The organism is Opitutaceae bacterium TAV5 (genome assembly GCA_000242935.3).
Lineage (GTDB): Bacteria > Verrucomicrobiota > Verrucomicrobiia > Opitutales > Opitutaceae > Geminisphaera.
Genome location: CP007053.1, coordinates 6188323 through 6419008, shown reverse-complemented (window position 1 = coordinate 6419008; position 230686 = coordinate 6188323). Strand labels below are relative to the sequence as shown.

179 protein-coding genes and 1 tRNA gene (1 of these 180 cut by a window edge) are annotated in these 230686 nt (G+C 62.4%); 65 read left to right on the top strand and 115 right to left on the bottom strand.

Going from position 1 to position 230686, the window contains the following annotated elements; all coding sequences use genetic code 11:
* The first annotated feature begins 60 nt into the window (after positions 1-60).
* Genes OPIT5_27100 through OPIT5_27080 form a run of 5 tightly spaced genes read left to right on the top strand, consistent with a single transcriptional unit; the run spans position 61 to position 4661 of the window.
* Positions 61-1197 carry an ethanolamine utilization protein EutJ gene (locus OPIT5_27100; GenBank protein AHF93339.1) on the top strand — a complete coding sequence of 379 codons (1137 nt, stop codon included), beginning with the start codon at positions 61-63 and terminating at the stop codon, positions 1195-1197.
* A 22-nt stretch (positions 1198-1219) separates the two neighbouring features.
* Positions 1220-2095 carry a branched-chain amino acid ABC transporter permease gene (locus OPIT5_27095; GenBank protein AHF93338.1) on the top strand — a complete coding sequence of 292 codons (876 nt, stop codon included), beginning with the start codon at positions 1220-1222 and terminating at the stop codon, positions 2093-2095.
* Positions 2096-2098: 3 nt separating this feature from the next.
* On the top strand, positions 2099-3175 hold the full coding sequence (locus OPIT5_27090) for a branched-chain amino acid ABC transporter permease (protein ID AHF93337.1): 1077 nt from the start codon (positions 2099-2101) through the stop codon (positions 3173-3175).
* A complete protein-coding gene (locus OPIT5_27085) occupies positions 3172-3945 on the top strand; it encodes an ABC transporter (protein AHF93336.1) in 774 nt (257 codons plus the stop codon). Before OPIT5_27090 ends, OPIT5_27085 begins: the two co-directional genes overlap by 4 nt.
* A complete protein-coding gene (locus OPIT5_27080; GenBank protein ID AHF93335.1) occupies positions 3942-4661 on the top strand; it encodes an amino acid ABC transporter ATPase in 720 nt (239 codons plus the stop codon). The genes OPIT5_27085 and OPIT5_27080 overlap by 4 nt, the downstream gene beginning before the upstream one ends.
* Positions 4662-5544: 883 nt before the next feature.
* On the opposite strand, the gene OPIT5_27075 is transcribed toward OPIT5_27080, so the two are convergent.
* The 13 genes from OPIT5_27075 to OPIT5_27015 form a co-directional block, all read right to left on the bottom strand.
* The gene (locus OPIT5_27075; GenBank protein ID AHF93334.1) at positions 5545-6357 is read right to left on the bottom strand and encodes an integrase; all 813 of its coding nucleotides are present in this window, start codon (positions 6355-6357) and stop codon (positions 5545-5547) included.
* A 23-nt stretch (positions 6358-6380) separates the two neighbouring features.
* Positions 6381-6734, bottom strand: coding sequence for a transposase IS3 (locus tag OPIT5_27070; GenBank protein AHF93333.1), 354 nt, complete (start codon positions 6732-6734; stop codon positions 6381-6383).
* A gap of 5595 nt (positions 6735-12329) precedes the next feature.
* Positions 12330-18569 (bottom strand): type IV secretion protein Rhs, encoded by a 6240-nt coding sequence (locus OPIT5_27065; protein ID AHF93332.1) that lies wholly within the window; start codon positions 18567-18569, stop codon positions 12330-12332.
* Positions 18566-19255 (bottom strand): hypothetical protein, encoded by a 690-nt coding sequence (locus OPIT5_27060; GenBank protein AHF93331.1) that lies wholly within the window; start codon positions 19253-19255, stop codon positions 18566-18568. Before OPIT5_27060 ends, OPIT5_27065 begins: the two co-directional genes overlap by 4 nt.
* Positions 19256-19664: 409 nt before the next feature.
* A complete protein-coding gene (locus tag OPIT5_27055) occupies positions 19665-20744 on the bottom strand; it encodes an aminoglycoside phosphotransferase (protein AHF93330.1) in 1080 nt (359 codons plus the stop codon).
* 266 nt (positions 20745-21010) lie between these two features.
* Positions 21011-22300, bottom strand: a complete 1290-nt coding sequence (locus OPIT5_27050) for an ornithine-oxoacid aminotransferase (GenBank protein AHF93329.1) — start codon at positions 22298-22300, stop codon at positions 21011-21013.
* An 81-nt stretch (positions 22301-22381) separates the two neighbouring features.
* On the bottom strand, positions 22382-23107 hold the full coding sequence (locus OPIT5_27045) for an amidase (GenBank protein AHF93328.1): 726 nt from the start codon (positions 23105-23107) through the stop codon (positions 22382-22384).
* A 97-nt stretch (positions 23108-23204) separates the two neighbouring features.
* Positions 23205-23996, bottom strand: a complete 792-nt coding sequence (locus OPIT5_27040) for a 3-ketoacyl-ACP reductase (protein AHF93327.1) — start codon at positions 23994-23996, stop codon at positions 23205-23207.
* 77 nt (positions 23997-24073) lie between these two features.
* Positions 24074-24892, bottom strand: coding sequence for a spermidine/putrescine ABC transporter permease (locus tag OPIT5_27035; protein AHF93326.1), 819 nt, complete (start codon positions 24890-24892; stop codon positions 24074-24076).
* Between the two features lie 63 nt (positions 24893-24955).
* Positions 24956-26110, bottom strand: a complete 1155-nt coding sequence (locus OPIT5_27030; GenBank protein AHF93325.1) for a spermidine/putrescine ABC transporter permease — start codon at positions 26108-26110, stop codon at positions 24956-24958.
* Positions 26107-27255, bottom strand: coding sequence for a spermidine/putrescine ABC transporter ATPase (locus OPIT5_27025; protein AHF93324.1), 1149 nt, complete (start codon positions 27253-27255; stop codon positions 26107-26109). Before OPIT5_27025 ends, OPIT5_27030 begins: the two co-directional genes overlap by 4 nt.
* On the bottom strand, positions 27249-27395 hold the full coding sequence (locus OPIT5_27020; protein ID AHF94792.1) for a hypothetical protein: 147 nt from the start codon (positions 27393-27395) through the stop codon (positions 27249-27251). Before OPIT5_27020 ends, OPIT5_27025 begins: the two co-directional genes overlap by 7 nt.
* Positions 27396-27420: 25 nt before the next feature.
* Positions 27421-28611, bottom strand: coding sequence for a spermidine/putrescine ABC transporter substrate-binding protein (locus OPIT5_27015; GenBank protein ID AHF93323.1), 1191 nt, complete (start codon positions 28609-28611; stop codon positions 27421-27423).
* 84 nt (positions 28612-28695) lie between these two features.
* On the opposite strand from OPIT5_27015, the gene OPIT5_27010 reads away from it, so the two are divergent.
* Entirely contained in the window at positions 28696-29646 is a 951-nt protein-coding gene (locus OPIT5_27010; protein AHF93322.1) for a transcriptional regulator, read from the top strand.
* A 284-nt stretch (positions 29647-29930) separates the two neighbouring features.
* Here the strand turns inward: OPIT5_27010 and OPIT5_27005 are convergent, their stop codons facing one another.
* The 10 genes from OPIT5_27005 to OPIT5_26960 form a co-directional block, all read right to left on the bottom strand.
* The gene (locus OPIT5_27005; protein ID AHF93321.1) at positions 29931-30665 is read right to left on the bottom strand and encodes a hydrolase GDSL; all 735 of its coding nucleotides are present in this window, start codon (positions 30663-30665) and stop codon (positions 29931-29933) included.
* 128 nt (positions 30666-30793) lie between these two features.
* Positions 30794-31828, bottom strand: a complete 1035-nt coding sequence (locus tag OPIT5_27000; GenBank protein ID AHF93320.1) for a LacI family transcriptional regulator — start codon at positions 31826-31828, stop codon at positions 30794-30796.
* A 28-nt stretch (positions 31829-31856) separates the two neighbouring features.
* On the bottom strand, positions 31857-32372 hold the full coding sequence (locus tag OPIT5_26995) for a DNA-binding protein (GenBank protein AHF93319.1): 516 nt from the start codon (positions 32370-32372) through the stop codon (positions 31857-31859).
* Positions 32373-32587: 215 nt separating this feature from the next.
* Positions 32588-32824, bottom strand: a complete 237-nt coding sequence (locus OPIT5_26990; protein ID AHF93318.1) for a hypothetical protein — start codon at positions 32822-32824, stop codon at positions 32588-32590.
* Positions 32825-33028: 204 nt separating this feature from the next.
* Positions 33029-33142 (bottom strand): hypothetical protein, encoded by a 114-nt coding sequence (locus OPIT5_26985; GenBank protein ID AHF94791.1) that lies wholly within the window; start codon positions 33140-33142, stop codon positions 33029-33031.
* A 41-nt stretch (positions 33143-33183) separates the two neighbouring features.
* Positions 33184-34089, bottom strand: coding sequence for a hypothetical protein (locus tag OPIT5_26980; protein AHF94790.1), 906 nt, complete (start codon positions 34087-34089; stop codon positions 33184-33186).
* A gap of 435 nt (positions 34090-34524) precedes the next feature.
* Positions 34525-35967, bottom strand: a complete 1443-nt coding sequence (locus OPIT5_26975; protein AHF93317.1) for a tat (twin-arginine translocation) pathway signal sequence — start codon at positions 35965-35967, stop codon at positions 34525-34527.
* Positions 35968-36015: 48 nt separating this feature from the next.
* Positions 36016-36762, bottom strand: a complete 747-nt coding sequence (locus OPIT5_26970) for an N-terminal cleavage protein (protein ID AHF93316.1) — start codon at positions 36760-36762, stop codon at positions 36016-36018.
* A 19-nt stretch (positions 36763-36781) separates the two neighbouring features.
* A complete protein-coding gene (locus OPIT5_26965) occupies positions 36782-40117 on the bottom strand; it encodes a hypothetical protein (protein AHF93315.1) in 3336 nt (1111 codons plus the stop codon).
* Positions 40118-40250: 133 nt separating this feature from the next.
* Positions 40251-41072 carry a glycosyltransferase family 1 gene (locus tag OPIT5_26960; protein ID AHF93314.1) on the bottom strand — a complete coding sequence of 274 codons (822 nt, stop codon included), beginning with the start codon at positions 41070-41072 and terminating at the stop codon, positions 40251-40253.
* Positions 41073-41270: 198 nt separating this feature from the next.
* On the opposite strand from OPIT5_26960, the gene OPIT5_26955 reads away from it, so the two are divergent.
* From OPIT5_26955 to OPIT5_26945, 3 genes are read left to right on the top strand one after another with little or no spacing between them, the layout of a single operon-like run.
* Complete coding sequence (locus tag OPIT5_26955; GenBank protein ID AHF93313.1) at positions 41271-43634, top strand: beta-galactosidase; 2364 nt, start codon at positions 41271-41273, stop codon at positions 43632-43634.
* A 59-nt stretch (positions 43635-43693) separates the two neighbouring features.
* Positions 43694-43942, top strand: a complete 249-nt coding sequence (locus OPIT5_26950; GenBank protein ID AHF93312.1) for a prevent-host-death protein — start codon at positions 43694-43696, stop codon at positions 43940-43942.
* On the top strand, positions 43939-44250 hold the full coding sequence (locus tag OPIT5_26945) for a cytotoxic translational repressor of toxin-antitoxin stability system (protein ID AHF93311.1): 312 nt from the start codon (positions 43939-43941) through the stop codon (positions 44248-44250). Before OPIT5_26950 ends, OPIT5_26945 begins: the two co-directional genes overlap by 4 nt.
* A 94-nt stretch (positions 44251-44344) precedes the next feature.
* On the opposite strand, the gene OPIT5_26940 is transcribed toward OPIT5_26945, so the two are convergent.
* The 7 genes from OPIT5_26940 to OPIT5_26910 form a co-directional block, all read right to left on the bottom strand.
* Complete coding sequence (locus OPIT5_26940; protein ID AHF93310.1) at positions 44345-45442, bottom strand: sugar kinase; 1098 nt, start codon at positions 45440-45442, stop codon at positions 44345-44347.
* Between the two features lie 251 nt (positions 45443-45693).
* Positions 45694-47703, bottom strand: a complete 2010-nt coding sequence (locus OPIT5_26935) for a sodium:proline symporter (GenBank protein AHF93309.1) — start codon at positions 47701-47703, stop codon at positions 45694-45696.
* A gap of 80 nt (positions 47704-47783) precedes the next feature.
* Positions 47784-50210: a beta-galactosidase gene (locus OPIT5_26930; GenBank protein AHF93308.1), complete on the bottom strand. Its 2427-nt coding sequence runs from the start codon at positions 50208-50210 to the stop codon at positions 47784-47786.
* Positions 50207-50902 carry a hypothetical protein gene (locus tag OPIT5_26925; protein AHF94789.1) on the bottom strand — a complete coding sequence of 232 codons (696 nt, stop codon included), beginning with the start codon at positions 50900-50902 and terminating at the stop codon, positions 50207-50209. The genes OPIT5_26930 and OPIT5_26925 overlap by 4 nt, the downstream gene beginning before the upstream one ends.
* Positions 50903-51113: 211 nt before the next feature.
* Positions 51114-55397 carry a hypothetical protein gene (locus OPIT5_26920; protein AHF94788.1) on the bottom strand — a complete coding sequence of 1428 codons (4284 nt, stop codon included), beginning with the start codon at positions 55395-55397 and terminating at the stop codon, positions 51114-51116.
* Positions 55394-56128 carry a hypothetical protein gene (locus tag OPIT5_26915; protein AHF93307.1) on the bottom strand — a complete coding sequence of 245 codons (735 nt, stop codon included), beginning with the start codon at positions 56126-56128 and terminating at the stop codon, positions 55394-55396. Before OPIT5_26915 ends, OPIT5_26920 begins: the two co-directional genes overlap by 4 nt.
* 68 nt (positions 56129-56196) lie before the next feature.
* Positions 56197-57153: an anchor protein gene (locus tag OPIT5_26910; protein ID AHF93306.1), complete on the bottom strand. Its 957-nt coding sequence runs from the start codon at positions 57151-57153 to the stop codon at positions 56197-56199.
* Positions 57154-57271: 118 nt separating this feature from the next.
* On the opposite strand from OPIT5_26910, the gene OPIT5_26905 reads away from it, so the two are divergent.
* A complete protein-coding gene (locus OPIT5_26905) occupies positions 57272-58408 on the top strand; it encodes a ribose operon repressor RbsR (GenBank protein AHF93305.1) in 1137 nt (378 codons plus the stop codon).
* Positions 58409-58538: 130 nt separating this feature from the next.
* Here OPIT5_26905 and OPIT5_26900 read toward each other — a convergent pair whose 3' ends face one another.
* From OPIT5_26900 to OPIT5_26880, 5 genes are all read right to left on the bottom strand, one after another.
* Positions 58539-59555 (bottom strand): hypothetical protein, encoded by a 1017-nt coding sequence (locus OPIT5_26900; GenBank protein AHF93304.1) that lies wholly within the window; start codon positions 59553-59555, stop codon positions 58539-58541.
* A gap of 78 nt (positions 59556-59633) precedes the next feature.
* Positions 59634-62615: a hypothetical protein gene (locus OPIT5_26895; protein AHF93303.1), complete on the bottom strand. Its 2982-nt coding sequence runs from the start codon at positions 62613-62615 to the stop codon at positions 59634-59636.
* Between the two features lie 46 nt (positions 62616-62661).
* Complete coding sequence (locus tag OPIT5_26890; protein AHF93302.1) at positions 62662-63285, bottom strand: sugar-binding protein; 624 nt, start codon at positions 63283-63285, stop codon at positions 62662-62664.
* A gap of 17 nt (positions 63286-63302) precedes the next feature.
* The gene (locus tag OPIT5_26885; protein ID AHF93301.1) at positions 63303-63950 is read right to left on the bottom strand and encodes an N-terminal cleavage protein; all 648 of its coding nucleotides are present in this window, start codon (positions 63948-63950) and stop codon (positions 63303-63305) included.
* Between the two features lie 101 nt (positions 63951-64051).
* Positions 64052-64966: a hypothetical protein gene (locus OPIT5_26880; protein ID AHF94787.1), complete on the bottom strand. Its 915-nt coding sequence runs from the start codon at positions 64964-64966 to the stop codon at positions 64052-64054.
* Positions 64967-65327: 361 nt separating this feature from the next.
* Here OPIT5_26880 and OPIT5_26875 point away from each other — a divergent pair, with 361 nt between their 5' ends.
* Positions 65328-66179, top strand: a complete 852-nt coding sequence (locus tag OPIT5_26875; GenBank protein AHF94786.1) for a hypothetical protein — start codon at positions 65328-65330, stop codon at positions 66177-66179.
* Between the two features lie 39 nt (positions 66180-66218).
* On the opposite strand, the gene OPIT5_26870 is transcribed toward OPIT5_26875, so the two are convergent.
* The 10 genes from OPIT5_26870 to OPIT5_26825 form a co-directional block, all read right to left on the bottom strand.
* Positions 66219-69185, bottom strand: coding sequence for a hypothetical protein (locus OPIT5_26870; protein ID AHF94785.1), 2967 nt, complete (start codon positions 69183-69185; stop codon positions 66219-66221).
* Positions 69186-69673: 488 nt separating this feature from the next.
* Positions 69674-70006 (bottom strand): hypothetical protein, encoded by a 333-nt coding sequence (locus OPIT5_26865; GenBank protein AHF93300.1) that lies wholly within the window; start codon positions 70004-70006, stop codon positions 69674-69676.
* Positions 70003-70170 (bottom strand): hypothetical protein, encoded by a 168-nt coding sequence (locus tag OPIT5_26860; GenBank protein AHF93299.1) that lies wholly within the window; start codon positions 70168-70170, stop codon positions 70003-70005. Before OPIT5_26860 ends, OPIT5_26865 begins: the two co-directional genes overlap by 4 nt.
* A 184-nt stretch (positions 70171-70354) precedes the next feature.
* The gene (locus OPIT5_26855) at positions 70355-71455 is read right to left on the bottom strand and encodes a malate/L-lactate dehydrogenase (protein AHF93298.1); all 1101 of its coding nucleotides are present in this window, start codon (positions 71453-71455) and stop codon (positions 70355-70357) included.
* Between the two features lie 79 nt (positions 71456-71534).
* Positions 71535-72494 carry a hydroxyacid dehydrogenase gene (locus OPIT5_26850; protein ID AHF93297.1) on the bottom strand — a complete coding sequence of 320 codons (960 nt, stop codon included), beginning with the start codon at positions 72492-72494 and terminating at the stop codon, positions 71535-71537.
* A 163-nt stretch (positions 72495-72657) separates the two neighbouring features.
* Positions 72658-73491, bottom strand: coding sequence for an MFS transporter (locus OPIT5_26845; protein ID AHF93296.1), 834 nt, complete (start codon positions 73489-73491; stop codon positions 72658-72660).
* Complete coding sequence (locus OPIT5_26840) at positions 73488-74825, bottom strand: xylose isomerase (protein AHF93295.1); 1338 nt, start codon at positions 74823-74825, stop codon at positions 73488-73490. The genes OPIT5_26845 and OPIT5_26840 overlap by 4 nt, the downstream gene beginning before the upstream one ends.
* A gap of 179 nt (positions 74826-75004) precedes the next feature.
* The gene (locus OPIT5_26835; protein ID AHF93294.1) at positions 75005-75925 is read right to left on the bottom strand and encodes a transcriptional regulator; all 921 of its coding nucleotides are present in this window, start codon (positions 75923-75925) and stop codon (positions 75005-75007) included.
* An 18-nt stretch (positions 75926-75943) separates the two neighbouring features.
* Complete coding sequence (locus OPIT5_26830) at positions 75944-77494, bottom strand: magnesium chelatase (protein AHF93293.1); 1551 nt, start codon at positions 77492-77494, stop codon at positions 75944-75946.
* 69 nt (positions 77495-77563) lie between these two features.
* Complete coding sequence (locus tag OPIT5_26825) at positions 77564-80083, bottom strand: alpha-L-fucosidase (GenBank protein ID AHF93292.1); 2520 nt, start codon at positions 80081-80083, stop codon at positions 77564-77566.
* A 287-nt stretch (positions 80084-80370) separates the two neighbouring features.
* On the opposite strand from OPIT5_26825, the gene OPIT5_26820 reads away from it, so the two are divergent.
* A complete protein-coding gene (locus OPIT5_26820; protein ID AHF93291.1) occupies positions 80371-80772 on the top strand; it encodes a hypothetical protein in 402 nt (133 codons plus the stop codon).
* 15 nt (positions 80773-80787) lie between these two features.
* Positions 80788-81078 (top strand): membrane protein, encoded by a 291-nt coding sequence (locus OPIT5_26815; protein AHF93290.1) that lies wholly within the window; start codon positions 80788-80790, stop codon positions 81076-81078.
* A 196-nt stretch (positions 81079-81274) separates the two neighbouring features.
* Here the strand turns inward: OPIT5_26815 and OPIT5_26810 are convergent, their stop codons facing one another.
* A complete protein-coding gene (locus tag OPIT5_26810) occupies positions 81275-82426 on the bottom strand; it encodes a GntR family transcriptional regulator (protein AHF93289.1) in 1152 nt (383 codons plus the stop codon).
* Positions 82427-82631: 205 nt separating this feature from the next.
* Between OPIT5_26810 and OPIT5_26805 the strand changes: the two genes are divergently transcribed.
* The 6 genes from OPIT5_26805 to OPIT5_26780 all read left to right on the top strand — a co-directional run bounded on the left by OPIT5_26805 (position 82632) and on the right by OPIT5_26780 (position 88394).
* On the top strand, positions 82632-83324 hold the full coding sequence (locus OPIT5_26805) for an antibiotic biosynthesis monooxygenase (protein ID AHF93288.1): 693 nt from the start codon (positions 82632-82634) through the stop codon (positions 83322-83324).
* Between the two features lie 71 nt (positions 83325-83395).
* Complete coding sequence (locus OPIT5_26800; protein ID AHF93287.1) at positions 83396-84481, top strand: gluconolactonase; 1086 nt, start codon at positions 83396-83398, stop codon at positions 84479-84481.
* A 107-nt stretch (positions 84482-84588) separates the two neighbouring features.
* Positions 84589-85728 carry an L-fucose dehydrogenase gene (locus OPIT5_26795; protein ID AHF93286.1) on the top strand — a complete coding sequence of 380 codons (1140 nt, stop codon included), beginning with the start codon at positions 84589-84591 and terminating at the stop codon, positions 85726-85728.
* Between the two features lie 13 nt (positions 85729-85741).
* Positions 85742-86170 (top strand): DoxX family protein, encoded by a 429-nt coding sequence (locus tag OPIT5_26790; GenBank protein ID AHF93285.1) that lies wholly within the window; start codon positions 85742-85744, stop codon positions 86168-86170.
* A 97-nt stretch (positions 86171-86267) separates the two neighbouring features.
* Positions 86268-87212, top strand: a complete 945-nt coding sequence (locus tag OPIT5_26785) for a transporter (protein ID AHF93284.1) — start codon at positions 86268-86270, stop codon at positions 87210-87212.
* A 6-nt stretch (positions 87213-87218) separates the two neighbouring features.
* Positions 87219-88394, top strand: coding sequence for an NAD dependent epimerase/dehydratase (locus OPIT5_26780; protein AHF93283.1), 1176 nt, complete (start codon positions 87219-87221; stop codon positions 88392-88394).
* Positions 88395-88478: 84 nt separating this feature from the next.
* Here the strand turns inward: OPIT5_26780 and OPIT5_26775 are convergent.
* Positions 88479-88555 (bottom strand) — tRNA-Pro (locus OPIT5_26775).
* Between the two features lie 154 nt (positions 88556-88709).
* Between OPIT5_26775 and OPIT5_26770 the strand changes: the two genes are divergently transcribed.
* Positions 88710-90158: an acetoacetate metabolism regulatory protein AtoC gene (locus OPIT5_26770; protein AHF93282.1), complete on the top strand. Its 1449-nt coding sequence runs from the start codon at positions 88710-88712 to the stop codon at positions 90156-90158.
* 62 nt (positions 90159-90220) lie between these two features.
* On the opposite strand, the gene OPIT5_26765 is transcribed toward OPIT5_26770, so the two are convergent.
* Together OPIT5_26765 and OPIT5_26760 are read right to left on the bottom strand one after the other, a co-directional pair.
* The gene (locus OPIT5_26765; protein ID AHF93281.1) at positions 90221-90421 is read right to left on the bottom strand and encodes a SlyX protein; all 201 of its coding nucleotides are present in this window, start codon (positions 90419-90421) and stop codon (positions 90221-90223) included.
* 55 nt (positions 90422-90476) lie between these two features.
* Positions 90477-92681: a hypothetical protein gene (locus OPIT5_26760; GenBank protein AHF93280.1), complete on the bottom strand. Its 2205-nt coding sequence runs from the start codon at positions 92679-92681 to the stop codon at positions 90477-90479.
* Positions 92682-93204: 523 nt separating this feature from the next.
* Here OPIT5_26760 and OPIT5_26755 point away from each other — a divergent pair.
* Positions 93205-95787 carry an ATP-dependent Clp protease ATP-binding protein gene (locus tag OPIT5_26755; protein AHF93279.1) on the top strand — a complete coding sequence of 861 codons (2583 nt, stop codon included), beginning with the start codon at positions 93205-93207 and terminating at the stop codon, positions 95785-95787.
* Between the two features lie 117 nt (positions 95788-95904).
* On the opposite strand, the gene OPIT5_26750 is transcribed toward OPIT5_26755, so the two are convergent.
* A complete protein-coding gene (locus OPIT5_26750) occupies positions 95905-97302 on the bottom strand; it encodes a proton glutamate symport protein (protein ID AHF93278.1) in 1398 nt (465 codons plus the stop codon).
* Positions 97303-97603: 301 nt separating this feature from the next.
* Here OPIT5_26750 and OPIT5_26745 point away from each other — a divergent pair, with 301 nt between their 5' ends.
* The 8 genes from OPIT5_26745 to OPIT5_26710 all read left to right on the top strand — a co-directional run bounded on the left by OPIT5_26745 (position 97604) and on the right by OPIT5_26710 (position 105095).
* Complete coding sequence (locus tag OPIT5_26745; GenBank protein AHF93277.1) at positions 97604-98332, top strand: LPS:glycosyltransferase; 729 nt, start codon at positions 97604-97606, stop codon at positions 98330-98332.
* Positions 98329-99651 (top strand): hypothetical protein, encoded by a 1323-nt coding sequence (locus OPIT5_26740; GenBank protein ID AHF94784.1) that lies wholly within the window; start codon positions 98329-98331, stop codon positions 99649-99651. The genes OPIT5_26745 and OPIT5_26740 overlap by 4 nt, the downstream gene beginning before the upstream one ends.
* A 717-nt stretch (positions 99652-100368) precedes the next feature.
* Entirely contained in the window at positions 100369-100569 is a 201-nt protein-coding gene (locus OPIT5_26735) for a hypothetical protein (GenBank protein AHF94783.1), read from the top strand.
* A 138-nt stretch (positions 100570-100707) separates the two neighbouring features.
* Complete coding sequence (locus tag OPIT5_26730; GenBank protein AHF94782.1) at positions 100708-100908, top strand: hypothetical protein; 201 nt, start codon at positions 100708-100710, stop codon at positions 100906-100908.
* A gap of 1779 nt (positions 100909-102687) precedes the next feature.
* Entirely contained in the window at positions 102688-103125 is a 438-nt protein-coding gene (locus tag OPIT5_26725) for a hypothetical protein (GenBank protein AHF94781.1), read from the top strand.
* 1005 nt (positions 103126-104130) lie between these two features.
* The gene (locus OPIT5_26720) at positions 104131-104514 is read left to right on the top strand and encodes a hypothetical protein (protein AHF94780.1); all 384 of its coding nucleotides are present in this window, start codon (positions 104131-104133) and stop codon (positions 104512-104514) included.
* Positions 104515-104657: 143 nt separating this feature from the next.
* Positions 104658-104768, top strand: a complete 111-nt coding sequence (locus tag OPIT5_26715; GenBank protein AHF94779.1) for a hypothetical protein — start codon at positions 104658-104660, stop codon at positions 104766-104768.
* 201 nt (positions 104769-104969) lie between these two features.
* Positions 104970-105095 carry a hypothetical protein gene (locus OPIT5_26710; GenBank protein AHF94778.1) on the top strand — a complete coding sequence of 42 codons (126 nt, stop codon included), beginning with the start codon at positions 104970-104972 and terminating at the stop codon, positions 105093-105095.
* A 648-nt stretch (positions 105096-105743) separates the two neighbouring features.
* Here the strand turns inward: OPIT5_26710 and OPIT5_26705 are convergent.
* Genes OPIT5_26705 through OPIT5_26690 form a run of 4 tightly spaced genes read right to left on the bottom strand, consistent with a single transcriptional unit; the run spans position 105744 to position 108862 of the window.
* Positions 105744-106466 (bottom strand): ABC transporter, encoded by a 723-nt coding sequence (locus tag OPIT5_26705; protein ID AHF93276.1) that lies wholly within the window; start codon positions 106464-106466, stop codon positions 105744-105746.
* 42 nt (positions 106467-106508) lie between these two features.
* Positions 106509-107306 (bottom strand): ABC transporter, encoded by a 798-nt coding sequence (locus tag OPIT5_26700; protein ID AHF93275.1) that lies wholly within the window; start codon positions 107304-107306, stop codon positions 106509-106511.
* Between the two features lie 18 nt (positions 107307-107324).
* Positions 107325-108347 (bottom strand): dTDP-glucose 4,6-dehydratase, encoded by a 1023-nt coding sequence (locus OPIT5_26695; protein AHF93274.1) that lies wholly within the window; start codon positions 108345-108347, stop codon positions 107325-107327.
* Positions 108344-108862 (bottom strand): transcriptional regulator, encoded by a 519-nt coding sequence (locus OPIT5_26690; GenBank protein ID AHF93273.1) that lies wholly within the window; start codon positions 108860-108862, stop codon positions 108344-108346. The genes OPIT5_26695 and OPIT5_26690 overlap by 4 nt, the downstream gene beginning before the upstream one ends.
* 468 nt (positions 108863-109330) lie before the next feature.
* Between OPIT5_26690 and OPIT5_26685 the strand changes: the two genes are divergently transcribed.
* From OPIT5_26685 to OPIT5_26655, 6 genes are all read left to right on the top strand, one after another.
* The gene (locus OPIT5_26685; GenBank protein ID AHF93272.1) at positions 109331-109987 is read left to right on the top strand and encodes a histidine kinase; all 657 of its coding nucleotides are present in this window, start codon (positions 109331-109333) and stop codon (positions 109985-109987) included.
* A 148-nt stretch (positions 109988-110135) separates the two neighbouring features.
* Positions 110136-111635, top strand: a complete 1500-nt coding sequence (locus OPIT5_26680) for a histidine kinase (protein AHF93271.1) — start codon at positions 110136-110138, stop codon at positions 111633-111635.
* A gap of 825 nt (positions 111636-112460) precedes the next feature.
* On the top strand, positions 112461-113498 hold the full coding sequence (locus OPIT5_26670) for a transposase ISSod13 (GenBank protein ID AHF93270.1): 1038 nt from the start codon (positions 112461-112463) through the stop codon (positions 113496-113498).
* Between the two features lie 86 nt (positions 113499-113584).
* Positions 113585-114349, top strand: a complete 765-nt coding sequence (locus tag OPIT5_26665; protein AHF93269.1) for a TetR family transcriptional regulator — start codon at positions 113585-113587, stop codon at positions 114347-114349.
* A 32-nt stretch (positions 114350-114381) separates the two neighbouring features.
* Positions 114382-115974: a histidine kinase gene (locus OPIT5_26660; protein AHF93268.1), complete on the top strand. Its 1593-nt coding sequence runs from the start codon at positions 114382-114384 to the stop codon at positions 115972-115974.
* A 113-nt stretch (positions 115975-116087) separates the two neighbouring features.
* Positions 116088-116585, top strand: a complete 498-nt coding sequence (locus tag OPIT5_26655; protein ID AHF93267.1) for a heat-shock protein — start codon at positions 116088-116090, stop codon at positions 116583-116585.
* A 90-nt stretch (positions 116586-116675) separates the two neighbouring features.
* Here OPIT5_26655 and OPIT5_26650 read toward each other — a convergent pair whose 3' ends face one another.
* From OPIT5_26650 to OPIT5_26570, 17 genes are all read right to left on the bottom strand, one after another.
* Positions 116676-118760, bottom strand: a complete 2085-nt coding sequence (locus OPIT5_26650) for a ligand-gated channel (protein AHF93266.1) — start codon at positions 118758-118760, stop codon at positions 116676-116678.
* Between the two features lie 27 nt (positions 118761-118787).
* Positions 118788-119576 (bottom strand): hypothetical protein, encoded by a 789-nt coding sequence (locus tag OPIT5_26645; GenBank protein AHF93265.1) that lies wholly within the window; start codon positions 119574-119576, stop codon positions 118788-118790.
* Positions 119577-119885: 309 nt separating this feature from the next.
* The gene (locus tag OPIT5_26640) at positions 119886-120356 is read right to left on the bottom strand and encodes a hypothetical protein (protein AHF93264.1); all 471 of its coding nucleotides are present in this window, start codon (positions 120354-120356) and stop codon (positions 119886-119888) included.
* A 131-nt stretch (positions 120357-120487) separates the two neighbouring features.
* Positions 120488-120679, bottom strand: coding sequence for a hypothetical protein (locus tag OPIT5_26635; GenBank protein ID AHF94777.1), 192 nt, complete (start codon positions 120677-120679; stop codon positions 120488-120490).
* 11 nt (positions 120680-120690) lie between these two features.
* Entirely contained in the window at positions 120691-121512 is an 822-nt protein-coding gene (locus tag OPIT5_26630) for a nitroreductase (protein AHF93263.1), read from the bottom strand.
* Positions 121513-121524: 12 nt separating this feature from the next.
* Positions 121525-122595 carry an electron transporter SenC gene (locus OPIT5_26625; GenBank protein AHF93262.1) on the bottom strand — a complete coding sequence of 357 codons (1071 nt, stop codon included), beginning with the start codon at positions 122593-122595 and terminating at the stop codon, positions 121525-121527.
* A gap of 41 nt (positions 122596-122636) precedes the next feature.
* Positions 122637-123518: a sulfonate ABC transporter ATP-binding protein gene (locus OPIT5_26620; protein ID AHF93261.1), complete on the bottom strand. Its 882-nt coding sequence runs from the start codon at positions 123516-123518 to the stop codon at positions 122637-122639.
* 11 nt (positions 123519-123529) lie between these two features.
* Positions 123530-124618, bottom strand: a complete 1089-nt coding sequence (locus OPIT5_26615; GenBank protein ID AHF93260.1) for a nitrate ABC transporter substrate-binding protein — start codon at positions 124616-124618, stop codon at positions 123530-123532.
* A 180-nt stretch (positions 124619-124798) separates the two neighbouring features.
* A complete protein-coding gene (locus tag OPIT5_26610; protein ID AHF93259.1) occupies positions 124799-125881 on the bottom strand; it encodes a nitrate ABC transporter substrate-binding protein in 1083 nt (360 codons plus the stop codon).
* A gap of 39 nt (positions 125882-125920) precedes the next feature.
* Positions 125921-127018 (bottom strand): nitrate ABC transporter substrate-binding protein, encoded by a 1098-nt coding sequence (locus OPIT5_26605; GenBank protein ID AHF93258.1) that lies wholly within the window; start codon positions 127016-127018, stop codon positions 125921-125923.
* 34 nt (positions 127019-127052) lie between these two features.
* Positions 127053-128186, bottom strand: a complete 1134-nt coding sequence (locus tag OPIT5_26600) for a nitrate ABC transporter substrate-binding protein (GenBank protein ID AHF93257.1) — start codon at positions 128184-128186, stop codon at positions 127053-127055.
* Between the two features lie 38 nt (positions 128187-128224).
* Positions 128225-129313, bottom strand: a complete 1089-nt coding sequence (locus OPIT5_26595) for a nitrate ABC transporter substrate-binding protein (GenBank protein ID AHF93256.1) — start codon at positions 129311-129313, stop codon at positions 128225-128227.
* A 52-nt stretch (positions 129314-129365) separates the two neighbouring features.
* Positions 129366-130436 (bottom strand): nitrate ABC transporter substrate-binding protein, encoded by a 1071-nt coding sequence (locus OPIT5_26590; GenBank protein AHF93255.1) that lies wholly within the window; start codon positions 130434-130436, stop codon positions 129366-129368.
* Positions 130437-130483: 47 nt separating this feature from the next.
* Positions 130484-131578 carry a nitrate ABC transporter substrate-binding protein gene (locus OPIT5_26585; protein ID AHF93254.1) on the bottom strand — a complete coding sequence of 365 codons (1095 nt, stop codon included), beginning with the start codon at positions 131576-131578 and terminating at the stop codon, positions 130484-130486.
* Between the two features lie 67 nt (positions 131579-131645).
* Positions 131646-132551: an ABC transporter permease gene (locus tag OPIT5_26580; GenBank protein ID AHF93253.1), complete on the bottom strand. Its 906-nt coding sequence runs from the start codon at positions 132549-132551 to the stop codon at positions 131646-131648.
* 151 nt (positions 132552-132702) lie between these two features.
* Positions 132703-133782 (bottom strand): nitrate ABC transporter substrate-binding protein, encoded by a 1080-nt coding sequence (locus OPIT5_26575; GenBank protein ID AHF93252.1) that lies wholly within the window; start codon positions 133780-133782, stop codon positions 132703-132705.
* A 51-nt stretch (positions 133783-133833) separates the two neighbouring features.
* Positions 133834-135291, bottom strand: a complete 1458-nt coding sequence (locus OPIT5_26570; GenBank protein ID AHF93251.1) for a porin — start codon at positions 135289-135291, stop codon at positions 133834-133836.
* A 692-nt stretch (positions 135292-135983) separates the two neighbouring features.
* On the opposite strand from OPIT5_26570, the gene OPIT5_26565 reads away from it, so the two are divergent.
* The 12 genes from OPIT5_26565 (at position 135984) to OPIT5_26510 (ending at position 148933) form a co-directional block, all read left to right on the top strand.
* Complete coding sequence (locus tag OPIT5_26565) at positions 135984-136571, top strand: hypothetical protein (protein ID AHF93250.1); 588 nt, start codon at positions 135984-135986, stop codon at positions 136569-136571.
* 46 nt (positions 136572-136617) lie between these two features.
* Positions 136618-137205 (top strand): hypothetical protein, encoded by a 588-nt coding sequence (locus OPIT5_26560; GenBank protein ID AHF93249.1) that lies wholly within the window; start codon positions 136618-136620, stop codon positions 137203-137205.
* Positions 137206-137856 (top strand): hypothetical protein, encoded by a 651-nt coding sequence (locus OPIT5_26555; GenBank protein ID AHF93248.1) that lies wholly within the window; start codon positions 137206-137208, stop codon positions 137854-137856.
* Between the two features lie 300 nt (positions 137857-138156).
* Positions 138157-139506, top strand: coding sequence for a monooxygenase (locus tag OPIT5_26550; GenBank protein ID AHF93247.1), 1350 nt, complete (start codon positions 138157-138159; stop codon positions 139504-139506).
* A gap of 62 nt (positions 139507-139568) precedes the next feature.
* Complete coding sequence (locus tag OPIT5_26545) at positions 139569-140954, top strand: monooxygenase (protein ID AHF93246.1); 1386 nt, start codon at positions 139569-139571, stop codon at positions 140952-140954.
* Positions 140947-141999 (top strand): hypothetical protein, encoded by a 1053-nt coding sequence (locus OPIT5_26540; GenBank protein ID AHF94776.1) that lies wholly within the window; start codon positions 140947-140949, stop codon positions 141997-141999. The genes OPIT5_26545 and OPIT5_26540 overlap by 8 nt, the downstream gene beginning before the upstream one ends.
* The gene (locus OPIT5_26535) at positions 141996-142865 is read left to right on the top strand and encodes a nitroreductase (GenBank protein AHF93245.1); all 870 of its coding nucleotides are present in this window, start codon (positions 141996-141998) and stop codon (positions 142863-142865) included. The genes OPIT5_26540 and OPIT5_26535 overlap by 4 nt, the downstream gene beginning before the upstream one ends.
* A gap of 87 nt (positions 142866-142952) precedes the next feature.
* Positions 142953-143555 (top strand): dimethyladenosine transferase, encoded by a 603-nt coding sequence (locus OPIT5_26530; protein AHF93244.1) that lies wholly within the window; start codon positions 142953-142955, stop codon positions 143553-143555.
* 43 nt (positions 143556-143598) lie between these two features.
* The gene (locus tag OPIT5_26525; GenBank protein AHF93243.1) at positions 143599-145221 is read left to right on the top strand and encodes a sulfurtransferase; all 1623 of its coding nucleotides are present in this window, start codon (positions 143599-143601) and stop codon (positions 145219-145221) included.
* Complete coding sequence (locus OPIT5_26520) at positions 145218-146507, top strand: acyl-CoA dehydrogenase (protein AHF93242.1); 1290 nt, start codon at positions 145218-145220, stop codon at positions 146505-146507. The genes OPIT5_26525 and OPIT5_26520 overlap by 4 nt, the downstream gene beginning before the upstream one ends.
* A gap of 166 nt (positions 146508-146673) precedes the next feature.
* Positions 146674-148278 carry a gamma-glutamyltransferase gene (locus tag OPIT5_26515; GenBank protein ID AHF93241.1) on the top strand — a complete coding sequence of 535 codons (1605 nt, stop codon included), beginning with the start codon at positions 146674-146676 and terminating at the stop codon, positions 148276-148278.
* A 40-nt stretch (positions 148279-148318) separates the two neighbouring features.
* Positions 148319-148933 carry a hypothetical protein gene (locus tag OPIT5_26510; GenBank protein ID AHF94775.1) on the top strand — a complete coding sequence of 205 codons (615 nt, stop codon included), beginning with the start codon at positions 148319-148321 and terminating at the stop codon, positions 148931-148933.
* 72 nt (positions 148934-149005) lie between these two features.
* On the opposite strand, the gene OPIT5_26505 is transcribed toward OPIT5_26510, so the two are convergent.
* From OPIT5_26505 to OPIT5_26475, 7 genes are all read right to left on the bottom strand, one after another.
* Positions 149006-151300 carry a sodium/hydrogen exchanger gene (locus OPIT5_26505; GenBank protein ID AHF93240.1) on the bottom strand — a complete coding sequence of 765 codons (2295 nt, stop codon included), beginning with the start codon at positions 151298-151300 and terminating at the stop codon, positions 149006-149008.
* 302 nt (positions 151301-151602) lie between these two features.
* Complete coding sequence (locus tag OPIT5_26500; GenBank protein AHF93239.1) at positions 151603-152985, bottom strand: succinate-semialdehyde dehdyrogenase; 1383 nt, start codon at positions 152983-152985, stop codon at positions 151603-151605.
* Positions 152986-153119: 134 nt separating this feature from the next.
* Positions 153120-153848 (bottom strand): phosphoglycerate mutase, encoded by a 729-nt coding sequence (locus tag OPIT5_26495; protein ID AHF93238.1) that lies wholly within the window; start codon positions 153846-153848, stop codon positions 153120-153122.
* 23 nt (positions 153849-153871) lie between these two features.
* Positions 153872-154126, bottom strand: a complete 255-nt coding sequence (locus OPIT5_26490; GenBank protein ID AHF93237.1) for a MerR family transcriptional regulator — start codon at positions 154124-154126, stop codon at positions 153872-153874.
* Between the two features lie 78 nt (positions 154127-154204).
* Entirely contained in the window at positions 154205-155209 is a 1005-nt protein-coding gene (locus OPIT5_26485) for a molecular chaperone DnaJ (protein AHF93236.1), read from the bottom strand.
* Positions 155210-155242: 33 nt separating this feature from the next.
* Positions 155243-155779: a DNA-binding protein gene (locus OPIT5_26480; protein AHF93235.1), complete on the bottom strand. Its 537-nt coding sequence runs from the start codon at positions 155777-155779 to the stop codon at positions 155243-155245.
* A gap of 306 nt (positions 155780-156085) precedes the next feature.
* Positions 156086-156388 (bottom strand): hypothetical protein, encoded by a 303-nt coding sequence (locus OPIT5_26475; GenBank protein AHF94774.1) that lies wholly within the window; start codon positions 156386-156388, stop codon positions 156086-156088.
* 658 nt (positions 156389-157046) lie between these two features.
* On the opposite strand from OPIT5_26475, the gene OPIT5_26470 reads away from it, so the two are divergent.
* The 4 genes from OPIT5_26470 to OPIT5_26455 all read left to right on the top strand — a co-directional run bounded on the left by OPIT5_26470 (position 157047) and on the right by OPIT5_26455 (position 162772).
* Entirely contained in the window at positions 157047-157976 is a 930-nt protein-coding gene (locus tag OPIT5_26470; GenBank protein AHF93234.1) for a sulfurtransferase, read from the top strand.
* 101 nt (positions 157977-158077) lie between these two features.
* Complete coding sequence (locus OPIT5_26465; GenBank protein AHF93233.1) at positions 158078-159283, top strand: membrane protein; 1206 nt, start codon at positions 158078-158080, stop codon at positions 159281-159283.
* Positions 159280-161637: a hypothetical protein gene (locus tag OPIT5_26460; GenBank protein ID AHF93232.1), complete on the top strand. Its 2358-nt coding sequence runs from the start codon at positions 159280-159282 to the stop codon at positions 161635-161637. Before OPIT5_26465 ends, OPIT5_26460 begins: the two co-directional genes overlap by 4 nt.
* A 106-nt stretch (positions 161638-161743) precedes the next feature.
* Positions 161744-162772: a cysteine synthase gene (locus OPIT5_26455; GenBank protein ID AHF93231.1), complete on the top strand. Its 1029-nt coding sequence runs from the start codon at positions 161744-161746 to the stop codon at positions 162770-162772.
* Between the two features lie 13 nt (positions 162773-162785).
* Here OPIT5_26455 and OPIT5_26450 read toward each other — a convergent pair whose 3' ends face one another.
* The 5 genes from OPIT5_26450 to OPIT5_26430 form a co-directional block, all read right to left on the bottom strand.
* Positions 162786-163946, bottom strand: coding sequence for an aminotransferase (locus OPIT5_26450; GenBank protein ID AHF93230.1), 1161 nt, complete (start codon positions 163944-163946; stop codon positions 162786-162788).
* 76 nt (positions 163947-164022) lie between these two features.
* Positions 164023-164346: a thioredoxin gene (locus OPIT5_26445; GenBank protein ID AHF93229.1), complete on the bottom strand. Its 324-nt coding sequence runs from the start codon at positions 164344-164346 to the stop codon at positions 164023-164025.
* A 250-nt stretch (positions 164347-164596) separates the two neighbouring features.
* The gene (locus OPIT5_26440) at positions 164597-165073 is read right to left on the bottom strand and encodes a flavodoxin (GenBank protein AHF93228.1); all 477 of its coding nucleotides are present in this window, start codon (positions 165071-165073) and stop codon (positions 164597-164599) included.
* Between the two features lie 167 nt (positions 165074-165240).
* A complete protein-coding gene (locus tag OPIT5_26435; protein AHF93227.1) occupies positions 165241-166293 on the bottom strand; it encodes a ribonucleotide-diphosphate reductase subunit beta in 1053 nt (350 codons plus the stop codon).
* Between the two features lie 72 nt (positions 166294-166365).
* Positions 166366-168675, bottom strand: a complete 2310-nt coding sequence (locus OPIT5_26430) for a ribonucleotide-diphosphate reductase subunit alpha (GenBank protein AHF93226.1) — start codon at positions 168673-168675, stop codon at positions 166366-166368.
* A 306-nt stretch (positions 168676-168981) separates the two neighbouring features.
* Between OPIT5_26430 and OPIT5_26425 the strand changes: the two genes are divergently transcribed.
* Positions 168982-170535, top strand: a complete 1554-nt coding sequence (locus OPIT5_26425) for a pyridoxal-5'-phosphate-dependent protein (GenBank protein AHF93225.1) — start codon at positions 168982-168984, stop codon at positions 170533-170535.
* Positions 170536-170538: 3 nt separating this feature from the next.
* Here the strand turns inward: OPIT5_26425 and OPIT5_26420 are convergent, their stop codons facing one another.
* From OPIT5_26420 to OPIT5_26370, 11 genes are all read right to left on the bottom strand, one after another.
* Positions 170539-171519, bottom strand: coding sequence for an acetyl-CoA carboxylase subunit alpha (locus tag OPIT5_26420; GenBank protein ID AHF93224.1), 981 nt, complete (start codon positions 171517-171519; stop codon positions 170539-170541).
* Between the two features lie 71 nt (positions 171520-171590).
* Positions 171591-172382: a transporter gene (locus OPIT5_26415; GenBank protein ID AHF93223.1), complete on the bottom strand. Its 792-nt coding sequence runs from the start codon at positions 172380-172382 to the stop codon at positions 171591-171593.
* Positions 172379-173527, bottom strand: a complete 1149-nt coding sequence (locus OPIT5_26410; GenBank protein ID AHF93222.1) for a hypothetical protein — start codon at positions 173525-173527, stop codon at positions 172379-172381. The genes OPIT5_26415 and OPIT5_26410 overlap by 4 nt, the downstream gene beginning before the upstream one ends.
* Complete coding sequence (locus OPIT5_26405) at positions 173524-174981, bottom strand: hypothetical protein (GenBank protein ID AHF93221.1); 1458 nt, start codon at positions 174979-174981, stop codon at positions 173524-173526. Before OPIT5_26405 ends, OPIT5_26410 begins: the two co-directional genes overlap by 4 nt.
* A 35-nt stretch (positions 174982-175016) precedes the next feature.
* Positions 175017-175982: a magnesium chelatase gene (locus tag OPIT5_26400; GenBank protein AHF93220.1), complete on the bottom strand. Its 966-nt coding sequence runs from the start codon at positions 175980-175982 to the stop codon at positions 175017-175019.
* Positions 175983-176015: 33 nt separating this feature from the next.
* Complete coding sequence (locus OPIT5_26395; GenBank protein ID AHF93219.1) at positions 176016-177230, bottom strand: hypothetical protein; 1215 nt, start codon at positions 177228-177230, stop codon at positions 176016-176018.
* On the bottom strand, positions 177227-179128 hold the full coding sequence (locus OPIT5_26390; protein AHF93218.1) for a hypothetical protein: 1902 nt from the start codon (positions 179126-179128) through the stop codon (positions 177227-177229). Before OPIT5_26390 ends, OPIT5_26395 begins: the two co-directional genes overlap by 4 nt.
* Positions 179125-179274: a hypothetical protein gene (locus OPIT5_26385; GenBank protein ID AHF93217.1), complete on the bottom strand. Its 150-nt coding sequence runs from the start codon at positions 179272-179274 to the stop codon at positions 179125-179127. The genes OPIT5_26390 and OPIT5_26385 overlap by 4 nt, the downstream gene beginning before the upstream one ends.
* 301 nt (positions 179275-179575) lie before the next feature.
* Positions 179576-180166 (bottom strand): hypothetical protein, encoded by a 591-nt coding sequence (locus tag OPIT5_26380; protein ID AHF93216.1) that lies wholly within the window; start codon positions 180164-180166, stop codon positions 179576-179578.
* 66 nt (positions 180167-180232) lie between these two features.
* Entirely contained in the window at positions 180233-180811 is a 579-nt protein-coding gene (locus tag OPIT5_26375; GenBank protein AHF93215.1) for a B-box zinc finger, read from the bottom strand.
* 105 nt (positions 180812-180916) lie between these two features.
* On the bottom strand, positions 180917-181723 hold the full coding sequence (locus OPIT5_26370; GenBank protein AHF93214.1) for a hypothetical protein: 807 nt from the start codon (positions 181721-181723) through the stop codon (positions 180917-180919).
* 177 nt (positions 181724-181900) lie between these two features.
* Between OPIT5_26370 and OPIT5_26365 the strand changes: the two genes are divergently transcribed.
* The 3 genes from OPIT5_26365 to OPIT5_26355 all read left to right on the top strand — a co-directional run bounded on the left by OPIT5_26365 (position 181901) and on the right by OPIT5_26355 (position 184477).
* Positions 181901-182209, top strand: a complete 309-nt coding sequence (locus tag OPIT5_26365; protein AHF93213.1) for a hypothetical protein — start codon at positions 181901-181903, stop codon at positions 182207-182209.
* A gap of 40 nt (positions 182210-182249) precedes the next feature.
* A complete protein-coding gene (locus tag OPIT5_26360) occupies positions 182250-182849 on the top strand; it encodes a recombinase RecR (protein ID AHF93212.1) in 600 nt (199 codons plus the stop codon).
* A gap of 407 nt (positions 182850-183256) precedes the next feature.
* Positions 183257-184477, top strand: coding sequence for an adenylate kinase (locus OPIT5_26355; protein ID AHF93211.1), 1221 nt, complete (start codon positions 183257-183259; stop codon positions 184475-184477).
* Between the two features lie 83 nt (positions 184478-184560).
* Here OPIT5_26355 and OPIT5_26350 read toward each other — a convergent pair whose 3' ends face one another.
* The 8 genes from OPIT5_26350 to OPIT5_26315 all read right to left on the bottom strand — a co-directional run bounded on the left by OPIT5_26350 (position 184561) and on the right by OPIT5_26315 (position 196222).
* Positions 184561-185265, bottom strand: coding sequence for a hypothetical protein (locus tag OPIT5_26350; GenBank protein AHF94773.1), 705 nt, complete (start codon positions 185263-185265; stop codon positions 184561-184563).
* A gap of 233 nt (positions 185266-185498) precedes the next feature.
* The gene (locus tag OPIT5_26345; GenBank protein ID AHF94772.1) at positions 185499-185642 is read right to left on the bottom strand and encodes a hypothetical protein; all 144 of its coding nucleotides are present in this window, start codon (positions 185640-185642) and stop codon (positions 185499-185501) included.
* An 836-nt stretch (positions 185643-186478) separates the two neighbouring features.
* Positions 186479-189199: a hypothetical protein gene (locus OPIT5_26340; protein AHF94771.1), complete on the bottom strand. Its 2721-nt coding sequence runs from the start codon at positions 189197-189199 to the stop codon at positions 186479-186481.
* A gap of 136 nt (positions 189200-189335) precedes the next feature.
* Positions 189336-190346, bottom strand: a complete 1011-nt coding sequence (locus OPIT5_26335; GenBank protein ID AHF94770.1) for a hypothetical protein — start codon at positions 190344-190346, stop codon at positions 189336-189338.
* Between the two features lie 61 nt (positions 190347-190407).
* Complete coding sequence (locus OPIT5_26330) at positions 190408-191283, bottom strand: type II secretory pathway, pseudopilin PulG (protein AHF93210.1); 876 nt, start codon at positions 191281-191283, stop codon at positions 190408-190410.
* Between the two features lie 9 nt (positions 191284-191292).
* Positions 191293-191958 (bottom strand): hypothetical protein, encoded by a 666-nt coding sequence (locus OPIT5_26325; GenBank protein ID AHF94769.1) that lies wholly within the window; start codon positions 191956-191958, stop codon positions 191293-191295.
* Positions 191955-195026 carry a secretion protein gene (locus tag OPIT5_26320; GenBank protein AHF93209.1) on the bottom strand — a complete coding sequence of 1024 codons (3072 nt, stop codon included), beginning with the start codon at positions 195024-195026 and terminating at the stop codon, positions 191955-191957. The genes OPIT5_26325 and OPIT5_26320 overlap by 4 nt, the downstream gene beginning before the upstream one ends.
* A gap of 236 nt (positions 195027-195262) precedes the next feature.
* Positions 195263-196222, bottom strand: a complete 960-nt coding sequence (locus OPIT5_26315) for a coproporphyrinogen III oxidase (protein AHF93208.1) — start codon at positions 196220-196222, stop codon at positions 195263-195265.
* A gap of 439 nt (positions 196223-196661) precedes the next feature.
* Here OPIT5_26315 and OPIT5_26310 point away from each other — a divergent pair, with 439 nt between their 5' ends.
* Both OPIT5_26310 and OPIT5_26305 read left to right on the top strand, forming a co-directional pair.
* Positions 196662-197690, top strand: coding sequence for a LacI family transcription regulator (locus tag OPIT5_26310; GenBank protein AHF93207.1), 1029 nt, complete (start codon positions 196662-196664; stop codon positions 197688-197690).
* A gap of 391 nt (positions 197691-198081) precedes the next feature.
* Positions 198082-198294, top strand: coding sequence for an addiction module antitoxin (locus OPIT5_26305; GenBank protein ID AHF93206.1), 213 nt, complete (start codon positions 198082-198084; stop codon positions 198292-198294).
* Positions 198295-198609: 315 nt separating this feature from the next.
* On the opposite strand, the gene OPIT5_26300 is transcribed toward OPIT5_26305, so the two are convergent.
* The 7 genes from OPIT5_26300 to OPIT5_26270 form a co-directional block, all read right to left on the bottom strand.
* A complete protein-coding gene (locus tag OPIT5_26300) occupies positions 198610-198924 on the bottom strand; it encodes a plasmid stabilization protein (protein ID AHF93205.1) in 315 nt (104 codons plus the stop codon).
* On the bottom strand, positions 198914-199192 hold the full coding sequence (locus OPIT5_26295) for an addiction module antitoxin (protein AHF93204.1): 279 nt from the start codon (positions 199190-199192) through the stop codon (positions 198914-198916). Before OPIT5_26295 ends, OPIT5_26300 begins: the two co-directional genes overlap by 11 nt.
* A gap of 232 nt (positions 199193-199424) precedes the next feature.
* On the bottom strand, positions 199425-201965 hold the full coding sequence (locus OPIT5_26290) for a glycoside hydrolase family 42 (GenBank protein ID AHF93203.1): 2541 nt from the start codon (positions 201963-201965) through the stop codon (positions 199425-199427).
* Between the two features lie 122 nt (positions 201966-202087).
* Complete coding sequence (locus OPIT5_26285) at positions 202088-202888, bottom strand: hypothetical protein (GenBank protein ID AHF94768.1); 801 nt, start codon at positions 202886-202888, stop codon at positions 202088-202090.
* 131 nt (positions 202889-203019) lie between these two features.
* Positions 203020-203715, bottom strand: coding sequence for an N-terminal cleavage protein (locus tag OPIT5_26280; GenBank protein ID AHF93202.1), 696 nt, complete (start codon positions 203713-203715; stop codon positions 203020-203022).
* A gap of 50 nt (positions 203716-203765) precedes the next feature.
* A complete protein-coding gene (locus OPIT5_26275) occupies positions 203766-203936 on the bottom strand; it encodes a hypothetical protein (GenBank protein AHF94767.1) in 171 nt (56 codons plus the stop codon).
* Positions 203933-206701: an alpha-L-rhamnosidase gene (locus tag OPIT5_26270; GenBank protein ID AHF93201.1), complete on the bottom strand. Its 2769-nt coding sequence runs from the start codon at positions 206699-206701 to the stop codon at positions 203933-203935. Before OPIT5_26270 ends, OPIT5_26275 begins: the two co-directional genes overlap by 4 nt.
* Positions 206702-206945: 244 nt before the next feature.
* On the opposite strand from OPIT5_26270, the gene OPIT5_26265 reads away from it, so the two are divergent.
* From OPIT5_26265 to OPIT5_26255, 3 genes are all read left to right on the top strand, one after another.
* Positions 206946-207803 carry an AraC family transcriptional regulator gene (locus OPIT5_26265; protein ID AHF93200.1) on the top strand — a complete coding sequence of 286 codons (858 nt, stop codon included), beginning with the start codon at positions 206946-206948 and terminating at the stop codon, positions 207801-207803.
* A gap of 95 nt (positions 207804-207898) precedes the next feature.
* Complete coding sequence (locus tag OPIT5_26260; protein ID AHF93199.1) at positions 207899-209452, top strand: alpha-N-arabinofuranosidase; 1554 nt, start codon at positions 207899-207901, stop codon at positions 209450-209452.
* A gap of 107 nt (positions 209453-209559) precedes the next feature.
* Positions 209560-211047: a glucose-inhibited division protein A gene (locus OPIT5_26255; protein ID AHF93198.1), complete on the top strand. Its 1488-nt coding sequence runs from the start codon at positions 209560-209562 to the stop codon at positions 211045-211047.
* A 135-nt stretch (positions 211048-211182) separates the two neighbouring features.
* Here the strand turns inward: OPIT5_26255 and OPIT5_26250 are convergent, their stop codons facing one another.
* Entirely contained in the window at positions 211183-212976 is a 1794-nt protein-coding gene (locus tag OPIT5_26250; protein AHF93197.1) for a hydrolase GDSL, read from the bottom strand.
* Between the two features lie 465 nt (positions 212977-213441).
* Between OPIT5_26250 and OPIT5_26245 the strand changes: the two genes are divergently transcribed.
* The 5 genes from OPIT5_26245 (at position 213442) to OPIT5_26225 (ending at position 220960) form a co-directional block, all read left to right on the top strand.
* Positions 213442-215661, top strand: coding sequence for a type II secretory pathway protein (locus OPIT5_26245; protein ID AHF93196.1), 2220 nt, complete (start codon positions 213442-213444; stop codon positions 215659-215661).
* A gap of 5 nt (positions 215662-215666) precedes the next feature.
* Positions 215667-217469: a hypothetical protein gene (locus tag OPIT5_26240; GenBank protein AHF93195.1), complete on the top strand. Its 1803-nt coding sequence runs from the start codon at positions 215667-215669 to the stop codon at positions 217467-217469.
* A complete protein-coding gene (locus OPIT5_26235) occupies positions 217466-218344 on the top strand; it encodes a hypothetical protein (GenBank protein ID AHF93194.1) in 879 nt (292 codons plus the stop codon). Before OPIT5_26240 ends, OPIT5_26235 begins: the two co-directional genes overlap by 4 nt.
* A gap of 77 nt (positions 218345-218421) precedes the next feature.
* Complete coding sequence (locus OPIT5_26230) at positions 218422-218961, top strand: hypothetical protein (protein ID AHF93193.1); 540 nt, start codon at positions 218422-218424, stop codon at positions 218959-218961.
* Positions 218962-219229: 268 nt separating this feature from the next.
* Entirely contained in the window at positions 219230-220960 is a 1731-nt protein-coding gene (locus tag OPIT5_26225) for a general secretion pathway protein E (protein ID AHF93192.1), read from the top strand.
* A 478-nt stretch (positions 220961-221438) separates the two neighbouring features.
* Here the strand turns inward: OPIT5_26225 and OPIT5_26215 are convergent, their stop codons facing one another.
* The 5 genes from OPIT5_26215 to OPIT5_26195 all read right to left on the bottom strand — a co-directional run.
* Positions 221439-222386 (bottom strand): thioredoxin reductase, encoded by a 948-nt coding sequence (locus OPIT5_26215; GenBank protein AHF93191.1) that lies wholly within the window; start codon positions 222384-222386, stop codon positions 221439-221441.
* Positions 222387-222818: 432 nt separating this feature from the next.
* Entirely contained in the window at positions 222819-223472 is a 654-nt protein-coding gene (locus OPIT5_26210; GenBank protein ID AHF93190.1) for a hypothetical protein, read from the bottom strand.
* 217 nt (positions 223473-223689) lie between these two features.
* Positions 223690-223833 carry a hypothetical protein gene (locus OPIT5_26205; protein ID AHF94766.1) on the bottom strand — a complete coding sequence of 48 codons (144 nt, stop codon included), beginning with the start codon at positions 223831-223833 and terminating at the stop codon, positions 223690-223692.
* Positions 223834-224390: 557 nt separating this feature from the next.
* A complete protein-coding gene (locus OPIT5_26200) occupies positions 224391-230531 on the bottom strand; it encodes a type IV secretion protein Rhs (GenBank protein ID AHF93189.1) in 6141 nt (2046 codons plus the stop codon).
* Positions 230528-230686, bottom strand: partial view of a sugar-binding protein gene (locus OPIT5_26195; GenBank protein AHF93188.1) — the end only. The gene runs 558 nt beyond the window's last position; only the last 159 of its 717 coding nucleotides appear in the window; its start codon lies off the right edge, out of view; the stop codon is at positions 230528-230530. The genes OPIT5_26200 and OPIT5_26195 overlap by 4 nt, the downstream gene beginning before the upstream one ends.

The following is a 230686-nucleotide window of genomic DNA, read 5'->3' as shown; positions in this document are numbered from 1 at the left end:
TCCCGCAGCCTCCGTGTTTCCCGACACCAATCCATGAGACTATTTTTCCTGCTCGCTTCCATGCTGGCCGCGCTGTCCGTCATCGGCTGCAGCAAGCGCCCGGATGATTCGGCCGTTTCCATCGGCCTCAATGTCGAGCTTACCGGCGAGATTCCGTCTGTCGGCGCTTCCTCCCGCAATGCCGTCGAGCTGTATGTCGGGCAGATCAACGCCGCCGGAGGCATCACGCTTGCCGGCAAAAAAGTCCTGGTCCGGCTCGTGACCGGCGACAACGGCGGCAAACCCGATCTGGCGGCGGCCACCGCGCAACGGCTCATCTCCCGGGAAAACGTCCTCGTCATGATCGGGCCCAACGCCAGCTCATGCGCGATCCCCGCCTCCGGGATCGCCGAATCACTCAGGACTCCGATGATTTCGCCCTGGTCCACGAACCCGAAAACCACGATCGACCCCGCCACCGGCACACCCAGGAGCTACGTCCTGCGCGCCTGCTTCACGGATACTTTCCAGGCCGGCGTGCTGGCGAAATTCACGCTCGGCGAACTCAAGGCCACCCGCGCCGCCGTGCTTTTCGACATCGCTTCCGAGGCGCCCAACGGCCAAGCAAATCTCTACCGGGAGACGTTCGAAAAGAACGGCGGTACGATCACCGCTTTCGAAACCTACACGACCGGCGACCGCGATTTCTCCGCGCAACTCACCAAAATCCGCGCGTCCGGGCCCGAGGTGATCTACCTGCCCGCCTACTACACCGACGTGCCGCTCATCGCCCGGCAGGCGCGCCAGCTCGGCATCACCGCGCGCCTCGTCGGCAGCGACGCCTGGAGCTCGCCCGGGATCATCAAGCTCGGCGGCGACGCGCTCGAAGGCGCGTATTTTTGCAACCACTACTCGACGCAGATCGCCACGCCCGCCGCGCAGAAGTTCATGGCGGACTACGAAGCCCGATACGGTCAGGCGCCCGACGATGTCGCCGCGCTTTCGTACGATGCGGCGGGGTTTGTCCTGAAGGCGATCGAGAGCGCCGGCGTCGCCGACCGGGAGGCGGTGCGCAAGGCGATGGCCTCGATCCCCCGCTACGAGGGTGTGACCGGAGTCATGCAATTTGCCGAAGGCAGCGGCGATCCGGTGAAAAGTGCGGTCATCCTGCAAATCAGGGATGGCCGTTTTGCCTGGGTGGCCAACGCCACGCCCTGACGGAGCCGCGGGTTTCCGGCCAATGGATTATTTCGCACAGCAGGCGATCAACGCGGTCCAGCTTGGTTCGATCTATGCGTTGATCGCGCTCGGCTACAGCCTGGTTTACGGCGTGCTGTCCATGATCAACTTCGCGCACGGCGGAGTGTTCATGGCCGGTGCGTTTGCCTGCCTGCTGCTGGTGTCGTTCGTGGCGCTCCCGTTCGTCGCCGTGCTGCTGGCGGTCATGGGAATCACCGCGTTGCTGGGAGCGTTGATCGAGCGCGTGGCTTACCGTCCCCTTCGTCAGGCGCCGCGGGTGTCCGCGGTCATCACCGCGCTCGGCTGCGGGCTGGTCATCGAAAACACCACGCTGAGCCTCAGCCCCTATTCGCGGCCGATGCCGCCGCTGTTCTCTTCGACAACCTTCGTCTTTGGCGGCGTCGCCATCACGACACTCCAGCTTCTCGTCATCGGCGTGTCCGTCGCGCTGATGGTTGCGCTCGATTTCTGTATCCGCAAGACGTCCTGGGGCATCGCGGTGCGGGCGATTTCGTGTGACCGCGCCACCGTCCCGCTCATGGGGGTGGCGGTCGACCGCGTGATCACGCTCGTTTTCGCCACAGGCGCGGCGCTCGGAGGAGCGGCGGGTGTGCTTTACAGCCAGGCGTATCCGGTCGTCGGTGCGGCGATGGGGACGCTCATCGGCTGGAAGGCCTTTGTCGCCGCCGTGATCGGGGGCATCGGCAACGTGCGCGGCGCCATGCTGGGCGGCTACCTCCTCGGCGCGGTGGAAGTGCTGACCGTGACGGTGCTGCCGTCCACATGGCGCGATCTCGTCGCCTGGTCGCTGCTGCTGGTGATCCTGATTTTCAAGCCTCAAGGCCTGCTCGGGTGCGCCGTGCAACAAAAAGTCTGAGCCATGCCCTCGCTTCGCCACCTTGCCACCTCGATCGCCGGCAGCCGCCGGGCTCTGCCGACCTTGGCCGCGGCGGCGTTCGCGGTGGCGCTGCTGCACGAGCGGATCGGGCTGTTCAACGGTTACGCGGAGTTCGTGCTGATTACGGCCGGGATCAACATCATCCTCTGCGCGAGCCTGAATCTGGTGAACGGATACATGGGGGAGTTCTCCGTGGGGCACGCCGGTTTCATGGCCGCGGGCGCTTACGTGGCCGGCCTGCTCACCGTGAAGGTGTTGCCGGGCTCCACGCCGGCCTGGGCGTTTCCGCTGGTGGTGACCTTCGGCGGCGCGGTCGCGGCCGCGATCGGATTCCTGCTCGCGCTGCTCTCCTTCAAGACGCGCGGCGATTACCTCGCGATCATCACGCTCGCCTTTCTCATGATCATGAAATCGGCGCTGGAAAACATGCCCTTCGCCGGCGGCCCGCACGGCCTGTCCGGCATGGGCCGGCTGACCACCCTTCCGCAGACCGCAGGCTGGACGATCCTTGCGCTGTGGGTGATCCGGAATCTGGTGTATTCAAAATTCGGACGCGCCATCGTCGCCATTCGCGAGGACGAGCTGGCGGCCGGGGCGATGGGGGTGCGCACCCGCGAGGCCAAGATCCTGGCCTTCGTGGTGTCGTCGTTTTTCGGCGGAGTGGGCGGGGCGCTTTTTGCCCATCAGCTCCAGTTCATCAATCCGGCGACTTTCGACATCATGCGGTCCACCGGCATCCTCGTGATGGTCTACATCGGCGGGGTGGGCTCGCTCACCGGCTCGGTGCTCGGAGCCGTGCTGGTGACGGTGCTGACGCAACTGCTCCAGCCGCTCGGCACATGGCATGCGGTGGTCATGCCGCTCACGCTGGTCTTTCTCATGCTCTTTCGTCCACGCGGACTTATGGGCCTGCGTGAATGTGCCTGGTTCCTGCCCGCCCGGGAGGCGCTGCGCCGCGAACGCGAACCGCACCGGGAGGCTCCTCCGGGCTGCGCCCGGCTTCAGGACATCCGGCCCGACGTGACCGCATCCGCCGGCTCTCCGCCCCGCCAGCCATGACGCCGCTGCTCGAGATCGAGGATGTGACCAAACGCTTCGGCGGCCTTCGCGCGCTGTCGGCCGCGAGGCTGACCGTGAGTGCGGGGCATGCGCACGGCGTCATCGGCCCCAATGGCGCGGGCAAAACCACCCTTTTCAACCTGGTCAGCGGCCTGTACCGGCCCGACGCCGGCGCCATCCGTTTCGAGGGGATCGACATCGCCGGGCTGCGACCCGGCCGGATCGCCGCGCTCGGTATCGGCCGGACGTTCCAGAACATCCGCCTTTGCCGCGATCTGACCGTGCTGGACAACGTGCGCATGGCCTACGACGCGCGCCTCCGTTCGACGATCTGGTCGGCATTGCTCGACCTGCCGTCGCACCGGCGCGAGGAACGGCGTTCGATCGAGGGGAGCCTGGAGCTCCTGCGGGCATTCGGGCTCGAGGCCCTGGCCGGCCAGCGGGCCGGCGGGCTGCCTTACGGTGTGCAGCGTCGCCTGGAAATTGCCCGGGCGCTCGCGCTCAAGCCGCGCCTGCTGCTGCTGGACGAACCGGCGGCGGGGATGAATCCGGTGGAAACCCTGCGCCTGGCAGAATTTCTCCGTTGGGTGCGCCATCATTTCCAGGTCACCCTGGTGCTGATCGAGCATCACATGAAACTCGTGATGGAGTTGTGTGATCGTATCACGGTGCTCGATTTCGGCGTGACGATTGCCGACGACACGCCGGCCGGGATCAAATGCAACCGGCGGGTCATCGACGCTTACCTCGGGGAGGAGGGCGACACATGAGCAGCGGCATCGCTCTGGCCGTGGAAAACCTCACCGTCGCCTATGGCGATATTCAGGCGGTGAAGGGTATTTTGTTCGAGGTCAGGGAAGGCGAGATTTTCACGCTTGTCGGGGCCAACGGAGCGGGGAAGACGTCCACCTTGCGAGCCTTGTCCGGCATGCTGCGCCGGGGAGGCGAGGTGCGGCTTTTCGGGCGCGATCTCCGCGGGCTGCCGGCCGAAGCGATCGTTTCCGCCGGCCTCGCCCACGTGCCGGAGGGGCGGAGAATTTTCGGTCCGCTCACGGTATCGGAGAACCTCCGGCTGGGCGCCTGGATCCGGCGCGGACAACGCGCCGCGGTTGCTGCGGATATCGAGCGCATGTTCGCGCTTTTTCCCCGTCTGCGCGAACGGCGGGAGCAGCTTGCCGGCACGCTTTCCGGAGGCGAGCAACAGATGCTCGCCGTGGCGCGGGCGCTGATGAGCGATGCGCGGATGCTGGTGCTCGACGAGCCCTCCATGGGCCTCGCCCCCAGGCTCGTAAAGGAACTTTACGCCGTGCTCCGGGAGATCAACCGGGCAGGCGTCACGCTTCTTCTGGTCGAGCAAAACGCCCACCTCGCGCTGCGCTTGGCCGACCGCGCCGCCGTGCTGGAAACCGGAAGGATTACGGCGACCGGGACCGGCGCCAGCTTGTTGCAGGACCCTCGCGTGCGCGAGGCCTATCTGGGGACGTAGCCGGCAATCCGGCACGTTGTGCTATCTCATTTCGGGGAGCGAGCTTCGCCCCGTCACGTCCCCGTTTGACAACATAACCTGCAATCTGGCTACCTGATTTCTATTCATTCTTTCCGGTTGTTTTCCCAACTATCGGGCTGTCAAAAATGTCAAAAGTTAAGGTTTGGCCCGAATGGCGCTAAGTTAGGGCGTTTTTCCGTCTACCTGATGGAGAATTTCCAATACATGAATTGACTCGATTATGGCTTGGGTTCCAGAGGAGTTCCTCCTCCCAAAAGGTCGGATAATCCCCACGTTTCTCATGCGACTGGAAGTCACTGGGTTTCAACGGAGAGATGCCCTAACTTAGCGCCATTCAGGTTTGGCCCCTTCAGGTCTCCTAAACACAACAGGGGGTATTTTCAAAAAGGAAGTTCTGTAGGACAGAACTTTTAGATCACGTCGTACGATAGGATAGTATTCTTCATCTGAAAGATTGACGGGAACCATTAGTGCCTCTATGGCCCCCGGATCTCCTGGGTCAGTTATAACTGGTCGGTCAGATGGAATAATAAGTATGTAACGAGTTTTTATGTTGTTATATTTGCTCTCCAATAAAACCTCCCCTCGAAAGAAACCCTCCAGTCGTTTGATTCCGACAGATGGGTCTTCTCCTATAACGAAAATTGAGTCAATAAATTCCTTTATTGCCACTTCTTGATTTGTCGGGTTGCTCTCTTTTGGAGAGCAACCCGACAAGAAAAAAGCGGCACATCCGATAATGCTGATCAACGTCCTACGTGTCGCACAGGCCATCTGTTTATTTCTCCATATTCTCTGAGGTAAATCCGTAGGGGTCAAACTGGGCTTGCCTCGATTCTTCGGACAGTCGGTTAAGGGATAATTAGTTTGTATGTTTCAATGCGGATTCAAACGCAACAGGGCTTTGGTATCCAAGGCTGGAGTGGAGCCGGGTGCGGTTATAAAACGTCTCAATATAATCGAAGATCGCGGAGCGAGCCTCGGCTTTGGTGGCGAAGCGGCGGTGGTAAACCACCTCGTATTTCAGGCTGCTCCAAAACGATTCGATGAAGGCGTTGTCGTAACAGTTTCCCTTCCGGCTCATGGAGGCCACGCAGCGACGCGCGGCCAAGGCGGAGCGGTAATCACCGCTGGCAAACTGGCTGCCCCGGTCCGAGTGCACGATCAACCCGGGCGCGGGTTTGCGCTGGGCAAAGGCCATTTGCAGGGCCGCCACGGCCAGCCTGGCGTCCAGGATGTCGTGCATCGCCCAGCCAACGATCCGACGCGTATAGACGTCGAGCAACGCGACCACATACAGCCAGCCTTGGCCGGTCAGCACGCAGGTCGCATCGGTGGCCCAGGCTTGGTCGGGACGGTCGGCCACAAAGCCACGCAACCGGTTCGCGGCGATGGGGTCGCCATGACGGCTGTCCGTGGTGGCAACTCGGTATTTGGAGCGCTGCCGTGCGTGCAAACACTCCTGCCGCATCAGCCGGGCCACGCGCTTGCGACTGATCCGACCACCCAGCGCCCGTGTCATGCGCGGACTGCCGTAAGTCTTTCGACTGCGCGTAAATTCCTCACGGATTTGCTGCCGCAACGCCCGGTTTTGCCGCTCGCGCGGTCCGGGCGCATGACGCCGATCCAACCAGTCGTAATACCCGCTGCGCGAGACCATCAGAGCTTCGCACAGCCAGCTCACTTTGTATTCGCCGCTCATGCGTTCGATCCGGGCATACCTCTCGGCGGCTGTTCGCAGAGGATGCCCAGCGATTTTTTTAAGACTTCACGCTGCTCCAACAGCTTCGCGTTTTCCTCGCTCAATCGCCGGATCTGCGCCTGCAGCTCCGCCACCTGCGGCACGGGCTTTTCCGTCGGAACGGTGCCGTGCTCGGCACCGTTCCGACGGACCTTGGCCCACCGGTATAACAACGGCGCCCTGATCCCCAGTTCCGCGGCGACCTTCGCTGCGCTCCGGCCGCTCTGCCGCCACAACGCCAATGCCTCCTCTTGATATTCCTTGCTGTAAGTCGCACGGCTCCTCGCCGGCTTTTCCAATTGGGTCTTCATCTGTGTTTCCTTTCGCTTTTGACCCTCAACCCCTGTCCGTCAATTCGGGGCAACCTCAAACCTTAATCATTGATATTTGGGGATCGAAAAATGGACGAAAAATGAGTGAAAACGTAAAGAGGCCGAGCTTCGCCCCGTCACGTCCCCGCTTGGCAATGTGACCTGAAATTTTTCTGGCTCGAATCTTGTTCATCTCAGTGACCTTGCCTTTTCTGGCAAAGGTCGTTAAAAATGTCAAAAATTAAGGTTTTATCCCTTCGGTTTGACCACGGACACCGTTCGCTTTGTGGCCTGGGGCTTGGAACTTGGTTTTGGTTTCAGGCAGGCGTATATAAAAAATATTATACCCAGTGCTCCTGCTATCCTGATCCCTACTGCCGTCGATGATAGCGATCTGCCTGTCGGTGCAATACTAAGCAGGAAGTAGTCACTATATACTGATAGGATGAAGGCAAAAGTGCCTCCATAGAACAATAATATGCAAGTGTTCAGAAAAATAAAATGAAGTTTGAAATCCGCGTCCATCATTTTCCGACTTCTGATACCATATGCAGCAAGAAATAAAAGTGGAAGATAGAAGAGTTGATCGAATCCAGCGCCGGCGTTTGACTCAAATTCTCGTGTGATGATTATTGCATCGGTTGTGATTGTCTGCTTAAATGGTTGCGGACGATGTATTGCAGTGGCATTTGGTCCAGTATCTGTGATTATGGATGTAAGAAAGGAGCCAAGCCAAGTAGCGAGCAGAATAGATGTGAAAAAAGCGCATATATAGACTTCATGTTTAGCGTCCTGTGCAGGTGATTGTTTCGCTTTTCTCTGCTCCCAACAAGCTCATGCTTCCTAAGAGCTTGGCAAGGGTCCCGCTTCGATCCGATGGTTTCATGTCCATCGTATAAGAAGATGATATTATTGATATCGTGATTTCCTTGCAACAAGTCAGTTGTTTGCATCCATTGTTTTTGCTGCTTCAAAAGCCTTTAGCGCATCGCTATATGCAGCGGGGAATTTAGTTATCGAAGGCGAGGGTGGTGGTGCATCTGTTATAAGAGAAGAATTTGTTTCAAATGCAGGGTCCGCTGATGATTGAGATACGCACCAAGCGGACGGGGTCGGGCCGAACGTTGTGACATCCTGAAATTGGACGAGAAGCATAATTTGTTTGAAAATCAGGATGGTAGATTGATTTCATTTCAATGTTTTGTCACATCGTTCGGCCTGACCCGAATGGCGCTAAGTTAGGCCACCTCTCCGTTGAAAATCAGTGACTTCCAGTCGCATGAGAAACGTGGGGATTATCCGGCCTTTTGGGAGGAGGAACTCCTCTGGAACCCAAGCCATAATCGAGTCAATTCATGTATTGAAAATTCCCCATCAGGTAGACGGAAAAACGCCTTAACTTAGCGCCATTCCGGCCTGACCCCGTCCGCTTGCCCCCCTTTCCTTTACCATTGCTCGTCAGACATGAGTAGAGGAGAAGGTGGGGCAGTCATTCCTGCTAATCTTTGGCAACTCAATGTCGCCAGTGCGAGAATTGTGATATAGAAGATATCTACTTTTGAGTGGAATTGCATGGGGTCTTTTTTATTTTGGATGAATTTATGTGCTTGTCTGTCTCTTTATTATGATTAATATGACTCGGAATTATATGGGAAATAAGGTCTTGAGCAATTCGTAAGGGGTTAAACTTTAGTAATTTATTTTTTTCATAATCGAGAAATAGGTAAAAACGTAAAGAGACCAAGCTTCGCCCCGTCACGTCCCCGCTTGGCAACGTAACCTGCAATCTGGTCATCTGATTTCTATTCATTCTTGCCGGTTGTTTTCCCAACCGTCGGGCTGTCAAAAATGTCAAAAGTAAAGGTGTGACTCCCTATGGATTGTTCTCCGATCTGTCCTTCGGCTTGGCTTAGTATTTATTCAGATTGCCCCACTTTTTTCAGATACGCCGATTTTACCCGGATTGGGCGTTGATCGTCGTCAAACTCGATCAGGTCATTGGCAATGATTCCGGATGTGCCGTCTATTGTGCATTCTACATAATTGAAGGATGTAAAGCCATACCAATAAGAAAAACCTACGTCTTTGCGTACAGATTTCAGGATAAGGGTAGTACCGATTGGAATCGGTTTTATGACATGGGGGTATGCATCGGGAGAGCTTTCCCATGCAGAAATTGAAGGTGCGCCGCCGTAGAGTTGGCTTCCAAAAAAATACTTATCCTGGCTCGGCAGTGCCAGCGCATAAGTGTCCCCTGATTCACCAAATGCATATACAAGAAATAACTCGATTCTGGAATGGTATTGGCCAGCAATCGGCTCATCCAGAGGAACTCTTCGGTTAGTAGTGCAAGCAGTCAATAGTGCTGCATAAGTGACCACTGCCAGAATTGTATTTTTCATTAGGAGGTCCTGGAGGAGTCAAAACTGGTCCCTTTAGCTTGGTCTAGTATCATTGAGGTTTAGCCTTCTGAATCAGCCTTGATGTACATTTTGTATGGCTTCCCTTCGTCAAGATATCCATATCAAGCTATTTATGTCTTGCCAGTTGAGTGAAAACATAAATTGCGCACGATATGCTAAAGGATGCTCCAACGATGGGACGCAGATCATAGTTGACCGTATCACTCTTGACTATCAGGAAAACACCAAATCCGTTGATCGCTATTAAAAGCCAGATAGATGCGGTAGTTAATCGGCTCAGGAATGTCATAGATCTACTAATATCCAATTTCCTCTTGGCAGCAATCCTCGCAACTATCCGCCGGATTGGCTCCCCTTTAGTTATCTGTTCCCATTTGGGACTCCATTTGAATACGAAACCAATCGTGCATGGCTTGGCCATTTAGCTCTTTTGTAATTTGATTTTGATTATCATATAGTAGGACCGATAATGGGTTTCCGGCTTTCCATTTTATTTCTATGCTAACCATCCCATTTGAAAAATAGCGCTCCACTCCATTTTTTTTACCATCGGAGTCATACTGAGCTATTGAAATAACTTGGCCCTGTGGATTCCACTCAATACGCTCTCCCGTAATTACTCCATTAATGTATCTAGCTAATGACAGTAGTTTTTTTTCGCGGCCAAGGAATTTTAAGTCACCATGAATGCGACCATTACTCATTTTCCCTTCAACAACAGGAGTGTTGTCCGGTTTCTTTATTAAAAAGGGACCTGTTAACGTGAGTGTTCCGTTATGGTTTAATATAGTGGCTTGGATGCTGCATCCCTTGTCAATGTAGGTGCTTAATATGGCGTCAATAGTAACGGTTCTCTCCAAGGGGATGCCGGTCGATTGGTCAGCCTGCGCCTCTCTTGATAAAATATAGAAGAAGCAAGTGATTAGTATCCTGATTTTCATGGTTTCTGAGGCGGGCAATCCGTAGGGGATCAAACCTTGATAATTGATATTTGGGATCGAAAAATGAACGAAAAACGAGTGAAAACGTAAAGAGGAGCGAGCTTCGCCCCGTCACGTCCCCGCTTGGCAACGTAACCTGCAATCTGGTCATCTGATTTCTATTCATTCTTGCCGGTTGTTTCCCCAACTATCGGGTTGTCAAAATCAAGGTTTGCCCCCTTCGGATTGCCCCTTAAGGGTCAAGTGCCATGCGTCGTTGACTATTTTCATTCGATCTCTTTGGTTACGCTTTGTTGGTTGATCGGACTTTCTGTCCGATTGATGATTTTATCTGCTTGATGGGCTAACTTCAGGTGGATGGCTTCTTTCTCCTCATCAGTAGTTCTTAATAAATTCATTAAATTATAGTAGATATTTCTTATCCCTTCTGGATTATCATCTCTTGAGAAAGAGTATCCAGCGATTACCTCTCCTTTAACAGAAACCCAATACTCAATCACACCAACATCCACGTCCTTGATAGATGAAGGAGTGTTTTTAGCCACAAATATTTCTTTACAAAATCCTTGGTAGATTTTTTTTGCAATGATTGAATCAATATCGGTTGTAAGGCGGATAATTTTTCCGTCCCGATCTCCAAAAATTGCGCCACAACCAATAAAACTGATTTCGACGCTTACCTTATCACTCGGTGCTACATAAAGTGCGCCCCATTCATTACTATGTTGGGTTACGATTATGCCAAAAGAGCCATCGGGAGGGATGATGAATCCAAATTCGTGGCTTACTTTATGTCTGATGCTTTCTGAAGGATTTTCGGTGATCGAGAATGGTGCTCTTGGCGCGAAAAGATTACCCGACCAGACCGTCGTAGTATATATAGAGAGATATAGAATAAGTGTTAATGTTTTCATTCTTTCTTGTCGCAATCGCAAACGTTGCCGATTTTCGATGTGTTGCTAGGTGTCAGGCCATGTGGCGGCGTATATTTCAATGTGTTCCCTGCGTCATCTACGAGAATAATTGCCATACCAGTTCTGATAGCCCATCCTTTATCTGGACCAGAGAAAATATTTCCAGGGCTGTTATTCGGAGCTTCTTTTGTATTGTGTGAATGAACACCAGTTTGCCATCTAATTGTTTTACGATAGCGTGAATGATTCGGGTGTGGGTTCATTGCATTCTCTAAATTAACAGATCCGCCTGTTCCCCGCACGATATCCTCGTTTGTGGTGACATTTTCTTTTGCCAAATTTCCATATGAAAATTTTGTCTTTCCTTCTTTTTGGAAGCAGTAGACTACTGCTCCATATTCAACGCCATAAATCCAGCGATAATCTCTAGATCCATAACCAAAATATACTGTATAATGCTTCCCGGAATACGGAGAGGCAATCCATAGGGGGTCAAACCTGAATGGCGCTTAGTTAAGGCGGTTTTCCGTCGTTTTGAGAGGTAATTACCAATGTATGAATCGATCTCAATGTTGGCCCGGATTCCAGAGGGGGTTTCCCTCTCAAAAGGTTGGACGGGTTTCACGTTTTTTCATGGCTTTGGGAAGTCACTGGTTTTCAACGGAGAGACGGCTTAACTAAGCGCCATTCGGGTCAAACCTTAATAATTGATATTTGGGATCGAAAAATGAACGAAAAACGAGTGAAAACGTAAAGAGGAGCGAGCTTCGCCCCGTCACGTCCCCGCTTGGCAACGTAACCTGCAATCTGGTTATCTGATTTCTATTCATTCTTGCCGGTTGTCTCCCCAACCGTCGGACTGTCAAAAATGTCAAAAGTTAAGGTTTGCCCCTTCGGATTGCCTCCGGATACCGTTCGGTGTGTGCTATATTTATTGAAATATTTACTGAATTGGTGTTAGTGTTGGCAATGAAAGTGAATACCAGAGGTGTAGGGATAGTCCGGCAAGTAAGATGTTGATCAATATACAAATTGCCACTTGGTATAGTATCAAGGTGTTGCGGGCGTCTTTTTTTGCTAGGAATACTATATATGAAATCATTTCCCATAGGAGAATGAAAGATAGGCCAGCTGGGCCTGGATTTATTTTGCTGATAATCCATTTTGTCTCTGGCAGAAAAATGGCTCCGGTTGGTCGGTCGTATTGATAGTATATGTTTATGGTATTGGCGGCAAACCAAAGGTATAGTGCGACTGAAAGTCCAGCCGAGATCGCAATAATAAGGGATATAAAGTGAAATGCAAGTTTCATTTGTTTTATATGCTTTGCAGGTATTTGATAGAGGATCTGTTTTTTGGGGCAGAAGCCTTTTCCCATCGTTCAACGGCTGATCTCCATAGCTTGCCTGGGGATGATGCGGGTGTTGTGCCTGTTGGACGGGGGATGCGCTCATTATTGTGAAAATTAAAACTGAAACATCCCAAAATAGTACCATCAGGACATAGCGCGCAAACTTCGAATTGATACATTTTCCCCTGCTTGTTCCCCCAGAAATTGCTCCATGCATTATATGGAGCATCAAAGTAAGATGTGGAACCGTGTGCCCCTTGCCGTCCGCCATCCTGCGTATAGCCCGGCAAGGGCGCGCTGCCATTTGCGTTTGCGTTGTTTATATTGGTGTAGTCTGATGCATCGATTCGTGAGTCGCCACTCCCGATTTTTATGGCTTGGACTAATCGTATGGTTTCTCGAATACACGGGCAGGTATCTGCAGGCTGGTATTCAACTTCAAACCCGTCTCCATAGTACCCACCTTGACTGGAGTCATACGGTACCAGCGCACGCTTTGCTTGATCATCATTGAATTTTATATTTTTTGCAATCCGCAAAACAAATTTTCCTTCAGGCGGCACCTCTGTTAATGGCTCTAGGCCTAAATAATCCCATTGGTTTACCAAATCATTTCCAACCATCGCATACAGATTTATCCCCCCGCGCTCTTCAAGCGGGTCATTGCCGAGCCAGCGGGCCAAGATTGTCGAATAATATCTGTAGCCGTAATAGTGAAGTCCGGTTAGCCGGTCTTGGTATTTTGTGGAGAATCCGAACGGCAGTTCCTCACTAATGCCGGTGCTCATGACGGATTCGCCAAAAGCACCATATTCGCGCAGGCCGGCGAGGGAGCCGTCGGTCGTGTTAATCCATGCGATGATGTTGCCATTGGCATCGTAGCCGGGAACGTATGCCGCCGTGCTCGTGTTGCTCCACAGCAGGCCGCCGACGCCGCCGGCCCCTTGCGAGCTGCCGCTCAGATCCAGACCCCAGACATGGCTGCGCAGAAGTTGGCCCGCATTCAACTGGTCGTACTCGGCCAGCAGGTTCCAGCCATCGTAAAGGAGTTGCTTGCTGTCGACCACCATCCAGCCAGCAGATGGTGACAGAATCTTCATTATAGCGGTAAGCCTGCGGCTCTGTGAATCATAGGCAAATTCCAGTCGAGTCTGGACGAGATGGAGTCCGATTGAAGATTCATATCGCATTTCCATGCTAATGAGCCGGTTTTCTGCATCCCAAGTGTAGTTCCAGCGACCGTCTTGCGTCAGGTTGCCGTCGGCGTCATGGGTAAAGGCTTCCGGATCGCTCGGCACAATGTAGGGATCGGTGCGGCCGGTGGTGGCAAATGAGCGTGTTTCGGTAGCGACCTGTTCCGGCGGGCCGGGATCGACCGCCTGAATCTTTATTTCCGCGTTGACCGGATCGGGATCGTTGTCGAAGGGAGCAGCCCGGAAAAAGTCCTCGCCGGTACGGGTGGTCAGGCCGTCGTTGACGAGCACGGTGACGGCGGTGGAGGCGGAGCCGCGCACGTCGATGGCACCGGGGTAGTCGCGCTGCGTGTAGCGGTTGAGCGCGTCGGAAAGGTAGGCGGCGGTGCGGCCGTTGGTGGTCGTGCTCATGCGGTTGCCGATGTCGTCAAAACTGTACCCGAAATCGTACCCCGGCAAGGCCGTGTTGTCGGACAGGCGCTTTTGCGCCGAGGTCACCTGCCCGAGGGTGTCGTACCCGTAGGTCCAGTGGCGGGAGTCTTCATGAGTTACCTGCGTGCGCTGGTTAGCGGCGTTGTACGTGTAGTCGCGACGGGCGTGCAGGATGGAACCGTTGCCCAGCGTGTCTACACGGGTGATGCGACCGAGCACGTCGAAGGTGCGTTCCTGCCGTGCACGTTCGGTGGAACTGTTGCTGACGGTGACGCCGGTTACCGTGCCGAGGTTCGGATGATAGCTGTAGCTGGCCGATAGGTCGCCCTGCGTCACGGTGGCCAGACGCGAGGCGGCGTCGTAAGTGTAGCTCACGGGTTGGATCGAAGTTGCCGAAAGGGAGTCCTGCCGTTGCAGGCTGTCGAAGGTGTGGGTGACCGACTTGCCGGCAAGCAGACCGGTGCCGGAATAGACTTCGCCGGTCAGCTGTCCGTTGGCATAGGAGCGGGTGAGCAGGCCGGCGGCGTCGGTGGTGGTGTGCAGGCGCCCGGCGCGGTCATACGTGTGGGCAACCGCCGGCGTGCTGTCGCTGTAGGTGACGGAGGCCAAGTCGCCGGCATCGGTGTAACCGTATGTGGTAACGACGCCGCGCGCCCAGGTGCGCGTGGCCAAGCGCCCGGCGGGGGTGTAGGTGTAGGCCGGTCCCTGATTGTCCGCGTAGAGTTTCTGGGTGAGCCAGCCGCGTTGCGGGTCGTAGTTCCACGTGGTGACGGCCTCGCCGGTGGTGCCGGAAAAATCTTTCCAGGTGGTCAGCGTTTTCAGCCGGCCCTGCGCGTCGTACGTGTATTCTTGCGGATACGTGCGTGCGCCCCACGTGCGCTTTATCTGGCCGGTCGGGTAGTACGTGGTTTCGGTCTCGGCGGCGTCGGGATGGGTGACCTTCGACGGCCAACCGCGGTTGTTGTACGTGTAGCTGGTGGTCTGTGTGCCGTCGCCGGGATCGGGCGTGGTCACAGTAGCAACTTGGTCGTCGTCAAAATATGAATACGTAGTCGTGCCGATGCCGGTCGCCGTTTGCGTGACGAGCCGGCCGTGCGGATCGTACGCGTAAGCGACTTGGGAAAGGGTGTTGTTATTGGCATCCTTGCGGGTTTCTCCGGTCAGGCGGCCGTGGGCATACGTGAGGATGCTGGTGGAGCCGTCGGGAGCCGTCGTCGTTTCGGTGCGGTTGCCCGCGCCGTCCTGCGTGACGCTCGTGTGCGTGGTCAGGCCGCGGGTGGTGGTCCATGATTGCAGGCTGTCCACCGCCGTCTCGGTGACCGAGACGGTCACCGGATTGTCTCCGGCGTCTTCCCAGACTTCGGTGGTCGTGCGTCGGACGGTGACGCTGTCGCGGGTCGCGTACGTGGTGACCGTGCGAGTGATGCGGTCGTCGCCAGCGTAGTCGATGGTGCCGTTGCGGTCCAAGTCGAGGGCGGTCACCGTCTGCTCGCCGCGGTCGTTGTACGCAAACAGGGTTTGTACACCGTCGGCATCGGTCTGCCGGACAAGCTGGCCCTTGGCGTTGTAGCCGGAGGTTTCCTCGGCGTTGTCGGGATAGCGGACCAGATGGTTGCGACCGGCGTGGTCGCGGTAGCGTTTGACCCACTGCGCGGCGGGTGTGCCGGTCGGTTCGTCACCGGTGGGAAAATACTCCTGTTCGTATTCGCCGTCGGTATCCACGCCGTAAGCGTAATTGTGCCACTGCGCGGCGTCGCCGCGGACCGAGGCGGGCGAGCCGTCCGGATAGAAGGTGGAAATCTCCTCGCTGGTGTCGGCGTGGACGGTTTTGCGTTCGGTCAGGCTGCCGGAAAGCAGCGTTTCGGTGTACGTGGTGGTGCGGTTGAGCGCATCGGTGGAGGTCAGCAACCGGCCGGCGGTGTCGTATGTCTGGGTCGAGACGGGAATCTGCGAATCGTCACTGCCGACGCGGGTGGTCGAGATGACCCGGCCGGCCGCGTCGTATTCATAAACGGTGGAGACGCCGCCGACGGTCTCGCGGGTGACGCGGCCGAGGTCGTCATGCTCGTACGTGGTCAGGATGCCGTCGCGGCTGCGGAAGGAGGCCAGCCCGCAGCACGACGAATACTCCCGGCGTTCCTCGGTGCCGTCGAGGAAAGCAGTCAGCGTGGGTCGGCCGAGTTCGTCGCGGTTCATGACCACCGCCGCCGCCACGAGCAGGCCGTTTTCATAGACGTTGCGCTCCCGTTCGCGGCCCAGTTCGTCCTCGATGACTTCGGTGCGGCGGCCGGTGATCGAGCCGTCAAGCTGGAGTGCTCCCTCCAAGGTGGTCCAGATGCGCCCGCCGGTTTCCTGCGGATCGAGCAGCAGGCTGGTGGCCGTGCCGTCGGGTCGTTGCGTCCAGACAGTCTTGTACTGGAGCAGGCCATTGACGCCGGTGCGGGTGATCGTGACGAGGTTGGTGGAGGCATCCCAGGCCGCGCCGGGCACGGTGCAGACGATCTCGCGTTCCTCGGTCCAGGCCTCGGCGGTTTCCCCGTTCGGGCCGAGGCCGCCGGTGGCCGTCAGTACGAGTCGGTGGCGGCGGCCGGTTTCCTGCCCGAGCAGGGTGTCGGTTTGCGTTTCCAGCGCCTCATCCTTGCCGTCGCCGTCCAGGTCGGTGACGGTGGCGTAGGTCCAGGTCGTCACGCGGTTGAGGTTGTCGGCCGACTCGAAGGTGCTGTCGAGGAACTGACTGACGCGCTTGGCCTTCCGGCCCTCGGTGTCGTATGTCCAGCTTTCCCAGTTGCCGGCGGAGGTCTGCCGGGTCTTCATCTCGCCCAGCGCCAGCCCGTCGGTCGTGGCATTGTCGTAATACCTGTAGGTCGTGGTGACCGCGGCGGCGCCCGAGCCGGTGATTTCCTCGATGGTCTTTTCGCCGAAGGAGTACGTGCGGGTCTTTTTTACGGTGACCTGCGCCACGCTGTTGTCGAGGTTGACCAGTTCGCGCGTCTCCACCTTGAGGTCTCCCTCGGTGGTATAAGTGAGCCGTTCGGTCTTCAGGCCGTTGCCATACGTTGCCTCCCAGTTATCGCCGTTCTGGCTGAAGACTGTTTCGATGGCCTTGCTGCCGCGCGTTTCGGTCAGGCTCAGCTTCGGATTCAACGCCGTGGAGCCGGAGGCTTCCGCAATCGTATAGGTGACCAAAGGCGTGCCGCTGACCGCATAGAAGCCGGTTCCGGTATCCAGACTTCCGACTTGGGAGGCCAAGTACACGCGGATTTCATAAGAAGTTGTCGAAAGCGTGACAATGTCCGCCAGTCCTTCGGGGACAAGGATCTGGCGCAGATTCTCCAAAGTATCACGGACGACCTCCACATCATCATCGGAAAAGGAGAGCAGGTTCAGTGCTGCTGGAGTGAATGATGCCGGCGTCAGATCATCTTCCTTGATACGCAGCAGGCCGGCAGAAAGCCCTCCGGTGACAGATCCCAGATGCATGCCGAAATCGACGCTGTTGACGCGACATCCGTCTGGAGTTCCGATTGTTTTGCCGTTTACAGCCGGGTAGAGTACGATGGTATTTTCAAGAACCTCTGTGACTTCTTCGATTTTGCCAGTCGGCGTTTCAAAGGTGCCTTCGCCATTATCCTTGATCTCTACTGTGGCGACCGTCTGCCTTTTGTCATAAGGCGCTGGGGTGCTCTTGTATTTCGCTTCCCCGCCAGCTTCAAAGCCGTCCCATTGTCCGGTTCGCAAGACAGCTTCAACTCGATACTTTCCGGGACAGATCCCATTCAATGTAATTGTCACTCCACGACCGCTGATTGCTATCGGCTCTGTCACTTCTGGCGTTGTCGTATCAACAGCTGAGATGTAGGTTCGATGAAACTTACCCTCAACTTTGGGCTGAGTGGACCTCTTCAGCGCCGCGGCGATGGTGTCCGGGTGGGAAAGAGTCTGATACAGGCCACCAAGTTCAGACCGGTAGGTCCAGCCATCTGCGCAACTGGTATCATCAAGAACAAGAGACCGGGTTATCAGTGTTTCGGTCAGGGTGCATTTTGAGTGGTTCGCATGGTTTGTGAAAATCTCATGTGTAGTATCAACCCAAGGGGTGTCGCAAGGAACCTCGTATAAAGGTGCAAATTGCTTAGCATAAGATATAAATCCATCTGGTCCGATCTCTGCCGTGCCCGTAAACCTTCCGAAGTCTCCGCCTGGCAACTGCGCATAAGCACAAGCCTCGTTGCAGTCGCCAAACTGGTGCCTGTCCGTCCAGAGGGCTCCGCTAAAATTACGTTGCTTCCATTTCCAGATTGGGCCTGCGTTCCAAGGGGCGGTCGGGTCGGAGTTATCTTGGGTATTGCCAGTCTGGCGATAGCCGGAAAAACCGACCAGATTACCGATTCCCGTGATGCTTTTATAGGAAACACTGGTATCTTTTATTTCGATGTTGCCACATTGTCCCCATCCATTGGAGACAAACAGAACTGAGGCGAAGAATAGTAAGCAGGCGGTACCGGTCATCTCTCGGCCAATTTTTTCGTTGGAACGCATTGCCGATTTTCGAACTTTCTGCGCAATTTCGGGACAGTTCATGGGCTGAAAGTAATCAGGCTGAGGGTGGCAGGGGAAATCGAAGTCGCAGCGACGTTCGGATCAGTGTCGGCGAGGAATTCGGCGAGGTTGCTCAGGCCGTCATTGTCGGGGTCGGAGGTAGGGTCGATGCCGGTGTGGCCGAAATGGGCCAGTTCCCAGGCGTCGTCGATACCGTTGCCGTCGGCATCGGTCAGCAGCGGACTGACGGTTGTCTCGAGGGAAGACTGGAGGAGGGTGAAACTGTCGACGGGGAGGTCTTCGGGAGGTTGCCAGAGGATGGCGAGGTCTTCGGGCGGAGCGGGCAGGGCGGAGATGTCCCAGGTATAGGTCAGGGCGTCGTCGCTGGCGGTGAGCGCGGGGGCGAGGGGAGTGGTACGGTTGATGAGGAGGGCGGCTTCGGGCGGGAAGAGCGGTGGGAGGGCATCGGTGAAGGCGACGCGGAGGGAAAGGGTGTCGAGGTCGGGGAGAACGGTGGCGGGGAAAAGGGTAATGTCCTCGCCACTACGCAGGAGGAGGCCGCCGGTGTCGTGGTCGGCGGGGAGGAGGACGGTATCCGGATCGGGGGCGGTGAGGTCTGCGGACCAGCCGGACCAGGTTTCCCGGGAGTCGGCGGCAGGGAGGAGAGCGGCGAGGCCGAGCACGAAAACGGGCACGGCAAACCGGTTGAGGTGGAAACAGGTGTGCATGGCCGGGGGAGAGGGTTGAACAGTTGAAAAGACGGCGTGGAAACGTGGCAGCCAAGAGAGGATTTCCGCAGGCTGGGTGGCAGAGAGATGCACTCATGATGCCGGTTAATACTCACCGGGCAAGCCCATTGTCGGGGAGGTTGGCCATTTTTTCGGCAGATACTGACCGACCAGCAGTAACGAGTTTCGGGGATATGCGGAACGAATGTCAGGGTCGGCAACCACGTGGCACGGCCGTCCTGGCCGTGGACGGTGCGCAGCACCGCACTGACCCGAGGGGAAGACACGGGCTGGAAGCCCGTGTCACGTCGATCGGACGGCTTCGCCGTCGGCGGGCGGGACGCCCGCGCCACGCGGAGGGGCAACGTTCATGGGCAGGATGCCCATGCCACTTGATGAGTCGCTTCGCTCAGGCGAAGCGGGAGAGGTAGCGGTCGGCGAGGGCGGCCGTGCCTTCGGCAAAACCGGGGGCGACGGATTGCGCCTGGGCCGTGTCCGCATGGGAACCGATCCACGCCAGAAGCAGGAGGCGGCGCATCATGACGAAGGTGTCGATTTCGGCGATCTCCGCTTTCGAAAGCGTCCGGACTTTGGCGTAGCCGCGCAGCCAGGCGTCGATGTACGCGGGAAGGTCGGGATGCGTCTCGATGAAGCTGAGCGCGGCGGCGAGATCGTAGATGAACCACGAATACCCGCAGTCGTCAAAATCGATGGCGGCGACCGTATCGTTTTTCACCAGCAGGTTGGCGGCGCGCAGGTCCGCGTGGATGAGACCGAAGCGGTTTTTGGCAAAACCGACGGCATCGGAGCGGCGGCGGAGCACGGGCAGGACGCGATTCAGGTGACGCTGGATGGTTGGAGTGACGCCGGTGCCGTTCTGCCATTGGCCCCAGTGTCCGTCGGGGCCGAGCATGGTATCAAAATCCCAGCGGAACCGGCGCATGGGACGCGAAGGTTTCCAGGCAACCACGTGGCGGTGGAGTCGGGCGGTGACTTCGCCGAGCAGTTCGAACGAGGCGAGGCGGTTGGAATCGTCCGGCTCGGTGCCTTCGACGAAGGTGAAGAGCACGCAGTTGCGCGGCTCCGGCACGCCAGGGTGCCAGACATGCTGGATGTATTCGCCGTCGAGCGCGGCGACGGGCTCGGCAGTGACCAGCGGGGTGTCGCGCCGGATGGCGAGAACCCATTCGAGTTCGGAGGCGATGTTGGCGCGCGGGTGGTAACCGGGACGGTTGATGCGAAGCACGCGCGCGGGGCCGCCAGGCGGACGGATCAGCCAGGTGGCGTTTTCCGAATAGTTGAGCAGGCTGATTGCCGAGGTGGGCGGCAGGCCGTAGAGCGGCAGCGCCTGGCGGGCGAGTTGTTCGACGCGGGCAAGCTGGTCGGCGACCGGCAGGGCGGTAAAGGCTTGCGCGGGCGTGAGGACCGCGGCGGGGGGCGGCACGGGGCGGCGTCGGGTGGTGGCGGGACGGCGGGCGATCGTGAGCATATGGCAGACGGATGGATGATCGGGTTGAGTCGGTGCGCGGCGGGCGCGTGGTGAAAAAGGTGAGCAGGTGGCGTGCCTTGGCGGCGGAGGGAGGAGCGGTGACAGGTGTGTTGCTTGCAGAGAGGGCGGCGCCTGTGGCGGCGCTCCATGTAGGGGCTTCGCTTGCGAAGCCCGCCGCCCGCCGTTTGATGCCCCGTCTTGCATTCGCGGGCGTCGCAAGCGACACCCCTGCGGTCGCAGATGCGGGCGGGACGCCCGCGCCACGTTCAGGCGGTGGCGGCGGCGACGGGAAGTGTTTTGATTGCTTCGGCGAGACCGGCTTCGAGGCGGGCAAGGATGTCGTCGCAGAGTTCCTTCGTGCAGAGGAGGCCGGGCTTGAACTGGAGGACGCGCGGGTCGAGTTGCGAGTAGATGGCCCAGAGGCCGTGTTTGTAGAGGTGCGGCATGACGAGTTTCGCGCCGTCGGGGTGGTCGAACTCGAGTCCGAAAATCACGCCGCGCTGGCGGATGCCGCTGAAGAACGGGGCGAATTTTTCGCGGATACGGTCGAGCCCGGCGCGGAGGTGGTCGGCCACGAAATGGACGTTGGCGACGGTCTCGGGACGGAGGGTGATTTCCAGTGTCTTGAGCGCGACAATACAGCCGAGCTCGGCGCCGCCGAAGGTGGAGATGTGGCCCCAGCCGTCCTCGGTGAGCCAGTGGCCGGCGCGTTCGCTGACGATGACGGCTCCGATCGGGTAAATGCCGCCGCCGAGGCCCTTGCTGGTGACGATGATGTCGGGCGTGACACCGTACGTGCTGATGCCCCAGAGCTGGCCGCAGCGCATGAGGCCGGTCTGCACCTCGTCGGCGACGTAGAGGGAGCCGTATTTCTGGCAGAGTTTTTTGACGCCGGGCAGGTAACCGTCGTCGGGGAGCGGGAAACCGTAGGTGGCGGGAATGGTTTCCATGATGACGCAGGCGGCATCGCCGGCACGCAGGGCGGCTTCCATGGCGTCGAGGTCGTTGAAGGGCACCTTGACGAATTCGCGCGGGTCGCCCTCGCTGAGAAACTGTTTGGCGTAGCGTTCGTTGGCGGTGCCGAGCGCGAGGCCGGTGTGGCCGTGATAGGCCCGGATGACGGAGACGATTTTTTTGCGCCGGGTGGCGTAGCGGGCACACTTGAGGCCGATGTCGATGGCCTCGCCGCCACCGCTGGAAAGGATGGCGTAGTGCATGCCGGCGGGCGCGGTCTCGACGAGTTTCCTGGCGAGCGCGGCCCGGGTAATCGCGGGGAAATGATGGTTGCCGATGTCGAAATGGTCGAGCGCCTCCTTGAGCGTGGCGACGATCTCGGGGTTGCGATGGCCGAGGTTGAAGGTGCCGCCGTTGAGGTGCAGATCGATGAGCCGGTGGCCGGTCATGTCGTATATATGGTAGCCTTCGCGGCGTCCCATGATGAAATCGACGCCATCGCGCTGCCAGGCCTGGACCTTGTGCGGATTCCAGTAACGGACGGAGTCGCGCTGGACGGCTGTTTTGTCGGCGTGGACAAGTGATTCGATGAGTGGAGACATAGGATTTGTGGTTGGTGGTTTGGAGTTGGAAGTTGGTAGTTTGTAGTCGGTATTCGGTTACTCAGGAGGGATGCTGGTTTTTCAGGTGGTGAGGGCGGAGAGGGTTTCGGTGGTGGTGAGGACCTGGCAGTAGAGGTTGTTGATGATGGTGAGTTCCTGGCGGTGGAGCTCGTCGGTGGCGGCGGCGCAGGCGTCGTCGACGACCACGACATCGAAACTTTCGTCGGCGAGGCTGCGCACGGTGCAGGAGACGCACTGGTCGGTGAAAATACCGGCGACGACAACGTGGCGGATGCCGAGATTGGCGAGCAGGAGGCGGAGGCGGGTGCCGGTGAGCGCGCTGTCGGTGGTCTTGCCGAGAACGGGTTCGCCAGGCAGCGGTGCGACTTCCGGAAGGATTTCCGCGCCCGGGCTGCCGGGCGGAAAATGGAGATTGTTGAAACCGGGCCGGGCGTGGCTGAGCGAGCGGCCACGGCCGTCGGCGGTGAGACTGACGATGCGGACGTAAAGGATGTGGCGGGAGGCGACGGGATCGGCCCGGAAGCGGTCGAGCAAGCGGCGGGTATTGGGGAGAACGGTGCTGGCCATGCGCTCGCGGTAAGGCGTCCAGCGTTGATAGTCGGCGCGGAGGACGGCATCGGCGTCGGCGGGCGGCGGCGCGGGATCGTAGAAACCGCGTTGCAGGTCGATCAGCAGAAGGGCGGTGCAGGCGAAGGGCAGGCGGATTTCCGGCAGATCGTCGGCGGGGAGCGTGGCGTAATAGAACGAGCGATACGCGGTGCGCCAGGTGGAGGGAGGCGAGGACATGGATAATTACGAATTACAAATGACGAATGACGAATTGTCGGGTAGCGGTTGCATGGTGCGTTGCGGATTCGGAAAATTCGTCATTCGTCATTCAGAGTCACGCGGTGAGGGCGGCGGGGGATTCGGGGAGGATCTGGCCGCCGTCCACGACGAGGGCGTGGCCGGTGATGAAACCGGCTTCGGGTGAGGCGAGGAAGGCGGCGGCGTGGCCGATGTCGTCCACGGTGCCGAGTTTGCCGAGCGGGATGCAGGCGGCGGTGGCGTTGATGTAATCTTCGCCCAGGCCGGCGAGACCTTCGGTGAAGATGTTGCCGGGGAGGACGGCGTTGACAGTGATGCGGTCGCGCGCCAGTTCGATGGCGGCGGTGCGGAGAAAGCCGAGTTGCGCGGCCTTGGTGGCGCCGTAGTGCGACCAGCCCGGGAAGCCGGTGATCGGCCCGGTGATCGAGGAGGTGATGACAATGCGCGGCGCGGCGCTTTTTTTGAGGTGCGGGACGGCGAGTTGCACGCAGGTGAACAGGCTGCGGACGTTGGTGGCGAAGAGGTCGTCCCAGGCGGCGTCGGTGAGTTCGGAGAGCTTCGCGGCGGGGAAGGCGCCAGCGTTGGCGCAGAGGATGTCGAGCCCGCCGTGGAGGCGGACGGCCTCGGCGACGAGAGCCTCGATCTGGTCGCGGCGGGTGACGTCGGTGCGGAAGAAGGTGGCGCTGCCGCCGCTGCCGGGCGGGATGAGGGCGCGCAGCCCGGCGGCGGTCGCTTCGCCTTCGTCGGCGCTGCGGGCGGCGAGAAGAACGCGCGCGCCTTTTTGCACGAAGACGCGGGCGATGCCTTTGCCGATGCCCTTGCTGGCGCCGGTGACGATGACGGATTTGCCCTGGAGTGAGGATGGCATGGGACGTTACGATTTCGGACTGGTGATTTTCGAATGCGGACTGCTGCGATGCACGGGGAGGGAAGGGGCTCGGTGGATCAGTGGGCGGCGGCGGCCTGGCGGTTTTTGCGGGTGGTCCAGCGGATGAGCGCGAAGAGCAGGACGACGAGCGCGATGGCAACGGCGACGGAGATCGCGCCGACGGCCGGGACGATGGGCTGGTAGCCGCTGGTCATGCGGGCGTAGAGCCATTCGGGCAGGGCGCTGTCCGGGCCGGTCGTGTAGAGCGAGAGGGCGAAGTTGCCCCACGAAAGCAGGATCGCGAAGCAGGCGGCGGAGACCATGCCGGGCGCGAGGAGCGGCAGCGTGATCAGGCGCAGGATCTGGCCGCGGGTGGCGCCCATGTCGCGGGCGGCCTCCTCGAGCGAGTCGTCGAGCCCGTAGGCCTGGATCGACATGATGAGTGTGGTGATCGGCGCGATCCAGACGGTGTGCGAGATGACGGCGGTCCACCACGACGGGGTGATGTCGAGAAAGTTGAACCACATGAGAAGCGCGAGCCCGAGCACGGATTGCGGGAAGAACAGCGGCAGAAGGACGAGGCGCTGGAACGTCTTGCGTCCGCGCCAGACGTAACGGGCGTAGGCGAGGGCGGCGAAAAATCCGATGGCGAGCGAACAGACGGTGGTGAGACCGGCGATTTTCAGGCTGATGCCGACGAACTCCGCGACCTGCGGGGAATGGATGGCGGCATCATACCATTTGAGCGTGAGATCATCGACCGGATACGGGAAAGCGAAGTAACGCTTTTTCGAGAGCGAGGCGACGATGATGCAGAAGAGGGGAAAATAAAAGAGGAGCAGGATGAGGCCCGCGTAGAGGCTGAAGCCGGCTTTTTGTGTGCGGGAGACGATCATGGCGGGCTGGAAGTTTGAAGTTGGTAATTCGTAGTTGGTCTACGGATATGCGACGGGAGGGCCTCAGGAGTCGCGTTTCTTGCCGAGGAGTTTTTCGAGGTCGAAGCGGCCAAGGGCGAAAAAGACGAGGACGGTCGTGAGCGCGATGAGGAGCGTCGAGAGGGCGGAGCCGAGCGGCCAGTTCTGGCCGTAGGTGAATTCGGTCTCGATGTCGGCGGCGATCGTGACGACTTTCTGGCCGCCGAGGATTTTGGCTTCGGTGATCGCGCCGACGGAGAGGACGAACACGAGGAGCGAACCGATGAGAATGCCGGGCATGGAGAGCGGCAGATCGATCTTGCGAAACACCTGCCAACGGCTCGCGCCAAGATCGAATGCCGCCTCGCGCACCTGGTCGGGCACCATCTTCACGCCAAGGGCGAGCGGGAAGAGCATGAAGGGAAGATAAACGTACACCATGCCGAGCACGATCACGGGGACGTTGTAGAGCAGGGAATCCATCTGGATGCCGAAGCGGCCGAGTATGCCCCCGACGACGCCGTTTTTCATGAAGCCGATGACCCAGCCGAAGAGGCGCACGTTTTCCGAAACGAAAAGCGAGGAGGCGATGGCGTAGGTGATGAACGTGGCGCCGCCGCGGAAAATCTTGGCGAGCGCGAAGGCCAGCGGATAACAGATGACGAGAAGGATCGCGACGGTGAGCGTGGCGAGGCCGACCGACCAGAGGATGGATTTGTAGTAGGTCTGGCCGAAAATCGTCCGGTAGTTTTCCAGCGTGGGCCACTGGAGGAGACTGAACGTTCTGGACGGCATGAGGCCGAACCAGACGACGCAGAGGAGCGGCACGACGAAACCGAAGAGCATCAGCAGCACGAACGGCAGCGAGGAGAGCGCGCCGAAGGCGCCGGGTGTGGTGCGCAGGCGGGCAAGGAGGCGCGGGAGAAGCGGGTTGGCGTCGATGTAGCGGAGCGCGGGATCGTCGGGCGACCAGGGGAGGGCGGGGAAGGGGATGGAGAGGGCGCACGGGCTGGAAGCCCGTGTTACTTCATGGGCAGGATGCCCATGCCACGTTGCGGGCGGGACGCCGGCGGCACACGGAGAGGCAACGCCCACGGGCAAGGATGCCCGTGCCACGTCGGATGCGGGCGGGACGCCCGCGCCACTGCCGGCGGGGGCGGGGACGGAATCGGGCGTCGTGGCGGCGTTTTCGGAAATCATGATTCGAGGAGCTGGCTGTCCTGGAGTTCCCAGCCGAGCCGGTGGTCGGAGGCCGTCGGGTCGGGGCGGTCTTCGCGCAGGCGCTCGACGGTGAGCGTGCAGCCGGGCGCGGCTTCGACGTGGTACTGGATACGTGACCCGAGCGAAAACTCGTTGACGATGCGCACCGGGATGGCGTTGCCGGCCGTCTCGCCCGGTTTGAGAAAGCGGAGCGATTCGGGGCGGATGAGGAGCTTGCGCGGCTGCGCGGCGGCGAGCGGCGCGGGCAGCGTGAGCGGGAGAGCGCGGCGGCCGGTGTCCCATTCGCCGGCGGCGGTGCCGTCGCGACCGGTGACGGGGAGGAGGTTGACCTCGCCCATGAACTCGGCGACGAAGGCGTTGCGCGGGGCGGCGTAGATTTCGTCGGGCGTACCGATCTGTTCGATACGGCCGGCGCGGAGGATGGCCACGCGGTCGCTCATGACCATGGCTTCCTCGAGCGAGTGGGTGACATAGCAGAACGTCTTGCCGGTGCGGCGCTGGATGTCTTTCAGCTCCTTTTGCAGCATCTTGCGCAGGCGGGCGTCGATGGCGGAGAGCGGTTCGTCGAAGAAGAGGATTTCGGGATCGTACGCGAGGGCGCGGGCGAGGGCCACGCGCTGGCGTTCGCCGCCGGAGCACTGCATGACGTTCTTGTCGTAATAATGGTTGGGATCGAGGTGGAGCTGGGTGAGGAGTTCCCAGGCGCGGGTGCGGCGCTCGCCGGAGGCGACGCCGGCGATGGTGAGCGGGAACTCGACGTTGCGGCCCACGCTCATGTGCGGGAAGAGCGCGAGCGACTGGAACACCATGCAGGTGGGGCGGCGGTTGGGCGGCAGGTCGTTGATGACGCGTCCGCGCAGGAGGAGGTCGCCGGAGGTGGGTTTTTCCATGCCGACGAGCATGCGCAGGAGCGTGGTCTTGCCGCTGCCGCTCGGGCCGACGAGCGTGAAGAACTCGCCCTCGCGGATACGGAAGCTCACGTCGTTGACGGCAGTGAAGGCGCCGAAGCGTTTGGTGATGCCGGCGGCTTCGAGGATGGCATCGCGGACGCCGGGCGTGTCGGCGGCAGGAGCGGCAGGGCGGGAAGCGGGGGCAACGTCGGGTGCTGTGAGCGGTGCTACCATGTGGTGATTTTCGGTTTCCGGTTGATGACTTGCGATTGGCGGCCCCGGCGGCCGGGATGCCCGGGAGACGGCATGCAGGAGGCATGCCGCCACGGTTTTCGACCCGGCATGCACTTTTCCGTCAGGAAAAGCAGAGGCATGCCGCTACGTAATGGTTGTCCGGATTCAGCTGCGGGTGCGCTTGGCTTCGTTGTAGATCGAGGTGAGCAGGTCGTTGTCGGGCACGACCTGGTAATCGACGCTGCGGTTCATCTCCTCTTCGAGGCTGTCCCACTGGATGGCATCGAGTTCCTGTTTGCTGAACTTGGCAAAAACTTCGGGCTGCGCCATCTGCGAGACCGGATTGAAGGTGCCTTCGGCAAAGGCGACGGCTTTGCAAATATCGGGTTTTTGCACGAATTCGAGGAAGTCGGCGGCGCGCGGGCTGAGATCCGGATTGTTGACGAGCGAGGTGAGCTCGAACCACTGCATGGCGCCCTTGCCGTCGACCGGGCCGCGGAGCGGGGAGATGCCGCGCACTTCGGAAAATCCTTCGTGGCGGGCGGTGGACGCGGTGTAGGTGCCGCCGGAGAAGTAGCAATCGATGTCGCCGTTGACGAGGGCCTGGTTGAGTTGCACGAGGTCGCCGGAGATCATCTTCGCGTTGGTGAAGAGTTGTTGTGCGGTCTTGCGGTAGAGCTCGATTTCCTCGGGCGTGTGCACCTTGAACGGGCTGAAGCCGGCGGTGAAGCAGAGGTGCATCACGTTCCAGTTGTCGTAGGCGAGGATGCCGTAGCGGTTTTTCAGTTTCGGATCGAGGAACATCGGAAAACCTCCGTCCTCGGCGGCGGCGCGGGAGATTTTTTTGGTGTTCACGACAAAAGAGAACGGGCCGAAACGCTGGATCATGCCGAGCAGGTCCTTGCCGTCGGGCGAAAGGGCGAAGGGGTTGATGCCGGTCTTCTTGTCGTAGAACCAGGGGAGCATTTTTTCCAGGTGCGGTTCGAAGCGCGCCTGGTTGAGGGGAACGATGAGCTTTTCGGGCCACATTTGTTCGCGAGCCCAGCACTGGTTGAGATTGATGAGATCCCAGACCTTGAGTTCGCCGGCGCGGAGCTTGTTGATCATGCTCGGGTCGTCGGTGCCGGATTCGGCCTTGAGCTTGATGCCACGGAAGGCCTTGCGGAAGGGGCCGAGCACTTCCTCGGTGTTGTAGCCTTCCCAGCAGAGGATGTTGAGTTCGTCGGCGCGCTTGCCGCCGCTCTGGGCGAAGGCGCGGGAGGAAAAGGAAGGGGAGAGGGCGAGCCCGGCGGCGAGACCTCCTGCGAGTTTCATGAAATCACGACGGTTGAGATGGCGTGCGGTGGTGGTGCTCATAGGTGAATGACGTTTTTTTCGTGTCACCTTGAACCAGCAGGCATGATACCAGCTTCGGAAGGGTCACAGCTATCCTGTCCATAGATGCCATCTATTTTATACGATTCGGTCGAACTGCGTCATCTGCTCTACTTCCGGGCGGTGGCGGAAGCGGGGAGTTTCACGCGGGCGGCGGCGGTGATGGGGCTGCGCCAGCCGACGCTCTCGCAGCAGATCCAGCAACTCGAGGGGAAGCTGGGGGCGCCGCTCTTTCATCGGGCGCGGCGCATGTGCCGGCTGACGCCCGCCGGCGAGATGCTGCTGCCGTATGCGCGGCGGGTGCTGGGCGAGATGGAAAACCTGCGTCAGTCTCTCGACGACCTGAGCGGGTTGAAACGCGGCTCGCTGACGGTGGCGGCGCTGCCGGTGCTCTCGCACCGGGTGATGCCGGCGGCGGTGGCGCGGTTTCATACGGAGCACCCGGAGATCCGCGTGCGGTTGCTGGAGCTGTCGGTCGACGACATGGAAGCGGCGCTCGTGCAGGGCACGGTGGAGATGGGCATCGGCTACATGCCCACGGGGGAGCGCAGCTTGCGGGCGCAGTTGCTGTTTCAGGAAGAACTGGTGGCGGTGGTGCGTGCGGACGATCCGCTGGCGGGCCGCGAGACGGTGCCGCTGGAGGAAGTGTTGCGGCGTCCGTTGCTGGCGTTGCCGCCGGGACACGGCACGCGGACCCTGACGCTCAACGCATGCGCGGTGGCGCGGCGGGTGCCGCGGTTTGCGATGGAGATCGGTTCGGTGGAGGTGCTGCTGCGCACCGTGAGCGAATGCGGCGGGCCGGGTCTGGTGCCGTCATCGGCCTTGTGGGGGCGCGGCCGGGAACTGGCGGGTTGCGTGGTGGTGCGGATCGTGCGTCCGGTGCTGAAGCGGCAGGTGGGTTTCCTGAACCTGCACGGCGTGCACACGCGGCCGGCGGCGGAGGCGTTTGTGCCGATCGTGCGCGAGGTGGTGAAGGCGGCGGAGCGGGGCGCGCGGAAGAACGAGCGGAAGGAGTAACCCGCCTGCTTCATACGGAATCCGGACGGCGGCAGAACTGCCTGTAGCTGCGAACGTATACCTGTGTCCCGAAGGTTGTTGATTTTACACAAAGATCGCAAAGGTCGCGAAGGAGATAGCTGGGCTCTTTGCGGCCTTTGTGTAAAAATCCGGAAGCTTTGGGCCTTTGGTATTACGTTCGCAGCTACGATGCAGGCGCTTCCGCGTATGAACCAGGCAGGGTAGCGGAAGGCCGGAGAGGCGGGGAGGGCAGCCGCGATTTCAGATTTCAGGGGGCCGGAATTTCAGAGCGTCGGGCCCTGGTCGGGGAGGGAGCGGGACACGAGTGCGAGGGCGGCCGGGAGAAGTTTTTGCGCAATGGCGGCGTGGCCGGCGGCATCGGGGTGGACGCCATCGGCGGTAAGCGATTCGGGGGCGATGAGGTTGTTGAGCGAGGCGAAGGATGCGTCGAGTTTTCCGGCGAGTTTCCGGTACGCGGTTTCGAGAGCGTTGATGTTGGCTTCGCGTTCGTTGGCGATGGGTTTCGAGGGGCCGAGCGCGGACTTGTTGATATTGGTCGGGGCGACGATGAGCACGGGCAGCGCGTCGCCGTAAACGGCGCGGGCACGTTCGACCATCCGGGTGAGGTTGGCGACGGCATTGGGCACGCAGTTGCCGGACGTGTCGCGGGCATCGTTGGCGCCGAGGGCGATGACGAGCGCGTCGATGTGGCGATGGCGGGCGAGGACGGTGTCGAATTCGCCGAGGCTGTCGGTGGGACGGCCGCCCTTGCCTTCGTTGACGAGGCGGAGTTTGCCGGCGGCTGCGGGCGCGGCGTTGATGCGGTTGAGCCACATCGCGCCGGGATTGCTGGTGGCGAGCGACTGCCCTTGGGTGATCGAGTCGCCGAAGACAAGGACGACGGCAGGTTGCGATGATGTTGCGGGGCTGTCGGTGGCCGCGGCAGCGCCGGTGTGCGGAACGAAGGGAAGCATGGCGAGAAAGAGAGCCGGAAGGGAACGGCGGCGAAGGAGATGCATGGCGGGCAATGGGCGCAGAAGACGGGCAGGGAAGGCCAGAAAAAAGCGAGGAAAGCCCTGTCTGCTTCCGATCCGGATTGTGGCCATGGTGAGGTGGCAGAACGACGAAAACGATGATCGGATTCCGGTCAGAGGGCGCGTGTGCTTTCGCGTTCGACGAGACGGCCGTCAAGATCGATACGGGTGTCGAGAGGGAGGGGCTCGAGCCCGCGGATGAGACGGTAAACCTGGCGGGCGGCCTCGTAACCGAGAGTGCGGTTGGGGATGTCGATTACGGTGACGGGCGGCTGGAGGAAGGCGGTTTCCGGATAATCGTCGCACGAAATCACGGACAGGTCGCGCGGGACATGGATGCCGATCCGGGAAACACCGTGTAACAGTCCCACAACTACCGGGTGGTCCATGACGAAGACGGCGGTCATGCGCGGATTCTCCCGGACAAGATTTTGGATGGCATCGCTGCCGAATTGCAGGCCGGTCTTGTCGGTGCCTTCGCGGGCGACGCGTTTTTCATCGAAGGCGATGCCCGCCTCTTCCAGCGCGCGCCGGTAGCCCGCGAATCGCGCCTGGCCGGATACGCCGGCGGGCGGGCTGACGAGCACGCCGATCTCGCGGTGGCCCCTGTCGATCAGGTGGCGGGTGGCGCGGTAGCCGACTTCGTCGTTATTGACGGTGATGACGTTGTCGCGATGCGCGGGCGTGGTGCTGAGGAGGGCGCAGTGGGGAAAGCCTTCGGCCTCGAGCCGGGAGAAGTAGTGGCTCTCGTCGTTGGAGCGAAGGATGACGGCGCCGTCGATGGAGCGGCGGCGCAGCTCGCGGACGATGTCGCAGGCGTTGAGCCGGTCGATGGTGTCGGCGTAGATGCTCATTTCGAGGCCCTCCTCCTGCACGTATTGGGCGACGCCTTCCATGACGGTCGAGAGAAAGAGGCCGAAGTCGAGCGTATGGCCGGGGTATTGCTGGATGAGGACGCAGATGTTGGGCACCTTGCGGCTGACGACGCGGGGTTTGAAATTCCGCCTGGCGGCGAGGTCGCGGACTTTTTTGCGGAGTTCCGCGCTGATCTCCGCCGATCCGCGCAGCGCCTTGCTGATGGTGGCGACGGAGACGCCGAGTTCGTCGCCGAGACTGTAAACGGTGGTGCGCCTGGGTTTGCGTGGCATGGGAGGGAAGTCTGACGGGGAGGCGAGGTCAGCGGCGTCCGCCAAATTGCCGGACGATGTCCGCCGGAGTCCGCACAAGTATGGTGCTCACATCGCACTCCCGCAGCGCAAGGCTGAGCAGGGTTGGATCCGCCCCGCGAATGTGCTTGTCGGAGGTCAGCAACAACGCGCAGTTGGCGAGAGCTGCTTCCGCCAAAATGCAGGAATCGTTGATTTCGTGTTCGGGGATCAGTCCTTGGCCGCGGAGTTTGTCTGCGGTGTTTTTGATGATTCCGTGTCCCACCGGGATAAAATCGAGCGGACGGAATTTCCAGACCCGGACCAGGCTCTGCATGACGGTGTTTGCCAGTGTCCTGTCCTTTTCGGTGTCTCCGTGCAGAGAGATGAAATCGAGTTCGTCAACGACGGTCGGCACTACGACAAACTCAACTCCCGGAACCCTCTTGCGGAAAATGGCCACTGCATCGTGCGCCTTGTCCCTGGGCACGGCGAGGTCCATGAGAAGGTTGGTGTCAACGGCGACGAGCGTGGACCGTGCGGGCATCTGTGGAGGGAGGGAGGCTTCCGTAGATAATGCTCATGGCGCGCGCACGATGCGCCTGACGTTGTTCATCTGTCAGGAGGTTTGCGCGCGCCCGGTATTTTGCCGCGAGAAGCGCCCCTTGCGAGGGAACTTCTTTTTCGGACTGGGCAGGCTTGCGTGCGGACATGCGAGTAAAGTCTCCGCTCATAGGAGGGGCGTCAAGCGGTTTGCCGGAATCAACCACGATGTTTCTTGGCCAGGCGGCGGCGGATCTGCTCACGATGGGTTCCTTTTTTCTTCGTCAATTTTGCCGCGCCAAACACCCCCCGCATTCCTGTAAACGACTTTCGCTGTTCGCCGAGTGTTTCAACGTAGCGCTGGTTGTCGGCTTCAATGATGACACTTTCGCCTTTGTCCGCGGCTTTGCGTGCGCTTTTGAAGCTGCGCTGGAACTCTGTCAGGGGCGTGTTTATGCACAAATCTGATAATCTGATTCGAGAGGGTGTCAAGGGATGTGAATCCCGGTGGCAGTGTGATATCATTCAAGCAGGTTGATAAGGGCGTATTGGGATTTAATTCCGTGGAGTTCGACAGAGACGCTGGGTTCGTCGCCGAGACTGTAAACAGTAGTAATCCTGGATTTACGAGGCATGGGTGGAGAAGTGGTGTCGCGAGGCTCAGATCATCATCAGCGCCGTGGTAATTTTGTCGGGAAACAATTCGTGAAGGTCTTTATAGCGCACCCCCATAGTGTCGCGTCGGAGTGGATGGGCTTGTCCGGTGAGGTTCATCGATTGTTCAGTGGAACCAATTCCGTTCAGATTCTGGCCGCTCATGGGTCAACGCTATACCATCCCGGGGCATTGTTGGTCAAATGGGACGACCGAGTCTGTGTTTGATAAGTGGATGTGCCATTCGACAATGTAATAGTGTTCTCTGATATAACCCCCCCGTAGCCAGGCTCGATCTTGGCATATTCCCCGGGACTGCTCACCTGATCCTGTAAGTGCCTTATGAACTGTGCCCCGCCCGGCGTTCCACCACTGCCGCCTTTGATTCCATTACCATAAATCGTGTTATTTATAAAATACAAAGGCCTGTTTTCAAAACCCCATGTCGGGTTTCTATAGATCAGGATCGCGGCGCCGTCATTGGTATGGAGGGTGCAATTGCTAACGGTGATGTTTTTGTTTGCGCTTTCGAAATCGATGGCAACCCCGTCGGGGCTGAGTTTGGTGGGGTCGGATGGGTCGGCGGCCCGGAAAGTATAGGCTATGCCGCAGTTATCAATGATCAGATCACGGACATTGCCCAGGTAAATCGCGCAGGAACCCGCCGGCCTGTAGCCTTTGCAGGTTCTCCAAATGGAGCAATCGGCGATCAGGCCTCCGTTGGTGGTGTCCGTGATCCCGATGGCGCCTCCATTCATTTCGGACAGGTTCGAGTTTATTATCGTGCTATTGTAGCAGCGGGTCAGTTTTATGCCGGTTTGGGATTGGGAGAAATTGCAATGCGATATTTGAACATCATTGATCCTCCGTCCGGACATTGCCTGGAACTTAACGCCGGCATGGCTTAAATGTGAAAAATTGCATGCATGGATATAAAAAAAGTCTTGGACGGCTGTAATATTGGAAGGATGATAACAGTGAAGCCCGATCTCGGCATTTCTGAACGACAAATTATCGAATTTCCAATAATTGACGCTGGGGGCGATGTCTACAATACACGCAAGCATTTGGTCGCCTGCTGCGGAATATTCATTCTCAGGGATACCTGTGCCATCGAGGATCGGTTTGCTTCCAGTGTCGTATGATGTGACTGTAATTAATCCAGTGGTTGAGTTTGTGCCCGAGCTGGAAATTTTCCATGCGTGTCCAGCGAACGTTTCTCCTGCTTTGAACTTGATCGTGTCACCGGGACTGAACGTCATGGTCGACAATTTATACAACGTTCGGAAAGGCGTTAGCGTGCTTGTTCCTGAAAAGGAATCGTCTCCGCTCAGGCTACTTACGTAATATGTGGCGGCATCGGCGTGGCTTCGCGCAAAGACGTTCAATAAAGCCAATAATATGCATAAAAATAGTCTGTTCATAATTTTTTAATTTTTTATTCCTTCAAAGGAAAGGGAATACGCTCTACGATAAAGTTTCCGATCTCGGTGAAATGCGGCTTATCCTGAGCCGTGAACATGTAATCCGGGTGAATGAAAGGCAGGAGTCCCCTTTCCTGAAGGGTTATGCCCCGGGAGTTCGACCTTGTTCGTGGGAGATTCCTGGTCGGGCAGGTAAGCGCCTTCCGCTTTCAGGCGTTCACGAAGACGATTCGTGTCCACCGCATGTACGTCTGAATCGTGGTTATTCGCGGCCAAAGCGGCAGCGAGGCCCGCAGCCTCTCCCATCACCAGACACACGGGCATCACACGGATGCTGCCTTGCACGGGACGGTCCGCCGAAACGCAGCGGCCTGCCACGAGAACGTTGCGCAATCCTTTGGGCGTCAGGCAACGATAGGGGATACCGTGCGACTCGCCGGGACCGTAGTGGGGAAATCGTTGCTTGGTTTTCGCGTCCTTGGGCCGAGCTCGGATTTCGTCAAGCGAGGCGTGAATGTCGATGAAGTAGCAGTTGCGGGCAATTTCGTCGGGGAAGGTGCGGCGTTCCAGCCAGTCGTCCACAGTAAGCAGGTAGTCGCCTACAATACGACGGGTTTCACGAACGCCAACTTGTGTACCGGTGCTTACCAGAAAAGCATCACCATAGATTTCGGGCTGAAATTCGGCGAGGGCGCGGCGAAAGGCTTCGGCGATGCGACGCCCCTTGATGGCGGCGCGCGAGAGAGAAACGGGATCGGTGTTGTCCACACCAACGTGTCCCGCATTAAAGCCGAAGGTGCCGGGGCCGATTTTGATCTGGAGGCAGTGGGTATCCTCAATTTCTGGATACTTGCCGGAGGCGATGATCTCTTTGATGAGGAGAACAAGCGCGGGATCGCCACGTTCAGTGAGGAAACGTTTGTAGGCTGTTTCGTTAACGTTGCTGAGAATGAAGCAAAGGGAGCCTGGCTGAAGTTCTCCGCGGGCATCGCCCTTGAGGACGGGTGCCCCGGCCCAGGCGGCAAGATCGCCGTCGCCAGTGCAGTCGATATAGACACGGGCTTTCAGCCGGCGCAGACCGCTTTTGCCGGCCACCAGAATGCTGGTGACAGTGGTGTTGTCGGGGGTGTCAACCGCAGCGAGAAAGGTTTGGAAACGGATATCGGCACCATATCCGGAGACGAGATCATCGTAAACGCGCTTCACGTGCTCGAAATTGATGGGCGTCCAGCCGAAATACAGGGGTTGTACGTGATCCATTCCAATGCGGGAGCCGTTGATGATCTTTTCGGCAAGACCGCGGTAGATGATCTCTTTTTTGTCGGTCAGCGGAGCCCAGATGGGCACAAGTCCTGTGGTGCTACAACCGCCTAGCGCCTGAGTTTGTTCGACAAGGAGGGTGCGGGCTCCTTCGCGGGCGGCGGCAGCAGCGGCTGTGCAGCCGGCGGGGCCTCCGCCGACTACGATGACATCCCAGCCGTCTTCAGAGGGGAGCGTGGCAAGATCAGGTTTGTGAATCATAAGGTGTTGTTGATTTCTTTCTTTCGGGAACGCCGCTGTTCCGCGGCTTCATTTGTCGTATTGGGGGTCGCCACCAAGGACGTAAGTCGTTTCGTCGGCTGGCATATATTTGGGTGTGTCGCGCCGGATATCGGCGTAGAGGAGAGTGCTTACTTTTTCGCGGGTAACGTTGCCGGCCAAACGGACAACGCTGATTTTCCCGGAATGGGGTTTCGGGGTTTTTTTAAGGGAGTCTTTCGATCCGGAGATGGCATCACCGTCGAGCCATTGCGCTGTCGAGCAGGTCGCCAGAATCTGGCGGGAGGGTTGCGTGATGGAGGTGACGGGCTTTTGGGAAATGAATGCATTGAAACCGTATATCCAATGCGTCTCTTTCCCGTTTTTATCGAATGTTCCCGGACAATCGAGGAAATGGATTCTTTGCGCGCTGTCTTTGATGGAAACGTTGAAGTAGTTGATGAGATCGCTGTGGGCATAGGAACCGGCCGTGTTTGGGAATACGCCTTTGTGCTCCTCGGCATAGAGTTGGGTCGCGATGGCATATTGGCGAATCGTGGCGGAGCATTTGGTGTCGCGGGCCGATTGTCTGACTCGCGCAACCGTCGGTATCAGAATTGCAGCTAAAATTCCGATGATGACGATGACCGTGAGCAGTTCGATCAGGGTAAAGGCGGAAGCGATGCGGCGGGCTTCACGTGAAGCCCTTGCCGGAGACGTCGTTTCGCTCTGTCTCCGGCAAGTAAAAATCCATCGCGGCTCGGTCAGGGTAAACGTTTTGTTGCCGGGATGATTCATGGTTTGGGGAGGGGGGGAGTCAGGGTTTGGCGGATGGGAAATGTATCTCGATTTTGCCTCCATGGGGAAGTGGAATGCGGTGGCGGTTGCCGTTTGACTGGATACCGGCAAGGGGTTGCTCGCGGTTGTCGAGTCGAAGGGTTGAGGGGGGGGCCGGCGCGTGGATTTCCAACTCGAAGGGATTTGGGTTTTCCATGTCGAGGGACAACTGACGTGCGGCGTGATCGTAACGGGATTTGACGAAGCGGGCGGGTTCCCAGCCGACGAGGTAAACCCCGGTTTCGTGGGCGGTGTAGGTGCCGAACATGCCGGATGCGTAATAGGGCGTGTGTTTTTGTTTGAGGTGGGCGAGCCAGGTTTCGAGGTCGTTTTTCAGGGCGTCGGCAGGCCAGTCGGTGAGCCAGGCGCGGTTGGCGATGTGGGCGGCGCTCCGACTCTGGTTGTAAGCCATTTCCCGCCAGCCGCTGAATTGTTTGTCCATGAAGTCGCGTTGGAAGTGGGTGAAAAATTCGGGGCCGAGAATGTTCAGGTAAAAGTCGTACATCTCGGGCATTTCGCCAGTCCATGTCAGGCACATGGCGATGTGATCGAGGCCGCCGGTGTGTTTGGGCGAGGCGCGCTCAATGGCGGGTCCGTCCTCGGCGAAACCAACACCAAAGAGGCGCGGGTATTTGGTTTCCGGATCGAGATAACGGGGGAAATTGAAGCGGAGGGCGGTGGCGGCGGCAATCTTGGTCTGGAGGTAGGCGATGCGGGCGGCGTCGTCTGTCTGGCCGAGGACTTGCGCCATGCGGTGCATGGCGGCAACGCCGGCATAGGCGATGGTATCCATGTCAATGGAGCCGTATTTGACGGCTTCGCGGGAGGTGGTAGCGGGGATGGCCCAGTCGTTGAGGATTTCGAAGATGCGAAGTGTTTCCATCATTCGTGGCCAGAGGCGGCGGACGGTTGCCCAGTCGCCGGAATAGAGGGCGTAGAGATAAGTTGAATACGCCGCTTGGCCGACGTTGGAATTGGGGTCGCCAAACATGACGGGGAGGGTGGAACGGTCGAGCCAGCCCCGAAGTTGATAGGGTTCCTGGGTGAAGAGTTCGCGGCGGAGTATCCAGGAGGAGGGGGCATACATGCGCTCGACGTTGAGGTGCGCGAGATCGAGGAGGGACTGGAGGGCTTGGGGTTGGTGGAAGCTGCCGCCGATGATGCCCTGTGTCCATCTGTCCTGGTAGGCAAGGATCCAGGGGTGGTTGGTGGAGCGAGTGGCAAGCGGGGGGTGTATTTTGGCGGTGATGGCGTCATTCATGGACTGGTAGGTGTCCGAGAATTCCGCGCGTTGCGGCCAGGCGGCATGGCGGGCGGGGATGCGGGGGAGAGTGTAGTCGAGCGTGGCGCCATCGAGCCAGCGGAAGGGGCCGATGGGGGTTTTGAGGTTGGTCTCGGCGCTAGTGCCGGAGTCGGCGGGAATGCCCTGCCATTGGAGGGAATCGCGTGCCCAGCTGTAGATGGGGGGGAGGGGGGCATAGTCGGTGGTTTGCCAGGCGGGGTTGCCCCAGCGTTCGTAACGGAATTCGTTGCGGATGCGCACGGCGTCGTCCTCGACAAGATAGTATTCGCGGCAATCGACGGGGTAGGTGCGGAGCATCCGGGCAACTTGTCGTGCCCGGTTGGATACGGACTCGGGTTTCCAGCCTTCGTTGAGGAGTCCGTGGAAGGCGCTGGAAAAACCCCAGCGGGCCGGGGGGAGGCGCAGGGAGGAGGAGGTCCATTCAATGGGCGCGGAGGTGTCTGCGGTGAGCAGAAGCGCCACGGCCTTGTCTCCCCAGAAGGTGGGTTTGCCGTCGGCAATGCCCCAGATGGCGACGATCCAGGGTTCGCGCAGGTTCTGGATTGTTTGTGGTTTGGTGAAGAGACCGTGGCTGGTGAGGATGGCGGAGGGGCCGATCATGGGTTTCCCGGATTCGGTCGCATCGGGTTTCATGAAGCGGGCTTCATCTTCGTCGGGCGCGCCACTGCGAACAGGGAGTTTGCCGCCACCACGGGAACTGAGGGTGAGGGTCTTGGGAGTGTCGATGAGGAATCCGGGGGCGAGGAGGCCGGTGGTGACGCGGAGGACTGTGTTGTCGCGTCCGCGTCGTTCGTTAATCATGGTTGTCCAGTTGGCAGTGATTTTTTCCCGCTTGGGGTTGTAGGTGCCAAGTTTGACGCGCCAGAGTTCGCCTGTGCTGTCGGTGGTGTCGGCTTCCTGTCCTTTGACGTGGAAGTCGAAATCCTGTCGGCGATAGAGGCTGTCACCATTGGCGGTGTAAACGCGTATCCAGTTTCCACTGACTACTTCGTTGATGAGGCCGTTGTAGGTGGAGTTGCTGAAGCGTCCGGCGGTGCGGTAGCTGTGCCCTTCGGTCCAGGTTTTGCCGTCGATCTGGCGGGTGGGAAAGGTAATGGGCGGGAGCGCTTCCCAAGGGGTTTCGGCAACAGGCGCCGGAACCGCTTCGACGGCGATGAGGCGGATGGGCGTTTGCTCGTCAGGACCACTGAGCATGAGGGTTTCAAGATGACGGGGGCGAGGCTCATAGCCGTAATCCTCGGCTGGTTTGAGGCCGTCAAGTGAAAGGGTGTAGGTATGTTTTCCCGGCTGAAGCGCGATGGGCGGGTGGGCGAAGCGCAGTGCGCGGTGCTTGCTTGTGTTTCCGATTGCGAAGACGGCGTTGGCGGTGGTGGCAACGGGGGTTTCGATGGTGATGCGGAGGTTGCGTTGGTGGTCCTGGAGGGGGGGAGCGAGGAGGCTCCATTCCGTGGTGCCGTAAAGGGATTCGCCGATGCCGCCAAAGCCACCCCAGGGGTGGATGCGTTTGGCGTCGCTGTAGATGTCGAGGACTTGAACTTCGAGTTGGGTGAGCGTGCGGTTGAGTGAGACAGACTGGATCTTGCCCGGTGCGTTTTGGAGTGTGACTTCGAGGGTGTCTTTGTCGTCGAGGCGAAGTTTGAGTTTTTTCGGGAGCGCCCAGTTGTCCCAGCCGCCTTGCAGAAAAGCGAGTTGGCGGATGGTGCGTGGCGTTTTGAAGGTTAGTGTGGTTGTGCTGCCTTTGAGCTTGGGAAAGCGGGTGCTGGTGGAGGGTTTGCCATCCAGCAAGCCGGCGGTGGATTTTCCCTGGTCGGGGGCTGAGGTTGTGATTGAGGCGATCTCGGCATCAGTCCAGGCAACCCAACGGCGTGGGGGATCAAATTCGGCGTTCAAAACGAGCGGGCCAGCCTCGGCTCCACTGGATGTGGAGACAATGGCGAATGCCGCAGCAATGGCCGATGTTGTCGTGAGAAGGGCACGGCAAATGCGTTGTTGGATAAGCTTGAAGGAGATCATGAAAGTGAACGGAAGTGTCGGCTGAGAAGGCGGGGGGGGGACAGCAGGGGTGAAAAGAGGGAAGGGCAACAATATGGGTAATGAGGAGGGGAAACTGTGTGCCAGGAGCGGGCGTTGAGGACAACGCCCCGCATCAACGACGGCACCGGACAGCGAACGCGATGGCAACCCCGGCCAGTCCGATCAGCAAGGCGGCGGTGGCGGGTTCGGGAACGGGTGTGCCGGAGTAGATTTCGACGTACTGGAGATAACCGGTAAACGGGGATGCGCTGCTGTTCGCTGTGCCCATGTAAAAATTGGTGCTGCTGCAAAATACCCCGGCGACATCGCCCTGCCAGGTGCTCGCTGTCGTTGTTTGTTCGACACCATTGACGAGGAGGCGGACATGACCCGAGGACCCCACAATCGAGTTATCGATGGTCAATGTGTAGTTATTCCATGATGACAGGGACGTCAGTGTCCATTCTGTAGTGGACCAGTTGTTCCCTGTCAGTTTGTGCGAGACTTTGAGGGTTGCGGTGTCCTCCTGGGCGCTGGCCAGAAGTGCCACCCTGAAAAAACCTGTGGTGCCGGTGTTTGCATTCGATTGAAACAGCACGCTATCGGCAGTCGGCGTTGTTGCTTTCATATACCAATCGAAGGTGAGTGCCGTGTAGCTGGAAAAATCAATCGCCTTGTAGGCTGCGGTTTGAGTGCCACTGAAACTGGCACTGTATTCGGTAGGGGCCGCGCTGCTGTGGTCCGTTGACTGGCTCACGCCTGAGGCGGGTTTGGTCAGACTCAAATCCGTTCCACCGGAGGAGTCCTTGAACAGATTGGTGGCATCGCTGAAATCATACAGGGCGATGGTTTCGATTTTTTGAGCGAGCGCGTTGCCGGCACTGGCAACAAGGAGCGCGGCCAAGCCGCACCAAGCGGCAAATGTGGAGGCGGCGAAGCGGGGGTTGGTTTTCATGGGTGGGCAGGATGCGGATTCCGGGTTGGGTTTTACTTAACAGAATTTGTTTCGTTAAGTTTCGTTGACGAAGGCAAAAGTTCCAGGAAGGGTTGTCAACAGGTTTTTTAACAGCCCGATTATTCGCATTTACGAAAGTTTCAGCGAAACAAACAGAAACAACAGTCAATCAACTAAATTAAATTTTTTTCCATCATCATGAACCTCGGCGTCCAATATTACCGTCCTCCGTTTCCCGTCCAAAAATTCTGGGCCGATGACCTGAAGTGCATTCGCGACTCGGGGTTGGACACTCTCCAGCTTTGGGTTACGTGGGCATGGGTCGAAAGCAGGCCGGGGGTGTATCGATTCGAGGACTACGACCGGTTGATGGAACTGGCGGGGGAGGCGGGGCTGGAGGTGATCCTGAGCACGATCGCGGAACTCCAGCCCCACTGGATACACGACGTCGTTCCCGGCAGCGAGATGATCGACAACCACGGACACCGCGTGGTGTCGTCGCTGCGCGAGGAGTCCAACTTCGGCCTCACGCCGGGCGGGTGCACGGAGAATCCTGCCGTGTGGGAACGCATGGCGGGGTTTCTGCGCGAGGTGGTGCTGCGCTACCGGGGGGCGTCACACCTGGCGGGGTGGGATGCGTGGAACGAACTGCGCTGGCACGAACAGTCGGATGCGCTGGTGTGCTTTTGTCCGCATTGCCTGCGGGAGTTCCGCGCATGGCTGGATACGCGTTATGGCGGGCTCGACGGGTTGAACCGGGCGTGGCAGCGGCGTTACGGAAACTGGGGCGAGGTCATGCCGGGGAAACTGCCCTGGCGCCCATTTACCGAGATGATGGCGTGGCAGCGATTTGTAACCTGGAAAGCCAACCGGCACGGCAAGCGTCGCTACGATCTGATCAAGGGACTCGATCCGCAGCGCGCGGTGACGGTGCATGCGGGCGATCCGTCGCCGCTCACCTCGGGCAGCGCCACGGCTCCGTTTGCATATGCGCTGGATCGCGGCAACGACTGGTTTTTCGCGGACGAACTGGACGGGGTCGGATGTTCGAGTTTTCCGCGGCTGTTCGGGATGGATGACACGACGTTTTCCGTGCGGGTGGAGTTTGCGCGTTCGGCCGCGGCGGGTGCGGGACGGGGCGCGGGCGTCTCGCCCGCAGGTGAAGTGGCACGGGCTTCCAGCCCGTGGACGGCGCTCTGTGCCGCAAATGCCATCGGGAGCACAGGCATGGATGCCTTTGCCACTCCATGGGAGACATCACGGGCTGGAAGCCCGTGCCACGTTGCGGGCGGGACGCCCGCGCCACGCGCAAAAAAATTCTGGCTCAGCGAGGTGCAGGGGGGACGCGGGTCGCTCGGGTTTCAGCCGACGGCGGTGGTGGATGCGGCTTCGCAGCAGCGGTGGGTGTGGCGCGGGTTTGCGAGCGGAGCGGACAAGCTGCTGTTCTGGTGCTGGCGCGACGAGGTGTTCGGGCGCGAGTCGGCGGGGTTCGGGCTGATCGGGAATGACGGCCACGCGGAGGCACGCATCGCGGCGATGAAACACACGGCCGGTATCCTGGCGCGTCACCGGGAATTGCTCGCAGCCTGGGAGCCCGATACGCCGGAGGTCGGCGTGTTGTTCAGCCCGTCGAGCTATTATCTGCACTGGTCGCTGGAGGGAAGCGCGACCACGCCCCGCAAGGCGCTGGAGGGTTATTGCCGGGCGCTCGTGAATCGTTCGATTCCCTACACGGTCATCGAGGAGGAGCACCTCGATGCCCTGACGGAGCCGGATGCCGAGGGTGCGAACCGGCTGCGCGTACTGTTTCTGCCGCGAGTGATCGTGGCGAGTGAGAAGCTGGAAAACGCCCTCGCCGCGTTTGTCCGGCGCGGCGGTACGCTGGTGTGCGAATCGGAGTGCGGCGCATTCACGCCGGAGGGTATTTACCGGGAGCCGGGGGACCGGTTTTTCACGCGGCTGGGTTTGCTGCCGGGCGGCGAGGCGGGGCGTCGCGATTTGCCGGAGAACGGCGTGCTTTTGTGCAATTTGCCCGGGGTCAAAAAACGACTGACCCTGCCCGCGCGCCAATGGCTGACGCCCTGGCGTGATTTTCCCGATACCGGCGAGCGCTGGGCAACGCATCCCGACGGCGTTCTCGCCGGAGCAATGCCCGCGGGCGACAACGACGGATGTATCATCCATATCGGTACATTCCCGGGTGATGCCTGCTCAGACTCCGCAACCGCGGATTTCGAAGCGCTGGTCGCTCGGTGCATCGGTTCGATTCCCTCTCCGGTACGATCGCTGGATGCTACGCCCGAAAGCACCGCGGAGGTGGAGGGTCGCTGGTTTGTGAAAACGGGATACGCGGGATCGCGTCGCCTGGCATGCGTGTTCGCGCCTCCGGGCGTGGCCTCTGCACGACTGGCCGTGCAGAAGGGATTTTTCGCAAGCGGACGCGTCACCGAACTGATTTCCGGCGCCGACCTGACGCTTCAACCCGGCGAGGCGAACGATGAGGAGCAACAGCTTGAAGTTTCGTTGGGCGAATGGGGCATCGCCATTCTCTGCGACGCATGAGCGGGACGGCGTTGCTCCGTCACTTGACTTCGTTCCCGAAGAAACTACATATTTTCCACATGGCAAATACCTACGCAGTCAAAGAGGCTCAGACGCATTTACCGGGTCTCGTTCGTGAGGCGGAAGAGGGCGAGGTGGTTACGATCACGCGTCATGCCAAGCCCGTTGCTTTTGTTCTGGGCGCTCAGCGACTTGCCGCCATAGCCGAGACGATGGAACTGCTTTCCAATCCTGCGGCGCGGGCCGCCATCGAGGATGCGCGCGCCGGACGCGGGCGCACTTATAGCCTCGACCAGTTGCCGGGATGAGCGGAAAGCATCCGGCTTATACCGTAAGAGCTCGCGCACAAGTGTATGCCTTTATGCAGACACTTGGTCTGGAGGATGCTCGCAAACTGAAGCGGGCGATCAAGGGACTGGCTGACGGGCGAGGAAATATCCATGCCTTGAGTGAACCATTGGATGGCTTTTACCGTTTGCGTCAGGGTGGTTATCGAGTCGTGTTCTGGTATCGGTCCGGGAAGATCATCGAGTGCGTTTTTGCCGAGCGCCGCAGTGTGATCTATGAGCTGCTGCAAGGCGAGATTCTCGCCAGACTGCGCACAGGGGAAACGTAAGCGGATCGGCCGAGGTTTCGCGAACGAAGCCCCGGCGGTCACGGTCAGGGGGCGGGGCGGGACGCCCGCGCCACCTTGCTCTCCGTTGTATCCGTCAGCGCACGACGCGGGCGCCGCCGCCTTTCATGAGTTTTTCGACTTCCTTTTGCGTGGCCATCGAGGTGTCACCGGGCGTGGTGCTGGCGAAGGCCCCGTGGGCGGCTCCGTAATCGACGGCGAGTTGCGCGTCGTTTTTGCTCAGGAAACCGAACTGGAGGCCCGAGGCGAAGCTGTCGCCGCCGCCGACGCGGTCGAGGATTTCGAGCTCGGGATACTTGCGGCTTTCGTGGAATTTGCCGTCGTGCCAGCAGATCGCGCTCCAGTCGTTCTTCGTCGCGGTGATGACGCGGCGGAGCGTGGTGGCGGCAACCTTGAAGTTGGGGAATTCCTTCACGGCGGTCTCGATCATGGCCTTGAAGGCGTCGATCTCGATGGCGCTGATGTTGTGGTCAACCCCCTTGACCTCGAAGCCGAGCGAGGCGGTGAAGTCTTCCTCGTTGCCGATCATCACGTCCACGTACTTGGCGATCTCGCGGTTGACTTCCTGCGCCTTCTTGAGGCCGCCGATGGTTTTCCAGAGCGAGGGGCGGTAGTTGAGATCGTAGCTGACGATGGTGCCGTGTTTCTTGGCGGCCTTGACGGCCTCGATGGTGAGGGCGGCGGTGCTTTCGGAGAGAGCGGCGAAGATGCCGCCGGTGTGGAACCAGCGGGCGCCGCGCTTGCCGAAGATGTCCTCGAAGTCGAAGTCGCCGGGCTTGAGCTGGGAGGCGGCGGTGTTGCCGCGGTCGGGCACACCGACGGCGCCGCGGATGCCGAAGCCGCGTTCGGTGAAGTTGAGGCCGTTGCGGACGGTGCGGCCGATGCCGTCGTCCTCGCGCCACTTGATGAAGTCGGTGGCGACGCCGCCCTGCAGGATGAAGTCCTCGATGAGGTGGCCGACTTCGTTGTCCACGAAAGCGGTGAGGACGGCGGTTTTGTAGCCGAAACATTTGCGGAGGCCGCGCGAGGTGTTGTATTCGCCGCCGCCTTCCCAGGCGGTGAAGTGGCGGGCGGTGCGCACGCGGGTCTCGCCGGGGTCAAGACGGAGCATGACTTCGCCAAGCGAGATTTGGTCGAACTGGCATTCGGAGGCTGGTTTGATCGGGAGGCTCATGGTGAGGATCGGAAGTTTGTTATCGGGAACCGGAAGTTGGTAGCTGGCTGGATGCTGGCAGGGCGAGTCAGATGATGGACCGGACCAGCACAAGGACAGCTTTTTCTGGATGGAAACGACTTTGGCGAATGGAAGTGACTGTCCATCACTGAGCGCCGGCGGGGCGGGGTCAAAAGGCGGAGGGGTGCAAACAGTTTCAGCCGAAGTGGCGGAAAAATGAAAAAGTCCCCTCCGGGTTGCGAGAAGACGGCTTACCAGGGTTTATGCTGCTCCACGGTGCCGTTGTCGGTGTCGTCGATCTTGTAACCGGCAAGCGAACGGAAAAGGCGCCGGATGTCGCGGATGCCACCCCAGGTAAACCAGATGCCGGTCACCACCGTGATCAGGCAGGGCAGGCCGATCGCCGTCACATGCCAGAAACCCAGCCACGTGCCATGGCTCCACGGTTTGATCCATGAAAACCAGCCCCATTGTCCGACAAGGTTCCAGGCGGTGCCGACGAGCAACACCGCAAACCACAATGCCGCCCAGCCAAACAGGCTCCCCGTGATCCACTTGTCGCCGGTGCCGAACGAACTGTCGATGCCCAGGATTCGCCCGAGCGTCCACGGGCGCTTCGCGACGATCGGCCGGCCATCGGCATCGAGTGGCAGTTCCTCGCGATGCAGCATCCTGTTCAGCGGGTAAGGACGACGGCAGGTGCACAGCGAAACCACAACGTATAACGTGATCGCCACCAGCGTGGAGAAAAACGAAATCTGCATGCCGTTGACCGTAAAATCCGGGACGGGAACACCCAGCGCCTGCAAGGCCCGTGAAAGAAATGCGTCGCCGAACAATTTGTAAACGAGGATGCCCCCGCCCGAAAGAATCGCTCCCGTCACCATCGCCGACCATGCGCCGGCCGAGGTGCCACGCTTCCAGTAAAGTCCGCCGATAATCGCCGCGCCCGCTCCACCGACATAGACGGCGGTCGTTACCTGCCACCACATGATGATGTATTCCGTCTGCCGGAAAAATACACCGAACAAAAATGCGAATATCGCCACGCCGATGATGCACACCCGAAGCAGGCGGATGTGTCCCGTTGGCGAAGGCGGACGTTTGAGGCGGGGCAGGATCACATCCTGCGCGAGGATGCCGCCCCAGGAATGAAGATGCGTGGAGTCTCCGCCAAAAATGCCGAGCAACAGCACCGCGCAAAGCGCGCCCTTTACGCCAACCGGCAGCATGTGGGACAGCGCCACCGGGATCGTCATCTGCTTTTGGATCTGCGCCTGCCCGATGCCGGCAATCGACTCGCGCGCGTCTTCGGACGCGGAGGCGAAATCGGGGTGCCCCAGGTAGGTCAGCGCGGCCAGCGCCAGCAACACCACCACGGCACTCTTCCCCTGCTCGCGCCAGCGCCCGAGCAGGCCACCCATGCGCGCCTCGTGCGGCGTGGCTCCGGCCGCATTGTAGGCGCTGGAATTTTGCCAGGCCATGGTGCCGTAGGTGCCGACAAACACACCCATCAGGACAAACCACAGATTGAAATCCTGCACCGCCCACGCATCGAACGGATTGACCATCGAATGATTCGGCGGTCGCGTGCCGATGAAGGCCGACATCTCGCTCCAGTCCACCATGCAAAGCACGCCCACAATGATGACGATATACATCAACTGGGAGAAAATCCCCTCGATGCAGTCCGTCACCATCAGCGTGATCAATCCGCCGGAAATCGTAAGCGTGAGGGCGACGGCGAGGAACACTCCCATCAACGGAATGTAAGTAGGAATTGAATACGAAATGACCGTCAGTTCCGGCGGCAGTTGCAGAAAATACACCATGAACCGCGCGCCGATCGCGGGGATGATGCCGAAGTTGATCGCCCCGGCCACGAATCCCAACACCCCGGCGAACAGGCGGAAATTGCGACTGTAGCGCATCTCGAAAAACTGCGCCAGCGTCATGGCCCGCGTCTCTCGAAACCGGTAAATGACGAACCCGAAAATCGCCACGACGATGGCCACCGGACCCGTGATCCATCCCCACCACGTGGGAATGAACCCGGACTGCGCGAACACCTCCCACGACGCCACAAACACGACGGCGCCTGCCGACATCTCGCCCTTGGCTACGGCCAGCAAATAGCGCCCTCCGACGCGTCCTCCGGACACAAAATGGGCGACACTTTTCATGTAGCGATGCGTGACGACGCCGATGGTCAGGATGATGATCAACGGGATGAGGATGACGAGCCAGTCGAGGATGTGCATAAGACGGAAAAATGAAGGCGCAGGGCAGCACCGCCGGGGAGCTGCCTGCGGGAAAAAATCACCGGATGCGGAGGGATGGATTACCGGATCATCGCGAGTTCAGGCTCGGGCGCTGCCTCGGCCTCCGGACGTGCCCGCACGGGCGCGAAGCGCACCCGCCGCCGCCCCGTGACGCGCACGGAATGAATGCCCGCGCCACTTCCATCCGTGTTCAATACCTTGATACTTGCCATCTGGTCGGCGGTAAAACCGCTCCCGCCATCGCTCCGGGGCACGGCGACCAGCAGCACTTCGATATCGCGCCCGCCGTTTTCCCTGAAAAACCGGCGCAGCCCCAGTTCCCAGATCTGGCCGTTGCCGAAGTTGTCGTGCACCAGACGTCCGCCGATGAACGCGCTCCCCACATCGCCAGTGTAGCCGATCCGCAACAAGACTTCGTCGAAGCCGGCGAACTCTTCCGCCCGCACGCGCACGCTCACCCGCGACGCCGCGATTTGCTCCACCTCCACACGCGGCGATCGCGTTTCCACGTCCACGCTGTGCCGTTGGAAGACGCCCGACCTCGCGCCCCCCGATTCATCCAGCGGGGGGAATACATGCAATGTCACCGATTCCACATCGCGCCCTCCGGTTTCGGCCAAAATCTCCATGTGATCGTTCGCAAAAACCACATCGCAGGAACTCACGACCACACGTTCCTCTCCTTCGAAACGTCCGCGCCAGAATTGCAACGCCGCCTTGTCGTCCAGCACAACCATGACGGCTTCCCGGCCCGAAGAAGCGGTTACGCAAACCATCGACTCAATCCCCGGCTCCAGGTCGATGAGCAAATGACCGCCCTCCTCGCACACCCGGCTGCCATCGTTGCCGGAGTTCACCGACCGCACGCTCCGGCGGTCAAACGCCAGTCGCGCGGCCACCCCCTCCGGTGCGTGGAAGAAGAAATAGTCTTTTTCCTGCCAGGTCAGCTTCGTCAAGGGCTGGACCGTGGCGTAGTCCAGTCGCGCATCGCCCACCTGCATCCCGAAGGGAAGAATCATGCACACAGCGGGCTTCAGGCGGACGGAAAACATCCATGCAGCCGCGTCGGCACCGGCGAGGCAGATTTCCACCCGTTCACGATCCGGAAGCGGACAATGATCCTGGTAGTTGTTGATGAAGACAAACCCGCGGGCCTTCCCTTCGTTCCCGGGCGCACCCGCGTCCGCACGCACCGCGCAGCGGACCCTGCTCACATCCGACGGCGATACGACCGGACCTCCGTCGGGATGCACCACGCGCATCGGCGCCAGTTCCGCGCCCCACGCGTCGAGAAAGAGAAACAACCGCCGCAACCGGTGATACGATTCCCGCAACTGGCCGAACTCGCCGATTGGCGCCTGAAAATCATACGAAAAACGCGGACACCGGTGCTCGTTCAGGAAGCCACCCCGCCGACTCTCCGGATTGGTGCCGCCGTGGTAAACATAAAACCCCGGCAGATTGGCCCCCGATCCCAGCGCCACCACCAGCATGCTGTCCACGCTTTCCGGCGGCACCACGGGGCGGTTTTTGTAAAAAACCTGCACGCCGCTGCCCAGTTCGCAGCACGCATACGGCACGCGCGTGGCGTCAAATTTCACACCCCACCCCCGCGCCTTCTCGTCCGCCGCCAGCAGATCGCGGAACACATAATTGTCCGACGGCTCTTGCGGGATGCCGGCATCGATCCACGGATGAAACGCGTAGCCGCCGAACACCGGCAAAAACTCTTCCTCCGACACGGGCGACTCTCCCCAGCCTGTCGCCGTATAAACCGGAGCCACCAGACCTGCGTGTCGCGCCAGTTCCTTCAACATGCGCAGATGCCCGATGCCCCCGCTCCCGCGTGGAGTGAATTCCACACCCTCGACATGCGTGGTCTCCCACGGGGCGGCGCTGTCCATGAACTCGTTCTCCAGTTGAATTGCCACCACCGGCCCGCCTTCGCCGAACATGAACCCGGCAGCCTGCCGCCCGATCTCGCCAAACAACCGCCCGACCAGCGCCAGATAACGCGGATCGTCGCTCCGCGCCTCGAACGGCTGCGCATACAGCCAGTCGGGCAGCCCGCCGTTGCGAGCCTCGCCATGCGCGAACGGACCGATGCGCAACGCCACCTCCAGGTCGTGCTTCTTGCACAATCCGAGAAACGCGCGCAGGTCGCGGCGGCCGGACCAGTCGAACACGCCCTGCTCCTCCTCATGGTGATTCCAGAAAATGTAGGTCGCCAGAATCCGGATGCCACCGGCCCTGATTTTCAGAATCGCCGGTTCCCATTCCTCGCGCGGACACCGCGAGTAGTGAAATTCTCCCATCGCGGGGAGCCACGGAAGGCCGTCCCGGGTGATGTGCGAGGCGTTCACCTCCAGGCATTCGCCGGTCGCCGGATTTTTCCCGCGAAAGGCGGAAAGCGGCCGCGCATTGCCGGCGCGTGCCAAAAAATCGTTAGTAATAGTAAAACGGATACTTGAAGAATCGTATTTCATCGAGAATGGCCCGACAGGGCGCGCTGGCGCACGCGTTCGAGTTCGTCGCGGGAAAGCGCGCCCTCCTCGCCGGTTCGCGCGCCGAACAGGCGCAGGTCATCGAAGTAGACACCCATCGGAACCGGCGACCGGGAGTCCATCGCATTGGCAATCCGGATACCGCCGATGCGGCCAAGCGTGAAATCCCGGGTCCAGTGGCCCGGACGCTTGACCCGTCCGGCAGGGCGGACGGGATCGTTCTCCGATCCCACATAAAACTCCACCAGCCGGGTCTGGCTGGCGGCATCAAAAACCAGCGCGAAAAAAATCCACTCGTCCATGCGGCTGAACGCATCGTCCCAGGCCGAATAACTGACGCCCTCGCCCGTGTGCAGATTGTTACCCTCCGGCCCCACCACCGAGACCAGAGACATCGCCCACCGGTCGGGAGCGCCGCCCGCCTTGGAGCCGAAATGAAGCTGGAATCCGTTGCCTTCCAGCGGCACGAGCTGAAAGAGCGTGCCGCGAGTCCGACGGTTGAAATTGAGCCTGTACCAGCCGCACAGCGTGAATGACACGAGCCCGTCGAACCCCGCGACATGAGCGTCGGCGCGGGTGCTGGCGCTCGAGCTTGAGAGAAAAACATCCCGGTCGCCGGTTCGGCCGATTCCCGTGCCTCCGCCCGCTCCCGCACCGGGCAGGCTCCGGCTCATCGCGGAGCCGATGGAAAGATTCCGCCCCAGCGGCCCGTGATCACGGACCACCTCGTCTCCACCCTCCTCCTCAAAGGTGTAGTGGAGAAGGCAGTGCTGATCAGAATTGTCCCGCCCTCCGGATTTCCTGTCTGGTGATGCGGCTGTACTCCATGCAGCAGCCAGCAGGAACAGCACGACGGCGCAGCTTGTTTTCGTCATCTTCATGTCATTACCAGTAGTGGAACATATACGGGTCGAAGGACCTGAAGAGCGGACGGTAATAATTCGCCGTCGCCGGTGCGGCCGGGCTGCCGTCGGAGGCGGCGGCCGTGCGGTCGAGGTCCAGCATGTCGGCCCAGAAGCCGAATCCCTTGGTTCCCGCCACCACCTTGAGCGTCAGGATGTTTTCCCCGGCCTGGAGCGGAACATCGACCATGAACCCGGCCGGCTTCGGACTGGCGTGCAGTTTGTTGACTTCCAGATGCAGGCGTCCGTTGACCCAGAGTTTCAGCCAGTAATCGACGCCGAGGCGCAGCCGCACCATGCGGTCCTTGTCCGACCGGAGCTTGTGAATCGCATAGGCAGCCGAACCGTCGGCCGTCTGTAATTCGCCGCCCAGATCGACAAACCCGTTGTTGTCGGCGCGCACGGCCTTGCGCCAGTAAAGCGAGCCGGAGTTGTCGCCGGGACTATATCCGGTATTGGGGTTGTCGTTACCGGCAATCGCATCTTCCTCGCCGGGGAACACGGTGTCGAGCAGAGCAACGGCGGCGGTGTCGGCACCGCGACGCCACGGGCCGAGGACTTCCCAGTTGACGATGGCGCGATGCGTTTGCGGCTGCCCCATCCGGCATACGCGTCCGGCCAGATCGCCGGAAGGGGAGGCCCCGAGATTGGTGAGCACCTGGGCAAGCAGGCGCTGCAATCGCGACACGCTCAGTTGCACGGCCTCGCGCTTCAGGGGGTCGTCGGCGTACCGGTCGGCGAGATGACGCGGGTCCACCTGCAAAAATACTTCCCGCCCGGCGCCTGCGCTGCGTTCCAGCATCAGGCCGCCGGCGAGCAGACGGCTTTGGGAATCGGCCGCGCCGGTGATTATCTGGACGTCGAGCGCATCGCGCCAGCGCCACAAGTCCGCGCCGAGGCCGCGCATGACGGAGCCGGTTTCGATCTCCGGCGAGTTTTGCCGGGGCGCGGCCTGCGCCGGGGCACGCACGAGACTGCGCGACCCGGAGGCGTAGCCTGCGGCAGCGAGCGACGCCTGTGTTTGCGGGAGGTGCAAGACGTTGCCGCCCTGCCGGAGGAAGGCGGCGATGCGAGCCCGGGTATCCGGCGATTCGGCGGAGGCGTCGCGATCCAGCACCAGCAGCGCCTGCGTGGCATCGGCGGCATTTTCCGGCCACGATCCCTCGCGGAGCCCGGCATGCACCGCGCGCAGCAGTGCCGCGCCTTCGGGCGAGCCGTGGTAATAGACCTTGCGTGTCGGGGGCAGCGGCGCGGCCAGCGTTTGCAGCAGGTTGGAGGCAAGCCGGGTGGCGGCGGGGTCGCTTCCGATGCGTCCGGTGAAATCGATGGAGGAGTAATAGACGGCGCCCCGGCCATGCCGCCATTCGAGGAGCGGGGTGTAGGAGAGATCGAACTCGGTTTTCAGGATCGGCGTGAATCCGGCGACTTCGGGAATTTTGATGGCGACGGAGGCCACGGCGTGGCGGTTGGTCCAGCGCGGGGCGCGGGGCGTGTCGTAGGTGCGCACCTGGCGTCCTTCGGGCAGCAGGTCGGGGGAGCCGCGCCAGTTGACGAGATCGACGTCCCGCAGTCCGCGCAGCACGGGGCTGCCGCGATCGGGATCGGGATTGGGATTGGCGGCAAACGTGTAGCGGGGCAGTGTTTCGACGGTTTCGAAGCCGAGCATTTCCCAGACGGCGGGTTGTTGTTCCAGGATGAGGACCTTGAGGCCGCGTTCGATGTCGGCGGCGGTCCATGGCAGAGCGGCGCCCGGCTGCAGGGCCTCGCGCCCGACGATCAGTACATCGTGCCGGTCCGGCGAGGAGGGGGCCCACGGCTCCGGATTCAGCCCGAGCGACCGAAGCCAGGCGGCGCTGCGTCCGGCGGGATCGATGAGGGCAAAACGTGCGCTTCCCGTGTCCGGTTTTTCACTACGTTCGAATACCTGAATCGAAAACGAATCACGGGCGATTTCCTGTCCATTTTTGCGGACGCGCATCGTGAGCGCTGCGTCTCCGGCGGGGGAGGGGGGGGCGGTCAGGTCGAGCGGGATGAACGAAATGTCGCCGGGCGCGAGTGTGACCTCGCGCGTTCCGCTCGCCAGCGGTTCGTTGCCGCCGGAGCGGGTGAAAACCCAGTCGACGGTCACGGTTTCGGGGTCGGAGCCATCCCAGACGAGGGCGATCTGTTTGCCGAATTTTTCCCCGGTGTAAAAGGCGTGCGTCTTGTCGGTATGCACCCCGCCGCCGGCGATCCAGGCGAGGAAGGTTTTGTTGGATTTCGCGTGAATGTCGAAATTGGGATTGGCCCACTCCGGTTTCTTTTCCACGGGACCGGGCAGGTTCCGGTAACGGTAAGTGTATTGTCTGGCGCCGGGCTTGAGTCCCGGCGGATTGCCGTAGCCCACGCTGAGCAGCCAGTGTTTCCATCCGCCGTTCACTCCCCATGTCCGCCAGGAGCGGTTGGTCGCGTTGACGAACAGGTCCTGAAACTCCCAATACACGGGATAATTGGCATCATCGACCTGGCTCCACGCGGTCAGTTTTTTCCAGTCGATGGCGCTCGTCCGCACCAGATCCCGGAGTCCGGCCTCGGTTTCGATCTCATAGGCGCGCTCGCCGAGGTAGATCGAGGCGAACTCGGTGAGCAGAAACTGGCGGTTTTTCCAGAAATTGGCCTCGAACGGCTGGCCAAACTCGACGGCCGCGTAGGGCATGTCGCCGTCGCGTGCCCAGCCCATCGGCCATTCCTCGCGTTCCTGCAAAGGCACGAAATTGAGGTAGACGTTGGCGCTGGAGATGTCGGCGAGGCTGCCGTCGGCATGGGAAAAGGCGAGCCGGGTGGGATCGTTGCGTTTGGTGATTCCGGCGGCGATTTCGATCACGCGGGCGCGTCCGAAGGGATTGGGCGTCTCCCGGCGTCCGAGCGTGCCGGCATGGATGTTTTCGCGCGGGTTGTAGCTGTTCATGCCCACCGACCAGGCGAGGACGGAGGGGTGGTTGCGGTATTTGCGCAGATGACGTTTCATCTCCGCGGTGTAGGCTTCTTGCAGGGGGATGTTGTCGATGAAGGCGGTGCCGAGGTAGGAGATCGAGGGCACGGGGGCGGTGAGGGCGAAGCCGAGCCGGTCGGCCTCCGCGATCAGCGCCTCGTCGAGCAGCGGGATGTCGTTCCAGTCCCGCCACCAGAGTTTGGGGTGTGGTTGCAGCGCGCCGCTGTTGTAGCCGATCAACCGGTAAAACGAGAGGGCGTTGGCGTCCGCGCCGAAGAGGTCCGTCAGGCGCAGGCGGATGGGGTGGCCGTTGAGCATGAGCAGGCGGCCTTCCGTCCAGACTTCGCGGAAGCCGAAGGTCGTGCCTTCGTTCGTATCCAGAAGTCTGTCACCTTGGGAAAGCCGGGCTGTGATCGTGTAGAGATACGGTTTTTCGAGTTCCCAGGTCACGGGATCGGCCCACGGCGTTTTCAGGTGATGGACGCTGCGGCCGGCGGGGATTTTAGCGGGAGAGCTTTTCAAGGCCAGAACCTGGCGGCCATCCTTGTCGTGCACCGAAACGTCAATGATGGAGTTGTGGAGGTCGCTGGCGGCATCGACCTCGATTTCCAGGCCGAGGGTTTTTTGTCTCCACGAGGGAATCGCGAACACATCGACGATGGCACTGGGCGGGCGGGCGGTCAGGGTGACGGGACCGGTGATGCCCAACGGCCATTGTTGCAGGGGGAGTTTTTCACGTCCGGTGCGGGCGGTGTGGCGCAGGAGGTCTTGTTCAAAGGTGCGCGACATGCCGGTGTAGTCGCGGGTGTTGAAGACGGTCAGCGTGTTTTCGCGTCCGGGATTCAGGGCGGCGGTCAGTTCAAGTTCGCCGCCGGGGGCGGGCATTTCGGCGATGCGTTTTCCGTTGAGGAAGACGATGGCGTCGCCGTCCACGCGGCTGAAATCCACGAATACACGGGAGCGTTTTTCCCATGCGGCGGGCGGCGTGAAAGTCGTCTCGTGCCAGAGGGAGTTTACCTTGGCGCGGTCGATGTTTTTCCAGGGAGCGTTGCCGGGCTGCGCCACGGGTTGATTCGTGTTCCAGCCGGCGCTGAGTTCGATCATGCGCGAGCGTCCCCATGCAGCGGGGTCGGGCGGGGTGCCGGGGTGGGTCGCGGGCTGTATCCGCCAGCCGGTGTTGAGTTCCAGCGTCGGATGGTTCGCGGCGGCGACGGTCGCGATTGGCGCCAGGAGTGTGGCAAGAACGCAGAGGGTGACGCGAATGGGGCGATTTTGAAAAGGCCGGGGAAAAATCATTTTATGGGGTTGTAGTCGAGGTCGAGCTTGCCGGCGTGCCAGTCGAAGAAGATGGCGTTGCGCCAGTTGCCGTGCACGGGTTCGGGAGGGAGTTCGGCGACCCAACCGGGGTTGCCCCCGTTACGGGTGGATTTCTGGTCGGTCTCGGCGAATGCCCACGTTTTGCTGAGGGAAACGAGGGATGAGAGTTGGGCGTGGGTTACCGGCGCGACACCGGGGGTGCCACTTTTGCCAAAGGGGGCAAGGCTTTTGCCGTCGGCACTCTGGTTGACGATGAGGGATGTCTTGGAACTCGGGTCCACCCGCTTTTTCCAGGCAGGGCAGGTGAGCACATCAGCATATCGGGCGGTGCCGGTGGGGACGGGAAGGGACAGGTAAGTGTGGAGGAGGGATCCCAGGTCCTGCGGCCATGCGTCGTTTTTCCAGTTCCAGTCGCTGTATCTAGGACCGTAAGCGAGCATGGTTTGCGCGGGGAGCCGATCTTTGTTGTCGCTCACAAACATGGCGAGGGCTATGCCGGTTTGCCGGAGGTTGGAGAGACAGCGGGCGTTGTCGGCGGCGCCGCGGACTTTGCCGATCACGGGGATCGTTATCGCGGCGAGGATGCCGATGATGGCAATGACTGTCAGCAGCTCAACGAGTGTGAAGGCATGCGGAGTCCGGGCGGAACGGGAGGCATCCGCGAACGGGCGCGGCGGAAACGATGGGCGGAGGTGTGTCGGGGTGTGCATGGCGGGATGACTGGAGCAACAGGGGCGATTGTGAGGTGGAATTGCGGTGGAGCGATTTCGAAACCGCATCAGCCCGGGCAGCGACGGCGGCGGAAGCCAAGGGTCGCGCAGACCGTGCCCAGGGCGACGATCAGGACGGATGCCGATGCCTCGGGAATGGCCGCGCCCACCTGCAGGATTCCGTCTCCGGAAAACACCGCCAGCTTGTGCTGCGCATCCGAAGTCAGCGAACCGTAGGTGCCGCTGGTGATCCAGGAGGCGCCGCCATCCAGCGAGAGACGTCCGATGATGTCGGTTCCGACGAAGGACAGCTCGACGGCACCGGCAGCCAGGTCGGCATGGAGCTGGAGATCGGCGTTGTCATTGATGTAGTCGTGGGTGATGCCGCCGGAGAGTTTGAGCGACACGCCGGAATCCAGCAGGCGTACCTTGCCGGTTCCGAGAGCACCATCCGCCAGAGCCTCGAGGCGTCCGTTGCCGTTGCTGTTGAAAACAATGTCGGTACCTCCGGAGTAAGTGTTAGCGGAGGTCAGTTGCACGGTGCCATTGCGGATGTTGAGATAACCCGTTCCCTGAATCAGGGAGGAAATTTCAATAGTGCGATTGTTGGTGGGATTGATGATGCCGTAGCTGGTCACCGTGATTTTGCCGGCAAGCCGGGCGAGGTTGTTTGACCAGTTCTGTATCTGGCCTGACGTGCCACCAAAACGGAAATCCTCAATCGTAACGACTCCGGAGCCTCTGAAGGCCAGGACGCCGCTTCCGTTCAGGGTGAGACTCTTTCCCCCAAAGGTATAGTCAGTCGTGCCGGATGGCGTCTCGACGCGATAGCTCCCCGCGAAGTAGTCGTTGGCGGACGAGGGAGGATTCTCCTCTCCCCAGATGGTTCCGGTTGTGAAACCTTCGCCCGATGCAACGGCGTTGACGATGTCCGCGTGAAGGGGAGCTGTCAGACTGGCGACAAGAAAGCCGGCGAAACCGGCGAGAGGCAGGCAGGAGGTGTTTTTCAGACGGGTAGTGATCATTGGTTGGGCAGGGTTGATCTGGTTTTGAAAAATCGATCACGCAAAATAGTCAAGCAATGTTTTTTCTGTTCGGCAAAAACTCTTTCACGCGGGGAACTCTTCTGCCAAAAGGCTTCTCATGCAGAAAAAGTCCGTTGCCAAAAAGCGTTCGTCCGGGGAGTCGGTTGCGTCGGTCACACCGGTTTCCGTTGCGCCGGTCGTCGCGGGGCGTCTGACGATGAAGGATATAGCCAGAATCGCCGGGGTGACGCTTTCCACGGTGTCCTCGGCCTTGCACGGCACGGGGCGCGTCAGCGAGACGCAGCGCGAGCGTATCCGTCAGCTTGCCACGGAGTACGGCTACCGGCCGCGCGCGGCGGCGCAGTTGTTGCGGGGTAAATCGACCGGACAGATCGGGTTGCTGCTCCCGGGCGAGGAACCTTCAAAAGTGCTCCGCGGGGGCTACGCGAGCATCGCGCTGGGGCATCTGATCAAGCAGTGCGAGCAGAGGAAGCTGGGGTATCATATCGAGTTTTATGCGAATCCGGTGCCGGGGGCGGCCAATCCGCCGAGGCAACTGGCGGGCGGACTGGTGGACGGTGTTATCCTTTGTGGATACGTGGATGGCGGATTGCGCGAATGGCTGGAGGGCCAGGATCTGTATCCGTGGGTGAGCTTCGAGGAGCCGGCGGATTACTGCGTGCTGTCGGCCACGGACGACGGGGTTTTTAACGGGGTGCAACATCTCTCGGCGCTCGGGCACCGGAGGATTGCGCTGGTCGCCGGGCCGCAGGTTTACACACTGCACCGGCTTGGACACGAGGGGTTCATGCGGGCGGTGTCGGCATTTGGCATCAGGTGCCGCAAGGAGTGGGTGTGCGTTTTTTCGGAGGAGGATCGGGCGGGGAAACAGCGGGAGAGTTTGCCGTGGTTGCGCGGTTTGCTGGTGGCCAGGCCGGAAGAGAGGCCGACGGCAATCGTCACGCTCGACATCGATGTGGGATGCACCGTGGTGTATGAAGCCGCGCGAAGCGGACTGGATGTGCCGCGCGACCTGAGTGTGCTGGCGGTCGGGAGCGATCACGATGCGGAGTCGATGCTGCCGTGTCTGAGCACGGTGGAGATGGATGCGGAGGCGATGGCCGGGCAGGCGCTGGACCTGCTCGGGTGGCGTCTGCGTGACGCCCTGAGCGAGCCGCAAACGCGGCGGTTGCAGCCACGGCTGATCCTCCGCGACACCACCGCCGCGCCTGGCGTGGTGGGGGAAGGGAAGTGAGGCTGATGGAGGCTTTTGGTCCCTTCAGTCCTCACGAATGACAGCAATGCCATTGGGACCATGAACCATGGCGGTGTGCGTCATGCCACGTCGTGTCGAGGCGGAAAGGTGATGAAAACCGGTCGATTCTCTACACGTGACTGGTGATGGTTTCGATCTGGCGGAGAAAGGCGGAGGGGATGTCGCCATCGCGGGTGACGGGAATGTCCCAGGTGAGGGCGGCGCCGGCGTCGCCTACGTGGCGGGTGTAGGCGCGGACAAAATCGTCGGTGAAACGCGGCTGGCCTTCGCCCCACCAGTCGCCGAGATAACCGAGGAGATGGGTTTGCATGCCATCGGTGGTGGCGGTGAGAGGATGCCACTTGTTGGAGACGGGGAGGCGGTTGGAAAATTCGCCTGCGGTGTAATCCTGTCCGGCGATGACGCGTTCGAAAGCGCGGGCCGTGCCGGCGCAGAAGGCAAGGATGCGGTCGGGGTTTCCCGTGCGGAGAGCCGCAGCAAGGGTGGCTTCGCAGGGAGCTCCGCCGGCGATTTCTTCCGGAGTAGCGGATTTGTAGATACGGTCGGCAAAGTAGCAGCCGTCGATCCACCAGCCGGCGACAGCTTCTCCCCAGCGTTCGCCCCAATGGGCGATGACGGCTTCCCAGTTGCGCTGGAAGACGGTCAGGCGGTCGTCGGCATTGCTCGATTCGGGCCAAAAGCGGGTGAGGCTGCAGAGGCTGGCATCCCAGGGGGGGAGGTAGCGCAGGGCGTTGACCGCTTCGGGGTGGTTGGACGGAGCGTGGGAGGGGAGGTAGGCGATGAGCTTGACGTCGGGGGCGAGGGCATCGGCGATCTCCGCGACAAGGTCGCGATGGGAGAGGCGCGAGGGTTGCTGGCGGGTGAGCTCGTCGTAAACGGCATTGGGGGAGCAATAATGTCCGCTGTTCTGACCGAGCGTGAAGATGATGTAGCCGGCGCCGGTTTCACGGACGAGGCGGGCGAAGCGGGGCACGTTGAAGCTGTCCACCCGCTGGTTCCATTCGGCAGGCGTGGTGGCGGAGGCGACCGTACTGCTGGCGGGATTGTCTATGTAGTGAAACATGAGTCCGGGGCTGGCCTCGCGGAGCCAGGCGGCACGGTTGTCGGATGATGTTCGGGAATTCATGATCGGGTGTCCGGATTGATGGTGCGGAGGTGCAAGGGCGAGGACGGAGAGTGGTGTGCCGGAGAGGGGATGCGTGTTTCAGAGCGTTTCGCTGCGGAGACTGAAGGTGAGAGCAGAGCCGTCGGCAGGGAGGGGGATAACGAGGCGTTCGATGTCGTTGCGGGTCGATGGCAGGAGTTGACCGGCGGGCGGGGGGAGGGGACTGCCGGCCGCTTTTTGGGGCTGGAGGGTCCACGTGAGGAAGAGGCGGGCTTTCGCGTTTTCAATGACCAGTGTCGTGCCATTTTCGATACGCGTTTTGAAAAATTGCCGGTTCTGTATGAAGAGAGGAAGGCTCACAAAGGCTTCGCGAACGGGTTCGAGAGAATCGAGGCGGACGGCGATGGTTGTTTCGGGCGTGGCGGTGTCGTAGCTCCAGGTGAGCGTGGAAAAGGGGGTGGCGGGTTTGGAGGTGATGTCAAAACGGTCGGGAGAGGAGGAGGATTGTGCAATCGTGGCGCGTTCCTTGCCAGAGAAGAAAAAGCGGTTGTCGGCGGTTTGTCCGAAAATGCAGGCAAAGGTGAGTTCTTCGGGTTTTGAAAGTCTTGCGGATTCGTGGGGGTAGCCGGAATGCATGGAGGAGAGGAAGGTGCCGAATGCCGGACTCCAGAGGGCGGTCGGGGCGCCGCCGGTGATGCCGGTGAGGCGTTGCGAGGGGGCGGTGCCGGTGACGTCGGCGAAGACGAGGCCATAGACGCCGTGGCGGTTCCAGGCGAGGAGACCGGGAAGCTGCCAGGAGGCGTCAGCGCTGCGACAGGGAAGCGCGGCGGGCGAGGCTTTTTGGGGGAGCGACCAGGCCTTGACGAGGTAGGGGAGCCAGTTGCCGTTGGGACCGTCATAGGCGGAGGCGCCTTTGGCGAGGCCGACCTCGATGCATTCGCGCGCCCATTTTTCAGTATTGGCGTAGTAGGAAAACGTGCCGGCGTCGCCGATGCCGCGGGCAGGTTCGGGAGTGAGGGCAAAGCGGGCGGCGGCGAGCGGATACTCGGCCTTGGGGAGGAAACAGCCGGGATAACCTCCGCCACCGAGATAGGCGGTGGTGCGGCAATTGATCGCGGTGGGCCCGGCGATGGAGCCATCGGGCTGGGGAAGCCAGAAGAAGCTGTTGAAACGGAGATTTTTTTCGATGGCGTCGTGCAGTTTTTTTACAAGCACGGGATCCGCTCCGGGGATTTCCCGGTAGTCGAAGTAGAGGGTGTCGATGCAGAAGGAATTGAGTTTGTCGTAGTTTCCGTCGGGTCCGAATTCTTCGAGGTAGTAGCCCGCGGCGTGCTGGCCGAATTTGGAGCCGGGGCCGAAGGTGTTGTCGAGGTAGGCCCGCATCTGGCGTTCAAAGTAGCCGAGGAAGCGTTTTTCGCCGGTGGCAAGCCAGGTGTTGAGATGGCCGCGGAGGACGTGCGCCCACTGGTTGGATTGATAGGCCTGGTGGTCGGCGAGCTTGTCTCCGAGGGCCATGACGCCTTCGCGCCAGATGGCGCGGACTTCGGGGGGGAGCTTGTCTTTCAGCAGTTCGTAAGGGAGAGAGCCGGCGCCGTCGTAACTGAAGAAAGCATGCGTGAGAGGGTAGCGGGATTTGACCAGCGGGTTTTCACGGAGGAGGTCGTCCCCCTGCATGGCGGCGATGTTGGCGAAGGCGACGAGAGCAGCGCGGCGGACGAGTTCGGGATTATCCTGTGCGGGATTGAGAGGGGAGTGGAAGGCAACGGCGGCGGCGAGGCTGCCGGCCATGAAGAAGGAGGGGGGGACGGGGGGAGGATAAAGGCGGAGAGGCACGGCGGCGTCGCCGGTGAGGGGAGGACGCTCGCTGCAAAATTCGGCGCGGAGGGGATCGGCGTTTTCGTTCTGGCGGCGGACCATCCAGTCGAGGTTGTTGAGTGGAGAGTATTTTCCGAAGCCGAGGGCATGGACGAGGAGGTTGTCCAGCCCGTCGGGGATTTTTTGGGGGAAAACAAATGCAGGTTCGCGCTGGAGTGTGGGGAGGGTGGCGATCATCCATTCGCGGGCTCGGGCCTGGAGGGGGCCGGCGACCCAGAGACCGTGGCTTTCGACCATGCCGCCTTTGAGAAGAGCGGCGGCTTCGGGGGTGGGGCAGAGGAGGCCGGGGGCTCCGTCGACGACAAGGGTGCCAGCCCATCCGCGGGGCAGCGACAGGCGAACGGTCTGACCGGCGACAGAGAGCGGAAGCGGTTTCCCGGACCGGGCGGAGAGGAGCAGGCGGCCGGCGCGGCCGGCTGGATCGTTTTCGGGAGTGGCGAGCGAGGCAGAACCGGACGAATCCCGAAGCTCGATGCCGTCTGTACTGCCGGTTTCAATACCGATGAGGAGTTCGCTGGCCGGAGGAGGAGCCCAGAGCCAGGCGTGCATCATGCCGTCCGCGGCGACGGGAAAAGGGGGAGGGAGGGAGGTGCCGGCATCAGTCAGGCCAAGCGACATTTCTCCGCGCACACCCCATATGTCGGTGCGGGGAAGGCGGATTTCGACGATGTCATCGGAGCGCCCTCCGGAAAAGGAGACGCGCCAGATGCCGTTGGCGGAGAGTTTTTGGGCGCCGGCCGTGGTCGCGGCGCCGGAGGATGAGATTTTCAGCGTGCGGATTTCGAGCGGAGTGGCCTGGTCGGTGAATTCTTCGACCGCCACGAGGTTGCCGGCCGGATCGAAAACCCGGACGAGCGCCACGGGGGTGAAGGGTTCTTGCCCGCCGGGAGTGGTCTTTCGCGCAACGACGATTTCGGAGGGAGGCCGGTTTTCGGGGTAACGGGCGAGCATGCCGAAACCGCGGACAGCGCCGCCGAGAACGTGAATGCGGGCTTGTTGCGCGAGCGGGAAACGGGCGGCGATAGCGGGACTGACGAGGCTTCCGGCCGGACGGGGAGCAGAGGTGGCGGTGGCAGCATAAACGGCCGCACCGCCATCCTCCTTCGTGTTGAGCTGGGCATGTAATGCGGACGCCAGCACGACGGAGAGCAGGGAGGACAGGATGGTGATTGGCCGGGAAAACCGGAGGCGAGTCGGAGCGTGCATGGCAGAGGTGCGTGCGGAATGCGTGATGGCAGATGAGAGCGGAGGATTAGCGGCGGATGAGTTGCAAGTGGTCGAGCCAGAGGACGGTATCGGGCAGAGCTTGCACGCCGCCCCATCCTTTGGCGGCGATCTGGAAGCCGGTGATGGCGTTCCAGCCTTTGGGACTCCGGTTCCTGATAAAACGTTCAAGGGGGATGATGACCTGTTTCCAGCCGGTCCAGTCCACGGTGACCTGCGCAATGAAGTAGTCGCCTTCGCCGTTGGTGCCGGATGAACCGGCGGTGAAGTTGATGACTTGTCCGTTGGCTTTTTCGGCATTGATCCAGATGGAAATGGCTTCGTAAGCGGACCAGTCGGCGGGAGGGTTTCCGGGTTTGAGGTTGAGCCACGAATGCATCGGGAGGTTTTCCCAGCGCGCGGAGGTTTTGCCTTCCTTGATAAATTCGGGGCGGGTTTCGGGTGAGAGCGCGGGGGCCGCGGGATTGAGCGCCCAGTCATTTTCGAGAGGCGCTTCGAATCCACTGAGGAGAAGCGCGGCGGATCCCGCATCGGCCGATGGTGACAGTGTGTCGGCGTTGGTGACGGCAGTAATGGATACCGCCGCGACAAGGGCGGCAATAGCGAGGATGACTGTTCCGGTGCGGGTGTGAATGTGGCGTTTGGCGGGCATGACAGAGGAGGAAAAGGTCAGAGCGTGGCGTCCCAGACTTTCTGGAACGTGATCTCCTTGACGGTCTTCACATGGTAATCGAGGAAGAGGACATTGGTGCCGGAATTGTGGGCGCCGGAATAGGGAACAACCTGCGTGCTCCAGGAACCTTCGTTCCAGAACGTGTTACGGCCTTCGGTCAGACAAACGATTCTGGATAGCGGGGTGGACGCCGAATAAACGGGTTTGGGATTCCTGGGGATGCCGCCGGGGGCACTGGCGGCACAGGTATTTTGTGCGTAATCAACAGGAGTGGTGAAGCCGGCAAAAGGAGGGCCCGGCCAGAGGTCGGTAGAAATAGCGGGATCGTGTCGTTGAGCGGTGCATACCCAGATTTTGTTGCCGGGTATGCCTCCGACGTAGGGGGCGACGAGTTGCATCCATAACTTGCCTTCGGTTTCCCAGGAGACGATAGCCTGGTCCTTGTTTTCGGTGGACCAGGTGGCGAAGGCGACGCCGATCTGGCGGAGGTGGGAGAGGCAGCGTGCGTTGGCCGCAGCTTGTCGTGCGCTTCGGATACCGACAAAACTCAACGACGCCAGAATGCCGATGATGGCGATGACCGTGAGGAGTTCGATCAGGGTGAAGCCGGATGTGGTGGAGGCAGGCTTGGGGAAGGGTTTCATTTTGGAAGAGAAGCTGACAGGTGTTTCCGGCCAGCGGGCACCTGGCCCGCTGGCCGACAAGGCAACAACGCACACAGACCGCAGGGACAGGGCAACCGTGGTTATTGGCGAGGATCGTGTTTGCGGCGACGATTGCGCCCTGCGAACGCAGCGAGTACGGTAACGCCGCCGAGGAGCAGGGCGCAGGTGGCGGGTTCGGGGACCGGGGCGACGAGCCAGGCCGCCCGGAGGCTGTTGTAGTCCGCCAGCACCTGGTCGGTAGTCAGCGCGGTGTCGTAAACCTTGAGGGCAGCAATCTCGCCAAAAAATTTGGTGGAACCAAAACCGCCGCCGATCTGGGTGTTTGTCGGCGTTGCGAATGTCCGGTTACCTATGTTTGGCGTGCTGGTGCCAACAACCGTGCCATCCATATAAAACACACACGCGCCGCTGGTGCTGTCGAAGGTGACAGTGAACACACTCCATGTGCCCGGTGTATAGACGGAGGTGTTGCTGCTGGTACCGATATCCGCCGTGGAGGCGCGGGTCAGGGTTTGAGTGCCATCGACATTGATCCGATAGGTGAGACCGCCCTGAACATCAGTTGTGAAGAGCACGGCAGGGCCGCCGCTGAAGTCGGAAATGTTCGCAAGAAAAGTGAGTGTGAAGGTCGGGGCGGTGGTAAAGGCCGGGCCGGTCAGGGGAGTGGTGAGCTTGAGGGATTTCGGGAAGCCAAGGCTCTCGGCGTCCTGATAGGCATTGTAGTTGAAGTTGACGGCAGGCAGTCCCAGCGGAGTGGCATCGGATTTGAGGGCAGGGCTGATGCTACCGCTGGAGACAGGGGTGGCGTTGTTGTGGGAGGCACTCGAATCGATCCACAGGCCGTCAACGTTTTTGGCGGCGGTGTAGTTTGCAGCCGAAAAATCGAGCACCGGAGCAGGAAGATCGGCAGCGCTGCCAAGGGTCGGGAAGAAAGCGATCAGGCTCATCATCAGGGTGCCGATCGCGAGACGCGGGTTCATTTTTTGTGTCTTCATGGAGGTGCGAGGATGCATCTTTCAGGTGACGTATCTGGTGATACAGGGTTGTTGTGGCGGTTTCCGGGGAAGGAAGGGAGACGGACAGGGTTGAACGGGTGGGTTGGGTCTGACGTCACAAATAATCGCCGACCAAGGCTTGCGCACCACTCCTTTGTCGTTAAACGCGTTCACCATGCCCGATGTTACCCTTCGTCAAGTGGCCCGCGAGGCGGGTGTCTCGCTGGCAACCGCCAGTCTGTCTCTGCGTGGCAGCCCGAAAATCCCGACGGAGACAGCGAGGCACGTGCAGGCGGCAGCAAAAGCGCTTGGCTATCGGCCCGATCCGGTGGTCTCTGCCTTCATGGCGAGGCAGCGCGCGATGAAGACGCACACTCCGGATTCGACGGGGCTGGCGCTCGCCTTCATCACACCGCATCGCGTCAGCCATCTGCTGGCGCGGACCCCCTGGGATGCTCCGGCGGAGGTTTTTCATGGAGCATCCCAACGCGCGCGCCAGCTTGGCTATCGCCTTACGGAAATTGCCTGCCGGGAGGAAAAATTGTCGGGGACGCGAATCAACCAGATCCTCCGCGCCCGCGGCATCCTCGGCCTGATTTTCTCGGAAATGCTGGGGATGGAAAACATGCACGCGATCGAGTGGGAGCGCTTCGCCCTCGTGTCGGTGGGAACCCATACCGACAGCCCCGCGCTCACGCATGTGCAATCGGACCATTATGAAAATACGGCGCAGGCCATGCGCGAGGTTTTCAAGCTCGGATACCGTCGTCCGGGGCTGGCGTTGCGGCCCTACCTCGATATCGCCACGCGTCATCGTTACGTGGCGGCCTTCCTCCACGCACAGTCGCGCCTGCCCCCGACGGATCGCGTCCAGCCGCTGATTTGCGACGAAAAAAGCGAGGATGTGTTCAAGAAATGGATACGGATGGAAAAGCCGGATGTGGTCGTGACCGGAAACTATCGCGTGCGCGGCTGGATCGAGCGCGCAGGGTTTCGCGTGCCGGGAGAAGTGGGCATGGTGCATCTCGATGTGAGCCCCGACAAATCCGATTGCGCAGGCATTCACCAGCTACGCCCGCGGATCGGCGCAGAGGCGGTGGATACCGTTATCGGGCAGATTCATCGCAACGAGCGGGGTCTGCCTGCCTTTCCCAAGGGGATCTATATCGAGAGCGAATGGGTGGCGGGCAAGACGCTGCGCCGGATCCGGTAATGGCGTGCCACCGAGCGCATGCGCGGACGAGGGAGGGGGTTATTCCATCCGGACGATACCGAAATGAGCGGGATCCTTGTCGCGGAGAATCCCTCCGAAAAATTCCAGCCCGCGTCTGTCTTCGGGACGAGTGTCGGCGTCGCTGTCGTTGATCGCGGCGGCGATGCCCAGACGTTTGCCATCGCGGCGTGAGACGGGATCGAGCAGCGTCCAGGGAAGGGTGACGCGATACAGGGTGCGATTGCCCCGGCGTCCGCCTTCGAGCCGGGCGCCGGGCGCGGTAACGACGGTATTTTCGGGAACGGGCGAACCGCCGGGTGTGGTGCTGGCGAAGATTTCGGGACCGCGAGCTGTCCAGGCAAGCGTCCATTCGCTGCGAGTGCGTTCTCCGGTTTCGGCGAGGAGATTGCTGTTGCCGTTGCGTCCGGGAGCGACGTCGAAGGCAAGTTGCACGCTGTCCTGCGACCAGGTCGCGCCCGGAGCGGCCTCTTGCCGGTGAACATCGTCACGAACGTCGATTTCAATGTAAAGGCCGTTGTCGTCAAAGGCGTATCCGATTTCAGCCGACAGATCGGAGGCGCCGCGATAGGAGGCATCGGGGTGAGCCTTCCAGAGCGTTTCAGACGTAACGGGGAGGCGGGTCTTGTGCAGGCGTGACCAGACATCGCCCTCCGCCGGGTTGTACCGGGAGAGGGTGAAAAAGGTGAGCGAGCCTTGCTGCTCGAGGCCGGGGCCGAGGTCGGATACAAACCGGAGAGAGGCCGGGAGGATGCGCGCGGCATCGACGGTATCGACGGGAAAGCGCAGTGTCTGCATCGCGCCGGCGCCGAGTGCGAGGCGCCTGGTGGAAGGGGCCGCATTTTCATGGCGGAGGGTGACGATGCCGGACCACGGCCAGGGAGACGTATTGCGAACGGTTGCAGTGACATTCCATCCGTTGTCGGCACGGTCGGCGGAGAGCGGGGAGATATCGAGTTCGGGCAACACTTCGAGTCGTTGCGTGCCGCGATAGACGGAGCGGTCATTTTCGCGGATGCGCACGTAGCCGACGGCAGGACCGAGAGGAGCGGTGGCGGCGACGTCGAAGCTGATCGTGGCCCGGCTGTTTTTTTTCAGGGAGACGGGGGACTGGACGCGTCCGCGGTTGATATCGGCAGCGGTGTCGAAGGTGAGTCGGGCGACGGCGGTTTCCGGCTCAGCGCTGCCGGCATCGCGGGTAAGGGTGAAGGTCTCCGTTGCCGGTCGTCCGCGATAGAGTTTCCAGATTTTTGTAGTGTCGAGCAGGGGAGCGATGCGTCCTTCGCCGTAGAGTTGAGGGGAGATCCCGCGGACGTAGGTGGCGCTGCGGGCGAGCTGGAGTTCGAGGTGCCCGTCGGCAGTCGGGCGTGTGCTGCGGTTGCCGAAGGCATCGACGAGTTCCGCTTGCGGGACTCCGGCATCGAAATCCACGCGGCGATTGGCGCCGGAGGCATCCCAGAGCGCGGCAAGCAGGGTGCCGTCGGCGCGATCCCTGAAAACATAGCCGAGGATGTTGGCGCCGAAATAATCGAGTTTGCCGACGGAGTCTGCGTTGCCGACCTGGTCAATGGCGGCGCGGATCATGGGGACGCCGGGTTTGGGGGAAATCTTGCGGGGGCCGAAGGGGAGCCCGGAAACGAGATTGTAGCTCATGCCATAACCGGCTTCGAGGGCATAGTCGGCGAGATAAAAAAGGGTGTGTTTGGCGGCGTGTTCGCCCTTGAAGATGAGAACCGAGGCGGCGAGCGCGTAACCCTGGTCAAGCGCGGAGCCGGTTTTTTCCTGGGGATAACCGAATTCGGTGCCGATGACGGGAAGCTCGCGGCCGAGGCGGCTCGCCGTAACGGAGCGGATACGTTGCAACGCGTCAGGGATGGCGCTTTTTTCGGGAGGGTAGCCCCTGTAGGGATGGACGGAGACGATGTCGAGGTAACGGGAGAGCCCGGCCTCGAGCAGGGTTTCGTAATACCCGGTGTCTCCAAGGCTCGCGAGGGTGGGGCCGGCGACCTTGCCGAGAGGATCGAGGCGATGGATGACGTTGTGGGCGATCTCGAATGTTTTTACAATTTCTTCAGGCGTGCCGTACCAGCCCCAGGGGATAACGGGCTCCCACATGACTTCGTACACGCGCTCCGGGAGGTAATCGTAGTTCTTGACAAGATACGGAACGAGCTTTTCGAGCCAGGCCTGCCACTGGTTCCAGTCGCGAGGCGGTATACGCTGGGTGCTGGCGGACTTGCGTTCTTTTTCGGGAAGCCGGTCCGGATCGGCCGCCCACATGGGGATGCTGTTCAAGTGAAACCAGGGAACGAATTTCTGTTCGCGGACCCATCGGGGCTGTTTGTCGCGCGCGATGTTTTTTTCGAAGGTACCGGGACCATCCGCTTCCCATTGGCCCCATTGATAACCGAGGCCGACAGACTGGATACCGAGGTAGGGGTAAGCATCCCAGCCGTAGGCCTGACCATCGCGTTGCCGGATGAGAGTGGTACCCTGGATACCGAGGAAGGAGGCGGTGAAGGCGTGTGACGGGTCGGGATTGATTTTTTCGACGACGGCCAGCGTGAGGCGACCGGCGGGACGCGAACCGAGGGCAGGAATGATCGTGGCGGCGTCGGTGGAGAGCGGACGAATTTCGAAATAACCGAGCCGGTCTGTCGGTACGGGAAGCGTCCAGGTGTCGGTGGCAGTCTTTGACGGAAGGACAGGCAACGAGCGGATTTGCCGATCGAGGTGGTCGTAGAGCGCGAATGCGGGAGGCGCGGGCGCGCGGGACGGCGTCATGTTTTCTTCCGCGGTCCATTGTAATGTGGCGAATGCCGGATCGCCGCGTTCGTAGAGCGAGAGGGCGTCGTGATCGAGATCGATTGACCAGCGCGCATGAAGGGGAATGCCGGAGGCGATGACGACGATAGCGATCGTAATCGGGAAACAGATACGAAAGATGCCGGATAATCCGGAATGAAAGCGGGGTGACAGAATGGTCATGGGCGGGTTGTCCGGGATCGCTGGTTTCGATTTCATCGATCCGGATATACCTCCCGATGTTCCGGGGGAAGAACAGAACAGCGTATTCCGGAGGATATTGATTGTACCGGAAAAATCATGCAACGATCCGGTAATATATCACGATACATCGATCCGTTGACGACCGGAGGGTACTGAATATCCGTAATGGCCAATCAACGTACCAGCGCTGCAAAATGCGGTTTGACCCGGTTAACGGTGGCCCGAGCGCTCCAGAGGAGTCTGCTCGTCAAGGGTGAAATCTGGCGTCGGGTTGAGGGGGTGAGGAAAAACCTTTGCCGGGGCGAGGAACGGAAGCATGCAGGGACAGCCGACTCGTTGCGGCTTCCGTTTGTTGACTACTCAGATTTCGACTGTCTTGAAAGCGTCGGGCTTCCAGAGCGGCTGGCCGGATTCGGTGGCGAGTTCGTTGAAGGCTTCGACCTCGGTCTTGCTGAAATCAACAGATATCAGCGGACTTCGACCACCCGGCAGCCTTGGGCAAGCAAGGCGGCTATCTGCGGGATGCGGGGAAGCAGCCAGGCGCGCAAGGCGGCATTGGATGTGTTGCCGATGCGCAGCCATATGATTTGCGGACCGGGTGCACCGGTTTGTGCTCTCTGCGCAAAATCCTCGTCCTTGGTGATGACTGTCAGGCCGCGGGCGTGCGCTTCTTTCCAGATTTCACCGTCATCAGCATCACGCAGGCCAAGCTCCCGGACAGCGCAGGCCTCGTTGTAACCGGCTTCGCGCAGCCATTGCGCAAGGGCGGGCGGCAACTGCGCATCGACCAGATAGCTCATCGCGCGGCGGCAAGTGTCAGCACCGGGTGATCGACTTGTGCGGCGGCATATTCAAGACACGCCTGGATGTCACCGGGTTCGAGGTCGGGATAGTCGGCGAGAATTTCCGGGATTGCGACCCCGGCAGCCAGCAGGTCGAGCACGTCGCGCACACGGATGCGCATGCCCCGGATGCAAGGACGCCCTCCGCATTGGGCAGGATTAAAGGTGATTCGCTCCATCATCGTACTCATGCCTGTAACGTGTCCTGATCACTACGCAAAGCAAGTCCCGGTCATGTCTTGGCCCGGTCGCATCCGCGCCGCCCACTCACAGCCTGTTCGGTAAGCGGACGGCAGGCGATCGTGATCAAAGCTCGACGGTCTTGAACGCGTCGAGCTTCCAGAGCGGCTGGCCGGATTCGGTGGCGAGTTCGTTGAAGGCTTCGACTTCGGCCTTGCTGAAGAGGAGGCCGCCGGCGGCTGCCGTCTTTTTCGCAAACTCGGCCTCGATCTGGCCGGGGAGGATGCACTTTTCGTTTCCGTGTCCGAGGATGTCGGCGAGGACGGCCTTGACGTTCTCCGCTTGGCTGCGGCCTTTGGCGAAGGCGCCGCCGCTGATCGCTTCGGGATGGATGATCTGGAAATAGAAGGCGCAGGTGCCCTTGTCGCCGTCGGTCACTTTATCCCAGCGGTTGCGGATCGTGGGGAGCGAGCCGCCGATGAGGCCGCCGACGAGTTCGTTGATGAGCGAGAGGCCGTAGCCCTTGTGCGCGCCGAAGGGCATGAGCGAGACGGCGGCGTTGGGGTCGGTCGTCGGGTTGCCGTCCTTGTCCACGGCGGCGTTGGGCGGGAGGGGCTTGCCTTCGCGCTTGAGTTGCTGCACGCGGCCCATCGCGACGACGGAGGTGGCCCAGTCGATGACGATCGGGTAGCCGATGGCGTCGGTCGTCGGGAAACCCCACGAGTGCGGGTTGGTGCCGAGGGTCGGGAACTTGCCGCCGAAGGGAACGACTTCGGCGAGCGCTGCCGTGCAGTTGGTGTAGGCGATGTAACCGCGGCGGGCGGCTTCCATCACATAACCGCCACCCCAGAGGTAGTGGAAGGCGTTGTCGACGGAGACGGTGCCGGTGCCGTACTGGTCGGCGAGGCGGATGGCTTCGTCGATGGCGCGGTAGGCGGTGGACTGGCCGAGTTTTTTGTTGGCGTTCCAGATCCTGGCGGCGGCGAAGCGCGATTTTTTCTCCTCGATTTGCGCGCCGGGGACGCAGCCCTTGCTGCCGGAGCCGAAGAGATGGTCGAGGTGGAGGGCCTTGATGCCGTTGTGGGTGCGGATGCCGTGGCGGGTGGCCTCGGCGCAGAAGCGGGCGCCTTCGGCGGCTTCGTCGGCGTGGAAGCCGCGGTGCTGATAGGCGGCGGCAACGAGGTCGTTGTGCTGCTTCTCGGGGACGATGTAGTAGAGTTCGGGCATGGCAGTGCGAATGTGGCGATGGGAGCGATGAGAGACAGGGGACACATGGGACGTATGAACCCATGTGCAGGAGGTGTTTCTAGAATTTGTTCGCCTGGGCGATGGGGGGCTGGCCGTTGAGGAAGCGGACGAGGTTTTCCACCGAGCAGGTGGCCTGGCGTTGCACGCTTTCGGAGGTGCGCGAGCCGATGTGCGGCGTGACGATGCAGTTGGGCAGCTTGAGGAACGGGTGGTCGGCGGGGGGCGGTTCCTGGTCGAGGACGTCGGTGCCATAGCCGCCCACGGCGCCGCTCTTGAGGGCTTCGACCATGTCGGGGACGTTGACGATCTCGCCGCGGGCGCAGTTGAGGATGACCACGCCTTTTTTCATCCTGGCGATGCTCTTCGCGCTGACGAGGTCGCGGGTCTCGGGCGTGAGGTTGGTGTGGAGCGAGATGTAGTCGGCGGCGGCGTAAATGTCGTCGAGCGTGGCGGCACGCTTGACCTCGTGGGCCTTGGCGAAGGCTTCGTCCCAGTACACGTCGTAGGCGATGACGTTCATGCCGAAGGCGCGGGCGCGGACGGCGACTTCTTTTCCGATACGGCCGAGGCCGACGATACCGAGCGTCTTGCCCCAGATTTCGTTGCCGGTCTTGCGCTTCCAGCCGCCGGAGCGGGTGGAGTCGCAATGGAAAAGGAGGTGTTTCTGGAGGGCGAGGAGGAGCAGGAAGGTGTGCTCGGCCACGGTGGTGTGGTTGACGCCGGGGGTGAAGAGGACGGGGATCTTCTTTTCGGTGGCGTGCTTGACGTCGATCTTGTCGAGGCCGATGCCGTATTTGCTGATGACCTTGAGGCGGGGGAGGGACTTGTCGATGACGGCGGCGGTGATGGCGTCGTCGCCGCAGAGGAAGGCGTCGAACTGGCCGGCGAGTTCGAGCATGCGCGACTCGGGCAGGGGACCGCGCTCGCGGACGATTTCATAGCCGGCCTTGGCCAGCAGGTCGTGGTGCACGCCGGGCGTGTCCTGGAAGGAAGTGGTGGTGAGAAGAACGCGTGTCATGGATGGCAGGGCAGTGGAGGTCGATCACTGACGGGCGGCGGGTCGGGGTCAAAAGGGACGCGGCTGCAAACAGTTTCAGGTGAGGCGACGGACGGATGGGAGATATGGGAGAGAGGGGAGGAATGGGAGATAGGGGGGAAAATCAGGAGGCTCGGCGGGGTTTTTACTGTCGGGCCGGTTTTTCGGGCTGGGGATGGAAGATCTCTTCGAGTTCCATGCCGGTGAGGCGCTTGATGCCGGTGAGGAGGCGCCAGAGGGCGAACATGAGCATGGCCATGCTCGGGATCATGATGACGGGCCAGCTCATCCAGTTCATTTTGGCGAGCTGGGCGTTGAATTCGGGGGTGTCGGACGGACTGGTGATGATCCAGCGGGCGAGGACGTAGTTGAGCACGGCACTGACGAGGAAGGAGAAAAACACGAGGTAGCTGGAGTTGACGAGGAGGCGGTTGAAGGCGGGCAGGTTGTCGCGCGTTTCGAGTGCGGCCTCGACTTTGGGGATGTTGATGACTTGCGGGTTGTAGAGAAATTGCCGGATCAGCGGGCGGCGCGATTTCATGGAGGCGAGCACGGCCAGGCCCACGATGGCGGGGAGTGCGGCTTCCTTGACGGCAAACCAGATCGGATCGAGGCGCATGAGGGCGAAGCCGCCCGTCGCCAGGGTGCCGAAGAGGCCGATGATACTGACGAAATTGACCGTGCGGCGGCGGGTGAAATCCCAGAGACCGTAGCCGAGCGGGAAGGCGATGGCGACAAGGAGCGCGACGCGCGGGCCGAGCCGGTCGGGCGTGCTCAGTTTCGAGAGAATGAGCACGGGCAGGGCGATGTTACAGATGAGATTGGCGAGAATGTTCTCGCGTTTCTGTGCGGCCGGAGCGGCGGCGGGCGATGCGGAAGTGGCGGCGTCGGGAGTCACAGCGAAGAAGCAGGACAGGACAACGCACGCGGGTCCACGCACAAAAGTGACGGAAGTGACGAAAGCGTCGCTTTGTTTCATGTGTAGCGCAGCAGGATGCTTTCGCAGAGTTCCTGTTTGCCGCTGCGCGGTGTCACCTCGCCCTGTTCGTGGGCGATGCGGTGGAGATCGACAAGCGAGAGTTCGCCTTTTTCATAAGAAAGCCCGGCACCGCTGTCGAAGGTGGCGTACCGCTGCTTTTTCATGGCGGGGAGCGGCGACTCCCCGAGCAGCTTTTCGGCGGCGATGGCGGCGCGGGCGAAGGCATCCATGCCGGCGATATGGGCGATGAAGAGATCCTCGATATCGGTCGAGTTGCGGCGGATTTTGGCGTCGAAATTGATGCCGCCATGCGTGAAGCCGCCGGCCTGAAGGATGATCGCCATGGCCTCGGTCAGCTCGAGGGGGTCGACGGGAAACTGGTCGGTATCCCAGCCGTTCTGGGCGTCGCCGCGGTTGGCATCGATGCTGCCGAGGAGGCCGGCGTCGGCGGCGACCTGCAACTCGTGCGGAAAGGTGTGGCCGGCGAGCGTGGCGTGGTTGACCTCGATGTTGAGCCGGAAGTCGGCCAGCAGGTCGAACTCGCGTAGGAAGCCGATGACCGTGGCGGCGTCGTAATCGTACTGGTGCTTGGTCGGTTCGCAGGGTTTGGGCTCGATGAAGAACTTGCCCTTGAAGCCCTGGGCGCGGGCGTAGTCGCGGGCGATCGTGAGGAAGCGGGCGAAGTGGGCGCGCTCGCGCTTCATGTCGGTGTTGAGGAGCGACATGTAGCCTTCGCGTCCGCCCCAGAAAACATAGCTCTCGCCGCCGAGCGCGAGGGTGGCATCGATGGCGGACTTGAGCTGGCCGCCGGCGCGGGCGAGGACCGGAAACTCGGGGCTGGTGGCGGCGCCGTTCATGTAGCGCGGGTGGCTGAAGAGGTTGGCGGTGCCCCAGAGGAGTTTTACGCCGGAGGCGGCCTGCTTCTCTTTCGCGTAGTCGACGATGGCCTGGAGGCGTTTTTCGGATTCGGCGAGCGTCGGGGCTTCGTCCACGAGATCGATGTCATGGAAACAGTAATACGGCGCGCCGAGCTTGGTGATGAATTCGAAGGCGGCGTCCATCTTGTCGCGGGCGCGCCGGACGGGATCGGCGGCGGCGAGCCAGGGGAGAGGGCGCGTGGCCGCGCCGAAGGGATCGGTGCCATTGGCACAGAAACTGTGCCAGTACGCGACGGCGAAGCGCATCAGGTCCTGCAAGGGACGGCCGGCGACGAGGCGGTCGGCCTGATAATAACGGAAGGCGAGCGGGTTGGTGCTTTCGGGGCCTTCATACGCGATGCGGCCGATTTCGGGGAAAAAGGTTTTTGTGCCGAGGGTGAGTCTGGTGGTTTTCATGGCGGGTGCGGGAGGTCGGGAGGTTGGGAGGTTGGATAAAAAATGTCCGCGCGAGTATAACAGGAAGGGCGGCCCGGTTGCTTTCACAAAAAGACCATTCCGGCGGTCCGGTTAGCAGGATCGGACAGGGGCGCATCGGGCCGTGCGCAGGGAGGGGGGGGAGGGGGGGGAGGGGGGGACTACGCGGGTTTCCCGGGCGCGGCTCCTCGCGTCTGGCGGCGATAGGCGGTCGGAGTCAATCCGCAGACTTGCCGGAACTGGCGGGCGAAATAGTTGCTGTCGGAAAAGCCGCATTCGAGCGCGATGGCGGTGATGTCGAGATCGCTCTGGCGCAGCAGGCGCCGGGCTGCCTCGATGCGCAGGCCGATGAGAAAATCGATGGGGGACTGGCCGGTGGCCTTCCGGAAGATACGCAACAGATTCGTGCGCGAAAGATGCGCGCGGGACGCGAGTTGCTCCAGCGTCCACGGTTCACGGAACCGCTGTTCGAGCATGCTGACAAACTGCCCGATCCGGAGCAGGGCGCGGCTTTCGGTGGCGTCGCTTTCTCCGTAGCGTCGGGAGAGGAAAACCATGAGTTCGACGAGCAGGCCGAGGAGCACGGCTTCGTGGCCGTCCTGACCCTGCGAGGACTCCGTCTCGATCCGTTCCACGAGTGTCTCCGCGCTGCCGAGGTCGCGGCGCCCGAGATGGAGCCGGCTCGAGAAGCGGTGCGCGCTGCGAAAGGTCGGCTCCAGCATGAAAAGCGCGCTGTAGCCGGGCAGGCGCCGGAGCAGCCCGAAGGGGAGGGGGAGGCGGGCCGGATCGTACATCACGTTGATCAGCGCCAGCCCGTCGCGTTCACGGAAACAGTGAACCTGACGGCCCTGGACGACAAAAACGTCGCCGGTGGATACAAAAAACGATTCGCCTTCGAGGAGGTGCTGGCCGCGTCCGCCCGCCACGATGACGAGTTCGCAGAAGTCGTGCCAGTGTTCGGTTTCCGTGTAGTCGTGCGGGTGCGACGGTTTGCCGGGAGGCCGGGTGGCGGTGGCGCGCCGGACGGTGACGGGGAAGCCGTCCGGGCCGAAGTAGTCGATGCCTTGGGCGAGCAGGGCCATTTCAGCTTCCGTTCGGATTCAGTAAAACAGGTTGCGGTCGAGGCTGCGGTACTGGATGGCCTCGAGCAGGTGATTGCTTTCGACGCGGTCGCTGGCGGCGAGGTCGGCGATGGTGCGGGCGACCTTGAGGATGCGGTCCCAGGCGCGGGCGGACAACGAAAGCTGCTCCATGGCCTGTTGCAGGAGATCGCCGAGCGTGGTGTCGAGCGGGACGTGTTCGCGGATTTGCGCATGGGTCATGCGGGCATTGGCGAGCGTGCGGCTGCCGTGAAACCGCGCCAGTTGCCGGTCGCGCGCGGCCTGCACCCGGTCGCGGACGGCGGCGGAGGATTCGCCGGGAGCGGCGGAGCGGAGTTCGCCGATGGCGAGCGCGGGAGCTTCGATGTGAATGTCGATGCGGTCCAGCAACGGACCGCTGATCCGGGCGCGGTAACGCTGGATCTGGGCCGGACTGCAACGGCACTCGTGTTTCGGGTCGCCGAGATACCCGCAGGGGCACGGATTCATCGCCGCGACCAGCATGAAACCGCAGGGCAGCGTGACCTTGCCGGCGCTGCGCGAGATGGTGACCGCGCCGTCCTCGAGCGGCTGGCGCAGCACTTCCAGCGCGGAGCGTTTGAATTCGGGCAACTCGTCGAGGAACAGCACGCCGTGATGGGCGAGCGAGATTTCGCCGGGACCGGGGATGGCGCCGCCGCCGAGCAGGCCGACATCGGAAATCGTGTGGTGGGGCGAGCGCACCGGGCGCCGTCCGAATTCCGAGGCGTGCGAGATCGTCTGTCCCGCCGCCGAATGGATGGCGAGGATTTCGAGCGATTCGTCGAGCGTGGGAGCGGGCATGATCGAGGGGATGCGTTTCGCGATCATGGATTTTCCGGAACCGGGCGGGCCGACCATGATGAGGTTGTGCCCGCCGGCGACAGCCACCTCGACGGCGCGGCGCAGCGCCTGCTGTCCCTTCACCTCGACGAAATCGCCGGCATGCTCTCCGGAGGAACGGAGCAGCCGGAGCGCGTCGGCATGGCGGACGGGTTCGAGGGGTTTTGCTGACGATCCCGAACCCGAGAGAAACTGCGCGGCTTCGGCGAGGGATTTTACGGCAAATACATCGAGCCCTTCGACGAGGGCGGCTTCGGCGGCGGACTGGGCCGGGAGCACGAGCCCGCGGCAACCGAGCGAGCGGGCGAGCCGGGCGATGGCGAGCGCGCCGCGCACGGGGCGGGTCGCGCCGGAAAGGGCCAGTTCACCGGCGATCAGGTAGTCGCCGATGGCGGGCGCGGCCACCTGGCCGGTGGCGACGAGCATGCCGAGCGCGATGGGCAGATCGTAGAACGGCCCTTCCTTGCGCAGGTCGCCGGGAGCGAGGTTGATCGTGGTGCGCGTGCGGGGCGGGGAAAAACCGCTGTTGGCGAGAGCGGAGGAAACGCGGTCGCCGGATTCCTTGACGGCAGAATCCGGGAGCCCGACCAGGACAAGCTTCCATTCGCCCCGCTCGCCGGTATTGACCTCGATATGGACGGGCTGGGCTTCGATGCCATTGAGGGCGGCGGAAAGAAGAGTCGATAACATGAGGGGCCGCGATTAGGCAGAAATGGCCTGCGGGAATCAAGGTTTTGCACACCGCGCCCGCATCGCGTTTCAGCTTTCGGCCCGGAGTTCGAGGCCGGGGCCGGCGAGGACCGTTTCCGCGCCGGGTTGCAGGCGGAGTTTTTTCAGGACATCGCCGTGGCGGACGCAGACGCTGGTGGCGGTTGATGCGCGCAGCGCGACGTGCACGGGCGTGGCGGCTTCCCATTGCAGGTCCACCTCGCAGCCGCCGCGCGCACGGAAACCCCGGAAGGAACCGGCGGGCCAGGCGGAAGGCAACGCGGGGAGCAGATGGATCACCGGCAGGCCGAGGGGAGCGTCGGGCGCGTCCGCGTCGGGTTCCGTCTCGTGGCTTTGCAGCAGCATCTCGAGGATCGCGGCGGCGCCGCCGAAATTGCCGTCGATCTGGAACGGCGGGTGCGCGCAGAAAAGATTCGGGTAGGTGCCGCCGTCTTCGTAGGCCGTGTCGCGGTTGGCGAGGGAGACGGTTTCGACGGGCGCGAGGAGATTGCCGAGGAGGCGGTGGGCGCGTTCGCCGTCGCCGAGGCGGGCCCACATGCAGGCTTTCCAGGCCATGCACCAGCCGGTGCCGGCATCTCCGCGACGTTCGAGGGTCACGCGGATGGCGCGGGCAAGGTCGGGGGTGCGGCGAGGGGAAATGAGATCGCCCGGATGCAGCCCGAAGGCGTGCGAGACATGGCGATGCTGCGGATCGAGCTCCTCGTAGTCTTCAAGCCATTCGAGCAACTGACCATGGCGGCCCACGGCGGGTTGCGGGAGCCGGGCGGCGGCAGCGGCGACCCGCGCGAGAAAATCGTGATCCCCGGCGATGGCGGCGGCAGCGAGCGGACGCCGGCCGAGGAGCTGCGCGGCCTGGGCGGTGCGGCGGAAGAGGATGGAAAGAAGCTGGCTGTCCATCGTGCAGCCGGCGCAAAGAACGCCGGCTTCCCCGTTGGGAAGGCGGTAGGTGTTTTCCGGTGAGCAGGTGGGCGAGAGCACGAGGCGACCGCGGGCGTCCTCGATGAGGAAATCGAGAAAGAACAGGGAGGCTTCCCGGAGCAGGGCGTAAGCGGCGGCGAGCGAGCCGGGATCGCGGTCGTAGTCAAAACGGTCCCACGCATGCAGCACGAGCCAGGCGCCGCCAATCGTCCAGTAGGAGGCGCCGGCATTGCGATCGGTCGGGCAGGTGTCGGCCCAGAGATCGGTATTGTGGTGGGCGACAAAACCGCGGCAGCCGTACATGACTCGCGCGGTCTCGCGGCCGGATTCGACGACGCGCCCGAGATGATCGAAGAGCGGCTGGTGGCAGTCGGCGAGGTTGGCCGGCTCCGCGATCCAGTAGTTCATCTCGGTGTTGATGTTGATCGTGTATTTGGAGCCCCACGACGGCCAGAAGTCGGCGTTCCAGAGCCCCTGCAGGTTGGCCGGGAGGCTGCCGGGGCGGCTGGAGGAGATGAGCAGGTAGCGCGCGTAGTTGAAATAGAGTGACGCCAGCACCGGGTCGCCGCCGGACTCGCGGGCGCGCTTGAGCCGGAGATCGACGGGGATTGATCCCGCCCCGGCTTCGGCGGCGGCGGGCGCGCCGAGCGTGAGGGAGGCGCGGTCGAAGCGGGAGCGATATTCACGCTCGTGGTCGGCGCGGATTTTATCCCAGCCGCGGGCGAGCGCGGCGCCGGTGCGCCCGATGACAAACGCGGCGGGGTCGTCCTCGCGGAAAGTGGTGGCGGCGGCGAGCACGAGAGTGACGGAATCGGCGGCGTCGATGCAGAGCGTTTCCCCGATACGGCGGAGCGCGCCGCCCGCGATCCGGGCGCGCAGGCCGACGGCGAAACGCACGCCGTCCTCGCCGCCGGCGCGGCCGCGGAGCAGGAGCGCGGGGGACGTGCGGGCATCGGCGGGCTCCCGGGCGGCGTCGGCGACGAAGCCGACCGTGTCGGCATAACGGGTGGAGTAGCTTTCGCGCGGGCCGCGTTCGAGGCGGAGGCGAAGGGTGAGGCCGCCGGGGCGACCGGCGCGAAGGTGGAGGGCGATCACCTGGTCGACGGTGCTGGCGAGGTGGCGGCGGGCATACGACGTGTTGTTGAGAGTGTAGTCCACGGACATGACGGCCGTGCGCAGATCGAGGGCGCGACGGTAGTGTGACAGAAGCGCGGGATCGAAGCGCGGAGTGGCATAGCCGGAAGCGAGCGCCATTTCATCGGCGGAGACGGCGACCGGAGCCCCGGGGTGCTCGAAGTGGAGGAACAGGTCGGCGAGCGGTTCGTAGCAGCGCTGGCTGTCGGGGATGCCGGCCAGCGCATCATGCACGAGGTCGTGGGCGGCGGCGAGCCGCCCGTCGGCGAGGAGCTGGCGGAGGACCGGGAGGTGCTCGCGGGCGTCAGGGTTGCGACGGTCGCGCGGGCCGCCGTTCCAGAGCGAGTCTTCGTTGAGCTGGAGGCGTTCGGCGACGATGTTGCCGTAGATCATGGCGCCGAAACGGCCGTTGCCGATGGGCAGCGCGCGATTCCAGTCCTGTTGCGCAGGCTGGTCAAACCAGAGGGAAGTGAACGGGTCGGGGAGTGCGTCAGGCATCGAGTGAGTGGAAATATTCGCTTACTCCATGAAGGCGGGGCGGGGGAGCTTCAACCGGCTTTTCCGGGCCTGCCGCAAAATGTCTCCGCGTGACTCCGGCAGCGAAGCCGGAAACCACTCCCGGGAGATTCGTTCGGGCCGGTCAGGCGATATTTCCCGGCGCGCTTTCGGAGAATCCCCCATCGTCACGCCGGGAAGGCGTCCGCTTGGCGCTGCGGGCGGGAGCGTTTATCGTCCTCGTCCTGTCTCGTCCCTTGCCCCTGGCGGCGCCGTTTGCCGTTCCGGCCATGAAAAAAGAAACCACCAGTCCAACCGGCCGTATCCTCCGCCATGGCAAACGTGCCGACGAGGTGACCGCCGAAGCCATCGAGCTTCGCGCCCGTGAACTCGCCCTGATCGACGGCCGTTCCGCGGCGCAGGTGACCGACGGGGACAGGCGGCGCAGCCGGCTCGAATTGAGGGGCGACCATCTGCCGGAAGGCACCCTTGCGGACGCGGAAGGCACCGGGGGTATCAGCCGCGATCCGGCCGAACCCGCCGACAACCCGGGCCGGGAAGTCCCTTCGCAAGACGAACCGGACGAACAGGCGACCAGCGAGCGCCTCGCGATCGAAGGCGTCGAAGAGGCGCAACACGACCAGATGCTGGCCGCCCGCCGCCGCGACCGGCGGCGATCCGGTCCGGAGTGAACGAACCGCCCGACCATGCCGGTCACCTTTTCCTCTTCCGGTCCTGCGGATCCTGCCGCCGCCAGCGGCCGCTCCGGCTCCGGCAGCACCCGGCTGGAAAACAGGGAACGCGCATGGCAGGGCGAAGCGCCTGTCTCCGTTGCGGAGCATCTGGGCGGCGCGCAGTTCTGGTTCGAATCGTTCCAGAACTGGCAAAGCGAGTTTCTCGCCATCGGCTCGATGGTGGTCCTGAGCATTTTCCTGCGGGAGAAGGGTTCGCCCGAATCGAAGGCGCTGGAAGCGCCTCACGGCGCCACGGGCTCCTGAGCGGCGTCGGGCAGGTTGTCGCGAACAGCCCGGACCGGCGTCGCCGGATCGTTCGTGGAGCTCGCTGTATCGAACCGCCTTCCGCTGGTTGTGAACCTTCGGGAGGTTGCCCTCCTGGAGGGGGAAGCCGATGAAGAGCGGAGTGCGGGGCTTTATTCGCTTGGGTCCAATTCCCCGGAGCTTGCCCCGGGGATCTTTATTCACCGGCGGATGCTTTGTGGCGTATGGTCTCCTCGGATACATGGCCGGGCGCTTTTTTCGCTCCGCAGGAGTCGCGCACGATGAGCGGACATTCCAGCAGAATGTCGCGCGCCGGGATGTCGGGACGGACCAGACGCTCCAGCATCGCGGACATGGCGGCGATGCCGATCTCGCGGCAAGGCTGGCGAAGGGTGGTAAGCGGCACGGGAAGCAACGCGGCGTAACGCACATCGTCGATGCCCACGATGCGCACGTCCCTGGGCACCCGTTTGCCCAGCGCCCTCAAGCCGTGCATCGCCAGCCCGGCGGTAGGGTCGTTGGCGCACACCAGGCCCTCCACCTCCAGGTTCCGCAGGGCCTCCATGTTTCTTTGCGGGGTATCCTGATCGAGAGTCACCACGACGGGTGCGTTCATCGACGGCCCGGCGGCCTTCAAGGCGTCCGCATACCCCGCGATACGCATCCGGATCGATTCGGCCGGGGTCGTGTAGGCGGCGAAAGCGATCCGGCGGGCTCCCAGGTCGATCAGGTGTTTCGCGGCCCGGTGCGCCACGCGCCGGTGGTCGATGCCGACCAGATCGTGCCGGGTGCGGCGCGGGTAGGGGACGCAATCGCGGTCGAGCAGCACGACCGGAATCCGCGCCTTTTCCAGGGCGGCGAGCACCTGCTCGTTGACGCGGTCCTCCGGCGGCGGTGCATCCACCGGGCAAAAGAACACGCCCGACACCCGCCGGTTGATATATTGCGCGCACAGGTTGAGGGCCTGCTCGCTCCGGTCTTCCGCGGAGGCATCCGTGGCGCCATGTCCCCAGAGCAGGACATGGTTGGCGGCGCGGGGAGCCTCGGCCAGACCCCGGCAGATCGGCTCGAAAATCTCGCCCCGGAAGAGGTCCGGCACGATCAGCCCAAAAGTGAATCCCGAGGCCGCCCCGGCCCTTGCGTAGGTGCCGGAGCCCGCCCTCCGCTCCACGAGCCCCTGCAATTGCAGCTCCCGCAGCGCGCGTCCGACGGTCACACGCGAGACGCCGAAGCGTTTCACCAGGTCCGCCTCGCTGGGCATTTTTTGACCCGGCCGAAAGACGCCCGATCCCAGTTCGTTGAAGAGCGTCTCGAAGATCTGGCGATATCTGAATGACACGGATTTCATAGAAGTTGATATAACAGCTTTTGATTTTAATTCAAAAAGCAACCCGGAACGGTGACGAGGCGGTATGCTGGGAGGAAGAAGGGAACAAACTCCCCGCCCAATTTGACAATGATACAGCTTTGTTTGAAAACTAAGTCAGGTTGCCGATTTGACCGTCCAGCGCCGGTTCAGACCGCGTCCTTCACTTTTTTCACCTGATTCCATCATGATCAAAACCATCGTCACCCTGTTTGCCGCCTCGTCGTTTTGCGCGGCCGGCGGCCTCGCCGCCTCCGGGACGGTCGAGCTCTTCGTGCGTCTCCAGCTCAAGCCCGGACACAAGGAAACGTTCCTCTCCGTCATGGCGGAAAACGTGCGCCAGTCCCGCCTCGAGCCCGGCAACATCTCCTTCACCGCCTTCGAGGATCGCGCGCAGCCGGACACGCTCTACCTTTACGAACGCTGGAAAAGCCAGGCCGCCCTCGACGCGCACATGCAGACCCCGCACCTGAAAGCGGTGCAGGCTGCCGCCTCCACCAGCGTATCCGAGGCGGAAAACCTCCCGATCCGGGACCTGCATCCCGTTCCCCCCGCCGAAGTCCTGCCGGTCGCCGACCCCGGACCCACCTCCAACGTCGGGGTGATCTTCAAGCTCAAGCCCGGCGCGCGCGACGCCTTCCTGGCCACCTGGTCCAACATCCCCGAGATCAGACAGCGCCCCGGCTGCCTGCTCTTTTCCCTGCATGAAGTGCCCGGAGATCCCGACACCCTCGTGCTTTTCGAACGCTGGACGACCAAGGCCGCCCACGACGCCCACCTCGCCCAGCCCGACAGTCAGGCCCTCGGCGGCATCCTCGAACCGCTGCTCGCACGCCCGCTGATGGAAGGCCGCGTGCTGCTGCGCGACGTCGTTCCCTGACACCCGCAAGCGCGCCATGTCGTGCCGACCCACGCTTCCCGCATGAGCCCAGCCAAAACCTCATCCTCGCCATGAACCACCGAGTGTTTTCCCTCAGTCTCGCCCTTGCGATCGCCGCCGTCCCGGCCTTTTCCGCCTCCGCCGAACTCGTCGAAGTCGCCCGATCCCCCGAACACATGTGGAACGGTGTCACCGTCTCCAAAACCGGACGCCTCTTCGCCAGCTTCCCCGCCATGGCCGGTGCCCGGACCCTCTCCGTCGGCGAAATCCTGCCCGACGGCGCCATCCGCCCCTATCCCGGCGGCACCTGGAACACCTATGAAAAAGGCGACCCCACCCACGACCGCTTCGTCGGCGTCAACGCCGTGGTCTCCGACGACCGCGACCGCCTCTGGGTCGTCGATCCCGCCGGCGGCTTCGGCTCCGTGCCCCTCGCCGGCCAGGCCAAGCTCGTGCAAATCGACCTCGCCGCCGACACGGTCGCCCGCGTGTATCCATTTCCCACCGACGTCGTCCCCGAGCGCGGCTTCATCAACGACGTGCGCATCGCCGGCGGGCACGCCATACTCACCGATTCCGGCCTCGGCGCGCTCATCGTGCTCGACCTCGACACCGGCCGCTCCCGCCGCCTCCTCGCCGACGATCCCCGCCTGAAAGCCGACCCGAACCTCACCCTCACCATCGACGGACGACCCTATCTCAACGCCCAGGGCCGGACCCCGCAGATGCACGTCAACACCCTCGACCTCAGCCCCGACGGCCGCCACCTCTACTTCCAGCCCAACGGCGGCCCGCGCCTCCTCCGCCTGCCCCTCGCCCTCCTCATCGACCCCGCGCAGGACGACACGGCCCTCTCCGCCGCCATCGAGGACCTGGGCCCCACCCGCTTCAACGCCGGCATGACCTTCGGCCCGGACGGTTCCCTCTACTACAGCGACATCGAGATCGGCGGCATCACCCGCCGCAAACCCGACGGCACCTTCGAAACCCTGGTCGCCGACCCCGCGCGCATCGCCTGGCCCGACGCCTCGCGCATCGGCCCCGACGGATTCCTCTACTTCCCCGCCGCCCAGATCAACCGCCTGCCCGCCAACAACCCGGAAGGCCGCGACCTCATCGAGCGCCCTTTCCTCCTCTTCAAAGTCAGGCTCCCGTAGGCGACCGCATTCCCGCCCCCCCCGCGCCCGGATTTCACGACGACCAGCAGTCCCGACGAAGCCTCCCGCCCTCCCGCACGACTCCCATCAAAACAAACGCCGCCCACATGACGACAAGACGCCACTTCCTCTCCGCCCTGGCCGCCGGCACCGCCGCCCTGGCCTCGTCCGCCGCCCTCCCGTCCATCGCCCGCGGGGCCGGGCCCGCGCCCCGTTCTCCCGCCCTGGTCCAATCCCCGCAGACCCCCACCGGCCGCTATCGCCCGCCCTATCGCCTCGGCCTGGGCGGCTCGCCGCTGGGCAACGCCTCCTCCATCGCGATCGACGGGGCCGAGGCCCTCTCCGTCCTCGAAGCCGCCTGGGCAGGCGGTATCCGCTATTACGATACATCGCCGTTCTACGGCTTCGGCCTGAGCGAGCGCCGGTTCGGCCGGCTCCTCCACGAGAAAAAACGGGAGGACTACGTCCTCTCCACCAAAGTCGGCCGCCTCTTCCACGCCACCGCTGCGCCGCGCAAGTCCGCCTGGGCCAATCCCTCGCCCTTCGACTACGACTACGACTATTCGGCCTCCGGCACCCGCCGCTCGATTGAGGACAGCCTCCAGCGCCTCGGCATCTCGTCGATCGACATCGCGTTCATCCACGACCTCTCCCCCGACAACCCCGACCTCGGCGAACGCTGGACCGACTACCTCGACCAGGCCCTCAAAGGCGCCGTGCCCGAGCTCGAAAAGATGAAGGCCGAAGGCCTCATCAAAGCCTGGGGCCTCGGGGTGAACACCCTCCCGCCCCTCCTGCGCACGCTCGAACGCGCCGACCCGGACATCTTTCTCTCCGCCTGCAACTACACCCTGATCGATCACGCCGAGGCGCTCGACACGCTCTTCCCCCTCTGCGAGCCGCGCGGCGTCTCCATCGTCGTCGGCTCGCCGCTCAACAACGGCTTCCTCGCCGGCCGCGACCGCTTCAACTACGCCGGAGACCGCAAGCCCAACGCGCAACAACTCGAAAAACGACGCCGCCTCGAAACCGTCGCCACGGCGCACGGCGTCGATCTGCGGACCGCGGCGCTCCAGTTTTGCAGCGCGCCCGCCGTCGTCTCCGCCGTCATTCCCGGGGCCCGCCGGGCGCACCAACCCGGAGAAAACGTCGCCTCCCTGCAAGTCGCCATCCCCGCCGGATTCTGGGCCGAGTTGAAACACGAAAAACTCATCGCGGAAAACGCCCCCGTGCCGTCCCCTGTCTGAACTACCGCCTCCCATGAGCACCGATTCCCGTTCCGACTACCGCCTCGCCCACGCCCTCGCGCGCCTCGGGCTCGGCGTCAACATCGCCCTGCACGGCCTCGTGCGCCTGCCCAAGCTCGACGCCTTCGCGAGCGGCCTGCGCGAGCAGTTCGCGCAAAGCATCCTGCCCGGTCCGCTCGTTTATCTCAGCGGCTGCGGCATCGTCATCGGCGAGGCCGTGATCGGCGTGCTGCTCGTGCTCGGCCTGTTCCTGCGCCCCGCGCTCGTGGCCGGCACGCTGTTGATGATCCTGCTCATCACCGGCTCGTGCCTGATCGAGAACTGGGGCGCCGCCGGCATCCAGATGACCTACCTCGGCTTCTACGCCGTGCTCCTCGCGACCGTCCGCCACGACGCCTGGTCGCTCGACAGCCGCCGCCGCGGTTCCTCTCCGGCCGCCTGATTTTCCGATGCACCACCCAGTTTTTGCAGCAGGGGCGCGCCTCGTGCGCGCCCGCGGACATAAACAAGCCACGCCCGCAGGGAGGACGGCCTGATTCATGCAGACCACCGACACCGGCCGGATCACGAAAGGGGTCCTGCTCGGTTTTGCCTCCTTTGCCCTGTTCTCCTTCAGCGATGCCAGCGTCAAGCTGATCGAAGGCGAACTGCCGCCCTACGAATCGGCCTTTTTCGGCGCGCTGTTCGGCCTCGCCATCCTGCCTTTTCTGCTGCGCCGGGGAGACCGTTGGCGCGATGTCTTCGCCACCACGAACCGGCCCCTCTGGCTGGTTCGCTTCTTCGCCTATCCGGCAGGCGTGATCGGCAGCGTCACCGCCTTCACCCACCTCTCGATGGCCGAAGCCTTTGTGCTGATCTTTCTGCAGCCGGCCTTCGTCACCCTCACGTCGATGCTGTTTCTGAAGGAACGGGTGGGCATCCGGCGCTGGAGCGCGGTGGTGATCGGCTTCATCGGCGTTCTGATCGTGCTGCGACCCGGCTTCCGCGAACTCTCAATCGGCCATTTGGGAGCCGTGTTCGCCGGTCTTGGCGGCGCCGTGTCGATCGTGACCTTCCGCGCCGTCGGGGCGAAGGAAAAGGCCATCTCGCTGTTCGGCGCCGGCATCCTCGGCGCGGTCATCGTCTGCGGCCTGCTCACGATTCCGCGCTTCGTCGCGCCCAATGCCGAACAATGGGCGAAACTGGCCGGCTACGGCCTGCTCGCCGCCTTCGCCAACATCGTGACCATGCGTGCGGCCCGGCATGCCCCCGCCACGCATATCGGCCCGACGCAATACAGCCAGATGCTCTGGGCGATCCTGCTCGACTTCCTGCTGTTCGGGACGGGCGTCGATCTTCCCACGCTGGCGGGGATCGTTCTGATCGTCGGCTCGGGCCTCCTCACCCTGATGCGGGAAAAAGCGCGGGGAACGCCGCTGCCCCCGTCCGTCTCCGGCGAGCGGCATGTCCCGGCCGCCCTCTCTCCAGACAAACCTGCAACCTGAAAAATCATGAACAAAACCGAAACTTCATCATCGCCTGACCCGGCTCCGGAGGCGGACGACGCCTCCTCCCCGGCTTCGCGGACCAACACCGCCAACGCCCAAGGCGCGGGCACCCTGCCGACGGGCGGGCACGCCCTGATCGCCGGCGCCAGCGGCATCATCGGCGGCGCGACGGCGGAAGTCCTGGCCGGGGAAGGATGGCGGGTGTCCGGCCTGGCCCGCCGGCCCCTCGCGCAGCCCGGCGTTACCCCGATCGCCGCCGACCTCCTCGATCCGGCGTCCCTCGCCGCCGCGCTCTCCGGCCTGAAGCCCACCCATGTTTTCCTCACGACCTGGCTGCGGCAGGCGACCGAGGCGGAGAACATCCGGGTCAACGCCGCGATGGTGCGCAATCTGCTCGACGCGCTCCGGCCCGCCGGCTCCGTTCGCCACGTCGCCCTGGTCACGGGCCTCAAGCACTACCTCGGGCCGTTCGAGGCCTACGGGAAGGGGGCCCTGCCGCAGACGCCCTTCCGCGAAGATCAGGCGCGGCTCGACCTCGAGAACTTCTATTACGCCCAGGAAGACGAAGTCTTCGCGGCCGCCGCGCGCGACGGCTTCCACTGGAGTATCCACCGTCCGCATACGGTCATCGGCCGGGCGGTCGGCAACGCCATGAACATGGGCACGACCCTGGCCGCTTACGCGACGATCTGCCGCGAGACCGGCCGGCCGTTCCGGTTTCCGGGCGTGGGCGTGCAATGGGACAGCCTGACCGACATGACCGACGCGCGGCTGCTCGCCCGCCATCTGCTGTGGGCGGCGACCACGCCGGCCGCGGCCAACGAAGCCTTCAACGTCGTCAACGGCGACATCTTCCGCTGGAAGTGGATGTGGGGCCGCATCGCCGGCTGGTTCGGCATCGAGGCGGAGCCTTTCGACGGGGTCGTCCGGCCGCTCGAACAGCAGATGGCCGCCGATGCGCCCCTCTGGCGCGAGATCGCGGCGACCCACCGCCTCGCCGAGCCGGATCTCGCCCGTCTGGCCTCGCCCTGGCATACCGATGCCGACCTGGGCCGGCCGATCGAAGTGGTGACCGACATCTCCAAAAGCCGGCGGCTTGGTTTCAATCTCTACCAGCCGACGGACGACGCCTTCTTCCTCCTGTTCGAAAAATTGCGCCGCGAGCGGCTTATTCCGTAAGCCGCGCCGGCTCGCAGGTCCTCCTCAAGCCTGGCGGGTATCAAATCTCCGCCGGGCGGTTGAACATGCCAAAAGACCTGAAAATGGTCGGGGTGGTGAGATTCGAACTCACGGCCTCTACGTCCCGAACGTAGCGCTCTACCAGGCTAAGCTACACCCCGATCTCGATCGTCCTCGTTTGAGGAGTTGCGGAACATGAGGGGTCCCGCCCCCGTGCAGCAAGCAGAATCTTTTTTCTTGTTCAAATCGCCTCCTGCCGCTCCCTTGCGAGCACGAGCAGCCACACTCACCGCTCCGCCTTTTCCTTGGTTCACCATGATTGCCAGCGTCCTGATCATCGACGACGAAAAACACACCCGCGAAGGCCTCCGTCAGGCGCTCGAGGACGAGTACGATGTCTTCGCCGCCGCCAATGCCGACGAAGCCTTCAACCTCATGGAGTCGCAGGAGTTCGACGTCATCCTCACCGACCTGCGCATGCCGGGCAAAAGCGGCCTCAAGGTCATCGACAAGGCCCTGTCCCTGCCTCATCGCCCCGCGGTCATCATGATGACCGCCTACGGCAACATCGACACCGCGGTCGAGGCCATGAAGCGCGGCGCCGTCGATTTCCTCACCAAACCGGTCAACATCGAACGGCTCGAGGTTCTCATCCAGCGCGCCCTCAAGACACGCACGCTCGAGGTCGAGGTGAAACAGCTTCACGAGCGCCTCGACGACAAGTTCAGTTTCGAGGGCCTCGTCGGTCACTCGGATCGCCTCAAGGATGTGATCGACCGCGTGCGCCTGGTCGCGCCCTCCAGGGCCACCATCCTCATCGAAGGCGAGTCCGGCACGGGCAAGGAGCTCATCGCCCAGGCGATCCACCAGGCCAGTCCGCGCGCCCGCGCCCCGTTCGTGGCGGTGCATTGCGCGGCGCTTTCGGAAAACCTGCTCGAGAGCGAAATCTTCGGTCACGAACGCGGCGCTTTCACGGGAGCGACCGAACGTCGCGTGGGCCGGTTCGAATCGGCGGACAGCGGCACGCTGTTTCTCGACGAAATCGGCGAGATCTCCGCTTCCACCCAGGTGAAGCTGCTGCGTTTTCTGGAAACAAAATCCATCGAACGCGTGGGCGGTTCGCGTCCCATCACGCTGGATGTGCGCCTCGTGGCCGCGACCAACCGCAACCTCGAACAGATGGTGCGCGAGGGAAAATTTCGCGAAGACCTGTTTTTCCGCATCAACGTCGTGCGGATCACCTTGCCCCCGTTGCGCGAGCGTACCGACGACATCCCGATGCTGCTGGCCCATTACCTCCGGCTGTTTGCGAAGGAAAACAATCTGCCGCTCCTGACGGTGGAGCCCGGAGCGTTGCGCACGTTGCAGGCGTATCCGTGGCCGGGGAACATTCGCGAATTGCGCAATTTTTGTGAAAACGCCGTGGTGCTCCATCGCGGAGGCAAGCTCACCGAGTACGATCTCGACGCGCGTTTCCGGCAACCGTTCGCGGCGCCTCTCGCACTGCCGCCGGCCGGCGGCGCCCAGGCTTTATCGGCTGGCACGGGCGGACTGGCGCCTGCGCCGGGCACGATGCCGTTTCAGCCGGCAGGCGGCAGCGCGGGCGGGACGCTTTCGGTCGAGGAGAATGAAAAGCGGCTTCTGCGCGAGGCCCTGATCAAGGCGAGGGGCAACCGCACGAAGGCCGCGCAACTCATGGGCGTGAGCCGCCGCACGCTGCACCGCAAGATCGCCCAGTGGCCGGAGCTCGATGTGCTCGACTGAGCGCGGACAAGGGCATCTGCCGCAGCACCGGAACGGCGAGCGGGCGGGCGAGGGATTCTCTCCTAATAGTGCGGCGGCCGCTCCTGCTGCCCGGCGGGCGGCAGCCCGGAGTCGTCGGGGAGCCGTTCGATGACGCGAGTCAGTTCGGCGCGCAGGCGCTCGAGTTCGCGCGCCTGCCCCAGCATGACCTTGTCCTGCTCCACCACGTGGCGCTGGAGCCAGGCGATGCGTTCCTCGAGAATATCCAGTCTTTCGTTCGACATGTGCGGTTGGGCGTGAGTTGCGATGCAGCCGGGAAGGGTGTGGGAGCGCCCGGGATTACGCCAGCAATTGCCGCAATGCCTCCGGTGTCGTCACGGGCGACTGACAGGTGTAGTGCTGGCAGACATACGCGGCGGCCTGTCCGCCGTCCGCCGGGCGCATGCCATCGAGCCAGGGAGCGCGAGCGCGCAGCCAGAGGTCGGCATCGGCGTCGCTGCCGCCGGCCGGAACCAGGCCGATCAGCGCCGGCCGGCGGCGGGTCGCCTGCGCGCGGACAACGGCGACGAGCGCCCGGAAACCGGGTGCCGCCGGGTCGCCGGCGATCACGACCTGCACGGGCTCGGCGAGGATGCGTTCGAGCGCGCAGAGCATGGCGGGCAGGGCGTGCGGCGTCTGGCTCCATTGGCCGCGAAGCGCTTCGACGGTGTCGACCGCCCGGGCGTGCAAGGTCTCGTCATGGAGGAGCGAGGAGAGCCGCTGGAGGTTGGAGGCGGCAATGGAACTCGGGGCGGGCTCGGCGCCGTCGTAATCCTCTTTCAGGCGCAGCACGATGTGCGGGTCGCCGGCAGGGGAATTGAAATAACCGCCGGCGATCTCGTCACGGAAGCGCGCGTCCATGGTCTGTTGCAGCCGTTCGGCGAGGCGCAGCCAGTGTGCGTCGAACGTGGCGTCATGGAGGTCGAGCAGGCCGGCGATGAAACAGGCGTAGTCTTCGGCAAAACCCTCGCTCGCGCCGCGTTCGCCGCGCCAGGCGCGGTAGAGGACGCCGCGGCCGGCGTCGCAGAGTTCGCGTTCGACGAAGCGGGCGGCGCGCCGGGCGGCGTCGAGGTACCGGTCGCGCCGGTCGTCGAGGCAGGCGGCGGGCGAGGTGGCGGCGCGGGCGAAGGCGGAGAGCGCGAGGCCGTTCCACGCGGTGATGACCTTGTCGTCGAGATGCGGCCGCGGCCGCGCGGTGCGAATCGCCTGCAGGGTTTCGAGAGCGGCGGCCAGGCGTTCGGCCGCTGCGGCGGGTTCGAGGCCGAGAGCGGCGGCCGTTTCGGCCAGAGGGCGTACCTGGCGCAGAATGTTTTTTCCGCGCAACTCGCCGTGGGGATCGAGCGCCGGCGGCACGTTGCCTTCGGAACCTGGGTTGATTCCGAGATGGGATTCGACCAGCCGGGCTGCGTCGGGCGAGAGCGCGCGGCGCAATTCATCGGCCGTCCACACGTAAAACGCGCCTTCGACATGCTCCGTGGCGCCGTGCGCCGGCGCCGCGTCGGCGTCTTCGGCGGAGAAAAATCCGCCGTCCGGATGCGTGAGGTCGCGGAGCACGTAGTCGAGCGTCGCGCGCGCGGCCCAGGCGTACCGTTCGTCACCGGTGAAGAGCGCGGCATCGAGCAGGTTGACCGCAATCTGGGCCTGGTCGTAGAGCATTTTTTCGAAATGCGGCACAAACCACGCGTCATCGACGGAGTAGCGGTGGAAGCCGCCGCCGACGTGGTCGTGGATGCCTCCGGCGATCATGTGCCGGAGCGTGCTCGCGGCCATGGAAACGGCTTCGCGCCCGGTTTCGGTTTCCGGCCCCTGGATGGCGGCGACGCGAAAAAGAAAATCGAGGTTGGAGGCGCGAGGGAATTTGGGCGCGCCGCCGAAACCGCCATGTGTGGAGTCGAAACTTTCGCCCAGTTGCAGGTAACAGCGTTCGAAGGCGTCGCCGCCGGTTTCGTACAGCGGCGGCATCGGGGTGGCGGGATCGGGACGCACCTGCTTCCCGGCATAATAACCGGCGAGCACGTCGATCACGCGTGACGATTCCGCGACGAATTTCCGGCGTTCGCCGTCGTCGTTCCAGCCCTGGATGATCACGTCGAGCACGGAGAGAAGCCCGGATCGGCCGGAGCGGTCCTCGGGCGGGAAATACGTGCCGCCGTAAAACGGCTTCAGGTCCGGAGCGAGCCACACGCTGAGCGGCCAGCCGCCATGACCGGTCATCGCCTGCACGTAGGCCATGTAAACCTTGTCCACGTCGGGCCGCTCCTCGCGATCCACCTTGATGGAGACAAAATGCTCGTTGAGCACGGCGGCGACGGCTTCGTTTTCAAACGATTCCCGGGCCATCACGTGACACCAGTGGCAGGTCGAATACCCGATGCTGAGGAAGATCGGCTTCTGCTCCGCGCGCGCCCGGGCAAATGCCTCCTCGCCCCATTCCTGCCAGTGCACCGGATTGCGGGCGTGCTGGAGCAGGTAGGGAGACCGGGCGGCTGAAAGGCGGTTGGGCATGGGCATGCAAGGAGGCGAAATCCGGCGAAAAGAAAAGCTTTGGCACCGGAGAAAAGCGAATTATCAACCACTTAAACGCAAAAAGAAGGCAAAATGCGACTCGTGCTCGACAGGCGTACAGTTTTTTGCTCAGGATTTCACCCGTCAGGCAAATATGAGTTGCAACCGGGCAACGAGGCCCGTTTTGTAAAAAGGTTCTTTCAATTTAAAGCAGATAATTTGCCCGCGGTGGGCGCGAGCCTTGAAAGCGAATGCATAGGGGATGTTATTGGCTTTTCAGGCGTCTGCCGCGGGCTTTCTCGTGTCCGCACCGGAAGGCGCGGAGCGCCGGAGGCCGTGCCGGGGCGCGGTGAAACGTCCGGAGAAACGGGCTGATTTCCGCTCGGCAACAATGGCGGAAGCGGGCGTTTTGGCACATCTTTCGCGCAATGCTGACGCGTTGTCGTGCCGGGTTGTCCGGGTTCTCCCGGCGATCTCCCCTCAGGCTCCGCTGGCCCGCGGCGTGCAGAAGAAAGTGCAACCTATGGACCCGAACCAGTTCACACAAATGTCCCGTCAGGCGATCACCGACGCGCAGTCGGAAGCCCGTCGCCGCAACAACAATGAAGTCGACACGTGGCATCTGCTGCACGCGCTGCTTTCCCAGGAAAACGGCATCGTGCCCGCCATCGTCGAAAAGCTCGGCCTCACCACGTCCGCGCTCCAGCTTGCGTTGCAGCGCGAACTCGACCGGCTCCCGCGCGTCAGCGGCAGCGTGGATACGTCGAAAGTTTACGTCACCCAGGCCGTCAACGACGTCCTCACCCGGGCGGAGGAGGAAGCGAAGCAGCTCAAGGACGAGTTCGTTTCCGTCGAACACCTGTTCCTCGCGCTCATCGAGGTGGCGAAGCCGGAAGCCTTCGCCCGGTATCTGAAATCCTTCGGCATCGACCGCCGGACCGTTCTCAAGACCCTGAGTGAACTGCGCGGCGCGCAGCGCGTGACCACCGACAACCCCGAAGCCACCTACAACGCCCTGAAAAAATACGGCATCGACCTCGTCGAACTGGCGCGCAAGGGCAAGATGGATCCCGTCATCGGCCGCGACGACGAGATCCGCCGCACCATCCGTATCCTTTCCCGCAAGACAAAAAACAACCCCGTGCTCATCGGCGAGCCCGGCGTCGGCAAGACCGCCATCGTCGAAGGCCTCGCCCAGCGCATCGTGCGCGGTGACGTGCCCGAGGGGCTGAAGGACAAGACCATCTTCTCGCTCGACATGGGCGCGCTCGTCGCCGGCGCGAAATACCGCGGCGAATTCGAGGAACGGCTCAAGGCCGTGCTCAACGAAGTCAAGCAGAGCGACGGCCGCATCCTGCTCTTCATCGACGAGCTCCACACCATCGTCGGCGCCGGCAAGACCGAGGGTGCGATGGACGCCGGCAATCTCCTGAAGCCCATGCTCGCCCGCGGCGAGCTGCACTGTATCGGCGCGACCACGCTCGACGAATACCGCCAGCACATCGAGAAAGACGCCGCGCTCGAGCGCCGTTTCCAGCCCGTGCAGGTCGAGCCGCCCTCTGTCGAGGACGCCATCTCCATCCTGCGCGGCCTGCGCGAACGCTTCGAACTCCATCACGGCGTGCGCATCCAGGACAACGCCCTCGTCGCCGCCGTCACGCTTTCCAACCGCTACATTTCCGACCGCTTCCTGCCCGACAAGGCCATCGACCTCGTGGACGAAGCCTGCGCGATGATCCGCACCGAGATGGACTCGATGCCGCAGGAACTCGACGCCCTCACACGCCGCGCCCTTCAGCTCGAAATCGAGGAAACAGCCCTGAAACTGGAAAAGGACGATGCCTCCCGGCAGCGTCTCGAAACCCTCCGCAAGGAGCTCGCCAACACCCGCGAGCAGGCCGATGCGCTGAAGCGCCAGTGGGAGCGTGAAAAAGCCTCCATCGACCGCGTACGCAAGGTGCGCGAGGAACTCGACGCGGCCCGCCTCGCCATGGAAAAGGCCGAGCGCGCCTACGATCTCAACAAGCTCGCCGAACTCCGCCACGGCAAGATTCCGCAACTGGAAGCCGAACTGAAAAAACTCGAAACCACCGGTGCGCAGACGCAGCTCTTCAAGGAAGAGGTGTCCGCCGAGGAGGTCGCCGAGATCGTCGCCAAGTGGAGCGGCATCCCCGTGACGCGCCTCGTCGAGAGCGAACGCGAAAAACTCCTCCGCCTCGGCGAGGTGCTCCACGAGCGTGTCATCGGCCAGGACGAGGCCGTGCAACTGACCAGCGAGGCCATCCTCCGCGCCCGCGCCGGCATCAAGGATCCGCGCCGCCCCGTCGGCAGTTTCCTCTTCCTTGGCCCGACAGGCGTCGGCAAGACCGAACTGGCCAAGACGCTCGCCGAAACGCTCTTCGACAGCGAGGCCGCCATGATCCGCATCGACATGTCGGAGTACATGGAAAAGCACAGCGTCGCCCGCCTCATCGGCGCGCCTCCGGGCTACGTCGGTTACGATGAGGGTGGTCAGCTCACGGAGGCCGTCCGGCGCAAGCCGTACGCCGTCGTCCTCTTCGACGAGATCGAGAAAGCGCACCCGGATGTATTCAATGTCCTGTTACAGGTGCTCGACGACGGCCGCATCACCGATTCGCAAGGCCGCACCGTGGACTTCAAGAACACGATCATCATCATGACCTCCAACATCGGCAGCCGTTACCTGCTCGACGGCGTGACCGGTGACACGATCCCCGAGAGTGTGCGCGAGTCGGTCATGGCCGAGCTGCGCAAGGGCTTCCGTCCGGAATTTCTGAACCGCATCGACGAGACGATCCTCTTCAAGCCGCTGACGCTCGAGGAAATCACAAAAATCGTGGACCTGCTGCTGGCCGACCTCAACAAGCGCCTCGCCGACCGCCGCGTGACGGTGGAGCTGGACAAGAAGGCGAAAACCTGGGCGGGCGAGAAAGGCTACGATCCGGTGTTCGGCGCACGCCCGCTGAAGCGTTTTCTCCAGCGCCAGATCGAAACCCGGCTCGCCCGTGCCCTGATCACCGGGGAGGTGAAAGAAGGTTCGACGGTGACCTTCAAGGTCAAGAACGACGAACTCGTGATGTCCTGACGACCGGCGACGTCATCCTGTAGCCGCAAGTGGTGCCGGTGTTCATGAGGTTTGCCCGTAGCAACAAGGGGCGCACTTCACGTGCGCCCCTTGTGTGTGTGGGAGGAACATGCCTCCTTACCCCGTCGCAATTCCCGGCGGTGTCGTTGCGGAGACCGGAATCGGCGAACCGGTATTCGACGTGTCGTCGTCTTCGGGCAGATCGGCCTCGCCGCGCGAGACGAGCACGGCGCAGACGAGATCGCCGCTGACGTTGAGCGTGGTCCGGCACATGTCGAGCAGACGGTCGATGCCCAGGATGATGGCAATGGCCTCGCCCGGCACGCCGATCGTCACGAGCACGCCGACCACCAGGGGGAGCGAGCCGCCTGGCACGCCCGCCGTGCCGAAGCCGGCCATGATGCACATGAGCGCCACGACAATCTGTTGTCCGATGGTCAGGTCGATGCCGAACACCTGGGCGAGGAAGAGCACGGTGATGCCTTCATAAAGCGCGGTGCCGTTCTGGTTGGCGCTGGCGCCGACCGTGAGCACGAAGCGGCTGATCTGCCGGGGCAGGCCGAGATTCTCCTCGGCCACGCGGATCGAGACGGGGAGCGTGGCGTTGCTCGACGACGTGCTGAAGGCCGTGACCATGACCTCGCGGATGCGCCGGAAAAACAGGAGCGGCGACTGGCGTCCGATAAGTGCGAGCAGCAGCGAGTAGGTGCCAAACTGGTGCAGGGTCAGCCCGAGGATGACGACGCCGACATAGGCGCCGAGACTTTGCAGGATGCCGATGCCGAGCGTGGAAGTGAGGCTGAAGCCGAGACACGCCACGCCGATCGGCGCCAGTTTCATGGCGAATTCGATGATCAGCATGCAGACATCGAACATGCCCTGGAAGACCGCAGTGAGCGCCGCGCCCCTTTCGCGCGGCACCATGGCCAGCGCCACGCCGACAAAGACGCTGAATACCATGACGGCGATGAGGCCCCCGCCGGTGTAGTTGGGCGCGAAGGCGTTGACCGCTTCGGCGAGCGGGTTCTGGGGGACGAGTTCGAGGATCGATTCGGCAAGAGGCGGGCTTTCGCGGGTGCCCTGCTCGATTTTGACGGCGGCGTCGCCCCCATAGCGGGCGGTGAGCTCGAGACGCGTACTTTCGGGCATGTGCCGGCCGGGGGCGAGCGTGTCGACGAGCACCAGCCCGAGCACGACGCTGGTGCCGGCGAGGATGAACGTCCAGAGCACGCATTTGAGGCCGACGCGGCCGAGCTTGCGGATATCTCCCATTTCCACGATCCCGAGCACGATGGCGGAGAGGATCAGCGGGATCACGATCATGAAAATGATCCGAATGAACAGCTTGCCGAGCGGCTGGATCAGCTGGTCGAGCCACCAGTGGAGACGCTCCGTGGCTTCGGGAGTGGTGCAGAAATGCCGGGCGAGCAGACCGAACAACAATCCGACGACGAGGCCGGAGATGATGAGGTTGGCGGACTGCCATTTCCAGGGGGGACGGAGGCGGAGGGTCATCGTGAGTCGTGAATAATCTGTGGTTGGAGCCTCGTGGTAGCACATCTCCGGCCAACCGGTTTGCGGGGGAGGGCGTAGTTTTGCGTAAGAGGCGAGGCCGGATGGTGAACCGACGAGGCGTTGGCGGTGATGGTCTGGTGGTTACTTTTTAGCACGAAATCTCTGCAGGGACGAACGGGTAGGGGATTTTTCTGCGGGTGAAAATGGCAGAATCCGATGCGAGTATAGGCTCGCCGCAGCGATTCCGGCTGCTAACCAGTCCGGCTATGTCCGAAAGAGAAGTATATCCCGAAGAAAGAAAATGAGAGCGGCCTTGGTGACATTGGCGGTGGGAGAGGTGCCGGAAACGCGCTGGTCGCATCCGGTTTTCCGCGCCTATGCGCAGCGGCACGGCCTGGAGTTTGTCGTGATCGACGAGTGGCGGGTGCGGAAAGGCGGCTGGTTCACCCCGAAACGCAAGCGGGCCCAGTTCGAAAAACTGCAATTGCACCGGTTGCTCGGGGAGTATGACCGGGTGATCTTTTTCGATGCGGACATCCTGATTCATCCGGAATGTCCGAATTTGCTGGAACTGGTGCCGGATGATTGTCTGGGCGCGGTGAGCGACGAGCAGGCGGACGGGGGAGGGGAGACATGGAAGCGGCGCGACGATCTGGATCGGGCGCAGAAAGCACTGGGGACGTTGCCGCCGGAGCGGACAGCGGAGCCGTACTTCAATACAGGGGTGATGGTCCTATCCAAGGCATGCCGGGCGGTGTTCGATCCGGCACGATGCTGGCCGCCGGAAGGACGCTGGCGGGAGCAGACGGGAATCAACTACAACGCCCGGAATGATGGCGTGAGGACACGGTATCTGGAGAACAGATATAACTTCTCGCCGCTTGACGGGAGTCGCTGGACAAACCGGGAGGTGCGCTTGGGCGGAGGGCAAACGGGATCGCTGGTCGTCCATTATGCCGGTCTGGTTGATCGGCCCCGTATGGCAGAAGATGCCCCGGTGTTTTGGAAACAGTGGGGGATCGGAGAATGAATTTGACCGCGAAGGACGCAAAGGATGCGAAGGGAGGATACGAGTCCAGAGAGCGACTTTCCCGGGGGGCTGAATCACGGGCCCGGACGGAGAGTGATGGTCTAAAGGTACTGCATGTTTTCAAATATCCGCCTGGCCAGGGGGGGATGGATTACGTGCAGCGTCTGCACATGCGACGGGCAGCGGCAGGGGAGGGGGGGGACGTGTGCATGGCCCTGCTGAGGAGGAATGACCGGACCAAGCGAACAAGTGAGCCGGGATTGATCGAGTTAGGGGGGGGGGCATGGAGCCTGTGGTGGAGTCTGCGGAGAAAGGCGGCACGGGTATTCGCGAAGGAGCGGCCGGATGTGTCTCTCTATTATAATTGCTGGGGAGCCGACATGTTGGCGGACGTGGACACCGCACACCTGCGAATCGGCTACTTACACAGCAGTTTTCCGGGATTCGATAATTATATAAAATATTTTTCCCGGTGGCTGGACGGCTTTTTGTGTGTAAGTCCGGCGCTCGCCACACGGGTGCGAGGTTGTGCGGAGGGGCATGCACGGGAGTGCGTTGCGAGTGTTCCGTGCCCACTGAATCCGGCGATTCTGGCGATGGCGCAAGAGAGTGAAAGCGGGGAAGAGCAGAAACATCGGGATTCTGCGAGGGAATGTGTGATCGGTTATTCCGGACGACTGGTAAAAGAGCAAAAGCGGGTGGACCGGCTGCCGGAATTGGTGAGGTTGCTGGAAAGGGAATTGGCCGGGAGAGACTGGCATTTCGAGATCCTCGGAGATGGACCCGAACGAACGTGGCTGGAAAAAGAGCTTGCCGACGAGATAGCACGAGGCCGTGTGAGGTTTCTTGGCTGGAAGGATGCGGTTGGCGTCGGCCAGATACTGAAGACCTGGAAATATTATGTAAATGTGAGTGATTACGAAGGTCTGAGCCTCGCTATGCTGGAGGCGGTGGCGGCAGGGTGTTTGCCTGTTTATCCGAACTTTGTTAGTTCGGGTAAAAAAGAGGAAGATTTGCCGGGAACCGCCTCTTCTTGTTTATATCCAGCAGGCGACATGCCAAAAGCTTCCACCCTCATCTCGCTCATGGAAAAATCATGCACGGAAAATGGATCCAGAATTTCGATCCTCCGTAAGACATTGAAAAACTGCGCATTTGGTCGGACCAGTTCAAATTACCTGACCGCTTTGGGTGCGTGCTTGGACTCATATCAGAATGCCACGCCCTCGCGAACCACGCCTCTTTTCTCTGCTCGGAGGCCTTCTTTCATATTTGGTTACAACCGATTTTATAAAGAACTTATCCAAGGAAAATGTTGAAGAGTGGTTTTATATTCAAGCTATCCATTAGTATTTTCGCGATGACGGAACGAATGTCTTCAAAAGTAACCGCTGAATTAAATTCAGTCTTTGAATATAAGCTCTTCGCCAAAAGGAACCACGATATCCGGAGACAATCTTTTTGAAGCGGAAGGAATGTGTCGAATGTGCAACAATATTTCTTCCTTGGGAATTCCCGAATCCGCATGTGAATCGCACACGGGAAAGTTCTGCAACTGAAGCTTCCGAGGGATAAAGAAGTAATTCCGCCAGGCACGCATACAAATCGGTCAAGGCAGGGAATGAGTTGGCGCTGTGAAAGAAATCATTGATATATCGAAGGGCGCCTGTTTCCATAAGCAGCAGCAGCCTTCGGTCCAGATTGTTGTTATCAGGTAAAAAATGGAAATCGATCTGTTCATTCTTTGTGGATATATATTCCAAAGTTTGAGTGGTATTGGAAAAAAGGAGTTCCACAATTTCAATGCATTCCTTAATTAGTAAGAAATTCTCCACGGGAGCCTCCTCTTCAAAAAAAAAGCCATTGGTCTTACCATTGGTTTGGATTTTCGAGAGAGTTCCAAAATAATAACCGTTCCACTGACAGCGCTCGTGGGATGAGATCGAATCGGCCAGAAGTGCCTCAAATGAGCATTGAGAGGAGGCATGCCATCCAATATCCACTAACGCCACTCGCTTCCATGGATGCCCCATTGAATGCAGGTAATCAAGATATGCCTTCCGTTCTATTTCAGACTGATTGAGAATGGGAGTTTCCAGCAGATGGATAAGCTTCTTGAGCTGCGGTCTGTTGGCGGCGGTAATAATGTGGCTGCCCGAGGCCAAACCGGATTCCTTTATTTCCGACAGGTGGTTTTCCGCATGGATATTGATCCGTTTCAAAAAATCCCTAACTGACATTCCGGAGGCATCCGAGATTAAGAAATCAGTGGATTTCTGGCCCACACACGTAATTGCTGCAAAGTTGAGTGCCCTGCGAGATGTAAGTAAATATGAATACTGGTTTGTTGATTCCGGCGGAGATTCCAGCGTTGATTGAAGATCGGAGATATTTTTCAACAAGTCATCAAGATCACAGTGGAGCCAGTGATCATCATTGAGACCAAAGTTGTTCCCCTCGCTTTTACATGCCAGAAAAGCGCGAAAAATTTGCATGCCATCCCGTGCCAGAAAATGCCAACGATCCGCCTCCCCCCTTTTGAAGTGATTGTATATAAATTGACCAAATCCCAGTAACAAAGGCCCCGAAATAGCGTAGCCAAGAAAAAACCAGAATGACTCTGCTCGTGAAAACGAGGTATTCTGCAGCTTCCGGAGTGACTCTTGCAGTAATAATTTTCTTTCTCCTATGAATGGACTTTGCCTTCCTGGATTATCTTTGGTTGTATGTATCATATGTGATTCCTGTTGGCACTTAAGTCATCAGTGCGGTTTGTGCAATCAGGATTGGTGGGGAAGGAAGTCTGTCATCGGATGCCCGATCCTCTCTTTATATAGACTGTCGTTCGCCTGAAATGTTATCGGGTTTGATTTTCTTGTTCGTGGCAGGCTCTTATAATAATTGAGATGTGCCTCTGCAATTTCCGGCAAACCCGGATTCTTGTTAATCCGCCAATCATAATAGTTTCTATCGAAGAGCATTTCCCATGGAATAAGATAACCAAGGAAGAAATATATCCATGCATATGGTTTTTCCTCATCAGGAACATCGAATAAAAATGTTATGGGATTCTCTCCAAAAAACCTGACAGGCTTTCCCCAAAAAACGGCCTCAATTCCAACGCTGGAATTTATGGTTATGATTTTTTTGCACCGGGCGCAGAAATGGAGTGAAGTTTTGGATAAATCAATATTTCCACGATATAATGCCAGTCCGCCAGGATGCAGGCGCACACGCATACTGTCTCTTCTATCCTGAACACTCGCAAGCAAAGACAGCGATGTCCATTTATTCGAATACAATAAAGTGTTCGAATCATCTTCAACCTGTAGTGCGACACCTAACTCCGTGTCGATTTTAGTGGTAAAATCATTCGGATTTATCGTTGGTGCCAGTAAGGTCTGTATTTTCCTTTTGTTTATATTATTTTTATCGCACCATTGAATGAACCTTTTCCTTCCATCTTCTGTCCTGTCTTGACTCTCCCATTGTGCTCTAGCAGAGGTGTTCCCATTTACACCGGAAAAATCAAAAAATGCAGTTTGTCGATAAAATGGTTTCCTTAGGGGACCGATCTCGTTGAATATTATTGGCAGACCAAGTTCTTTCGCCGTTTGCTTAAGAGAAACTGAATTCAGCCAGGTGATTATCGTGAATTTACCAAAAGCATCTCTGAGTTCTGTCAAAATATTAGCGTAATTGAGTCCGGCAAAGTTTTCGCTAAGAACATAGTTGACGAAGCGAAGATGAGGGTTCTCCTCTATTTCTTTTTCCGCGGGTGAGGAGATTCTGTGGAAAATGATATGGACTCCATTGGCCAAGTCGTCTTCATTTATATTATATCCCATTCCCTCCTGTTCATTCTTGCTTAATCCCCATATCATTCCTCGAGCCTTTTTAATTGGGTTTTCAAAATATTTACGATAAGATTCTGGTGCAATAATGATAGAATCGCTCGCGGCATTGGTGTTGTGAACCCATTTGAAGATGGACCAACAATAGCCGGCAATATCGAAACTGCGAGGTGAGTAGGGAGGGACAAGATATAGATATTTCAGGGTTATGCTTTCCTTTATTTCCTCAATATTGTAGGCACTTGAATGCAGGTTTTTTTTCTTTTCTTTTTTATCCAACTCATTCTGAGAGATTAGTTGCCTGAAATAGGCCTTCCCGTTTCCCCCTAAATGTCCGCAAGAATTTGTGAGTTTTAACAAAGTCTCCTGGGGCAGGCATCTTTTACTACTCCAAGAGCATAAAAGTCCAGGTCTCCAATATCCGGTTTGACTTAGTAGAGAATTTGCACTGGCAAAATCCATCGGAATTTCACTGGGTATCAGAGGCGTCCCCTCCCCACTATGCTCAATGCCATCCCAGTGAAGGAAATTCCCAAGTGCTTTAGCTTCATTTGCGGCTGGATGTATGCTCAGATCAAGCCATGTTTCCAAATATGTCTGCGGGGTCAGCGCATCCCATGTGATTGTCTTATCGATCAGTCTTTCAACCAATGTTTTTATGGCGGCTTCATGCATTGGCTCTATAAAGTTTCTGTAGAGCATCATTTCGTTTTCGTTTTCTACATAAAGTCCGCTGAAATGTTCTTTGTCATTATCTCGATTGATCTTATAACCGGTCACGGATCCATGGGGGGCCATGTGAAGTATTTCCAGAAGTTGAACGGTCGTTTGCAACCTGCGTTGTTCTTCCAGTGCGGAAAATGGTGTGCAGATCATTCCCTGTGCATAGCCACCTCTGTAAATGTTTCGTTGCGCAGCCTGAAAGAGACCTGTATATAGTCCGATAATATTATGTTTGGGGTACTCGCATTCAAATTCAAGCAACTTAACCAACATTGCTTGCATACTCGCATGCCAGCCTAAATCCACAATCGCTTTTTTCCCCGAAGTATCGAAAAACCCAATCTGGTGCAAGTAGCCCAACGCGAGCTTACGTTCTTTTGCGGCAATATCCACAATTTCGGTTTCCAATGAATGAATCAAGGCGGATAATTTTTTACATTGCCATGCAACTGGAATTATTTCATCTGAAGAGGAGAAGAATTTACGGACTTTTAACTCGACAGATTCTGTTATTTGAATTCCTATTCTTTCCAAAAAAACACGCACAGGGCGATTTGGCTTCAGTCCACCTAAAAGGAAGCGATTAAGCACTTCTTCGTTTATTTGTTTTATAGTTGGCATCCAGAGTGCCCGTCGAGAAATCTCTGCATAAACTATTTGCAATCCATTCGTTACAACTCCCTGTTTTTCAAGAGATTCCCATGTGCGTTTCAATATCCAACCATCCCGTGATAAAAAATAGATGGTTTTTACTCCTTGCAAACGAACCTGTTCGTCAATCCATTTTATGTAACTCCCCAAGAGTAACGGAAGGTGAGTGCGTGCAATTTCACTGAGTGTATCCTTTTGTAAAACAGGCACATTGTATGAGGACACATCATTTCTAGTCTTGGCAATCAATCGTGATAACGGGATTATTGCATTGCTAAATCCCGCGTATTTTTTATGCCCTGTTGAATAGTTCGGGAAATGAAATGCCTGAATTCCATTTTCTTTTGCGCGCCTGACATCCGAGTTCCAATTGTCGCCTATGTGAAAAATTTGATGACCCTTCCCAACGCTTCTCAGTACCTCCTCCCATAAATCACCGTGACCCTTTGTCTTTTGAAATTCCGAGGACAGAAATATTTTTTGATATTCGGAGTATCCACATTTCTGCAATATTTGCTCAATCACATGTAGTGGCAGATACATGTCCGAGGTAAATATAATTTCGTTTCGGTGAGAGACAGCATCGTCATATATTTTTTTGATCTCAGGTATCGCTACTGCTTCTGCCAATTCCGTCTCAATTTCCAGTATCTTGATTTCATCGATAAAGGGAATGAAATTCTTGTCAAGTTCACCGAGTTTTTTATAGATACGATCAAGCGTGGTTTCTCCCAGTACGATACTGCCATTTGCGCGGGATTCTCGCTCCGCCCGAATTCGCATTTCGATAAAATTTCTCCAGAGAAATTTTTCACTCCGTTTTTTACATCTTGCCAACATGGCACCTTGAATAATCGCAAATATATGCGTTGGAATTGCCACTTTTCTTGTTACCGCCGTGTCAAAAATATCCAGAGAAAGTATTCCGTTTTGCGGGATACGGCCAACAAATGAAGATAAGTCACTCATTTTTTCAAAGCGTTTATTGTGTTGATAATATGTTTTGCAAAGACTTGATAGAAAAAAGATTTCAATCGTTTAAGGATATTTTTCCTTTTGTCTGGTGGCGGGGTTGGAATGTTGAATAATTTCAGAAGATGCTTGATGAAATTTTGATAAAAAAAGGAAGTTATTTTTTTAAAGACACTTTTCTTTATAATATTTTTTTGTTCGATTTCTTTTTCGAGTTTTGCAAGTTTTGTGGATAATTTATCCGTCTCCCATCTTATGCTTTTCTCCATTTGGGCGAGCGCGAACAGGATGCTGAATGTTCCATTTCCACCAGTTTCTTGTATCCCGCTCCTGAAAATAGCTGACTCAAAAAGTTTTCTTTGCGACTGATGGAGTGAATTTGAAGCAATTATAGAGTTACCATAAATACCGTCCGTGCCTCCCCTGTTACTTGTTCGATGATGATAGTAGGCGAGTTGTTTGTCAACAAATCCGACATCAGATTGAAAAAGGACACGAAGCATAAAGTCCCAATCGCCAAGGACAGGCAGGTGTTCATTAAACAGCCCGACCATATCAAATAAATCCACGCGAAACAAGAAAGCTATAGGCGGACTCTGATTTACTTTAAAACTTTCCCACAAGTTTATATCTCTGACAAAATCACGATAAGGGTACTCTCGAATACAGACGACGCTTTCGTCACGGATTTCCTCTTCAATCAGTATAACTCTTGTGCAAACTCCAGCATAACAAAGATTTTCTTTTTTTTCCAAAAAAGCAACTGTTTCCTGCAAGAAATCCGGATGCCATGAATCGTCGTCGTCGTGGACGACGCAGTAGGCGAAGCGCCGGGCAGGCGGAATACCTGTGACATTTTGTCTGGAATTGACCGCCATTATTGCCTTTACCGCGACATTGCTGGCCGCTTCCATCCCCAAAGAGGTTTCATTGTTGAAGAGAGTGAGTTTCCCTTGGAGTGTGGCCATATAGGGGCGCAAAGTTTCTTGTAAGATGACAGGGCAACCGCTGTCGTTGATCACGAATAGATGCCAGTCGGAAAAATTCTGATTTATAACACTACAAATTGCACGGGCAAGAAGGATGGGTCTGTCCTTTGTCCGCATGATAATTGCTACGGAAGATTCAGCAGCCTCTCGTGGCTGAAATATGTGATTTTTTGGGAACAATGATGTTGAAGTCATGTTATGAATGGAGTGTAAGGGCATGCGCTATTTTGTATATTGATGTATGTTGGCTTCGTAAAACTTGATAACTTCTGCGGGACTTCCCTCTGAAAGGATCATCCCTTTTTCAAGCCAGATGGCCCGTGTTGAAAGAGTTTTTATGTTAGCTGGCTGATGACTGATTAGGATTACCGTTCGGTTTCCGGTGAATTTCGTTTTTAAAGCCTTAGTCGATTTTTCCATGAACACCTGATCACCAACACCAAGAACCTCATCCACAAGCAGTATGTCTGGATCTATCTCCATTGCTGTTGAGAAGCCTAGGCGAACATTCATTCCTGTTGAGTAGGTGTAAACCGGATAATCAAAAAACTCACCAAGACCGGAAAAATCATGGATCGCATCTATGTGTTCCAGCATGTAAGAGCGCGTCTTGCCCATAAGCATTCCGTTCAAGATTGCATTCTCACGTCCGGTTAAAATGCCCTCAAAGCCAACGCCAAGCGAAAGCAATTCCACATGGGCGTTTGGCTTGTGAAAAATGATTTCACCCTCGTCCAGATTATAGATTTTGGTGAGGACGCGCATAAGGGTGCTTTTGCCGCTGCCATTGCGTCCGATGATGCCGAGCTTTTCGCCTTCATAGATGTCAAGGTTGAGGCTGCGTAATGCCCAGATTTCCTTTTTAGCTTTTGAAAAGATGGTTTTGGGCGGGCGATAACACACGCCGGCATTGCGTAATGATATGATGGGTTTGGCAGTTGTCATTTTAGGAGCATGTTGCAAAAAAGAGCAGGTTTTTAAGCCCCCTTAGTCATTGGTAAGCTTCAAGAGGCGCTTATCATAGCTGCGATGCAACCTCCAGGCAATCAATAACAAAATAAGGGTTGAGATGAGTGACATTGTCATGTGCTCGAAACGTGGAGGTTCATTTCGCAATATGACAGCACGGCCGGCTTCAATGAAGAAAGCTATGGGGTTAGTATAAAACCATTTCTGTAAATTGGCGGGAATTTTATTGGGATCGAAAAATATGCCGGAAATAAAAAATAACATGCGAAAAACAGAGCTTAATATGGTTTGAAAATCGTTCCAGAGTGTGACGGCTATAGAGATAGGCAAAGTGAGGGCGATGATGAAAGACAGTTGTATGAGGAAGAGAGGGGGGAGATATATCCAGTTAAGATTTGGTAGATATCCGAATGCCGCTGCCAACAGCCAGATGATCACTGAAACGCACAGGAATTTCCATGTGCTGATAAATATGGAGACGAGCGGGAAGAGATACTTGGGCAGGTTAAATTGGTTGAGGATATGAAATTTTGCCCTGATTGAACCGGAACCGGACATGACGGCGCTTTCAAACCATTGCCAGAGGATCATGCCGATAAGTATGCTGAGGATGGCATCGGGTCCCCTTTTTCCGGTAATTTGAGAATAGGCTATATAAAAAACGGCAGTACTTAGCAATGGCTCCAGAAGGAACCATAGATAGCTTAAATAACGCTGACGGGCCTCGGATTTTATGCCGGCTATGGTACGATACAGGACAATATCCCTGAATCGTTCCATAGTGTGCCAATAGTGATGATTATTCTGTTCTGACATATATATTCCCTCCACAAGTCATTTCCTGATATGTCTGCCAAGATACCAACTGACCGTCTGTTCAAGACCGGTAACAAAAATTTTCTCTGGTCCCCATTTTAATGAACGCCGGATTTTTTCGCAGTTGATGGCGTAGCGGCGGTCATGGCCGGGGCGGTCACCTACGTGTGTGATTTGCCGGGCATAAGACTGGCCATCAACGCGCGGGACTCTGGCATCGAGGAGTGCGCAAACGGTTTTTACGACATCGATATTGGTTTGTTCGTTCATGCCTCCGACATTATAGGTTTCGCCAAGACAGCTTCCTTGAAGGACAAGCCAAATGGCAGCGGTGTGGTCTTCGACATAGAGCCAATCGCGGACCTGCAAGCCATCCCCATAGAGAGGGATCGGTTTTCCCTGAAGGGCATTGAGAATTGTCAGAGGTATGAGTTTTTCCGGGTGTTGGTACGGACCATAGTTGTTGGAACAGTTAACGGTCAGGGTTGGGAGGCCATATGTCTGGTTCCAGGCGCGAACCAGATGATCACTGGCGGCCTTGCTGGCAGAGTAGGGGGAGTTGGGCGCAAAGGGTGTGTTTTCGGTAAAGGGAGGATCACCAGGCCCAAGGGTACCATAGACTTCGTCAGTGGAGATGTGCAGAAACCGGAAGGCAAAGCGACGGTTTGCGGGCAAGGCGGCATGGTGGCGACGGGCGGCCTCGAGGAGGCGCAGAGTTCCGACAACATTCGTCTGGATGAACGGCTCCGGTGAATTGATGGAGCGATCCACGTGGCTTTCGGCCGCGAAATTGATGATGGCGTCAATGTCGTAATCGGCAAGCAGTCGGGTAACGAGGGCTTCATCTCCGATGTTGCCATGTACGAAAACGTACCGCGGGTCGCCGGCAAGGTCCGCGAGATTGGCCGGATTTCCGGCGTAGGTGAGGGCGTCGAGGTTGACGAGCTTGCGCAGCGGCGAGCTTTTTTTATCCTCGATGAGGCGCTGCCGAATAAAATTGCTGCCGATAAAACCGCAGCCGCCGGTGACGAGCAGATTCATGAGTTGGTGCGGGTTTCTGCCAGCCCCTTGACCAGGGCGAGGATGGGTTCGGCTTTTTCGCGCCAGCGGTCGAGTTTTTCGAAGCGCCGGGCGAGGTGGTCGGGGCCGGATTCAGCCACGGTGGCGGCGAGGGCGGCGCGGCGGCGGCCGAGTTCCTCAAGTTGCGGCAGAACGCGGGCGTTGAGCAGGAGTTTGACCAGGATGCCCAGATCGGTCTGGAGCTGGTAATAGTCCTTCCGGCTGGCAAGCTGGTGCGCCGGCCGGATGGCACCGATGTCCAGCAACACCTTCAATCCCTGGCCGGCTCCGCTGCGGCTCAGGCCGAGTTTTTCCACAATGTCGTCGGCACTCAGCGGCTGCTCGGAAAGGAAAACAAGACCGTAGATTTCACCGACCGAGCGCGGAAAACCGAGCAGCGTCGCCACCTGCACCCAGAACGCAATCACCTCCAGGTCGAGCGGCGGGGCATCGGAAAGTGGAGGCGGTGTCGCAGCGGCCGGTGATGACGATGGCATGTTGCAGTTGTTACAGTTTTTTTTGCAAGGAATGCAAGCTGCTTTGTTCATGCCGATGACAGCGGGAAATTGGCGGCCATCATCTACCCCTTCTCTCCTCGTCGTGATCCTTCCGGACGGAGAGCGCCGTTGGCGAGCGGGAGACCAGACCGATGCTTCTGGTTGATCATCGGGCGGGTTGGTGCATCATTCCTGTCAACCGCTACCGCCTGTTCTGCCACACCGGGCGCGCATTCCGAAGTCGCTTCCGGCGCGGCAGGCTTGCTTATCCGACTCAACCGCAACCTGGACTTCTTTCTGTTCCTTCACGGATCCGACCACAACGGAACGGCTTCATTCCGGAGCCTTCCGACGCATGCCATGACGACTTCCCGCGCTTCTTCGCCACCCTCACCGTCAGATCGCGTCAGCCCGGCAACCGGCGACGCCGCATCCGCTACGGCGCCAGGGTATTCCCGACCCATCACCGTGGCGATTGCCGATGATCATCGCGTGGTGCGTCAGGGCATCGAGGCCCTGCTCCGGATGTGCCCGGATATGGAATACGTCGGCGGCGCCAGCGACGGCGCGGAGGCGAAGGAACTGGTCGCCCGCGTCCGGCCCGACGTGCTGGTCTCCGACCTGAGCATGCCCGGCAGCACGGGGGCAGGGTTTCTGCGAAGTCTGCGCAAGGAGTTTCCCGCTACACGTGTCGTTGTGCTGACGATGCACGCGACGCCCCTGGCGATGCAGGATGCGTTTGATGCCGGGGCCTGCGCCTTTGTCGCCAAGGACGACGCCTTCGATGCGCTCGCGTCCATCATCCGCCGCGTCTGTCAGGGCGAGGAATTTCTTTTCAGCCGGACGATGGAGACGGCGGCCGGAGCGTCTCCGAAAACACCGCGACTCGCTCCGCGCGAACGCGAGGTGTTGCAGGGCATCACACGCGGACTCTCGACCAAGGAAATCGGAGCGCAACTGTTTCTCAGCCCCAAGACGGTGGAGGTTTACCGCACGCGTCTCATGAAAAAGTTCAACGTCACCAAGGGGACGGAACTGATCCACCTCGCGATGGCATCGGGCATCGTACCGATGACTCCCTCGTCGCAACCCTCGCAGTCTCCGGTGTCGTCGCCGGGAGCCTGACGTCGCGACCGCGCGCCCTGTCGTGTCTTCCGTGATACCGAAAGTCATTCCCGCTCCGTTTCCACCGGTCTCCGGCCAGCCCGTCCTGATCGAGTGGCGATGGCAACTGGCCGTCACGCTCGTTTCCTTCGTGGTGGTCGCCGGATCGCTGCTGGTGCAGCAGGTGGCGGGGTTCGAACGCAGTCTGTTTTTCTGGCCGCCCGGCGGCATCACGCTGGGGATTTTTCTGCTCCGGGGGCGGCGTCTGTTTCCGGGCGTGCTGGCGGGACACCTGGCGGGGTACCTGTGCTGGCTTGATCCGCTCCTGGCCCTGCTGTGCGCGGCCATCGGCACGGCGCACGCCGCGCTGGGTTGCACGCTGATCCGGTGGGCCTGGCCACGCGGGCCTCGCTACGTCCCGAGCACGCGGTTTTTTGCGATCATGATCGTGGCCGGCGCCTTGATCCCGGCAACGCTGACCGCCTGGCCGGCCTGGTATTTCATCGAACAGCACCTCCATCCCGGCATCGGTTTCCGGGCGGGTTTTCTGGAGTGGTGGATGGGCGATTGCGCCAGCGTCATCGTGTTTACGCCGGCGGTGCTGCTGCTCCGGCCCTCGTTTCGCGAGAACGGCTGGCGTTCGGTGAAATCGATGCTCTGGGCGCTGGGCCAGATCGCGTTGTGTGTCTATGTGGCGTGGCTGGTGCTGAGCGAGGGCGGGCCGCGCCCGATCATGGCCATCACGGTGCTGATCGTGCTCGGCTGCGTGATCGCGTTGCGATGCGGGGTGATCGGGGCGATCTTTTCCAATATGGCCTTGCTGGTCGTGGCGGCAGCCATCCAGGCAGGTTTTCCGGGCGGCCCGGGCACCGCCGGGGTTGCCGGAATGCAGACGGAGTTCGATGCGATCATCTTCGAAGCGACGGCCATCTGCCTGCTGGTGGCGGGCGGTTTTTACGACTACTGGCGCGCGGACAGGGAACTGCACAGGGTGTCGTCCCGCGTGCTCAAGGCTCAGGAAATCGAGCGCCGCCGCCTCTCCTCCGATCTGCACGACGGCGCCAGCCAGGCGATTTTCGGCGCCATCATGCGGCTGCGCCTCGCCGCCAGCGGAGCAGGGGAGGGACGTGCGGGCGGCGCGTCGCCGGAGTCGGAGATGGAGGCGGTGGCCAGCGATCTTTCCGCCGCGCTCAAGGACTTGCGCCGCACGGTCGCGGGTCTGCGGCCCGAGATGCTCGACCGGAGCGCTTTTGCCGATGTGCTGGCGGATTATTGCGCGCAGATCGAGGAACGTTCGGAGGCGGACGTGCTCTTTTCGGACGAAACCGGCGGCGAGGCCGAACGGCTGCCGCTCGAGGTGCGCGAACACCTGTTTCGCCTCGTGCAGGAGGCGGTGTCCAACGCCCTGCAGCACGGCAAGGCTTCGGTCGTGGAAGTGACGCTGTCGCTGTCAAACCGGCACCCGGGCTGGCTGCGAATGCGGATTACGGACAACGGCAGCGGCTTCGATCTCGCGGTGGACGAGACAAAGGATCGCCTGCACCTGGGCCTGCGCACGATGGAGGAGCGGGCACTGCTGGTCGGAGGATCGCTGCGGATCGATTCGAGCCCGGGCCGCGGAACCGTCGTCACGGTCAAGGTGCCGCTGACGGCGCCCGCGCAGGCGTAGGCGCCCGCCCTCGCGGCCGGCCGGAAGCGTGAGGAAAGTCCCCTGGACCGGCGGCGGCCTCTCCTTCGTGAAAAACCGTCAAAAGACCAATCGGTAACACGCAGGTGAGGAGCCGGTTATTGCAACCGGCCGGTCGGAAATCGGTTCCGTTCCGGCATCAGCCAGCCGACCGTGCGGCCGGTGAGGATCAGGACATTGCCCAACTGGCTGCATCCCGTGAAGGAGCCTACACTCTCCGGTGTCCCGATCGGCAGGCCGCCGTCAGGGACAACGATACCATGACCACACTCACCTCCCCGATCCGAACCACAGCCTTCCGCCGCGCCGGAAGCCGCCGGCAGTTGCCCGCCCGAGGGGACGGTGACGGTGCGGCGCACAGCCTTCCCGGAAATGCGGGGAACGATGCAGCGACCGTTGTGCAACCTCCTTATACAACTATGCCATGCGCCATTATGCATACGAATGTATGGATATTGTCCAAGTGTGTAATCATTGTTCGTCCGCATTCTGATATGTCGAGGTCCGGGCCTGGGTCGATGTCACTATTCTCCGCCGGTTATCCGTAATTTGTGTGACTTAACTTACTTAACAAAAGGTACTTGTTGTTTTGTAGGGTATTTACCCGACTGGAACTGTGAGTGATATAATGGTAGCATGAATCTTCCCTCCGAGTGATCGCCTCCCTTGTTATATCCATCCGATCCCGTGAATCCCGGTGCCGTTGCCGCCGCGTTGCGCCTGACCGCAGGTCCGCATCAGCGAGGCGCGCACCGTCTTTCCCTGCGATCTCCCTCCATTTCCCGTTTGCCAGATTCCTTTTTTCCCATGCCAGAAGACCCGCACCCTACACCGCCGCCACCGCATGACGGTTTTCCGCAGTCGTCCTCGTTCGTTGACCGGTTCATCGAATCGGTGCGGCAACCCTCTGCCGCGCGGTCGCGCCGGCCCAGGCCGACCCCGCCGGAGATCGTGGCTTTCATTATCGAAACCGTTGCGAACGTCCCGCACCAGTCGCTCGAGTCCATCCGGGGGGAGATCCGGGCGCGGCATGGCGTCGCGATCTCGCGCAACACGGTGGCGAAGATCATCGAGAACCATGGAATGCAGGGCGGGCTCCAGAGGGATTATCTCGAATGGCTCGAGCGCGAGTGGATGGACGGAAAACGCGAACCGGCCGCGCCGGAGTGGGCGAAGCTGGAGCGTTTCAACCCGGCCTTGCGTGAACGTCACGAGGAGAGCACGCGGCCGGGCGAGAGGGTTTGCCAGGCTCATTTCCCGATCGCCCGGCTGGCCGGCTCCGGATGGGTGCATGCCCATATCGCGATCGATACGTTCAGCGGCTATGTCACGGGCGGGCTGTATGCCGGAGCGACGACACGCGAAGCCATCGGCCTGCTTCACGATCATGTGTTGCCCTGGTACGCGCGCCAGGGCACGCCCGTGGGGGCCGTGCTGACGACGCGCGACAGCATCTACGGGCGCACGGAGAGTCATCCGTTCCCGGCCTACCTGACGACATGCGGAATCCGGCATCGCCAGCGGTCGGCACTCCACGCCAACGGCTTCGTCGAACAGTTCAGCCGGATTCTCATCCGGGATTTCCGGCTGCCGCTCAATGTGCGCCTGGGCGGGTCCGCGTACTCCGGCAGTCCGGCGGCGGCGGGAATGGCCCCGCTGGCGGACGACTTTGTGAAGTGGCTCCACCACTACAACTGCAAGCGCCCCTCGCCGGGCTATCGCAACGGCGGCGCCACTCCGTGGTCTCGCCTGCACCTCCGGGCGGAAGAGAATGCCGGTTTGCAGAAAACAGCCGGAATGCCCGCGCTCGAGGCAACCGGTTCGCCGTCGCCCGCCGCCGGATAGATGGCCGGCCTCATCCGTAAAAAATCATGCTTCCCCCGCGAAGGAGTGCGGGGCGGGGCGACCAGGCTCCTTCGCCTCCAGATCTCATGACTCAACCGAAAGACAAAACCATCAGCCGTGCGCCGTGGATCAACCGTTCCGGCCAGCGTTCGCGCGAGAAAATCCTGGAGGCGGCGAGTGCAGTGTTTGCCCGGAAAGGTTTCGCCGACGCCAGCATCCGTGACATCGCGAAGGAGGCGGATGTCGTCTTCGCATCGCTGTTCCACCATTTCCGTTCCAAGGAGCGGCTGTTTGTCGAGGTGGTTCGCAATTACCTCGTCGAGACCCCGCGACTCGACCGGTTTTTCGACCCGCTTTTTGCGCTCGGCGAGACACCCTCGCCCCGCGAGATTTCCGACGCCCTGCATGCCTCCGTGAAGAATCTGATGTTCCTCATCCACGGACCGGAGCGACTGCCGGCGATCAATGGCCTGTTGTTGCGGGTTTTTGCCGACGGGCTGGAAGAGGCGCAACTCATGGTGCTGGAGCATTTCGCCCCCCTGCAGCATCGTGTCGCGGAGCTGCTGGCACGGCTTTGCCCCGATCGTCCGGAGCACGACATGGAGGCGTGGTTTTCCCTGTTCTGGGCGCAGGTTTTTTATCCGGTCACGACGCGAAACCTGCGGCTGCTCGACCGCGGGTGGGCTTCGTATCCGGTGGAATGGATCCTGCACGCCTCGCACCGGATCGCCTGGTACCAGTGCCTTCCGCTTGGTCTGCCCGAGCCTGCCGGGCGGGTGGAGATGCCGGTCGGGGATTCCGTCAAGACAAGGGCCGCGGCGAAAGCCGCCCGGGACGGGGAAAGCCGATGAGAGAGGCCGCCGCGAGGAAAGGAGGAGACTGAATGCCAAACCGCGGTCTGCGTTCTCCCCTGCCGCCGTCCACGCCCGCCGGGCATCTGTGTGCGGGTCTCGTTTCGCTGGTCGTCACCTTTGCCTGCGTATGGCTGAGCATCTTTATCAGCAGGACGGCTCTTTCCGGCGGCGAGCGGAGCTGGGCGGCCGTTTTCTGGCCGGAGACCGGCTGCTCGATCGCGCTGCTTCTTCTCTACGGGTTGCGCCAGGCTCCGGCCATCTACCTGGGGCACGTGCTGGCGCTCGTCTGCTTTTTCCCGCTGTCGGTTCACCCGACGGTCGGCATCGAATCCACGATTCATGCGGTGGTTTCTGCCTGGATCATCCGCCGTTTTTTCCCGGCCTGGACGATCCTGCCAAGCGTGCGTTTCGACATCACCCTGATCGGTGTGGGCGGCGGCCTCGTCGGGCTGCCGTTTGCCGTTTTCTGCTGTTACAAGTGGGAGGGAGTGCTGCCTGCGACCGATTTTTTCTGGCAAAAGGTCCTCATCTGGTGGCTGGGCGAGACGGCCAGCGTGGTGGCGTTCACACCGCTGGTGCTGATGATCTGCATGGCCGAGGTCCGGGCCGAGCGGCGGCGCGCGGGCGAGTATCTGGCCTACCTTGCGATGTTGATGACAGGCGCGTGGCTGACTTTCACTTTCGAGCGAAACGGAGAACCGGTCGCGCCCGGCATTCTCGTGATGGCCGCAGCCTCTGTCATGATCGGCCTGCGCAACGGCACGGCGGCCGCGGTGATCTCCAATTGCCTTTTCTACACGAGCATCGCCGGGGGCCATGTGATCCAGGCGTCGTTCGCCGGCATCGCGCCCACGGCCGATCAGGTCATCATCGGACACTGCCTTTTGCTCAACCTGATGGCGACGACGCTCCTTGTCGCCTCGGGCAACTTTAACCAGCGCCGGGCCGAGAACGAGTTGCGCGGTGTTTCCACCCGCGTGCTCAACGCCCAGGAAGCCGAGCGCCGCCGCCTCTCGCGCGACCTCCACGACAGCGTCTGCCAGACCGTCCAGGCCGTCGTTTTGCAGATGAAAATGCTCCAGCACGTCGAAGCGCTCGATTTCGACCGGCACATCCAGCCGTGTATCGCGGAGCTCGGTGTAGCTGTGGACGAACTGCGCCAGAACATCGACGGATTGCGGCCCGAACTGCTCGACCGGAACGATTTTTCCGGTGTTGCCCGGGATCATTGCGCCGCGTTCGCGGGCCGGCACCGCATCGAGGTGGAGGTATGCGCCGATGAAGATTTGCCGATCCTGCCGGTCGCGGTGCGCGAGCATCTTTTCCGGGTGTTGCAGGAGGCGCTCGCCAACGCCGTGACGCACGGCAGGGCGAAGCACATCCGGGTAAGCCTGCGTTGCGAGGCCGGCGTATTCGTTTTTTCGGTGAAGGACGACGGGCGGGGTTTCGACAGCGCCTGCCAGCGCGCAAGCCGTCCCCGGTATGGACTCCGGACCATGCAGGAACGGGCCTTCCTGACGGGCGGCGAGCTCGCCGTCGAATCGACACCCGGAGCCGGCACGCACGTGACGCTGCGGATTCCCGTCAAGGCCCTGACTGCCGCCACGGAGGGAGATCCATGAGCGGAAAATCCGGATTTGTCATCGATTAACAACTACAGGTCACCGATTTTCAATTTCCCCGACTTTACCGCCAGTCATTGGACAATGAATGAAATCCGAATAAAAATAACATCATGAACCCGACAAAATTGCTCACCTTCCCGCTTCTCGCCCTCGCTCTGGCGCTTCCGTTTTCCGGCTGCCGGTCATCCGGCGCCGGCGCCCTCACGTCCCCCGCTGCCGCTGGCGCGGCGGCTCCCGAAGAATCCGCGACTACGGAAGAAACGCTGGCACAAATCGCCGGCCGGTCATGGAAACTCGATCAATGGGTTTCTGCCGATGGCAGCACCCGTGATCCCGGCCCGATCACGTTCACGATCGGTGAAGGCAACCGGATCGGCGGCATGGCTGGCGTCAACCGCTACATGGGCGTCGCCCGGCTGACGGAAGCCGGTGCTCTCGATCTCACGCAGGGGTTGGTCACCACGATGATGGCGGGTCTGCCCGAGGCGATGGAACGCGAACGGGATTATCTCGCCGATCTGAAGCAGGTGAACGAAGTGCGGCTGGAGGACGACCGCCTCGTTCTCGCCGGCAACGGCGTGCGGCTGGAATTCGCCGCCGCCAGGTGAACGGACCGGTTTTTTGACCACGGATTTCACTGACAAAATCCGTGGTCAGGAGCGAACACGGCGGAAGAGATGCAGGATGCGTTTCCCGTCTCACCAGCGATATTCGAGCCCGGCGTAGACGCTGCGGCCGTCGCCGGGCAGGAACTGTGCCTGGTCGACGCCGCCGGCATCCTCGATCACGCCGGTGGTCGCGGCGTAGCGTTTGTCGGTGAGGTTGCGGGCTTCGACAAACCAGGAGATGCCGTGCTCCTGGCGGCGACCGAGGCGGAAGCCCACGATGGCATACGGATCGGCAGAGAGGGTGTTGCGCTGGTCGATCCAGGTTTTTTCGGGCACCCATTCGACCGTCGGTCCGGCGTACCAGCCGGCGCGGTGCCGCCAGAGGAGCTGGCCGCGGATGAGTTGCGGGGGCAGGCCGGCGAGGGTGTTGTTGCCATAAACGGCATCGTCATCGAAACGGAACCGGCCCCACGTCCAGGCAAGCGAGGCAACGAGGCGGTTGTCGGGATTGTCGCTCCAGCGGGAGCCGAGAAGATCCACGTCGAGTCCGGCCTCGACGCCGGCGTGCGTGGTGCGGTCGGCGTTGACGGTGGTGGTGAGCGAGGTGACCGGATCGGCGAGCGTGAGGAGTTCGTTCTTCACCTCCGCGTAGTAGAGCGACACGTCCCAGCGGACGGGCCCGCGGGTGCCGCGGGTGCCGAGTTCGAGGGTGCGGGCAGTCTGCGCGTCGCGGGCGGTGTCGTTGGTCACGGTCTCGCTGAACGAGGGCGGTTCGTAGCTGCCCGAGGCGTTGAGGTAGAATTGCAGGCTTGCGCCGGGCTCCGCGAGCGCAGCATCCCGGCGCAGGCCGAGTTTCGGCGAGATGCGATGGTAATCGAGATCGTAACCGGAGCCTGCGCCGGCGAGCTGGTCGTTTTCGCGGCGGTTCCATGAGGCGTTGGCGCCGGCGACGAGCGTGAAGCCGCCGCCGAGCGCGAACTGGTCCTCGGCGAAGCCTTCGACATTGGTGGCGGTCTGGTTGGCTTTGGCGAGAAGCGCGCCACGGCGGCCGGCGTTGTTGACGTAATTGGCGGCGTTGATCTCGCCGCGGGTGAAGAGCACGCCGCCCCGGAGCCGGTTGTCGCGGCCGAAAAGGTCGCTTGTATTTTCGAAGTTGATACCGAGGGCGGCATCATTGGAGAGCTGGTCGATGACCTGGTAGATCGGATGATCGAGGTCCTTGTACGTCCATGCGCCGGTGAGCGTCCAGGTGGTGTCGCCGGTGCGCACGGTGGTGACGCTGGCGGCGCGGAGCAGGTCGTAGTCGCGATGCTGGTCCTGCGCGACGTTGGCGGCGGCGGCCTGGCGGGGATCGGTTTCGAGCTGGGCCTTGGTGAGGTTGCCGGGAAGCTCGGAATCGGTGCGGACCGCGGTGAGGAAGAGGCGCGTTTCGGCAACGTCGGAAAACTGCCAGCCGGCGTTGGCGAAAACACGCTGGTTGTTCTGGTCGGCGTGGCGGCGGAAACCGTCCTGTGTCTGTTCGGTGAACGAGGCGTAGGCGTCGGCGCGGCCGTCGGCGGTGACGCCGCCGCCGGCGAACGTGGCGCGGAGATAATCCCACGAGCCGAGTTCGAGCCGGCCGAAGAGGGCGGGGGAGGTGCGGCCGGTGAGGGAGACGTAGTCGATGGCGCCGCCGAGCGTGGACGAGCCGTACGCGAGAGCGTTGGCCCCGCGCCAGACGTTGATCCAGGCGGCGGCGGTCGGTTCGAGCGACTGCATGTCGAAACTGCCGTCGGCGAGGTTGACGGGCACGCCGTCCTGGAGGACGCGGATGCCGCGGCCGTGGAAGGTGCGCTGGAGGCCGGAGCCGCGGATGGAGAGGCGGGCTTCGTCGGAACCGAACCGCGACTGCGCGAACACGCCGGGCGCGAATGCGAAGGTGTCGGCGACCGTGGAGGAGCGGCCGATCAGGTAGCTGGCCGGATCGATGACTTCGGTGCCCCCGGGCGTGAGCGCGAGTCCGGCTCTGGCGGCGTCGAGCGTGCCGACCGTGAGCGAGGCGGGCCGGTCGGCGGTGACGTTGACGTCATCCAGTTTGACCGGCGCGGCGCTGGTGGCATCGGTGCCGGGTGCGGGCTCGGCGAGCAGGGATGCTGCCGGAAGGAGAAAGAGAAGGAGCGAACGGGAAAAGGACATGGGAATGCGATGGATGTGGTTGAAAAATCAGCGGGTGGTCGTGCCGTGGCTCCCGGAGTGCGGGTGATGCGTGGCGGCGGGGGCATCGCCCGCGGGCGGGGCGATCCGGAGAGTGACGGCGACGCCGTAGCCGCTCCCGGAGTTTTCGCGGTGGGCGTGATCGGCCCCGCCGACAAAAAGCGTGTAGCTGCCGGCGGGGAGTTGCCAGGAGCCGGAGACCTGGCCGTCGGCCGTGCCGTCGCCGGTCGCTCCGGAACCTTCGCCGAGATTGGCCGGGCCGCCGTCGGCCGCGTAGCCGATGAAGGCGAGAGTCGAGAGCGCGGCAAAATCGAAGGAACCGTTGGTGGCGGTGGCAGCGTCGTTGCCGATCCGGAATGACCGGAGTGCGTCGAACGCGCCGTGTTTCGGCTGCGTGCCGCCGAGGGAGGCGAGCCAGGCGAGCGTCACGGAAGAGCCATCGTAGTCCAGCGGATCGGGCGGGAGGTGCGGGAGCCCGGCGTAGAGTGAGAAGCCGGGCAGCAGGCCGCCGGCGGACTGGTCGGTGGCGGCGGCGTGAGCCGAAACCGTGATCGTGACGGCAGCGGGCGCGGCCAGCGTGAAACGATAAGGGCGGACCTTGTGGGAGTCGGCGAGCGTTTCGAACGTGCCGTCGGCCCAGCCGGAGTTGTTGGCGACGGTCTGGTTGTCGATGATGACGGATACGGTCGAAGTGCCGTCGAAGGAGCCGAGATCGCGGCCTCTGAAGCTGAGGTGAGCCGAAGCCGGAAGGGCGGTGGCGAGAAGGATGAGTGTAGAGAAGAAAAATGGAGGTTTCATAAAAAACGGGTGGATTGTGCGAGGAGTGCACGGAAATGCGCAGCGCGCGGCGTGCAGCCGCGGCAGGCGTACGAGAGAGCGGCCGAGCTGTCTGACGCCGGAAGAATGCCGGGGGGTGTAACTCAAAGTGGTGTCAACGCAGCGAAGGATTCCGAAACCCGGAGGCGCCTGGGCTCCGGTGTAGGGGCGCACTTCACGTGCGCCCGTTGATGGTCATCGGAGCTTCGTCCCGCGAACGGGCGCACGTGAAGTGCGCCCCTACACCGGCGTTGATACAATTTTGAGTTACACCCGAATGCCGGAGGCGGCTCAGGCTCGTGGCGGGGGCACGGGGACGGGGTAGGCGGGGATGGCCGGTTCGTGTATCACGGATCCGGGCCAGCTGTCGGCGGCCGGCGCGTCAGGCGCGCTCAGCGGAGCCGGGGAAAGAGCGAGAAGGATTTTGCCGTCGGCGTGCTTGCCGATGGCGCCGGCGCCGGACGTCGAGGCAGGGTCCTGGTCCTGGGCTTTTTTGCCGGCGGTGACGACATTGCAGATATCGCAAGGCGCGTTGCCGCTGAACGTGAGCAGGAGCGCCTCGGTGACCGGCATGTCCTGCGAGTAGCTGATCACCATGCGAGCCCATGCGAAGGTTTGCACGAGATCCCAGTGCGAGCCGGTGGCCACCAGCCACGCCGCGAGCACGGCGACGAGCGAGAGCTTGCGGCCCAGGTCCGCGCGCCAGCGCCGCGCGAGGATGCGCAGGAAGTGGCGGCGGCGTTGTGGACGGTGAAGGTGCATGCGGACGTGGCAGCGCGAAGAATCGGAAAAGGGAATGCTCGCGTCGCGACCGGCAGGCGCAAGCGAAGGGATGATGCCGGGAAAACTAATAAGCCGGACTGCAGGCGGTCATGGATACGGATAACGTGGCGTTACGGAGCGGGCGGGGGGACCCGCGCCACTCCGGAATCGTTCCCGTACTCTTTCTCTTTCTCCTGATCGTTCTCCTGCTCCGGCACTCGCACGGCGCGCCGCAGCACGAGTAAGAGTACGAGAAGGAGTACGATCCGGAGAAAGAGAACGAGAATGAGAAAGAGTGGAGGCGGGCGGATCACCCGCGCCACGGTCCGGACGATCAGGGAACGGTGAAGCCGAGTTGCACGAGCGCGTCCTGGATGGGCGTGCGGCCGTTGGGAACCTCGGGAGCCTTGACGCGACCGACGGCCTGGCGGCGCCATTCCTGGATCGGGAGTTTTTGCGAGGCCTGGAACGCCTGGATCGTGGTTTCGTAGGCGTCGAGTCCGCTGCGCTCGTGCTCGGTCGAGTATTGCTCGCGGTGGAGCACGACGGTCTGCGGCAGGCGCGGTTTCACGGAGGCCGGGCGGGAAGGATCGGGTTTGCCGACGACGAGGCCGAAGAGCGGGAAGGAGCCGGCCGGGAGGTTGAGCTCGGCGGCAACCTTGTCGGGCTGGGCGCGGAGGGCGCCGATGTAAACCACGCCGAGACCGAGCGACTCGGCGGCGGCCACGGCGGACTGCGCGGCGATGGTGGTGTCGGTCACGCCGACGAGGAACGAGTCGAGCCGTTCGAGGCCGGCGGCGGGGTCGCCGATGTGATCGGCGATGCGGCGCAGGCGCGAGAGGTCGGCTACCCAGACGAGGAAGAGCGGCGCTTCGAGGATCTGTTTCTGGTTGGCGGCGAGCGCGGCGAGCCGGGCCTTGCGTTCGGGGTCCTGCACGGCGATGACGCTCCACGCCTGGATGTTGGAGGACGTGGAAGCGGACTGGGCGGCGGCGACGATCAGTTCGAGCACGCCTTCGCCGAGGGCGTCGGGCAGAAAGGCGCGCACGGAGCGGTGGTTGAGAAGCGTGGTGATCGTCTCGTTGACATAAGGCGCCACGGCGGGAGCAGCGTCGCCGTAGCGGGTTTGCAGAAGCGTATGGATGGATTGTGACATGATGGTGGAAATCTAGTGGGGCGAGGGGAGGGTGGCGACGCCGGATTTTGGCTGGAGAAGTTCGAGGAACAGGCGCGGCGTCCAGTCGCTGGTGTCGTCGCGCCGGAGGATTTTTCCTTCCGGGCTGATGAGGATCGTGGCGAGGGAATGGCGAAGGATGCCGCCTTCGAAACCGGTGACGATGCCGAGCTGTTTGAGCAGGTTCTTCACGGCCGGTTCCGGTCCGGTGAGAAAGGAAAAATTGGCAAGGTCGATGCCGTAGGTGTCGGCATATTCCTTGAGCACGCCGGGCGTGTCGTAAGCGGGATCGAGCGTGATGGAGACGAGTTCGAAGTTTTCGACATCGGCTTCGCGCGCCAGTTTCTGGGTCTGCGCCATGCGAAGGGTCGCGGCCGGGCACATGGTGGCGACGGGGCAGCGGGTGAAGATGAAGTTGATCAGCACATGCTTCCCGCGGAACCGCTCGAAGGCGACCACCTCGCCGTTCTGGTTGTAGAGCGTGAAGTCGGGCAGGGTGTCGCCCTGCTCCCGGAACGGATAGGGTTTGCGGGCGAGGGAGCGGGTGCTCTTTTCGAGCGCGGCGGCCGCTTGGTCGATGGTCGCGGTGGCGGCCGAGTCGTCGGGCCAGATCTGTTCGAGTGAATAGTCGTGACCCCGCTGCACGAGGGTGGCGCGAATGCGTCGGCCGGGTTTGGCGATGGCGAGGTCGCCGGCGCTGACCTTGAATTCCATTGTCATCGCAGGCATGAAGCCGGGGATGTCTTCATGGAGAACGAGGAGCGTGCTGCGCGCGGCGAGGATGTCGACAATCTCTCCGCGCAACGGATGCCGGACCGCGCCATCGTCCTCGTCGGCTGCGGCGGTCGGGTTTTCGGTGAGACCGGAGGGCGCGGTTTCCGCACCGGCCTCCGCGCCGGCTGCGGCGGTCGTATCCGGATCGGATGACGAACGCGAGCAGCCGGTCACGAGGCAGGCGAAAAAAACGATGACGAGCGCGGCCAGGGTGACCGGTTTCCTGTGATCCGCCCCGGGGGCCTCTTCAGGTGCGAACGGACTCCCTGCGGACGGCATGCAGGAGCGCATGCCGTTACATGTCAGGTCGTGTTGGAAACGTCGATACATCATCAGATGTTGCCGGCCAGGGAGGGGTCCTCGGCAGAGCCGGGGATTTCGATGGAGAGCAGTTCGAGCACCTCGCGCTTGAGGTCGGCGAAAGCATGGCTCACGCGATCGCGCGGGCGCGCGAGCGTAATGGGCACGATGCCTTTGACCCGTCCCGGGCGCACATCGAGGACGACGATGCGGTCGGAGAGGTAGAGCGCCTCCTCCACATCGTGGGTGATGAGGAGCATGGTCGCCTGTTCCTGCCGCCAGATGCGCAGCAGCTCGTCCTGAAGGTTGAGCCGCGTGATGGCGTCGAGCGCGCCGAGCGGTTCGTCGAGGAGGAGCACTTCGGGCCGGTTGACGAGGCCGCGGGCGATGGCGACGCGCTGGGCCATGCCGCCGGAGAGCTGGTGCGGATACGATTTTTCGAAACCGCGCAGGCCGACCAGTTCGAGGTGTTCGCGCACGGCAAGCTGGCGTTCGAGCCGGGTCAGCTTGCTGTTGATGAGGCCGAGGCTGACGTTGTCCTCGACGCTGAGCCAGGGGAGCAGACGGTGGTCCTGGAAGACGACACCGCGATCCAGGCTGGTGCCGCGCACGATTTCGCTGCCGAGGCGGATTTGTCCTTCGTAGTCGTTGTCGAGACCGACGATGTGGCGGAGAAGGGTGGACTTGCCGCAACCGCTGGCGCCGAGCAGGCTCACAAACTCGCCAGGCTCGACGGAGAACGAGACGTGATCGAGGACATGGAGCAAGGAATCCTTCAGGAGGAAGTGCTTGCTGACATCGTCGATGTACAGGGTGCGAGGCCCGCGCTGTTCGCGGGAGGCAGCGGAGCCTTTCTTGCGGGCGGAGCTGGCGACGGAAGCGGCCGGTCGGGTGAGTGTGGCGGTGGTGGACATGCGTGCGTGATTCAGAGTCCGCGCAGGGCTTCTTCGAGGAAGGCGGAGTTGGCCCAGTCCTTCACATCGAAGTCGTTCTTCAGGTAGCCGTGATCGCGGAGGAAGTTTTTCTGGAGGGTGGTGGCGGCGAGATTTTGCGGCGAGAGATTGGGGACAAAGTCGATGTCGCGGATCGCCTTCAGGATTTGCCGCGAGCAGGTGAAGAAGGTGACGCGCTTGAAGATGTCGGCGGCAGCCTCCCGGTTGGCGTTGATCCAGCGGCCGGCGCGGATCGAGGCGCGCAGGAAAGCGATGACGATTTCCGGATGCTCTTTGGCGAGCGAGGTGCTCACGGCGTTGGTGGACGGACCGTTGGCGATCTGGAGCGTCCAGTCGGGATAACGCGAGAGATCCTCGATGACGGTGAACTCGCCGGTGCGCACGAGGGTGTGCGAACGGCCGTGATTGGCGTAGATGGCGTCGATGCGGCCGTCGCGCAGCGCCTGCGCATCCTTGCCGAGGCCGTTGAAGCCGACCCGCTCGTCGCGGAGTTGCGACCAGAGTCCGGACGGTTTCGAGGCGGGCTGGAGGAAGGACGGGTCGTCGGCATCTTCGAGGTCCACGATTTCGACCTCCTGGCGCTTGAGACCGGCGAGTTCGAGGGCGAGGAGAATGCCGCGTTCGGCGGTGGCGCGGGAGAAGTCGATCTTGCCCTTGTTGAGGCTGTGGAAGAGGCCGATCTTGCGACCGCGCAGGTCGGCGACGCGGTGGATGCCGGTGCCGGCGCGGGTCACGATCTGGCCGCCGGACTGGTTGCCGGTGAGCGCGACGAGCGTGGTGTCCTCGAGATCGGCGTGCACCTGGATGGTGGGGATGGAGCCGCCATCACGGATGAGCGGATGGAGCGCGTGTGTGTAGTGCGGGAGCCAGCCGGCATTGCCGGGCAGGGAGCGCAGATAAACAGGTTTCGCGTGCACGCGGCGAAATTCGTCTTCGAGCCAGCCGAGCTCGACCGCGACGTTGGAGGCGGTGAGGACGGGGCAGATCGTGTAATACGCTTCGGTCAGACCGCGGGTGGCGGATGACGACTGGACGGGGGCGGTGAGTGTGGCGGTGCTCATGAGTGGCGGGAGTTGGCAGTTTGAATTTTGTCGTTGGAATCGGGTGGCAGGGGAGCCCGGATGAGGCGTTCGCGAGAGGCCGCGAAATGGGACGAACCGGAATGGAATCGCCGCCCGAACCGGACGCCTCAGCGGGGCTCCCCTGCCGAGGGTGTGGAGTGGTGATCAGGGAATCGGGAATCAGAGGCTGTTCGCCGCTTCGTTGAGGAAGCGGGCATCGGCCCAGGAGGATACGTCGAAGTCGTTTTTGATGTAGCCGTATTTCAGGAGGAAGTTTTTCTGGAGAGTGATGGCGGCGAGGTTGCGCGCGGAGAGGTTGGGCACGAAGTCGATGTGCCGGATGGCCTGCTCCAGAGAAGCGACCGAGGGATAAAAATTGGTCCGGTGGAGAATTTCCGCGGCAGCGGCGCGGTTGGCGTTGATCCAGCGTCCGGCACGGACGGCGGCGCGAACATAGCCGGTGACGATTTCCGGATGCTTTTGCGCGAGTTCGGTGTTCACGGTCAGCGCCCAGGGGCTGTTGTTGATCTGGAGCGTCCAGTCGGGGTGGCGGCCGAGATCCTCGATGATGGTGAACTCGCCGGTCTCCACCAGCGAGCGGGCGCGGCCGAGGCTGGTGAAGAGAGCATCCACCTGGCCTTCGCGCAGCGCCACGCCTTCGGAGCCGAGGATGCGGCGTTCGGCGGGACGGGTGGCCCAGACATCGGCGGGACGGGCGCCACCGCCCCAGGGGCGGTCGGCGTCATTGATGTCCACCAGTTCGACATCATCGGTGGTGAGGCCGGCGAGTTTGAGCGCGAGAAGGATGCCGTGATGGCTGGTGGCGCGCCACCAGTCGACCTTGCCGGCGTGTTCGCTTTTGTAGAGGGCAATGCGGCGGCCGGCGAGGTCGGCGGCGCGATGAATGCCGGAACCGGCGCGGACGACGATCTGGCCGCCATGCGGCGCCCAGGTGAGGCCGACGAGCGTGGTGTCGGTGTTGTCGGCCTTGGCCCAGATGGAGGGAATGTTGCCGCCATCGCGGAAGAGGTTGTCGTGCCGGTGACTGAAGTGGGGAAGGTAGTGGGCGTCGTCGGAGCCGGTGAACAGGTAGTTCAGTTTGCCGCCGGCTTTTTTGACTTCCTCTTCGATCCACCCGAGTTCGAGCGCAACGTTGGAGGCGACGAAGACGGGGCAGATGGTGTAGTGGATATCGATCGCGACAGGTGTTTGGGTCGCGACGGGAGCGGTGGTGACGGTGGTCGGAAGGGTGGCGGTGGACATAGGTGTTTTGTTTGGAGTTTAGTGTTTAGAGTTTGGAGTTCAGGCGGAGAGGGAGCGGCGGGCTTGTTCGAGGAATTCGGGAGCGGCCCACTGTTTCACGTCGAAGTCTCGGCTGATGTAGCCGTGCGAGAGCAGGAACTGTTTTTCGATTTCAATGCCGGCGAGGTTTTTGGCCGAGAGGTCAGGAACGAAGTCGGGGAGCGTGGCGACGTAGGCGCGGACTTCGTCGATGTCCAAGCCGAAGGCGACGCGCTGGAGAATGTCGGCGGCGGCGGCGCGGTTGGCGTTGACCCAGCGGCCGGCGCGGATGGCAGCGCGGAGGTAGGCGACGACGACTTCCGGGTGCTCTTTCGAGAACGCGGTGTTGACGGTGATCGTCCACGGGCTGTTGGCGACGCCGAGCGTCCAGTCGGGATGGCGGTCGAGATCTTCGATGACCTTGAACGTGCCCGTGGCCTCGAGCCGGCGGGAACGGCCCGGCCAGGAATAGATGGCATCGACGCGGCCTTCGGCGAGGGCGTTGACCTCGACTTCGGCAAAGCTCGGGACGTCGTCCTTGAAAATTTCGGAGGGCTTGCCGCCGCGGCGGAAGGTGTCGTCGTCGTGATCGAGATCGAGAATCTCGACGTCCTTGCGGGCAAGGCCGTGCAGGGCGAGGGCGAGCTCGATGGCACGCTCGCCAGTGCCGCGCCAGAAGTCGACCTTGCCGGCATTGAGGCTGCGATAGAGGCCGAACTTGCGTCCGCGCAGACCGGCCACGGTGTGGACGCCGGAATCGGCGCGCACCAGAATATGGCCGGCGCTGCGGGCGGCGGCAGTCAGGCCGATGAGCCGGGTGTCGGTGTGGTCGGCCTTGGCCCAGATGGCGGGGATGTTGCCGCCATCGCGGAAAAAGTTGTCGAGCTTGTGACTGAAGTGCGGGAGGAAGCCGACGGACTCGGGCAGGGCGCCGAGGTAGTTGAGGTTGCCGCCGACCTTGCGGATTTCCTCCTCGAGCCAGCCGAGTTCGACGGCGACGTTGGAGGCGACGAGCACCGGGCAAATGGTGTAGTTGGCCTGGATGACGGGAGCGGCGTCGGCGGATTGCGCGGGCGCGGCGGTGGCGGCGGCAGGAGTCGGGAGCGTGGCGGTGGACATGGGTGTCTGGAGTTTAGTGTTTAGAGTTTAGAGTTCAGGCGGGAAGGCTGCGGTGGGCCTGGGCGAGGAGGTCGGGCGCAGCCCATTCCTTCACGCTGAAGTCGCGCTTGATGTAACCGTGCGAGAGGAGGAACTGTTTTTTGATTTCGGCGGCGGCGAGATTCTGTGCGGAAAGATTCGGTACGAAATCGACCGGCGTGATCTCGCGCAGTGTGTCGGCGGGCGTCGGCGGATAGGTGACGCGATGGAGGATGTCGGCGGCGGCGGCGCGATGGGCGTTGATCCAGCGGCCGGCGCGGATGGCGGCGCGGAGATACGCGACGACGATTTCCGGATGGTTTTTGACGAGGTCGGTGTTGACCGTCAGCGCCCACGGGCTGTTGGAGACTTGCAGCGTCCAGTCCGGATGGCGGCCGAGGTCCTCGATCGCGGTGAAAAGGCCGGTGCGTTGCAGGGCGATGGCGCGGCCGAAGTTGGTGAACACGGCATCGACCTGGCCGTCCTGGAGAGCCTGCACTTCGGGGACGAAGCCGGGGATCGTCCTTTCGCGGAGGCGAGCCCACGCGTCGGCGGGTTTGGCGCCGGTGAGAAAACCGCCGACCTGGGGATGCCCGGCGCCGCGACCGGAGAAGTGACTGTCGTCGTGCTCGACATCGACGATCCGGACATCGTCGCGGCCGAGGCCGTGGAGGGCGAGGGCGAGCTCGATGCCGCGTTCGGAGGTGGCGCGCCACCAGTCGATCTTGCCCGGATTGGTGATGCGGGAGAGTCCGATCTTGCGACCGCGCAGGTCGGCCACGCGGCGGATGCCGGAGTCGGCCCGGACGAGAATCTGGCCGCCGCCATGAGGCGCGGCGGTCAGGGCGAGGAGCGTGGTGTCGGTGTTGTCGGCCTTGGCCCAGATGGAAGGGACGATGCCGCCGTCGCGGAAAAGATTGTCATGGCGATGACTGAAATGGGCGTGGAGGCCGTTGTCGGGCTTGGCGCGCAGGAAACCGGGCGAACCTCCGGCCTTGCGGATTTCTTCCTCCAGCCAGCCGAGTTCGAGGGCGACATGAGAGGCCACGTAAATCGGGCAGATGGTGTAGGTGATTTCAACCGCCGGAGACGCGGCGGTTTTTGTCTGGCCGGACTTTGCGGCCGGGATGTCGGAGAGAGTGGCACTCATGTTTTTGGCGGAGAGAGGGAGTTTGCGGATAGGCGGGTTCAGAGGGAGCGGTGTGCCTCGGCGAGGAGGTCGTGGGCGGCCCAGGCGTTGACGTCGAAGTCGCGCTTGATGTAGCCGTGGGTGAGCAGGAATTCCTTTTCGATCCCGATGCCGGCGAGGTTGCGCGGAGAGAGATTGTGGACGAAGTCGACGTGGCGGATGGCCCGGGCGGTGTCCTCGACGGTCGGGTAGTAGGTGACGCGATGGAGGATCGTGGCGGCGGCTTCGCGATTGGCGTTGACCCAGCGGCCGGCGCGGAGCGAGGCGCGCAGGAAGGCGACGACGATTTCGGGATGGCTGTCGGCGAGGTCGGCGTTGACCGTCAGGGCCCAGGGGCTGTTGGCGATTTGCAGCGTCCAGTCGGGATGGTTTTCAAGGTCCTCGATGCTCTTGAACTCGCCGGTGCGTTCGAGCGCGAGGGCGCGTCCGTAGCTGCTGTAAACGGCGTCGACCTTGCCGTCGCGGAGCGCCTGCACCTCGGGTGTGAAATAGAGGTCGTCGCGGCGGCGATGGGTCCAGAGGTCGGCGGGTTTGGAGGCATTGCCGAGGCCGATGTTGTCGGGGTTCCCGATGTCAACGATCTCGACGTCCTTGCGGGTGAGGCCGGCAAGGCCGAGGGCGACTTCGATGGAACGCTCGCCGGTGCCGCGCCACCAATCGACTTTGTCGGCGTTGAGGCTCTTGCTGAGGCCGAACTTGCGGCCGCGCAGCCCGGCCACGCGATAGATGCCGGAATCGGCGCGGGTGAGGATGCGTCCGCCGGCGGGCGACCAGGTGAGGCCGATGAGGCGGGTGCGCACGTTGTCGGCGTGGGCCCAGATAGACGGGATGTTGCCGCCGTCGCGGAAGAGGTTGTCGAGTTTGTGGCTGAAGTGCGGGAGCCAGCCGATCTCGGGCGAGAGCGAGCGGAGATACTTGAGGCTGGCGCCGGCCTTGCGGAGCTCCTCGTCGAGCCAGCCGAGCTCGACGGCGACGTGCGAGGCGACGAAGACCGGGCAGATGGTGTAAACGACCTCGGTGAGCGAGGCGGAGGACGCGGTTTGCGTTTGGGCGGAGGCGGCGGGAGCCGGGAGCGTGGTGGTGGACATAGGTGTGGAAGTTTGTAGTTGGGAGTTGGTGGCAGCGGAGGAGGGCGCCGGGTCAGAGGGTGCGGAGGGCTTCGGCGAGGTAGTCGGGCGCGGCCCAGGTTTTTACGTCGAGGGCGTTTTGGATGTAGCCGCGGGCGTGGAGGAAATCGGTCTCGATCTGGAGGCCGGCGAGGTTTTGTGCGGAAAGATCGGGTACGAGGTCGTAATGCGGCAGCGCCGCGGCGATGGAGGCGGCGTCGGGATAGACGGTGACGCGGCGGAAGAGCTCGGCGGCGGCATCGGGATGGGCGTTGATCCAGCGGCCGGCGCGGATGCTGGCACGCAGGAAGGCGACAACGACTTCCGGGTGCTGGTCGGCAAACTCTGCGCTGACCGAGATCGTGCGCGGGGAGTTGGCGATCCTGAGCGTCCAGTCGGGATGGCGGTCGAGGTCCTCGATGACCTTGAACTCGCCGGTCTGCTCGAGCGCGCGGGCTCCGCCGACGGAATAATCGAAGAGGGCGTCGACGCGGCCTTCCTTCAGCGCGATGGCTTCGAGGGTCCAGCCATTGCGGGGATACCGGGCCCAGAGCTCGGCGGGACGTTGCGCTGGCAGGCCGGGGCGGTCGTCGTCATCGTCGATGTCGACGATCTCGATGTCGGCGCGGGTGAGGCCGTGGACGGTGAGCGTTTTTTCGATGCCGTGTTCGGAGGTGGCGCGGCGGTGGTCGATCTTGTCGTCGTTGAGGCTCCGATACAGGGCGAAGCGGCGGCCCTTCAGGTCGGCGACGCGGTAAACGGGGGCGTCGGCGCGGACGAGAATCTTGCCCGCCGGCTGGGCCTGGGTGAGCCCGAGGAGGCGGGTGTCGCGCAGATCGGCGCGGGCGTGGATGGCGGGGCTGTTGCCGCCGTCACGGAAAAGACTGGGTGAATCGTGATTGAAGTGCGCCTCCCAGCTTCCGCTGCTGGGCAGGGAGCGCAGGTAAATGGCGCGGGCGCCGGCGCGGGCAAACTCCTCGTCGAGCCACCCGAGCTCGACGGCGATGTTGGACGCGACAAGGACCGGGCAGAGGGTGTAGATCGCCGCGACCGGAGTGGATGCGGTGGCCGTGGAGTGGAGGGGGGCGGACGGGGAGGTGCTCATGCGGAGTGGTGGTGGTGATGGGCGGAGGCCGGGAACGCGGATGTGATTCAGAGGCTGCGCCAGGCTTCGGCGAGGAGGTCGGGCGCGGCCCATTGCTTCACGTCGAAGTCGCGCTTCACGTAGCCGTGCGAGAGCAGGAAATCTTTCTCGATGGTGATGCCCGCGATGTTTTGCGGGGAAAGGTTGGGAACGAGGTCGATCGATTCGATCGCGCGGGCGGTGTCCTCGACGGTCGGCTGCAGCGAGAACGGATGGAGAAGCGCAGCGGCGGCTTCATGGTGGGCGTTGGCCCATCGTCCGGCGCGGATGACGGCGCGCAGGTAGGCGACGGCCACCCCGGGTTTCTTGTCAACGAGATCCTGGTCGACGGTGATGGCCCAAGGGCTGTTGGCGACGCCGAGCGTCCAGTCGGGATGACGGCCGAGGTCCTCGATGACCTTGAACTCGCCGGTGCGCACGAGGGCGGCGGAGCGGTTGGCATGGCTGTAGAGGGCGTCGATACGGCCTTCGCGCAGCGCGGCGATGTCGTCGCCTTCGAGGTACTGGTTCTTCACCTGATTGCGAATCCAGATTTCGGAAGGCTTGACGCCATGGCCGTGGGAGCGGTCGTCGGCATAGGGAAGATCGACGATCTCAACGTCCTTGCGGGTGAGGCCGTGGAGCGCGAGCGAGACCTCGATGCCGCGCTCGGCAGTGCCGCGGGCAAAGTCGACCTTGGCGGCATTCAGGCTTCGGGTGAGGCCGAACTTGCGGCCGCGCAGGTCGGCGACGCGGTGGATGCCGGAGTTGGCGAGGACGAGAATCTGTCCGCCGGAAGGCGCGGCGGTGAGGCCGAGGAGACGGGTGGGGCGATGGTCGGCGTGCGCCCAGATGGAGGGAATGTTGCCGCCGTCACGGAAGAGATGCCCGTCGAACTTGTGGCTGAAGTGTGGCAGCCAGCCGGCGTCACCGGGAATGGCACGCAGGTACTTGAGGTTGGCCCCGGCCTTGCGGAACTCCTCGTCGAGCCAGCCGAGCTCGAGCGCGATGTGCGAGGCGACGAAGGTCGGGCAGATGGTGTAATAGACGTCGAGAAGGGCGGACTTGCCGGCGGGCGAAGTCGTGGCGGTGCTGGCAGGTGTGGTGGTGGCGATGGTGCTCATGGAGGAAGAAGTCTGAAATCTGAAGCGGGCTGTCAGGGAGTGGTGTTATGGAAATGGATACGGGGCGTCATCCGACATAACCCTGTTTCCAGCGGAGGAGGCGGCGTTCGATGCGGCGGAGAATCAGGTCGAGCCCGAGGCCGAAGGCGGCGATGACGAAGATGGCGACGAACATCTGGTCCGTGAAGAGGAGGTCCTGGGCGCGCTGGATCAGATAGCCGAGGCCTTCGTGACCGGAGAGCATTTCGGCGGCGATGATCATTGCCCACGAGAGGCCGGCGGCAAAGCGCACGCCGACGAGGATCGAGGGCAGGGCGCCCGGGACGATGATCTTGCGGACAAATTGCCAGCGGGTGAGCCTGAAGACATGGCCGACCTCGACGTATTCCTTCTGTACGGAGCGGATGCCTTGCACGGTGTTGAGAAAGACCGGGAAAAACACGGTCTTCGAGATGACGATGACCTTGCCGAGATCGCCGACGCCCGCCCAGAGAATGATGAGCGGCAGGATGGCGAGCGGCGGCACGGAGCGGAGGGCATCGAGCGTCGGTCCGAAGAAACGCTCGACGTGGCGCGAAAGACCGGCCCAGGCGCCGAGCACGAGGCCGATGCTTGAGCCCCAGGCAAACCCCTGGATGACGATGGTGATGCTGGTGATAAAATCGTTGAAGAGAATGCCGTCCGCGAAAAGATCCCGGGCGGTGTTGAAGACGCGTACGGGCGAGGGCAGCATGATCGGCGGCACCCAGACGTTGGTCGTGGCGAGCTGCCAGGCGGCAAGGATGACGATCGGGAGAATGACCGGAAGCACATAGCCCGGTTTGATCCGCGCGTACCGCTTGCGGCTTCCGGCTGCGGTGGTGACGGTGGAGGCGCCGCGCGTCCGGGGCGCCACGCCGGAGGCTTCGGGATGAGCGGAAGGAACGGCGGCGCCCGAGGTGGCGGCGGTAGTTGCGGCAGTGACGGAATTCATGAAAATGCGGATACGGATTGCGGAATCGGAGCTGCGGACGAAAACGGGTGAGGCGTGGACAGAGTTGAAACAAACGGCAGGAAAAACCGCATGGACGGCGCTGGACGACCGTCCATGCGGTGGCGCCTGGAGAAACGGATACGATGGCGGATCAGTTGTAGATGGAGAATTCGCCTCCTTTGAAAAACCGTTTGTCGACGAAGGCTTCGATCTGGGCGTCGGAGAGAGACTGTTTGGCGAGGATATCGTCGTCGTTTTCCTTATACCATTTCTGGAACGACTTGATGCTGGCGACGGCCGTCTCGTAGCTGGGTTCACCGGCCATGAAGTCGAATGCGGAGGCGTCGGTGATCATGAACTTGGCGACGTAGCGAGGCACACGGGTCTCGCGGGCGATGATGGATGCGGCCTCGTCGGGATTCTCGACGATCCACTTGGTGGTTCGGGCGCGGACGTCGAGGAAAGCTTTGACGAGCTCGGGATATTCGTTCGCGAACCTGGTGAGTGCGAAGAAGGCCGGGCGGCCTGCGCCCTTGACGTATTCTCCATCCGCCGGACTGCGTCCGATGACCTTGATGACACCCTGGGTGACGAGATTGGCCCAGCCGCCGAGCGCGATATGCGTGGCAGTGAAGTCGATCTTGCCGCCGAGAAGCGCCGAGGTCAGGCCGGTGGAGCTGGAAATGGTCGTGAAACGCACTTCACCCCGCTTGACGGGAGTGTCGAGCGGCAGGCCATTGTCGCGGAGCGCTTCGTAGGGAGAACTCCAGCCGCAACCGACGCGGCTTCCTCCGAAGTTTTTGCCTTTCAGGTCGGCGATGCTCTCGAGCGGCGATTCGCGCAGTGCGATGAGAGGCGTGCGGTAGATGTCGGACTGCTCGGATTGCCAGATGATGAGGGCATCGAGTCCGTTGGATTTGTGGATGAGCGCCGGGTAGGACATGCGGGAGGCGAAGTGCAGGTCGCCGCGGGCGAGCAGGGCGGCTTCCTGTCCGGCGACCGCCGCGGTTCCCTGGTCGAGCAGGGAGACGCGGGTGCCGTACTTGGCGTACTCTTGCTGAAGCCAGCCTTTCTTGGCGGCGATGGACGTCCACGAGTTGAGCGGGATGTTGATGACATCCAGTTTCTTCGGAGCGGCGGAGGCGGTGGTGGTGGCGACGAGGGAGGCGAGGGCGGTCATAGCGGCCAGCGTGGCCGCGGTCCTGGTGCGGATATGGTATTTGTTTTTCATGATGTCAGGTTTTCCCGGTTGCAGGAAAAAGCGGATGGCGAGGGAGGAGGGTCAGAAGTTGAAAACGAGCTGGGTCAGCAACTGGTTGTCGTCCCAGGCGGTGGTGTCGTCTTTCACGAAGTTGTAGTTCACCTGGAGCTTGATCACGCGCTCGGTCTTGGTGGTCTCGTAAGTGCGGCGGACAACGGGATCGACCTGCCACCAGTAGTAGTTGAAGCCGACAGTGTAAGTCTCGCGCAGGCCGTTGTCGGAGCGGTCCTTGTTTTGCCGGAAGCGGTCGTAGCGGAAGAGCGGCTCGAAGTCGGGAAGCTTGCCGGGGCGGTAGAAGACGGTGAAGACGAAGTCGTCCTTGTCCACGGCCGGGCCGAAGCCCGGGCCGCGTTGGTCCCAGCCTTCGCCCCAGACGTATTCGGCGGTGACGAGGAAGGGGAGCTTGAGCCACTCGGCGTGAATGCTGTTGAGCTTGTTGCTGATACGACCGGAGCCGCTGCCGGAATCCCACTGGATATAGGAGTAGCCGAACTTCAGGCCCTGGAAGAAGGTGTTGTATTTGGTGAAGGGGGCGTAGACGAGTTTGCCGAGGAAGGCCTTGTCGTCGTTGTCCTCGGCGCCGGTGCCGTTGCCGTTGAAGCCGCCCAGCGTGTAGGCGATCGTGGGGACGTTTTCGAGACCGGCGGGGGCGGAGGCGTCGTAATTCCAGTTGAAGCCGCCGGTGGCGGTCAGGCCGATGTCGCGAGTGCGGAATTCTCCCAGATAACCGGCCGTATTGATGGTGGGGCGGGTTTCTTCGTTGCCGGTGTTGTCGTTACCGAAGAGGACGGCCTGCTGGCCGAGTGTGAAACCGAGAGTCCAGGCGGGCTCGAGCTCGCCCTTGCCGAGGGTTTTCACATTCCACTGCACCCAGGCATCGTTCACGCTGCCGCTGGCACCGGTGCCATAGTTGAAGGAAAGCGAGTAGTTGACGTCACCCTCGTCAACCGGATCCGAGCGGAGGCTGCCGCTGAAACCGAGGGTGGCCGAGGGAATCGTGAGACCGCGGGAAGTATTGGGATTCTCGTCGTCCGTGTAGCGGACGATCGCGCTGCCGTTGACAACGACGCCGACGCCGTTGCGGACGCGCAGCCGGCGGTCGAGCTGGTCGCCGATCTGTTCGCGGACCGATTCGAGATCTTCGGCGGTCGCGGTGCTGACGCCGCTGGTGGCAAACGTGTCGCGCCGCACGCCGTCCAGCGAGGTGGAGGACGGGTCGATGCCCGGCGTGCGGGAGGAGGAGGACGGACTCCGGACCGGGGTGGTGTCGGCCACGGCGGCCTCGCGGGAGGAGTCGAGGAATTTTTTCCTCTCGGCGCGGTCGGCCTCCAGCTGCGCCTGCAACTGGCGGACGGTCTCCTGCAGATCGTTGATCTGCTTCTGGAGGGCGGCTTCGTCGGCGCGGGCGGGAGCCACGGGGCCGAACGTCGTGGCCGCGGCGAGGAGGGCGGCGGTGGTGAGCTTGCGGTATCTGTTCATTAATGTGTAGTTGATGTGGATGCCGCCCCCCCCCGCGGCCGGGATGGCGAGAGCGGGAGCAGCGGACGGACGGAGGGAGCCGCGGATTGCCCGGAAGCGCCGGGTAAGAACGCGGGATGCGGGAGAGCGGCCGGAAACGGCCGGGCTCCGCGCGTTTCGTCGGGAGCAAACTTCAACAACAGCCCCGCTTGAAGTGGTGGTAGCGGCGGTGGCGGTTACTGGAGAATCCTGGCATGGATCGCAACGGCGATACGGATACGGCCGGCACACGATCGATGTGCGGATTCAATCCGGGAAAGCCGCTCCCTTGGTCGGGACGCGAACTGTGCCGGAAACTCTCCGTCTGTACGCTGGCACGCCTGTGTGGTGCGCGGGCGGCGGGCAGTCGGAAAAAATGAAAAAAGGCGAACATGGAAGGTCGTGGCAGAAACGCCTCCAGTTGCCTGGTCGGTGTAGAGCGGCTCTCGTCGAGCCCGGTTTTATTTCAGATCACCTTGGTATGATTATTGAATTGGTAAAGCAAGAATAAATTAAAAAATTCGGGTATAAGAATTTCTGATTCAGTTTTTTTATAAAATGATATTTTAATTAACTATCTTTGAATAAACAAGTAACAAAACAATACTAAAAAAGTATTAATTAATCGTGATCTGTCTTGACTCCATGCATTGCTCGTTTACCTGACTTTTTACATGAAGAAACTGTTTTCAGGGGGCCACCTGATTTTTGGAACGGCCGCATCGGTCTCCTGCCTGGCCACCGCTCTCTTCGTCCCCCGCTCTGCCGCGCAGCCCGCTCCGGTGCCGGGAACCCCGTCCGCGGGGCCGGTGGCGGGGGAAGTGACCGGAATAAAAAACGACCCCGATGGCGTTGCGACGACGCTGGCGTTCGAGATCCTTGACGTCACGGATGCGCGAGGCGGGCTGAAAACCGAGTTCGACAGCACGGTCGATGATCTGGCGGCGAAGCTGAAAGCCAGCGGATTCCCGAGCGAGGGCATCGAGGCGGTGCGGACGGCGCTCGAAAAATGGTTCGAGCGCGAAATCCGCTGGGAGGAGATCCGGCCGCGTCTCGCACAGGCTTACGTCCGCGTCTTTTCGGCCGGAGAACTCGAGGAACTGCTCGCCTTTTATCGCACGCCCGCCGGCAGGAAGGCGGCGGCGCGCCTGCCTGATCTGTTTCTGGAGGCGGTGACCATCCGCCAGGAATACGCGGCGAGCAAGCAGGAGATTCTCAACCGGGAAGTCGGTCTCGTCCTCAACAAATACAAGGCGCGCTGAACCGGTATTCATTTTTCTGTTACGCATTGTTTCTTTTCCTCCGTCCATGTCCAATTCCGGAAATCCCGCCATCCCGTCAGGCTCCCTGCCGCAGAAGCTGCCTTCCACGCTGGGCCGGCGCATCCGGAACTATGCACTGGCCGCGTCCGGTCTGTTCCTCGTCATCCAGTTTGCCCGTCCTGAAAAAAACATTACGCCGCCCGGCGCCGCCGGCGGACCCGATCCGCTGGGCGCTCTCGGCGTGCCGGAGGATATTCAAACGGTCCTGAAAAACAGCTGTTTCGACTGCCATTCCCGCACGACCCGCTATCCGTGGTATGCGGAGGTGCAGCCGGTCGGCTGGTACATCAACACTCACGTGCGCGGCGGCCTGCGCCGGCTCGACTTCAACGCCATGCCCGAATATTCCAGCGAACGCCTTTCCCGGCGCTGGGATTCGGTCAGCGAGGCCATCGCCTTCGGCAGCATGCCGCTGCCCGCGTATCTGCGATTGCATGGCGACGCCCGACTGACGGCGGAGGAGGTGACACGGCTTGCCACCTGGGCTTCGGAGGAAGCCGCCCGTCTTCGCCAAAAAGCCCGGACCGAGCGCGAGGCGGACGGAGCCGCCCTGGCGCCGCCTCCTCCGCACTGAATGCTCTGTCCACCCGTTTCCAACCCGCCATCCACCTGTTCTGTAACTTCTGTCACCATGCTGTCCTCTTCCGTTCTTGTCCGCCTGCTTTCCATCCCGGTTCGACCGGCATTTCATGCAAGGTCCCTGCCGGTCCTGCTGCTGGCCGTCGCGATGTCGGCCTTCTCCGTTTCCGGCTGCTCGAAAAAACCGGGCGACCCTGCCGTGATTGCCGCCGCCAAGGAGGCGGCCCGGGAGCGCGGCGCGGTGCTCTTCTCGCCCGAAGGCAGCGTCTATCACATCGAACTCTCGGTGGACCGCGACGAGGGCATCCTCACCTTGCGGACACTCGACACCGACGGCGCTTCCGCTCTGGAAACGTCGGCCGAAGGGTTCGAGTTCCGCGTCACGGCGGACGGCCGGGAACGGTTTCTCATCCTCGCACCGGTCGCCAACGTCGCCACCGGAGAGTTTGCCGGCGGCACTTCCCGCTACGAAGGCAACGCTCCCTGGCTGAAAACACCGGGGGAGCTCGGTGTCGTCATCGAGTCCATCACCTTGCGCGGCCGCAAGCACGAGGGGGTGACGGCGACGATCCCCGCCGCCGCATCCGCTGGTCCCGATGCGGCGGCCTTGCCTTCACCGACATCTTCCGCGACGGCCGCCAACTGATCGCGCCCGCCGCCATTTTCATTTCGACAGTCTGCACCGGCCGGCCCTCATGCCGGCCTTCCGCGAGCGGATTCTCACGCCACCCGGTTTTCGGGAGCTTCCGCGGCGCGTTTCATAAAACGTAAAAAACTCACAGCCCACCACACCGGTGGAGGCGCTCCGGACCGGAGAATCCGTATCCGTTTTTATGCAACAGCGTAACGGCGGACGGAGAATGCCGAAGACCCGGAGTCAGGATATCAATGATCCACACCCGCCTCCACACCTATGGGCACTTCATCCTCCGCCAGAAAACCTCAGATCAAGCTCGGCCTCTTCATCTATCCGAACGGCCACCACGTCGCCTCCTGGCGCCATCCCGATGCCACCGCTGACGGGCACCTCAACTTCGAACACTACCGCCGCCTCGTCGAACTCGGCGAACGCGCGAAATTCGACACCGTTTTCCTTGCCGACAGCGCCGGCATTCACGGCCGCGAGACCGATGTCCTCAGCCGCACCGCGCACGGTTTTTCGCAATACGAGCCGATCACGCTGCTTTCCTCGCTGGCGGCCATCACCCGGAACATCGGCCTGGTGGCCACCGCGTCCACGAGTTTCAACGAACCCTACAACCTCGCCCGCAAATTCGCCTCGCTCGATCACCTCAGCGGCGGCCGCGCCGGCTGGAACATCGTCACGTCCTCGAATCTCTTCGAGGCGAAAAACTTCAATCTCGAAGAACATTATGCCCATGCCGACCGCTACGCCCGGGCCGAAGAATTCGTCGATGTCGTGACCGGGCTCTGGGACAGCTGGGACGACGACGCCTTCATCCGCGACAAGACCACCGGACGCAATTTTGATCCGGCAAAACTCCACGTTCTCAACCATCGCGGCGCCCATTACTCCGTGCGCGGTCCGCTCAACGTCGCCCGCCCGCCGCAGGGTTATCCGGTGCTCGTGCAGGCCGGTTCTTCCGACGCCGGCCAGGAACTCGCCGCCCGCACCAGCGAGGTCATCTTCACCGCGCACACCAGTCTGGCCAACGCCCGCGCCTTCTATGCCAGCCTCAAGGGCCGCCTGCACAAATACGGACGCACCCCCGACCAGGTGAAAATCATGCCCGGCGTGCAGGCCTGGATCGGCCGCACGGAGCAGGAAGCCCGCGACAAATACGAGCGGATCACCGCTCTCATCCAGCCCGAGGTCGGCCTTTCGCTCCTCTCCGCGTTGCTCGGCAACTTCGATCTCTCACCGTATCCGGTGGACGGTCCGCTGCCCTTCGACGACCTGCCCTCGACCAACGGCAGCCCGAGCCGCCAGCAGGTGATGATCGACCTTGCGCGGCGCGAAAACCTCACCATCCGCCAGCTCTACGAGGCCATCGCCGGCGCCCGCGGCCACTGGACCGTCATCGGCACACCCGTCCAGGTCGCCGACCAGCTCGAGGAGTGGTTCGTCAAACAGGGGGCGGACGGCTTCAACGTCATGGCTCCGTATCTGCCCGGCGGTCTCGAGGATTTCGCCAACCTCGTCATCCCCGAACTGCAACGCCGCGGCCTCTTTCGCACCGAATACGAAGGCCGCACGCTCCGCGAAAATCTCGGCCTCGCCCGCCCCGTCAGCCGCCATGCCCGCGCCCGGCAAAACACGGCTGTCCTCGCCTGAAAACCGGATACCCGCCCAAGCACGCCAAACCCTGAACACCGAACACCAACCTGACCACACTCATGAGCACTTCCCGCCAACGCCAGATCAAGCTGGGTCTCTTCCTCGCCGGCACCGGCCACCACGTCGCCTCCTGGCGGCACCCTGACGCCGTGAGCGGCGGCGACCTCGATTTCGACTATTACCGCCGTATCGCCCAAAAAGCCGAGCAGGCGCGGTTCGACGCGCTTTTCCTCGCCGACGGCGCCGTCGTCCACGGCTCCGAAGACATCGACACCCTGTCCCTCACCGGACGCGGCGCGGGCTTCGAGCCCCTCACGCTGCTCTCCGCGCTCGCTACCGTGACCGACCGTATCGGTCTGATCGCTACCGCGTCCACGAGCTTCAACGAGCCCTACACGCTCGCCCGCGCCTTCGCCTCGCTCGATCACCTCAGCGGTGGTCGCGCCGGCTGGAACATCGTCACGTCCTCCACCGAAATCCAGGCCCGCAATTTCAACCTCGATCACCACTACGCGCATGCCGACCGCTACGCCCGCGCCGAAGAATTCGTCGATGTTGCCACCGGGCTCTGGGACAGCTGGGAAGACGACGCCTTCATCCGCGACAAGGCCACCGGACGCTTTTTCCATCCGGAGAAACTTCACGTTCTCGACCACCGCGGAAAACATTTTTCCGTGCGCGGCCCGCTCAACATCGCCCGTCCGCCGCAAGGTCACCCGGTGCTCGTGCAGGCCGGTTCCTCCGAAGACGGCCAGGAACTCGGCGCGAAAACCGGCGAAGCCATTTTCACCGCGCACACCACCCTCGCCAACGCCCGCGCCTTCTACGCCAGCCTCAAGGGACGGCTCGCCAAATACGGGCGCACTCCCGACCAGGTGGTCATCATGCCCGGCGTGTTTCCCGTCATCGGACGCACTGAGGAAGAAGCGCGCCAGAAATACGAGGACCTGCAAAAACTCGTCCACCCGCAAGTCGGCCTGAAACAGCTCTCCAGCCTTCTCGGCAACGTCGATCTTTCCGGCTACCCGCTCGACGGACCGTTGCCCGATCTTCCCGGGACCGAAGGACCACAAAGCCGCCAGAAAATCCTCGTCGATCTGGCCCGCCGTGAAAACCTCAGCATCCGCCAGCTTTACCTCCGCATTGCCGGCGCGCGCGGCCACTGGACAATCATCGGCACGCCCGCGCAGATCACCGACCAGCTCGAGGAGTGGTTCGTCAACCAGGCGGCCGACGGCTTCAACGTCATGCCTCCGACGTATCCGGGCGGGCTCGACGACTTCATCGGGCACATCATCCCCGAACTGCGCCGCCGCGGCCTCTTCCGCACCGACTACGAAGGCCGCACGCTCCGCGAAAACCTCGGCCTCGCCCGCCCGGCCAATCGCCACGCGCGCGCTGCCATTGCCAAAAACCAAACATCGAACCCTCCCGTCCATGCCTGAAAAACTCACCGGAATCACCGACTGGCACACGCACGTCATCACGCCGACCGAGATTCGCATCCTCAGCCAGCGCACAAAAACGCCGCGTATCATCACCGATGCCGACGGCGGGCGCGTCATCGCCCGCGCCACCGACGCCACCGGACCCGCCACGCATCCGTTCCCGCTCTGGGACACCGCCACCGACGTCGAGGCCCGGCTCCGCCACCTCGACGAAAATGGCGTGGAGCGGCAGATTCTCTCCTACGCCGTGCCGCTCGGTTACGACGCCGCGCTCACGGCCGACGAGATCAAGCCGCTCTTCCGCGGCATCAACGACGACCTCGCCGCCCTCGTCCGCCGGCATCCGGACCGCTTTTCGGCGCTCGCCGCGCTCCCGACTTCGGATCTCGCCTGGGCCGCGGAGGAACTCGAACGCGTCCATGCCGAACCCGGTTTCCTCGGCGCGGCGCTTCCGCTCAATGCCTTCGCCACCTTGCGCGGCGCACGGACCCTCGCGCCGGTTTTCGAGGTCGCGCAAAAACACCGCAGTCACCTGCTCATCCACCGGGGCGCGGCCAGCCCGGCCATTCCCGGCCAGCCGCCGCTCGTCCTGCCCGAGGACACCGAATGGGCCCGCACCAGCCTGCTCAGCGACAGCCAGCTCGCCGCCGGGGCGATCACCCTCGGCCTGACCGATTTTCTCGACGACTATCCCGACGTCACCGTGCAGATCGTCATGCTCGGCGGCGCGATCCCGTATGTCGCCGAACACATCCGGCAGTGGGGCGCGTTTTCCGGCGTCGCCGGGGACGATCCCGTGAAAAAATTCCGCCGTCTCTATTTCGATCCCGGACCCTACTCGACCACGCCGCGTTCCGTGCGCGCCGCCGTCGATGCCTTCGGCGCCGACCGCATCCTGTTCGGCTCCGACTACGGTCCCATGCCCTCGATCCGGAAAGGCATCGAAACGCTCGACGCCATTCTCACGGAGGAGGAACGCCGCCTCATCTACGTCGAAAACGGCCGCGCCCTCCTCGCCGCCAAGGCCCCGGCTCTCGCATGAGCACCACCGCCCTCGCCCCCGACACCGCCCTCACCGCCGGCGAACGCATCGCCCGCGCGCTCGACGCCCGTTTCGGCACGACGCTCCCGGTCGCGCCCGATCAGCCCGGCGCCGCCGTGCTGGCCGGCTTTCTCGAGCATAACACCCACCGGCGCTACACCGGCGCGCCCGTGAGCGACGAACTCCTGCAACTCCTCTACGCCGCCGCGCTCTCCTCGCCGTCGAAGAGCGATCTCCAGCAGGCCGGCATCCTCCGCGTTGCCGATCCTGCCAAACGCGCCGTCATCGCGGATCTGCTTCCGTCGATGCCGTGGGTGCGCGAGGCTCCGGTTTTCCTCGTCTTCATCGGTGACAACCGCCGCCTTCGCAAGGTTTCCGGACTGCGCGGCCACGCCTTCGCCAACGACCACCTCGACGCATTTTTCAATGCCGCGGTCGACGCCGGCATCGTGCTCGGCGCGTTCATTCACGCCGCCAACGCCGCCGGGCTCGGCACCTGCCCGATCAGCGCCATCCGCAACCACGCCCGCACCGTCAGCGATCTTCTCGGCCTGCCCGAACACGTTTTCCCTGTCGCCGGCCTGACACTCGGCTATCCGTTTTTCGGCGGCCGCATCGTCCCGCGGCTCCCGCTGGAACTCAACGTCCACGACGACCGCTACGACGACGCCGGACTCGCCGGAAAAATCGATGCCTGGGACCGCCACCGCGCCGCCCGTCTTCCGTATCCGGAACAACAGGACACCGGCCGTTTCGGCATCGCCGCCTTCTACGGCTGGTCCGAGGACAAGGCCCGCCAGTACGCCACGCCCGCCCGCGCCGACTTCGGCGCGTATGTCCGCGAACAGGGGTTTGATCTCTCCTGATGCCGGAAGAAACCGTAAATTCTGAAAATGAGCACCGCCGCCACCGTCCAGTCCGCCTCGATCTGCACCGCCGAACGCCCGCTCGTGATCGGTGCATTTCTCTTTGACGACTTCCAGTCGCTCGACCTCTACGGTCCGCTCGGAATTTTCAGTATCCTGCGCGAGCGTGTCCGCATCGTCACGCTCGCCGCCGCTCCCGGCTCCGTGCGCGCCTCGCACGGACCGGCGACCGTCGCCGACCGTGCCTTCGCTGATCCCGGTCCGCTCGACGTGCTGCTCGTCCCGGGAGGGCAGGGAACCCGTCGCGAGGTGGACAACGCCGCTCTCCTCGAATCCCTGCGCCGGCTCGCCGAAACCACGCCGCTCGTGGCCAGCGTCTGCACCGGCAGCGCGCTCCTCGCCCGCGCCGGCTTGCTCGACGGACACCGCGCCACCTCCAACAAGCGCGCCTTCCCGTGGGCCGTATCCCAAGGCCCCGGCGTCCACTGGGTGCCGGAAGCACGCTGGGTGGAAGACGGCAAATTTTTCACCTCGTCCGGAGTCGCTGCCGGCATCGACCTCGCCCTCGCCATCGTCGCGCGGCTGTTCGACCGCGATACCGCCATCGGCATCGCGCAAGCCGCCGAATACGAATGGCGCGAAAACAGCGCCCGCGATCCGTTTGCCCGGGTCCACGGCCTGGTCTCCTGAACCACGCCCCCCTCGCATCCACCGCACCGCCACCACATCCGCCATGTCCAGCCTCCCGACCCTCGAACCCGCCGCCGTTCGCGAACTCCTTCGCGCCGGACGCGAACTCGCCTTCATCGACCTCCGCGAAGCCGGCCCGCACGGCCGCTCCAAGCCGCTCTTTGCGGTCAACCTCCCGCTCGGCCGACTGGAGGAGCGCATTTTTTCTCTCGTGCCGCGGCGCTCGGTGCCGGTCATCCTCTTCGACGGCGGTCAGGGACTCGTCCGTCGCGGGGCGGAGCGACTGAATGCGCTGGGTTACACCAACATCACCGCTGTCGGCGGCACCCTCGCCGACTGGCGGCGCGCGGGCGGCGAACTGTTTCGTGACACCAATGTCGCCAGCAAGGCCTTCGGCGAGGTCGTCGAGCAGCAGGCCGGCACGCCCGAGATCGACGCCGCCGAGCTGAAGGCGCGGCTCGATCGCGGCGAGAATCTCGTCGTCATCGACGATCGCCCGTTCGCCGAATACCAGGCCGCCACCATACCCGGCTCGATCAACATCCCCGGCGCCGAACTCGTGCTGCGCGCCGCGGAGCTCCTGCGCACGCCCGACACGCAACTCGTGATCCATTGCGCCGGCCGCACGCGCAGCCTCATCGGCACGCAGGCGCTCATCAACGCCGGCATTTTCAAGAACGTGGTCGGGCTGCGCCACGGCAACATCGGCTGGAACCTCGCCGGCCTCGAGCTCGAACACGGCGCCGCCCGCCGCGCTCCCGCCCGTCTCGATCCGGAAAACCATCGCCGCGCCCGCGAGGCCGCCCGGGACCTCGCGCGGCAAACCGGCATCCGCTTTTTCGGGGCCGACGCCCTCGCCGCGTGGGAAGCCGAATCGGAGCAGCGCACCTTGTACAAATTCGACGTGCGCAGCCCGGAGGAGCACGCCGCGCGCCACGCGCCCGGTTTTGCCCACGCCGCGGGCGGCCAGCTCGTGCAGGCGACGGACGAGTACATCGGCGTCCTCTCCTCCCGCGTCGTCCTCGCCGACGACGACGGCGTGCGCGCCGCGCTCACCGCCTCCTGGCTTCGACAACTCGGCTGGAGCGAGGTGGCGGTGCTCGCCGACGGGCTCGGCGACCGGCTCGTCCCCGGCCCGGCGGCCGCGCCCGTCCGGCCCCGGCCGCCCGAAACGCCGTTCATCGATGCGGACACGCTGGCGGCGGCCCCCTCCGGCACCGCCGGCCTGAAACTCGTGGTGGTTGACCTGCGTCCGGGCCGGGATTTCGCCGCCGGCCACATTCCCGGCGCATGGTATGTCCCCCGCGCCCGCGCCGCCGAGGGCCTGCCCGCGCTGCCCGATGCGGATCGTCTCGTCCTCGTATCCGAAGACGGATACCTCGCCGCCTTCGCCCAGGCCGAATTCCAGGAGCTGACCGTCGCCCGCGTCGAAGCGCTGGCCGGCGGCTTCGCCGCGTGGCAGGCCGCCGGGCATCCTCTCGAAAAAGGACTCATCCGGCTCGCCGTGCCGCCCGATGACGTTTACCGGCGTCCGCTGGAAGAGACCGGCAACCCCGATGATTTCAAAAGCCACTACATCGCATGGGAGCTCGGTCTCCCGGAGCAAATCCGCCGCGACGGCACCGCCCGCTTCGATGTCCATCAACCCGCCCGTGTCCGGCCATGAAGCATCCGGATGCTCCTCCCGTCATATCGGCGCATTTTTCACCGACTGTCCGGCACGGATTGCGTTGTCATCAGCCGGGTTATTCTCCCGGCGTGAACGAGGATGGTTTTTCCGTATCCGGTCTCGATAAAACCGTCGAGCGCGTGGCGCGTCAACTCGCCGCCACCGCGATCGAACGCGACCGCCGCGGAGGTCACGCCCGCGAGGAACGTGAACGACTCCGTGCCGCCGGCCTGCTCACGCTTTCCGTCCCGCGCGCCTGGGGCGGCGAGGAACTGCCGTGGTCGCGTATCCTCAAAATCATTCGTCGCCTGGCCGAGGCGGACAGTTCGCTGGCTCACATCCTCGGGTTTCATCACCTCCAGGTGGCGAGCGTCCTCTGCTTCGGCGACGAGGCCCAGCGCGAACGTTACCTGCGTGGCACGATCGAAAAAAACTGGTTCTGGGGCAACGCCCTGAGCCCGCTCGCCACCGAGCCCGACACACGCACCGAAGCCGATGGCACGCTGCGCCTCACCGCCACCAAGCGCTTCTGTTCGGGCGCGCTCGGCTCCGACATGCTGACCGTCTCCCTCCATCGCAACGGCGCCGACCGCCTGCGCCGTCACATGGCGGTTGTTCCCACCGCCCGCGCCGGCATCACGGTCAACGACGACTGGGACAACATCGGCCAGCGCCAGACCGACAGCGGCACTGTGCGCTTCGACAACGTGACCATCGCCCCCGACGAAGTGCTGGCCCATGCACCCTCGCTCGACGAAGTCCGGGGCGGCCTGCGCAACGGCATCTCGCAACTCATCCTCGCCAATCTCTATCTCGGCATCGGTTTTGGAGCGCTCGCCGAAGGCCGGCGTTACACGCTGGAAAACTCCCGCTCCCACCTTGCCCCCGGCGTCGAATCCGCCGGGCGCGATCCGTATGTGCTGCACCGCTACGGCAATCTATGGACCCAGCTCTCCGCCGCGCGCGCCCTCACCGACGCCGTCCTCGCCCGCTACGATGCCGCCTGGGCGCAGCGGGATGACTTGCCGGAGGAGGAGCATCACGGCCTGGCGCTGGCGATCAGCGAGACCAAGGTGTTCAACGCCCGCGTCGGACTGGAAGTGGCGGAGCAGATTTTTGACGCGGCGGGCGCGCGCGCCACGGCCTCGCGTTTCGGTCTCGACCGCTTCTGGCGCAACATCCGCACCCACTCCCTGCACGATCCGATCGACTACCGCCTGCGCGACCTCGGCGTCTGGTACCTGCACGGCGACTGGCCCGTCCCGCCAATCCGCACTGCCTGAGACCCGCAACGCTACGTATTCAGAAATATATTACACACGGCCAGCCTTGGGGGAACCTCTGGAAATTGGACAGAAGGCAACAAAGAGAACGAAGAACAACCACAGCCGTTTATCATTCATTTCTGAACAATTTACGAAATCGATCTGATTCTCCCTTCACCGCGCCATGTCCTTCGACTGGAACAATCCCTGGCCCTCCACGCGCAGCCCGCTCTTCGCCCGCAACGTCGTCGCCACCTCGCACCCGCTGGCCGCGCAAGCCGGCGTGCGCATCCTTCACCGCGGCGGCAATGCCATCGATGCCGCCATCGCCGCCGCGGCCGCCATCACCATTGTCGAGCCGGTGGCCAACGGACTCGGCAGCGACAGCTTCGCGCTGGTATGGGACGGCGCGGCATTGCACGGGCTCAACGCCTCCGGCTCCGCGCCGGCGGCGTGGAGCGTGGATTATTTCCGCCGCAAACATGGCGGCCGGCTGCCCCGCCGCGGCTGGGATTCCGTGACCGTGCCGGGAGCCGTCGCCGGGTGGGTGGCGCTCTCCGGACGCTTCGGCCGGCTTCCCTTCGCCGACCTGCTCGAAACCGCGATCGAACTCGCGGAACGCGGGCACGTGATCACGCCGCACATCGCGCACAAGTGGGCGGCGCAGGTGCCCGCGCTCCGGGACCAGCCCGGTTTCGCCGAAACGTTCCTGCCCGGAGGACGCGCGCCGGCGCCGGGCGAGAAATTTGTGTTTGCCGATGCTGCCGCCACGCTGGGAAAAATCGCGGCGACGCGCGGTGAAGCATTTTACCGCGGAGAACTCGCCGAAAAACTCGTCGCCCACAGCCGCGCGCACGGCGGCGCGCTGACCTTGTCCGATATTTCCGGATACAGACCGGAGTGGGTGGAGCCGATATCGAAGGATTACGCCGGCCATACCGTCCACGAAATCCCGCCCAACGGCCAGGGCATCGCCGCGCTCATCGCGTTCGGCATCCTCGACAAGCTCGACCTCCGGAGCCTGCCGCCCGATTCCGTCGAGTCGCATCACGTGCAGATCGAAGCCATGAAGCTCGCCTTCGCCGACGTGTATCGCTGGGTCGGCGACGCCCGCGCCATGACCGAAGTGACCGCCGCCGACCTGCTCGACGACGCTTACCTGGAATCGCGGGCGCGTCTGATCGACCTGGACCGGGCGACGGATTTCCACCACGGCGCGCCTCCGCGCGGCGGCACGATTTTTATTACCGCCGCCGACGAAGGCGGCCGGATGATCAGCCTGATCCAGTCCAACTTCGCCGGGTTCGGCAGCGGCGTGGTCGTGCCGGGCACGGGTATCTCGCTGCAAAATCGCGGCAGCGGCTTTTCGCCCGATCCGTGCCACCCGAATGCCGTCGCAGGTGGCAAACGCCCGTTTCATACCATCATTCCCGGCTTCCTGACGAAGGCGGGGAAACCTGTCCTGAGTTTTGGCGTGGTCGGCGGTCCGATGCAGCCGCAAGGGCATGTGCAGACGCTGGTGCGGATGCTCACCTACGGACAGCAACCGCAGGCCGCCTGCGATGCGCCGCGCTGGAAAGTCGAGACGGGACTCACCGTCGGTTTCGAGCCGTCGTTCCCGCCGCACATCCGCGACGGCCTGATCGCGCGCGGCCACCGTCCGGAGACGAGTGTGGATCCGATGGCATTCGGGTCCGGCCAGTTCATCTGGCGGCTTTCGGACGATCCCGATCAGGGCTACGTCGCCGCCAGCGACCCGCGCCGCGACGGCGTGGCGGCGGGTTTCTGATCCTCTTTGTTCCTGCCATCATGATCATCCGGTTACTCCCATGAACGCGCGATTCCTGTTCACCGGTCTGCTTCTCCCGCCGCTGCTTCTGTGGGCGGGGTGCTCGCATGCTTCGCGGAGCACCGGGGAGCTCGACCGGATGATCCAGGCTCTCGCCGACGCTCCGGCCTGGAGCGACATGCGGCCCGAAACGCTCGCAACCGAAGGGGCGGCCCTCGTCGAACTCTGCCAGTCGTTTTCCGGACTGAGCTTCAGGGAGCTTCGGTATGTGGAATTCAATTACCTGGCGAGGTTCGAGCATGCCCGCCCGCACCTGGAAACTTTTCCCGACGATTACGGCTCCCTGTACACGCGACCCGTCACCACCATCACCGTGCCGCCGGAGCATCTCGCCGCCTGGCGTCGGGCGTGGTCAAAAGTTTACGTCCTGCACCGGATTTATTTCGCCGTTCCCGACTCCCCGCCCCCGGGCTCCGCGCCATCGGACCCGGGTCCCGATCGCCTCTATCCGCTGGAGCGCACGGACTCCGGTTTCCGGCTCACCGGAGTCTGGCAGCCGGCCATTGACCGGATCGATCCGCGCAAGGAATTTGCCTGGCTCGCCTACACCTGGGGCTCCCGTCAAACGGGCCGAAAAGTGAGCTACGCGTATTGAGGCGAGTTTCAACCCCGGCCTGATTGGCCACGGCCTCGCCCGGTATTACCCTGAGCGAACGTTCTTTGGACCTCATTCCGACCTGGACGCCAGCCAGCGGCGGAGCGCCTGGACCTTGTCGGGCTCGCCGAGGACAAGCAGAAGATCGGACGGCCGGATCGGATCGGCGCCCACCGGGTTTACGTGGCGCACCCCGGCCCGTTCGATGCCCACGACGAGCACATGGCTGCCGGCCGCGTCCTGCATTTCAGCGACCGTGAGCGCAGCCGCAAACGTCGCAGGCACCGCAACCGATTCGAGGCGGCATTCGTCAATGCTGTGCGTCTCGCCTGCAGTTTTGCCCGCGCTCAGGTCGGCACGGGCGCGCCCGAGGTTTTCGCTTCGCCCGAGCAGCAGGAGGCGGTCGCCCGCGTAAAGCCGGGTCGCGAGATCGGGCGCGATCAGCACGGTTCCTTGTCGGTCGATTTCCACGACGGAGCAGCCGAAGCGCGCCCGCACATCCAGTTCGCCCAGCGTGCGGCCGGCGCACGCGGCGCGTTCGGGCAGCACGCATTCCTGCACGTTGAGGTCCCACGAGCGGGCGTCGCCCACCCAGGGCTGCGAGCCGAGCGCGGCGGTGCCTTCCGGAGTGGCCGGCGCGCCGCCGTCGAAGGCGGCGGTGAGATCGCTTTGCCAGTTCTCGTTAAGCGCGGCGAGCCGGCGGTAGAAAACGAATACGACCCCGCCGGCGACCGCGAGGATCACGAGCCAGAGCCAGCGCGCGAGCGAGGCGACGGGCAGCACCTGCGAAAGGTAATACGCCAGCCCCGCGCCGCCGAGCACCTTCGCGCACGCCTCCATCGGCCGCACCGGCAGACGCGGCAGGCGCTCGGCGGCCGTCCGGGCAAAGAGCGTCGCGAGCGCCGAGAGCGCGCGCCAGAGCGCGATCAGCGGGATGAGCAGCACGCAGCCAAACACTACCCAGAAAATCACCTTGAACCCGAGGGGATCGAGGTTGGCCGCCAGCGGGCTCTGCTGGATGGATCGGAAGATCAGTTCGGAAAACGTGGTCAGCCCCGTGAGCAGCAGCAGGTGCAGGGTGAGCAGGATCACGTGGTGGCGGCCCAGTTCCCACCAGCGCCGCCCGTGGCCCAGCCCGGCGAGCTGCGCCAGCCACCGGTGCCAGGCGTCGAGGCCGCGCTTGAACCAGCCGGGCTCGAGGCGGTCGCACCCGCGCAGCAAGGGGCCGGCGTGTTGATTGAGGAAGGGCGTGACGAAGACCGTGAGGATCGAGATGCCGACCACGACGGGATAGGCCTTGGCGGGCAGCGCGCCCGACTTCACGCCCATCTGCGCGGTCAGGAACGAAAATTCGCCGATGGGGATGAGCATCAGTCCGGCGCGGCGGGCCTCCGCCGAGGGTTCGCCGACCGCGATCAGCGCCAGCCAGACGGCCACCACGCGCACGGCGATCATCAGCAGGCCCAGCCCGAGGATGGCCGGCCAGACTTCGCCGAAGAGGCGCACGTCGATCATCATGCCGATGGACACGAAGAACACGCTGCTGAACATGTCGCGCGTGCCGGCGAACGCCTTTTCGATTCCCGGCTTCTGCGGCATCTCCGCGACGATCGCGCCGAGGAGGAAGGCGCCGAGGGCGAGCGAGTAGCCGGCCTTGACCGCAACCAGCGCCATGAGGAAGAGCAGCCCGGCGACGAGCAGCGTGCGCAGTTCGGGATCGGTGTGAGCGAGCTCCATCCGCCGCAGCAGGCGGGGAACGAAGAGCAGGCCGGAGACCAGCAGCAGCGCGACGAAGGCGATCAACCCGGTGACGAGGCTGCCGAGGTGGACGGAGGCGGCCCCGGCGGCGCTCTGCCCGGCCAGCACGGCGAGCATGACCACCGCCACCACGTCCTCGTTGACCGTGACCCCGACCGCGAGTTGCCCGGTGCGGTCGTGGTCCAGGTTGAGTTCGCGCACGACCTTCGCCACCACCGCCGAACTGGAGACCATGAAGATGGCGGCGACGAAGAGGCCTTGCAGGTGTGACCAGCCCGCGATCAGGCCGATGAGTTGCGTGAAGTTGAACACCAGCAGCGCGGCGAGGATCGTGGCGACGAACGCGCCCGCGCCCATCTGGCGGAGCTTGGTGAGGCTGAAGCCGAGCCCGATGGAAAACATGAGGAACGTGAGCCCCACCTGTGAAAGCGTCTCGATGCGCGGCACGTCGGTGATGAGCGAGAACGGCGGCGTGTAGGGGCCGATGACGATGCCGGCCAGCAGGTAGCCGACGATGACGGAAAGGCCGGCGCGCTTGCAGAGCACGCCCGCGATGCCGGCCGCGAGCAGCGTGATGGCGAGGTCCTGGATGAGATCGATGCCTTCCATGAGCGGGAGCTGGAGATTCGGAGGGAGGAACTTGTCCGGCCGCGGGCGGCGCGGCGAGCAGACAGTTCCGGGTTACGGTCGTAGGAACCGTAATGCCCTGATCATCTTCAGCCATCGGTGAAATCCGCGGTTTCAATCGCGAATTTCAGACTGAAAATGCCCGGAGCAAACTCCAGGCATTGGAGCGGCCGACGTCCTCGTCGCCGGACGCGCATCAGCGTGCCCACTCCTGCGGGACTTTTGTCCCGTCCGGCGGCGGGGACGCCGCCGCTCCTCCAAGTCGGCCGCTTTTCCGCCGCCGCTCAGAACGGGTCGTTCACATCCGAGACGCGGATGAGCTTCTTGTTGACGAATTCCTCCACGCCGAGGGACGAGAGTTCGCGGCCGTAGCCCGAGCGTTTCACGCCGCCGAAGGGCAGCTCGGGCGCGGTCCAGGTCGGGTGGTTGATGAACACCATGCCGGTGTCGATCCGGCCCGCGATGCGCTTGCCGCGTTCGATGTCGCGGGTGAAGACGGAGCCGCCGAGGCCGAAGGGCGAATCGTTGGCCAGCGCCACGGCCGCCGCCTCGTCGGCCACGCGATAGATGGCCGCCACCGGGCCGAAGAGTTCTTCGTAGTAGGCGGGGTTGTCGGGCTTGATGTCCGTGAGCACGGTGACCTCGAAGAATGCGCCCTTGCGTGCGAGACGCTTGCCGCCGAGCAGGACGGTGGCGCCGCCCTTGACCGTGCGCCGGACCTGCTCGTCGAGGTGCACGGCGGCTTCCTCCGAACTCAGGGGGCCGAGCTGCGTGGTTTTGTCGAGCGGATCGCCCGCGCGCAGATTGCTCATGCGGGCGACGAATTTTTTCGTGAACGCGCCGGCCACGGCTTCCACGACGATGAGGCGCTTGGCGGCGACGCAACACTGGCCGGTGTTGTTCATGCGCCCGACCCAGGCCCATTCGACGGCCTTGTCGATGTCGGCATCCTCCAGCACGATGAAGGCGTCGCTGCCGCCGAGTTCGAGGACGGATTTTTTCAGGCTCTTGCCGGCGGCTGCCGCCAGGCTCGCGCCCGCCTCCTCGCTGCCGGTGAGGGACGCGCCCTTGATCCGGTCGTCGGCGACGAGGGCGGAGATTTTCCCGCCCGGGATCAGCAGGTTGGTATAAACGCCGGCGGGGGCGCCCGCCTCCTTGAAGATCTCCTCGATGGCGATGGCGCATTGCGGGACGATGGAGGCGTGCTTCACCAGCACGACATTGCCGATCATCACATTGGGCGCGGCGAAACGCGCGACCTGGTAGAAGGGGAAATTCCACGGTTCGACGCCGAGGAGGACGCCGATCGGGTCGTGGCGGATGAACGCTTCGCCGAGTCTGGTCGGGACGGGTTTGTCGGCGAGGAGGCCGGGCGCGTGGTCGGCGTAGTAGTCGAAGATGTCCGCGCTCAGGTCGATCTCGCCTTCGCTCTCGGCGATCAGCTTGCCCATTTCGAGGGTGATCAGGCGGGAAAGTTCGGTCTTCTGCTCGCGCAGGAGCGAGGCGACCTTGTGGAGGAGGAGCGAGCGATCTTCATAACGGGTCGTGCGCCAGGAGCGGAAGGCCTGGTCGGCGGTGGCGAGGGCGGTTTCGATGGCGGCGGGCGTCATCTCGTCGAAGGTTTTGACGACTTCGTTGGTGCAGGGATTTACGGTGGAGATTGGCATAATGTGATGAGTTGACCCCAACCTACCCACAAAGTGCGTCCCCGCGACCATCCGGGCCGGCACTTTGCCCGTCCATGTCTGTGTTTTCCCGCGGAAGCGGGCTGGAGGCCCGGCGAGGTCGTCGGGCTTCCAGCCTAAAGCGCATCGGGGTTTCCCTGATGGTTCGCCGGCAGGCCGGGAATCTCGCCTCCCTCATTTTCCCAGCGTTCGATGGCACGCTGTTTCAGGATTCCGGCCTCATTCTCGCGCAGGCGTCGCCCGGCGTCGAGCAGGCCGCCGGACACCGCGCCCCACAGGGCGATGGCCGGTTCCTCGTCCCGGCCGTGCTCATGGCCGAGGACACTGAGCGAGGCGGTGCCGAGCAGGAAATGCCGGGCCTGCGCCAGCGGCAGGCCGATCCAGCGCACCCCGAGGACCCGCCCGAAGTGACCGTGGGTGAAGAGCGCGATATCCCCTCGCAACTGGCGGAGCCGCGCGAGGAGCCGGTCCGCGCGATCGGACACCTGCGCGGGCGTTTCGCCGCCGGGGCATCCGTCCCGGAAAATATCCCAGTCGGGGCGCTCCTCCCGGATCTCGCTGGCGCGTTTCCCTTCGTAATCGCCGTAATCCCACTCCGCCAGATCCGGCTCGATCGTCGCGCCCGCGCCGAGTCCGCTCAATTCGCAGGTGCGGCGCGCCCGCAGTCGCGGGCTGGTGAATACATGGCTGAAAACGGCGCCGGCCAGCCGTTCCCCCAGCAGGCGCGATTCGAGTTCCCCCTGCCCGGTGAGCGGCAGTTCGGAACGGCCCGTGTGCCGGCCGGCGAGCGACCACGCGGTTTCACCGTGCCGGACGAGATAGAGGTGCGGGAGCAGGTTGTTCATGACGGTATCCTTGGGGCGCGGGTTCAGATTCGCGCGAGGGCGCGCAATTCCTCCACGTCCGCCATCAGTTTCAGGATGATTTCGATCCCGGCGAGGTTCACGCCGCACGCGGTGCGCAGATACTCGATACGCTGCAGCGTGCGGATGGCGTCCCGATCAAAGTAGAACCCGCCGTAAACAGGATCGAGGCGAGGCGTGACCAGACCGCGCCGGCAACACACGAGCACGCTGTGCCGCGACATCCGGGCGAGACGAGCGGCGGTGTCGATCGGAAAAATCGCGCCGGGCTCCGGTTCGAAAATTTGCAGGGCGCAGGATTCGGTTTCGGCGATCATGGCGGTGTCGGGTTGCGGAGATCAGGGCGCGTGTTGCCGGGGATTGAAATGCGAAGTGCGGGCGAGATTTTCCCAGAGGGCGCGTTGGGCCGCGGTGATTTCCGCCGGCACACGGATTTTCACGATGATGTAGAGATCCCCGCGCTCGCCCGCGGCGTTCTTCGGCAGCCCTTGCCCGCGCACGCGAAGCTGGCGGTCACTGCCCGTGCCCGGCGGAACACGCACTTTCACCGTTCCGGACAGCGCGGGCACGGTGATTTGCGCGCCGAGCACCGCCTCCCACGGCGTAAGTTCCAGTTCGTGATACAGGTCCGTCCCTCGCACCTCGAAGTCCGGGTGCGCGGCCAGCCGGACCCGCAGGAAGAGATCGCCAGGCTCGGCGCCACCGGTGCCACGGCCGCCCTTGCCCGGCACGCGAATCCGGCGGCCTTCCGTCGCTCCCGGGGGAATGCGCACGGTGAAGGTCTCGGTCTCGGGCTTGCCGGTTTCCGGATCGAGGCGCTGGAGCGATATCTGCCGGGACGAACCCCGCATGGCTTCGTCCAGCGTCACCAGGATGGCGCCTTCGATGTCGGCGCCGGGCATTCGAAATTCGCCGCTGGCGGCGCCGTGTTGTCCGGCCCGGCGAAACATGTCCTCATAACCGGCCGCGTGCCCCGGACCCGCGTGTCCGCCAAAAAACTGCTCGAAGAAATCGCTGAAACCGGTGGTGCCGCCGAAATGGAATTCCTGGCCTGACTCCGCACCCGGACCGCCTTGCGCCTGTGCGCCTGCATAGCCCGGGCCCGGGCCGCCGTACTCCCGGCTGGCGCCGAGTTCGTCGTATTTCCGGCGTTTCTCCGGGTCGCTCAGGACCTCGTTCGCCTCGTTGATTTCCTTGAATTTGTCCTCGGCGGTTTCCTTGTCCTTCGCCACGTCCGGGTGGTATTTGCGGGCGAGCGTGCGAAACGCCTGCTTGATTTCCTCCTGGCTCGCGTCGCGGGACACGCCGAGGACGGCATAGTAGTCTTTGAAGTCAACTGCCATAAGGATGCGTCAGCCGGCGCGGGAGGCCCGCGCTCAGTGCCGCGGCGTGCCGGTGCGGGTGGTCTCGAAGAGGAACCAGACGCGGCGCTCGGCCTCGTCCACCCAGTTCTCGATGAGGCTGGCCGTGGCGATGTCGTGGTGTTCGTCACACACCTCATGCGCCTTGCGCAGATGGACGATGAGCGTCTGGTTGTCCTCGCGCAGCTCGGCGAGCATGTCGAGGGGTTCGACGTAGTCCGCATCGTTGTCGAGCACGCGCTGCAGGCGCGAGATGTGGCCGATGGATCGCAACGTGGTGCCGCCGATCTTGCGCACGCGCTCGGCGAGGTCGTCGGTCAACGCGAGCAACTGGGCCGCCTGCTCGTCGAGAAGGAGGTGATAATCGCGGAAGTGCGGGCCGCTGATATGCCAGTGGAAATTTTTCGTTTTCAGGAAGAGCGCGAAGACGTCGGCGAGCAGCGTGTTCAGGGCTCCGGAGAGATCCTTCGTGGCTTTCGCGGTGAGATCCGTGGGCGTGGCCAGCGGGATTTCGAATTTGCGGGTGAGTGTGGCGGATTCGGTGGTTTTCACGGTAAGATCATTATCCGGAACCGGATTTATGACAATCGGATCAACAGGTATTTTCCCCGCGCAGGCCTGTGTTTTTGCGGAACGGCGCGCCACGCCGGAAAGGAGCGGCCAGAGCGACCGCGCGTTTTCGGGCGCCCGGCGCATGACGGTCGTGCCGGCGTCGATGCCGGTCCGATACGGAAAGCGTCGGGTTTCATGGTCCGGAATCGCGGGGCCGGTTCACCTTCACCCGCACGACGAGATACGGCGGCCGGCGCAGGTCCTTCGCCGACTTCCAGGTGTGCGTAACGAGGAGCCCTGAACGGGTCAAAGCGGGTGTTTGGCCAGAAAGTCCTCGCGGAACTCTCCCGGCGACTGGCCGGTGAGCCGTCGGAAAAACCGGCTGAAATATGCCGGGTCCTGAAAGTTCAGCGCGTAGGCGATTTCGGATACGGAGCGTGTCGTATGCGCGAGCAGCCGCCGGGCCTCCAGCAGTTGACGCTGCCGGATAAGCTCGCCGGCCGGATGGCCGGTGGCCTCGCGCACGGCCTCGCTCAGCCGGTCGGGGGAAACGTGCAACCGGGCCGCATACTCGCCTACCGTCTGGACCTTCAAAATCTGTTCCTCCATCGAGCCAGAACACCTCGTAGTAGTCGTGGCGGTGCAGTGGCACGCGGTTGGGCATCCGGGTGGCGGTGTCCTCGAAACGCCCCACATGGATATCGTCCATCGGGTGTACGGCCTCCGCATAATCATCGAGGCCGTGAACGGGTACGCGTTGTCGATTCATGGATACGTCCTTCAGCCAGACACAAAGCGCCGGAAGAAACAAGCAGGCTGCCTCCGCCAGCTCCGTTCATTCCCTTGGTGGTACCCCGGAGCGTGCTTCGGCTTGTCGGAGCGGCGGCGAGACGCCGCCGCTCCAATACCCAGGGGCTTGCTCCGAGGTTATTTATTTGTATCTTTATCTATTTAATTGGAATTTTGCTTTCACGAAACCTTCGTCGTTGAATTCATGAGTCGGGTTTCCCGTTTTGGAAAAACGGGTTGAGTGAAAGTTATCATCTTTTTTTCGTCGGCGCGTTGACAAATTTTATTTCCTACCTGAATAGTCAGAATTAATGCGCCTGTGCGCCTCCTGATTCCGCCAGGAAAAGGTTCTGTCACCCGTAATCTCACCGCAGATGCTGACCATGCTCATGGAAGTCTCTCGGCCCCGTGTTCCGGACGCTTTCACTGCCTCCGTCTACACGGGCTTCACCCGGAAAATATCCAGACAACTACACGCATGAAATCCCGTCTCGCCTCCGCGCTCGCGGCCGCCCTGGTGGCCGCCGTCGCAGTCGCCACTCCCGCCAGCGTCTCCGCCAAAGAGGTGCTCGTCACCACCGAATGGGCGGCGCAAAACGCCGCGAATCCCGCCGTCCGTATCATCGAGGTCTCCGTCAATCCGGGGCTCTACGAGCAGGGTCACATCCCCGGCGCGCACAACGTGAGCTGGCACTCCGATCTCGTGGACACGGTCCGCCGCGACATCGTCTCGCAAGAGCAATTCGAGGCGCTCGCCTCGCGCCTCGGCATCACGCCGGAAACCACCGTCGTCCTCTACGGCGACAACAACAACTGGTTCGCCGCCTGGGGCGCGTGGATTTTTAATGTCTACGGTCACGGCGACGTGCGCCTTGTCGACGGCGGACGCAAGAAATGGGAAGCCGAAAAACGTCCGCTCGACACCATTCCCGCCTCCGCCCGCGCGACGCAGTACCAGGTGACGCAGGTCAACTCCGACCTCCGCGCGCGCCTGCCCGACGTGGTCGCCGCCGCCGAAGGCAAGGCCGACGTGAAGCTCCTCGATATCCGGTCCCCGGACGAGTACTCCGGAAAACTCTTCGCCCCGGCCAACAGCAAGGAACTCTCCATCCGCGCGGGCCACGTGCCGGGCGCGGTCAACGTGCCCTGGGTCAAGGCCGTCAACGAGGACGGCACCTTCAAGTCGCCCGAAGAACTGAAGGCCCTCTACGCCGATGTCGGCGTCGACGGCAGCAAGCCGGCCATCGTCTACTGCCGCATCGGCGAGCGTTCCAGCCACACCTGGTTCGCGCTCACGCAGATTCTCGGGTATCCGGCCAGGCAATACGACGGTTCCTGGACCGAATACGGCAACGCCGTCGGCGTGCCCATCGACAATCCCTCGGGCACCGTCTGGGACGGGAAGTAAGGTCGCCACATTTTCACGCGCCAGCCGGCGGTTACCGGTCGGGTCGTCCCGGCCGGTAGCCATGCCGTGCCGCCGCTTTTTTCCCGCGCCCACCTCATCCGATGCCCGTCACCCGCCTCGCCTCGACCTTTCGCATAACCCTCCCGCTGCTGCTGCTCGCCGGCCTCGGCTCCGCGGCGTGGTGGCTGCACGGCAGCGCGGCCTACGGGCGCGCCGGTTCGTGGGCCCTGCTGAGCGGGGCGGTTTTCGGCGTGCTCCTGCAACGTTCGCGTTTCTGCTTCTATTGCGGGCTACGCGAATTTATCGAGGAGCGCGACGCCCGCCCCGTCCTCGGCCTGCTGGCCGCGCTCGCTGCGGGCACGGTCGGCTACCTCGTCATTTTCGGAGCCTGGGTGCCGTTTCCCGAGGCCGGGCATCTGCCGCCGCGCGCGCACATCGGGCCGGCCGGCTGGCATTTGCTGGTCGGCGGCTTCGCGTTCGGCGCGGGCATGGCGCTTTCCGGTTCGTGCCTGAGCGCGCATCTCTACCGGTTGGGCGAAGGTTCGCTGCTCGCCCCGGTCGCCCTCGCGGGGGCTGCCGGAGGTTTCATCCTCGGGTTCAATTCGTGGGAGTTTTTTTACCTGCACGCCGTCACGGAAGCGCCGGTCGTGTGGCTGCCGCGCACGGCGGGAGGCTACGCCCTCGCCGCGGTTGTCCAGCTCGCGGTGATCGGCCTGCTCGCCTTTCTCGTGTGGCGGCGCGGGCGCGTGGATCCGCTGCCGTCGGCCGCGCGACCCCCGCGCACGCTGGCCACGCTGGCGGAGGCGGTTTTCGTGCGGCGCTGGCCGCACTGGATCGGCGGCGTCGGCGCGGGGTTGCTCGGCGCGGCGGTGTACCTGCGCGCCACGCCGCTCGGCGTCACGGCCGAACTGGGCCGCCTCTCGCGCAAGCTCGGCACGCACTGGGGCGTGTCGCCGCTTTCGCTGCCGGGACTCGACGGGCTGGCCGGCTGCGCCACGGGCGATCCCGCCGGGGCCGCCGCGCTCACGCCCAACGCGCTCTTTGTCGTCGGCCTCGTCGCCGCGGCGGTGGCGGCGGGCGTGGGTTCGGGGGCGTTCGTGCCGGAACGTCCGCCGTGGCCGCGCGTCGTCCTTGCCCTGGCCGGCGGTGTGCTGCTCGGCTTCGGCTCGATGATCTCGCTCGGTTGCACCATCGGCACGCTGCTTTCCGGGGTGAATGCGCTGGCGCTCTCGGGCTGGATTTTTGCCGCGGCGCTTTTCGGCGGCGTGTGGACGGGGCTGAAATTCCGCCGGAGGATCGGTCAATGAACCGGGAACATTTCGGAGAATTGGCCGCGAAAGGGCGCAAAAATCTTCATGCGCATGGAGCCGTCCATCGCGCTTATAAGCGCGCGGGAGGTCCTCGACGGCCAGAGAGATTTTTTGCGCCCTTTCGCGGCCAATTCTTTTTCGGTTGTGCTCTCGTTGTGTTCCTGGCGGCCGGCTCGCCGGGTTTCGCGGCCAACCGCCTGGCCGACGCCGCCTCGCCGTACCTGCGCCAGCACGCGGACGATCCGGTGGACTGGCAGCCGTGGAACGACGACACGCTCGCCCGCGCCCGCCGCGAGAACAGGCCGGTCTTCCTTTCCTCCGGCTACTCGACCTGCCACTGGTGCCACGTGATGCGGCGCGAGACGTTTTCCCGCGCCGACGTCGCGGCCTTTCTCAACGAGCACTTCATCCCGGTGAAACTCGACCGCGAGGAACGCCCCGACATCGACCGCATCTATCTCGCGTTCGTGGCCGGCACGACCGGGCGCGGCGGGTGGCCGCTCAACGTCTGGCTCACGCCCGACCTGAAACCGTTTCTCGGAGGCACGTATTATCCGCCGGAGGATCAACCGGGGCAGCCCGGTTTCCTGACCGTCGCCCGCGTCGCCGCCGAAGGCTGGGCGCGCGACCGCGAGAAGGTCGCGGCGCATGCCGACCGGATTGCCGCCGCACTCGCCTCGCTGGCCGGGGCGGCGGGCCCGGACCAGCGGTCCGGACGGTCCGGTGCCGCCACGATCGACAACGCTGCATGGTCGGCCGCCGCCGCACAGCTTTTTGAGGAATTCGACCCGGAGCATGGCGGGTTCGGGCGCGACGCGAAATTCCCGCATGCTTCAAAAATCCGCTTTCTGTTCCGCTTCGCCGTCCAGCCCGGCGTGCCGGCCGGCGAGGCCGCGCGCGCCCGCGAGGTGGCGTTTGCCTCGCTCGAGGCGTTGACCGGCGGCGGGCTTCGCGACCACCTCGGCGGCGGTTTCCACCGCTACACCGTGGATCGGGGCTGGCGGCTGCCGCACTTCGAAAAAATGCTCTACGACCAGGCGCTCGTCGCCGGCCTGCTTGTCGATGCGTATCAGCTTTCAGGTGACACCCGCCGGTTCGACCTGCTGCGGGAAACGCTCGCCTTCGTCGAGGCCGCGCTGACGTCACCCGATGGCGCATTTTACGCGGCGCTCGACGCCGAAAGCGCGCTGCCGGGCGCGGCGGAGGGCGACAAGGCCGAAGGTGCATTCTACACCTGGAGCCTGGACGAAATCACCGCCGCGCTTCCGCCCGACGAGGCGGCGCTGGTCATCGCCCGTTACGGATTCACCGCGGAAGGCAACGCCACCTCGCTGGAGGAACGCGCCGGTGTCCTGCACAACCGCAACGTGCTCGTACCGGCATCGTCAGCCGCTGCCACTGCGGTGACGAAGGCGCCCGGCGCCGCCGAAAAACTCTCCCGCGCCCTCGATCGCCTGCGCGCCATTCGCTCCACACGGCAACCACCGGCGCGCGATGAAAAGATCATCACCGCATGGAATGGTTACATGATCTCGGCGCTCGCCCGGGCGCATCAGGTGACCGGAGAATCACGCTGGCTCGATCTCGCCACTCGCGCCGCCACGCACCTGTGGCAGACAGCCTGGAACGGAAAGACGGCGACACTCCGCCGCATCGCGGCACCCGGCGGCGGCGACGGTTTTGCCGAGGATTATGCGGCGTTCATCCAGGGTCTGCTCGATCTCTACGAAGCCGGTTTCGATCCGCGCTGGCTCGACCGGGCGCTCGCGCTTCAGGCCACGCTCGACACCCGCTTTGCCGACCCGGCGCCGGCATCGGCCGGCGGCGGCGGTTATTTCGGCACGGCGGCCGGGGCCTCCGGCGTGCTCGTGCGGATGAAGGAGGATTTCGACGGCGCCGAGCCGGCCGCCAGTTCGCTCGCCGCCGACAATCTCCGCCGCCTCGCGGTTTTCACCGGCGACGCCGCGTACGAGCACCGCGCCCGCGCCGTGCTGGCCGCCTTTGCGCCGCAGCACCGGCGCGCTCCCGCCGCCATGCCGGTTCTCCTCGCCGCCGCCTTCGGTTTGGCGGAGGGAGCCAAACCCCGCCAGATCGTCATCGCCGGCCGCGCCGGTGCCGATGATACCCGCGCGCTCCTTGCCGAGGCGCGCCGCCGGTTTCAGCCCTTTGCGACGATCCTGCTCGCCGACGGCGCTTCCGGCGACTGGCTGGCGCAACGCAACGAGGCGGTGGCGGCGATGCGCTCCGCGGACGGACAAGCCACGGCTTTCGTTTGCGAAAATTTCGCATGTGACGCACCCGTTTCCGATCCCGCTGCGCTTGGCCGCCTGCTCGACCGGGGGCAACGCTGATCTTTTCCGGCACCCGATTTCATCTTTTTCGCCCGTCATGTCCGCCACCACAACCACCTCCACACCGTCCTCTGCCACCTCCGTCGCCGCCTTTCCGGGGCCGAAAATCGCCGAAGGGTTTCCGGGCGCGGTCGGCTGCACGCCGCTCATCCGGCTGCGCCATCTTTCCGAGACCACCGGCTGCGAGATTCTCGGCAAGGCCGAGTTCCAGAATCCCGGCGGCTCGGTGAAGGACCGCGCCGCGCTCGCCCTGATCGAGGATGCCGAGCGCAGCGGCGCGCTCCGGCCCGGCGGCACCATCGTCGAGGGCACGGCGGGCAACACCGGCATCGGTCTCGCGCTCGTCGGACTCTCGCGGGGTTATCGCAGCATTTTTATCGTGCCCGACAATTTCAGCCACGAGAAGACCGACCTCCTCAAGACGCTCGGCGCCGAGGTCCGTCGCGTGCCGCCCAAACCTTACAAGGACCCCGACAATTACCAGCACATCGCGCGCCGCACCGCCGGGGCGATCGACGGCGGCTGGTGGGCCAACCAGTTCGACAACACCGCCAACCTCGACGGCCATTACCGCACCACCGGCCCCGAAATATGGGAACAGACGGATGGACGCGTGACGGCCTTCGTGGCCTCCATCGGCTCGGGCGGCACGCTGGCCGGCGTCAGCCGGTTTCTCAAGGAACGGTCATCGTCCGTCCGCGCCGTCTGCGCCGACCCGTACGGCGCGGCGATGTGGTCGTGGTTCACAAACGGCAACACCGACACCGACGACGGCGATTCCGTGGCCGAAGGCATCGGGCAGGGCCGCGTGACGAAAAATGTGGCGGCTTCTCTCGTCGATGATGCGTACCGCATCGGCGATCCGGTGGCGGTGGAAGTCCTCTATCATCTCCTGCGCCGCGAGGGTCTGTATCTCGGTCTTTCGTCGGCGATCAACGTGGCCGGCGCGCTGCGGCTGGCGCGCGAGCGCGGCCCCGGTCAGGTCATCGTCACCGTGCTGTGCGACGGCGGCGCGCGCTACGCGTCGAAACTCTACAACCCTGCCTGGCTGGCGGAGCAGAAACTCACGCCGGTTTCGGAAGGGCTGGAGTTTCTCGACCGTCTGGCCGAGGTGCCGCCGACCGAAGCCGGCTGATCTGCATGGAGACTCAGCGCGCCAGCCGGAGCAGGCGTTCGCCGGCGGCGTGGAGTGTTTCCGGGCCTTTGGCGAAATTGAGGCGGACGTAACGGTTTTCCGGGTACGGAAAAAAACTCGATCCGGGGACGGGGGCCACGCCGATCTCGCGGGTCATCCAGTGGGAAAACTCCACGTCGCTCGCGTAACCGAAGGCGGAGATGTCGAGCATCACGAAATAGGCGCCTTCCGGCCTGGTGTAAGGGAGGCCGGTCCGGTCGAGATAACCGAGGAGGATGTCGCGCTGCGCCTGGTAGTCGGCGGCGAGCCCGGCGTAGTATTCCGGCGGAAAACCGAGCGCGGTGACGACGGCGTGTTGCAGCGGGGCGGCGGCGCCGACGGTGAGAAAATCGTGAACCTTGCGGGCCTGCGCGATGATGGCGGGCGTCGCGTGGACGTAGCCGAGGCGCCAGCCGGTGATGGAAAACGTCTTCGACAGCGAGGAGCAGGAGAGTGTGCGTTCCGCCATGCCGGGCAGGGTGGCAAAATAGACGTGTTGCCGTCCGTCGAAGACGAGGTGTTCGTAGACTTCATCGGTGATGACGAAGGTGTCGAACTCCGCGGCGAGCGCGGCGATCTGCAAAAGTTCGTCGCGGGTGAAGACGCGGCCGCAGGGGTTGGAGGGGTTGCAGAGGATGAAGGCTTTCAGGCCGCCGCCCGCGACGAAAGCGGCACGCAGTTCCGCGGGATCGAACCGGTAATGCGGCGGATGCAGCGGCACGTGGACGGGCGTGGCGCCGGTGAGGATGCAGTCGGCGTTGTAGTTTTCGTAGAAGGGCGAAAACATGCCGACGCGGTCGCCGGGGTCGCAGACGGTCATCATGGCGACCATCATGGCCTCGGTCGCGCCGCAGGTGACGACGAGGTCGCGCTCGGGGTCGACGGGCGGCAGGCCGGTGAAGCGGGTGATTTTGTCGGCGAGGGCGGTGCGCAGTTCGGGCGAGCCCCAGGTGATGGCGTACTGGTGGCGGCCGGCGTCCATGGCGTCCTTGGCGGCGCGGATGAGTGCGGCGGGCGGATCGCCGTCGGGAAAACCTTGCGAGAGGTTGATCGCCCCGTGCTGCCGGGCGACGCGAGTCATCTCGCGGATCAGGGACTCGGTGAAAACCGAAGTGCGGCGTGAAGTGGACGGCATGCGCGGGAAAGGACCGGGAACTGGCTGGATGCCCGGTGCCGGGCGCAGATGCAAGCGCGGGATTGGCCGGGCGGCTTCAGGCCAGAAGGGCGGTGATTTTTTCGGGGGCGATGAAACCGCCGAGGCGGGCGGTTTCCCGGCCGTCGCGGAACAGGACGAGAGTCGGGGCCTGGCGGACGGCGTGGGCGTGAAAAATTTCCTCGCCGAGGTCCTCGAGCTTGAGCTTCGCAAGGGTGAGCGTGGCGAAGGGAGCGGGCGAAGTTTGCGCGGCTTTCTGAAAGGAGAGTTCGAGCATCTTGCAGTTCATGCAGTTGTCCTTCCAGAAATCGGCGAGGAAGAGCGGCGTGGTTTTTTTGAAGGTTTCGAATTCGGCGGGAGTGGTGATGGTGACGGTGGTCATGAGAAAACGCTAAAATGCTGAAAGCTGAAAAACTGAAATCAAAATCTGGCTGGCGGAGGAGAAAGGGAAATCGGGAACTCTATGGGAGGTTCTGAAAATTGAACAGAGGGCAACGAAGAGAACGAAGAACAACCAAGGATGTCTATGATTCACTCGCGCTTAACTCTGTTTAAATAAATAAATTATCATCCGGAGTCTTCTCTGTTTTACCTTCGTTACCTTTGTTATCTTCTGTTCAAAAATGAATTTTTTAAACCTCCCTTATTTCAGTTTTTCGCGTTTCAGCTTTCCGGATGACAGCGCGGACCCAGTCGGCGATTTCCCGGAGGGTTTTTTCGTTGGTCGGCATCTGTTCGATTTTCAGGAGCGGGTAGCCGGTTTTGAAATACGCGGCGAGGCGGTCGAGGGCGCCGCAGAAATACGGCAGCCCCCACTGCGTCTCGCCGGTGCCGAAGAGGGCGACGTCGGTCGGCCGGAGCGCGGGCGGGAGAGAGGCGAGACGCGCGACGAAGGCTTTCATGCCCGCGGGCGTGCGGCCGAGTCCGCCGGTCCACGTGCCGAGGACGTGCAGGTCCCAGGCGCGGGAGAGCGCTTCGGCGTGGTCGGCGGTGGCGGAGACGCAGATTTCCGTGACGTCGTGACCGGCGGAAGCAAGGGCTTCGCGGATCAGGCGGGAAGCTTCACGGGTGTTGCCGCTGAGGGAGTCGTAGGCGAGGAGGATGTTCATGCCGCTTTCGGGTTTTTGACTACGGATTTGGCGGATAAGGATCGGGGCCAGGTGGCACGGCCATCCTGGCCGTGGACGGCGCGTGGCGCCGCCGGTGTGCATGGTCCGGAACACGGGCTGGAAGCCCGTGCCACGCCGGAATCATGGGCAGGATGCCCCATGCCACGTCAGAGGTCGTCGAAGCCGTTGTCGACGTTGGTCTTTTTGTAGCTGCTGTTCCGCATTTCGAAAAAATCGGTCTTTGTCTGCGTGAAGTTGTCCGCGTAGGCGCGAATCCAGGGCAGGGTGTTCTCGCCGTAGCCGGGATACATCTCGGGGATGCCGAGCATGCCGAGCATCTTGTTGGCGCGGTATTTCACGTAGCCGACCATCCCGGTGACGTCGATGCCGTCGATCCCGGTGAGGACTTCCTGCGACCATTCGCTCTCCAGCTCGACGGCGTGGCGGAAGGCGTTGTGCGTGTAGCGCAGGAGGTCGTCGGTCTGCAGTTCGGGATTCTCGCCGAGGATGGCGCGGATGACTTCGCTGATGAATTTCGAATGCGCGAGTTCGTCGCGATTGATGAAGCTGATGATTTTCCCGGTGCCGGTCATCTTGTTTTGGCGGACCAGATTGTAGAAGTAGGCGAAGCCGCTGTAAAAATTGATGCCTTCGAGGATGCTGGACTGGATGAGCGCGCGGACGAGGTGGGGCGCGGTCTTGTCGGCCATGAACGTGTCGTAGGCGTCCATGATGGGCTGGTTGCGCTTGACGATGGTGGGATGGGTGCGGGCGAGTTCGAAGACGCGGTTTTGCTCCTGGAGGTTGGTGATGGAGGCGAGGACGTAGGAGTAGCTTTCGTTGTGGATGACTTCCTGCTGGCCGATGATGGCGGTGTTGGCGTGGACAGCCGGGTCGGTGACGTATTCGGCGACGTTGTAGATGAAGCGTGTCTGCGGGGAATCGAGCGTGGCGAGCAGGCCGATGATGGCGTCGTAGGCGTATTTCTCGCGTTCGGAGAGGAGCGGGTACTGTTTGGCGTCGCCCTTCATGTCGACCTCGTCGGGAATCCAGAAGTTGGTGGAGAGCTCCTTGTAGGCGCGGTAAAAGGACGGGTAGGGGATGTCGTTCCAGTTGAGGATGCCGCTGGTGTTGCCGTTGATGATGGCGGTGGAGCGGTTGGGGCTCAGCGGATCGAGGATCTTGATGCGGCGGAGAGGCGCGGTGGCGAGATCGGACATGACGTGTGGAATTAAGAATGATAATTAAAAATCAAGAATTGTTGGACGGACGCTTTCAGTCCTTCGGCAGCTTTAACTGGAGCACCATTCGCACTCGTTGACGTCGATGTCGTTGGAGCGGACGTAGTAGGTGGTTTTCAGGCCTTCCTTCCAGGCGGTGAGGTGGAGTTCGAGGAGCTTGCTGGCACGGATGGCGCTGGGGACGTAGAGGTTGAAGCTCTGCGACTGGTCCACGTGGCGCTGGCGGCGGGCGTTCTGGCGGATGCTGGCGAGCTGATCGAGTTTCCAGGCGCCTTTTTCGTAGTACGGCCAGGTTTCGAGCGAGAGGTCGGGCGCGATGACGGGACGGCGGTAGTCCTTTTTCTCCTCGTAGTAGAAGACGCTGAACACCGGATCGATGGAGGCGGTGGAGCCGGCGATCTGCGCGGTGCTCATGTTGGGCGCGACGGCCATGAGGTACGCGTTGCGGATGCCGGAGGTGGCGACGGCGGCGGCGAGGCGCTGCCAGCGGTCGGCAGTGTAGGCGCGGCGGTGGAAATACTCGCCGGTCTGCCAGTCGCTGCCGCGGAAAACGGGATACGCGCCCTTTTCCTTCGCGAGAGCGTGGCTGGCCTGGATGGCGAGGTAGTTGATTTCCTCGTACAGGGTGTCGGCGAAGGTCTCGGCCTCGGGCGTGTCCCAGGCGATGCCCTTGAGCGCGAGGAGGTGGTGCCAGCCGAAGGTGCCGAGGCCGATGGAGCGGTACTTGCGGTTGGTGATGGTGGCCTGCGGGACGGGGAGCTGGTTGAGGTCGATGACGTTGTCGAGCATGCGCACCTGGATGTCGATGAGGCGGGCGAGGGTGCTTTTCTCGGCGATCAGTTCGGTGCTTCTGGTCTGCTCGTCGGCCATGACGGCGCGGGCGAGGTTGATGGAGGAGAGGTTGCAGACGACGAAGTCGCCGGCCTTTTTGGTGATCACGATCTGGTCTCCGCTGATCATCTCCTGGATCATGCGGGTGGGGCTCATGTTTTGCAGGATCTCGGTGCAGAGGTTGCTGGAGTACACCATGCCCTGGTGCTTGTTGGGGTTCATGCGGTTGACCTCGTCGCGGTAGAACATGAACGGAGTGCCGGTCTCGAGCTGGCTGACCATGATGCGCTTGGCGATGTCGATGGCCTTGACGATCTTCTTGCTCACGGTCTCGTCGGAAACGAGTTCCCGGTACTTTTCGCGGAAGGTGCCGGAGCCGCGCTGTTCGTCGTAGTAGTCCTGCAGATACCAGCCCTTCTTTTCGTAAACCTCGTGCGGGTCGAAGAGGTACCAGTCGCCGCGGCGCTCGACGGCTTCCATAAAGATGTCGGGGATGCAGACGGAGGTGAAGATGTCGTGGGCGCGGAGACGCTGGTCGCCGTTGTTGAGGCGGAGGTCGAGGAAACCTTCGATGTCCTTGTGGAAGACGTCGAGGTAGACGGCGATGGCGCCCTTGCGCTGGCCGAGCTGGTCGACGCTGACGGCGGTGTTGTTGAGCTGCTTGATCCAGGGGATGACGCCGCCGCTGGCGCGGGAGACGCCGCGGATGGTGGAACCGCTGGAGCGGACGTAGCCGAGGTAGGCGCCGACGCCGCCGCCGTGTTTGCTGACGCGGGCGGCGTCGGTGTTGCTGTCGTAGATGCCTTGCAGGCTGTCGTCGACGGTGTCGATGAAGCAACTGGAGAGCTGGCCGCCGCGTTTGCCGGCGTTGGCGAGCGTGGGCGTGGCCACCGTCATGTAGAGGTTGGAGAGCGCCCAGTAGGCTTCGCGGACGAGCGTCATGCGCGTGGCGCGGGGCTCGTCCTGCATGAGGAAGAGGGCGATGGTGAGCCAGCGTTCCTGGGGGAGTTCGTAGACGGCGCCGGTCTCGCCGGTGGCGAGGTAGCGGGAGGCGAGCAGGTAGAGGCCGGTGTAGGTGAAGAGCTTGTCCTTTTCGGGGTCGACGAGTTTGCCGGCGGCGACGAGTTCATCCTTCGAGTAGCTGTGGAGGATGTCGCCGGAGTAGACGCCGCGGTCGGCGAGGCTTTCCTGGAGGCCGACGTAGGAGCCGTAACGGTCGTCGGCATCGTAAAACCGGTTCTTGCTGGCTTTCTTGTAGAGCTTGTTGAGGTAGAGGCGGGCGGCGAACATCTCCCATTGCGGGAGGTGCACGTCGGTGCGGGCCTCGGCCTCGCGGATCATGGCATCGACCAGGTCGTCGGCGGCGAAGGTTTCCCGGCTTTCGATAAAGGTGAAGAGTTTTGTCCGGTAATCCTCGAGGTCGAGCTGCGGAAACCCGGCGTGGATCTGGCCGAGGTAGCGGGTGATGCGCTCGCGGTCGAAGGGGAGCTGGCGTTTTCCGGCGTCCTTGATGATGTAAGTCATTGGCAAATTATGGAATGGGTTTGCGAGTGTGGCGTGTGGTTAAAAAGAGGGACCGGAAATCCCGGCGAGGGAGGGTTCAGGGTGGGTCTTTTGGGGCAGAAGAAAAGGGAGGATTGGCCGGGATTGCGGAAGGTCCGATTATGGCAGTGGTTTGCCGTGTTTTTTGGTTCGGGGCCGGGGATTGCCGATGGGCGGACGGGGTGGTTGCGGGAAAAGGCAAGGTTCTTCCCGGCCTGTTTTCCGGCACTTTTTCCGGAGGCGGCGCAGGGCGGGATTGCTCCGGGCGGGCGCGGGTGCCTGGATGCCCGCTTCATGCGAAGCGACAACCTGCCTCTCGACCGGCAACTGCGCCAGGAAATCCTTTTTGCCCGCGAACGGGTTTACCGTTTCGGGCAACCGACGCCGCTGGAGCGACTGGTGCTGCCGGGCTCCGCGCCGGGGCCGGAGATCTGGGTGAAGCGCGAGGATCTGTCCCCGGTCAAGGCCTACAAGTGGCGCGGCGCCTGCAACCGCATGGCCGTGCTCACGCCGGAAGAGGCGGCGCGCGGGGTGGTCACGGCCTCGGCCGGCAACCACGCGCAGGGCATCGCGCTGGCGGCGCGCACGCTCGGCATCCGCGCCCGCATCTACATGCCGCGCTCGACGCCGCGCGTGAAGCAGGATGCCGTCATCCACCACGGCGGCGATTGCGTGCAGATCATCCTTTCGGGCGACAGCTATGACGAGGCCGTGACGGCCGCGCGCGAGGACGAGCAGGCCAGCGGCGCGGTTTACGTGCACGCTTATGACGACCTGCGCGTGATGGCGGGGCAGGGGACGCTGGCCGACGAGGTGGTGCTTTCCGGACACGGGCCGTTCGATGCGGTGTTTTTGCAGATCGGCGGCGGCGGGCTGGCGGCGGCGGCGGCCTGCTGGCTGAAAACGTTCTGGCCGGGCATCGAGACCGTCGGCGTGGAGGGCGCGGGGCAGGCGTCGATGAAGGCGGCGCTGGCGGCGGGGAAGCCGGTGGCGATCGACGAAGTGGATATTTTCTGCGACGGCACCGCGGTGCGCAAGGCGGGCGAACTGCCGTTCCTGATCTGCAAGGAGGCGCTCGACCGCGTGGAAACGGTGACCAACGCCGAGGTGAGCGCGGCGATCCGCATCCTCTGGGAAACGCTCCGCTGCGTGTCGGAGCCGTCGGGCGCGATGGGGCTGGCGGCGGTCCTGAAAAACCGCGCCGCCCTCGCTGGCAAGCGCGTCCTGATCGTCGTTTCCGGGGCCAACATCGATTTTCTCCAGCTCGGCCTCATCGCGCAGTCGGAGGGCGCGGCGCGCAACACGACGCGGACCTTCCGCGTGCGCATCCCGGAGCGGCCCGGCTCGATGCTGGCGCTGCTCGACACGTGTTTCGCCGGCGTCAACGTGGCCGATTTCCAGTATGGCAAGCAGCGCGACGACGAGGCGTGGCCGGTGTTCACGGCGAGCGCGGACGACGCGGCGGTGCTGGATGCGCTGCCGGGAAGGCTGGATGCGGGCGGTTACGAGTGGGAAGACCTGACGGGAGCGGTGGACGTGGCCTTCCGCGCGATCCCGCTGCGCGGCGACCTGCTGACGTGCCCGGCGTTTCTGCGACTCGACTTTTACGAACGGCCGGGCGCGCTGCACGCGTTTCTCGCGCGGCTGATCCGCGACGAGGCGAGCATCTGTTATTTCAACTACCGGCAGTCGGGCGAACGGATCGGGCGCGCGCTCATCGGTCTCGATTTCCCGGATACGGCGCGGCGCGATGCCTTCCTCGCGGCGATCCCGCCCGAGCACGGCGAAGGCTACCGCTCGTGCAAGCCGGTGGATGCGGCCGCGAGCCGGCGGCTGGCGGACGGATGATCCTCAGCTGCGGACGGCGCCGGCTTCCTCGAAGGTGCCGAGGTGGCGATAGCGTTCGTAACGCCGGTCGAGGAGGTCTTCCTGCGAGAGCTGGCGGAGTTCGCGAAGGTGTTTGTGCAGGGCGGTGCCGAGCGCGGCGGCCGCCTTTTCGGGATTGTGATGCGCGCCGCCGTAGGGTTCGGGAATCACTTCATCGACGACTCCCAGCTTCGAAAGCTGGTCGGCGTTGATTTTCAGCGCCTCGGCGGCCCGGGGGGCGGCGGCCGGGTCTTTCCAGAGGATGGCGGCGCAACCTTCGGGCGAGATGACCGAGTAATAGCTGTTTTCGAAAATGAGCACACGGTCGGTGACGCCGATCCCGAGCGCGCCGCCGGAACCGCCTTCGCCGACCACCACCGAGATCGAGGGGGTGCGAAGCATGGCCATCTCGCGGAGGTTGGTGGCGATGGCTTCGGAAACATGCCGCTCTTCGGAACCGATGCCGGGATATGCGCCCGGGGTATCGATGAAAGTGATAACGGGAAGACCGAATTTCTCGGCGAGCCGCATGAGGCGGAGCGCCTTGCGGTAGCCTTCGGGCTGGGGCATGCCGAAATTGCGGGCAATCTTGTCCCTGGTATCGCGACCTTTTTGCTGGGCGACGATCATGACGGACTCGCCCCGGAAGAAGGCGGTGCCGCCGACGAGCGCCCGGTCGTCGTTGTACTGGCGGTCGCCGTGAAGCTCGATGAAATCCTCGCAGAGAGCGGCGACGTAATCGAGGGCGTACGGTCGCCGGGGATGGCGGGCGATCTGGACGCGCTGCCACGGGGAAAGGGAGGTGTAGATCTCACGCTGGGTCGCGGTGATTTTTTTCTCGATGCCGGCGATTTCGGCGGAGAGATCGAGGTTGTTTTCGAGCGACTGTTGCCGGAGTTGCTCCAGTTGCGCGCTGAGATCGCGCAACGGTTTTTCAAACTCCAGTGTGTAGGCCGGTGATTCCATCCGGGAAAGCCAGGCGGGTGAAAGCGTGCCTGTCAATGAGGCGCGCGGATGGGGCCGGAGAGGGGGGGCGGTCATTTGCCGAACAGGACGGCGACGACGTTGCGCACGAGCTGTTCGTCGGGGACGCCTTCGGTGAGGGCGGGCGGGAGGCGGCCGAGGGTGCGGAAATAGTCCGCCAGCCGGGCGAACAGCGCGAGGCGCGCGGCGGGCTCCAGCAAGTCGCGCCGGGCGAGGGCATCGCGGGCGAGGCGGGCTTCGCCGGGCGTCACGGCCTGGCGCAGCCGCGCCACGGGCACGGCGTGGCCGCGCAAGCTGTTGAAACGTCCGCGTGCGGTCGCGTTGCCATCGCCCGCGCCACCGGTCGCCATATCGACCGGAAGCGGCGCCTGCTCGACGGCTTCGTAAACGACGAGCGTCCCCGCCGCGAGGTCGCCGAGGCGCTGGCCGCTGCGGTTGCGAAACATCGCCGCGCCACCGACGCCGTAGCCGAAGGGCAGGGCGTCGACCATGCGCAGCAGGTTGCGCAACACCACTTGCGGAAACGTGAGCCGCAATCCGCCTGCATCGACCACGCGCAGGCGCAGCAGCCGCTTGCCCGGCGTCTGCCCGCGCATCCGCCATTCCCAGGCGATGTCGTAACCGGACGAGAGGACAAAATACCCGACCGCCATGACGCCTGCCATCACATCGAGGCTGACAAGGGCGAACAGCCGGAGGAGGGAGGACAACAGGCTCCATGCCGCCAGCACCACCATGAAGTCGATGGCCAGAGCCAGCAGCCGGCGCATCGGGCCGGCGATGCGGAATGAAAACTCCACGCCTTCCGGCGTGCGCACGCGCCAGGTGCGTCCGCCGCCGCTCATGCGCGCCTCCTTCCCGGCGCGCCGGCCGCTCCGGCGTCGCCCGTCTTGCCGGCATGGCGGGAGCCGCCGCGTTTGCCGGTCCCGCACAAACCCAGCCACCACGCCACGCCTGCCAGTTGCACGAGGCCGAAACCGATTTTCGCCACGTACGGCAGCACGGGCTCGTGGTACTGCGAGAAAAACGCCTCCACCACGCCCGCCCAGACCAGCATCACCCCCGCGCCAAGGCACAGCGTGACGAGATCGGGCGTGACCGCGCGCAAGCGCATCCGCAGCCCCGGACGCCGCAGGCCGCCGCGTCGTCCCGCGCCGCCCTCGCTGCCGAGCAACGCCCCCGCCAGCACCAGCCCCGCCTGGCCGCCGATGAGCACGGCGGGGATTTCCACCGAACCGTGCGGCAGCAGCCACCCCGCCAGAAAAACCGTTTGCCCGCCGAGCACGTAGTCCACGATCACCGCGCCGAGGATCACGCCGTTGTAGAACAGCAGCACGACGGTGCCCACGCCCCACGTGATGCCGAGCGCCATCAGGAAGATCGTGACCTTCGTGTTGTGCGTCATCAGTTCGCCGGCGAAAGTCGCCTTCCGGCCGGCCAGCCGGTCGCGTCCCGGGTTGCCGGCGCGGCGTTCCTCTTTCGCCACGCGTTCGGAGGGGCTGTCGAGCAGATGCGAAAACGGCATGATAACCGCCTTGGCCTCGGGATCGAGAGCCATCGCCGCGCCGCCGAAAATCATCCCCGCGATCATCAGCGTGACGGCGAGGGCGAACGCGCGCGAGCGGCGGCGAAACGCGTCCGGGAATGTCTGCCCCAGCCACCCGGCGAACCGCCGGAAACGTCCGCGCCAGCGCTCGCGCCAACAGCCGTCGTCGTCGCCGCCATTGCCGCGTGCGGTGCGCCCGCCGTGAATCTCGGCGTGTCCGCGCGCGACGAGGTTTTCGAGATAGCGCCGCGTTTCCGGCCCGGCGGAAAACGTGGCGAGTCGCGCGAGGTCGGCGGCGGCGCGCTGGTAAAGCCGTTCGAGGTCGCGCGCCTCGTCGAGCGCGAGCCGCCGCCAGGGATCGCGGGCGAGCGCGTCGAGGATATCCTCGAGCTGTTCCCAGCGCGGGCGTTCGCCTTCGATGAACCGGTCGAGATCGACGATCACAGCGCCTGCCTCCGTTTCACCTGCATGTACTGCGTGACCATTTGCGCGGCCAGTTCGGCTTCCTCCAGCAGCGACGCGCGGATGCCCGAGGGGCGCAGCAACCGGGCCAGCGCGCCCGCCTCGGCCCAGCGGAAATGCCCCGCGAGCCGCGCGTAAACGTCGTCGTCCGTCGCCACCGGTTCTCCGCTGAAAAGCCGCGCCACGCCGGGCGCGCGCACCTGGTTGACCATGAGAAGGTGCTGGCGCGCGAGCGGCGGCGCATGTTTCACAAAATCCTCCGCCAGCACCGGGTCGCCGAGATCGGTCAGGAACACGAGCAGCGCGCGCGTGCGCAGACGGGTGCGCAGGTAGCGCGTCACCTCGGCGATGTCGGGCGCGCCCTCGCCGGGCTGCAGCGCGCACATTGCCTCGCGGCACGCCGCGAAATGCCCCGCGCCGCCGCCCGCGCGGATGAACACGCGCACGCGATCATCGTAAGCGATGAGTCCGAAGCGGTCGCCCTGGCTGCGCGCCGCCAGCATGAGCACGAGCGCCGAGGTGAGGTAACGCTCCAGCACCGTCACGCGCCGGCGGTCGCGTTCGTCCGGGGTGACGAGTTCGTCGGCGTTGGCGTGCGCTACTTCGCGCCCGCTGAGGCGCGACAGGTCGATGACGGCGTAAACCTCCTGGGTGCGCTCGGCCTGGAATTGCCTGGTGATGAGACGGCCGCGTCTGGCCGTGGCCTTCCAGTGGATTTCGTCGAGGCCGTCGCCGGGCAGGTAATCGCGGAGTTTTTCGAATTCGCGTCCGCGCCCCACCGTGCGCCGCGCCTTCAGCCCGGCGCCGGCCTTGTCGAGAAAGAGAGCGGCCAGCGCGCGCCGTTCGGCAAACAGGTTCGGGTAAACGCGCAACTCGCACGGCACGGTTTGCCGCGAGCGCAGTTCCCAGAGGCCGAGCGCCGACAGGGTCGCGCAACACGCGAGCACGCCGTCCGTGTAGTGGCCGCGTCGTGACGGGCGGCACGCCCAGTCGAGCCGGAGGGGGCGCCCGCCGGCGGGCAGCGCGAGTTGCGCCGGCCCGGTCTGTTGGTCGGTGAACGCATCCGACGGCAGCCCGGGCGCGAAACGCAGCCGGCGGGCGGCGGCGGGGCGTGCGCCGGGGGTGTCGCGGGCGGTGATGACAAACGGGATGATGCCGTCGGCCTCGCGCGAGAGGCGCACCACGGCGGGCGCCTGCACGAGCGGCAGGAACGTGCGCGCCGCGCCGAGGCCGTTGACGAGATCGGCCAGCGCTGCGATGACCAGGCCGCCGAGCGCGAGCATCCAGATCATGCCGGCTTCCGGTATGAATGCGCCCGCGAGAGCCGGAGCCGCCACACCCGCCACGCACGCGAGAAGGCGTGCGGTGGGCACGAACGTCACGCTGCTGGCGGGCGCTGCGGCGGGCGGAGGCGGGTGGCGGGCGTCGGCTGGCATGGTTTTCGGATTACGGGCCGGGAATCGGGAAACCCTTACCGGGGCACGGCGACCTGTTCGAGGATGCGGGCGAGGACTTCGTCGATGGTCATGCCTTCGATTTCGAACTCCGGACGCAACACGAGGCGGTGGCCGAGGACGGCGGGGGCGAGGCCGCGGGCGTCGTCAGGCGTGACAAAATCGCGGCCGTCGAGCGCGGCGCGCGCGCGGCTGGCAAGGAGCAGCGCCTGCGTGGCGCGCGGCCCTGCGCCGACCAGCACGCACTCGTGGCTGCGCGTGGCGCGCACGAGATCGACGATGTAGGCCACCAGCTCCTCGCGCAGCGTCACGGCTTCGAGCGCGGCGCGCAGTTCCGCGAGTTCGCCGGGCGCGAGCACCGGGCTCACCGCGCCGCCGGCGAGCATCGTTTCGGGGGAGGTGCGGTCTATGACGAGCCGGCGGGCCAGCGTCAGCTCGTCGGCGCGCGTTGGCGGCTCCATGAGGATTTTCAGCATGAAGCGATCCTTCTGCGCCTCGGGCAGCGGATAGGTGCCTTCGGAGTCGGCCGGATTTTGCGTGGCGAAGACGGTAAAACTGTCGTCGAGCGCGTGCGTGTCGCTGTCGATGGTGACGGCGCGCTCCTGCATGGCCTGGAGCAGCGCAGCCTGCGTCTTGGCCGGGGCGCGGTTGATCTCGTCGGCGAGCAGGAACGACGTGAACACCGGCCCGTGGACGAGCGTGAAGGCATGGGTCTGGAGGTTGAAGACGTTGGTGCCGGTGATGTCGGCGGGCATCAGGTCGGGCGTGAACTGCACGCGTCCGCACGGCACGCCGAGGACGTGGGCGAGCGTGCGCACGAGGAGCGTCTTGGCGATGCCGGGCACGCCTTCGACGAGCGCGTGCTGGCGGCAGAGGAGCGTGATGAGTGCGAGGTCGATGACGGCGTCCTGGCCGACGATGACCTTGCCGATCTGCGCCCGGGCGGCGGCGATCGTGGTGCGGAATTTTTCGAGCGATGACATGGTGAAAAAAGTGAAGAGGGGAGGGGGGAGGGGTCAGCGAAGCGGCTGCGTCCCGCGTCCGAGCGCCCGGGCGGCGGCGTTATGGGCGGCGGCGGGGCTGGCGGCGTGGGCGGCGATGGCGGGCGCAGCGCGCCCGATGTCTTCGGAGCGGGCGGAGGAACTCCATTCGGCGAGGCAGGTCTCGGCGAGCCGGCGTGGCGGTACGGAGCGGCGCAACAGCGCCTCGATGCCTGCGGTGGGCTTGTAGTCGAGACCGGCGACCGGCTCCTCGGGGGCGGGGGGCACGAACGCGGCGGCGCGGCGCCACACGAAAAGCGCGGCAAACAACAAAAAGGTGACGAACGTTGCGCCGAGTCCGTAGCGCCGCCCGAGCGCGGCAATGCCGGTATCCTCGCGCACGCCGAGGTGCGCTTCGTCAAACACCACGCGCGCGTGCGGCCCCACGAGCCAGGCGAGCAGGGCGGGTTCGCGCGCGAGCTGCATGGCCTCGTTGCTCACGAAAAACGAATCGGCGGCAAACACGATGGAACCCGCGCCCAGCGCGCGCTCGACGAGCACCGGCTGGCCGTCGCGTTCGTAGAGCACGCGCCACGGCGACGATTCCGGCACGGGCAACCGCACCCGGCGGCTTTCCGGCGACAGATCGAAAACCATGCCGCTCATCCACGGTAACGCGAGCGGCAGACCCGGCGGCGTGTGGCGCGCGGCGACGGCCGTCTGCGAGGTGTCGGCGCTCGTGCTGGTTTCTATCCCCCAACGCATGCGCCAGTCGGGCTTCGCCGCGGCATCGTCGTTGTCCGCGGCGGCGGCGGCGTCTTTTCCCTCCTTCAGGTCCTTCGAGCCCTTGTCCGTCCTGTCGCCGCGCTTGATGGCCGGCGGCGCCGGCGGCACGGGCCGGAAAGTCACCACCAGCCGCGAACCGGCGCGCACGGCGGCGTCGAGCGCATCGGTCGATTTGGTATCTATTAAGTGAATACCCATGTTATCCATGCCTGCGAGCACGAGCGTGCGCGGCGGCCCGGCGCGGGTGGCGGCGAGCGGTTTCAGCGAACGTTCCACCGCCAGCCCCGGCAGGCGTTGCAGCGCGTCATGAAGCGCGCGCGTGCCGAGAGGATCGGCACGGAGCGTCGAGTACGGCGGAAACACGTCGCCGCGCGAGAAACGCATCCGCCACAACCGCGAAAACCCGGCAGCCAGCGCGACAAGCACCAGCGCCAGCAACACAAGGGAAACACGCGGCCGGTTCACGCTCCGCCCTCCTTCCTCGCCACGATCCCGGCCGCGCCGCCCGCGTCCGTTGCCGGTTCGGTCATGCCGCGTCCGATGTCGTCCAGCCAGCCGCGCACCTGTTGCTCGTCGGGAGCGGCGCGGCCGTACCAGACGGCCTCGAATTCCCGCCGCCGCGCGCTGAACCACGCGACGAGTGTCGTGTGCTGCGCGGCGCGGCGGCGGAGTTCGGTTTCGTAATCGGCGTTGGTTTTGTGGCGCGCCAGGGCGAGCCAGCCGCCTGTGCCGAGGCGGGCGAGGCTGGCGAGATAAAGCGCGCGCAGCGCGAGTCGCCATTCACCCCGGGTCATCTTCTCCCGGGCGAGCAGTTCCCAACCGTCGGCGGGAAGCTGCGCGGCCTGCACGGAATCGTCGGCCAGGTCGGGCACGCCGGGGAGTGCCGCCGCGGTTCCCGCTGCGCCCGGCGCGGGCTTCGCCTGTCGTCGCGCTTGCCAGAGGCGGATCGCCCCCCACACGACCAGCAGGGCGATGAGCCCGAGCGTCACATAAAGCAGGATACGAACCCAGGACGCATCGAGGCCGGCGGCCCCCGCGGCGGGATCGGGACGGGCATCGCTGTCGCGCAGGCCAAGGAGTTTTTCGATCCAGGCGACAAACCGGCGTACCGCGTCGATGACGCTGCCGACGGTTTCGACAAGCCACTCGATGCCCTGCCGTGTGACCCGGAGGAGCCAGGGCCGGTCGGCATCGTTCACCTCGCCGGCCGCAGGCGCCGGCGGCAGTTGCCAGACAAAATCATCCTGCCGCAATGCCTCGTCGAGCGCCCGGTCGAGCGCGCCGGGATCGACCCGGCTCCCGGTGGAGGGTCCGGATGCGGTTCCGGCGTCGGCCTTGCCACCCGCCTCGACGTCTCCCGTCTGCGCGGCCGCGGCGCTTTGCGTTCCGGAAACGAGCGTTGCCACGAGCGTCAGCGCCACGATGAGGATGCCCGTCGCCGCACCGCGCCCCGGTCGCCGCCGCGCCTTGTCGGCATCGGCGAGCGCGACGAGCAGATCCTCGCCGCTGCGGCGCGAGCGGCCGTAAAAAACCCGCAGGGTATAAAACGCCTTCACCAGCGGATCGACCACCAGCCATGCGAGCGAAACCACGCAGGCCGCCGCCGTCGTGTTGAAGCCCGACCAGCCCGTAATGTCCGTAAAATTCTCCACGCCGAGCAACCGGCCCGCCAGCCAGGGCAGCAGGAAAAACGAGATCGCCACGATCGCCAGCACCCACGTGGCGACGAGCGAGAGCAACACCAGCCCCACATGATTCTGCGCGGGCCAGAGCGCAGCCTGCTCGCGGGCCGCGGAGAGCAGGTTTTTCTCACACTCTTCGCGGTCCCCGTCCTCCGCCCGATGCGCGTCGTCGCCGCCGCTCGCACCCAGCACGCCGAGATTCTGGTAAAACGCCCACACCCAACAAAAGGGCAGCATGAGCAACGCCGCCACCGGCAGCGCCACGACCGCCAGCCCGTGGCAACGAAGCTGGGTGACGGTGATCCGTCGCGCCTCCGCCATCGTGATCCGGCGCGGCTGGCGTCCCGTGCGCAGCGCCATCAACTGTTCGCAGAAAATCGCCTGCGCCAGCTTCAGCCCCGCGAACAATGCGACGAGGCCCAGCGCGTACCACGCCACCCGCTCCGGCGAGGGCGCGCGCCAGCTCGCGTGCGCCCAGAAGAACAGAAACCCGAGTACCCACGCGCCTGCCCCGGTGAAGTAAAGCGCCCATGCGCCCGCCGGCGCTTCCCGCAGCAGGTGTGCGGCCTCCTCCAGCAAGTCGATGGCGCCCGGCTCGCCCGCCCGTCGCCGCTGCACGCGGCGGACCCGGCGCGACCGTTTTTGCGCAGCAGGGGCGGCCTCCGCACCGGTCGCGTTCATGGCTCCACGCCCTCCTCGCCACGTTTTTCCCAGTCGCTGCGTTGCCACAGCGTGCCTTCGTGCATCCGGGCCGGCAGTTTGCCGAGCCCGCGGCCGAGCAGCCAGAAACCGGTCCAGAGGAGCAACGCCGAAATCGCCAGCAGCATGCCTCGCCGCACCGCGGCGAAGCCGTGCCGCCTCCCTCGCACCGCCGTCCGCCGGTTGACGACGCGGACCAGGCACGACGCGCAGTACACGCGGCGATCGTGTTCGGCGATGCATTCGCGGCAAAAAAAGCCGCCGCAGGCCACGCATCGCGCCACGGCCTCGCGCTCCGCATGGCGCGCGCATCGCCGGACATGCAGCGCCACCGGCCGCGGGCGCGGAGCGGGAAAATTCGCCGGTGGAGCGTATCCGGGCGACGGAGACGGCGGCAGGGGCGGTGTCGGCGGCGGTGTCATGACGGGCTCAGTTTTCCGGCGTCGCCTGCGCCTGCGCGGCGTTGACCAGGGGCACGACGCGCTCCATGAATCGCCGCACCTGCCGCGCCGAAGCCAGCGGCGCCAGCAGTGCGGTTTGCAGCCGGGTGGCAACGTAAACCCGCCGCGTGCGCCCCATGTTCCATGCGGCAGCGGCTCCCATACCGAGAAAGATGCCCATCATGATCGTCATGGTAATGGTCATCGTCATATTCGACACCTCCGCTTTCTCGCCCGCCAAATAGCGCATCAGGAGAAAAAGCAGCGCGACGAGGACGACCAGCCCCAGCCACACCAGCCAGAGCACCGGCGTCTGCCATGATTTTTCCACGTAAAAGCCGCGGATGTCGCGGAAGTCGAAACGCTGGTATTCCTCGCGCATGCCGGAGCTTCTCACGAGCATCAGGTGCCGGTCGCCGAGCCACAGGCTCGTCGCCATCGCAATCGAACTGCGCGGACGCGCCAGCCGCAAGAACGTCCCGGCGGGTCCGTCGATCCGCGTGTTGCGTCCGTTAACAGCGCCGAAAATGACCGCGATGGCGAAAAAAGCAGCAGGGATGATGAGCAGGGCGAGGAGCATGATGGCGTGCGCGGAGGGGGGCGGAGGTGAAAGGAGGCGCGTTGGCGACTGGACCGGTTGTTCTGGTTATCCGGATACGAGCGACACGAGGAGGATGATCCAGCCGGTGATTTCGCCGGTTGCCAAAACTCCGGCGAGCAGGAACCGCCAGCGCCGGCTCCACCAGCCCCGGCCGCGCAGGAGGCTGCCGGGTTTGTTCCAGCCGTAAATGATCACGCCCAGCGCGGCGGGAGCGGTCAGGCAGGTGAGAAACCACATCAACAACGGCAGTGCGGCCACCATCAGCGCGAGGGTGTCGTAACACACCCGGCTGGAGGCGAGCGCCGCGCCGCTGGTATTGCGTTCCTCGATGCACCGCGGGCAGAGCGTGTCGCCCGAAAACTCCACCGCGCACACCGGGCACAGGAACCGCCCGCAATCGTCGCACACCGCCGCCGCCTGGTTGGTGTCATGATAAAAGCATGACGCCTCGCCCTGTTCCACCACGGCCCGGGCCTGCGCCACGCGGGGACGCCGCCGCAACGAGGGAAAGGGAATCAGCACGCCGGAGCGTGAACACACGGGGCAGGCGCAGCCGGTCTCCGTCACGCCGCGCACGCCGCACAAACCGGCGGCGGCGGAAACCATGCCGAGGCCGGAGACCATCGTGTGCCTGCACTTGGGGCAAATGACGGCGTGGCGAATGGCTGTTTCCGTTTGTGTCACAGGAGGGAGAGCGAGAGGGAAGGGGGAGCGGGACAGTTTGCCGGATCAGTTTTTGTAAGTCACGCGAGTGTCGCACATGTGGTCGTGGAGAGCGCGTTTCTCGCTGTCGAACGCGGCCAGGATGTAGCCGATGCACAGGATGATGCCGCTGACCAGTTTTGCGAAATAACGCCCGAGGATGCGCCCGACCGAGAGCTTTGAACCATCCGCCCGCAACAACCGGATGCCCACCGCCAGCTTGCCCGGCGTGGCGTCGAACTTGCGGATGAAGAATATTTCGTAGGTGATGCCGATGACGAGACCAATGATGAATCCCGCCATCTGGGCCAGTATTTGGGTAACTTGCTGTCCCGGGCCGGCCATGCCGATCAGCAACCCGATGACAAACGAGGGGATGAAGACAATGATCTGGACACAAACACCGTCGATAAACGCCGCCACAAACCGGATCCAGAATCCGGCATAACGCACGTCGCCTGGCCCGCGCTGCCCCACACCTTCGCGCAGGCGCTGGAAAAATTCGTCGCGGTGCGCCGCGCCGATCCACTTGCCCTCGTACTGGATCATCTGGCTTTTCGGGTAGCGTTGCCCGCTGACTGCGCACACGGCAGTATCGGGGTCCGGGGCCGCATCGCCGGCGGGCGCAGCGACGGACGGATTGCCACCGGCCGGAAGCGGGATGGGCGGCGCGGCGGCGGAGACCCCGACCTCCGATGCCGGTCGCCATTCGGACATGCCTTCCCGCCAGACGAGCGTCGAGGGCGTGATGACACCGGAATGGACAAGGTTGTCGAAATCCGCCTGCGGGACGGGTCCCGCCTGCTGGCCGTTATGTGAATAGTACCATTGCATAGGAAAACCGGATGATCCCCGATTGAGGTTACCAACCCGTCCGCGGCAAACGTTTTGTCCGGTATTTCATGGATCACTTGCACTTGGAGCTTGAAGAGCGCGCGGAGGGTTGGCGCGATGGGGGCCTTTTCATCCACCCGAACTGAACACGCTTCAATCCACCAACCACTCCAGCATATGGCCGGCCTCGGAAAAGTTCTCAAACAAGCCCAGAAAATGCAGCGCCAGATCGAGTCGCTCCAGACCCAGATCGAGGCGAAGGAATTCGATATCACCAGCGGCGGTGGCGCCGTGCAGGTGAAAATCAACGGTGCCGGCAAGTTCCTCGGCCTGACCATCGACCCCGAGTTTCTCAAGGAAGATGCCGCCCTCGTCTCCGAGACGATCCTCAACGCCGTGCAGGACGCCGCCAGGCAGGCCAAGGAGTACAACGACACCGAAATGCAGAAAGTGACCTCGGCCTTCTCGATGCCGGGCCTGTTCTGATTCCCGGGAAAAACACCCGGACCCGCCGCCCCTCGGCTTCATGACTCCCGCGTTTGAAAAACTCCAGCAACACCTGAAGCAGTTGCCGGGGCTCGGTTACCGGTCGGCGGAGCGGATCGCCCTGCACCTGCTGGTCGAAAAGCCCGCCCGCCTGTCCGCCCTCGTGCAGGCGCTGGAAGACGCGGCGCGCACCGTGCGGCGCTGCTCGCGCTGCGGCAACCTCGCCGAAGACGAGCTTTGCCCGATCTGCGCCGACCCGACCCGCGATGCCGGCATCGTGTGCGTGGTGGAACACGTGCCCGATCTCGTGGCGATGGAGCGCTCCGGCGCCTGGCGCGGACATTACCACGTGCTCCACGGCAAGCTCTCGCCGATCAACGGCGTAGGCCCCGACGACCTGAATTTCGCCCCGTTGCTGGCACGTGTGGCCGAAGGCGACGTCCGCGAGCTGATTCTCGCCCTCTCCAACGACGTGGAAGGCGAGGCAACCTGCCATTACCTCACGCAACAGATCGCCACGGTGCAGCCCGGCGTGAAGCTGACGCGCATCGGCTTCGGCCTGCCGAGCGGAGCCGGCGTGCTCTACGCCGATTCGGTGACGCTCAGGAGCGCCCTCGAGGCCCGCCGGGACTACCTGTAGCCGTGGCAGAAACCGGAAGGGTAGGCAGGTCAGCAGCACAAAACCGATGCCGGCTCGAAAAAGTGGCCATAAACCAAGACGGGGCCGTCTCAGAGACGGCCCCGTCAGGTCCAGCTTCAACTAACAATCCTGGAAGTCGCACCTCCAGGAATTCCTCAGAAACCTGCAACCAAAAGAACACATACAATGCCTTGATGTTTACCCGATTGCGATTTCGTCAGGCTCGTGAGAGCTTTTTCGTTGTCGCTACCGGACAGAGCATCAGAAGCATGTGGAGTAGGACGTGCGGGGACGAAAAAAGTTCCGCGGATTTTTATCTTTTCGCAAGCCTCTGATCGTGCGGGGATTTCTCTCCGTCCGAAAAACTCCCGAAACAAAAAATGCATTCCCCGTCGTCCATTTCCCTCATGAACACCGCCCGACATTCCACCGAAAAACCTGCGCCTGCCGTCAGCGTCCATCACGATCTCGAGATCAAGGATGCCCAGCTGATCTTCGACAGCGTCTGGCACGCGCTCGAGACCGAGCTCGGCCGCGAGAACCTGCGTTTCCCCAAGGAGATCATTCTCCTCGGCGGCGCTCCCGGTTCGGGCAAGGGCACGAATACCGGCTTCATCCTCAAGGCGCGCGGACTCACCTGCGCTCCGCTCGTGGTCAGCTCGCTGCTCGACACACCCGAGGCGCGCAAGATCAAGGATGCCGGCGGCATGGTCGGCGACCGCGAGGTCGTGGGCCTGCTCATCCGCCATCTGCTGCGGCCCGAGTACCGCGACGGCGTCATCCTCGACGGTTTCCCCCGCACGGAGGTGCAGGTGGAGTGCCTGAAACTCCTCGCCGAAAAAATGCAGGGGCTGCGCCGCGAGTTTTACCGCACGCCGCTCGGCATGCATTTTCGTCAGCCGACGATCCACATCATGGTGCTGTTCGTGGATGAAAAGACCTCCGTCGAGCGCCAGCTCAAGCGCGGCCTGGAGATCAAGAAATACAACGAGGAAGTGCGCCGCACCGGCGTGGGCGAGTTGCAGGAGGAGCGGGCCACGGATTACGACGTGGAGCTGGCGAAACACCGTTACCGCGTGTTCAAGGAACAGACCTGGGAGGCGCTCCAGTCGCTGAAGGAAATTTTCCATTACCACTTCGTCAATGCGCAGGGTTCGATCGCGGAAGTGGAGCAAAACATCCTCAAGGAGCTGCAATACCAGAGCTCGCTCGAACTCGATCCGCTGACGCACGACCGGCTGCGCGCGATCCCGGTGGCCGACGAGCTCATCGTCCATGCGCGGCAGGAACTCGTGAAACGGCTCGACGACTATGAGTTCAACCACGCCGAGCTTTTTGCGAAGGTCGTGGCCTTCATTGAAAAGAAGATCCTGCCGATCGTGCTGCGACACGCGATTTCCGGGGTGGCGCTGATCAACAGCGAGGATTGCCTGCTGGACGATCCGGTGGCGCTGGCGATGCTGATCGACGTCTTTTCCGAGCGCGGTTACCACGCGGTGGTGGACGTGCACCGGATCGAGGTGCCCGACCAGGTGGACCTGACGACCGGCAAGGTCACCAACCGCGTGAAAAAAGTCTTCCGCACGCAGATCCGCTTCCAGGGTTCGGAGATCCGGCGGGGGAACTGAGAGGGAAAAAGAGAAGGAGCGAAACCGGCGGATGGTTTCGCTCTTTTTGTGCTGGGGCCTGCCCTGTCTGCGGAGGGGGCGGGTTATCTGCGTCGGCGCAGGGCCGCAGCACCAACAAGCGCGGGAAGGCCGAGAATGCCGGCCCAGGTGGCGGGCTCGGGGATGGCGATGGAGGCGAGGTCGAGGGTAACGGAAAACTGGCTGGTGCCTCCGCCAGCGAGAACGCCTTGGCCGATGAAGGTGAGGAGATCGCCATTTTCGGTGGCCGAGGTGATGGTTGTGAGCGTTTCCCAGCCGCCGGTGATGAGCTGGTCGGCGACAAGGCCGTCGAGATCATGCACGCCGAAAGCTTCTCCCCAGAAAAAGGCACGATCTCCGACGAAGATGTCGCCAGCGTAGAGCTTGTAGGAGCCGAAGGCGACGCCGCCATCGGTCACGCCGTTGACGATCGAATAGCTGAGTCCGTCGGTGCTGACGGAGATGTCGAAGGCGGTCTGGGTGTCGGTCTCAAAATTGTAAACCCAGGCGGTGCGGTTGGTATCGGCACCGGCGCCGGTTTCGTCGTAACGCTGGGAGTAGCCCCAGACGTAGTCGTAGTCGGAATTGGTCGTGATGAGAGGAAGAGTGACATCGGAGTTTTGGGCTCCAGTGGAGGCACTGGTGAAAGTGCCAACGCCACCCTCATCCCAGAGGCCGAGACGTCTGGTCACGCCGGTGGCGGCGTCCGCGATCCAAGCGGCGTTGCCGAGGTTGTCGGTGCCACTGTAGCGAGTGGAGGTGCCGAGCACTTTACCTTTGTTGAGGAGTGCGACAGCAGCACCACTTCCACTGTCGTTCTTGATGACTGATGACTGATATTGAGTCGAAGAGGTATAGCCTTCGCCCCAGAGGCCGATGCGGTGGGTCTCACCAGTGGCGGCATCGGCCACCCAAGCACCCTGTCCTGCACCGGCACCTGTCTCGTTATTATAACGATTGGAATGACCAGCCCAGTAGCCCGCCTCCGTCAGAGTAATCACGTTTATGCTGCTTTGAACTCCAGTATCTTTTTGAGTAAATTCACCAACTCCAGTTTTATCGTAAAGACCAATACGAGTAATCGCAGCAGCATCTGAAACATGCCCAATCCACAGAGCACCGGACTGACTTGCTGTAGGGGTACCATCTGTAAGAGAATACATCAAAGAATATCCGCCAAAGTAGCCGGAAGAATTCATCATGTGGATTCCACTGTTTTGACTACCGATCGCGCTCGTGCCTTTCGCCTTAGTGAATATACCTTCGGTAAAGCCCACGCGGATAGTTTCACCAGTTGTCGCATTAGCAAGCCAAGCGGTTTGCCCAAGTTGAGTGGTTCCACCGTTGTAACGTCTGGAATAACCGGCAATATAGGTGGCGCCGTTAATTGGTTTTGATATCAAAGTCCCCGACGAATTCACTGAAAATGTCGAGTATTGCTGTGTGGCATTGCTAGTTGGATGGACATAGGTGAATTCTTTAGTGACAGAGTCGGCCTCATCCCAAAAACCGACTCTGTGGCTGCTGATGTTTTCCGCGCTGGCATCCGCAACCCAAGCGGCCTGTCCTGCTCCTCCTGCTGTCACTCCATTATAGTAGTAGCGGTTAGATATTCCATACGCGATACCGCTCTCGGTGAGACCGGAAATAGTACTGTTTTGCATACCATTGGTTGCATGGGTGAACTCGCCGGAGCCAGAGGCGTCCCACAGGCCGACGCGGGTGCCGCTGCCTGTACTGGTGTGCGCAACCCAAGCTGCGTTCCCTCCGTCAAGTCGGATTGTAGTACCTCGCACATATCCGGATTCGGTAGTGGCACCAATATTAGTAGTGGAGGTAAACTCATCGCCGGTGAGTCCGAACGGTGGAATTTCATCGGCAAGGAGCGGAGGAACTGATGGAATGCCAAGTGTGGCGGCTATCAGGCAGGCAGTGATTATACGGACGTGGCTCATGGTTATGCTGGATTGAAGGCTGGCTCCGTCAGCGCCAACGCTGGCGGATGCGATAAGAGATGGCAGCGAGAGCGCTGCCGAGGGACAGGATCAGCGCCCAGGTGGCGGGTTCGGGGATGGCGGAGCCGAGATAGCCGCGGCCAAGGCTGGTCTCGCCAATATTGGGAATTTCGATTGTCGCCAGGAAAAGACCGTTGTCTCCATTCAACATGAGACCGGTACCGGTGATAGTAAACAAGCCGTCCGCGCCGGTGAGGATGCTGTCGATGGTGGAGAGGCTGGCCCAGCCTCCGGCGGCAAGTTCAGCGGCGAGGAGTTCGTTGACGTCCACGGCGCCAAACTCTTCCCCCCAGAAAAACGCCCGGGTATCGACATACGTATTCCCATTATAGGTGTAATAAACACCCCAGGCGATGCCGTCATCGGACATGCCTTTGACTTCGGAATAACTGCGGCCCGTGTCGCTGATGGAAAACGCGAAGGAAACCTGGATTTCGGAGTCGATGTTGAATATCCATGCCGTCTGGCCCTCGTTGCTGGTGGTGTAATTGCCGTTGTAGCGGTAGGAATAGCCCCAGACGTAGCCGGCTGCGACGGAGGCGCCGCCGATGTGGGTGATCTGCTTGCCGTCGCTCCGGGTGTAGATGTTGCCACCGTCCTTGTCCCAAAGGCCAAGGCGAGTGGTCGCGCCGGTGTCGGCCCGGGCGATCCACGAGGCGTTGCCGAGGTTTTCGCCGTTGTTGTCGTAGGTCACGGAATTGCCGAGGACGCGCTCCCGCTGTTTAAAAAGATCGGCGGCGTGGACATTGGGCGATGTCCAGAAGGCGCTGCCTTGCGCGCCGGTAGCGCTGGTGAATTGAGGGTCCTGATAAAGGCCGACCCGCACGGTCTGGGCGGTGTTGGCATTGGCCACCCAGGTGGCTGCGCCCCCGGCGGCGCGTATGGAGGTGCCGGCGACATAGCCCGAGGCAATGCCGAGCAGGTTTTCATAGCGGCTGTCCTGGATGCCGTCGGCGAGCGTGAACTCGGGGCCTTCGTAGAGGCCGATACGGCGGGCGGTGGGGTCGGTGGTGCTGGCCACCCACATGGCGTTGCCTTCGACGCCGGTGGTAGCGCCATAGATCGTGCTGTCGCCGACGAACTGTCCGGAAGCATTCGAACTCCTGACGAGGCTGTATTGGGTGCCGTAGGAGCCACTGCCGGAACCGGCATTCTTGGTGTAGGCACCGGAGCCGGACTCGTCCCAGAAGCCCATGCGAATGGTTTCGCCGGTATTCACGTTGGCGATCCAGGCAGCCTGACCGAGTTGGATGGCTTTGCCGTTGTAGCGTTCGGAATAGCCGTAAACGTAGCCGGTGCGGTCCACGTTGCCGAGGCTGGCAGGCTGAATTTCGCTGTTTTGTTTATCCTTGTTGCTGGTGAATTCGGCTCCCTCCCGGAAACCGACGCGCCGGGTCACTCCGGTGTCGGCGTTGGCCACCCAGGCGGCATGGCCGTATCGGGCGTAGGCCTCGCCGGCGAGCCCGAGGAAACGCACGGACTGGCCGATGACCACGCCGTTTTCCGAGACGCTGCCGAGGGTCGCGTTGGTGTCGGAAAACTGCCGGCCTTCCAAGCTGGTGAATTCGTCGCCCCAGTCTTCCTCCTTCCACAGGCCGACGCGGAGGGTTTCGCCCGTGTGGGTGCTGGTCACCCACATGGCGCGGTTGTAGTCGTCGAGGGCTCCGCCCGTCGTGTGCGTGGAATAACCGGTGACGTAACCCGATTCGGTACGGTTGTAAAATTCGCTGAATTGCGCGCCGCTGGCGGCGGTGTATTCGGAGCCTTGGTAAAGGCCGACGCGGCGGGTTTCATAGCCGTTGGTTTCGGTGCGCTGCCCGGTGTTGGCGATCCAGGTGGCCTGACCGGTTTGTGTCTGGCTGCCGTTGTAAATCCAGGAGGAGCCGATGGCGTAGCCCGCCGAATCGACCGCGCGCACGGTGCTATACTGCTTGCCTTCGCTGCTGGTGAAGGTGCTGGAGGCGGAGTCGGTCGCATCCCAATAGCCGACGCGGACAGTCTCGCCAGTCGCGGCGTTGGCGATCCAGGCCCCGCGGTTGTTGTCCTGGTCGTAGGCGCTGTTCTGCCGGTAGGAGAAACCCGTGATCCAGCCGGACTCGGTCAGACTGGTGATGCCGCTGTGCTGGCGGATGTCGCCAAATTCTCCGCCCCAGAGGCCGATGCGGGTGGTGACGCCGGTGAAGGCATTGGCCACCCAGGCGCCGGAGCCGTTGAAGTAAGGGGTGGTGTCGGCGGGATTCAGCCCGTTGTGGCGGGTGGAGGTGCCGACAATGTAGCCGGAGAGAGTGGGCTGGGTGGCGCCGAAGCCGTAGATGTAACTGCTTTGGGAACCGCTGGCGGAGGTGAACTCGGTGGTGCCGGAGCCGGGCTTGTCCCACAGGCCGATGCGGAACGTTTCGCCGGTGGCGAGATTGGTGCCCCAGGCGGCGTCGCCGTAGGTGAGGCTGCCATCGCCGCCCAGCTTGCGCCCGGACAACCCATAGGCATACAATGCGCCGGGGATGCCATCAATGGAGCCGGACGAGATGCCGCTGGCGTCGGCAAACTCCGGCAGGCCGTAGAGGCCGACGCGGGAGATTTCGTGAGCCGTCGCGGTGGATGAAGACATCGCCGCCGCCGCAAGGGCGAGAGCCAGTGTCGCAGGCGCAAGGCGCGAGGCGGAGGGAGCGGTGTGAGGATGCTTGGTCATGGCAGGTTTCGGAAAAAGGTGTGCGGGGTGGCGGGCGGAGGCAGGAGTTTGGAGGCGAGGGGCCACATGACTCCGAGGGCGGTTTGAGTCCGGGATCATGTGGCTGCGGTCCATCGTATGGCGGCAGGCAGTCGGGTTACGGAACAGGAGTGTAAGTAACCTCGGCGATGCCGGAGCCGTAGGAGTTCACGTAAACGGCGCCGCCGTCGAAAAAGTCGCCGTAGGTTGAAATGTAGCCGCCCCAAAAGGTGAAGGTGCCGATGACCTCGGTCGTGGCACTGGCTGACTTCCACACGAGCAGGCCGCTGCTGCTGCCGTTGTAGGTGACAAAGACATTGAAATCTTCATCCACGGCGATGCCGTTGGCGCCTGTTCCGGAGGGGAGGGGGGCGAGCACGGTGGCATCGGCATAGGTGAGATATTTGTCGCCCGCGCCTCCACCGGCGGTGCCGCCGCCTGGCTGGTCGGCGCGGACGCTGTCGATCTGGGCCTTGGTCCACTTGTAGATGCGCGAGGAGCCGGATGGTTCGTAGCTGGCGTAATAGACATCACCGTTCGAATCGACCGCGACACTGGCCGAGTTGCCCGTCGCCTGGATGAGCACATCGTGATTGCCCGCACCGGTGAGGTCGTAGAGCGCGATCTGGTTGTCCTGGCCGACGCCGCCAGTCCAGATGGCGTTCAGGCCGGAGACGTAAACATCGCCATCATGGACGGCACCGGCGTAAAGCGAATCGAAAACGCCGAGATCAGTCCAGGTGTCGGTGCCTGCGTCATAGCTGTACAGGCCGCTTCCCGACCAGTCGTAGGTGCCGACATAAAAAATATCGTTGTCGGGATCGTAGAGACCAAAGGCATCACCGAAGCCGTTGCTGGCGATCGGAATATCAGGCGTGTAGGTCGCCAGGACTGTGTCGGTACCGTCTGCGGTGCGGATTTCATACTCGTCGCCGTTCCAGTGGTGGAGCTCTTGGTCATAAACGGTGAATCCGCCGTTGACGAGGGAGAGCGTGGGGGTGACGTCCAGTGCCGAATAATCCGCGGTGGTCGTGATGATGGAGCTTTGAGCGCAGAGGGCGGAGGCAAAGCCGAGTCCGAGGGCCAGCAGGCTGGCGCGGGCGAGGGTGCTTGGGCGGGTGTTCTTCATGGCGTTTTGTTGTTTTCGGTTGTTGTTGCTGCGGCGAGAAACCGCAGGAGAGGCGGGCGCGTTATTCGAATTTCCGGTCCGGGCGAGGATTGAACTTTCCGTTATAAAGGAGGGGATCGATATGGCCGATGTTCAGCTTGCGCCAGGTTTCGTCCACATAGGAGGTGTTGACGGTGGGTTTCTCGGCTGTCACGTGGCCGTCGCACCAGGCGATGTGGGCCTTGCCACCGTGCCGGAAGTGGAGCGAGGGAATCAGCTTTGTAGTCGAGGCGGTGGCAGGGCCACGCGGGTAATAAGGTTCGGCAAAGGCATATTCCATGATGCCGTATTTGCCGCGCTCTTCGTCGTTTTTGGGGAAGGCGGTGCTGGCAAACATCAGGATTTGAGAGGGGTTTTCGATTTGGTCCTGGGTATAAGGTTGCGGGTCGTGATAGCCCCCGGTTTCCTCCTCGGAATTGAGCCAGCCGCCGAGGTAGGCCATGTTGTAACCATAACCGCCGCAACCGGTACTTTCCTCGAAGGAGCCTGCGTCGGGTTTGGCGAGGTCCATCGAGGCGAGGACGGGGCAATCTTTGACTTTGCCGCTTTGGCCGAGCCAGGGGGCCAGATAGCCTTTTTCCCCGATGAAGGGATCATCCGGCCCGCCGCTTATGGTTTGGCGTTCTCCATGCCAGCGTTTTTTGTTACTGTGACTCATGGCTGGCACATAGCGACCGCGGTGTTCGGTGGCATAATTGAGGTTGGCGGTAGCGAGCTGACGGAGGTTGCTCATGCTGACGGCGCTGCGCGCCATGCGCCGGGCGGTGGAGAGTCCGGAAAGGACCAGCGCCGCCAGGATGCCGATGATGGCGATGGCCGCCAGCAGCTCGATGAGCGTGAAGGCGCGGTGCGATCTGGAGGGCTCGGAGGCGAACGGAGGTCTGCCGATTGCGCGCATCGGGGTAGGTCAACGGCGACGGAGCCGAAGGGCGAAGCCGAGCACGCCGAGGGCCATAAACGCGGCCACGGTGGCGGGTTCGGGGATGACGTTGTCCAGCGGAGTGCCGGTGAAGGCGACGTGGTCGTTGAGCCAGACTAGTTCATCATCCAAGCTGAGAGAGGTCGGATTTAGCGGAGAGGAGCTCCATTTCCATGTCTCGTTTGAAGACGCAACAACACCATAAGCAGTTGCGGCAGACAGAAGGGATGAATTATAAAACCGGATGGCCAGATATTGACCTTCAGGTGCGATGGCATCAGCTGCAGTAAAAAGCAGAGGGCTGAAATAGAATAAACCCTCTTCGGATCCCTGTTCGTAATCATCACCGATCGAGGTGCGACCTAGGGTGCCGCTACTGGCGTTCAGGCTCCCTTGGCCGGTGAGGGCCACCCATTCGCCTGAAAACAGATTGGCAGCCGTGGATTCGGTGTAGTATCCAAGTTGTATTACGCAGCCGTCCCCGTTGACGAAAGGATTCCCGCCCGAAAGAATCGTGGTTCCGTTAATATCATATAGGAAGACTTCTTGGCCAAATGTCATCCCGGAATCCATGAAAACAGGGATGTCGCCTGTTTGCGCGTTCATGCGCGTCAGCAGCAGGAGAAATACTATTATAATCGGTGATATTTTCATGGTAGGAAGGTAAGCGGAACGTGAAGGAATGATTGTTGCGTCGAGGCCGACGGCCTAGGGCTGAAAAAGATACCCGTTGATAACGGGATAAGTTGGTCGTTCTGCGTTAAACGGGAGCCGGTGCGTCGCCAGTAGCTCCCATCGTGGAAGAACGGAATCCACGCAGTGTCGCTCCACAGTTGCACCGCATCGGCGGAAGCGGTATTTGTCCCTGTCCGCCAGCCGACAAGCTGATCGATGGCAGTCTGTCCGATCGTCAGAACGGTCAGATTAGGCATGGCTATGAAACTACCCACGGACGGCTTTACGTATATTCGTGAATCCGTATCCCGGATACGTCCGATGATCCGCAGCATAAGCGGTGTTGCATTCCTTCTGGTTATGATGAATGCACCGTCAGGCAAAAACACGGTGGTGTTCTGAACGAGGCGAGACCCCGTTCGTCGCCAAGAGGCATTCCCATCGTGGAAGAAAGGAATCCACGCATTGCCGTTCCATAATTGGATATTATCCGCAACGCTTGCCGTTGCGCCCGTCTGAAACGAAACCTCATCTTCCCCGAACAGTGACCCGAGGGTATGCAGCGGGATCACCGTATAGATGTCGCCGGGCTGCATCAAGGCGGTCAGGTCCACGCCATAGGTGACGAGGTTGACGGTGTTGCCGGAGACGGTGTCGATGAAGAAGGTGGCCCCGGAGAGATTGCCAGTGAGGAAGCGCAGGGCGAAGGGCGTGTAGCGGCGGATAATGGGATTTTCCAGCGTGGGGGTTTCGAGGGAATTTTCTCCGGGTATGCCTTCGTCCAGCACGGGGTCGGCCCAAGCTCCGGCGGAGGCCACGGTGACGCTGCTGGCTCCCACGCCGGTGACCGGGCCACGCGCCACCGGCGCACGGTCGAGAGGGATCGAAAAGGCAGCGGTGGCGCCGCCCGCGATGGTGGTGGCGAGCAGGCCTTCGGGCACGGTATGGGTCTCGTCGACTCCGTTGCTGACGTGCAGACGAAGGAAGCGAGGGGAGGCGCCGGCGGAGGCGTTGTCGGTGACGGTCACGCGCTGCGCGACTTTGCCGGGGTTGACGGCGACGGTGGTCCAGGTCTGGAGGTCGTCGCTTCCCTGCACGGTGTAGGTGATGTCGTCGCGCTGGCGGAAGAAGGTGAGGGTGAGCCGCCCGTCTTCTGACAGGCCGGAGGCGGGCAGGATGCCGACACTCTGGGTGAAGGGACCGCCGGAGAGGGCGTATTCAACGAGGTTGGGGATGCCGTCCTGATCGGGGTCGGCGTAAGGTCCGCTGACGGAAGCATCTTCCAGCTCCGCCGCGTTGAAGTTTTCCGTTCTCCAGATCGCCCAGGTCGTGGATTCGTGGAGCTGGTGACGCACGCCGACGGCGTCGAGATCGAAACCGCCCTGCCAGAAAGGAGTGGGCCAGGGATCGGTGATGATGTTGCCTTCGGAATCGTAGCTGGCGCATTCTTCCAGGAGTCCGGGGACGTCTCTGGCGTAAACGTAGTCATAAATGGGGTAGCCGGTGACCATGTCATAGCCGATGATTTCGCTGGCGACCACAGAATTGCCGTTGATGCCAACGACGTCCACAACCCGGACATGGGTGATGCGGTCGAGATTGACGAGAGGGGATTCGCCCTGGGTCTCGGGGAGATCCTTCAGGTCGTCGAGGTCGAAGGGGGTGCCGTAGCCGAGAATGTATTTGCCGGCGAGGTTGTGAAGGGTGCTGGCCGGGGTGGTGGCGAAGCCGGTGCCGCCGGCATAGTTGGCGTCGTTATAGGGACGGGTGAGGGAAATGGAAGGGAAGCGGATGAAGTTTTCCCCGTCGGAGCTGACCTCGACATGAGCGAGCTCCAGCCAGGCCATGGACTCGGTGGCGTTGAAGTTGGTGTAGTCGATAAAACCGTTTTCGAAGACGGCGAAATCCCAGCCTTCGCCATTGGTGATGGGCTTGTCGAAGGTGAGCGTGATATGGCCGCCATCGCCGAGGGAGACGACTTCGTAGGGGTTGTTGGGGTTGGCGGCGGAGGACGCTCCCAGCGCATCCTCGGCACGGCCAAAGGTGGCTTTGGCAGAGGTATTGCCGTTGTTGGTATAGGTAAGGGTGGGGTCGGTGATCTGGATGTAGCCGCGATTCAGTTCGGCGACACCGGTGGCCCAACCGACGAACTCGGGGCTGGCTCCGGGGATGGGGGGACGGTCCCAGGCGGGATCGAAAACGTCGTGTTCGGAGCCGGAACCAACCTGGCCGTTGAAGTAGCGCATTTCCCAGGAGAGAAGCGGTTCGCGCTCGAAGAGAATGGCGGGGGTATTGGCGGTGGCGGGAGTGAGGATAAGGGTGATGCCGCTGGGGACGGTGTTCTGATTTTTGTTGGTGTAAAAGTAGTAATCGAGCGAGGTGTTGACGAACTCCGTGAGTGCCGCGCCGGTGAGAGTCACCGTGCTGCCGGGCTGAAGGTTGGCAGTGTCGAGCGTGATGGAGCCGAGCAGGGTGGTTTTGGCCGTGTTAAGATTGATGGCGGAGGAAACGCTGTTGCCTTCGATGGTGATCCAGGTGTCTGCCTCGGGGTCGGGAGTGCGGGCGTGATTGGTGAGACCGTAAACATTGAAGGTAATCGCGCCGGATGAGGGGAGGGGAGTGGTATTGATGGCGTGCAGGTCGGCGTGAAGCGTGAGGCGGAGGGTGACGGCGGAAACGGTGCGGCGGTAGGGAATCAGCATGTGATCCTCCACGAAGTTTTCATCCTGAAAGGGGATGGATAGCCACGCCTTGTAGTTGGCTGTGTCGATGGCTCCGGATCCTTCGGGCGGGTGGTAATCGCGCTTGCCGACAAGAATTCCGCCGGGAATGAGGCCCGGCGTGTTTTTCAGCGTGTCGCTGTCGGCGACGTTGACGTTGATTTCGAAAGGATACGAGGAGGAGACGGCCCCGGAAGCGGATGGTATCTGAAAGCATGCCGCCACGGCGAGCCACAGGAAAAATAGAGAGGAACTGCCCTGAAAACGGAACGTCTTGCGGGCAATATGCCGGAATCTTCCTGCAGTGGTGGCAAGGTCGTCCGACAAAACTCTGGGCTCTGATTGTGGCATGATTATGCCAAATTTTCTAAGACAAATCCAAAGCGGGCAAACGTATTTTCGGCATTCCAGTGCCAAAAATAAGACAGATTGCTTGGCAAGGCAATGTGCTCTTATCGGCAAAGGAGGTCTTGCCGGAAACAGAGTGGGGTCGGTCGGTTCAGGCGTATGTGTCCGATAGCATGAGTCGGATTAACCCGAATATGACCGACGGGGGGGCGGTGTTATTTCACCCAGTCGCGCGGCGGCAGGAAATCCGTGAGCAGCCGGGCTTCGGGCGAGCCGGAGTCGGGGGTGTAGTTGTACTTGAACGACACGAGCGGGGGCAGGCTCATCAGGATCGACTCGGTGCGGCCGCCGCTTTGCAGGCCGAAATGGGTGCCGCGGTCCTGCACGAGGTTGAACTCCACGTAACGGCCGCGCCGATACAGTTGCCAGTCGCGTTCGCGAGCCTTGTACGGGTGCGTCTTGCGGCGGGCGACGATGGGGAGATACGCGGGCAGGTACGCATCGCCTACGGCGCGCAAAAGGGCGAAGGCCTTGGGAAAATCCGGGGTGTTGAAATCATCGAAAAACAGGCCGCCGATGCCACGGGATTCGCTGCGGTGCCTGATAAAAAAATAGTCGTCGCAGGCTTTTTTGAAACGCGGGTAAAGGTCGTCGCCGAAAGGGGAGACGGCCGCGCGGGCGGTGCGATGCCAATGGACGGCATCGTCCTCGAAACCGTAATACGGTGTCAGGTCGAACCCGCCGCCAAACCACCAGACAGGCGCGGGACCGTCGGGGTCGGCGACAAAGAAGCGGACGTTGGCATGGCTGGTCGGCACATACGGGTTGCGCGGATGAATGACGAGGGACACACCGAGCGCCTGCCAGGTTTTTCCGGCAAGCTCGGGGCGGTGCGCCGTGGCGGAGGGCGGGAGTTTCGTCCCGTGGACGTGAGAAAAGGCAACCCCGCCTTTTTCGAAGACTGCACCATCGGCGATAACGCGGGTGCGCCCGCCGCCGCCTTCGGGGCGTTTCCAGTTGTCCTCGATGAAGCGGGCGGATGCGGGAGCAGAGGAGAGGGTGGGAAGAAGGGAGGGGGAGACAGCCGTTTCCTCGGCTTCAAGCCCGCGGCAGATGCGGTTCTGTAGATCGCGCAGGTACTTTTTGACGGAGGGAAGATCGATGGTGGCAGGCATGACGGAAAGTGAAAGGGGCGAACATTGAATCCTGAAGGGAGGTTTTGAAAATTCATTTTTGAACAGAAGGAAACGAAGGGAACGAAGATAAAAACAAAGAGGATTTTGAGTCGGAACACATTTGTTGAAAAATGTTATAAATTAAATAAACGACAAATGCTCTTGGTTGTTCTTCGTTTTCTTTGTTATCTTTTGTTCAATTTTCAGAAGTCCCCTGAATGCGGCGCGGATGGCAGTCAGGATCGCAGGACATTCTTACACAAAGGGCGCGAAGGCCACGAAGGCCGGGCGGCAAAGAAATCTCTGTCCTCTTCTTTCCGGAGCTTTGCGTCCTTCGCGGGCTTTGGGTAAAAACGGTTTTGGGGAGGCAGAAGCCGGAGCGGTTCATAAGCATTGCGCCCGGGGGATTTTGTCGTGGAATGGGTGGTCTCGTTCACGGATGAAACCGAAACCGCTTACCATCACCGCTCTGGCCCGTCACTTAAACCTTTCAATCGCGACAGTCAGCTATGCGCTCAACGGGCGGGGGCGCGAAATGAAGATCCCCGAGGCCACGATTGCGCGGGTGAAGGCGGTGGCGGACGAAATGGGCTACCAGCCGAATTTTTTCGCGCACAACCTGCGTCGCCAGAAAACGGATACCATCGGCGTGATCTTTGCCGATCTGGAAGAAAACTGGGCGCATCGGGTATTGCGCGGCATGACCGGCGTGTTTGACGAAGCAGGTTACACGCCGATCCTGGGCGTGCATTTCTGGGACAAGGCGCGGGAGGAGCGCGAGGTGATGTCGTTTTTGCAGCGGCGGGTGGATGCGCTGATCTGTTTTCCGCAGCCGGAGAGCCGCGAGCTTTACGCCTCGCTGATCGCGCAAAAGACAAAACTGCTGCTGCTCGGCGACACGCTGCCGGACTTGCCGGAAGCGAACTATGTGGCGTGGGATTCCGGCGAGGCCGCCCGGGCGGTGATGCGGCATCTGATTGCCGCGGGGCGAAAAAAAATCGCGTTCGTGGGGCCGGATCATCGCACGGCCATGACGCTGGCGCGTTACGAGGCGTACTGCGGGTGCCTGGCGGAAGCGGGGCTGCGGTTGCGCGAGGACTGGGTGATCTGGGAAAAATCCGGTGTGGTGCCGACCGAGGCCGTGACGCGGCTGTTGCTGGAGCCAAAGGTTGCGAACGAGAAGCCCGACGCGCTTTTTGTGGTGAACGATGGTCTCGCGCTGCCGTTGCTGGAGGCGCTGGACAAGATCGAGATCAGGATTCCCGACCAGGTGGCGATTGCCTCGATGGGCGACCTGTTTCTCAGCGGCCATCGCGCCATTGGCCTGACGAGCGTGCATGAGCCGTGCGAGGAACTGGGCGCGGAGCTGGCGAAGGCGGCGCTGGCTCTGATCAAAAGGCCGAGGGCCAAGCCGGTGCAGTTGCGCATCCCGGGCAACACACTGGAGCGGCGGCGGACGGCGCCGTGATGAGGGGGGCGGGGGGGCTCCATGTTTTGGATAACGCCAGGATCGAAGCATTGCTGCGGGATTTGTCGTGAGATAATGGAAGGGGGCAAATTACTTGAAGAGGGGGATAAACGGAGTAATTTGGAGGTATGAAAACATCTGCCGCCCGCCCGGAGTCTGCTTCCTTTTCCGAAGCTTTGCGGGAGGGGATTGCCCTACAGTCGCGCTTTGTGCCAGAGCCTCGTTTCAAGCTTACGGGGGTTGGCTTCATGCGGAGTGCCGGTGTGGCTGAAATCCATGCCGCCAAATTGAAAGACAAAGCGGTGGCGGGAGCCTGAACTATGCGGCAGAACCGTGAGTGAGCGGGCATTCCGGATTGCCAATTTTGGCGTTATGGCGGATGCTGCCGACCGTGAATGCCGTCCTTGCCGCCGAAATCAGCCGTCTTTCGCCCACTGAAAAAATCCTGCTTGTGGAGGACATTTGGGATCAGATCGCTGCAGATGGAGACGCCCTGCCGCTGCCCGCTACGCATCGCGCCGAACTGGACCGCCGCCTTGCCTCCGACGCCAGCGATCCCGGCCGTCCATGGAGCGAAGTCAGGGATGAACTTCTGCGTCGTTAACCGGCGCGTGGGTCGTTGCCATGCCCCCGTGTTGCTCGCACCGGTTCACAATGGCGTGCGCCGGGCCTTTGCCAGACGCTTTCCCTACTCCGTTTACTACGTTTGCGACGCACCCGACACCCAACGAGTGATCGCGATTCTCCACACGGCAATGGATGTCACCCGGCTCGACGAACGGCTGGAGTAAGCGTCGCCGCGATTCGGGTCGAACTATCCGAACATCTACAAGCAACGGCCTGACTCCCTGCGGATTTCCCCACAACAGGAGGGATTTTTACGCGAAAAACATCAACCTCAAGTTACCACGATGCCAGTTTACCCGGAACGGGCGTCTTCGCGCAGGCGAGCGGGGATGTCCATGTTTTCGTGCAGGATGCTGATTACGCCAAGTGTTCCGCCCGACAACTCGCGGAAAAAAATGTAGTGGTGGCGATGACGGACAAAAAAGACGCCGGGCAAGGTGCGCTCACGGAGCGGACGCCAGCGGTGACGTTCGTCCCCGGCAAGGTTGGCGGCATCGACGAGTTCGCGGATGTAGGCGTCCGCTTGTTTCTCTCCCCAGATGCGCTCCGTGTAGTTCCAGATTTCCAAGAGCCGGGTTTGAGCCGCGCGGTAGATTTTAGCGGGCATTGACGGACGACTTCCGGCGGCTTCTGGCCTGGGCGATCACGTCGTCGGCATTGAGCGGAATGAACGCGGATTCGTCGGCTTCAACCCCCGCTTTGAGTTCCTGACGGAGGGCGTGCCATTTACGTTGTTCTTCGTGTTCGTAGTCGCGGCGAACGAGGTCGCGGATGTATTCGCTGGCCGAGCTGTAAAGGCCCGCCTCGCCATTGACGCGGTTCTGGATGAATCGCTGGAGTTCCCCTGCAAACCGGACATTGATACCTTCTGCCATAATGCGACAAGGATGCGGAATGTCCCACAAGATGTCAACTATGTGGGACAAATGGGTGAGTTGTGCAGGAGGTGAAAAAACAGAAATCCTCGCCATTACCACGGTTTGTGCTGCTCGACGGCGCCGCTGTCGGAATTGTCGATTTTGCAGGTGCGAGGGAATAGAGCGAAAGTGCTCTGGAGGCGCAGTGGTAACCTGAGGCGAATGGCATTCGCAGCAGGAGGGCTGTGATTTATTCGGTGGCGAGCAGGGGCGGGAGCATGTCGTTCAGTTTCCGGTGCTGGTGGACGATGCCGTCGAGGTAGTCGCGGTAAGGCTGGCCTTCGGGGTTGACCATGCCCCAGTTGGAGCGCTCGCCTTCGGTGGAATCCATCCAGCTGAACAGGGCGAAGCCCACCACGAAGGGGCATTCGCGGAGAATCTGGTCGAGAACCTTGCCGTATTCTTCACCGCGGCGTTTTTGCGTGGCGAGCTTGCCTGTGGGGCTGGGGCTGCTTTCCGAATCGAGACCTTGCGAACCGAATTCCGAAATGATCATGGGTTTGCCGGTCACCTGCCACGCGAGTTTCATCCGGTCGATCTGGGTTTGGGTGTATTCGCCGCTGTCCCAGCGATCCATGGGGTAGGCATTCCAGCCGATAATGTCGTAGTCCTTCCATGCCGCGAGGACTTCAACCGTGGCCCCTCCCATGAAGCGGTTGGTAGCGACGAGCTTGCCCGGCATGATCCGCCGGACTTCCTTGAGGACATAGTTCGCGTATTCCTGCACGACGAGCATCGCGAAATCATAAAAATCACGATCCATCGCAGGCGTGTCGGCTGTAGGGGATTTTTGGGTGTGATTCAGTCCCTTGGACTTTTCGCGAACGGGGGCGGGTTTTTTGACAAGGATGTCATCGAAGCTCGAAAGGCGGGCGGCTTTTTTATCGGGAGCGGCACCAAACCAGGCACGATTGAGATCATCAATTGTCCGGTAACGCTCGCGCAGCCAGCCGACGAATTGCTTCCCCGCTGCATCGGAATAGACGTAACCGACGACCGAGGCGTTGTGGAGAGCACCATCGAGGGAAAGTTCGTTGTCCACGAAAACGCCGATAATGGAGTCATCTTTCCATTTGGCCGCCTGATTTTCCAGCTTCTCGCTAAAACTGCTTCGCCAGGAGGGATCAAAGGGGTCCGGCATTCTGGCCGTCTTGCCATCTTTATTACGAAGTTTTGGCGACGCCAAGCCGGACGCGCCCAGAAAACGGAAGGAGGACATGCCGAGCGTCTTGGCGTGTTTGTAGTGCTCTTCGTGAAAGCTGACACTGAGAGAATTAAACCCGAGGCGCTTGATGGCATCGACGTCGTGAGCGGTCCAGTCCGCTTCGGTTTTATAGGTGTTATAGATATGCCTGGAGTAGCGGTAGGCCCAGCGGGGATGGACATAGTCGGTCTGGGTGGTGAGGAGAAAAAACGGCGCGCCGGTTGGGTCGATAATACTCCAGCGTTGGCCGACCTTTTTAATGTTCCATGTTCCCGGAATGATGCGGGGGCGAAGCACATCGGCAGTGTGTTCCATTTGCGGAAACGCATCGAGGGGGGCGGATAGATAAGAGCGGGTATCCCAGGGACGGGGAATGAGGAGGGGATAGATATCGACCGGGCTCTTGAAGCGACGGGAATCACTGGATGGGAGGCTGCCGAGATCTTCGCAGGGGGTGGATGTGGCGGCGTCCAGGGCGGGAGAGGGAATGGTTGCCCAAGTGGCATCGCTGATGACAACATGGCGCTCGTTGTTATCTTGCCAGCCAAGCGCGAAAACGAGTTCGGGAGCGGTGTGCGGGGAGCTGACGGAGACCCGGATGATGTTTTTACCGGGAACCAGATATTCCCCGACGGGGATTTCACGCGCAAGGGGCAGGAACCGGTTGCCCTGGGGCCAGCGTTCCATGTCGATGTGGTTGTAGCCGCCGCGGCCTGCCTCGCGGTCGTTGATGGTCAGCGTGAAGTCGCCATCGGCCATGATCTGGCACCAGGCGTTTTTGTCGGTGTTGGCGATTTCAATCTCCTTTGCGAAAACCGGTTGGGCATCAGGCCGGGCCGGGCGGATCACACGGGGGATCGGGAGGGGCATGGTGGCACGACGGGTAATCGTGATCCGGGCGATTTCGATCTCGATGCCTCCGCTTCTGGTGGCGCTGAAGGTGAGCGTCGGGTTTTTGATGTCGCGCACATCGCGCAGGCGCCAGAGATCGCCTCCCACCATATCGGCGAAGGCTATCTCCTCGCTGACCCACCGGCCTTTCCGGATTGCCCGGGTGGCTATGGAGGGCTGTTTTTCATTGGTTGTGAACGAGCGGAGTGCAGAACTCTCCGGGACATAATAATCGAAAGCCAATGTCGTGCCTTCGACGGGATAGGTGCCGGGGAGGGTGAGGATAAGCCACCAGTTTTTGGTGGTGATTTTGTTGACGCGGGCAATGTCGGTCCGGGCCAGGGCTGGAGTGGTTTTTTCCTGACGGGCTCCACCACTCGCGGAGAGTTGCAAGGGGGCTGGAGAGGCGTCGGGGGAAGCGGCGTCGTAGTCAAGGAGGACATGCGTTTCGGCGATATTGACCGAACGGGGGGTGCCGGAGTCGGGAGTGCCTTTCGCGTGGGTCTCGACTTCCTGGACTGCGGCTATCTGGGAGAATGACAGTGTGGCGGTAAGAGCAAGGCTTAGAGCCAAAAAAGAAAAACGGGGCGGGGAATAAGATGGGAGGAAAATGCGGGTATAAGGAAAAAGGACCATGATGAAGAAGGGGGATTTTGCGCGGGCGGTTGATGGTAACCGTCCGAAGCCTGAGAGCGTTGGATTTGGCCGGGATCAATGATGACATTGATCCCGGTTTAATTGGGGGATCGTTTGCTGTTTTACCTCAGCCTGCGCATAAAGATGCATGCCAAGGCGGCACCTATTCCTCCAATGAAGGCTGAAGTGCCGGGTTCGGGAATTGCAGATGTGCTGAGCGAGAAATTATCCAAATATCCTGTTTGTGCCGTAGCGGACTTCCCGTAAAATGCGGCATATTTGATTAAGTCGTTGGTGAAAACCCCGGTGACGCTGGAGAAGGCGGACGTCAGATCTATGCCTCCAAGACTTACATTGGCAACTCCTCCGGTCGTCGTGTTTATGGTATAGGTTAGCGTATAAAATGAACTGGTGTCAAAAGCGGAAGGGTTTGACCATGCTGCGGTGGCGTATGTTGTGGCACTGCCCCCACTGGTGACGCTGATGAGGCTGAGGGTTCCGGATGCATTGAGAACAAAACCTCTAAAGTGAACCTTGGGATCCTGACCCTGCGACCGTGCAGTCTGATAAAAGCCGAGACCTATACCCTGCGTGACGCCACCGCTTGTGTCCATACTTGCCAGTTTGAGATCCGCGCTGATAGTGAGATTTTTAATGCCACTATCTCTTCCCTGGATATCGATGAAGGCGTCCGCATTATAGGTTGTGCTTACTGTGCTCGCAGTAGTGGTTCTAACCACAAGAGAACTCAGCCCGAAGGTTTGCCACTGAACACCGAGCAGGTTTTCGCCACTGGGCGAACGACCGGCAATGGTTGCGACTGTTTCGCTGTCGAAGGTGTCGGAAAAGAGAATGGCGGCCCGGGCCTGAAGTGGCAGGGCACAGACGAACCCTGTAAAAAACAGTGCGGCGTGAAGACGCATGGATATTGTATTGTTTTTGGTGTTCATAATATATGTAGTCAGAAGTTTGATATGTGCAGGATAGGTGAGTAGCAGGTTTGATTTTTGACGGATTGAGAGATCGTTATATTTTCTGTTCGAGGTGAGGAGGATCAGGGTTTCCAGAAGCGTTTGCCGTCTTCGGTGGTGATGTCGGGGACTTCTTTGACGGAGCCGACGTGCCCGTCCAGATAGAGGACGTTGGAGTGATTTCCGTGTATTTTGGGGTCCAGAATCGCATTCGGGTCATTTCCAGCCATGAGCTTGTTGAAGCCGGCCCCGTTTTCTTTTACTTTGGGTTCACCCAGCAGGCAAAACCGGGAGGGGGCGTTAAATTCGCTGATGTTTCTGCCGCTGGTTTGTCCGTTGCTGGCGGCAACGTTGATAGCGTAGGAGGTGGCGGAGGAGGAGTTCGCCGGATCAGGGACTGTTTTGACGTTGGTTTCGCAAAGCAGGACGGTTTTGATGCCGGTCTTGATGGTGGGCAGTTGGGTGCCTCTGAGTCGTGCGCCAATGTAGTCGGGGCCGGTATTGTCGTAGCCGATCAGTGCATAGACCCAGTTTGTGGCGGGGGAGCCGGGGGCCGCCGCTCTTTCAGCGAGGGGGAGCCTTCCCTTGTTGTCGGCCATATAGAGCTGAAAGCCCTGGCCGAGCTGGCGGAGGTTGGAGATGCAGGTGGCGTTGCGCGCGGTGCTGCGGACCTTGCCCAGCACCGGGATGAGGATGCCGGCAAGGACGCCGATGATGGCGATAACCGTGAGCAATTCGATCAGGGTAAACGCCGTGATATTGTATTTTGGCGAGTTCATTGGGAGTTTGGGTTTTCTGTTTTCAGTTTTGATCAGAAATGGATTGTTTGTCATGGCACGACGGCGTGGGTGATCGGGCTCCAGGGGCCTTTATCCCCGCGGGTGTTTTCCCAGCGCAGGGCGAAATAAACGGTTTTGCCGCGCTGGTTTTCGTCGAAGTTCAGCGTGAAGGGACTGCGGGTGTCGAAGCCGGAGCGGGTGAGGTCGTTGAGGAGTGTCATGAGGTTAATGATACGGTTTGCGGAGTAGTATCCTCCTGGTTTGGCGCACGGGTGTTGTTTCCAGTGAAAACCGGAAGGTTTTTGACTACAGGCACACCATCCGGAGCGGCGACGTCGAGCGAGCGTGCGGACCAGTCGATGCGGACGGTGACCGGGCCGGCGGGAGTGACGACGGTGCCGGATACGGTGTCCCAGCCGGCGTAGTGAGGTTTTACTACAATGCGGGCGGAGGTGGTCGGGGTGGCGTGGTGGTAACGGACGCCGAGGACGGTGTCGTGGAGCCAGGCGAGGGGGACCGCCGCCCAGCCGTGCGAACCGGTCGGGTCAACGGGCTGGCGATCCGGGCCGGAGAGGAAATATTCGGGGAGGGGGCCGTCGGGGAGGTGCGGACCGTAGGTGGCGGCGAGGTGCGCGGCGGCGAGGGGGCCGAGGCCGTGTTCGCTCAGGACGCAGAGGGCGCGGTAGATTGTGGTGGGCGTGTTCCAGCGTTTGATCGGAGAATTTTGGGGAGGGATGCCGTCGGGCGCAGGGAAGGCGGTTTGCAGCATGGCGCGGGCCGTGGCGCGGTCGGGGATGAGTCCGTGGTAGATGGCATTGACCACGGCGGCCTGGCCCCAGGCATGGGGACCGGCATCGGAGGTCCAGAGTTCGGCGACGGAACAGAGGCCGGAGGATAGAGGCCAGAAGCCAGAGTCCGGAGTCCGGAGGCCAGAGCCGTCATGCGAGTGGAGAGCGGATGTTGTGGTTTTTTCTGGCTTCTGGCCTCCGGGCTCTGGCCTCTGGCTTTCCGTAAGGAACCGCCGGAAGGCGGCACGGAGGCGGGCGGCGCGGTGACGGTATTCGGCGGCGTCGGCGGATTCGTCGAGGGCGTCGGCGATTTCCGCGGATTGCAGGAGGTAGCCGTAATACCAGGTGTTGGGGATGCTTTCGTAGCCGGATTCGCCGGTGGCGTGATCGAGGCGTTGGCTGCCGTGGTTGTCGGCGAGACAGTTTTCCCCGGTGAGGAGGCCGTCGGCAGTGGTTAAGTGTTTAAGTGCGGTGAGAAATTTTTTTAGCGCAGGGTAGTAGCGTTGGAGAAGGGTGGTCTGGCCGGTCCATTGCCAGTCGTCGTGGAGGAGGCCGATCCAGGTCATGCCCCAGTCGAGGAATTGGCAACCGGAGGTCTGGTAGTCTTCGGGAGCGAAGACACGGAAGAGGCCGGTTTGCGGGTCCTGCTGCTCGACGGCGTGGCGGAGCGTGACCTGGCGGAGCGCCGTGTCTCCAAACCACGTGGCAGCGAGGCGGGCGCGGTACTGGATGTCTTCGAGCCACTGCGCGTCCTCGCGGCCCGGGGTGTCCACGTAGGTATCGGACATGGTGATACGGGCGTGGTCGAGGCAGAGGCGGACGAGGGCCGCGCCGAAGCGGGGCGCCCGGATTTGAAATTGGGAATCCAGGATTTCAAAGGCGCCGGTTTGGGTGACGGGGTGCTGACTGGTGCGGCAGGCGATGCGGGAGATGACCGTGGTGGCGAGGTTGTCGTCGCTTCGGTGGACAAGAAGGTAGCGCCAGGTGCGTTCTTCGGGGAGGGTGACGGTTTGCGGACCGCCACGCAGGATGACACGATCCCCGAAAGGGGAACCGCAGGTGAATTCGGGGTCAAAATGGCCGTCGGACGTGATGAGGGGAGCGCCGTCGCGGGGATTGGTGGCGAGTTCGCCGTAGCCGAATTCGAGAATCGCGCCGGCGGGGGCATCGGCGATGTCGAGAGTGAGGTAGCCGTGGACGGGACGGGCGAAGTCGAGAGTGGTGTAGGTGGAGGCGGCGACGGCTGCGCCGTCGTCGAACACCGAACGCTGAACATTCAACACTATTGAAGGGAGCGGGCGACGCTGCGCGTCGTCGGCGGGCGGGACGCCCGCGGCACGCGGAGAGGCAACGCTCACGGGCAAGGATGCCCGTGCCACGTCGGAATCATGGGCAGGATGCCCATGCCACGTTGCGGGCGGGACGCCCGCGCCACGGTCAGGGTGGTGCAGGGTTTCGCGGATACGGCGGCCGACCTCGTGGTCGGGGAGGGCAGCGGTGGAGGCGGTGCGGGTGATGCGGCCGGTGGAGATCAGGCGAGCAGCGGGGATGTAGTCATCGAGAGTGAGGACCGGGGTTTCCTTGCGGAGCGGACAGGCCCAGGCCTCGGAGATGACAGGGACGGCGGGGCGCCAGTCGGGGCGGTTATCACCGGCGGGCGCGTGAAGGCCGGGGGCTTCGCGACGGGTGTCGAGGAGAACAGGGAAACGGATGCGGCGGGCGCCATCGTGGCCGATGGTCTGGTGCGGGTGCGGGTCGAATTCGTCCGCGTCGCGCCAGTTCCAGGTGGCGTCGGTGGCGGCGTTGTTTTGTTCACAATCCCAAACGAGCGCGATGCCGGGGCGTCCGCCGGGAGAACGCTGGAAGGTGGGTACGCCCCACCAGTGATGGAGGACGACGAGGACGTTTTCACCTGCGATGAGAAACGGCGAAAGGTTGAGGGTTTCGACGGGGATGTGCGGGGTCATGAACCGCATCGTGCGGTCGAGGACAAGGCGGCCGTTGAGCCAGACGCGGGCGGTGGGGTCGGCGGCAAAACCGGCGTATGCGGACGTGCCGTTGCGACCGGGTGTCCACGAAAAAACTTTCCGGAAATACGTCCAGGTGTTGGGTGCCGCGCAAAGGGAGGCGTCGCGCCAGATGAACGGCAGCGGGGCGCGGGGGGCCGGAAGCGGACGGGACTGGAAAGGTGGACGCATGGAAAACAGGGCGGACAGAGATCGCGAGGATCGGGCTGTGAACAGGAGGCTGAAAGGTTTAAGTTATGAGGTCAAGTGTTTTTGTTTTCAGTCGACAGCATCCCCAGGAAATCCAGGCGCCTCAGGCCCTGCGTGAGGTGTCAAGTGGCGCAGATTCCGCGAATTGGATACCGCCCGGTGCACTTATCGCTTTGACAAGAGGGCACGCGCCTGACGCTTGATGGTCATTCATTGAAGTACCCGGATGCAGCTCACCAGGACAGAAAGCTTTTGCGATGTGATCGACCGGTTGGAGGTAGACCGGAAGCAGTGTCCGCCATTGAGAAATCTGGGGTTGCTCAATGTGGGGATCACGCACGCCAGCGGCAACTGGTGTTTCATCCGGCCCGAGCCGGGTTTCGGGCTGGTGATCGCGACCATTTCGGGCGCAGGCATGGTGGCATGTCGCGAGAGCTGGCAGGAGGCGGAGTGGGAAACGGCCTACATCATGCCGCCCGGCGTGGCGCACGGCTACCGGGTGAGCCCGCGATCCGGCGAATGGAAGTACGCATGGGCAAAATTCGAAACGACGGAAAAATATCCGGAACTTTTTCAGGATGCTCACCCCGGGCTGATGCCGGCGGCTTCCTATGCGCTGGAGGCGGCAAACCGCGGGCTGTTCACCGAGGTGACGAGGGGAAACTCGCCGCAGCTTGTCGGCATCTGGTGCGATCTGGTCCGGGCGTCATTGACTGCCCTGACGAACCGACGGGCCATGGATCCGCGAATCGAAAAATTATGGGAAGTGGTCGTGCAGCGGCTGGAAGAGGATTGGGTGGTGGAGAAACTGGCGGCGGAGGCGCATGTCGGCAGGGAGCACCTGCGGCGGCTTTGCCAGCGACACTACGGGTGCAGTCCACGTCACCGGCTGACACGGCTTCGCCTGCGAAAATCCTGCGAATTGCTGCTGCTGACGGATACCACGCTCGATGTGATTGCGGAGCGGGTGGGATTCAGCGATGCGTTTTCTCTCAGCAAGGCGTTCGCGCGGGAATACGGGATGCCGCCGTCGCGTTATCGGGAGAAGGCGAGAACGACCGCGCGGGAATCGGGCATGGTGTAGGTTTTTCCGCCGATCCGGCGATGGGGATTTGAGACATGGACCGGGGCGGGCGGGACATGGTGCGGCGGGACAAAAGGCGGTAGAGTCTGCGCCTCATGAAACCCGCTTGTGTGAAACCCTTTTCCAAAAACGTTTACTCCGCGAGCGTGGCAGTCGATGCGGCCGAGGCGTTCGGCGCGATCGAGCCGGAAATCTACGGCCAGTATTTCGAGCATGTGAAGGAGTCCGAAGAGTGCATCTATCCTGCGGTGTGGGATGACCGGTCTCCGTTGTCCGACGAAAAGGGCCTGCGCAAGGATGTGATGGCGGCGGCGCGGGAAATGGAGGTGCCGGTGGTGCGATGGCCGGGCGGATCTTTCGCGGATGTGTATCATTGGGAAAACGGAATCGGCCCGCGGGAGAGGCGGCCGGTGTTGCCGAACAAACATTGGGGCGGGCAGGAGTCTCATCAGTTCGGGGCCGACGAGTTCCTGCATTGGTCGGAGCAGGTGGGGTGCAAACCGTATCTCAACGTAAATCTCGGCTCGGGCACGCTCGAGGAGGCATTGCGGTGGCTGGAATACTGCAATGGCGGAGTCGATACGGAGCAGGGAAGACGGCGGGCGGCGAACGGCCGTGCGGAGCCCTATGCGGTGCCGTACTGGGGGATCGGCAACGAGACATGGGCCCCGGGGGAGACCGGGCACATGGACGCGGCAACGTATGCGAAGACGCTGGCGCGGTGGGCGTCCGCGATGAAAGAACGCGACCCTTCCATCAAGATCCTCGCGGCGGGATCGAGCGCGGGAAACGATCCGGCATGGGACCGCGAAGTGCTGGCAAACGCCGGTGAGTTGATCGATTGTCTGACGCTGCACATGTACGCCAGCTCCTCGAAAGACGTGGCGGATGAATACGAAACGGTGGCTTTCACGCCGGTCTATTTCGATTTTCAGATCAGGAAGATGCTGGCGGCAATCGACGGGGCCCGGAACGAAACGGGCCTGAAAAAGGAGGTGCGAATCGCCATCGACGAATGGAACATCCGCCACTACGCGACGAGCGACAGGAGTTCCCACGCCGGCCTGTTGCGAAAGGATCCGCGCAACGTGGAGGATGCGGTGTTCGTGGCGGGGACCCTGAACGTGATGCTGCGACACTGTCCGCGGGTCGCGATGGCGAATTACGTGTTTCTGGTCAACGGCCACGCGCCCTTGCTGGTAAATGCCGATCGGGTGGTGAAAACGACCCTGTTCCATGTGTTTCGCCAATACACAAAATGGATGCGAGGCCAGTCCCTCGAAACGATCGTGGAAAGTCCGTCGGTGAAAACGCCTTCGCTACGCAGCGCGAGTGCGTATTTGAAAGGGTGTGACGCGCAGGAGTCGCCGCTGCTGGATTCCGCGGCGGCATTGCACGACGACGGCACAATCGTATTGAGTCTGATCAACCGGCATCGTTCGGACGCGGCGGAGGTTGCGCTGAGGCTACCTGCGGGGTACCGGGTGAAACGGTCCTGGACACTGGGACACGAAGACCCGAAGGCGGCGAATGATTTTGGAGATCCTGAAAAAGTGCTTCCGGTCGAGCAGGACGTGGGCGAAACCGTCGCCTCATGGAACTGCGCTCCGAAGACCGTGGTGCTGCTCTCCTGCGGAAAAGAAAACTGATTCTCAACAAAGCAACTGTCATGGAACACTCGAAAGCGGACAACAGGTTTCCGGGAAAAACGGAGCAGAAAAAATCGTGGGACAACGTGATGGAGCCGGCACGGCTGGTGCCGGTGACGCACGAGCCGGATGTGCTGGTAATCGGCGCGGGGCCGGCGGGGATCGGCGCGGCGGTGGCGGCGGCGCGCAACGGAGCGAAGGTGCTGCTGGTGGAGCGTTACGGTTTTCTCGGAGGAAACCTGACGGCGGCGATGGTGAATCCGATGTTCACGTTTCACGACATCCGCGGCGAACAGGTGATACGGGGAATCGCGGGCGAGGTGGTGGAACGGCTGGTGGCACTCACGGCCTCGCCGGGCCATGTGACGGATCTGACGTTCGACAACGCGTCGATGACGCCTTTCGACCCGGAGGGGATGAAGCTGCTGTTGTTCGACATGACGGAGGAGGCGGGGGTGGAACTTTTGTTGCACAGCGTGTTCGTGGACGCAGTGGCGGAGGACGGACAGGTGCGACATGTGATCATCGAAAACAAATCCGGACGACAGGCGATCCGTCCGAAGTTTGTCATCGACTGTTCGGCAGACGCCGACGTGGTTGCCAGAATCGGGGCTCCGTTTGAGATGGGACGCGCGGATGATGGCGCGTTGCAACCGGTGACGCTTTTTTTCCGGATCGGCGGCATCGATCATGGCCTTCTTCGCAGCTGGATGAAGGCCAATCGCGAACGGTTGAAGGATTCGCCAACCGACGAGGAAATCGATTCGAACCGGATGCTGGCGTTTCTCGGGCTGTCCGATCTGGTGAAGGAGGCGATGCAGGCGGGCGAGTATCCCGCGGAGGCGGCGCCGAGAATCCTGATGTATCAGCTCCCCAATGACGGACAGGTCGCGGTAAACTGCACGCGTCTGCAAGGGATCAATGGAACGCGGGTGGAGGACCTGACCCGGGCGGAAGTTGCCACACGTCGTCAGGCCTGGCAGGTTCATCGGTTCCTTCGCAAGCATGTCGGCGGATTCGAGGCGTCCTGCATTGTCGATACCGGTGTGCAGGTGGGCGTGCGCGAGACGCGACGGATCGTCGGCGATTATACGATGGTAGAGGAAGATGTGTTGAGCAGCCGGGCATTCCCGGACGGGATCGCCTGCGGGACATTTGCGATCGATATCCATCCTCCGGATGGAAAAACACAGATATTCACCGGTTCGGGCAGGGCGGTATACGAGATTCCGTATCGCAGCCTGTTGCCCCAGGGCGTGGACAACCTGCTGGTGGCGGGTCGTTGTATTTCGGCGACACACCATGCCTTTGGCTCGGTCCGCGTGATGGCGACCGCGATGGCCATAGGCCAGGGAGCGGGAACGGCAGCCGCACTGGCAGTGAACAACGGGGTATCGTCACGAGCAATCAACACCGACGAGGTACGCTCGCGTCTGATACAGCAGGGCCAATATCTGTTGGGCACGAGTGTGCCATCGCTCAGGGAAAAATCGCTGGAGCTAAAACGAACCCGGGGGCAGGGATCACGGGCAGGGCACCACAATCCGTTTATGAACCCTTCCTCCGGGATGGAGACAGGCACGGCATCTCTCTGAAGACCGGCTCTGCCGGAACGCATCGAAGCGTCGCCGGGGTCGGAGGCGAGGCGCTGTGCGCCCCGCCCGGCAGGCGGGCCGCAGACGCCCCTGCCGTTACAGGAGGGGCGGGGGGCGGGTCGATGGCGTCGGCAGTTATCTGGCCGGCGCGAAGACCTGCACGTCCGTCGTAAAGGCGAACGTGTTGTTATAGTTCACACGTTCGGCGTGGTGGTCCACATAGGTGAGGCGGACGTAACGGGCGGCGGCGGGCTCGAAGTTGAAGAGGCGTTTTTCTTCCTTGCGCAACGAGAAGGCGTAGCGGCCGACCTCGGTGAAATTCTGTCCGTCGGCGCTGATCGAAACCGCGACGGTTTTGGTGGAGCCGAAGGCGGGGACGCCGGTGACGATGTGGCCGATCGTGGCCGGCGTATCGAGGTCGACGGTCACGCTCTTGGGGAAGGTGTCCTTGTCGTCCGTGGCCCAGGTATTCGTCTTGTTGCCCGCCCAGGAGCCGTCGGTGAGGCCGCTGTCCCAGCCATAGGTATTGGGAGCGGTGGATTTCCATTTTTTGTTGAGCGCGAGGTTTTGGCCGACACCGGCGGGGAGTTGTTCGGCAGGCACACCCTGGGCGGCGATCTGGTCCTGGGTGAGACCTTTCAGTTCGTAGCGGCGGACAACGGGCTGCGCGGCGGCGCGCTGCATGCGGGCGGCGGCGAGGTCGGCATCGTCGAGCGCTTTCATCACGTCAGGCAGAGAGGCCCGGATGGCTTCGCCGGCATTGGCGTAGGGAACCTGGAAGGTGCGCCAGCGGGTATTGTGGAGGTTGGCGCGCTGAATCGTGAGCTTGTGGACTTCGGCGGCCTGGGCGGCCATGGGCGTGGCGAGGGTGGCGAGGTTGATGCCTTCGGCAAGCTGGGCCGGGGTGAAGTGACCCACGGGTTTGCCGTCGATGGCCAGGTCGTAGCCGGCGGCGGTGAGGCCGGTGACGCGCAAGGGTTGCCGGTCGAGGTCGGCGATGAAGCCGGAAGAGCGGACGGCGAGAGCGGTTTCGGCATTGCCCATGTCGACCGGCATGGGGAGCGCGGCATCGAGCTGGGACCAGGTGATCGCGGCCGGCGTGACATTCAGGCCGGTGACGCGGGTGTTTTCGGCGCGGGTGATGCGCGAGGCGGCAGCGTCGATGGCGACATCGGTGACGATGGACGGAGCATTCCAGGATTTGAGAAGCGCGGCGGCCATGATGAGGTGGCCGGAGCCGCCGGGATGGACGCGGTCGGGAATGATTTTTTCCGCGAGTTTGGCGTCGGTGGCCTTGGCTTTTTCAAGCATGGCGACGACAGAGGTGTTGAGGTCGGCAACGTTCTGGTTGTTCGCGCTGGCGATTTCCTTCACCGCGGCGCCGTAGCGGATGAGGACAGAGTTGTAACCGCCGGGAATGTTCGGGTTGGGGGCGCGGGTAACGTCATCGTAGGGCGAGGGCTGGATGAGCGTCAGGCGGATGCCGGGGAGTTTCTTCTGCACCTTTCCGACGATGGAGGTGAGGCCGTTTTTGTAGGTGTCGAAAATCCCCTGGTCGAAGGCCCGGTAGCTGCCGTCGTTCATGCCGAGCATGATGGTCATGACGGTAGGGTTGTAGGCATACACGTCGCGTTCGAGACGGGTATCGATGGGACCGCCGCCGGAATTGCCGCCGGTGACGCGGTCTCCTCCCCAGCCGGAGTGGGTGAAAGAGATGCCCAGCGCGGGGAAGCGTGTGACGACAAAGGTCTCGGCAAACGTGGTGTAGAGGCGCTGGTCGGTGATGCTGTCGCCATAGAAGACGACGCGGTCGCCGTCCTTGAGATAAAAGCCGTCGGCATCGGAAGAGGAAGCCGCGCTGGTGACCGGAGCGAGGCCGGTCGCGACGAGCGCGGCGGCCAGGGTGAGGAGTCGGATTTTTTGGATCATGGGAAAAGAGGAGCTGGAAAGCGGGGCAGGGGAGGGGGCGGGTGAAAGGCGGTGAGGCAGCCAGCAGGTGGAAAGGGCAGGAATATTCCGGGACGAGAGGGAGGACGAAAGCCCGAGACATCAGCCATTATGATGGCGGGCATCAATACCGAATTCACCGGTCTCATGCTGGGCGGTTGCATTTCAGGCGGAAGGGGGTGCCACGCGCTCTGGCGGAGCCGGAAACCGGACGCCGCCACCTCTCTTCTGGCATATGCGGTATCCATGAATACGCCCGTTACCGCCGGGGAGGGAAGGGGGAGGCGAGGCGGCGGGAGGACAACTCTTTTGCGCAAACACCCGAAAATGTTGTTTACAGCGGATGTCGGGAAGAAAGCGTTGAGCGCATTGCTGCCGGGCTCCGCATCAGCATTCCCTCCGGCGGGAATTCTGGAGCGGAAACCTGTCGCCCCCCTTTTGTTCATCATGGTCATCTTCCTGCGGAAATTCCCGTCATCCTGGTTCCTGTTCATCGCTATCCTCGGAGGGTGTCTGGCTCTGTTTGCCGGTTGCCAGAGCTCCTCCTCGAAGACGTCTTCCGATCCGGCCAAAGGCAGCCCGGCACCGGCGGAGCTGCCCCGCCCGCCCGTCAGTACGACGCACGACAAGGAAATCCGCGCCGTCCTCGATGCGGCCCGCACCGGCAAATGGGAGACCGCCGAGGAACAGATCGCCGATCTCAAGCGGCGCGACCCTTCCGACCCGACCGTGGATCGCATCTATAGCTGGATTTTCGTCGAGGCGCAACGGCGGCGCGACCGTTCGCTGGAGAACGAATTGCGTGACATCGAGTCCACCGACACCCGCTTCACCAACAACTTCCAGGACTTTTTCACCGAATCCAAGGCCCGCGGCCTCGACTTGCCGCAAAGCCTTCGCGAGGCGCTCGATGATGTGCCCAAGTCATCCGTCATTCCTCCCACTTACGGGCAGACGGTCAACCGCTCGGGCCCGCTCGTCGGCATCGATGAGAGCGAGGGTCCGATGGAGACTTTGCTCAGGAAGCCCGTCACGCTCCAGGTCGATGACGTGACGCTCGAGTCGATCATTTTTACCGTCGGCAAGAGCACCGGCATCAACTTCGTCGCCGACCGCGGCCTTGCCCAGTTCCAGAAAAAACTGAGCGTAAACATGAAGGACGTGCCGCTCTCGCAGTTTCTCAACTACGTGTCGCGCCAGATGGAGCTGCATTTCGAGGTCGGCGACAACCTCGTGTGGATCGTCGATGCCAAGGAGAAGAAAAACCTCTTCGAGGAGACGCGCTTTTACCGGCTCTCGCGCGGCTTCGTGATGCCGGCCCAGTTCGGGGCGAGCGAAGTCAAGGAGACCAAGGTGACGGACAAGGATAAAACCACCGTCACCACCAACCAGACCATCGAGCAGTTTGTCCGCGACGGCGCGCCCGCCTCTCCCTCGATCGAGACGGCCATCCAGAAATTTTTCACCGGCTCGAAGTACATGATCGACTACGAGCGCAACATCATCGTCGCCACCGGCACGCGCGACCAGCTGAAGTCCATCGAGAACATTATCCGCGAGTTCGACCGGCCCGTACAGCAGGTGCTGATCGAGGCGCGCTTCATCACCATCTCGGAAGCCGCTTTCCAGCAGCTTGGTCTCAACTGGGAAACCAATCGCCCCGCCACCGCCACCCGCTCCGCGACCGACTACACCGGCATCGCCACCAACGTCGGCTTCGGCCTGGAACGCACCTTCACCAGCGTGTTTGGCAGCGACACCCTCTCCGCTACCCTCACCGCCATCGAGCAGAGCGGCGAGAGCCAGACGCTCAGCGCGCCCCGGCTCACCGTCGTCAACAACCGCCCGGCCACCATCCGCGACGGCAAGACCCAGTACTACTACGAAGAATACCAGGTCTCGCAGACTATCCTGGAAAACCGCTCCACCTCCTCGCTCGTGCCCAAGGGCACGCCGACCAAACTCACCGCCGGCGTGTCGCTCGACGTGCTCGCCAGCATCGGCGGCGACGGCCACAGCATCATGCTCGCGCTCAGGCCCAGCGTCTCGCAGGACGTGGAGCTCGTGACCTTTGCCACCATCAGCGACCTCGATGCCGACGGCAAGGTGGTGAGCACCTTCGACATCAAGCTCCCGCAATCCCGCGACCAGGAACTCTCCACCCGCGTCATCGTCCAGTCCGGCGAGACGGTCGTCATGGGCGGCGTGATCGAAAACGAGCAAAGCACGTTCACCGAATCCGTGCCCATCCTCGGCGCCATTCCATTTATTGGCGCGCTGTTTCGCACAAAAACGGAAGTCAGCAAGCCGCGTTATCTGCTCATCTTCGTGACGGCCACGTTGTTGTCCGAAAGCGGCGAATTCATCCGCTACAACAATGCCTCCGGCGGGCGCGCCGCCGCCGGCACCACCACCGTCGAACCGCGCCGTCCGGGTCTGCCACGCCGTATCCGCAACCGTACGCCCGAGGAGCCGATTTATTCGCCGGTCCCGTCCGCGTCCGCCACCAACGAAGCACCGGCGCCGGCCGTCCCCCCCGCACCCGCGACACCGGCTCCCGCCACGCCGCCAGCCAGCACCCCGCCGCCGGCTGACGCTGCGCCGCCCCCGGCTACGCCTGCTCCCGCGCCCGCGCCGGCCCCCGAACCCGCGCCCAGGACGCCTTGATCGCGATGCCGGACTCCGCCCTCAGCTCCGCTCGCCGGTTCCTCTCCGGGATCGCTCCGCGCCGGCAACGCATCTCCATCCAGGCCGGCGACGCCACCGCGCGCATTCTCCTCACCCGCCGCGAGGTCTCCGGCCTGCGTATCGAGAAACTCGTTACCATCGATCTTGCCGCCGACGGCCTTCTCACGCCCGAGGAGATGGCCCGCCGCGTGGGCCAGATTCTCGACGGCATGCCGGCATCCGCGCCTGTCGCCGTGGCGCTGCCCCTGGGCCGCTCCCATTCGCAGATCATGGAGCTGACTCCCGGCGATACCCGCGCCCCCTGGCAGCTCACCCAGGCAGTGGGCGGCCGGCAGTTTGACCAGGTGCCGAGCATTTTCGATTCCCGTCGCCTGCGCGCCTTCGACAACCATGCGCATCCCGCGTGGGTGACCATCGCCCGCGAGGCGGACGTCGAGTTGCAACTCCTCCGCTGCGGACTCGATGCCGAAAGCGTCACGCATGTGAGCAGCGCGGACGGCGCACTCGCCGCCGCTTTCGCCGAAGTCTCCGAGCGCCCGTCCTCCGCCGTCCTGGTCGAACTCGGGACGGTCTCCGGCATGCTTGTCCTCATCGTGGACGACCAGGTGGTCTTTTCGGCCGGCATCGACACCGGCGCCACGGCCTTCGTCGCCGCCCTCGCCGCCGACCTTCACTGCCCGGCGGAGGAGGCCGAGATCGTCATCCGCCGCGAAGGTCCCGCCGCCGTCAGCGACAGCACGCCGAAACTCCGGGCCGCGCTGGCGCGCTGGAGCAACACCATCGAGACGCTCCTGCGCGAACACGCCCGCGAAACCGGCGCCAGTCCGGAAGCGCTGCTCGTCCTGCCGCGCTGGTTCAGCGGTTCGCTGCTGGAAGACTACAAGGCCCGCGCCATGGTCGAGGCCCATGCCGGCGGCGACGCCTCGCAACGCTGGCCCGAGGTCGCGGTGGGCGACGGCCACTCCGTATCGCTCGCCGCCTGCGCCATCGCCTGGGGCGTGGCGGCGATTTCCAGCGGACTCCAGCCCGCTCCCGCCAACCTGCTCCCGGCGGTCGCGCGCGAAGCCCGCCGCCTGCGTCGCCGCACCGGCTGGCTCCACGCCGCCTGCCTCGCGCTGCTCTTGCCCGGCCTGATGGTCGTTGGCCACGCCTGCGTCACCCGCCTCGACAGCATTCACCGGAAGGAACAGCGCCTCGCGTTGCTCGAAGAGGCCCGCGCCGCCGGCCCGCGCCTGGCGGACGCCCTTGCCGCCCGCGAAAGCGCCTACCTCGAAGCCGCCCCCTCGCTTTACCTGCAAAAACGCACCCGCGATCTGCTCGGCGGCCTCCGCACCCTGCGCTCTCTCCGCACGGAAGGCAGCGAGGCCGCCAGGGACAAAGCCGATTTCTGGTACGCGGTCATTGCCGATGTCGAAACGTACTCGGGCGGTGCGCTTCCCAAAGGGTCTCCCGCCGCCACGCCCGAAACACAGCTCCTGCGCGGCTGTTTTTCCCGTTCCAGCGGACTCGTCGTCGAGCTCAGCCTCGCTCCCGCCAACAAGGACCCGCTCGGCACGATCGGCGCGCTCGTCAACGCCCTCCGGACCACGGGGCACTTTACCAGCGTGGACATCCTGCCCGTGCGCGCGCGCCAGGCGCTGGCCGACCCTGCCGTGTTCGCGCCCGGCGGGGATTTTGCACTGGCGCTGGAGACCACCCCCTTCGAACACACGCTGCCCCCGCCTCCTCCGGCTCCGCCGGGCGGCAACGGCGGCAGCCGCAGCCGGGGAGGGCTTTTCGGACCATGATCCCGTTTTACAGCCAGCGCTTTTTTTACGCGATCGTCGTGCCGCTTGTCGTGGTCCTGCTGGCCCTCGCGATCGCGCACCGGCCGCTGGTGCGTCGCGAAGCGGACACCGACCGCCAACTCGCCGAACTCAAGGCTGCGCTCGTCAATGTCGGCCACGGCGCCGATCCGGCCGAGCTGAAACGCCAGGCAGACGCGCTCGCCCGCGAGACCGCCGTCCTTCGCGATATCGCGGCCGAAGCCCGTTCGCTCGACCGCGCCCCGCTGGTGCGCGCCCATACGGACGACTCGTTCCAGTTGATCGAATTCGAGCAGGAGCGCGCCGCCGCCACCCAGGCTGCCCGGGCCGCCGCCGCCAAGGCCGGCGTGAAACTCGCCGACAGCGCTTTCGACATCCTCTCCGATGCGTCGCTGAGCCCCCCGCAGCCTCGCCGCCGCTGGGCGCAGCTCGAACTTGCCCGCATCATCTGCGACCACGCCATCACCGCGAAAGTCGCCACCTACGAGGCGCTCCCCGTGCCGGCCACCCGCGAGATGCGGCTCGATGCCGGCGGGCCGCTCCTCGCCGTGGAAATCCTGTTTTCGGCCAGGGTCACCGGCAAAAGCGACCGCGTGCAGGCCTTCATCGAACAACTCGCCCTCGGCACGCCGGCGGCGAAAGACGAACAAAAACAAAAAAGCGCCGACGCCACCGACACTGCGACCGACGACGACGGGGCCGCAGCCGGGGATGACAAAGGCGTGGCCGTCCCGGCGAGCGACCACCGCGTGCTCATCGAGCACCTCGTGCTGCGCAAGGAAGGCACCGCCGCCTCCGACGAAGCCTCGGCCACCGTCGTCGTTGCCGGCCTGCTTTCCGGAAAAACCGAAAACTGATCACCTCTCCCGCCGCCCCCCATATCTCGCACAACGCTCATCCTTCCCCTATCTCCCATCCTCCCTCCTTCCGAAAAATGCCCACCGCCCGACGCCATCTCGTTATCGCCGCCAGCACGCTGGGAGTCCTGCTGGCCGGAGGCGCGTTGTTTTTTTTCGCGAGCGGCACGAGCGCGCCGCTCGACTCCCTGCCGGCTGCCACCGCGCCGCGTCCCGAGAGCAAACTGAGTACGACCGACCGCGAGACGCTGGCCTTTTTCCACCAGACACCGGCCGCACCCGGAAACGGGCAAGGGTTGTTCGAGACCGATTTTTTCAAGCCGCCGCCCGCTCCGCCCAAACCGCCCGACAAACCGCCGCCGCCCAAGCCTCCCCCTCCCACGGACCGTCAGGTGCCTGTCGCCTACCGCGGCATGGCCGAGTTTCCCGACGGCAGCCGCATCGCCTGGCTCGTCGTCGAGGACAAGCTCGTGCAGCGCCGGCCGGGCGAAACCGTCACCGGCGCCTGGACGCTGCACGACTTCGACTCCGGCGAAGCCCGTTTTGCGCGAGACGACCAGACCGCGAAAGTCGCCTTCAACAAAACGACCACACTTCCCGTGCCGGTTGAAAAATGACGGATTGCGGATGACGAATTACGAATGGGAACTTCTAAAAATTGAACAGAAGGCAACGAAGAGAACGAAGAACAACCAAGGACGCTTACTGTTCACTCCTGTTTAAATTTTTTAAAATAAATAACTTATTGTTCAGGGTCTTCTTTGTTTTACCTTCGTTTCCTTGGTTTCCTTCTGTTCAAAAATGAATTTTTAGAACTTCCCGAATGAACCAGACGCTCCGCCTTTCTCCCTTCTCCATGCTTCCTCCCTCCTACGTCATTCTCCGATGAACCTCATCGAACAGGAAGCCGCCGTGCTGCTCCGGCGCGGCATCATCGACCAGCGCAAACTCGACCTCGCCCGTCGCCGCAGCCAGCTCCAGCAGATCCCGCTTCACCGCTCTGTCGTCGACCTCGGTTTCGCCACCGAGCGCGATGCCTATGACGCCGCCGCCGAGGCGCACGGACTCGATTTTATCGACCTCACCGAAGTCACTGCGGCGCGCGAGCTCATCGCCCAGGTGCCCGTCCGCATCGTGCTCACCCACCGGCTCGCGCCCGTGTCGCTCCAGGACGGGCTCCTCGTGGCCGCCTTTGCCGAGCCGCCCACCAGCACCGACCTCGGAAAACTCCGCCTGCTCCTCGGCCTGCGCATCCGCGCCGTGCTCTGCGGCCCCGCCGCGATGCGCGACTACGTGAAACGCCACTACGGACTCGGCGCCGACACCATCCAGATGCTCTCGCAACAGCAGGGCACGGCCGATCCCGCCGACCAGATCGTTTTCGACGTGCAGGACAAGGATGCCGACGCCAGCGCCGACCCCTCGATCATCCATTTCGTCGACCAGATCCTCTCCGAAGCCCTCCGCCTCGAAGCGACCGACATCCATCTCGAACCCTTCGGCAACACCGTAAAACTCCGCTACCGGATCGACGGCCTCCTCCAGGACATCCCGATCCCCGAAGGCCTGCGTTCGCATTACCTCGCGCTCGTCTCGCGGCTCAAGGTCATGGCCGACCTCAACATCACCGAGCGCCGCATCGCGCACGACGGACGCATCGCCATGCGGCGCGGCGACCGGCAATACGACCTGCGCGTCTCGATCATTCCCACCACCCACGGCGAATCCATCTGCCTGCGCGTCCTCAGCCGCGACAACCTGCTCGTCGAAAACCTCTCGCGCCTCGGCATGGAGCCCGAGCAACGCGCCGTGCTCGAAGACCTCTCGCGCCTCCCGCAGGGCCTCGCGCTCCTCACCGGCCCGACCGGCAGCGGCAAGACGACCACGCTCTACGCCCTGCTCTCCGCCGCGCGCGACGGCTTGCGCAAGATCATCACCATCGAAAACCCGGTCGAATACACGCTCGACGGCGTATCACAAATCCAGACACGCGAGGAACTCGGCCTCGATTTCGCCGCCGGCCTGCGCTCCGTGCTCCGCCACGACCCCGACATCATCCTCATCGGCGAGATTCGCGACAAGGAGACGGCCGACGTCGCCATGCACTCCGCGCAGACCGGCCACCTCGTTTTTTCCACGCTCCACACCAACGACAGCGTCAGCGCGCTGACGCGTCTCGTGGACATGGGCGTGGAGCCCTGGGTGATCGGCGCCTCGCTCGCCTGCAGCATCGCGCAACGCCTCGCCCGCCGCGTGTGCCCGCACTGTTCACAGCCGGACGAGACGATCGACCCGGCCACGCGCGCCGAAATGGCCGCCTCGATCGGCATCGCCCCGGAAGACGTGCGCGCCTGGCGCGGCGCCGGCTGCCCCGAATGCCGCGGCACCGGCGAACGCGGCCGCGTGGCGATCTACGAGATTTTTATCATGACGGACGAGGTGGTGGATCTCCTCTCCTCGGCCAGTCTGAAAACGGTGGCCCTGCGCGACCTCGCCCGCAAGCAAGGCTGGAAACCCCTCCGGGAACAAGGCTGGCGGAAAGTACAACAGGGCGTGATCTCGATCGCCGAAAACCACCGCCTCACCCGCCGCCTGCAACTCGGCACGACGGCATGATGCCGTCGGCGCGAGACCGTCCTTTATACCGGCGACTCTGATGTTTTGGGAAGTTCTGAAAATTCATTTTTGAACAGAAGGAAACGAAGGTAAAACAAAGGAGACTCCGAACAATAAGTCATACCAAAGCCCCAAAGCCTTCGGATTTTTACACAAAGGCCGCAAAGAGCGCAAAGGATTGCCAGTTACCTTCTTCGCGTCCTTTGCGGCCTTTGTGTAAAATCAAAAACATTCGGGACGCTGGTATCATTTGTTTTACTGACGTTACGCGGAGCGGCCTTGAAGTGGCGCGGGCGTCTCGCCCGCAGACGGCGCAGGAGCGCCGCCCTGAGACAAGGCTGAGAGGGCATCTCCAATTTTCAGAAGTCCCCTTTTGATCTTACACCAAGGTCGCGAAGAACGCGAAGTTTCAGAACACCGGATCCTTGCGCTCTTGGCGACCTTTGTGTAAAACCCCGGAGAGCGCGGGACGCCGGTATTACCCGGCGTGTTCAGCCAGCCAGCGCTCGGCCTCGATGGCGGCCTGGCAGCCCATGCCGGCGGCCGTGATCGCCTGACGGTAAACATGATCGGCGCAATCGCCGGCCACGTACACGCCCGGCACGCGGGTGCGCACCTGTGAACCTGCCGCCGGGATGAAATAGCCGTTCTCGTCCACCTCCAGCGCACCGGCAAACGGTGCGGTGTTCGGCTGGTGACCGATGGCGACGAAAATGCCCTTGACCGGCAGCGTCCGCTCCGCGCCCGTTCCGACATGACGCACGGTGAGCCCGGAAACCGAGCCGGCCTCGATCCCCTGCACGGCGACGGGCACGTGATCCCACACGGTTTCGACTTTCGGATGGGCGACCACGCGGTCGGCCATGATCTTCGAGGCGCGCAGGGCGTTGCGGCGATGCACGAGGTAAACCTTGCTGGCGAAACGCGTGAGGAACAGCGCTTCCTCGGCCGCGCTGTCGCCGCCGCCGATCACCGCGACCTCCATGTTGCGGTAAAACGCGCCGTCGCAGGTCGCGCAGGTGGTCACGCCCTTGCCGCCGTAGAGTTCCTTTTCGCCCGGGATGCCGGTGAGGCGGGGCGAGGCGCCGGTGGCGATGATCACGCTCCGGGTGAGGACGGTGCGGTCGTCGCAAACGATCTTCAGCGGTTGCGAGGAAAAATCGACCGAGTTGACCTGGGCCTGTTCGAAGCGGGTGCCGAAACGCTGCGCCTGTTCGCGCAGGTTCTGCATGAGCTGGTAGCCGTCGATGCCGGTCGGGAAGCCGGGGAAATTTTCCACCTCGCTGGTCGTGGTGAGCTGTCCGCCGGGCAGGGTGCCTTCGATGACGAGCGGATTGAGGTTGGCCCGGCCGGTGTAGATGGCCGCGGTGAGTCCGGCGCAGCCGGTGCCGACAATGACGATGTTTTCGACGGAAGAAGTGGGCATGATCGTTGGTCCTGGTGTGTGGTCCTTTGAGTAAAACCTTACACGAAGCGTCAAATGCCCGCCGCCGACAAACACGAAAACACAGGGATTTGTGCGGGGGGTACGATTTGGCCCGACAACCGCCAGGACCGGAGTGTCGGCATCGTATCCTGCCAGTGTCCCAAAATCTCCGGATTTCCACCCCAAGCGCGCAAAGGGCGCAGAGAGTTAAATTTCAGGTACTTCGCGTTCCTGGCGATCTTTGTGTAACATGGGGAACATCAGGTTTCATTCACGGGATGGCAACTGCAGCACAGGCAGGCGAACGAACAATCGGCCGGAAGCTTATCTGCCCGGGGACGCCGATAGCTGACAGGAGCCCGATACTGCGGGCCGCAAGATGGCACGAAAACAATATCGGGTGCAGGCAGGCCGGGCTTCCCGCCGTATCTGTCATGCGTCACTTCCGGCGGGAGGGGCCGGTTGCCGTCGATATCGATGAAGCAGGGAGGCCGCTGCGAGTACCGCCGCGCTCGCAAGGAGCGTCCATGTCGACGGCTCGGGAATCGGCGTTCCGATGAGATTCCCGTAGGTGTCGGTAAGAATCATCTGGTACGGTCCGGCAATACCGGGGAAGGGGAACCCACCGTTCTCGGCAAGTACCATGTAGCCGGGTCCGAGGGTGAAGATATCGCCGGGCAGAAAATTCAGGAATCCCGCCGGAGTATTGCCGTCCTCCGCTGTGAAACCCAGAACCAGATCCACATCCGAAATCTCTCCGAGAGTTTCCGGCTCGGAACCGATCGAGCTCCAGTAGCCCACGTCCGCGCCATTGATGTAGACGCGATTGAGTCCCTCATCGTATCCGGAAAGCCCACCGTCGACGAAACCCAGGGTCGACTCCGCACTGGCATAGGCGTTTTTGAAAACCAGATATCCTGTCCAGATTTCGGCGGGGGAAGAGATCTCGAACGATAACGGAGACGAGACGGTCGCCCGGGCATCTCCCGCGATGAACGGATTGTCTTCGAAGGTAATCTGGGCAGACACGAGGGAAGGAAAAACGGCGCAGAAAACGGCCGGCAGGATGGATGTGATTTTCTTCATATGCAGATAATTGCGCGTGTGTGGCGCGGTTATCGCAAATCGAGCAGAAAACAGACCAGAGGCGGGCCAGGAATGCAGACAACTGGCGATTGCAGTCTGGTTTATTCCTCGGCGTAATTCGTATAAGATACTTTGGCGAATGCCGTTATGGCTTGGCCAAGGCGTGTACGCATGAACTGTCGAGGGGTGTGATCTCTTCGGCAGTTTCACCTGCATTTTAGAACCGGAAGACTGCGACCATCTCCGTGTCTCCCGCCTTGGCGGGTTGCGAGATCGTGGTTGTCTCGAAAACGAGGGCAGCGGGCAGGGACGCGGTTGCCGGGAGGCAGCAGGACAGAAGAAAGAGGTATCGGGGAATCATCGGTTGGAAATCAGTGAGTCTTGTGTCGGATGTGGTGGAGAAAAATCGCAAGCATTCAGGTTTGATTTTCCGGACCGGCTCCTAGATCGACTTTCGCGGTAGGAATCAATTTTTAGAGGTTCCCGTAAGGTTTGATTCGCTGGATATGTTCCCCTGGTCAGCCTTTTTGTCGTCTACAGCGTTTTCTTTGATTTGGTCTTGATTCGGATAAAATATTATTTTCGTCAAATCATCGGATGTCCCGATAGACCCATCATGACCAGCGCTTCTTATATCAAGTCGAATTCCGCCAGTATCTGTGACTAAATTTATCTTTAGTGGGTTGCCCCATGCATCAACGACATTCCCGTCTTTAGCTAATTCAGGATATTCTTTGCACACAGCCTCAATGAGCAAGGAAGCCTCATCCAAGGCAGGCAATTTACCTGCGATGAAGTAAACAAGTGCCATTGTGTCAAATGTTCGCATTCGATTGATGTAGTAACAGGTTTTTCTATAAGCCCACCAAGAAAGTAGAGTCATTGTTAAAATTACAAGAATGACACAATGTCGTTTTTTCATTCTGTATTTCGAGCTCCTGATGTGTTTGGAAACAAACTGCCTACTAAGGTCATAAAGCCAGTCAAACAGCAGTCACCGACTGCATCCTGCACATCCCCCTGACAATTTCTTCCTGATACAGGCTTCCTTTTCGATAAGCATGAGAGAATATCGCTGTTGGTCGCTTTTTTGCATGGCATGCAACCATCTCCGTTGCCGTATTTTAAATAGCCGTTATCTCTTTTACTTAATTGATAGACTCGAGTGGTTTTTATGTATTCGGTACCGATTCTTCCTGCTCTTCCCCCTCTCCCCACATAGACGACAGAACCATTATATGCGATATCAACATGATCAACTCCGAGAACTTGGAGCATTTTCCCGAACCAATCTTCAATAGTAGTACCCACAACACAGAAACCGGACGAACAATCCGGTGGTGGAGGATTTTTGAACTTATCTGGCAATTCCGGAATCGGATTATACATCGTACCAGGTTCACCAAACATCTGTAATCCCAAGTAATCCAGATGACTAATCAGATCATTTCCCATCATTCCATACAGGTTCCCCCCTCCCTCCTCTTCAATGGGATCCCTGCTGAGCCATCGTCCCAAATTCGGGCTGTAATAGCGATAGCCATAATAGTAAAAACCCGTGAGGCGGTCTTGGTATTTGGTAGAGAAGCCGAACGACAGTTCCTCATTGATGCCGGTGGTTATGACGGATTCACCAAAAGCACCGTATCCGCGCTGGCCGGCGAGGGTGCCGTCGGCCGTGTCAATCCATGCGATAATGTTTCCGTTGGCATCATAGCCGGGCGCGTAGGTTCCCGTGGTTGTGGTGGTCCACAGCAGGCCGCCAACTCCACCCGCGCCCTGCGTCGATCCGCTCAGGTCCGAGCCCCATATGTGGGTGGATAACAGGACGCTCGAGGAGGTCTGGTATTCGGCGAGCAGATTCCATCCATCATAGAGGAGTCGTCTGCTGTTGGCTGTTATCCAGCCGAGAGTTGGAGACTGAAGCTTCTCGATAACGGCGATGCGTCGTCCCTGTGAATCATGGGTGTTTTCTTGCCGGAAGCAGACCAGCCCTGTTTCCGTTACGACATTTTCCCGCATTTCCGCGGAGACCAAACGGTTTTCGCCATCCCAGGCATAGTTCCAGCGGCCGTCCTGCGTCAGGTTGCCGTCGGCATCATACAAAAAGCCTTCAGGTGTAGATGGCATCACGTAGGGATCGGTCTCGATGGGGTTGCTCAGCGCTCGTGTTTCGGTGGCGATCCGTTCGGGCGGACCAGGATCGACCGCCTGGATTTTGATTTCGGCGTTAACTGCAGAGGCAGCGTTATCAAAGGGGGTAGCCCGGAAAAAGTCCTCGCCGGTGCGGGTGGTCAGGCCATCGTTGACGAGCACGGTGACGGCGGTGGAGGCGGAGCCGCGCACGTCGATGGCGCCGGGATAGTCGCGTTGCGTGTAGCGGTTGAGCGCGTCGGAAAGGTAGGCGGCGGTGCGGCCGTTGGTGGTCGTGCTCATGCGGTTGCCGATGTCATCAAAGCTGTACCCGAAATCGTACCCCGGCAAGGCCGTGTTGTCGGACAGGCGCTTTTGCGCCGAGGTCACCTGCCCGAGCATATCATAGCCGTAGGCCCAGCGCCGGGAATCCTCATGGGTGACCTGCGTACGCTGGTTGGCCGCGTTGTACGTGTAGTCGCGGCGGGCGTGCAGGGTGGAACCGTTGCCGAGGGTGTCCACACGGGTGACGCGGCCGAGCACGTCGAAGGTGCGCTCCTGCCGGGCGCGTTCGGTGGAGCCGTTGCTGACGATCACGCCGGACACCGTGCCGAGATTCGGATGGTAACTGTAGCTGGCTGACAGGTTGCCCTGCGTCACAGTGGCCAGACGCGAGGCGGCGTCGTAAGTGTAGCTCACGGGTTGGATCGAAGTTGCCGAAAGGGAGTCCTGCCGTTGCAGGCTGTCGAAGGTGCGGGTGACCGACTTGCCCGAAAGCAGACCGGTGCCGGAATAGACTTCGCCGGTCAGCTGTCCGTTGGCATAGGAGCGGGTGAGCAGGCCGGCGGCGTCGGTGGTGGTGTGCAGGCGCCCGGCGCGGTCATACGTGTGGGCAACCGCCGGCGTGCTGTCGCTGTAGGTGACGGAGGCCAAGTCGCCGGCATCGGTGTAACCGTATGTGGTAACGACGCCGCGCGCCCAGGTGCGCGTGGCGAGTCGGCCAGCGGGGGTGTACGTCCAGGCCGGTCCCTGATTGTCCGCGTAGAGTTTCTGGGTGAGCCAGCCGCGTTGCGGGTCGTAGTTCCACGTGGTGACAGCCTCGCCGGTGGTGCCGGAAAAATCCTTCCAGGTGGTCAGCGTTTTCAGCCGGCCCTGCGCGTCGTAGGTGTATTCTTGCGGATACGTGCGTGCGCCCCACGTGCGCTTTATCTGGCCGGTCGGGTAGTACGTGGTTTCGGTCTCGGCGGCGTCGGGATGGGTGACCTTCGACGGCCAGCCGCGGTTGTTGTACGTGTAGCTGGTGGTCTGGGCACCGTCGCCGGGATCGGGCGTGGTCACGCTGGCAACCCGGCCGTCATCAAGATACGAATACGTGGTTGCGCCGATGCCGGTCACCGTCTGCGAGGCAAGCCGGCCATGCGGGTCGTACGCCCAGGCGATTTCGGAGAGGGTTACGTTGTCGGCATCCTTGCGGGTTTCACCGATCAGGCGGCCCTGGACATACGTGAGGAGGGAGGTGGAGCCATCGGGAGCGGTTGTCGTTTCGGTGCGGTTGCCCGCGCCGTCCTGCGTGACGCTCGTGTGCGTGATCAGGCCGCGAGCGGTGCTCCAGGATTGCAGACTGTCCATCGCCGTCTCGGTGACGGAAAAGATCACCGGATTGTCGCCGGGCTCTTCCCAGACTTCGGTGATCGTCCGTCGGACGGTGGCACTGCCGCGGGTCGCGTAGGTGGTAGCCGTGCGGGTGATCCGGTCGTCGCCCGCGTAGTCGATGACGCCATTGCGATTGATGTCGAGGGCGGTCACCGTCTGCTCGCCGCGGTCGTTGTACGCAAACAGGGTCTGCACGCCGTCGGCGTCGGTCTGCCGGACAAGCTGGCCTTTGGCATTGTAGCCGGAGGTTTCTTCGGCGCTATCCGGATAGCGGACCAGGTGATTGCGGCCGGCATGGTCGCGGTAGCGTTTGACCCACTGCGCGGCGGGTGTACCGGAGGGTTCGTCACCGGTGGGGAAATATTCCTGTTCGTATTCGCCGTCGGTCTCCACGCCGTAGGCGTAGTCACGCCATTGTGCTGCGGCGTCGCCTCGGACCGAGGCGGGCGAGCCGTCAGGGAAGAAAGTGGAGATTTCCTCGTTGGTGTCGGGGTGGACGGTTTTGCGTTCGGTTAGTCCGCCGGAAAGTAGCGTTTCGGTGTACGCGGTCACGCGGCCGAGGGCGTCGGTGGAGGTCAGCAGCCGGCCGGCAGCGTTGTAGGTCTGGGTGGCGAGCAACGTGGTGGAACTGTCGCTCCCTACCCGGCTGGTGGTGAGGGTGCGCCCGGCGGCGTCGTAGGTGTACGCAGTGCCGATGCCGGCGGTGGTTTCGCGGACCACCCGGCCAAGGGCATCGCGTTCGTAGGTGGTCGTGATGCCGTCGCGGCTGACGATCTGGTTGAGGCCGCAGCAGGCGTAGTCGCGTTGTTCCGATGTGCCGTCGAGGAAGGCGGTGTGCGTGGCGCGTCCGAGCGCGTCGCGTTCGAGGACGACGGTGGAGTCGATGAGCAGGTTGTTTTCGTAGACGTTGCGCTCGGTCTCGCGGCCGAGGGCGTCCTCGATCACTTCGGTGCGGCGGGCGGTTGTCGGGTCAATCGTGCCGTTGGGAAGCATCGCGCCTTCCCAGGTCGTCCAGGTGCGGCCTCCGTCGTCGAGTTTTTCCAGTGCCAGAATCAGTCCGGTGCCGTCCGGGTTTTTCTGCCAGAGGGTCTTGTGCTGGCGCTCTCCGAAAATACCCGTCCGGGTGGTCGTCACCAGATTGGTCGGCGCATCCCACGCCGCTCCGGGCACCGTACACACGATGTCGCGCTCTTCGGTCCAGCCGAGTTCGTAGCTGTCTTCGATGTCGTTGGTGGCCGTGAGCGTGAGGTGGTGGCGGCGGGCGGTTTCCTGCCCGAGCAGGTAATCGGTCTCGGTGCGCAGGGCTTCGGGTTTGTCGTCGCCGTCGAGGTCGTCAACGGTCGCGTAGTCCCAGGTCGTTACACGGTTGAGCGCGTCCGCCGAGTTGAACGCGCTGCCCAGAAACTGGCTGACGCGTTTGGCCTTCCGGCCCTGCGCGTCGTAGGTCCAGCTTTCCCAGTTGCCGGTCGAGGTCTGCCGGGTCTTCAACTCGCCCAGCGCCATCCCGTCTGTCGCCGGGTTGTCGTAATACGTGTACGTCGTGGTGACGGCATCGACTCCCGTTCCGCTGGTTTCGCTGATCGTCTTGTTGACCGTCACGATATCGCTCCCGGTTCCGGTCCCGAAGTTAAAGGCGCGGGTCACGGTGACGGTGCGGCTGACGAGGGTTTCGTCCGCGTCGAGCAGGTCGCGGGTCTCCGTCGTGTCCGCTCCGCTGACGGTTTTCGTGAGGCGTTCGATTTTCAGGCCGTTGCCATAAACGGTTTCCCAGTTGCCGTCCGTGTTCTGGCTGTAGGTCGTGGTGATGGCGTTGCCGTCGCGGGTCTCCGTCAGCGACAGCTTGCGGTTTGTCGGGGTCGAACCGGCGGCTTCGGCAAATGTGTAGGTCACTACCGGCGTCCCGGTGGGCGAATAAAGGCCGGTGTCGGTGTCGGCGTTGCCGATTTGGAAAGTGAGGTAAACGCGGATGTCGTAGCTGGTGGGCGAGGTCACCACGACATCCACCAGCCCTTCCGGCACGCGAATCTGCCGCAGGATCTTGTTGCCGTCCGCGTCCTCCTCGCGGACCGCGTTCACCTCGCTCTCCGAGAACGAGGCGAGGAACAGGCGCGACGGCGTAAAGGTGGCTTCGTCTATCGTGTCATTTTTGATCATCAACACACCGGCAGAACGGCCTCCGCTACGGAAACCGAGATTCATCAAAAATTCCACACTGTTGGTGCATAGTGTCGTACTGCCAATCGGGCGTCCTTGGTCCGGTATCAGCCTGATGCTGCTCTCCACAATCTCCGTCACCTTGTTGCGACGCGCCGGAACCTCGAAACTCAGTTTGCCATCCTTAAAGCTCACCGCATCGCTGAGAACAACATGATGCTCTGTTGCCCATGGTCCAAGAATGGACGCCTCTGTCTCGTCCGTCGCACTGAGGAATTCTCCTACGTTGAGCGAGCCGATCACCTGATAGGGGCCTTCACCGCAACCTTCCAGCGTGACGGTGACGCCTCGACCGATAAAGGGTATGGGAGTGGTGGTTTCGGGTGTGGTCAGTCCCATGTTCTGCGTAAAGGCACGATGCAGCACGCCTTCTATGGGGCCTCCGGCGCGGGCTATGGCGGCGGAAATGCTATCCGGATCCGATAAAATCGCGATGGCTTTCCCAACCGTAGAATCAATATACCATGGATCACATGGGCACCCTTCATTTACTTGTTGGGTTAGTGTTTTCCTCGTCTTGATCGTATCAAAATCATAAAACGCACACTCTGAAGGATAAGAAAAGAGTCCTCTTATGCTGATATCACTCTCGTTCCAAGGTTCACCTGAACATTCCAAGGTTTCGAAATGATCTTTACCAAAAGATGAATCATCATACGTCCAATAGCCGCTATACGTATCATGTATAATATAATCACAATTATTACATGCATTCGATCCTGGGGGAGGGCCGCCGACGAAAACATTCGTTACGTATTTTCCATCAAATAGACGATTTTTCCATTTCCAAGTCGGCCCCTTATTCCACGGTGCAGTTGGGTCATTATCAAATTGGCTATTCCCAGTAGGTTTATATCCAGAAATTCCAACCAATGATCCACTCCCTGTAATACTCCTATATGATATTTTCTCCCATGAGCCCATGCCACATTGCGCCAGGGCGCTAGGGCAAAAGAGTGCCGCAGCGAACAAGCCGAGGCTACTGCTGAGCATTACGAAATTAAAACGCCGCAACGAAGCTATTCTTGATAGGCGTTTCACAAGTGAGGGCGTTTTCATGGGCTGTAAACAATCAGATTGAGGGAGGCGGGAGGGACGGACTCGGCAGCGGCGTTCGGATCGGCGCCGGCGAGGAATTCGGCGAGGTTGGACAGGCCATCGTTGTCGGGGTCGGCAGTCGGATCGATGCCGATCTGCCCGAAGTGGGCCAGTTC

Excerpts from the sequence above, each read along its gene's own strand:
- OPIT5_26285 (AHF94768.1), bottom strand. The coding sequence starts at position 202,888 with ATGCGTCTTCACGCCGCACTGTTTTTTACAGGGTTCGTCTGTGCCCTG.
- OPIT5_26805 (AHF93288.1), top strand. The coding sequence starts at position 82,632 with ATGATCAAAACCATCGTCACCCTGTTTGCCGCCTCGTCGTTTTGCGCG.
- OPIT5_26280 (AHF93202.1), bottom strand. The coding sequence starts at position 203,715 with ATGAACTCGCCAAAATACAATATCACGGCGTTTACCCTGATCGAATTG.
- OPIT5_27095 (AHF93338.1), top strand. The coding sequence starts at position 1,220 with ATGGATTATTTCGCACAGCAGGCGATCAACGCGGTCCAGCTTGGTTCG.
- OPIT5_27045 (AHF93328.1), bottom strand. The coding sequence starts at position 23,107 with ATGTCCTCGCCTCCCTCCACCTGGCGCACCGCGTATCGCTCGTTCTAT.
- OPIT5_27100 (AHF93339.1), top strand. The coding sequence starts at position 61 with ATGCTGGCCGCGCTGTCCGTCATCGGCTGCAGCAAGCGCCCGGATGAT.
- OPIT5_26920 (AHF94788.1), bottom strand. The coding sequence starts at position 55,397 with ATGATTTTTCCCCGGCCTTTTCAAAATCGCCCCATTCGCGTCACCCTC.
- OPIT5_26375 (AHF93215.1), bottom strand. The coding sequence starts at position 180,811 with ATGGTCTCCGGCCTCGGCATGGTTTCCGCCGCCGCCGGTTTGTGCGGC.
- OPIT5_26415 (AHF93223.1), bottom strand. The coding sequence starts at position 172,382 with ATGAGCGGCGGCGGACGCACCTGGCGCGTGCGCACGCCGGAAGGCGTG.
- OPIT5_26505 (AHF93240.1), bottom strand. The coding sequence starts at position 151,300 with ATGGAAGGCATCGATCTCATCCAGGACCTCGCCATCACGCTGCTCGCG.
- OPIT5_26705 (AHF93276.1), bottom strand. The coding sequence starts at position 106,466 with ATGACAACTGCCAAACCCATCATATCATTACGCAATGCCGGCGTGTGT.
- OPIT5_26640 (AHF93264.1), bottom strand. The coding sequence starts at position 120,356 with ATGCACCTTCACCGTCCACAACGCCGCCGCCACTTCCTGCGCATCCTC.
- OPIT5_26695 (AHF93274.1), bottom strand. The coding sequence starts at position 108,347 with ATGAATCTGCTCGTCACCGGCGGCTGCGGTTTTATCGGCAGCAATTTT.
- OPIT5_26790 (AHF93285.1), top strand. The coding sequence starts at position 85,742 with ATGAGCACCGATTCCCGTTCCGACTACCGCCTCGCCCACGCCCTCGCG.
- OPIT5_26475 (AHF94774.1), bottom strand. The coding sequence starts at position 156,388 with ATGGAGGAACAGATTTTGAAGGTCCAGACGGTAGGCGAGTATGCGGCC.
- OPIT5_27030 (AHF93325.1), bottom strand. The coding sequence starts at position 26,110 with ATGATTTCCGAAAACGCCGCCACGACGCCCGATTCCGTCCCCGCCCCC.
- OPIT5_26615 (AHF93260.1), bottom strand. The coding sequence starts at position 124,618 with ATGAGCACCGCCACACTCACCGCCCCCGTCCAGTCGTCATCCGCCACC.
- OPIT5_26535 (AHF93245.1), top strand. The coding sequence starts at position 141,996 with ATGAGCACCACCGCCCTCGCCCCCGACACCGCCCTCACCGCCGGCGAA.
- OPIT5_26295 (AHF93204.1), bottom strand. The coding sequence starts at position 199,192 with ATGGCAGAAGGTATCAATGTCCGGTTTGCAGGGGAACTCCAGCGATTC.
- OPIT5_26420 (AHF93224.1), bottom strand. The coding sequence starts at position 171,519 with ATGGAATCACCGGCCTACACACTGGAGTTTGAAAAACCGTTGCGCGAT.
- OPIT5_26810 (AHF93289.1), bottom strand. The coding sequence starts at position 82,426 with ATGAAATCCGTGTCATTCAGATATCGCCAGATCTTCGAGACGCTCTTC.
- OPIT5_26265 (AHF93200.1), top strand. The coding sequence starts at position 206,946 with ATGCAGCTCACCAGGACAGAAAGCTTTTGCGATGTGATCGACCGGTTG.
- OPIT5_26905 (AHF93305.1), top strand. The coding sequence starts at position 57,272 with ATGCAGAAAAAGTCCGTTGCCAAAAAGCGTTCGTCCGGGGAGTCGGTT.
- OPIT5_26970 (AHF93316.1), bottom strand. The coding sequence starts at position 36,762 with ATGAATCATCCCGGCAACAAAACGTTTACCCTGACCGAGCCGCGATGG.
- OPIT5_27005 (AHF93321.1), bottom strand. The coding sequence starts at position 30,665 with ATGCATCTCCTTCGCCGCCGTTCCCTTCCGGCTCTCTTTCTCGCCATG.
- OPIT5_26740 (AHF94784.1), top strand. The coding sequence starts at position 98,329 with ATGAATTTGACCGCGAAGGACGCAAAGGATGCGAAGGGAGGATACGAG.
- OPIT5_26760 (AHF93280.1), bottom strand. The coding sequence starts at position 92,681 with ATGCCCAACCGCCTTTCAGCCGCCCGGTCTCCCTACCTGCTCCAGCAC.
- OPIT5_27010 (AHF93322.1), top strand. The coding sequence starts at position 28,696 with ATGCCATCTATTTTATACGATTCGGTCGAACTGCGTCATCTGCTCTAC.
- OPIT5_26875 (AHF94786.1), top strand. The coding sequence starts at position 65,328 with ATGAAGACGCACACTCCGGATTCGACGGGGCTGGCGCTCGCCTTCATC.
- OPIT5_26955 (AHF93313.1), top strand. The coding sequence starts at position 41,271 with ATGAACCTCGGCGTCCAATATTACCGTCCTCCGTTTCCCGTCCAAAAA.
- OPIT5_26215 (AHF93191.1), bottom strand. The coding sequence starts at position 222,386 with ATGCCCACTTCTTCCGTCGAAAACATCGTCATTGTCGGCACCGGCTGC.
- OPIT5_26470 (AHF93234.1), top strand. The coding sequence starts at position 157,047 with ATGAAATCCCGTCTCGCCTCCGCGCTCGCGGCCGCCCTGGTGGCCGCC.
- OPIT5_26235 (AHF93194.1), top strand. The coding sequence starts at position 217,466 with ATGATCCCGTTTTACAGCCAGCGCTTTTTTTACGCGATCGTCGTGCCG.
- OPIT5_27040 (AHF93327.1), bottom strand. The coding sequence starts at position 23,996 with ATGCCATCCTCACTCCAGGGCAAATCCGTCATCGTCACCGGCGCCAGC.
- OPIT5_26200 (AHF93189.1), bottom strand. The coding sequence starts at position 230,531 with ATGAAAACGCCCTCACTTGTGAAACGCCTATCAAGAATAGCTTCGTTG.
- OPIT5_26565 (AHF93250.1), top strand. The coding sequence starts at position 135,984 with ATGAAGAAACTGTTTTCAGGGGGCCACCTGATTTTTGGAACGGCCGCA.
- OPIT5_26800 (AHF93287.1), top strand. The coding sequence starts at position 83,396 with ATGAACCACCGAGTGTTTTCCCTCAGTCTCGCCCTTGCGATCGCCGCC.
- OPIT5_26580 (AHF93253.1), bottom strand. The coding sequence starts at position 132,551 with ATGAATTCCGTCACTGCCGCAACTACCGCCGCCACCTCGGGCGCCGCC.
- OPIT5_26715 (AHF94779.1), top strand. The coding sequence starts at position 104,658 with ATGCTTGATGAAATTTTGATAAAAAAAGGAAGTTATTTTTTTAAAGAC.
- OPIT5_26355 (AHF93211.1), top strand. The coding sequence starts at position 183,257 with ATGAACACCGCCCGACATTCCACCGAAAAACCTGCGCCTGCCGTCAGC.
- OPIT5_26585 (AHF93254.1), bottom strand. The coding sequence starts at position 131,578 with ATGAGCACCATCGCCACCACCACACCTGCCAGCACCGCCACGACTTCG.
- OPIT5_26815 (AHF93290.1), top strand. The coding sequence starts at position 80,788 with ATGCCGGTCACCTTTTCCTCTTCCGGTCCTGCGGATCCTGCCGCCGCC.
- OPIT5_26435 (AHF93227.1), bottom strand. The coding sequence starts at position 166,293 with ATGTCCGATCTCGCCACCGCGCCTCTCCGCCGCATCAAGATCCTCGAT.
- OPIT5_27070 (AHF93333.1), bottom strand. The coding sequence starts at position 6,734 with ATGAAGACCCAATTGGAAAAGCCGGCGAGGAGCCGTGCGACTTACAGC.
- OPIT5_26460 (AHF93232.1), top strand. The coding sequence starts at position 159,280 with ATGAACCGGGAACATTTCGGAGAATTGGCCGCGAAAGGGCGCAAAAAT.
- OPIT5_26495 (AHF93238.1), bottom strand. The coding sequence starts at position 153,848 with ATGAACAACCTGCTCCCGCACCTCTATCTCGTCCGGCACGGTGAAACC.
- OPIT5_27080 (AHF93335.1), top strand. The coding sequence starts at position 3,942 with ATGAGCAGCGGCATCGCTCTGGCCGTGGAAAACCTCACCGTCGCCTAT.
- OPIT5_27000 (AHF93320.1), bottom strand. The coding sequence starts at position 31,828 with ATGCCACGCAAACCCAGGCGCACCACCGTTTACAGTCTCGGCGACGAA.
- OPIT5_26380 (AHF93216.1), bottom strand. The coding sequence starts at position 180,166 with ATGCTCCTCGCCCTGCTCATCATCCCTGCTGCTTTTTTCGCCATCGCG.
- OPIT5_26370 (AHF93214.1), bottom strand. The coding sequence starts at position 181,723 with ATGCAATGGTACTATTCACATAACGGCCAGCAGGCGGGACCCGTCCCG.
- OPIT5_26710 (AHF94778.1), top strand. The coding sequence starts at position 104,970 with ATGATGATAGTAGGCGAGTTGTTTGTCAACAAATCCGACATCAGATTG.
- OPIT5_26525 (AHF93243.1), top strand. The coding sequence starts at position 143,599 with ATGTCCAGCCTCCCGACCCTCGAACCCGCCGCCGTTCGCGAACTCCTT.
- OPIT5_26870 (AHF94785.1), bottom strand. The coding sequence starts at position 69,185 with ATGACCATTCTGTCACCCCGCTTTCATTCCGGATTATCCGGCATCTTT.
- OPIT5_26780 (AHF93283.1), top strand. The coding sequence starts at position 87,219 with ATGAACAAAACCGAAACTTCATCATCGCCTGACCCGGCTCCGGAGGCG.
- OPIT5_26745 (AHF93277.1), top strand. The coding sequence starts at position 97,604 with ATGAGAGCGGCCTTGGTGACATTGGCGGTGGGAGAGGTGCCGGAAACG.
- OPIT5_26595 (AHF93256.1), bottom strand. The coding sequence starts at position 129,313 with ATGTCCACCACCACGCTCCCGGCTCCCGCCGCCTCCGCCCAAACGCAA.
- OPIT5_26935 (AHF93309.1), bottom strand. The coding sequence starts at position 47,703 with ATGCACATCCTCGACTGGCTCGTCATCCTCATCCCGTTGATCATCATC.
- OPIT5_26795 (AHF93286.1), top strand. The coding sequence starts at position 84,589 with ATGACGACAAGACGCCACTTCCTCTCCGCCCTGGCCGCCGGCACCGCC.
- OPIT5_26390 (AHF93218.1), bottom strand. The coding sequence starts at position 179,128 with ATGAACGCGACCGGTGCGGAGGCCGCCCCTGCTGCGCAAAAACGGTCG.
- OPIT5_26330 (AHF93210.1), bottom strand. The coding sequence starts at position 191,283 with ATGCGCGCAATCGGCAGACCTCCGTTCGCCTCCGAGCCCTCCAGATCG.
- OPIT5_27060 (AHF93331.1), bottom strand. The coding sequence starts at position 19,255 with ATGCACACCTGTTTCCACCTCAACCGGTTTGCCGTGCCCGTTTTCGTG.
- OPIT5_26750 (AHF93278.1), bottom strand. The coding sequence starts at position 97,302 with ATGACCCTCCGCCTCCGTCCCCCCTGGAAATGGCAGTCCGCCAACCTC.
- OPIT5_26825 (AHF93292.1), bottom strand. The coding sequence starts at position 80,083 with ATGCCTGACGCACTCCCCGACCCGTTCACTTCCCTCTGGTTTGACCAG.
- OPIT5_26865 (AHF93300.1), bottom strand. The coding sequence starts at position 70,006 with ATGAGCTATCTGGTCGATGCGCAGTTGCCGCCCGCCCTTGCGCAATGG.
- OPIT5_26845 (AHF93296.1), bottom strand. The coding sequence starts at position 73,491 with ATGAAACAAAGCGACGCTTTCGTCACTTCCGTCACTTTTGTGCGTGGA.
- OPIT5_26570 (AHF93251.1), bottom strand. The coding sequence starts at position 135,291 with ATGAACAGATACCGCAAGCTCACCACCGCCGCCCTCCTCGCCGCGGCC.
- OPIT5_26425 (AHF93225.1), top strand. The coding sequence starts at position 168,982 with ATGCGAAGCGACAACCTGCCTCTCGACCGGCAACTGCGCCAGGAAATC.
- OPIT5_26785 (AHF93284.1), top strand. The coding sequence starts at position 86,268 with ATGCAGACCACCGACACCGGCCGGATCACGAAAGGGGTCCTGCTCGGT.
- OPIT5_26885 (AHF93301.1), bottom strand. The coding sequence starts at position 63,950 with ATGAAACCCTTCCCCAAGCCTGCCTCCACCACATCCGGCTTCACCCTG.
- OPIT5_26560 (AHF93249.1), top strand. The coding sequence starts at position 136,618 with ATGTCCAATTCCGGAAATCCCGCCATCCCGTCAGGCTCCCTGCCGCAG.
- OPIT5_26735 (AHF94783.1), top strand. The coding sequence starts at position 100,369 with ATGCAGGTAATCAAGATATGCCTTCCGTTCTATTTCAGACTGATTGAG.
- OPIT5_26755 (AHF93279.1), top strand. The coding sequence starts at position 93,205 with ATGGACCCGAACCAGTTCACACAAATGTCCCGTCAGGCGATCACCGAC.
- OPIT5_26360 (AHF93212.1), top strand. The coding sequence starts at position 182,250 with ATGACTCCCGCGTTTGAAAAACTCCAGCAACACCTGAAGCAGTTGCCG.
- OPIT5_26260 (AHF93199.1), top strand. The coding sequence starts at position 207,899 with ATGAAACCCGCTTGTGTGAAACCCTTTTCCAAAAACGTTTACTCCGCG.
- OPIT5_26225 (AHF93192.1), top strand. The coding sequence starts at position 219,230 with ATGAACCTCATCGAACAGGAAGCCGCCGTGCTGCTCCGGCGCGGCATC.
- OPIT5_26965 (AHF93315.1), bottom strand. The coding sequence starts at position 40,117 with ATGATCTCCTTCAAGCTTATCCAACAACGCATTTGCCGTGCCCTTCTC.
- OPIT5_26820 (AHF93291.1), top strand. The coding sequence starts at position 80,371 with ATGAAAAAAGAAACCACCAGTCCAACCGGCCGTATCCTCCGCCATGGC.
- OPIT5_27035 (AHF93326.1), bottom strand. The coding sequence starts at position 24,892 with ATGATCGTCTCCCGCACACAAAAAGCCGGCTTCAGCCTCTACGCGGGC.
- OPIT5_26485 (AHF93236.1), bottom strand. The coding sequence starts at position 155,209 with ATGGCAGTTGACTTCAAAGACTACTATGCCGTCCTCGGCGTGTCCCGC.
- OPIT5_26245 (AHF93196.1), top strand. The coding sequence starts at position 213,442 with ATGGTCATCTTCCTGCGGAAATTCCCGTCATCCTGGTTCCTGTTCATC.
- OPIT5_27090 (AHF93337.1), top strand. The coding sequence starts at position 2,099 with ATGCCCTCGCTTCGCCACCTTGCCACCTCGATCGCCGGCAGCCGCCGG.
- OPIT5_26510 (AHF94775.1), top strand. The coding sequence starts at position 148,319 with ATGAACGCGCGATTCCTGTTCACCGGTCTGCTTCTCCCGCCGCTGCTT.
- OPIT5_26610 (AHF93259.1), bottom strand. The coding sequence starts at position 125,881 with ATGTCCACCGCCACCCTTCCGACCACCGTCACCACCGCTCCCGTCGCG.
- OPIT5_26545 (AHF93246.1), top strand. The coding sequence starts at position 139,569 with ATGAGCACTTCCCGCCAACGCCAGATCAAGCTGGGTCTCTTCCTCGCC.
- OPIT5_27050 (AHF93329.1), bottom strand. The coding sequence starts at position 22,300 with ATGTCTCCACTCATCGAATCACTTGTCCACGCCGACAAAACAGCCGTC.
- OPIT5_26765 (AHF93281.1), bottom strand. The coding sequence starts at position 90,421 with ATGTCGAACGAAAGACTGGATATTCTCGAGGAACGCATCGCCTGGCTC.
- OPIT5_27055 (AHF93330.1), bottom strand. The coding sequence starts at position 20,744 with ATGCTCACGATCGCCCGCCGTCCCGCCACCACCCGACGCCGCCCCGTG.
- OPIT5_26400 (AHF93220.1), bottom strand. The coding sequence starts at position 175,982 with ATGTCATCGCTCGAAAAATTCCGCACCACGATCGCCGCCGCCCGGGCG.
- OPIT5_26335 (AHF94770.1), bottom strand. The coding sequence starts at position 190,346 with ATGAAGAACACCCGCCCAAGCACCCTCGCCCGCGCCAGCCTGCTGGCC.
- OPIT5_27020 (AHF94792.1), bottom strand. The coding sequence starts at position 27,395 with ATGCCTCTGCTTTTCCTGACGGAAAAGTGCATGCCGGGTCGAAAACCG.
- OPIT5_26465 (AHF93233.1), top strand. The coding sequence starts at position 158,078 with ATGCCCGTCACCCGCCTCGCCTCGACCTTTCGCATAACCCTCCCGCTG.
- OPIT5_26520 (AHF93242.1), top strand. The coding sequence starts at position 145,218 with ATGAAGCATCCGGATGCTCCTCCCGTCATATCGGCGCATTTTTCACCG.
- OPIT5_26500 (AHF93239.1), bottom strand. The coding sequence starts at position 152,985 with ATGCCAATCTCCACCGTAAATCCCTGCACCAACGAAGTCGTCAAAACC.
- OPIT5_26910 (AHF93306.1), bottom strand. The coding sequence starts at position 57,153 with ATGATCACTACCCGTCTGAAAAACACCTCCTGCCTGCCTCTCGCCGGT.
- OPIT5_26275 (AHF94767.1), bottom strand. The coding sequence starts at position 203,936 with ATGACACTCCTCAACGACCTCACCCGCTCCGGCTTCGACACCCGCAGT.
- OPIT5_26300 (AHF93205.1), bottom strand. The coding sequence starts at position 198,924 with ATGCCCGCTAAAATCTACCGCGCGGCTCAAACCCGGCTCTTGGAAATC.
- OPIT5_26645 (AHF93265.1), bottom strand. The coding sequence starts at position 119,576 with ATGAAACCTCCATTTTTCTTCTCTACACTCATCCTTCTCGCCACCGCC.
- OPIT5_26590 (AHF93255.1), bottom strand. The coding sequence starts at position 130,436 with ATGAGCACCTCCCCGTCCGCCCCCCTCCACTCCACGGCCACCGCATCC.
- OPIT5_27025 (AHF93324.1), bottom strand. The coding sequence starts at position 27,255 with ATGGTAGCACCGCTCACAGCACCCGACGTTGCCCCCGCTTCCCGCCCT.
- OPIT5_26985 (AHF94791.1), bottom strand. The coding sequence starts at position 33,142 with ATGAACCTCACCGGACAAGCCCATCCACTCCGACGCGACACTATGGGG.
- OPIT5_26975 (AHF93317.1), bottom strand. The coding sequence starts at position 35,967 with ATGATTCACAAACCTGATCTTGCCACGCTCCCCTCTGAAGACGGCTGG.
- OPIT5_26960 (AHF93314.1), bottom strand. The coding sequence starts at position 41,072 with ATGAAAACCAACCCCCGCTTCGCCGCCTCCACATTTGCCGCTTGGTGC.
- OPIT5_26860 (AHF93299.1), bottom strand. The coding sequence starts at position 70,170 with ATGCGCATCCGTGTGCGCGACGTGCTCGACCTGCTGGCTGCCGGGGTC.
- OPIT5_26940 (AHF93310.1), bottom strand. The coding sequence starts at position 45,442 with ATGAGCCTCCCGATCAAACCAGCCTCCGAATGCCAGTTCGACCAAATC.
- OPIT5_26725 (AHF94781.1), top strand. The coding sequence starts at position 102,688 with ATGCTCAATGCCATCCCAGTGAAGGAAATTCCCAAGTGCTTTAGCTTC.
- OPIT5_26950 (AHF93312.1), top strand. The coding sequence starts at position 43,694 with ATGGCAAATACCTACGCAGTCAAAGAGGCTCAGACGCATTTACCGGGT.
- OPIT5_26995 (AHF93319.1), bottom strand. The coding sequence starts at position 32,372 with ATGCCCGCACGGTCCACGCTCGTCGCCGTTGACACCAACCTTCTCATG.
- OPIT5_26315 (AHF93208.1), bottom strand. The coding sequence starts at position 196,222 with ATGCCTGCCACCATCGATCTTCCCTCCGTCAAAAAGTACCTGCGCGAT.
- OPIT5_26830 (AHF93293.1), bottom strand. The coding sequence starts at position 77,494 with ATGTTATCGACTCTTCTTTCCGCCGCCCTCAATGGCATCGAAGCCCAG.
- OPIT5_26770 (AHF93282.1), top strand. The coding sequence starts at position 88,710 with ATGATTGCCAGCGTCCTGATCATCGACGACGAAAAACACACCCGCGAA.
- OPIT5_26930 (AHF93308.1), bottom strand. The coding sequence starts at position 50,210 with ATGAAATACGATTCTTCAAGTATCCGTTTTACTATTACTAACGATTTT.
- OPIT5_26650 (AHF93266.1), bottom strand. The coding sequence starts at position 118,760 with ATGTCCTTTTCCCGTTCGCTCCTTCTCTTTCTCCTTCCGGCAGCATCC.
- OPIT5_27015 (AHF93323.1), bottom strand. The coding sequence starts at position 28,611 with ATGAGCACCACCACCGCACGCCATCTCAACCGTCGTGATTTCATGAAA.
- OPIT5_26450 (AHF93230.1), bottom strand. The coding sequence starts at position 163,946 with ATGCCGTCCACTTCACGCCGCACTTCGGTTTTCACCGAGTCCCTGATC.
- OPIT5_26880 (AHF94787.1), bottom strand. The coding sequence starts at position 64,966 with ATGAAGACACAAAAAATGAACCCGCGTCTCGCGATCGGCACCCTGATG.
- OPIT5_26405 (AHF93221.1), bottom strand. The coding sequence starts at position 174,981 with ATGCCAGCCGACGCCCGCCACCCGCCTCCGCCCGCCGCAGCGCCCGCC.
- OPIT5_26385 (AHF93217.1), bottom strand. The coding sequence starts at position 179,274 with ATGCTGCTGGCGATTTCGGCGTTGCTCCTCTGGACCGGTTTCTGGCTG.
- OPIT5_26605 (AHF93258.1), bottom strand. The coding sequence starts at position 127,018 with ATGTCCACCGCCACGCTCCCGACTCCTGCCGCCGCCACCGCCGCGCCC.
- OPIT5_26210 (AHF93190.1), bottom strand. The coding sequence starts at position 223,472 with ATGAAGAAAATCACATCCATCCTGCCGGCCGTTTTCTGCGCCGTTTTT.
- OPIT5_26895 (AHF93303.1), bottom strand. The coding sequence starts at position 62,615 with ATGCACGCTCCGACTCGCCTCCGGTTTTCCCGGCCAATCACCATCCTG.
- OPIT5_26700 (AHF93275.1), bottom strand. The coding sequence starts at position 107,306 with ATGTCAGAACAGAATAATCATCACTATTGGCACACTATGGAACGATTC.
- OPIT5_26660 (AHF93268.1), top strand. The coding sequence starts at position 114,382 with ATGCCAAACCGCGGTCTGCGTTCTCCCCTGCCGCCGTCCACGCCCGCC.
- OPIT5_26445 (AHF93229.1), bottom strand. The coding sequence starts at position 164,346 with ATGACCACCGTCACCATCACCACTCCCGCCGAATTCGAAACCTTCAAA.
- OPIT5_27065 (AHF93332.1), bottom strand. The coding sequence starts at position 18,569 with ATGAACTGTCCCGAAATTGCGCAGAAAGTTCGAAAATCGGCAATGCGT.
- OPIT5_26340 (AHF94771.1), bottom strand. The coding sequence starts at position 189,199 with ATGACCAAGCATCCTCACACCGCTCCCTCCGCCTCGCGCCTTGCGCCT.
- OPIT5_26835 (AHF93294.1), bottom strand. The coding sequence starts at position 75,925 with ATGGCCCTGCTCGCCCAAGGCATCGACTACTTCGGCCCGGACGGCTTC.
- OPIT5_26855 (AHF93298.1), bottom strand. The coding sequence starts at position 71,455 with ATGCCCGAACTCTACTACATCGTCCCCGAGAAGCAGCACAACGACCTC.
- OPIT5_26690 (AHF93273.1), bottom strand. The coding sequence starts at position 108,862 with ATGCCATCGTCATCACCGGCCGCTGCGACACCGCCTCCACTTTCCGAT.
- OPIT5_26655 (AHF93267.1), top strand. The coding sequence starts at position 116,088 with ATGAACCCGACAAAATTGCTCACCTTCCCGCTTCTCGCCCTCGCTCTG.
- OPIT5_26205 (AHF94766.1), bottom strand. The coding sequence starts at position 223,833 with ATGATTCCCCGATACCTCTTTCTTCTGTCCTGCTGCCTCCCGGCAACC.
- OPIT5_26840 (AHF93295.1), bottom strand. The coding sequence starts at position 74,825 with ATGAAAACCACCAGACTCACCCTCGGCACAAAAACCTTTTTCCCCGAA.
- OPIT5_26620 (AHF93261.1), bottom strand. The coding sequence starts at position 123,518 with ATGTCCACCACCGCCACACTCACCCGACCGGCCGCTTCCGTCGCCAGC.
- OPIT5_26240 (AHF93195.1), top strand. The coding sequence starts at position 215,667 with ATGCCGGACTCCGCCCTCAGCTCCGCTCGCCGGTTCCTCTCCGGGATC.
- OPIT5_26440 (AHF93228.1), bottom strand. The coding sequence starts at position 165,073 with ATGAACATCCTCCTCGCCTACGACTCCCTCAGCGGCAACACCCGTGAA.
- OPIT5_26250 (AHF93197.1), bottom strand. The coding sequence starts at position 212,976 with ATGATCCAAAAAATCCGACTCCTCACCCTGGCCGCCGCGCTCGTCGCG.
- OPIT5_26850 (AHF93297.1), bottom strand. The coding sequence starts at position 72,494 with ATGACACGCGTTCTTCTCACCACCACTTCCTTCCAGGACACGCCCGGC.
- OPIT5_26630 (AHF93263.1), bottom strand. The coding sequence starts at position 121,512 with ATGTCACAATCCATCCATACGCTTCTGCAAACCCGCTACGGCGACGCT.
- OPIT5_26625 (AHF93262.1), bottom strand. The coding sequence starts at position 122,595 with ATGCGCTCCTGCATGCCGTCCGCAGGGAGTCCGTTCGCACCTGAAGAG.
- OPIT5_26665 (AHF93269.1), top strand. The coding sequence starts at position 113,585 with ATGACTCAACCGAAAGACAAAACCATCAGCCGTGCGCCGTGGATCAAC.
- OPIT5_26925 (AHF94789.1), bottom strand. The coding sequence starts at position 50,902 with ATGAGCCGGAGCCTGCCCGGTGCGGGAGCGGGCGGAGGCACGGGAATC.
- OPIT5_26290 (AHF93203.1), bottom strand. The coding sequence starts at position 201,965 with ATGGTCCTTTTTCCTTATACCCGCATTTTCCTCCCATCTTATTCCCCG.
- OPIT5_26575 (AHF93252.1), bottom strand. The coding sequence starts at position 133,782 with ATGAAAAACAAATACCATATCCGCACCAGGACCGCGGCCACGCTGGCC.
- OPIT5_26515 (AHF93241.1), top strand. The coding sequence starts at position 146,674 with ATGTCCTTCGACTGGAACAATCCCTGGCCCTCCACGCGCAGCCCGCTC.
- OPIT5_26600 (AHF93257.1), bottom strand. The coding sequence starts at position 128,186 with ATGAGTGCCACTCTCTCCGACATCCCGGCCGCAAAGTCCGGCCAGACA.
- OPIT5_26945 (AHF93311.1), top strand. The coding sequence starts at position 43,939 with ATGAGCGGAAAGCATCCGGCTTATACCGTAAGAGCTCGCGCACAAGTG.
- OPIT5_26230 (AHF93193.1), top strand. The coding sequence starts at position 218,422 with ATGCCCACCGCCCGACGCCATCTCGTTATCGCCGCCAGCACGCTGGGA.
- OPIT5_26365 (AHF93213.1), top strand. The coding sequence starts at position 181,901 with ATGGCCGGCCTCGGAAAAGTTCTCAAACAAGCCCAGAAAATGCAGCGC.
- OPIT5_26325 (AHF94769.1), bottom strand. The coding sequence starts at position 191,958 with ATGAAAATATCACCGATTATAATAGTATTTCTCCTGCTGCTGACGCGC.
- OPIT5_26345 (AHF94772.1), bottom strand. The coding sequence starts at position 185,642 with ATGGTACCCCTACAGCAAGTCAGTCCGGTGCTCTGTGGATTGGGCATG.
- OPIT5_26900 (AHF93304.1), bottom strand. The coding sequence starts at position 59,555 with ATGAATTCCCGAACATCATCCGACAACCGTGCCGCCTGGCTCCGCGAG.
- OPIT5_26555 (AHF93248.1), top strand. The coding sequence starts at position 137,206 with ATGCTCTGTCCACCCGTTTCCAACCCGCCATCCACCTGTTCTGTAACT.
- OPIT5_26670 (AHF93270.1), top strand. The coding sequence starts at position 112,461 with ATGCCAGAAGACCCGCACCCTACACCGCCGCCACCGCATGACGGTTTT.
- OPIT5_26915 (AHF93307.1), bottom strand. The coding sequence starts at position 56,128 with ATGCACACCCCGACACACCTCCGCCCATCGTTTCCGCCGCGCCCGTTC.
- OPIT5_26270 (AHF93201.1), bottom strand. The coding sequence starts at position 206,701 with ATGCGTCCACCTTTCCAGTCCCGTCCGCTTCCGGCCCCCCGCGCCCCG.
- OPIT5_26890 (AHF93302.1), bottom strand. The coding sequence starts at position 63,285 with ATGCCCGCCAAACGCCACATTCACACCCGCACCGGAACAGTCATCCTC.
- OPIT5_27085 (AHF93336.1), top strand. The coding sequence starts at position 3,172 with ATGACGCCGCTGCTCGAGATCGAGGATGTGACCAAACGCTTCGGCGGC.
- OPIT5_26980 (AHF94790.1), bottom strand. The coding sequence starts at position 34,089 with ATGCTTGCGTGTATTGTAGACATCGCCCCCAGCGTCAATTATTGGAAA.
- OPIT5_26540 (AHF94776.1), top strand. The coding sequence starts at position 140,947 with ATGCCTGAAAAACTCACCGGAATCACCGACTGGCACACGCACGTCATC.
- OPIT5_26310 (AHF93207.1), top strand. The coding sequence starts at position 196,662 with ATGAAACCGAAACCGCTTACCATCACCGCTCTGGCCCGTCACTTAAAC.